This window comes from Paraburkholderia denitrificans (genome assembly GCF_042655705.1).
Taxonomy (GTDB): Bacteria; Pseudomonadota; Gammaproteobacteria; order Burkholderiales; family Burkholderiaceae; genus Paraburkholderia; species Paraburkholderia denitrificans.
In genome coordinates this window covers 512,644-725,676 of the sequence record NZ_JBHSMP010000013.1, presented here as the reverse complement: position 1 = coordinate 725,676, position 213,033 = coordinate 512,644, and the positions used below count along the sequence as shown (strand labels likewise).

The window sequence follows — 213,033 nt, the reverse complement described above, 5'->3', positions numbered from 1 at the left end:
CGCGCGAGCCACGACGGCGGCATCGGCCGCGCGTAGCCGCCCACGCCCTGCGCCGCATCGCGTTCCTCGTCGGTTTCGAACGGCACGTCGAGAAACTTCGCGCCGAGCGATTCGATCTGCTCCTTCACGGCGGGACGCACGTCGGAAGCCTCGATCACGGCGCCCAGACGCCGCGCCGTGGCAATCGCCTGCAGGCCCGCCACACCCGCGCCGAGAATCAGCACGCGCGCGGCCTTGACGGTTCCGGCGGCGGTCATGAGCATCGGCACGAAGCGCGGATAGAGGTTCGACGCAACGAGCACGGCCTTGTAGCCCGCGATGTTGGCCTGCGACGACAGCACATCGAGGCTCTGCGCGCGCGTGACGCGCGGCGCGGCTTCGAGTGCGAACGCGGTCACGCCCGCCTCGGCGAGCTTCGCGGCGTTCTCTGCGTTAAAGGGATCGAGCATGCCGACCAGCACGGCGCCGCGCGTCATGAACGGCAACTCGCTGACCGTCGGCGACTGGACCTTCAGCACGAGCTCCGCGCCAAAGGCAGCAGCCGCGTCGGCAATCCGCGCGCCGGCCGCGACATAGGCTTCGTCGGGAAAGCTGGCGGGCAGGCCCGCGCCGCTCTGGATTGTCACGCTATGGCCCTGGGCGACGTATTTCTTGACTGTCTCCGGTGTCGCGGCCACGCGGCTTTCATTTGCCCGCGTTTCAGCGGGTACTCCGATACGCATCGTTGAATCCTCCTCGACCTTCCAACGCTATAAAGACTCGGGGGGCCGACGAAGTTCGCCGGCAAGTATTTTTTTCTAATGCGACGGCATAAGGACGCACCACTTTAACCGAAAGCCGGGGACGGATCATCCCCGTAATAAGCCTGTGTTGCATGCTTGCACGCTTATATGTCTGCATGCTTTCTTCACTTACATGTCTGCATGTTTTCTTCAGACAGGTGCATCGATTAACCGTCCGTCCGGCAGGCGATTACGGCCCCTGCCCGCACATCACACCCGATCACACCGGATCACGCCGCACGCCAGCAGCACCCGGCGTGTCCCGGTAAAATGGCGGACCATGAATGAGGACACCTGGGCTCCGCACGTTACCGTCGCGGCGATTATCGAGCGCGACGAGCGTTTTCTCGTCGTCGAAGAGCACACGCCAGCGGGGCTGCGGCTGAACCAGCCCGCCGGGCATCTGGAGGCGGGCGAAACGCTCGTCGAGGCCGTGGTGCGCGAAACACTCGAGGAAACCGCGTACGCGTTCACGCCATCGGCGCTCGTCGGCATCTACATGACCCACTTCGGCCAGCCCGGCGAAAGCGGCGCGACGTATCTGCGTTTTACGTACTGCGGCACGGTTGCGGATACACCACAGAATCGCGCGCTCGATCCCGATATCGTCCGCACGCTGTGGATGAGCGCCGACGAACTGCGCGCGGCAAGCGAGCGTCACCGCACGCCGCTCGTCATGAAGTGCATCGACGATTACCTCGCGGGCGTACGCGTGCCGCTCGATTTCGTGCATGTGCATGCGGTTGGTCCCAAAGCGGGCCCAAAAGTGGTGCAAAAAGCCGTTCCAAACGCGGATTCCAGTGCCGGTCCTCAAGGTTGAAGGCAACTTAAGAGATGAGCAAACGTAAGATCGTGGTAGGCATGTCGGGCGGCGTCGATTCGTCGGTGACGGCGTGGCTGCTCAAGGAGCAGGGGTTCGACGTCGTCGGTCTCTTCATGAAGAACTGGGAAGACGACGACGACGGCGAGTACTGCTCGACGCGCCAGGACTGGATCGACGTGGTGTCGGTGGCGGACCTGATCGGCATCGACGTCGAAGCAGTAAACTTCGCCGCCGAATACAAGGACCGCGTGTTCGCGGAGTTCCTGCGCGAATATTCCGCGGGCCGCACGCCGAACCCCGACGTGCTCTGCAACGCCGAAATCAAGTTCAAGGCGTTCCTCGATCACGCAATGTCGCTCGGCGCGGAAACGATCGCCACAGGCCACTACGCACGCGTGCGCGAGAACAATGGCCGCTTCGAATTGCTGAAGGCCTTCGATCACACGAAAGATCAGTCGTACTTCCTGCATCGCCTGAACCAGGCGCAGCTTTCGAAGACGATGTTCCCGCTCGGCGAAATCCCGAAGACGAAAGTGCGCGAGATCGCGGCGCAGATCGGCCTGCCGAACGCGAAGAAAAAGGACTCGACCGGCATCTGCTTCATCGGCGAGCGGCCGTTCCGCGACTTCCTGAACCGCTATCTGCCGACGCAGCCCGGCCCGATGATGACGCCCGACGGCAAGGTCGTCGGCGAGCATATCGGCCTGGCGTTCTACACGTTCGGGCAGCGCAAGGGCATTGGCCTCGGCGGCAGCAAGGACGGCAGTGGCGAGCCGTGGTTCGTCGCGGGCAAGGATATGGCGTCGAACACGCTCTACGTCGTGCAGGGTCACGATCATCCGTGGTTGCTCGCGCACGATCTGCGCGCGGGCAACGTGAGCTGGGTGGCGGGCGAAGCGCCAGCCGACGGCCACGCGTGCGGCGCGAAAACGCGCTATCGCCAGGCCGACGCGCGCTGCACGTTCGGCGTCGCGGCCGCATCGGGCGATGCATCCGCCGATGCCCGCTTCGCGCTGCATTTCCCCGACGCGCAATGGGCCGTCACGCCCGGCCAGTCGGCGGTGCTCTACGACGGCGACGTGTGCCTCGGCGGCGGGATCATCGAATCGGTCGAAACGCTCGCGCCGCACGTTCCCGATGTACCGCCGCCCGCGCCTGTTCGCGCGAAGCGTGCAAAGCGTGCGAAGACCACTACACAGAAAAAACCCGCGCTGACCAGCGGCGCAGCAAGCGAAGCTTAAACACTAGCGCGGCGTGCAGCGAGCCGCGCGTTCTCCCCTCTTCACCTCTCCTGCCTTGCCGGCTTCCCGGCCGGTTTCACGAACTTCCGGCATCATCGTCGCCTTCGCGCACGCCTCGTGCGGGCGCGCGCATCTGGTCAAGTTCGAGGAGCCTCCCATGTTTTCCCGACGTTATCTCGCGATGTGGGCCGCCGCGCTGCTCACGGCAGCGTGTGTCGCCCTGGCGACGCTGCATCACCTGTCGTGGCTCTACGCGATCGTGCCCGCGCTCGTTGTCGTGCTCGGTTTCTACGACATCAATCAGGAACGCCACGCCATCCTGCGCAACTATCCGGTCTGGGGTCATCTGCGTTTCTTCTTCGAGTTCGTGCGGCCCGAGATCCGCCAGTATTTCGTCGAAGACGATACCGACGAAAAGCCGTTCTCGCTCGCGCAGCGCAGCCTCGTCTATCAGCGCGCGAAAAACGCCGTCGACAGCCGCCCGTACGGCACCGAACGCGACGTCAAAGCCGCGGGCCACGAGTGGATCGGCCATTCGCTCGCACCGACGAAACTCGACGGCTGCGACTTTCGCGTGCTCGTCGGCGCGGATCGTGCACAGCCGTATTCGATGTCGATCTTCAATGTTTCGGCGATGAGCTTCGGCGCGCTCTCGGCGAACGCGATCCGCGCGCTCAACATGGGCGCGAAAAAAGGCGGCTTTGCCCACGATACGGGCGAAGGCTCGATGTCGAAGTATCACCGCGAGCATGGCGGCGACATCATCTGGGAAATCGGGTCGGGCTACTTCGGCTGCCGCAACGGCGACGGCACGTTCAACGCCGAAAAATTCCAGCGCCAGGCGAGCGAGCCGCAGGTGAAGATGATCGAGGTGAAGCTCTCGCAGGGCGCGAAACCCGGTCACGGCGGCGTGCTGCTCGCGGCCAAGGTCACGCCCGAAATCGCCGAGACGCGCGGTATTCCCGTGGGCCAGGACTGCGTCTCGCCCGCGCGCCATTCGGAATTCTCGACGCCGCGCGGCCTGCTCGAATTCGTCGAGCGCCTGCGCACACTCTCGGGCGGCAAGCCGACCGGCTTCAAGCTGTGCATCGGGCATCCGTGGGAATTCTTCGGCATCGCGAAAGCCATGCTCGAAACGGGCATCCTGCCCGACTTCATCGTCGTCGACGGCGCAGAGGGCGGCACGGGCGCGGCACCGCTCGAATTCACCGATCACGTCGGCACGCCGCTCCAGGAAGGGCTTCTGCTCGTGCACAACACGCTGGTCGGCATCGGGCTGCGCGAGAAGATCAGGATCGGCGCGAGCGGCAAGATCATCACGGCGTTCGATATCGCGAAGACACTCGCAACTGGCGCCGACTGGGTGAACTCCGCGCGCGGCTTCATGTTCGCGGTGGGCTGCATCCAGGCGCAGAAGTGCCACTCGGACCGCTGCCCGACCGGCGTCGCGACCCAGGACCCGGTGCGCCAGCGCGCGCTGAACGTGCCCGATAAAGGCGAGCGCGTGTTCAATTTCCACCACAACACGCTGCTCGCGCTCAAGGAGCTTATCCAGGCCGCGGGTCTAACGAGCCCCGACGATCTGTGCGCGCATCACATCGTGCGGCGCGTATCGTCGTACGAGGTGAGGCTGATGTCGGATCTGCTCAAATACCTGTCGCCCGGCGATCTGCTCGAAGGCCGCTATCGCTATCGCTTGTACGAAAAGTGGTGGCCGGCCGCGCGCAGCGACTCGTTTGCGCCCGAGGTGGAAACAATCGTCGCGCGGGTTTGAGATCTCCGCCTTGTCGCTGGAATGCGGCAAGGCGGAGCGAGATGGGCAAACTGCGCAAACGGCGGCGACACCGCAACATTCGCGCGGTCAGGTTGCAGTCAAGTCGCGGTCAGATATTAATCGCGCGGGAAAGTGTCGACGAACGAAGGGCGCTGCGAGAGCTTCTCGAAGTGGCGCGCAAGGTTCGGATGCGGGTCGCGCCAGTCGGGTTCGGGCGTGCGGAAGTCGAGATAGCCGAGCGTGCAGCCCATGGCGATATCGGCGAGCGTGTAGCGATTGCCCGCGCACCAGGCGTTGCCCGCGAGTCCTTTGCTCATCGCATTCAGGCCTTCGTGAATCTTGCGCTGCTGGCGCGCGACCCACGTCTCGCTGCGCTCTTCCGGCTTGCGCGCAAGCGTTTCGAGGCGGATCGCCACGGCGGCGTCGAGAATGCCGTCGGCAAGCGCCTCCCAGCAACGCACTTCGAGGCGCTCGCGCCCCGATGGCGGAATCAGCTTGCCGACCGGCGAGAGCGTGTCGGCGTATTCGCAGATCACGCGCGAATCGAATACCGCCTCGCCGTCCTCCATCACGAGACACGGTACCTTGCCGAGCGGGTTGAACTGGTGGATCGCCGAGTCGGCGGACCACACGTCTTCGAGCACCAGCTTGTAGTCGATTTTCTTTTCGGCGAGCATGATCCGCGCCTTGCGCACGAACGGGCTGCCGAGCGAACCGATAAGTTTCATCGCACCTGCCTTTTCGGGAATCCGGCGGAAGTATACGTTGGATACGTTGGAATGACGACTTGCGGACGCGGCATGCCGCGCCCGGCTGCCATTATCCGACAGCCGATGTGGGCCGGATGCAACATCGGCGCGGCGCCTGCGGGCCGCGCCGCACGCCCCGGCGTGCGCGGCTTGCGGCGCGCTCGCGTGCGCTGCGCCTTCACCGGATGGAACGCTACAATCGCACGATGGACCCGACCCCCACGCCCGCCGCTCCGCTCCCCGTCCCGCCCGCCGACGCGCACGCCGACGCGCACACCAACGCGCCCGCCGATGTGCATGCCAATGTGCACGCACCCCGCGGCCCCGATGGCGGCGCCGCGCTCTACCGCGCGCGCCGCGAGCGCGTGCTCGCCGCGATGCGCGCGCGCGGCGGCGGCCTCGCGTTCGTGCAGACGGCGCCGGAAGCCATGCGCAACCGCGACGCCGACTACCCCTATCGGCACGACAGCTACTTCTACTACCTGACCGGCTTCACGGAGCCCGAGGCGCTGCTCGTGCTCGACGCCGACGCGGGCGAGAACCAGCCCGCGTCGATCCTGTTCTGCCGCGCGAAGAACGTCGAGCGCGAGACGTGGGAAGGCTATCGCTTCGGCCCGGATGGCGCGCGCGAGGCATTCGGCCTGGACGCCGCATTCGCATTCGACGAACTCGACACGCGCATGCCGCGGCTCATCGCGAACCGGTCGGCGCTGCACTATGCGCTCGCCGCTTCGGAGCGCATCGATGCGCAGGTCAAGCGCTGGATCGACGCCGTGCGCGCGCAAGGGCGCAGCGGCGTGACCGCGCCGCGCGCGGCCCACGATCTGGTGCCGCTGCTCGACGACATGCGCGTGTTCAAGGATGCCCACGAACTCGACACGATGCGGCGCGCAGCGAAAATTTCGGCGCTCGCGCACCGCCGCGCGATGGCCGTGTGCCGTCCGGGCATGCGCGAATACGAACTCGAAGCCGAGCTGCTCTACACGTTCCGCAAGCACGGCGCGACGGGTCCGGCCTACGGTTCGATCGTCGCGGCGGGCGCGAACGCGTGCGTGCTGCACTACCCGGCCGGCAACGCGGTCATGCGCGCGGGCGACCTGATCCTGATCGACGCTGCGTGCGAACTGAACGGCTACGCCTCGGACATCACGCGCACGTTCCCGGCGAGCGGGCACTACACGGCTGCGCAGCGCGAGCTTTACGACATCGTGCTCGCGGCGCAGCAGGCCGCCATCGATGCGACGCGCGCCGGTGTGAACTTCGAGGCGCCGCATGACGCGGCCGTGCGTGTAATCGCGCAAGGGCTGCTCGACACGGGCATCCTCGATCGGCAGCGCTTTGCGAGCGTCGACGACGTGATCGCCGAGCGCGCCTACGCGCGCTTCTACATGCATCGCACCGGGCACTGGATCGGCATGGACGTGCATGATGCGGGTGATTACCGTGAAAGAAGCGGGGAAAGCAGCAGCAAAAACAGCGCCGAACAAAACGCCCAGGCAAGCGCGGCGCAAACCGATATCGCGCCGCCGTGGCGCACGCTGCGGCCAGGCATGACGCTCACGATCGAACCCGGCCTTTATGTGCGCGCGGCCGAGGACGTGCCCGAGCGCTACTGGGACATCGGCATCCGCATCGAGGACGACGCGATCGTCACCGAAACAGGCTGCGAACTCATCACGCGCGACGTGCCGGTCGAGGCCGGCGAAATCGAAGCGCTGATGCAGGACGCGCGCAAGCACGGATAAAACCGCATCGCCCAGCAACAAGAACCGATCGAACCAGTCGAACCGCCATGAACCGAGTCTCAGCCACGCCCGACGCCACGTCCCCCGCTACCGCCAACGCCACCGCCAACGCCACCGCCAACGCCACCGCCAACGCCGCCGCCAACGCCACCGCCAACGCCGCCGCCAACGCCAACGCCGCCGCCCCGTTCGACTACGACGTCACGATCGTCGGCGCCGGGCCGGTCGGCATGGCGCTCGCGGGCTGGCTCACGCGGCGCAGCGCGACATCCGCGCTGAAGGTCGCGCTGATCGACGCGCGCGAGCCCGAGGACAGCATCGGCGACCCGCGCGCCATCGCCATTTCGCAGGGCAGCCGCACGCTGCTCGAATCGCTCGCGTGGCCGCACGACGCCAGCACCATCGAACGCATCCACGTCTCGCAGCGCGGCCACTTCGGACGCACGCTCATCGACCGCCACGACTACCGTCTGCCCGCGCTCGGCTACGTCGCGCGCTACGGCGCGATCGTGCAGTCGCTCGCGCAGGCGGTGCGCGCAACGCCGGTCCACTGGCTGCATCTGACGAAGGCGCTCGAACCGGCTATCGATCACGATGGCGTGACGCTGCCGATCCTGTGCGCGGGCGTCGCGCGCCGCGTGCGCACGCGCGTCCTCGTGAATGCCGAAGGCGGTCTGTTCCGGCCGCCCTCGGAGCGCGCCGTGCACGGCGATCCGGAGGCGGGCGCGACCGCCGCGAAGGAAGCTGCGGCGCAAGCCAAGGGCGAAACGAAGCGCCAGCGCGACTACGGCCAGACGGCGCTGGTGGGCGTCGTGACCGTCTCGGCACCGCAGCCGCACGTGGCGTGGGAGCGTTTCACGAACGAAGGCCCGATCGCCCTTCTGCCGATGGGCGGCGTGCGCAACGCGGACTACGCGCTCGTGTGGTGCTGCTCGCCCGACGAATCGGCGCGGCGCGCACAATTGTCGGACGCGGATTTCCTCGCGGAACTCGGTGCTGTGTTCGGCACGCGCATGGGCCGCTTCACACGAATCCACGGGCGCGCGGGCTTTCCGCTCGGCCTGAACGCGCTCGATACGCTCGTCACGGGCCAGGGCCGCATCGCGGCGGTGGGCAACGCGGCGCAGACGCTGCATCCGGTCGCGGGCCAGGGGCTGAATCTGGGTCTGCGCGACGCGCACGCGCTGACTGAAGCCCTCGCGCAATACGGGCCGACGCCGCTCGCGCTCGCCACCTTCTCGCGCCAGCGCGCCGTCGACCGCCGCATGACGATCGGCGCGACGGATACGCTCGCGCGAATTTTCACCGTCGATTTCGGGCCATTGGCGGCGCTGCGCGGCCTTGCGCTCACCGCGCTCGAATTCGTGCCGCCCGTCAAGGCGGCGCTCGCCCGGCAGATGATGTTCGGCCAGCGGATCTGAGCCGCGCGGCTTGCTTGCGGCGTATGCGGCGTACGCGGACAAAGCCGTCATGGGGTCGAATTGCTTTTCCCAAACGCCATTGCAAACGCACGATGCGCGGCGCTGCAATACCGGTACGCAAGCCGCGCGCACGACAACGCCCGCCAGGCACACGGACGGCGCGGAGTCAACGCCCCGAACGGCCTGGCGCGACCGCGCTGGTCGCTTAAGCTAAAATACGCGTTTCCCCCATTTTTTCCCGGCCGTAGCCGCGCCAGGGTCCGAACCACCGGAAACACCGGATTCATCGGAACCATTGCGCGGCGGCGGCTTCGCCCGCGCTTCATGCTCACGATCGGCCGTCACACTCTGCGCAACAACCTGTTCGTCGCCCCGATGGCGGGCGTCACGGACAGGCCGTTTCGTCAGCTGTGCAAGCGTCTCGGCGCGGGCTACGCCGTGTCGGAGATGGTCGCGTCGAACGCGCAGCTCTGGAAGAGCGAAAAGACCCTGCGGCGCGCGAACCACACGGGCGAGGTCGAGCCGATCGCCGTGCAGATCGCCGGGGCCGATCCGGCCATGATGGCCGAAGCCGCACGCTACAACGTCGCGAACGGCGCGCAGATCATCGACATCAACATGGGCTGCCCGGCCAAGAAGGTGTGCAACGTGGCGGCGGGCTCGGCGCTCCTGCAAAACGAGCCGCTCGTCGCGCGCATCGTGAAAGCCGTGGTGGATGCGGTGGGCACCGGCCCCGACGCCGTGCCCGTCACGCTCAAGATCCGCACGGGCTGGGACCGGCAAAACCGCAACGCGCTGGCCATCGCGCGCATCGCTGAGGATTGCGGCATCTCGATGCTGACCGTGCACGGGCGCACGCGCGCCGACCTCTATCACGGTGAAGCGGAGTACGAAACGATTGCCGCGGTGAAAGCCGCTGCGCGCATCCCGGTCGTCGCCAACGGCGACATCGCGACGCCGCAGCGCGCGCGCGACGTGCTCGCGGCAACCGGCGCCGACGCCATCATGATCGGGCGCGCCGCGCAGGGCCGCCCGTGGCTCTTTCGCGAGATCGGCCATTTCTTCGCGACCGGCGAGCTGCTGCCGCCGCCGTTCGTCGAAGAAATCCAGTCGATCATGAACGAGCATCTGGAGGATCACTACGCGTTTTACGGCGAGTATGCGGGCGTTCGCACTGCACGCAAGCATATCGGCTGGTACACTCGCGGCCTTTGCGGCGCCAACGCGTTCCGGCACCGTATGAATACGCTGGACACCACGCGCGAACAACTCCTCGCCGTCAACCGGTTCTTCGAAGAACAAAAGGCGCGCTCGGACCGTCTCGTCTACGAAGTCGAAGAAGGCAACGAAGACGGCGAAGGCAGCGAAGCCCCGGTTGGCGAGGGCGAATCAACCGATCGACTGGCAGCATGAGCAAGCACAACATCGAACAATGCGTCCGCGAGAGCCTCGACATGTATTTCCAGGATCTCGACGGCTCCAACCCGCACGACGTGTATGAAATGGTGATTTCGATCGTCGAAAAACCGATGCTCGAGGTGGTGCTCGAGCAAACCGGCGGCAATCAGTCGCTGGCCGCCGAGTATCTCGGCATTAACCGAAACACGCTGCGCAAGAAGCTTCAGCAGCACGGCCTGCTGTAGCGCCTCGCGCGGCACCCTCGATCCTTCCGGCTCCCTCCCCCATCATGATCAAGCAAGCGCTCATCTCCGTTTCCGACAAGTCGGGCATCGTCGACTTCGCGAAGTCGCTTTCCTCGCTCGGCGTCAAGATCCTGTCGACTGGCGGCACTGCGAAACTGCTGGCCGAAGCAGGCCTCCCCGTCACCGAGGTCGCCGACTACACCGGCTTCCCGGAAATGCTCGACGGCCGCGTGAAAACGCTGCACCCGAAGGTTCACGGCGGCATCCTCGCGCGCCGCGACCTGCCCGAGCACATGGCCGCGCTTGCGAAGCACGACATCCCCACCATCGATCTGCTCGTGGTGAACCTCTATCCGTTCGTCCAGACCGTTGCGAAGGAAGAGTGCACGCTGGAAGACGCGATCGAGAATATCGACATCGGCGGCCCGACGATGCTGCGCTCGGCGGCGAAGAATCACCGCGACGTGACCGTCGTGGTCGATCCCGCCGACTACGCGGGCGTGCTCGATGAAATGCGCGCAAGCGGCAACACCGTGAGCTACGCAACGAACTTCCGCCTCGCGACCAAGGTGTTCGCGCACACAGCGCAGTACGACGGCGCGATCACGAACTACCTCACGAGCCTGACCGAAGCGCTCGAGCACCGCTCGCGCAATACGTATCCGGCTGTGCTGAACCTCGCGTTCGACAAGGTGCAGGACCTGCGCTACGGCGAAAATCCGCACCAGAGCGCCGCGTTCTACCGCGACCTCGCCGCCCCCGCCGGTGCGCTCTCGAACTACACGCAGCTGCAGGGCAAGGAGCTGTCGTACAACAACATCGCCGATTCGGACGCGGCATGGGAATGCGTGAAGACGTTCAGCACGCCCGCCTGCGTGATCGTCAAGCATGCGAATCCGTGCGGCGTGGCCGTGGGCGCCGATGCTCACGAAGCGTACGCGAAGGCGTTCCAGACCGATCCGACCTCGGCGTTCGGCGGCATCATCGCGTTCAACCGCGAAGTCGATGAAGCGGCAGCGCAGGCCGTCAGCAAGCAGTTCGTCGAAGTGCTGATCGCGCCGTCGTTCACGAGCGCCGCGAAGGCCGTGTTTGCCGCGAAGCAGAACGTGCGTCTGCTGGAAATCGCGCTCGGTGAAGGCCACAACGCATTCGATCTGAAGCGCGTGGGCGGCGGCCTGCTCGTTCAGTCGCTCGACGCGAAGAACGTGCAGCCGCACGAACTGCGCGTCGTGACGAAGCGCCACCCGACGCCGAAGGAAATGGACGACCTGCTGTTCGCCTGGCGCGTCGCGAAGTTCGTGAAGTCGAATGCGATCGTGTTCTGCGCGAACGGCATGACGATGGGCGTGGGCGCGGGCCAGATGAGCCGCGTGGACTCGGCGCGCATCGCGAGCATCAAGGCGCAGAACGCGGGCCTCGCGCTCACGGGAACGGCCGTGGCGTCCGACGCGTTCTTCCCGTTCCGCGACGGCCTCGACGTCGTCGTGGCCGCGGGCGCGACCTGCGTGATCCAGCCGGGCGGCTCGATGCGCGACGACGAAGTGATCGCCGCCGCCGACGAGCACAACATCGCCATGGTGGTGACGGGCGTCCGCCACTTCCGTCACTAAGCTTCACCAGGGCGTTCAGGTGCGGCGCTTTGGGCAACGCGCGCCGCACCGTCAAAAGCCTGCCGGACTGCACTGAACTGCACGTCCTGCGGGCTTTTTTGTGCGCCAGATCCGCTCGCAGCGGCGCCGCCGTTCGTTGTACCATCGCAGGCACATTCGTTTTTCCCCGGTCTTCATGAGAATCATCGGCATCGACCCCGGCTTGCGCGTCACCGGCTTCGGCGTGATCGAGCGTCACGGCCATCGGCTCACGTACGTCGCGAGCGGCGTAATCCGCACGGGCGACGCCGATCTGCCCACGCGCCTCGGCACGATCTACGAAGGGGTTTCCACGCTGATCCGCCAGCACGCACCCGACCATGCCGCGATCGAAAAGGTGTTCGTCAACGTCAATCCGCAGTCGACGCTGCTGCTCGGCCAGGCGCGCGGCGCAGCAATCTGCGGGCTCGTGACGGGCGGCGTGCCGGTCGCCGAATACACCGCGCTGCAACTCAAGAAGGCGGTCGTGGGCTACGGTCGCGCGACCAAGGAGCAGATGCAGCAGATGGTCGTGCGCCTGCTCGACCTCTCGGGCACGCCGGGCACCGATGCCGCCGACGCACTCGGCATGGCCATCTGCCACGCGCATGGCGGCGATGCGCTCGCGGCGCTCGGCACACTCGCGCCTGCGCTCGCGAAGAAGGGCATGCGCGTGCGGCGCGGGCGGTTGATCGGCTAACTGCGCGGCTAACTGCGCTGCGCGCTCCGCTACACTCACGCTTTCTCCCATCACTGAATCCGCCATGATCGGTCGCATTGCCGGCGTCCTGCTGGAAAAGAATCCGCCGCACCTGCTCGTCGACTGCAACGGTGTCGGCTACGAAATCGACGTGCCCATGAGCACGTTCTACAACCTGCCCGGCACCGGCGAAAGGATCGTGCTGCTCACGCAGATGATCGTGCGCGAAGACGCCCATCTGCTCTACGGCTTCGGCACGCCGCAGGAGCGCTCGACGTTTCGCGAACTGCTCAAGATCACGGGCATCGGCGCACGCATGGCGCTTGCGGTGCTCTCGGGCATGAGCGTCCACGAGCTTGCGCAGGCAGTGACGCTGCAGGACGCGGCGCGCCTTACGCGCGTGCCCGGCATCGGCAAGAAGACCGCCGAACGTCTGCTGCTCGAACTCAAGGGCAAGCTCGGCGCGGATCTCGGTGCGATGGCCTCGGCGGCTTCGCCGTCCGATCACGCCAGCGACATCCTCAACGCGCTGCTCGCGCTCGGCTATTCGGAAAAGGAAGCGCTCGCTGCGATCAAGAACGTTCCGGCGGGCACCGGCGTGTCCGAGGGGATCAAGCTCGCGCTGAAGGTGCTGTCGAAGGCATAACGGCAGCGCCCGTAGCGTGCCGCGGAGCGCCAGGCACGGCCCGCCCGCGCACGCCTTGCGCTGTACAATCGCTGCATGATCGAAACCGACAAACTCGCCGCCAATCGTGCCAATGCCGGTGCCAATGCCGGCGCCAGCGCCGAACGCGTAATCGCCGCCACGCCGGCCTCGCCCAACGAGGAGGCGTTCGAGCGCGCGCTGCGGCCACGTCACCTCGACGAATACGTCGGCCAGGAAAAGGTGCGCGGCCAGCTCGAGATCTTCATCGAAGCCGCGAAGCGCCGCGCCGAACCGCTCGACCACGTGCTGCTGTTCGGGCCGCCGGGGCTCGGCAAGACCACGCTCGCGCACATCATCGCGCGTGAAATGGGGGTCAATCTGCGGCAGACCTCGGGCCCGGTGCTCGAACGCGCGGGCGATCTCGCCGCCTTGCTCACGAACCTCGAACCGAACGATGTGCTCTTCATCGACGAAATTCACCGGCTCTCGCCGGTCGTCGAGGAAATCCTCTACCCGGCGCTCGAGGACTATCAGATCGACATCATGATCGGCGAAGGACCGGCCGCGCGCAGCGTGAAGCTCGACCTTCAGCCGTTCACGCTGGTCGGCGCGACCACGCGCGCGGGCATGCTCACGAACCCGCTGCGCGACCGCTTCGGCATCGTGTCGAGGCTGGAGTTCTACAACGCCAGCGAACTCTCCCGCATCGTGCAGCGTTCCGCATCGCTGCTCGGCGCGCACATCCATCCCGACGGCGCACTCGAAATCGCACGGCGCTCGCGCGGCACGCCGCGTATCGCGAACCGGCTGCTGCGGCGCGTGCGCGACTTCGCCGAGGTGAAGGCCGACGGCTCCATCACCGCAAGCGTCGCCGATGCCGCGCTCAAGATGCTCGACGTCGATCCGGTCGGCTTCGACCTCATGGACCGCAAGCTGCTCGAAGCGATCCTGCACAAGTTCGACGGCGGGCCGGTCGGCGTCGACAACCTGGCTGCGGCGATCGGCGAAGAACGCGACACGATCGAAGACGTGCTGGAGCCGTACCTGATCCAGCAGGGCTATCTGCAGCGCACGCCGCGCGGCCGCGTCGCGACGCAGCTCACCTACCGCCACTTCGGGCTCATCGCCCCGGATGCAGCAGCCTCGGGCGGCCTCTGGGATCCGGGCGCATCCTGATGCGCGACCGGGTTCAAGTGAATTCGCGATGTCCGAACAACACGCCGGCCGCCGCCACGACGCCCCCAAGCCGACCAGCCTGACCGGCCTGCTCGCGCAACGCGTGCGCATGGCGCTCGCCGACAGCGTGACGCACCTCACCTCGGGCGGCGGGCCGAAACTCGATTACTCGTCGCCGCCGGGCGATCCTGGCCTCTTCGGCCCCGACGCCGTGTGCTGGAAGGTGCACGCCGATTTCGCGTCGATGATGACGGGCGGCATCAGCGCGCTGCTGCTGCAGGCGCTCCATCCGCTCGCGCTCGCGGGCGTCTGGGATCACTCGACGTTCCGCGACGACATTCTCGGCCGGCTACGCCGCACCGCGACCTTCATCTCCGGCACGACCTACGGCAACCGCGCCGACGCGCTCGCGCTGATCGAACGCGTGAAGCGGATCCACGAAAACGTGAAAGGCACGGCGCCGGACGGTCGCCCATACAGCGCGAGCGACCCTGTGCTGCTGACATGGGTGCATGTGGCCGAAGTGTCGAGCTTTCTGGCGGCGCATCTGCGCTACGTGAACCCTGCGCTGCCAGTCGCGGAGCAGGACCGGTATTACGCGGAGACGTCGCGCATCGCGCAACTCCTCGGCGCGACCGACGTACCCGCATCGCGCGCCGGGATAGAAGCGTACCTGCACGCAATGGAACCCGAACTCGTGGCCAGCGACCGCACGCGCGAAGTCGTGCGCGTGCTCATGAACGCGCCCGCCCCGCGACCGTCCATGCGTCTGGCGGGCGCGCTGATTCGACAGGCCGGTATCGACCTCTTGCCGCCGTTCGCACAGCAACTGCTCGGCTTCGACCGCTTCGCGCGCGTGCGCCACGTACTCGTGCAGCCCGGCATGCGCACGCTCGCGCCCGTGATGCGCTGGGCGCTCGTCAACGGCGTGTCGAAGCGTGCACGGCGGCGGGCGGCCCAGCCGCCGCACTGACGCTGGTAACTAACGCCGGCAACTCACGCCAGCGGGCATCGCCCAAAACAGAACGGCCAACCCGCAGAGCGCGGGTTGGCCGTTTCTTCGTGCCTGTCGCGCCTTACGGCGCGCGGCGAATTACATCTTCACCACGTCGAGCAGCGTCTTCTTGCCTGCCTTGTAGTTGTACAGCGAGATCACGCCGTGCTTGAGGTCGCCCTTCGAATCGAACGTCGTTTCGCCGATCACGCCCTTGTAGTCGGTCGTCGGGATCGCTGCGAGGATCTTCGCTGCATCGGTCGAATTCGCACGCTTCATCGCGTCGACGATGATGTACACCGTGTCATACGTGAACGGTGCATCGAATTCGATCGCGTGGCCGAAGCGCTTCGCGTACTTCGCCGAAAACGCCGCGCCGCCGTCCATGCGTTCGAGCGCCATGCCGGCCTGCGAGCACACGACGTTGTCGGCCGCCGCGCCCGCGAGATTCGCGAGGCTTTCCGTGCAGACGCCGTCGCCCGCGAGGATCTTCGCGCGCAGGCCCAGTTGCTTCGCCTGCTTGGCGAACGGGCCGCCGGTGGCGTCCATGCCGCCGAACATGATCGCGTCGGGGTTCTCGCCCTTGACCTTCGTGAGAATCGCGCGGAAGTCGACGGCCTTGTCGTTCGTCGCATCATGCGACAGCACCTTGATGCCGCGCGCCTTGGCGGTCTTCTCGAACTCGTTCGCGAGGCCCTGGCCGTAAGCGGTCGAGTCGTCGATCACCGCGACGGTCTTCACGTTCAGCGCCGTGCCTGCGTAGTTGGCCAGTGCCGGACCTTGCTGCGCGTCGGTCGCGACGACGCGGAAGGTCGTCTTGAAACCTTGCTGCGTGTAGGCCGGGTTGGTCGCCGACGGCGAGATCTGCACGATGCCTGCATCGCTGTAGATCTTCGAAGCCGGAATCGAAGCGCCCGAGTTCAGGTGGCCGATCACGGCAACGACCTTGTCGTCGACGAGCTTCTGCGCCACCTGGGTCGCCTGGCGCGGGTCGGCCCCGTCGTCCTGGCCGTCAAGCTGCAGCGTGATCTTCTGGCCGCCAATGGTGAGACCCTTCGCGTTGATCTCTTCGATAGCGAGACGCGCGCCGTTTTCATTGTCCTTGCCGAGGTGGGCCGAGCCGCCGGTGAGCGGGCCGACGTGGCCGATCTTCACGATCTGGTCGGCGGATGCGTAGGCGGACATCGTCGCGAGTGCAACGACTGCGGCGCTGACAGGCAGCAGCTTGTGAAACTTGAACGTCATTGAAATCTCCTGCGTTTTTTCTGGAACCAACTTTCATGTAGCCCTTTGCGCGCCGCGGCACGACACGCGCGCGTCCTCTTCAACGCGCGGCCGGCCCGCGAAACCGCTGGTAAAGCGGCGTCGCAGCGCCCAAAGGCCGCAGCGGCGCAAAGGTGGGAAGAATGGTATCAGCCAATTCCGGTTTCGGGTTGGCGATTAGAAAGGGGACGCAAGAAAGAGGTGAGAGGGCTTGATGCCGATAACGAGATCGGCATCGCACGCGACGACGGCGCTTATGCCCGATGCGTGAGGCTTACGGGGTACCGGCGGTACGGGGCGGCACGGGTCAAGGCCCGGTTAGATCGCGCGCCTGAAGCCGTCGTCGGCGCTCGCGCCGCCCAGATGCGCGACATCGGCCCAGGCCACGACGCGTGCCTGCGTGACATAGCCATCGGTTTCGAAATCGACGACGTTCACGCTCGTATTGAGAAGCGGCCAGTTGCGCGGCGCATCGAGCGGCAGGCCCTGCGCAAAGCGATGGACGCAGTCGAGCACGCCGCCATGCGTGACAACCGCGATACGTCCGTCCGGGTGCGCGGCGATCAGCGGTTCGAGCGCGTGCAGCACGCGATGGTAGAACGCGCGCTGCGATTCGCCCTCGGGCGGCGTGAAGCCCGGGTCGCGCGTTTGCCAGTGTGCGTACTCGTCGGGAAAGCGCGCGGCGATCTCGTCGCTGTCGTGGCCCTGGAACGCGCCGTAGTGCCGTTCGCGCAATCCCGGCGCCAGTTGCACCGGCAGATGCAGCGCCTGTGCTAGCGGCTGCGCGGTTTGCTGCGCGCGCATCAGGTCGCTGCACCAGACCGCATCGAGCCGCGCTCCGGCTTGCGCCTCGGCGGCGATGCGCACGGCGAGCTGCTGCGCCTGCTCGATACCGCTGTTCGCGAGCGGAATGTCGATGTGCCCCTGGATACGCTTGATGCGGTTCCAGTCGGTTTCGCCGTGTCGGATGAAGAGGATTTGCGTGGTCATGGAGCGGCGCGCGCGGTGAAGGGCCAAAGCCAGGGGAAACCGGAAAAACCGGGAAAACTCAGTTGCAGACTTGCAGCCAGAAGGTCACCGGGCCATCGTTGACGAGCGACACTTGCATGTCGGCGCCGAATTCGCCCGTCTCGACGACCGGATGCTTCGCACGCGCCGCGGCGACGAAGTATTCGAACAGCCGGCGCCCTTCCTCGGGCGGCGCGGCGGGCGTGAAGCTCGGGCGCAGGCCGCTGTTGGTGTCGGCGGCAAGCGTGAACTGCGAGACGAGCAGCAGGCCACCCGCCGTGCCGTTGCCGTCGATGTTCTGCACCGGAAGATTCATCTTGCCGGCCGCATCGCTGAACACGCGGTAGCCGAGCAGCTTCGCGAGCAGCTTGTCAGCTTGAGCCTCGGTGTCGCCGCGCTCGGCGCAGACAAGCGCGAGCAGCCCCTGGCCGATCGAGCCTGTCACGCGCTCGTCGACGCGCACGTCGGCGCGGCGCACGCGCTGGATCAGGGCAATCATCGCGCGCGCTCCCGCTGGTGCGCGCGGTCCGTGCGGCCCGCGTGGCCCATCGGTTGCGGGTGCAACATCATCACGCGGTCAGCGTCACGCGTGCGAAACGGCGCTTGCCCACCTGCACGACGAACTCGCCCGCCTCGACCTTCAGGCCCTTGTCGGACACGGTCGCACCGTCGATCTTCACGCCGCCCTGCTCGATGTTGCGCAGCGCTTCGCTCGTCGACGGCACGAGGCCCGCCTGCTTGAGCAACTGGCCGATCGCGAGCGGCGCACCGGCGAGCGTCACCGAAGGAATGTCGTCGGGCACGCCGCCCTTCGCGCGGTGATTGAAGTCTTCGAGCGCATGCTCGGCATCCGCCTGCGAGTGAAAACGCGCAACGATTTCCTGCGCAAGCATCACCTTGAAGTCGCGCGGATTGCGCCCTTCCCCGGCTTCGCGGCGGAACCCTTCGATTTCGCTCATCGGACGGAACGACAGCAGCTCGAAGTAGCGCCACATGAGCACGTCGGAGATGCTCATGAGCTTGCCGAACATGTCGTTGGGCTTCTCGCTGATGCCGATGTAATTGTTCTTCGACTTCGACATCTTTTCGACGCCGTCGAGGCCTTCGAGCAGCGGCATCGTGAGAATGCACTGCTGCTCCTGGCCGTACTGCTTTTGCAGTTCGCGGCCGACGAGCAGGTTGAACTTCTGGTCGGTGCCGCCGAGTTCGAGGTCGGCGTTGAGCGCAACCGAGTCGTAGCCCTGCATCAGCGGGTACAGGAACTCGTGGATCGAGATCGGCACGCCGTTCTGGAAGCGCTTGGTGAAGTCTTCGCGTTCGAGGATACGCGCAACGGTGTAGCGCGAAGCGAGCTTGATCATGCCGTCGGCGCCGAGCGGCATCGACCATTCGCTGTTGTAGCGGATCTCGGTCTTGTCGCGGTCGAGCACGAGCGCGGCCTGTTCGAAGTAGGTCTTCGCGTTCGATTCGATCTGCTCGCGCGTGAGCGGCGGACGCGTCGCGTTGCGGCCCGACGGGTCGCCGATCAGCGAGGTGAAGTCGCCGATCAGGAAGATCACGGTGTGACCGAGATCCTGCAACTGACGCATCTTGTTGAGCACCACGGTGTGGCCGATGTGGATATCGGGCGCCGTGGGATCGAGACCGAGCTTGATGCGCAGAGGCTTGCCGGTGGCGGCGCTCTTCGCGAGTTTCTGCAGGAATTCTTCTTCGATCAGCAGTTCATCCACGCCGCGCTTCGTGACGGCGAGCGCGTGACGAACCTCGTCGGTGACCGGAAAGGCGGGGGTATTCGGGGACTCGGTGCTCATGCTTCGATCGTAAAGTCAGGTGTAGAGCGCGATTTTACGTGATTCGAGCGACGTCCCCGATGTTTCAGCGCCTGCGCCCTGTTAAAAGCTTCGTCCGGGTTGTCGCCCGGGTTATCGCCTTGTCTTACGTGCAAGCGCCAATGCGCCGATAATCGACGCCACGAAACGGACATCGCAATCAACGAGGAGCACGACGTGGGACTACGCGATGCGCGAAAAGAAAGCGCAAACCCCGCAGATGGCGTGTATTTCGGCCTGATGTCGGGCACGAGCATGGATGGCGTGGACGGCGTCGCCGTGCGCTTCGAGCAGGGCAAGCGGCCGGTCGTGCTGGCCGAGGCGTTCGTTGCCTTCGCCCACAATTTGCGCGAGGCGCTCTTTTCGCTGCAACAGCCGGGCGAAAATGAAATCGAGCGTGAGGCGCTGGCCGGCAACGCACTCGCGGCGCGCTACGCCGTGTGCTGCCACGAATTGCTGCGCGCGGGCAATCTCGCCGCCGACGACGTCCGCGCGATCGGCGCACATGGACAAACGGTGCGGCACCGCCCCGAAAAAGGCTACACGGTGCAGATCCAGAATCCGGCGCTGCTCGCCGAACTGACGCATATCGACGTGATCGCCGATTTCCGCCGCCGCGATGTCGCCTCCGGCGGCCAGGGCGCGCCGCTCGTGCCCGCGTTTCACGCGACGGTGTTCGGTTCGGGCGAAGACACGCGCGTCGTCTGCAATCTGGGGGGAATCAGCAACATCACGATTTTGCCGGCGACGGGTGAAGTGCGCGGCTTCGATTGCGGCCCGGCGAACGCGCTGCTCGATCTGTGGGCGGAGCGCCATCTCGGCAAGCCCTACGACGATAACGGCCACTTCTCCGCAAGCGGCGCCGTGCGCCAGCCGCTGCTGGACGCGTTGCTCGACGAACCGTACTTCGCGCAGCAGCCGCCGAAAAGCACGGGGCGCGATCTGTTCAACGCGCCGTGGCTCGATGCGAAGCTCAAGGGCTTCGAGGCGCTCGCTCCCGCCGACGTGCAAGCGACGCTCGTCGCGCTGACCGCCGTGAGCGTGGCGCGCGAGATCGAACGTCACGCTGCCGACTGCCGCGCCGTGTACGTATGCGGTGGCGGCGCACGCAATCCGGTGCTGATGGCGGCGCTGCAAAGCGCGTTGGAGACGGTCGGCGCGAACGGCGTGCAGGTCGCGACGACCGATGCGCTCGGCGTGCCGCCGCATCAGGTGGAGCCGCTCGCGTTTGCGTGGCTCGCAATGCGCTGTCTCGCGCGCGAACCCGGCAATCTCGCTTCCGTGACGGGCGCCGCGGGCGAACGCGTGCTCGGTGCGATTTATCCGCGCTGATCGCCAGCGCGCACGCAGCTACGTCGATACGCCGATACGCGGCACAAATAAAAACGGGGCTTGATGCCCCGTTTTTCATGCAGTGACGCTTTCGCTGTGACGCTTTCGTTCAGACAGAAAACGACGAGCCGCAACCACAGCTGGTGTTCGCGTTCGGGTTCTTGATGACGAATTGCGCGCCGTTCAGATCGTCCTTGTAGTCGATCTCGGCGCCGACGAGGTATTGATAGCTCATCGAATCGATCAGCAGCTGGACGCCGTTCTTGTTCATGACGGTGTCGTCGTCGTTGATTGCTTCGTCGAACGTGAAGCCATACTGGAAGCCCGAGCAGCCGCCGCCCTGCACGAATACGCGCAACTTCAGCTCCGGGTTTCCTTCTTCGTCGATCAGTTGCTTGACCTTGTCAGCCGCCGCGTCGGTGAAAACGAAGGGACCGGGCATTTCGGTCACGGGGGTTTCGGTGACAGCGCTCATTCGAACTCTCCAAAAAGGCTTTAACCGCTATTGTAGGGCTGTTCCCAATATCGTGCTTAAGCCCACAGAGTCAAGAGGCCCTCTCCTTAAAACGCACGCCAAACACGCACAAAACACGCACGGCGGCCCTGCGCGGTGGCCCAGAAAGCGAAAAAGCCGCCGGCGCATGACGCACTGGCGGCTTTTTGTAGCAGCAACGCTGCGCGAGGCGCGCAACGCCCAAGCGATTAACGCTTCGAGAACTGCTTGCGACGGCGTGCCTTGTGGAAGCCGACCTTCTTACGCTCGACTTCACGTGCGTCACGCGTGACGAACCCTGCGGTCGACAGAGCCGGCTTGAGGGTCGCATCGTAGTCGATCAGCGCGCGGGTGATGCCGTGGCGAACTGCGCCGGCCTGGCCGGTTTCGCCGCCGCCGGTCACGTTGACCTTGATGTCGAACGTCTGGCCGTGGTTCGTGAGTTCCAGCGGTTGACGCACGATCATCAGCGAGGTTTCGCGCGAGAAATAGTCGGCGATGGGCTTGCCGTTGACGACGATCTCGCCCTTGCCCGACTTGATGAAGACACGAGCGACGGCGCTCTTGCGGCGGCCCGTACCGTAGTTCCAGTTACCGATCATGTGGGCTCCCCTTAGATCTCGAGCGCCTTCGGCTGTTGAGCCGAGTGCGGATGCGTTGCGTCGGCGTAGACCTTCAGCTTCTTGATCATCGCGTAGCCGAGCGGACCCTTCGGCAGCATGCCCTTGACCGCCTTCTCGAGCGCGCGGCCCGGGAAGCGTTCCTGCATTTTGCCAAACGTCGTTTCATAGATGCCGCCCGGGTAGCCCGAGTGACGGTAGTACTTCTTGTCGGTGGTCTTGTTGCCCGTGACCTTCAGCTTGCCGGCGTTGATGACGATGATGAAATCGCCGGTGTCGACGTGCGGGGTGAACTCAGGCTTATGCTTGCCGCGAAGACGGCGTGCCACTTCGCTGGCGACACGGCCGAGAACCTTATCCGTCGCGTCAATCACGTACCATTCGCGCGTCACCTCATGGGCTTTTGCGGAAAACGTCTTCATGATCGATCCAAAAAATATGCTGTGCCCTGATTTGGTCCTGCTTGTGTGGTGACGCTCGTTGGCGTCGGCGCAGGCTCTCCCTGTTTCTCCCCGTGGGCATGAATGCGGGAAACCTTGGATTATAAAGGGAAAATTATCCGGACGTCAAAATATGTGCGCCTGAACGGGATGCAGCGCGGAATACGGCGTCGGCTCAGGCAGAACGCGTGGGCGAAGAGCCTGGGTAAAAGCGCCAAGGCGAAAAAAAACCCGAACGCGATGTTCGGGCTTAATCCACCTTTTGAGGAGGGTGGAGGAGACATGCTGAGGTGTCATCGAGGACGACAACCAATGGGCTGAATTATACGGGTCAACCCTAAGCGGCGCAAGGAAAACCGCATTGCAAAATATAACACCATAATGCGGAATGAAATACCAGCTGCTGCGCACTCATGATTTAATTAAGAATCATGCACTTACATCAGTTCAGGCCGTACATGACATGCCGATGTCGGCGATAAGCCCCTAACGCTTCCAGGGGAATCCAGCAGACTCTCAGGATTTCGCGCCGCCCTGATCTGTCAGACCGCGCACGCCGCCGCCCGCATGCAGCCCCGGGCGAGCGCACGGCGTGCGGGCTACAATTCCGTCTGAATCGAAGATACTGGTCGGAGGCACGCGCATGGAATGCAAAGTGAGCTGGATGGGAGGGGATGGCATGGCGTTCGCAGCCGCGACGGGCAGCGGCCACCTCGTCAACATGGACGGCGCGCCGGACGGCGGCGGCCACAACCTGGCGCCGCGTCCGATGGAAATGCTGCTGGTCGGCGCAGGCGGCTGCACGGCCTACGACGTGGTCCTGATCCTGAAGCGGAGCCGCCAGGAAGTCAGCGGTTGCAACGTGACGCTCAAGGCCGAGCGTGCGAATGAAGACCCGAAGGTCTTCACGAAGATCCACTTTCACTTCACCGTGACGGGGAAGAACCTGAATCCGGCGACGGTCGAGCGTGCGGTCAAGCTGTCGCACGACAAGTACTGCTCGGCGTCGATCATGCTCAGCAAAACGGCCGAAATCACGCACACGTTCGAAATCGTCGAGGCCTGAGTGGCCGTGCGCTCGCGAGCGCATTTGCAGAAAAAAAGCCGGCGCGGTGATTGAACCGCGCCGGCTTTTTTTGCGTAATGAGGACGGCAAAGCAGGCCGATAAGCCGGATTCTGTGCACACCCGCCGCCTTTCGGCGCCGGGCGCGTGGCAGCCATTCCTCTAGGCGCGCCATTGCTGACGCGCTCAAGCTTCCTACCCGCAGACGAGACGGGGGCCCCGTCCTGCATCGCGAAGATGCGCGCCTGCCTACTTGGAATTGCTCCGGGTGGAGGTTGCCGTGCCGTCTACGTCGCCGTAGCCGCGGTGCGCTCTTACCGCACCGTTTCACCCTTACCTGATCCCGGCCGAAGCCGGGCCATCGGCGGTCTGTTCTCTGTTGCCCTGTTCCGCGTGTTGCCACGGATGGCCGTTAGCCATCACCCTGCCCTGTGGAGTCCGGACTTTCCTCGCCTCCGGCGATTCCAATACTGCCGGAACCGCCAAAGCCGCGACTGCCTGGCCTGCTTTGCGAGGGGCGATATTAGCACGGCGCGACGCGCCGCGCGCAGGGTGCCGAAGCGGCGCGACGACGCCTGCCGCCGACACCAGTCCCCACACTAGCCCCCACGGCGGCCCGGCCGAAACACGGAAGTGTCGTCGTAGAACGCCGCGTCTTCGTTCTGCGGCCACCAGTCGGGAATGCCCAGCACCGGCAGCGGCGAAAAACTGCGGCTGGTCAGGTTCGCGGCGGCGGCAAGCGTCGCGCTCACCGCTTCGTCGAGCCACGCATCGCGCGCTTCACGCGCCCAGCCGAAATACTCCGGCGGCGCCTCGACTACCCATGCGTGCGCCGTGCATGCCGCGTACGGTGCGATCAATTTGTCGAGCAGCGCATGGCCGAATACGCGCACTTCGCAGTGCGTGCCCCAACGCGCGCGGTTCGCGACGAACAGCGTGCGCCAGTCGAAACCGCGCAGCGCCGCCGCCATCGGCTCGTCCGCGCACACGAACAGCACCGCGTTCTCGTCGAAGAGCGTGAGCGCGTCGCGCACGCCGCCGCGCGTCGGACCGACGCCGAGCACGTCGATTGCCGCCGACTGGCGCGCGTTCAGCGTCGCCTTGATGCGCGGAAACGCAAACCAGGCGAGCGCGTTGAAGAAGTCGTGGAGGTTGTGGCGCGTGGGCACGCAGCCCGTCGCCGCGATGTGCGCCTCGTACGCGCTGCCCTCGGGCAGATCGTCCTGGACGATGAACGCGAGCGGCTGCCCGCGCCCGGTTGACTGCGCGCACGCGCGCGCATCGGCATTCAGCGCGTCGAGATAGCGGTCGTAACCGGCGAGCGCCGCCTGCTGCCAGCGCCGCCCGCGCGCCTCATGCTGGGCGAACCACGGGCGCGCCCAATCGATATCGGCAAATCCGGCAGCGGGAAGACTGCGGCGGGCCGCGCCGCCCGCCGGAGCGTCGGCGCTCACGCTCAGACGAGCTTCCAGCCGATCGATTCGCCGCCGCGCAGCGGCACGACCGGCGTGTCGCCCGCCGTCACTTCGGCGGGCAGCGTCCATGCCTCGCGGCGCAGCGTCACCGTTTCGGCGCTGCGCGGCAGACCGTAGAAGTCCGCACCGTAGAAGCTCGCGAAGCCTTCGAGCTTGTCGAGCGCGCCCGCGTTGTCGAACGCCTCTGCGTAGAGTTCGAGCGCGTGCAGCGCCGTGTAGCAGCCCGCGCAGCCGCACGCGTGCTCCTTCAGCCCCTTCGGATGCGGCGCGCTATCGGTGCCGAGGAAGAAGCGCGCATCGCCCGAGGTCGCCGCCTCGACCAGCGCCACGCGATGCGTCTCGCGCTTGAGGACCGGCAGACAGTAGTAATGCGGACGAATGCCGCCCTGGAAAATCGCGTTGCGGTTGTACAGCAGGTGATGCGCCGTGATCGTCGCGCCCAGCAGCCCCGGCGCGGCGTGGTCGGCACGGATGTAGTCGACGGCGTCCTTCGTCGTGATGTGCTCGAACACGACCTTGAGCGCCGGGAAGTCGCGGCGCAGCGGCGTCATCACGCGGTCGATGAAGACCTTCTCGCGGTCGAACAGGTCGATGTCGGCGTTCGTCACCTCGCCGTGCACGAGCAGCGGCATGCCCGCTTCCTGCATCGCTTCCAGCGTCCGCGCGCACTTGCGGATGTCGGTCACGCCCGCGTCGGAGTTCGTCGTCGCACCCGCCGGATACAGCTTCACGCCGTGCACGAAGCCGCTTTCGCGCGCGCGGCGGATTTCCTCGGGCGGCGTGTTGTCGGTGAGATAGAGCGTCATCAGCGGCTCGAAGCGCATGCCCGTGGGCAGCGCAGCCAGAATGCGCGCGCGGTACGCTGCGGCCTGCCCGGTCGTCGTGACCGGCGGCTTCAGGTTCGGCATGATGATCGCGCGGCCGAACTGGCGCGCGGTATGCGGCAGCACCGCCGCGAGCATGGCGCCGTCGCGAACGTGCAGATGCCAGTCGTCGGGGCGGGTGAGCGTGAGGGTCGTCGGAGAAGGAGCGTTCATGGCGATCGATGCCGCGCAGCCGCGCCCCCAAAAGGAAGGCCCGCGAGCCGCAGCCGGGTGATATGCTTGGAAAATCGTTATTGTACCGGGCGGCCAGACAACCACGCTGGTCGCCACGCCCCGCCGTACCACGCATCAGATATGTGCCAACTTCTCGGAATGAACTGCGCCGCGCCGACGGACGTCACGTTCTCCTTCACCGGATTCGCGGCGCGCGGCGGCGTCACCGATCACCACGCCGACGGCTGGGGTATCGCGTTCTTCGAAGACAAGGCCTGCCGCCTCTTCATCGACCACGAAGCGTCCGCGCGCTCGCCGATCGCCGAAATGGTCAAGCGCTACCCCATCAAGTCGCGCAACACCATCGCCCATATCCGCAAGGCCACGCAAGGGCATATCCTGCTCGAGAACTGCCACCCGTTCATGCGCGAACTGTGGGGCCGCCACTGGATCTTCGCGCACAACGGCGATCTGCAGGACTTCAATCCGGCGATGTCGGGTGTCTATCATCCGGTCGGCACGACCGATAGCGAACTCGCGTTCTGCGCGCTGCTGGAAGGGTTGCGCAAGGCGTTCCCGGGTTCGCAGCCGCCGCTCGACGAACTCTTTGCGGCGCTCGAATCGCTCACGCGCGACATTACGCAGTTCGGCGTGTTCAATTTTCTGATGTCGAACGGCCAGGCGCTTTTCGCGCACTGCTCGACGCATCTCTACTACCTCGTGCGCCGCTGGCCGTTCTCGACGGCGCATCTCGTCGACGCCGACGTCTCCATCGACTTCGCGAATTACACGACGCCGGAAGACTGCGTCGCGGTGATCGCGACCTCGCCGCTCACCGACAACGAAGTCTGGACGCGCTTCGCACCCGGCGATCTGCTGATGTTCCAGCACGGCGACGTGGTCGCGCAGGCGCGCGTGCCGGTACCGCAGAGTGTGCTCGACAAGCTGAAGAATCCGTCGACGGATGCCTCGGCGAGCGCGCCCTGTGCGCCGCCAGACAGCAAGACCGTGGACATCGCAACCGCTGCCGCGATGCAGACCTGGGGCGACTAGCGTCCGCTGCAACGCAAAACAAAGCAAAGCAAAACGCCGCGTGGGCCGATGGCCCGCGCGGCGTTCTTCGTTTCAGCGCAACGCTTGATGCAACGTCTGGTGCAACACTCAGTGCAGGATCTTCGCGAGAAAATCCTTCGCGCGATCCGACTTCGGATTCGCGAAGAAATCCTGCTTGCGGTCGTCCTCGACGATAGCCCCCTGGTCCATGAAGATCACGCGATGCGCGACCTTCTTCGCAAAGCCCATTTCGTGGGTCACGCACATCATCGTCATGCCTTCCTGTGCGAGTTCGACCATCACGTCGAGCACCTCGTTGATCATCTCGGGGTCGAGCGCCGATGTCGGCTCGTCGAACAGCATCGCGATCGGGTCCATCGAGAGCGCGCGCGCAATCGCCACGCGCTGCTGCTGGCCGCCCGAAAGCTGGCCCGGAAACTTCTCCGCATGCGCGCGCAGGCCCACGCGGTCGAGCAGTTTCATGCCCTTCTCGGTCGCCTCGTCCTTGCTGCGGCCGAGCACCTTGATTTGCGCGAGCGTGAGGTTTTCGGTGATCGAGAGGTGCGGGAACAGCTCGAAGTGCTGAAACACCATGCCCACTTTCGAGCGCAGCGCCGACAGGTTGGTCTTCTTGTCGCCCACGCTCTGGCCGTTCACGAGGATCTCGCCCTGCTGGAACGGCTCCAGGCCATTGACGGTCTTGATGAGCGTCGACTTGCCCGAGCCCGACGGCCCGCATACAACCACGACCTCACCTTTCTTCACTTCAGTCGTACAGTCGGACAGCACCTGAAAATGACCGTACCACTTCGAAACGTTCTTGATTGAAATCATCTTGCGACCTTTTTCTGAAAGCCTTTCACAAGGCCCGACGCGACCACGCAAATGACGAAATAGCAGGCGCCCGCGAACAGTACCATCTCGACAGTCGTGCCGTCACGGTCGCCGATGTTCGCCGCCGTGCGGAAGAAGTCCGCGAGGCTGATCACGTAGACGAGCGAGGTGTCCTGAAAGAGGACGATGGCCTGGGTGAGCAGCAGCGGAACCATCGCACGAAACGCCTGCGGCAGCACGATGAACCGCATCGCCTGGCCGTAGCGCATGCCGAGCGCGAAGGACGCGTTCACCTGCCCGCGCGACACGGCCTGAATGCCGGCGCGAATAATCTCCGAATAATAAGCCGCCTCGAAGAGCGAGAACGCCACCATCGCCGATGCGAGCCGGATATCGATATCGGGCGAAAGATGGAGCACGCTTTGCAGCACTTGCGGCACGATCAGGAAGAACCACAGCAGGACCATCACGAGCGGAATCGAGCGGAACACCGTCACATAGCCCTTCGCGAACCATTCGAGCGGCTTGACGCCCGAAAGGCGCATGAGCGCGAGCAGCGTGCCCCACAGAATGCCCACGACGATCGCGCACAGCGTGATCTTGAACGTGACGATCGTGCCGGTCCACAAGGTCGGCAGCGCGCCCGGAATGCCGCTCCAGTCGAAATGATGCATCACTTGCCTCCGATGTAGCCCGGCAGCCGGCTCCGCCCTTCGACCCAGCGCATCAACGCCATGACGACAAGATTGATCAGGACATACGCGAGCGTGACCGCGATGAACGACTCATAGGCCTGCGACGTGTAGTCGACGAGCTGGCGCGCCTGCGCGGACAGATCGAGCAGGCCGATCGTCGACGCCACGGCGGAATTCTTGAAGATGTTGAGGAACTCGGACGTGAGCGGCGGCACGATGATGCGGTAGGCGACCGGCAACAGCACGTAGCGATAGGTCTGCCATTGCGTGAAGCCCATCGCGAGACCGGCGGCGCGCTGGCCGCGCGGCAGCGCGTTGATGCCCGAGCGCACCTGCTCGCACACGCGCGCGCCGGTGAAGAGGCCAAGACAGATGATCGACGATGAAAAGAACTGCGCGTTGGGCGGCAATTGCTTGAACCAGTTGCCGAGCGACGGCGGCACCAGTTCCGGTATCACGAGATACCAGACGAAGAACTGGACGATCAGCGGGATGTTGCGAAACACCGCGACATAGACGGTGCCCGCGCCCGCTGCCCATTTGTTCGGCACCGTGCGCAGCACGCCGAAGAGCGATCCCACGACGAGCGCGATCACCCACGCGGAGAGCGATACGGTGACCGTGACCCACAAGCCCGAGATCAGCCACCCGAGATAGGTGGTGGGCTCGCCAGTCGAGACCGGGCTGAGCAGAATGCCCCAGTTCCAGTGGTAGGACATGAAGCGTCTCCCGTGAGAAGAGCGGAAGAAGCGGTGCTTCTTCCGCTCCGCACCAAAATCCGGTCAAGAACCGGTTAAAAAACCGGCTAGCGGAATAAAGGAGTAGCGGACTGGCGACGCCTATTCGATCGCCTTGTCGTTCGGGTTCTTGAACAGCGCCCGCATGTCGTCGCTAAGGGGGAAGTTGAGGTTGAGGCCCTTCGGCGGAATCGGCGACTCAAACCACTTCTTGTAGATGACTTCGCCTTGACCCGAGGTCTGGATCTTCGCGATGGCGTCGTCGGCCACTTTCTTGAACTCGGGATCGTTCTTGCGCATCATGCAGCCGTAAGCTTCACGCGACTGCGGCGTGCCGACAATCACGAAATCGCCCGGATTGTTCGACTTCGCACGCTCGCCCGCGAGCAGCGCATCGTCCATCATGAACGCGACCGCGCGGCCCGTCGAGAGCGTGAGGAACGACTCGCCGTGGTCCTTCGCGCTGATGATGTTCATGCCCATGCTCTTGTCCTGGTTCATCTTGCGCAAAAGACGCTCGGACGTCGTGCCTGCCGTCGTGACGACGGTCTTGCCCTTCAGGTCGGGGAAATCCTTGATGCCCGCTTCCTTCTTCGCCATGAGGCGCGTGCCGATCACGAAGATGGTGTTCGAGAACGCGGCCTGCTGCTGACGCTCGGCGTTGTTCGTGGTCGAGCCGCACTCAAAGTCCACCGTGCCGTTCTGCACCAGCGGAATCCGGTTCTGCGACGTGACCGGCACGAGCTTGACCTTCAGGTTCGGCATGTTGAGCTTCTGCTTCACCGCATCGACGATCTTCAGCGCGTAGTCCTGCGAGTAGCCGATCACGTTCTGCTTGTCGTCGTAGTACGAAAACGGAATCGACGATTCGCGGTGGCCGAGCGTGATGACGCCGGTGTCCTTGATCTTCTTGAGCGTGCCGGAATCCTGGGCCTGGGCGCCCGCGGCGACAAACCCGAGCGTAGCGCAAACGAGCGCAACCTTCTTGATGTTCATTTTGCTCTCCTGTGCGAGAAACGCACCCAGTGTAGCAAAGTAATCATTTTGAAAGCATTAACCAGAACCCTGACGGCAGCGTCCGGCGGCGCGGAGCGTGGCGCGCCTTCCGGAAACGCAAAAGCGGACGGCCCCGCCAAGGTCCCGTCCGCTTTTGACTACTGCGCAAGCAGCGGGTGCAAGCGCACCCGCGTCGTTCCGATCAGGGGTACAGGCCGCGCAGTTCGCGCGCCATCAGAATGCGCTTGCACGCAACGATGAACGCTGCCGTACGCATCGATACGCCCTGCTCGCTCGACACTTGCCAGACCGCGGCGAACGCTTCGCGCATCACGCGCTCGAGACGCTCGTTGATCTCCGCTTCGGTCCAGAAGAAGCTCGAGAAATCCTGCACCCACTCGAAGTACGAAACGGTCACGCCGCCTGCGTTCGCCACCACGTCCGGGATCACGAGGACGCCCTTGTCGTGCAGGATGTCGTCGGCTGCCGTCGTGGTCGGGCCGTTCGCGCCTTCCACGATGATCTTGGTGCGGATCTTCGCCGCGTTCTTCTCGGTGATCTGGTTTTCCAGCGCGGCCGGGATCAGGATGTCGGTCTCGATGGTCCAGAACTCGTCGTTCGAGAGGACATCGGCGCCAGCGAAGCCCGCCACGCCACCCGTCTTCGCGACGTGCTCGAGCAGCGCGGCCGAGTCGATACCGCTGCTCTTGTGGAGCGAGCCGGTGTGATCCTGCACTGCAACGATGCGCGCGCCGGCTTCCTGGAACAGACGCGCAGCGATACCGCCCACGTTGCCGAAACCTTGCACGGCGATGCGTGCGCCTTCGATCGACATGCCCTTGCGGCGCGCCGCTTCGCTGCCGACGACGAACACGCCGCGGCCCGTCGCTTCGCGGCGGCCAAGCGAGCCGCCGAGCGCGATGGGCTTGCCGGTCACGACGCCCGTGGCCGTTTGGCCCTGGTTCATCGAGTACGTGTCCATCATCCACGCCATGATCTGCTCATTCGTGTTGACGTCCGGCGCGGGAATGTCCGTGTTCGGTCCGATGATGATGCCGATTTCGCTCGTGTAGCGGCGCGTCACGCGCTCGAGTTCGCCACGCGAGAGCGTGCGCGGATCGACGCGGATACCGCCCTTCGCACCGCCGTACGGCACGTTCACAGCAGCGTTCTTCACCGACATCCATGCGGACAGCGCCATCACTTCGGACAGCGTGACGTCCTGGTGATAACGCACGCCGCCCTTGCCGGGACCGCGCGAGACGTTGTGCTGCACGCGATAGCCTTCGAAGTGCGCGACGGTGCCGTTATCGAGTTCGATGGGTACGTCGACGATCAGAATGCGCTTCGGGCGCTTGAGCGTTTCGAGCCAGCGCGACAGCGAGCCGAGATACGGCGCGACGCGATCGACCTGGCGCAGGTAGTTGCCCCAGGGGCCGAGGTTGTCGGCCTGGAGATAGGAAGGAACCGATGAAGGTGCTGCAGACTGCATTTGCGATGACATGAACGCTCCGACGTCGAACAGGTGGTGCCATTGTCAGAAAAGGCCCACACGAAATCCAATGCCGTTTGATCATCCCGTTATGCGTTTCGTGCATAACGTTCGCAAAGCGAAAAAGTGTGTTGCGCGTGCGAGCTTATGGTTTCGTTGGCTTCACCGGTTTGTTGTCCGGTTTGTTATCCGCTTGTCACCCGCCCTTCGCGAGTTCCTCGCGCACCGCGTCCCACACGCCGCCGACAAGCGCGCGGCGCGCTTCGTCCGGCGCGGCGAGCTTGTCGCGGTAGAGGCGGATTTCCATGTCGAGCGTGAACTGCCCGCCGGGCGTGCCGCGCGTCGCGCGGTCGAGCCGGATCAGATGGCCCTCCGCGACGGCGTCCTCCACCGCGCTGCTCGGCAGGAACGCAATGCCATGGCCCGCGAGCGTCATCGCCTTGAGCCCCTCGGCCATGTCGGTTTCGTAGACTCGGTCCAGATAAAGACGCGTCGGCGCGTTGCCGATGATCACCTCGGTCATGCGGCCGAGGTAGGCGTTCGGCGTGTACGAAAGATAGGGCGTGGGCGCGTCCGGCGTGCCGGGCAGCGTGTAACGCGCGCGGCCGGCGCGCTGCACGGCGGAGTAAGGACTGATCGATTCGATGCCGAGCGTGAGCGTGTCGTAGCGCGCGGGATCGAGCGTCACGGGATGGCTCGGATGGTGATAGCCCATCACGAGATCGCAGCCGCCCTCGACGAGCGAAAGCACCGCGTCGTGCACGTTGAGCGCGCGCAGGCGCGTGTGGATGCGGCCGAGCTTCCCTTCGAGGCGCAGCAGCCAGCTCGGGAAATACGTGAGCGAAAGCGTGTGCGGCACGGCGAATTCGATCGTCGCCGCGGGCGCTGTCGTGTGGCCGCGCAGCAGCGTGCGCGCCTCGTGGAACTGCGAGAGCATCGCGAGCGCCTGCTCGTTGAATACCTGGCCCGCGGCCGTGAGGCGCGTCGGGTAGACGGAACGATCGATCAATTCCGTGCCGAGCCATGCTTCGAGCGCCTGGATGCGTCGCGAGAACGCCGGCTGCGTGACGTGCCGCAGTTCGGCGGAGCGACTGAAGCTATGCGTTTCCGCCAGCGAAACGAAGTCTTCGAGCCATTTGAGTTCCATGCGAATTGCGGTGCCGGTAACGTAAAGTCCGCATTCTAGGCCCACCGGCGCACGTCAGGGGCTCGACTGCGCCGTCTTGCATCAGGCCGACACCAAGGGACACGCTGGGACGCGAAGTGACGCAACGGGACACGAAGGGACACGAAGGGACACGAAGGGACACGAAGGGACGCAGCGGAACGCAGCGGAACGCAAGGCGCAGCCGGGCGGCCCGGCGCGCTCCGGCCGCCCGGGGCGTGGTGATAAAATACGCGGTTCCCGCCGTCTTGCATCTGGCCTTCATCTGACCGTCATCTGACCATTAGCGAGCGTAACCTCCGCCGTTACGTCCCCATCATGTCCGACACCCGTCCCGATACCCTCTTTGCGCTCACCGCGCTCTCTCCGCTCGACGGCCGCTACGCCTCGAAAACCGAAGCGCTGCGCGACTGGCTTTCAGAAGCCGCGTTCATGCGCCACCGCGTGACGGTGGAGATCCACTGGCTGATCGCGCTTTCGCACGCCGGTTTCGCGGAAATGCCGCGCTTTTCCGAAGCGTCCGAGCAGTTCCTGCTCCAGCTCGCCGCGAACTTCACGGCGCACGACGCCGCGCGCATCAAGGACATCGAGCGGGTGACGAACCACGACGTGAAGGCCGTCGAATACTGGCTCAAGGAATCGGTGAAGGGGCAACCGGAACTGGAGCGCGCGAGCGAGTTCATCCACTTCGCCTGCACCTCCGAGGACATCAACAACACGTCGCACGGCCTGATGCTCGCGGGCGCGCGCGAACACGTGATCCTGCCCGCGCTGCGCTCGGTGCATCAGCGCCTCGTTGCGCTCGCACATGCGCACGCCGCGCAACCGATGCTGTCGCGCACGCACGGCCAGCCCGCCAGCCCGACCACGCTCGGCAAGGAAATCGCCAACGTCGCCGCACGCCTCGCGCGCGCCATCGAGCGCATCGAGAAAGTCGAGCTGCTCGGCAAGATGAACGGCGCGGTCGGCAACTTCAACGCGCACCTTTCGGCGTACCCGGAATTCGACTGGGAAGCGTTCTCGAAGGAAGTCGTCGAGCAACGCCTGAAGCTCACGTTCAATCCGTACACGATCCAGATCGAGCCGCACGACTACATGGCCGAACTGTTCGACGCCATCTCGCGTGCGAACACGATCCTGCTCGACCTCGACCGCGACGTGTGGGGCTACATTTCGGTCGGCTATTTCAAGCAGCGCACGAAGGCCGGCGAGATCGGCTCGTCGACGATGCCGCACAAGGTCAACCCGATCGACTTCGAAAACTCCGAGGGCAACCTCGGCCTCGCGAACGCCACGCTGCGCCACCTCGCCGACAAGCTTCCGGTCTCGCGCTGGCAGCGCGACCTGACCGACTCGACGGTGCTGCGCAACATCGGCGTCGCGTTCGGCTACTCGCTGCTCGCCTACGACGCGCTGATCCGCGGTCTCGACAAGCTCGAAGTGAACCCGCAACGTCTGAACGACGACCTCGACGCGACGTGGGAAGTGCTCGCCGAGCCGGTGCAGACGGTGATGCGCCGCTACGGCATCGAGAATCCGTACGAGCAGTTGAAGGAACTCACGCGCGGCAAGGGCATTACGCGCGAAGCGCTGCAAACGTTCGTGAGCGGCCTCGCGATTCCGGAAGACGCGAAAAAGCGTCTGCTCGAGATGACGCCCGCGTCGTACGTCGGCAAGGCGGTCGAACTCGCGAAGCGTATTTCGTAAGCGCGTTTCTCAAGCACATCCCTGCCGCGGTCGGCTCAGTCGACCTTGCGGCAATAAAAAAGCGCTCGATTCGTCGAGCGCTTTTTTCGTTTACCGCTGCGCGAACCGCTTCAGGCTTGCGTGCCGCGCGTTGCCAGTTGCTTCATGACTTCATCGACGATCTGCTCGGGCGTGAGTTCCACGTTGACCACGATGGCCTCCTCGGCGCCCGGCTCCTCCAGCGTATCGAGCTGGCTTTGCAACAGCGACGGATCGAAAAAGTGTCCGGTACGCGCTCCAAGCCGCGCGTGCAGCACCTCGAAGGTACCCTTCAGATAGACGAAGCACACGTCGCGGTCGGCGCCGCGCAGGATGTCACGGTACGAACGTTTGAGCGACGAACACGTGAACACGGCCGTTTCGTGCGCGCGCTGCTTCTCGTCGATGGCCGCGCGGATGGTGCGCAGCCATGGCCAGCGGTCGTCGTCGGTGAGCGGAATGCCGTCGTGCATCTTCTTCTTGTTGGCCGCGCTGTGGAACGCGTCGCCATCGGTGAAGCTGCAGTGCAGGCGCTCGGCCAGCAACTCGCCAATGCGTGTCTTGCCTGCTCCCGACACGCCCATCGCAATCAAAATCATTTTTGGCTCCTGTCGACCAGAGTTAGTGCTTTAGCACTTACTCTGGTCCCACGCAGAATATTCGCTCGTTACAGCACGGCCGCCAGCGCGAAAGTTAGCCCGAGTCCCATCAGGGAAATAATCGTCTCACACAGCGACCACGTCTTGAAGGTCTGCACGACGGTCATGCCGAAGTACTCCTTGATCAGCCAGAAGCCGCCGTCGTTCACATGCGAGAAGATCAGCGAGCCCGAGCCGGTCGCGAGCACGAGCAGTTCGGGTTTGACCGCCGAAGCGCTCGCGGCGGCAATCGGCGCGACGATGCCGCAGGCCGTCGTCATCGCGACGGTGGCCGAGCCGGTCGCGAGCCGGATCAGCGCCGCGACGAACCAGCCGAACAAGAGCGGCGAAAGGTGAGCCGACTCCGCCACCGCGACGATCTCCTTCGAAATGCCGCTGTCCATCAGCACGCGGCCAAAGCCGCCGCCCGCGCCGACGATCAGCGTGATGCCCGCAATCGGCGCGAGGCAATCGCCGCAGAACTTCTGGATCTGCTCGCGCGTGAAGCCCTGCCGCGCACCGAAGGTCCAGAAGCTCACGAGCACGGCGATCAGCAATGCGACGTCGGTCGTGCCGATGAATTTCAGCAGGCCGTTGGCCAGCGTCTTCGGCGCGAAGACAAGATCCGCCCAGCTCCCCATCAGCATGAGGATCACCGGCAGCAAAATCGTGAAGACCGTAATGCCGAAGCCCGGCAGTTCGCTGTCAGCCTTGGGCTTGACGGCGACGAACTGCGCGGCGAGCGGATTGTCCTCGGGCAGCTTGATCGCGCGGTGAATGAGCAGCGCGAACAGCGGACCGGCGACGATAGCGGTCGGCACCCCGACGATCAGACCGTAAGCGATGGTCTTGCCGACATCGGCGTTATACGCCTGAACCGCGAGCAGCGCAGCCGGGTGCGGCGGAATCAGGCCGTGGACGACCGACAGGCCCGCCACCATCGGCAGGCCGACGAGCAGCAGCGACTTGCCGGTACGTTTGGCGACGTTGAACGCAATCGGAATCAGCAGCACGAAACCGACTTCGAAAAACACCGGCAAGCCGACGATCACGGCGACGAACATCATCGCCCAGTGAATGTTCTTTTCGCCGAACCAGCGGATCAGCGTCGTGGCGACGCGCTCCGCGCCGCCGGACTCGGCCATCATCTTGCCGAGCATGGTGCCGAGGCCGACCACGATTGCGATGTGGCCGAGCGTATTGCCGTTTCCGGTCTCGAACGACTTGACGATCTGATCCATCGGCATGCCGACGGCGAGGCCGAGCAGCAGCGAGACGATGATCAGGACTAGAAATGGATAAATCTTGTAGCGCGTGATCAGCAGGATCAGCGCAGCAATCGCGATGAGCGCGTAGACCAGCAGCATGCTGCCGTGGGCCACTCCCATGAGACTCCTCCACAGGTGATTTGCAAGACGCGTTCATGCATGCAGCGCGCAAGACGCAATGGCCTTCGCCAGGAGCGGAGGCCGAGGGTGTAGAGGTTACAACGACTTCGGTTACGGCGTTTATAACAGCACAAACCGCGCAAGGCGTGACCCTTGCGCGGTTTGTCGGACCATCGCAAACCAGCCGGTTTTCAATGCGCCGCGAGTCCGGAGGCTACTGCTCCGAACCCGCGTGTGAAGCGCACGTCAGCGCACGGGACGCGACAACTCGCTTGCCGCGCGTGCGAGGCGCGTGACTTCGGCCCAATCCTGCGCCGCAAGCGCGGCCTTCGGCGTGAGCCACGAGCCGCCCACGCACACGACGTTCGGGAGTGCGAGGAAATTCGTCGCCGATTCGGGCGTGATGCCGCCGGTCGGGCAGAACTTGAGCGTCGGGAACGGGCCGTGGAATGCGTTGAGCATCGCGATGCCGCCCGCGGGCACGGCCGGGAAGAACTTCACGATTTCGTAGCCCAGTTCCATCGCGAGGATGATGTCCGACGGCGTCATGACGCCCGGCAGAAGCGGCAAACCCGCTTCGATCGACGCGTCGTGCATCTCGCGCGTGAGGCCAGGCGAGACGCCGAACTGCGCACCGGCCTGCTTCGCAAGCGCGCATTGCTCGGGCTTCGTGATCGTCCCGACGCCGACGGCGATATCCGGCGCGATCCGCGACGCACGCTGAATCGCGTCGAGGCCGGCTGCGGTGCGCAGCGTGATTTCGAGGACCTTCACGCCGCCTGCATACAGCGCACGCGAAACGTGCTCGCCCTGCTCGGCGGTTTCGAAGGCGAGCACCGGAATCACCGGGCCGAGGCGGACGATGTCAGCTACCGACGTAGTTGGCAGATGCGTTGCCATAGTCATGCTCCTTGATGTTGGGTTGCGGTCGCCTTGCGGGCGTGGGTGACCGTCGCGCCCGCAGCTTTGCTGCCTGCATCACTGCCCGCTTTGCTGTCCACCTCGCCGACCAGCGCGCCGAACACCGACGCGCCCTGCTCCGCAGGCGCCGCGGCAGCGCGAAACACGCCGAACAGTTCGCGGCCGAAGCCGGCTTCGTTGCTTTCCTGATGCGCGGGCTGCGCGACCGGGCGCGCGTCCCATTCGGCGGCGTCGACTTCGACGTCGAGCACGCCTTCGACGGCATCGATCACGACGATGTCACCGTCGCGCACCTTGCCGATCGGACCGTGCAGCAGCGTCTCGGGCGAGACGTGGATCACTGCGGGAACCTTGCCCGACGCGCCCGACATGCGGCCGTCCGTCACGAGCGCGACGTGAAAGCCCTTGTCCTGCATGACGCCGAGCAGCGGCGTGAGGCGGTGCAGTTCCGGCATGCCGTTGGCGCGCGCGCCCTGGAAGCGCACGACGGCCACGAAGTCGCGTTCGAGTTCACCGCGATCGAACGCTTCCTGCACCGCTTCCTGCGAATCGAACACGATTGCGGGCGCACGCACCTTACGGCGCTCGGGCGCAACCGCCGAAACCTTGATGACGCCGCGTCCGAGCCGCCCCTGCATGAGGCGCAGGCCGCCGTCCGGCTGGAACGGTTCGGCGAGCGGGCGCAGCACGGCGGCGTCGGCGCTTTGCTCGACCGCGTCGACCCACGTGAGCTTGCCGTCGAGCAACTTCGGTTCTTTCGTGTAGTGGCGCAGGCCCTTGCCCGCAACGGTCGTGACGTCTTCGTGCAGCAACCCGCCGTCGAGCAGCTCGCGCACGAGGAACGCGATGCCGCCCGCCGCGTGGAAGTGGTTCACGTCGGCCTTGCCGTTCGGATAGACGCGCGCGAGCAGCGGAATGGCGTCCGAGAGCGCGTCGAAGTCGTCCCAGTCGATGAGGATGCCCGCTGCGCGCGCGATCGCCACGAGGTGCATGGTGTGGTTCGTCGAGCCGCCCGTCGCGAGCAGCGCGACGATGCCGTTGATAATCGCGCGCTCGTCGATCACGTGGCCGATCGGCGTGTAGTTGCCGCGCTCGACGGTGAGATCGAGCACGCGGCGCGCAGCCGCGGCGGTGAGTTCGTCGCGCAGCGGCGTGTACGGATGAATGAACGCCGAGCCCGGCAGATGCAGGCCCATCACTTCCATCAGCATCTGGTTGCTGTTGGCCGTGCCGTAGAAGGTGCACGTGCCCTGGCTGTGATAGGCCGCCGCCTCGGATTCGAGCAGCGCGTCGCGCCCGCACTGGCCCATGGCGAACTGCTGGCGCACCTTGGCCTTCTCGTCGTTGGACAGGCCGCTCGCCATCGGGCCGGCGGGCACGAAGATCGCGGGCAGATGGCCGAACTGCAGCGCGCCGATCAGCAGACCCGGCACAATCTTGTCGCAGATGCCGAGGCACAGCGCCGCGTCGAACATGTTGTGCGTGAGCGCAACGGCCGTGCTCATCGCGATCACTTCGCGCGAGAAGAGCGACAGCTCCATGCCCGCATTGCCCTGCGTGATGCCGTCGCACATCGCTGGCACGCCGCCCGCGAACTGCGCGACGCCGCCGTTTTCGCGGGCCGCTTCCTTGATGATGTCCGGGTAGTTCTTGTAGGGCGCGTGGGCCGAGAGCATCTCGTTGTACGCCGAGACGATGCCGATGTTCGGCTCGCGGATCGACTTGATCGCGATCTTGTCGCGGCCTTCGAGGCCCGCGAAGCCGTGGGCGAGATTCGCGCACGAGAGCACGCCGCGCGCCGGGAACTGGTCCTGCGCGGCGGCGATGCGCGCGAGATAGGCCTCGCGCGTCGGCTTGCTGCGCTCGATCACGCGCCGCGTGACCTTCATCAACTGGGAATGCGGGGAAACCATCGAATCTCCTTCCTCTCGGCCTGGCGGGACACATGGGCTGACACAGGGGCTGGATCGGATGTCCAGTCAGCAATGGCGCGATGTTAGTAGAAAAACTACACGCACGCAATCCTGCGCAACCCTGACGTTTGCCCTAAGGGGCAGGCGCTTAATCCCAGTAAATAGCGGGCCATTCCTAACGCCGCATGTCAGGCATTGCATTTCTGGTCGCATGAATGTAGTTTTTGTACACATCCTCCGATCCGCTATAGTCCACGGATCTTTCAGCATAGTGCGAGTTTTCCGATGCTGCTGTCCCAGGTGAAGGCCATACGCGAGCAATTGCGCCCGTCCGAGCGCAAGCTCGCCGATTACATCGTCGATGCGGCGCGTGAAGTGCTCGACCTGTCGATGACCGAGGTCGCGCAGCGCGCGGGCGTGAGCCAGCCGACCATTGCGCGCTTCTGTCACGCGCTCGGTTTCTCGGGATTTCGCGAGTTCAAGATCCGGCTCGCGCAGGCCGTGGCCGCGGACCTGCCGCCCGCGGTCTATCGCGACGTGCGCCCCGACGAGCCCGTGCCGGGCGTTGCGGCCAAGGTGCTCGACCGCACCATCGGCGCGCTGCTGCAGGTGCGCAACAATCTGTCCGCCGACGCGCTCGCCGAGGCCATCGCGCTGCTCGCGAACGCTAAGCGCATAGAGTTCTACGGCGCGGGCGGCTCGGGCATCGCCGCGCAGGACATGCAGCACAAGTTCTTCCGCCTCGGCATGCCGAGCGTCGCCTACGCCGATCCGCACACGTTCCTGATGTCGTCCGCGTTGCTTGGCGCGGGGGACGTGGTCGTCGCGATCTCGAACACGGGGCGCACGCGCGATGTGGTCGATGCCGTGCGCACGGCGCTCGACCGCGGCGCAAAGGTGATCGCGATCACGCACGGTACCTCGCCGCTCGCGCGTCTCGCGACGGTCGGCCTGCACGCGAACGTCGACGAAGACACGGACATCTTCTCGCCGATGACCTCGCGCACGTCGCATCTCGCGATCGGCGACATTCTCGCGGTAGGCGTCGCGCTGCAGCGCGGCCCGGAACTCACGGAAAAGCTCGCGGGCGCGAAGGAGATCATCGCGCGCCGCCGCCTCGATCCGATCGGTTAGGCGAGGCGCTTTACAGCCCGTGAAGGAGGGAATTGCGCGGGCTTGTTGCGCCTGCAGTCGATGCAGACGCGCCGCAAGACGACGGGCGGCATCCGCGCCGCCCGCGAGGGAAGAAGAAGAATCAGAACGGCTTGAGCACGACGAGCGCGACGGCCGCCAGCATGCCGAGCACCGGCAGTTCGTTGAACAGGCGATACCACTTGTCGGAGCGGCGGTTCTGGCCGCGCTCGAAGGTCTTCAGAAGGTGCCCGCAATAGTGGTGATAGACGATGAGCAGCACGACCACGCCGACCTTCGCGTGAATCCAGCCCTGGCCGGAACCGATGCCCACCACAAGCCACAGCCACAGACCGCACAGCAGCGCGGGCACGGCGATGATCGTCATGAAACGGTACAGCTTGCGCGCCATGAGCAGGAGACGCTTCACGGCGGCGGGCTCGGTTTCCATCGCCAGATTCACGAAGATACGCGGCAGGTAGAACAATCCTGCAAACCACGACGCGATTAGAACGATGTGAAACGTCTTTACCCAAAGCATCTGGCGATCCTTCCTGTCTTCCTGATTGACTAGAGCACGTCGGCCAGACGAATGTGGCACAAGCGGCAGCACAAGCGGCATGGACATGCACGAAAGAGCGTGGCGCGCGCCGTCGCGCGCGCCGCACAGAATTATTGCCGTCCTTCGCCGTGGCCGAAGACCACGTACTTGAGCGACGTCAAGCCTTCGAGGCCGACCGGGCCGCGCGCGTGCAGCTTGTCGTTCGAAATGCCGATCTCCGCGCCGAGGCCGAATTCGAAACCGTCTGCAAAACGCGTCGAGGCGTTCAGCATCACGCTCGCCGAATCCACTTCGCGCAGGAAGCGCATCGCGCGGTCGTGATCTTCGGTGACGATGGCGTCGGTATGCGCCGAGCCGTACGTGTTGATGTGCGCAATCGCGTCGTCGAGGTGGTCCACCACCTTGATCGCCAGCACTGGCGCGAGGTATTCCGTGCTCCAGTCTTCTTCGGTCGCGTCCACGAGCGGGCCGACGCCCGCAGCGGCGAGAATCGCACGCGCCGCGCCATCGACGCGCAACTCGACCTCCTTTTCGCGATACAGGCGGCCAAGCGGCGGCAGCACTTCGTACGCGATACCGCGCGCGACCAGCAGCGTTTCCATCGTGTTGCAGGTGCCGTAGCGGTGCGTCTTCGCGTTGTCGCAGACGTTGAGCGCCTTCGCGATATCGGCGCGGTCGTCCACGTAGACATGGCAGATGCCGTCGAGATGCTTGATCATCGGCACGCGCGCCTCGGCCATCAGGCGCTCGATCAGGCTCTTGCCGCCGCGCGGCACGATCACGTCGACATACCCGGTCATCGTGATGAGCTTGCCCACCGCCGCGCGGTCGGCCGTTTCGACCACCTGCACCGCTTCCTGCGGCAGCCCCGCCGCCGTCAGCCCTTCGCGGATCAGCCCGGCGAGCGCCGTGTTGCATTCGAGCGCCTCGGAGCCGCCGCGCAGGATCGTCGCGTTGCCCGACTTCAGGCACAGCGCCGCGGCGTCGATCGTCACGTTCGGCCGCGATTCGTAGATGATGCCGATCACGCCGAGCGGCACGCGCATCTGGCCCACCTGGATGCCGCTCGGGCGGTACTTGAGGTTGCTGATCTCGCCGATCGGATCGGGCAGCGCCGCCACCTGGCGCAGGCCCTCGACCATCGTCTTGAGCGCCTTGTCCGACAGCGTGAGCCGGTCGATGAAAGCCGCGTCGTGGCCCTTGTCCTTCGCGCGCGCGAGGTCGCGGGCATTCGCGTCCTTGAGCTGCTGCGCCTCACGCTCGATGGCCTGCGCCACCGCTTCGAGCGCGGCGTTCTTCGCGGCAGTCGTAGCTCTCGCCATCGCGCGCGAGGCTTCGCGGGCGCGGCGGCCGAGGTCGGTCATGTACTGGTCGATATCCATATGTGTGTCGTGATGAGACGCGTGCAGCGTGTGCAAACGTAGCCTGGAAAGCACGCTGGAAAGAATGATTGTAAGGCCGGTGCCCAAGGTACGCCCGGTGCGCCCGGCCCGTCCGGTGAGCGGCGGCGAGCGCGCATGGCGCCCGGTGCGCGGAAGCAGGCGCCGGCCTGCAAGCCTCGTGAGCCCTTGCGGCTCAGCCCGGCCTGCGCGCCGGCCCTGCGGACGGCGGTCGGCCGCCCGGCTGCGCGCGGCCCGCCGGCCCTGCCGCGCCGCGCGCAGCAGGAGCGGCCGATGGCCGCGCCCCGGCACCCGCAGCGCCTGTGTCACGCGGCGACGCGACGGTCATCGCGAGTTCGAAGAGCCCGTCCCATGCGTCGGGCGGCAGCGCGTTGCGCCACTCGCCGCGCGCCTGCGCCGACAGTCCCTTGACCTGGCGATCGAGCCGCGCCGCCATCGCGAGCGCGCGTTCGAGCGCCGCATCGGTCAGACGCGAAAGCGCCGGGCCGATCAGCCGCTCGCGCGGCCCCCACACGCGGTTCTCGCGCAACAGCATCGCGAGCGGCTTGCCCGCCGCAACACCGCGCTTGATGCGCAGCAGCGTGCGGATTTCCTCGACGACGGCCCACAGCACGAGCACCGCAGCCTCGCCTTCGCCGCGCAGGCCGTCGAGCATGCGCGCGAGCCGGCCGACATCGCCGGTCAGCATCGCTTCGTTGAGCTTGAAGACGTCGTAACGCGCCACGTTGAGCACGGCGTCGTGAATCTGCTCGAAGCTCAGCACACCTTGCTCATAGAGCAGGCCGAGCTTCTGGATCTCCTGATGCGCCGCGAGCAGGTTGCCCTCCACGCGCTCGGCGACGAACTGCAGCGCACGCCGCCCGTCCTCGCCGGGCGCGACGCGCTGGCCCTGCTGCGCGAGCCGCTGGCCGATCCAGTTCGGCAGTTGCGCGCGCTCGACGGGATCGATCTTCAGCGCGACGCCGGCTTCGGCGAGCGCCGAGAACCAGGCGGACTTCTGCGTCGCCGCATCGAGACGCGGCAGTGTGACGAGCGTAAGCACGTCAGGATTCGCCGCCGACCTGGCCGATTCGGCGAGCGTCTTCAGCGCGTCTACGCCTTCCTTGCCCGGCTTGCCCGAGGGAATGCGCAACTCGACGAGCTGGCGATCACCGAACAGCGACATCGACTGACTCGCGCCAAGCAGCGAACTCCAGTCGAACCCGCGCTCGACCGTGAACACCGACCGGTCCGTGAAGCCCGCCGCGCGCGCGGCCGCGCGAATGCGGTCGCACGCCTCCTGGGCGAGCAGGTGCTCGTCGCCATAAACGACGTAAAGCCCGGCGAGCCCGCTTGCAAGCCCTTTCGCGAGGTGCGGTTCGAGTGCGTCGAGTCGCAGTTGCATGGATGGCGCTTACGTGGGGTCGGAGAGAAGGCCGCGCATCAGAGCGGCGGCGGCGGCAGCGGCGCGGCCGGCGCCACGCCCGGCACGACCTGGTCGGGCCTCGGCGTCAGCGTCTTCAGGACCGCCAGCCGACGCGTGAGCTGATCGACGGCATCGATTTGCATGTCCGCGAACAGCAGGTCGGCTTCCGTCACTTTGGCCGTGGAGAACTGGGTGCTGTAGGTCATCGCGCGGTTCAGCGCGATCACGCTCGGCCGGATCAGCACGGTGCCGTCGGGCGTCATCAGCGTGTAGTTGAGCGAATAGTTGATCTGGTATTCCTGGACCACGCCGAGCTCATTGAGCGTAAGCGTGCTGAAACTGCGCGCTTCCGCGACGCGCAGGACGGCGTCGGCGTTGGACATCGACTGGACCACCACCGAATCGCTGCCCCCTTCGACGAGGCGCGCGATGCGCGCCTCGACGGGCGGCGGTGCGCCGACGATGGCGAGGCGCTTGAACGCGTAGTTCTGCTGCCCGCGCAACTGGAATCCGCACGCCGAGAGCATCAGCGCGCTGCCTGCCAGTAACAGAAACGATCTGCGAATCACATAAGCTCCCGGGTTCGAGACAGGCTCGGAGCGAGGGCGGCACGCCGCGCGTTCCACCCTCGCCGCAGCGAGTCTCTCCACATCAATCGCCGCATCAGTCGCTACATCAAACCACGACGTTCACGAGACGGCCCGGCACGACGATGACCTTCTTCGGCGCACGGCCTTCCGCGAACTTCACGTACATCTCGTGCGCGAGCGCCGCGGCTTCGATCGCGTCCTTGCCTGCATCCTTCGCAACGGTCACCGCGCCGCGCACCTTGCCGTTCACCTGCAGCACGAGTTCGATTTCGGCCTGCTCCAGCGCCTTTTCGTCGACCTTCGGCCAGGGCGCGTCGAGCAGCGTGCCGAATTCACCGGCATAACCGAGTTCCTGCCACAGACGATACGTGATGTGCGGCACGACTGGATACAGCACGCGCAGCAGCACGCCAAACGTCTCGCGCTGCACCCCGGCGCCCGCGCCCTTCGCGCTATCGATCGCGTTGAGCATCTTCATCGCGGCCGACACGACCGTGTTGTACTGCAGACGCTGATAGTCGAAATCCGCCTGCTTGAGCACGCCGTACACGTCGCGGCGGAGCGCCTTTTCGACATCCGTGAGCGCGGTGACATCGAGCGCCGCACGCGCGTTGAGCGCCTGCGCATTCGCATGGCCGAACGCCCACACGCGGCGCAGGAAGCGGCTCGCGCCTTCGACGCCCGCGCCCGACCATTCGAGCTGCTGCTCGGGGGGCGCGGCGAACATCGTGAAGAGACGCGCGGTGTCCGCGCCGTACTGGTCGATCAGCACCTGCGGATCGACGCCGTTGTTCTTCGACTTCGACATCTTCTCGACGCCGCCGAGCACGACCGGCTGGCCATCGGCGTTGAGCGTCGCACCGGTCGGGCGGCCCTTGTCGTCATGCGTGACGGTGACATCGGCCGGGTTGTACCAGGTCTTCTTGCCCGACACATCCTCGCGATAGAACGTCTCGTTGAGCACCATGCCCTGTGTGAGCAGGTTCTTCGCGGGCTCGCCGAACTTCACGAGGCCGAGGTCGCGCGAAACCTTCGCCCAGAAGCGCGAATACAGCAGGTGCAGGATCGCGTGCTCGATGCCGCCGATGTACTGATCCATCGGCATCCAGTAGTCGGTGCGCTCGTCGACCATCGCCTTCGCATCCGGCGCGGCGTAGCGGTAGAAATACCAAGACGAATCGACGAAGGTGTCCATCGTGTCGGTTTCGCGCTTCGCGGCGGCACCGCACTTCGGGCACTTGCAGTTCAGGAACGCTTCGGACTTCGCGAGCGGGTTGCCCGTGCCGTCCGGCACGAGGTCTTCGGGCAGCACGACCGGCAGGTCCGCTTCGGGCACCGGCACGTCGCCGCAATCCGGGCAATGGATGATCGGGATCGGCGTACCCCAGTAGCGCTGGCGCGAGATGCCCCAGTCGCGCAGACGCCACGTGACCTGCTTGTCGCCGAAACCGTGCGCCTTGAGGTCGGCCGCGACCGCGTCCACGGCCTGCTGATAATTCAGGCCGTCGAACTTGCCGCTGTTGATGCAGACCGCGCGCTCCTTGTCGCCGTACCACTCCTGCCAGCCTTCGAGCGAGTAGGTCTCGCCTTCCGCGGCGATCACCTGCCTGATCGGCAGTTCGTACTTCTTCGCGAAGGCGAAGTCGCGCTCGTCGTGGCCCGGCACGCCCATCACCGCGCCTTCGCCGTAGCTCATCAGCACGTAGTTGCCGATCCACACCGGCACCGCTTCGTTCGTGATCGGGTGCGTGACCGTGAAGCCGGTCGGGAGACCCTTCTTCTCCATCGTCGCGACGTCGGCTTCCGCCACGCCGCCGCGCTTGCATTCGTCGATGAACGCCTGGAGCTGCGGCTTGCCTTGCGCGAGGCGCGTGGCCAGCGGATGCTCGGCTGCGATCGCGCAGAAGGTCACGCCCATGATCGTGTCGGCGCGCGTGGTGAACACGCGCAGCAGCTTCTTCTCGCCGTCCAGTTCGTACGGAAAGCCGAAGTTCACGCCGAAGCTCTTGCCGATCCAGTTCTGCTGCATGATCTTCACGCGCTCGGGCCAGCCGAGGTCGCCGAGGTCGCCCAGCAGTTCATCGGCGTACTGCGTGATGCGCAGGTAGTACATCGGGATTTCGCGCTTTTCCACGAGCGCGCCCGAGCGCCAGCCGCGCCCGTCGATCACCTGCTCGTTGGCGAGCACGGTCTGGTCGACCGGGTCCCAGTTCACCGTGCCGGTCTTCTTGTACGCAATGCCCTTCTCGAGCATCTTCAGGAAGAACCACTGGTTCCACTTGTAGTAGTCGGGCTTGCAGGTGGCGATTTCACGCGACCAGTCGATGGCGAGACCCATCGACTGCATCTGGCCCTTCATGTACGCGATGTTGTCGTACGTCCACTGCGCGGGCGGCACGCCGTTGGCCATCGCGGCGTTCTCGGCGGGCATGCCGAACGCGTCCCAACCCATCGGCATCAGCGTGTTGTAGCCGTTCATCCGCAGATAACGGTACATCACGTCGTTGATCGTGTAGTTCCGCACGTGGCCCATGTGCAGCTTGCCCGACGGATACGGCAGCATCGAGACGCAATAGAACTTGGGCTTGTCGGTCGTTTCGGCCGTCAGGTAAGCGTCGTTGGCGCGCCATTCGCCTTGCGCGGCGGATTCGACGTCGGTGGGAACGTATTTTTCGAGCATGGTGTGGGTGGGAAACGCTGATTCCGTGCCGCATGCACCGGAGCCGGCAATTCGTTGGGCCGGCGGGTAGCGGTGGCTTTTCTGGGCCCTTTTTACAGGGAAACGGTGATTATACCGTTGAGTTGACCGCGCTTTCCGCCCTGCGGGGTTTGGTCCGCAAGGCAGGCGGTCGGGAGACCGCGGCGGCACGCGCACGGGCAGTCCGATATACGCCGCCGGTGCGTGAGTGCGTGAGCGGCGGCGACGCGCTCAGTGCTTGCCGGGCGGCGGCTCGGTCACGAAGCCGATGCGTGCAATCCCCGCCTGCTGCGCCGCGCCCATGACCTGGGCGATCACGTCGTAGCGCGTCTCGCGCGCGGCGCGCAACTGCAGATCGGGCTGGGCATCCTCGGCCGCCTTGCCTGCGGCGGTGAAACGCGCCCGCATCTCGTCGAGCGAGACCGGCTGGCCGTTCCAGTAGATCTTGCCGGTAGCGTCGATGGACAGCGTGACGGTTTGCGGCGTCTGCCGCGTGGAATCGGCGGCAACCTGCGGCAGATCGAGCCGAATCGCGTGCGTGAAGAGCGGCGCGGTGATGATGAAGATGACGAGCAGCACGAGCATGACGTCGATGAGCGGCGTCATGTTGATTTCAGCCATCGGCGCCGAGCCGTGCTTCTTGTCGAGTCCGCCAAATGCCATCGAATGCTCCTTCGCGCGCGCTACGTCAGTCGGAGTCCGATTCGAGCGCCGCCTGCCGTCGCGGTGCGGCGCCTGCGGGCTGGCACACGTAGGCGTGCAGATCGTGCGCGAAGCCGTCGAGATCGTCGCCGAGCTGGCGCGCGAGCCGCCCAAGCACGTTATAGGCAAGCACGGCGGGAATCGCGACGACGAGGCCGAAGGCCGTCATGATGAGCGCCTCGCCCACCGGGCCCGCGACGTTCTCGATCATCGCCTGGCCGCTCGCCGCAATGCTGCCGAGCGCGTGATAGATGCCCCACACCGTGCCGAGCAGGCCGACGAAAGGCGCCGTGCTGCCCACCGAAGCGAGCAGCACCTGGCCGAATTCGAGCCGCCGCTGCGACACCTGAAGCGCGCCGCGCAGCGCGCGCAGCACGCGTTCGCTGCGATCGACGCGGGCCAGCAGCGCGCCGGACGTATCGGCCTCGGCCGCCTTCAGCGCCGCTTCGGCCAACGGCAGGAACACGCGTTCGCGGTCCTCGCTTCGCATGAGCGCGACGCCCTCCGCGAGCGTGCGCGCCTGCCAGAACCGCGCAACCGCCTGCGGCCCCTGCCGCTTCGCCCGTACGAGCATCCAGCTCTTGACGATCAGGAAGCACCAGCTCGCGATCGACATCGCGAGCAACACCCACGCCACGGCATGCGTGACGGCGTCGCTCGTCTGCAGATAGTGAATGACTCCGGTACCCGCTGCCATCGGACCTCGCTACCCGGAAAACCGGCCTGTCAGCCAAAGAGCCAGCCAGGGAACTGGCCAAAGAACCGACCGGCGCCGGGGCCGGATCGGAACACGCGGCTCAGCGCAGGCCGAGCACGTCCTGCATATCGTACAACCCGTGCGCCTTGTCTTCGAGAAAGCGCGCAGCGCGCACGCTGCCCTGCGCGTACGACAGGCGGCTCGACGACTTGTGCGTGATTTCGATGCGCTCGCCGATGCCCGCAAACAGCACCGTATGGTCGCCGACGATATCGCCGCCGCGAATTGCCGAAAAGCCGATCGTGGACGGATCGCGCTCGCCGGTCACGCCGTGGCGCCCGTAGACGGCGCAGTCGTCCAGACTGCGGCCGAGCGCGTGCGCGACCGCCTCACCCATCGCCAGCGCCGTGCCCGAAGGCGCGTCGACCTTGTGGCGATGGTGCGCCTCGATGACCTCGATGTCGTAGCCAGTCGCGAAGAAGCGCGCCGCGTACTCCAGCAGCTTGAGCGTGACGTTGACGCCCACGCTCATATTCGCCGCAAATACGATGCCGATTTTTTCCGCGGCGGCGGCGAGCTGCGCTTTCTGCCCGGCGTCGAAGCCGGTCGTGCCGATCACCATCTTGACGTTGTGACGCGGGGCCGCCGCGAGATGCACGAGCGTGCCCTCGGGGCGCGTGAAGTCGATCAGGCAGTCGCTCGCGGCGAACACGGCGTCGATGTCGTCCGTGACGCGCACGCCAGAGTCCTTGCCGAGGAAGGCACCCGCGTCCTGGCCGACGGCCGCCGAGCCCTTGCGCTCCAGCGCGCCCGACAGCGTGACTTCGGGCGAATTGAGGACGGTTTCGATGAGCATCCGGCCCATGCGGCCCGACGCCCCGGCGATTGCGATTTTCATGCGTACTCCGGCAACGTTGGCGCAGCGCCTTCAATTAAACCGGCGTGAAACCGGCGTCAAACCGGCGCTGCGAAAAAAACACGGCGGCCCGAAGCCGCCGGCTAGACGCGAAGCGCAACTCGTTCCAGCCGGTGCGCTTCGCCCTGTAGTGCTTACGGACAGTCCGATCAGCCGCCCAATCAGCCGCCTGTTCCCGCCGCACCCGACGCAGGCGCTGCAGGCGGCGTCGCAAGCGGCGCGCTCTGCGCCGGCGGCAGCGCGTTCGGCTCGCCGGTGCCCTGTGCGCCAACGGCCGGGCCAACCGGATTCACCGGCTCGGCGCCCTGGACTTGCGGCGCGGGCTGACGGCGGAACTGAACCTGCGACGGCATCGTGCCGACGTTCGGCGGCAGCGCCGACGACGTCGGCGTATTCGCGCGCACCGACGGCGTCAAGCCGGACGGCGTCTGCACCGCTTCGGTCGCGCGGTTCGCGGCGGCGGCGGCCTGCGCGTTGGCGCTGGCGTCGGCCGGCAGCGCGGCCGTGGCGGCGCCGAGGTCGGGCGACGGCGTGCGCGCGGTGTCGGGGACGGTCGGATTGACCGCTGCGGCGGCCGCTTCCGAAGCCGCTGCGGCGGCGACGGCGGCCGAAACCGGAGCCGGTGCGGCGGCTCTCTTCTTGCCGCCGCGGTCGCCGTCGATTTCGGCGAGCAGTTCGAGGTTGGACGGCAAATCGTCGCCGCCCGACCAGCTTGCGACGCGATCGCCTTCGAACTTCACGACGAAGTCACGCTGCTGCACGACCGAGGTCGAGCCGCGCTTGAAATAGAAGACGTAGTCCCAGCGGTCGTTGTGGAACATGTCGGTCAGGAGCGGCGTGCCGAGCAGCTTGATCACGTCGGCGCGCGACATGCCGACGCGCATCTCAGCCGCGGCTTCCCTGGACACGAAGTTGCCCTGGACGATGGTGATGCGGTACGGCGTGATGCGCTGCGCGACACGCTGGGTCAGGCTGTCGTACGTGGAGCAGCCGGCCAGCGCCGAAAGCGCCGCTGCGGCCAGCAGGGTGCACGCGAGAGCACTCGAAATACGGCCGCCCCGGCCGGTCGTTTTGGATTCTGGAATCATTTCCCTCACCGTGCGGGCTTGTCGCGAAGCCGCGCTTGTTCTACGAAGATCTGTGTCGAAGATGACCGGAACAGCAAACCGCATTAACATAAGAGCCTGGTATTGTACTCCAGGGATTAATAGTCATGACCAATCCAGCCGATCTCAAGAATATCGGGCTCAAGGCGACACTGCCTCGACTCAAGATCCTGGAGATTTTTCAGCATAGCGCGGTGCGCCACCTGACCGCGGAGGATGTCTATCGACACCTGCTGACCGAGGAACTCGACATCGGCCTTGCCACCGTCTACCGCGTGCTCACGCAGTTCGAGCAGGCCGGGTTGCTCACGCGCAGCAACTTCGAATCGGGCAAGGCGGTATTCGAGCTGAACGAGGGTAGTCACCACGACCACCTGGTCTGTCTCGACTGCGGGCGCGTCGAGGAATTCTTCGATCCCGAAATCGAAAAGCGCCAGCAGACGATCGCCGGCGACCGGGGCTTCAAGCTGCAGGAGCACGCACTCGCGCTCTACGGCGTGTGCACGAAGGAGAACTGCCAGTACCGCAAGCACTGATTCGCCCGTGCTGTGTGGGCTGTGCGGTATGGCGGCGGTAGAGTAAAACGCAAACGCCACGGCCTTCGGGCCGTGGCGTTTTGCTTTGCGCGTGCAGAACGTGCGCCTCGAACAAAAACCGCCCCGAAGGGCGGTTTTTCGTACTACGAGGCAGTGCGCAACGTCGCGTGCTTACTTCGCGTTCGCGAGCGCAACCGTCGTGTCCAGCATGCGGTTCGAGAAGCCCCACTCGTTGTCGTACCAGCTCGACACCTTCACGAGACGGCCCGAAACCTTGGTCAGCGTGGCGTCGAACGTCGACGAAGCCGGGTTGTGGTTGAAGTCGATCGAAACCAGCGGTGCGGTGTTGTAGCCGAGGATGCCCTTGAGCGCGCCTTCCGAGGCTTCCTTCATGATCGCGTTGACTTCTTCCACCGTCGTGTCGCGCTTGGCGATGAACGACAGGTCGACAACCGACACGTTGATGGTCGGAACGCGCATCGCGTAGCCGTCCAGCTTGCCGTTCAGTTCCGGCAGCACGAGGCCGACCGCAGCGGCAGCGCCCGTCTTCGTCGGGATCTGGCTTTGCGTGGCCGAGCGCGCGCGGCGCAGGTCTTCGTGGTAGACGTCGGTCAGGACCTGGTCGTTCGTGTACGCGTGGATCGTCGTCATCAGGCCGGTTTCGAGGCCGATCTTGTCGTTCAGCGGCTTGACGAGCGGTGCGAGGCAGTTGGTCGTGCACGAAGCGTTCGAGATGACCGTGTGCTCGGCCTTCAGCACGTTGTGGTTCACGCCGTAGACGACCGTCGCATCGACGTCCTTGCCGCCCGGCGCCGAGATGATGACCTTCTTCGCGCCGCCCTTGAGGTGCGCGCTCGCCTTTTCCTTGCTCGTGAAGAAGCCCGTGCACTCCATCACGACATCGACGCCCAGCTCGCCCCACGGCAGCTCAGCCGGGTTGCGGTTGGCCAGCACACGGATACGGTCGCCGTTGACGACGAGGTAGTCGCCATCCACCGAGACTTCGCCCGGGAACTTGCCGTGCGCCGTGTCGTACTGCGTCAGATGCGCGTTGGTCTTCGCGTCGCCGAGGTCGTTGATTGCGACGAACTGGATGTCGTGCTTCTTGCCACTCTCGTAGAACGCGCGAAGCGTATTACGGCCGATACGGCCATAGCCGTTGATAGCGACGCGAATAGTCATGGTTTATCTCCTGATGGCTGAAAAATTTCCTATCCCGGTGCCGCCTGCGCCCGTATCCGGGCGTTCCGTGCGGCGCACACAGCAGCGGGCCCGCGCTGACGCGGGCCCTTAAAGCATGCTCAGTAATCGAGCGCGGCCTTCGCCGTGGCGACCACGTGCTCGACCGTGAAACCAAAGTGCTTGAACAGTACACCCGCCGGAGCCGACTCGCCGAACGTGTCGATACCGACAACGCCGCCTTCCAGGCCGACGTACTTGCGCCAGAAGTCCGTCACGCCCGCTTCGATCGCGACGCAACGCACGCCCTTCGGCAGCACATGCTCGCGATACTCTGCGTCCTGCTTGTCGAACACGTTGGTCGACGGCATCGAGACCACGCGGGCGCCGATGCCCTCGCGCTGCAGCGGCTCGACCGCCTTCAGCGCCAGTTCGACTTCCGAACCCGTCGCGATCAGGATGATCTTGCGGCCAGGGATGTCGTCGTTCCAGTCGCGCAGCACGTAGCCGCCCCTGGCGATGCTCGCGATCTGCGCATCGGAGCGCTCGCTGTACGGCAGGTTCTGGCGGCTCAACACGAGGCACGACGGGCCATGATGCTCGATCGACTGGGTCCAGGCCACCGCGGTTTCGACCGTATCGGCGGGACGCCAGAGCGTCATGTTCGGGATCAGGCGCAGGCTCGCGACGTGCTCGATCGACTGGTGCGTCGGGCCGTCTTCGCCGAGGCCGATCGAGTCGTGCGTGAACACGAAGATCGACGGGCACTTCATCAGCGCGGCCACGCGCAGCGCGTTGCGGCTGTAGTCGGAGAACGTGAGGAACGTGCCGCCGAACGCCTTGTAGCCGCCGTGCAGCGTGATGCCGTTGAGCGCGGCGCTCATGCCGAACTCGCGCACGCCGTAGTTGACGTGATTGCCCCACTTGATGCCGCCCTCACCCGCGCGCACGGGCTTCGAGGCCTTCCAGTTGGTGAGGTTCGAACCGGTCAGGTCGGCCGAGCCGCCAAGCAGCTCCGGCATAACGGCGGCGATCGCCTCGATCGCCTGCTGCGACGCCTTGCGGGTCGCAACGGTTTCCTGGCGCGAGTCGGCGCCCGCGACGATCGCGGCGGCCTTCTGCGCCCAGTCGGCGGGCAGCTTGCCGGCCATGCGGCGCACGAATTCAGCGGCTTCGACCGGGTACTTCGCCTCGTACTGCGCGAATGCGTCGTTCCACGCGCCTTCGAACTTCGCGCCGGTAGCCTTGGCGTCCCAGTCGGCATAGACTTCCTGCGGCAGTGCGAACGGCTCCCACTTCCAGCCCGACGCCGCGCGCCACTTCGCGATTTCTTCCGCGCCGAGCGCCGCGCCGTGCACGTCGTGGCCGCCCTGCTTCGTGGGCGCGCCCTTGCCGATGATGGTCTTGCAGCAGATGAGCGTCGGCTTGTCCGTTGCCTTCGCCTTCGCGATGGCGGCGTCGACCGCGTCGACGTCGTGGCCGTCCACGTGCGGGATCACGTTCCAGCCGTACGCTTCGAAGCGCTTGGGCGTGTCGTCGTGGAACCAGTTCACGACGTCGCCGTCGATCGAGATGCCGTTGTCGTCGTAGAGCGCGATCAGCTTGTTCAGCTTGAGCGTGCCGGCGAGCGAGCAGGCTTCATGCGAGATGCCTTCCATCAGGCAGCCGTCGCCCAGGAACACATACGTGTGGTGATCGACGATCTTCGCGTCGGCCTTGTTGAACTCGGCCGCGAGGAGCGCTTCGGCGAGCGCCATGCCGACCGCATTCGCCAGACCCTGGCCGAGCGGGCCGGTGGTCGTTTCGACGCCCGGCGTGATGCCGTATTCGGGGTGACCCGGCGTTTTCGAGTGCAGTTGACGGAAGTTCTTCAGCTCCCCGATCGGCAGATCGTAGCCGGTCAGATGCAGCAGCGAGTACAGGAGCATCGAGCCGTGGCCGTTCGACAGCACGAAACGGTCGCGGTCGCTCCAGTGCGGGTTCGACGGGTTGTGACGCAGATGGCGCGACCACAGCGCGACGGCAATCTCCGCCATACCCATCGGCATACCGGGGTGGCCGGAATTCGCTTGCTGGACAGCGTCCATGGACAGCGCGCGGATCGCGTTGGCCATCAATTGGGTGGTAGCTGGGGAGGCTGAGGACGGGGTCGTCATGTCGAGTCCGGGGAACGAGTGCAAAAAGCGGCGTGCGCGACGCTCGCGCACCGCAGCGCGGGGATCCGGAAGCTCGGCGGGATAGCTGCTCCGGCGCACGGTGCGGCGCCGGGAGACGCAAGAAGGCCAGAGCGAACGGAAGGGGCTGCAAAGCGAAATATTCTATCAGAACATGCGGACTATCCCTGACACGCGCGCGTCACAAAAGGGCATTTTCGGGATACCTGACGGGATACATGCGGGGATAACTGAAGTGCGCGCCAGGACCGCGCGGCCGCGGCCCAATACGCGCTTGTCGAGCCGCGCACCGCGCGGTTTCGGCCCGTGCGCAATAGCGGTGACGACGCGCGGATTTCGCCCGCAAAGCGCCGTCGCGCCTGCGCTTTTGGCACGCGCGCACGTACGCCGCACGCGTGCCGGAGTTCGCACGCGCGAACTCGCCCGCGAACTGTGTGACACCGCAACGAACGACAGGCGCGTTTAGCCTCGTATAATGCGGCGTTGCCCATTTTTTAGACAGCGCGGCCGGTCAGGCCGGTCGCGCCCGCATCCGTGAACGTCCCGCTCCTCTTCCACCCCGCCGCCGACGCCGTCTACGGCTTCCCCGGCGCGCACCGCCTCGCCTGTGTGGATTCGGCCTGGCAGCGCATCGAGGTCTGGGATACGCCACAACTCGGCTGCCTGTTCGCACTGGACGGCCGCCCGATGACGTCCGCTGGCGACGAATTCGTCTACCACGAATGCATGACGCACCCGGCCGCGCTCGCGCATCCGGCGCCGCGCACGGCGCTTGTGCTGGGCGGCGGCGACGGCGGCGCCGCGCGCCAGCTGCTTCGTCATCCTGACATCGCGCGCATCGTCGTGGCCGAACTCGACGCCGACGTCGTGCGGCTGACCGGCGACTACTTGCCGCAGGTGCGAGGCGACGCATTCGACGATCCGCGCGTCGAACTCGTGATCGGCGACGCCGCGGCGTTCGTCGAGCAGACGCAGGAACAGTTCGATCTCATCATATTCGATCTGACCCCGCCTGATTCGCCCGCCGCCGGTCTCTACACAACGACGTTCTACGCGGCGCTCAAGCGCGTGATGACCGCCGACGCGCTGATCTCGCTCCATCTCGGCTCGCCGTATCACCATGCAGCGCGTATCGGCGCGCTGCTCGACGGTCTGCGCGCCTCGTTCGCCGTGGTGCGCCCGCTCGCGGCCTACGTGCCGCTCTACGGTTCGCTCTGGCTCATGGCCGTCGCGAGCGACCGGCTCGATCCGGTTGCCATCGATACAGCCACGCTGCGCACGCGTCTTGAAGAACGCGCAATCGTTAGCCTGCGCTTTTACGATGCGAATCTGCACGCCGCGCTCTTCGCTACGCCGTGGACCGTTCGCGAAAAACTAGGTCGATTCCTGGATCCATAGCGGCCGCAGTTCTGCAAAATTATGCGATTGCGTGCCTTGAGCGCCCGTCCCTCACGGTCCATCAGGCACTGCGTCACCCGTCCGAACCGCGAAATCTGGAGATACTCGATGCCCTCATCCCGCCCCGCAGGCGTGCCGTGGCTGACGCCCTATCTGACGGTGCGCGATGCACGCGCGGCGATGGTATTTTTCGAGTCGGCGTTCGGATTCGTCGTGCGCGATTGCGTGGAAGACGATGGCGCGGTCATGCATGTGGAGATGACCTACCACGACCAGTTAATTGTGATGTTTGCGCCGGAGGGCGCATTCGGCTCGACGGCGCACACGCCGAAGAGCGCGGGGGCGATCGCCCCACAGTCTTTTTATCTATATGTCGACGATGTCGACGCGGTTTACGCGCGGGCCCTCGAAGCCGGCGCGAAATCGCTGAGTGAGCCGCAGAACCAGTTCTGGGGAGACCGTTTCGCACAGGTCGAAGACCTCGACGGCTACCGCTGGGCGCTTGCTCGCCACCTGCACTGAAGCAATGAGAACCTGTCTTATGCCCCGTTTTTTCGTCGGTAGCCCGCTGCCGTCCGGCGATCTCGTCGTCCTGCCCGACGAAGTCACACGACACGTCCAGGTGCTGCGTCTGCAGCCTGGCGACACGATCGTCCTCTTCAACGGCGAGGGCGGCGAGTACAGCGCCGAAATCGTCGAGATGGAACGCCGCGACACGAAGGTGCGCGTCGATTCGTTTCGCGACGTCGAAGCCGAGCCGCCGTACCGGCTCACGCTCGCCCAGGGCATCGCGGGCAGCGACAAGATGGACTGGCTGATCGAGAAGGCCGTGGAACTGGGCGCGACGAACTTCGTGCCGCTCACCACGTCGCGCAGCGTCGTGCGCCTCTCGGGCGAGCGCGCGCAACGGCGCCAGCTGCACTGGAAGCGCATCGTCCAGTCGGCGTGCGAACAATGCGGGCGTAACCGTCTCCCCGATGTCGCGCCGTCGCGCGAAATCGGCACCTGGCTCGGCGGCATGCCGAAAACAGCGGCTGAAGGCGAGCTGCGCGTGATCCTCTCGCCGCGCGCGAACGCGTCATTCGCGTCGCTGCCGCACGATCCGCCCAAGGGCGAAGTGATCGTGCTGGTGGGGCCGGAAGGCGGATTTTCGTCGGCGGAGGAGGCGGCCGCGGAGAGCCACGGCTTCGTTCCGGTAGGGCTCGGGCCGCGCGTCCTGCGCACCGAAACGGCCGGTATCGCGGTTCTTGCGGCACTGGCCGCGCGCTGGGGCGGCTGGTAAAGACGACAAGGCCCGCCGTTTCCGCGTTGTCTCTTTAGCGGAAGGCGGGCCTGCGTGGAGCATGCGCGTGAAGGATGCGCTTCTTCCTGCGGACTGCGGAGTGCCCCGACGACGGGCTTAAAGCTGGACGTCAGGCGAACGAATAAAAGACGCGGAACGGCACCTTGCGCTCGCCCCAGTATTCGGAGGCTTCGCGAAACACGTCGAGCAGCGTCTCGCGCCCGTCTTTATCGAACTTCTGCGCGATCGGCAGTCCGTCCAGGACGACCACGAAGCCCGGTTGCTCGCCCGCCTTCTGAACGAGATCGGTCAGGCAGTCGTACAGCCCGTCGTAGTTCTTGCCGAAATGCTTCGGAAACAGAAACGAGGTGGCGATGGTTTCGAGCACTTCCTGCTTGCTCTTCGCATTCGCGCAGTAGGCGTAGAGGAAATGCTGCTCGAGGCGCTGCGCCTCGTCGTGAAGATCCTGCACGCGAAACGCGCGGATCGACTGGACGATGTTCGGCCGGACCGTCGAGAACAGGTTCATGCCTCCCTCGTCTGCTGAAGACGCGGCGCCCTCGGCGGGCGCCGCTTGTCCTTGCGCCTGATCCTGCTGATCCTGCGTCTGTCCCTGCATTTGACCCTGTTCGTCGTGCTTCATCTGCATGACTCGCTGGAACAGGTTGCCCTCCCCGGCCGCGAACGGATCGCTCGCGACCCGCGGGTCGTGCGCGTAGATGTTCTCGCTCATTCCGCTCTTCCCGGTGTCATTCAACAATTCGCTTAAAACTGGCGTAATGGTCGTCGGAGTAGTAACAGTTGCCGGTCTGCCGCAACGGGCCGCCGCAGACGATGCGACGCGCGCCGCGATTGCGCGCGCGAGGCGTCGGTACGGTGTACTCATGGTAATAGCCGCGCCGGTGGTACGGCAGCATCCGCTCGAAGTTGCCGAACACGACTCCGTCTTTGGCGAACGGATAAGGACCGCCCGCCGCGATGAGTCCGAGCGTATTGACCGCTTCGGACGGCAACCGGCTGACGGCAATCGTGCCGACGTCTGCCGCAACTTCTCCCGCGACGTCTGCGGAAGGCGTGCTTCGCGCCTGCGCGGATACGAATCCGCCCGTCGCGAAAGTCGCCGCAACGACCAGCGCTGCAGCCGCCGCCACCCGGCGAATGCCGTCGAAACAATGGGTTAGCCCAGCGGATTTACCTGCAGCGTTGCGTTTCAGCTGGGGTTCCAGTTCAGATTCCCGGCTTCTCAGCCGCCTTCGCAGCCCCATGCGCGCCATTTACGAGATTCCCGCTTGTCGGTTGCTTATCGGTTCCTGCGTTCGACGACCATCAAAATTGTAAGGGTATCGCTAAAGCACCCCGGAAGCAACGTTCGCCGGGGCGGGACGGTCGCTCGTTGACTGTGCACAAGGCAGAAACCAGTAGATTTTACAAAGGCCTGACCAGAGGCCCCGCGGAACGGTGGGGGCGGCGCGCCTGATTCAGGCACGCCGCTTTTACGGGGCGCGATTGCTCCGGCAGTTCCAGAAGTCCCGGCAGCTCCGGCCGACACCGATGCTTAACGCGTGGCGTTCACATCCGCGACAACGAGCGCCGCCATGTTGACGATGCGGCGCACGGTGGCCGAAGCCGTCAGCACGTGCACCGGCTTGGCCGCGCCAAGCAGAATCGGGCCAATCGCAATGTTGTTGCCCGCCGCCGTCTTGAGCAGGTTGTACGAGATGTTCGCCGCGTCGATGTTCGGCATGATCAGCAGGTTCGCTTCGCCTTCGAGGGTCGAATCGGGCAGGATCTCGTGGCGCATGTTCGGGTCGAGCGCGACATCGCCGTGCATTTCGCCGTCCACCCGCAGATCGGGCGCGCGCTCCTTCAGGATCTCGAGCAGATCGCGCATCTTCTGCGCCGACGGCGCGAGGCTCGAACCGAAGTTCGAGTGCGAACACAGCGCAATATTCGGCTCGATGCCGAAGCGGCGCACTTCCTCGGCGGCCATGATCGTGATCTCGGCGAGCTGGGCCGGTGTCGGGTCGATGTTGACGTGCGTGTCCACGATGAAGATCTGGCGGTTCGGCAGCACGAGCCCGATCATCGCCCCGTAGACGCTGCAGCCCTCCTTCTTGCCGATCACCTGGTCGATGAAGTGCAGGTGCCGATGCGTCGTGCTGATCGTGCCGCAGATCATGCCGTCGGCCTCGCCCCGCTTCACGAGCATCGAGCCGATCAGCGTGGTGCGGCGGCGCATTTCGAGTTTCGCCATCTGCGGCGTGATGCCCTTGCGCGCCATCAGCTTCGCGTAGCTCTGCCAGAAGTCGCGGTAGCGCTCGTCGTGATCCGTATTGACGACCGTGTAATCCTGGCCCGCGACCAGCCGCAGGCCGTAGCGCGCGGCGCGCTGCTCGATCACCGCCGGGCGGCCAATCAGAATGGGCTTCGCAAGCTTTTCGTCGACGACGATCTGCACTGCGCGCAAGATGCGCTCTTCTTCGCCCTCCGCGAAGACAATGCGCTTTTTCTCCGGCTCGACCGTCCGTGCGAGCTGGAAGATCGGCTTCATGGTCGTGCCGCTGTGATACACGAAATGCTGCAGGTGCTGCTCGTAGGCGTCCATGTCCTCGATCGGACGCGTCGCGACACCCGAGTCCATCGCCGCCTTCGCGACGGCCGGTGCGATCTTGACGATCAGGCGCGGATCGAACGGCTTCGGAATCAGGTACGCGGGGCCGAATTGCAGGTCCTGAATGCCATACGCCGTGGCGACGACATCGCTCTGCTCCTGGCGCGCGAGGTCGGCGATCGCGTTCACCGCCGCGATTTCCATTTCCCGCGTCACCGTCGTTGCGCCCGCATCGAGCGCGCCACGGAAGATGAACGGGAAGCACAGCACGTTGTTGACCTGGTTCGGATAGTCGGTGCGGCCGGTGGCGAGCACGGCGTCCGGACGCACTTCGAGCGCGAGTTCAGGGAGGATTTCGGGCGTGGGATTCGCGAGCGCGAGGATCAGCGGCTTCGCGGCCATGCGGGTGACCATCTCCGGCTTGAGCACGCCGCCCGCCGAAAGGCCGAGGAAAATGTCCGCGTCCGCCATGACTTCGGCGAGCGTGCGCGCGTTCGTCTCGCGCGCGAAGCGCTCCTTGACCGGGTCCATCAGTTCGGTGCGGCCCTTGTAGACCACGCCCGCCAGATCCGTGACGACGATGTTCTCCAGCGGCAGGCCCAGGTCGACGAGCAAGTCGAGACAGGCGAGCGCCGCGGCACCCGCGCCCGACGCGACGAGCTTCACTTCCTTGATGTTCTTGCCGACAACCTTCAGGCCGTTCGTGACGGCCGCGGCGACGACGATGGCGGTGCCGTGCTGGTCGTCGTGGAAGACCGGAATCTTCATACGCTTGCGGCACTCGCGCTCGACGATGAAGCAGTCGGGCGCCTTGATGTCTTCGAGGTTGATGCCGCCGAACGTCGGTTCGAGCGCGGCGATCACCTCGACAAGCTTGTGCGGGTCCAACTCGTTGAGCTCGATGTCGAACACGTCGATGCCCGCGAACTTCTTGAAGAGCACCGCCTTGCCTTCCATCACCGGCTTCGCGGCGAGCGGCCCGATGTTGCCGAGGCCGAGCACCGCCGTGCCGTTCGACACGACGCCGACGAGGTTGCTGCGTGCGGTGAAGCGCGATGCGTTCAGCGGATCGTCGACGATCGCCTCGCACGCGAACGCCACGCCGGGCGAGTACGCAAGCGAGAGATCGCGCTGGTTGAGCATCTGTTTGGTTGGCGCGATCTCGATCTTTCCGGGAGTGGGAAACTCGTGATAATCGAGTGCGGCTTCGCGAAGCTTGGTCGTGGCGGAATTCGACATGACGGGCCCGAATGAAGTGCAGATTAGAATGGCGATTCGGACCCATTGTAGCGCCATTCTCCGGCGCGCCTGGTTGCCATTATGTACGGTTCTGGCACAGGTGCCGCGACCGGAATCGCTGAAAAGCCGCAGCGGCACGAGCGCTCTGCGACAGCCCGCATACCATTTGCCATAGTCCTTTCAACATGCTTTCAGAGTTCTCCCTGATCGACCGATTCTTCGCCCGGCGCGCGCGCGCGAATACGCGCCGCGCCGCGCTCGGCATTGGCGACGACTGCGCGCTGATCGCGCCGCCCGCCGGCGAAATGCTCGCCATTTCGACCGACATGCTCGTGGAGGGCCGCCACTTCCTGCCCGATGTCGATCCGCACGCGCTCGGCCACAAGGCGCTCGCGGTGAATCTCTCCGATCTCGCCGCGATGGGCGCCGCGCCGCTCGGCTTCACGCTTGCGTTTTCATTGCCGAAGCCGCGCGAAGACTGGCTCACGGCCTTCAGCGCGGGCCTCTTCGAACTGGCCGACCGCTACGGCTGCGAACTGATCGGCGGCGACACGACGGCGGGGCCGCTGAATCTTTGCATCACGGTGTTCGGCTCGGTGCCGCAAGGCGCCGCGCTCCGGCGCGATGCCGCGCAGCCCGGCGACGACATCTGGGTTTCCGGCACGCCCGGCGATGCGCGCGCGGGACTCGGCGTGCTGCGCGGCGAATGGCAGACCGATACCGCCGACGCCGCCGCGTTCCGTCACGCGCTCGAGCGGCCCGAGCCGCGCATCGCGCTCGGCCTTGCGCTGCGCGGCGTGGCGCATGCGGCGCTCGACGTTTCGGACGGCCTCGCGGGCGACCTTCTGCACATTCTCGAGCGCTCGAACGCGTGCGCGCGCATCGATGTCGATGCGCTGCCGCGCTCGGCGGCACTCGCGCGCCTGCCGCAAGCGGTCCAGCGCCAGTGCGCGCTCGCGGGCGGCGACGACTACGAACTGTGCTTCACGGCGGCGCCGGGCGCGCGCAGCGCGGTCGAGGCTGCCGCGCAACATGCGGGCGTGCGCGCGACGCGCATCGGTACAATAACTGTCCTCGACCCGGCCGATCCGGCGCGCGCGAAGCCGGGCATCGCGTGGCACGACGGATCCGGTGCGCCGCTCAACCTCACGTTGCAAGGCTTCGATCACTTCCATGCAGACTGACCCCACGCCGACGCCCGCCGACAACCTGTCCGGGTCCGTGCTGCCGCCAGCCGCGCCGGACGACCGGGCTGCGGGCGCGATGACTGGCGCCACCGCGGGTGCCACCGCGGGTGCCACCGCGGGTACCACAGCAGGCACTGCGGCAGGCACGGCCGCGGGCACCGCAGCGAGCACAAGCGCGAGCACCTCAGCGAGCACCTCAGCGGGCACAAACGCGGGCACAAACGCGAGCACGACCGCCGCCGCGCTCCCGCGCCGCGCCGACGTGCAGTTCATGCTCACGCATCCGTTTCATATCATCTCGCTCGGCTTCGGCTCGGGCCTGTCGCGCATCGCGCCGGGCACGGCCGGCACGCTGTTCGCGTGGGTGACGTTCGACGTGCTGAGCCGCTACCTGACGGTGATCGACTGGGGGCTCCTGATCATCATCGGCTACGTCGCCGGAATCGGAATCACCGGGTTCACGGCCCGCAAGATGCAGGTCGACGACCCGTCCGCGATCGTCTGGGACGAGATCGTCGCCTTCTGGCTCGTGATGCTGATGGTCACGCCCGTCGATTTCAACGGGAAACTCGCGGCTTTCCTCACCTTCCGCTTCTTCGATATGGTGAAGCCGCCGCCCATCCGCTATTTCGACCGCCGCTTCAAGGGCGGTTTTGGCATCATGTTCGACGACCTCGTCGCCGCGTTCTTCACGCTGCTCGTCATCGCGCTCTGGCGCATGTCGGTCTGAAACCCGCGCCCCGGCGCTCATCGGATAACGCACCATGGCTACCGATTCCGTCGTTCACCAACTCGCCATCCGCGTCGGCAACAAGCTGCGCGACGGGCGTCTGATGCTCGCCACCGCCGAATCGTGCACGGGCGGCATGGTCGCCGCCGCGATCACCGACATCTCCGGCAGCAGCGGCTGGTTCGAACGCGGCTTCGTCACGTATTCGAACCTGGCGAAGAGCGAAATGATCGGCGTGCCCGCCGAGCTGATCGAGAAGCACGGCGCAGTCAGCGAGCCCGTCGCCCGCGCGATGGCCGAAGGCGCGCTGCGCAACAGCCGGGCACAGGTTTCGCTGTCGATCACGGGCGTGGCGGGGCCAGGCGGCGGCACGCCGGAGAAACCGGTCGGCATGGTGTCGTTCGGCTGGAGCAACCGGCTGCATACGAGCGTGGAGACGCTCGCCTTCAAGGGCGATCGCGAACAGATCCGCGCGCAGGCCGCCGCGCATGCGCTGCGCGGGCTGCTCGCGCTACTCGACGAAAAGGAACGCTAACCCGGCGTACGGCATGCCGGGATACGGAAGGAGACCGCCACCATGGCTACCGTGAACACCGCAGTCGACGACCTGATCCGCCGCTTCGGGCTCGAACCGCATCCCGAAGGCGGCTACTACAGCGAGACCTACCGTGCGGACAAGCTCGTGCGCCGCGACGGCGCGCCCGCGAACGAGGGCACGCGCACGGCCTCGACCGCGATCTACTTTTTGCTTTCGGACGGCGCCTATTCGGCGTGGCACCGCATCCGCTCCGACGAGCTCTGGCACTTCTACGCGGGTGCGCCGCTCGAAATCCACTCGATCGACGAGCGCGGCGTGCTTTCCACGCGCAAGCTCGGTCACGCGCTCGATCATCCGGGCACGGTGTTCCAGGCCGTCGTGCCCGCGGGCCACTGGTTCGCGGCGCGCTGCTGCGATCCGTCGACTTTTGCGCTGGTGGGCTGCACGGTCGCGCCGGGCTTCGAGTTCAGCGAATTCGAAATCGCCGATGCGGGCGCGCTCGCGCAAAAGTTTCCGCTGCATCGCGCCATCATCGAATTGCTGGGCAAGCCTGCTGCTGCTGCGCGCAAGGGATGAGCGGGCCGCGGTTTTGGCGGACCGGTTTTAGCGAGGCGACCGTGACGGGCGCGGCTCGCGGCGCCGTGCAGGCGCCGCGAGCCGGTATGTTCAGCGGAATGCGTTGATACGGTCGCGCGTGTCCTTCGCGGCTGTTGCAGCCGCCTGCGCGTAGTCGTCGCCCTTGCTCGCATAGAGAATCGCGCGCGACGAGTTGATCAGCATGCCCGTGCCCGCTGCGTTGCGCCCCGCGCGCACGGTCGCTTCGACGTCGCCTCCCTGCGCGCCGATGCCGGGAATCAGCAGCGGCATGTCGCCGACGATCCCGCGCACCACTTCGATTTCCTTCGGAAACGTTGCGCCGACCACGAGGCCGAGCTGGCCGCTCGCGTTCCACTTCTGCGCGGCCAGCGCCGCCACGACCTGGTAGAGCGGCTTGCCATCGGTCGTCAGGAACTGCAGGTCCGAGCCGCCCGGGTTCGAGGTGCGGCACAGCACGATCACGCCCTTGCCCGCGTGCGCGAGATACGGCTCGATCGAATCGAAACCCATGTACGGGTTCACCGTCACAGCATCGGCCGCATAGCGCTCGAACGCCTCGCGCGCGTACTGTTCGGCCGTGCTGCCGATGTCGCCGCGCTTCGCGTCGAGGATCACCGGCAAGCCGGGATGCTTCTCGTGGATGTGCGCGATCAGCGCTTCGAGCTGGTCTTCCGCGCGGTGCGCGGCGAAGTACGCGATTTGCGGCTTGAACGAGCACGCGTAGGCCGCCGTCGCGTCGACGATGTCGCGGCAGAACGTGAAGATCGCATCGCTGCGTCCGGCGAGCGCGGCGGGAAACTTCGTCGTCTCGGGGTCGAGGCCGACGCACAGCAGCGAGCCGGTGCGCTTCCAGGCGGCGTCGAGGGTCTGGGTGAAAGCGGTCATATTGAGTAACTCGAAGCGAGCCGTTGATTCGAAACGGCGCGTATTTTACCCGGCCTTGGCTCCAGTGCTTCGCCGCGGTGATGCGAGAAGCCGCCCGGTGGGTGGCGCAAGCGTGCGGCAAGCGTGTGGCAAGCACCGCGGATCGGCAGCCGATGCGTGCCGAAAGAAACCCCACGTCACGCCATGCAGCGGAACGCCAACATGAGATTGGCTGCCTGCTGCACGGCACGCGAAACGTCCCATCAATTCGGGCCCGCGTGCCGCGCAGCAGGCGGCGGATCAAGCGTGCATCAGGCGCCGATCAGTGCGTCTCCTGCCGCGCACGGGCCGCCTTGCCGCCGCGCGACGCACCCGTGCGGCCGTGCGCTGCCGCGCGATGCGGCGTGGCCGCCGCGCGAGCGTCCATGCGCTCGACCGTGAAGCTGAACTGCCGCACGAGCCGCTCGCCGCGCGCGAGCACGGTCATGCCGTGCGCGTCGCCGCCGCCCGAGAGATTGACCGCGTTGATCGGATGGTCGACGGGCTCGAAGCAGAAGAAGTCCTTGCCCTGCGGCGTATAGAGCACGTAGTAATTAGTGTTCGCGGAAATCGACAGCGACAGCCGCCGCCGCTCCCACACCACGGCGGCGCGTCCGCTCCAGCCGCTGAACGCGTGATTGACGAGCGTGTCCGGCAGCGGATAGGCCACGCCGAATTGCCACGCGGGCGGCGCCGGGACATGCCGCACCGGCAGCCAGTCCTCGCCCGATAGCCACAGGCCGCTCGCGGGTGCGGAAAGCTCGGTGCTCGCATCGCGTGCGAGAAACGGGTGCACGCCGAGCCCGAACGGCATCGCGTCGCGTCCGGTGTTCTCGACTTCGAGCGTCATCGCAAGCGTGGTGCCGTCCAGCGTGTACGTAATCGCCGCACGATACGCGTATGGCTTGCCGTTGCTGCGGTCGAGCACGAGCCGCACGCACTCGCGCCCGGACTGCTCGACCTGCCACGGCACGAGCCAGCCGTCGCCGTGGATCGGCAGCGGCTCGCCCGCACGGTTGCACGGCACTTCGAAATCGCGCCCGCCAAAGTGAAAGCGCCCCGCCGCGATGCGATTCGAAAACGGCACGAGCGGGTAGCAGGCGAGTTCGTTCGGATCCATGTGCGCGCTCACATGATCGCAGCGCCGGAAAACCGGCTCCAGCACGCCTTCGCTGCGACAGTCGAAACGGGTGATGCCGCCGCCCAGTTGCGGCGCAACGTCGAGCCTTAAATACGCGTTCGCCAGCGTCACGCAGGACACATCGTCCGAGCCGGCCGCGCCGATGGCGACGGCCGACGTGCTGGGCCCAGGCAGAACCGGATGGGTAGCAGCTTCAAGCCGCGCTCGGCGCGCGGCGGCCGGCGCGCCGGCCGGACGAACAGTTTGACGCAAGGCGGAATTCGCGACGCTCATAAGATGCTCCTCGAGAGGCATGAAAGGTGCCGCCGACGAAGGCGGCGCACATGTGGCCTGCCGGTGCGCCAGGTCCTCGCTCGGTTGGCCGCTTCTTGTGTTCGCGTTTCTTGTATTCGCGTTTCTGTGCTGGCACTGCCGACTGCGGATTACCGATCGACTGCGATCGTCTGAGATGGACTGCAACTGTTGCCGTAGGGCAACGGCTAACCCACGTCCTTTCAGGGTTCCCGGGTTCGTTTGCGCCCCGGCTTCGTGTGAACCACACACTTAAATAGCGCACCTGAATAGCGCACGCAGCCCGCTCACCCACCTTGCCGCGCGCCCAGAAAGAGCGGCTCGGCAAGGCCAGCGTGGCCTGCATGCGCGACGAACACGCCGCCGGCGTGGGTGTCGTGCGAGAGCGCTTCGGCATCGAGCTCATCGCGCGCGCTCGTCACGTAGAGCGTGTCGAGACGCGCACCGCCGAGCGTAACGCAGCTTGGCTGGGCCGTGGGAATCTTTACGCGCGTGCTTTCGGTGCCGTCCGCGCGGTAGCGCACCACACACGCGCCGCCCCACTGCGCATTCCAGAGGCCGCCGTCGGCATCGACCGTCGAGCCGTCCGGCACGCCGGCCTCCTTCGAGAGATCAACAAACAACCGGTCGTTTGCGATGCTGCCATCGGCGCCGTAGTCGCACGCGCGGATCGCCCGCATCGGCGTGTCGCAGTAGTACATCGTCGCGCCGTCCGGGCTGAACGCGATGCTGTTCGAAATCGCGGGCGCGGGCAGCGGCAGGCGTTCGAGCGTCAGATCGCGATTGAACCGATAGAAGCCGCCGACCGGCTTCCTCGGCCGCACATCGTCCATCGTGCCGAACACGAAGCGGCCCTGCCGGTCGCAGCGGCCATCGTTCACGCGCGTCGTCTTGCCCGGCTCGACATCGACGACCGGATCGAGCTGGCCCGTCACGAGATCGAAGAACGCGAGCCGCCTGGCAAGACCGAGCAGCAGCGTATTCTCGTCCTCGCACAGCGCGAAGCAGCCCAGACGCTCCGGCATGTCCCACGTTTGATGCGAACCGTCGCGCGGGTCGTAGCGCGACAGGCGCCTGCCCACGATATCGGTCCAGTAGAAGCGGCCCGTGCGCGCGCACCATGTCGCGCATTCGCCGAGTGTGTCTAGCGCATCGATCAGCAGCGTGGCCGATGCGTTTTCCGATGTGCCCGTCATGCCCAGCCTCCGTCCACGACGATGTCCTGCGATGTGATCATGCGGCTGTCGTCGGCCGCGAGGAAAAGCGCCGCGCGCGCGAGATCGGCGGGCAGCAGTTCGGCGTCGATGCACTGGCCGCGCCTGATCAGCTCGCGGCCTTCGTCGGTGAGCCACAGACGGCGCTGCTTGTCGGTCATCACCCAGCCCGGCACGAGCGTGTTCACGCGGATGCCGTACGGCCCGAGTTCCTTCGCGAGTCCGCGCGTGAGCCCCTGCACCGCCGACTTGCTCATCGCGTAGACTGGAAACTCGCTGTTCTTGAGCATCCAGCTGATCGAGCCGAGATTGATGATCGCCCCCGCGCGCGCCGCTTTCATGTCCTCGATCACGGCCTGCGCCGCGAACAGTTGATGGCGCACGTTCACCGCAATGCCGTCGTCGAACGATCTGGGCGTGATGTCCGCGAGCGCCTCGCGGCGGTCGTTCGCCGCATTGTTCACGAGCACCTGGATCGGGCCGAGCGCCGCCTTCATGCTCGCGACGGCGTGGCGCAACGCGCCGATATCGGTGACATCGCAGGTCACGAAGTGCGGCTTGTGGCGCACGGTTTGATCCCGGCTTTGGTTCTCGCTTCGGTCCTCGCTTCGGTCCTCGCTTTGACTCTGGCCCGCAAGCGAATCCGCGAGCGCGACGCCCGCGCTCGCGTCGATATCGAGAAAGCCCACGCGCGCGCCCTGCGCGACGAAGTGTTCGACGAACGACGCGCCGATGCCGGTCGCGCCGCCAGTAATCAGCACGACACGGTCGACCAGGCTCGGATAGCGCGCGCCGGGTTCGTGCGTGTCCCGTGTGGCGGAGTTCGCGTCTTGCATCATCGTCCGGCCTCCTGATTGGTTAATCGTGTGGGGTTAATCACGCGCACCGCGATTCTTCAACTGATCGAGCAGCACCGCCGCGAGCAGAATCGCGCCGCGGACGAGGTACTGGTAGAACGCATCGATGTTCATCAGATTCATCACGTTCTCGACCGTGCCCATGATGAGCACGCCGATCACCACGCCCGAGATGGTCGCGCGGCCGCCGAGCAGCGAGACGCCGCCCAGCACGCACGCGGAAATCACGTTCAACTCGAAGCCTTCGGCGGCGTTCGGCTGGCCCGAGGTGATGCGCGACGCGAGAATCACGCCTGCGAGCGCGGTCACCGCGCCCTGGATCAGGAAGATCCACACGCGCGTGCGCTCGACATGAATACCGGCGAGACGCGACGCCTCCGGATTGCCGCCGATCGCGAGCGTATTGCGCCCGTACACCGTGCGGTTGAGCATCACGCCGAACACGATGAAGCAGACGAGCGTGACCCAGATCGGCAGCGACACGCCGAAAAACCCCATCGTGCCGAGCGCGATGAACGTATCCGACGACACGCCGACCGCCTGCCCGTGCGAGACGATGAAGCCGAGGCCGCGCACGATTTCCATCGTGGCGAGCGTCGTGATCAGCGCGTTGATGCGCAGATAGGCGATCACCGCGCCGTTCACGAAGCCGATGGCCGCGCCCGCCGCCACCGCCGCGATGATCGCGATGAACGTATTGTTCGTGGCGTTGAGCACCATCGCGCAGAGCACGCCCGCGAACGCGACAATCGAGCCCACGGAAAGGTCGAAGTCGCGCGACGCGAGACAGAACATCATCGTGCAGGCGACCATGCCGATCTGCGAGATCGACAGCGCGAGGCCGAGCATGTTCTCGATCGAGAAGAAGTGATCGACCGTGAGCGACATCGTGATGAACATGATCGCGAAGATCACGATCAGGCTGTACTCGGTGATCTGCTGCCACCACTTCTGCTTGTCGCTGGCATTCGGGATCAGCGCATCGGCGGCGGATTGCGCGACGCTCCTAGCCGCATCGGCCGCATCGGCCGTCAGGTTTTCTCTTGCATGCATTTCAGTCACTCCTCCCCGTCCATTCATGCGGCACGCGCCTGCGTGCGCTGCGGCAACGCCAGATCGAGCACTGCGTGTTCGCTCGCCGCGCTGCGCGGCAACTCGCCAGAAATACGGCCTTCGCGCATCACGACGATGCGGTCCGACACGCCGAGCACCTCGGGCAACTCCGACGACACCATCACAATCGCGCAACCGCGCGCAGCGAGCTGATAGATCACGTTGTAAATCTCGTGCTTCGCGCCGACGTCGATGCCGCGCGTCGGCTCGTCGAGAATCACGACCTTCAGATCCGGCTCCGCGAGCCAGCGCGACAGGATCACCTTTTGCTGGTTGCCGCCGGAAAGAAAGCGGATTTTCTGGCGGCGGTTCGGCGTCTTGATCTTTAGAAGCTTGATGAAGCGGTCCGCCGTCGCGGCTTCCTTCTTGAGATCGAGAAACATGCCACCGCGCAGGAAGTGGCGGCGGCAACTGATGTTGATATTCTCCGCGACCGATGCGAGCGCAACGATGCCCTGCTCCTTGCGGTCTTCGGGGCACAGGACGATGCCCTGGCGGATCGCATCGGCGGCGCTCTTCACGCACACGGTCTTGCCGTCGAGCACGATTTCGCCCGCGCGGCGCTTGTGCGTGCCGTAGACGAGCTGCATCAGTTCGCTGCGCCCGGCGCCGACGAGCCCGAAAAAGCCGACGATCTCCCCGGCCTTCACTTCGAAGCTTGCTGGCCCGGCAAGCGGATGCCCGGCGACGCCGCGCACCGCGAGCCGCACGCCGCCATGCTCGCGCGGCGTGTAGTTGTAGATGTCGCTGATCTCGCGTCCGACCATTTCCGCGACGATCGTCTCGCGCTTCAGGCCGTCGAGCGTCTCGTGCGACGCCACCTTGCGGCCATCGCGGAAGATCGTGCAGGCGTCGCACAGCTCGTAGATCTCGTCCATGCGGTGCGAGATGTAGATGAGCGCGCGGTGATCGGCGCGCAACTCGCGCACGAGCTTGAACAGCACCTCCGTTTCGCGGTGCGAGAGCGAACTCGTGGGCTCGTCGAGTGCGATCACGCGCGCGTTGCGCAAGAGCGCCTTGCAGATTTCCACCATCTGCCGCTGCGCGATGGAGAGCTTGCGCAGCTTCGCGGCCGGATCGAGATCGACGCCCATCGCGGCGAGACGCTCGCCCACGAACCTGCGCGCCTCGCGCCGCTTCACCCAGCCGAGCGCATTGGGCAGCGCGCCGAGCAGCAGGTTTTCCGCGACGGTGAGATCCGGCACGTACTGCAGCTCCTGGTGAATCACGGCAACGCCCGCGCCAATCGACGCCGCGGAATGGGCGAAATGCACTTCCTGGCCGTCCATCAGGATGCGGCCCGAATCCGGCTGATATTCGCCGCCGAGAATCTTGAGCAGCGTCGACTTGCCCGCGCCGTTCTCGCCCACGAGGCCGTGCACCTGGCCTTTATTGACGTCGAGCGACACGCCGTCGAGTGCGCGCACGCCCGGAAATACCTTGCCGATATTCTCAAATCGCAGTGTCGCTGACACTTCGGTTTCCTCTCGTTCGAAACGCCCGCTTTATTGCCGGTTTATAGCCGGTTCACGACCGGCGCACCCGATAACACGCGCACCGGTCATGGGCAGCGGGAAACGCTCAATGCACTTGCCGTAAAGGCCCTGGGTTCAGGCCTTGTGTTCAGGCCATCGGTTCACGCGGTTACTTCGACGCGAGACCCATCTGCTCGCGCACCTGGTTCACGTTGTCGCGCGTGGCCAGCATGCCGCTCGTGAGCGTGAGCTTCGGCGGCTCCTTGCCTTGCGTGATCCACGTGTACATCAGATCCGAGGTCTCTTCGCCGTGACGCTTCGGGCTGATGATCACGGTGCCGAAGAAGCCGGTCGGCTGGGGCTTCTTGAACTCGTTGAGCGCCGAATCAGCGCCGCCGATGCCGATGCCGATCATGTTGTCGGCCTTGAAGCCGCGGCCTTCCGCTGCGCGCACGGCGCCCAGCACGGCTTCGTCGTTCAGGCCGTATGCGACCCAGTGCTTGAACTGCGGGTTCTTCGTGAGCGCGATGTTCGCGGCGTTGAAGGCGTTTTCCGTGTCGGTCTTCGCCTGGGGCGCGGCAATCACGTTCGCCTTCGGAAAGCCCGCGGCGAGGAGCACGTCGGTCGCGCCGCTCGTGCGGTCGTGCGCGGTCGGCAGCTGCTCATACGTCACGTCGATTGCGCCGACGTCCTTCATGTCCCAGCCGCGCTTCTTGATCTCGGCGACGATGCCGTCGCCCACCTGCTTGCCGATGTTGTAGGCCGAGATGCCCATGTGCGGCACGGCCTCGATCGGCTTGCCCGAACCGTCGACGAGGCGGTCGTCGACAGTCATCATCTTGAGCTTGTCTGCCCTCGCCTTGGCGACGATGCCAGGCCCGAGCTTCACGTCAGGCGTGCAGATGATGAAGCCCTGTGCCTTTTGCGCGGCGAGGTTGTCGATTGCGCTCATAACCTTCTCGCCCGACGGCGCACCGATCTTCACCAGCGTGAAGCCTTTTTCCTTCGCGGCCATTTCGGCGAATTTCCACTCGTCCTGGAACCACGGCTCTTCAGGCTGCTTCACGAGAAAGCCGATCTTCACCTGGTCGGCAGCCTGTGCGAGCGGGGCCTCGCCCAGCGCCGCGCTCACGGCAACCGCGGTGGCCATCAGCGTCAGAAAAATGCGTCGTTGCATGATGTCAGTCTCCAGTCTTTATCGTTCACGGAAAGGTTCTGCCGCCTCTTTTCTTCTCCCCGCCGTCGCGCGCGGCCAGCGCTTCGGCGGATTCCTGCGGATTCGGTCAATCGCGAGTCAATCGTGCATCAATCGTGATAGAGCGCCGTGCGCCCTCCGTCGATGGTGATGCAGCTCGCGTTGATGAAAGGCGCCTCCTCCGACGCGAGGAACACCGCCGTCATCGCCACTTCCTCCGGGCGGCCGATGCGCTTCATCGGCGAAAGGGCGAGCGTTTCCTGGCGCGCGGCCTGCGGGTCGGGCTGAGCGTCCCACCAGTCGCGCGTCAATTGCGTCTCGATGTAGCCTGGCGCAATCGCATTCACGCGCACGTTCTTCGGCGCGTATTCGATGCCGAGCGCGCGCGTGAGACCCAGCACGCCGTGCTTCGCAACCGGATACGGAAAGCAGCCGGGGATGATCTGGAATGCGTGCGTCGAAGCGATGTTCACGATGCTGCCCGCGCCGCGCGCGACCATACCCGGCAGCACCGCGCGGCAGCCGTTCCAGACGCCGTCGAGATCGACAGCGAAGCAGCGGCGCCAGTCGGCATCGGTCATCGTGAGCGGATCGGCGAATACGTTGATGCCGGCGTTGTTCACGAGCACATCGATCGGGCCGAACGCACGCTCGGCTGCGTCCACCGCCGCACGCACCGAGCCGGGCTGCGTCACGTCGGTTTCGTGCGCAAGCACCTGCACCGCGTCGCCGTGCTGACGCGCGATTTCGCGTGCGGTCTCCCGCGCCGTTTCGCCGTCGAGTTCCGCGAGCACGACCGCCGCGCCCTCGGCAGCGAACGCGTGCGCAATCGCCGCGCCGATGCCGCGCCCGGCGCCGGTCACGAAAGCGACTTTGCCCGAGAGACGGTTCACGCCTGCGCTCCCTGGTCCGTACCCTGCGCACGCTGCACGTTCTGCCAGCCCGCGATAAACGCCTGCGCATTGGCGCGCGTCGTGCCCACGTCCTGGCCGGGCCGGTACAGTGCGGAGCCGAGGCCGAAGCCGCTCGCACCCGCCGCGAGTTGCGGCCCCATGTTGTCGGGCTTCACGCCGCCCACCGGCAACAGCGGCACGGCATGCGGAATCACCGCGCGCCAGGCCTTCGTCACGGCGGGGCCGAGTTGCTCGGCGGGGAACATCTTGAGCGCGTCCGCGCCGTGCTTCAGTGCGGCGAACGCCTCGGTCGGCGTCGCGACGCCGGGCACGCACGCAAGACCCTGCAGCTTCGCCGCCAGCACGACATCGACATCGGCGTGCGGCATCACGATCAGTTCGCCGCCCGCGGCCTTCACGTCGCGCACGCGCTCGGGCGTGAGCACCGTGCCTGCGCCAATCAGCGCGTCGGCGGGCAACGCCGCGCGCAGCGCCGCGATGCTGTCGAGCGGATCGGGCGAATTGAGCGGCACTTCGATAAGCCGGAACCCCGCCTCGTAGAGCGCGCGGCCATGATCGGCGGCTTCGGCGGGCCTGATGCCGCGCATGATCGCGATCATCCGGCACGCGCCGAATGCGGCGACGAAGCCCGCATGCGGCGTGTAGGGAGCGGGCAGGTTCAACTCGGTTTCCATGTCGTGGTCCTGTATTTCGCTTTCCGTTTCGGGTTCCGATTCCATTCGATGCGTACGCAACTTATGCGACGTGGCGTGCGTACTTAGCGCGGTCCGACCAGGCCCGCCTGCATCGCGATGTGCCATAGCCCGCGCTCGGTTGCGTGATGCACGATATGCGCGCGCATGCAGCCGAACTGTTCGAGCGCGAGCCGATAACGCTCGCAAAGCGAATCGCTGCCGATCAATTGCGGCGCGCACTGCGCGAGCGTCACGTCGCGGCGAGCGAGCGCCACTTCGAGTCCGGCGAGTTCGTGGCCGATCACGACGCCCGAGAGATAGTCGGGCTGCTCGTCGGCGGCCAGTTGCCCCGTGAGTCCGAGCGTGCGCGCGCTGAACGCCGTCGCGAGCAGCCCCTCGCAACCGTGCTCGCGCGCCACGGTCACGCCGCGCAGGAACGCGTGCGTATCCGGCTCGGCGGGCCGCTTCATCGTGCGGCCGAGGATCGTGTGCGCCGTGAGCGCCGCATAGATCTCGCCGGTCATGAACGTATAGAAGCGCGCGATACGGCCGCCCTCCACCACCACCCATTTCGCGTGCGTGCCGGGCAGGCCGATCAGCGCGGACTGCGTGCCATGCCGCGTACCGCGCGGGGCACCATGCAGTGCTCCGCGCAGTGCGCCGAATACCTGCGTTTCCTCGCCACGCATGACATTCGGCAGCGCGCCCGGCTCCAGCACGCCGGGCACGACGCAAAGCGAAGCGCCCTGCGCCGTTTGCACGCGGACAATGCCCGCCACCAGCGCATCCATGCTCGCCGGCGTCTCGACGTAGGGCGCCTGCACCCAGCCCTGCGCGCTGCCCACCATGCCCGCGGCGATCACGGGCAGCGTGGGCGCGTGTTCGAGCCAGACGCCGCACGCTTCGTCGAACGCGGCATCGAAGCCGCCTTCTTCCGCGGGCACCGGCAGATTCATGACTCCGGCGGTCGAGATGCGCGTCGCGAGCACTTCACCCGACGCGTCGAGCAGATACGCGCGCAGCGAGGTCGTACCCCAGTCGAGCGCGAGCAGTGCCGCGCGCCTGGCGGCCTCGGCGACGTCCGCGACGTCGGCACCCTGCGCGCCTTGCTTGCCGGGCTGAGCCTTCTCGTGAGCCTTCATCGGCGGATCCTGCGCGCAGCCGGTTGCGGCGCGCGCCAGCCGAGTTCCTGCGAAATCGCGCGCGCCGTGCGTTGCACGACCGAAATCAGTTCCTCCATGCGCTCGTGCGGCATGTATGGAATCGTGCTCGCCACCGAGAGCGCGGCGACGATCGCACCCGAAGCGTCGCGCACCGGCGCCGCCACGCAGCGAATCGAAATTTCGTTTTCTTCCAGATCGAACGTGTAGCCGCCCGCCGCATAGTTCGTCATGCGCTTCACGAACGTATCGGCATCGAGGTTGTGATCGGGACGAAAGCTCACGCCCGCGAGCGCGCGGCGCGACGCGTCGAAGAGTTCGCGCCATGACGGCGGCGTGAGATCCAGCATCATGGCCTTGCCGATGCCCGTCGACGCGAGCGGCATGCGGTGGCCGACACGCGAGCGCATTTCCAGTCCGCGCTGGCCGGGGATTTTGTCGATGTAGAGCACATCGTCGCCGTCGCGCACGCCGAGGTGGATCGTGTCGAGCGTTTCATCGGCGAGGGCCGCAAGGTGCACGCGCGCAACCGCCGTGAGCGGCATCTGTTCGAGCGCGATGGTGCCGAGTTCGATGAGCTTCGGGCCCAACAGGTAGCCGCCGTGCACCTGGCGCAGATAGCGCGCCTGCACGAGGCTGGAAACCAGACGGTGCGTCGTGCTGCGCGTCGTGCCGAGCACCGCGCCAAACGAGCGCAGGTCGCGCACCCCGGCCGCTGCCGCTTCGAGAATCGCGAGGCCGCGCAGGAGCGTTTGCGTGCCGGCCTGCTGCGTCGGATCGTCGAGCAGCGTGCCGGGCAGGCCGATTTCGTCGGCGCCCGCGCGTGGCTTTGTGGCGGCGGGCTTGGCGGACGGCGCGTCGAGGGCTGCGTTTTGTGCAGCGTTTTGTGCCGCGTTTTGTGCCGCGTTTTGTGCTGCGTTTTGTGCAGGGTTCACGGGCAGGCTCGCGTCGAGTGTCGAGGACATCGCTTTGGTCATGGCGTTGGCGACGAATCAGCGAAGTGAGGGGAGCGGATCGGGAAAAGCGCAGTTAGTCCGCGCGACGGCGCGCGAAAGCGCCCAGGGACGGCCCGATTGACACAGCGTGCCTGGCTAGCTCGAACATGACATGTCTCCGAATCTTGTGCGACAAGCCGCGCCCTGTGTGTGGCGAGCGGCTTGACGGTTTTCGTCCCGGTTGCGTCGGACTGCGCGCGATAGCGGCACAGCCCCGGCGGGTTGGTCTGGATTGTAGGACGGTTTTTTCGCGATCTCCAATATGTGAATGCGGTGCTCATATATTGGGAAAATCGGGGCACGCGCTCGACCCACACGCGCCAACTCACCTTTTGTAGCTAATCCGCAAACCGGCCTGTCCAAGGTCGTAAATCGCTTGTCCTGTCGGATGGCGATAATATATGTTCCATATGCGTTTCATATATGGAGGGTGACGTGGGCATTGTGAATATCGACGACGTTCTGCACGATCAGATGCGTAAGGCAAGCACCGTGTCGTGCCGGTCGATCAACGCGCAAGCGGCCTTCTGGATTAAGGTCGGCATGTTGTGCGAAATGAATCCGACACTGAGTTTCAATGAGATTGTTACTCGTGAACTGGAAGCCGCAGGCATCGTTGCGCAAGCCGTCAAGGTGGCTTTGACGTGACCAGGCGACCTGAAGAAATCGCATTGATGGCGGAGTCGGTCGTCAATGAACTCAAGGCGCGCCCGGCAGGCAAAGGGCAGTACGGCTACCAGCTTCTAACAGCCATCTGATAGTTCGCGCCTTGCTTGTCTTTATCGCCGGACACGAAGGGTTTCCGGTCAGTGTCATCGAAAGAACCGTTTCATGTGCTACCGTAAGTGCTCGGAGCCAGCAGGACGTTTCAGCCGATCACCAAAGGACGCTCATGGAATTCAGCAATAGCGCTGTACTTGAAGCTCTCCGACTTGCTTTGTATCGACAAATACCGTGGCACAAGCGACCAGCAATTTTCACATCGCTTCGCTCGCAAGGTCTGATCCAGACCATTGACCAAAAACCTCCCCCCAGTACGAAGTATCTCCCGACACACCAGATTGCCATCCTGACCGATAAAGGACAGAAGGAAATCCAGCGCATCGAGGCGTCGAAGCATGTTTCTGGATGGCTGGACGACGACTACTTCGCGACGTTCCTTGCAGAGGTTGCATTTGCCTGAGTGGCACATCTGACGTCGATGAACGAAGCGCCGGCATCCAATGTTCCATGCGCGGATCGCGATCTTCGGTGCCGACCTCTACCCGATAAGGACGGCTGGAACCTACATTCAGGCGTTGATCCAGGCTCGCGCCTGATCCAGCTCGTTGACGTGAAACGCCTTGATTTCAGCCTTTGTAAAGAACCGCGCCAAATGCATCGAGGCATGAATCCATCTCGCGTCGGCCACCACGGCAGCGCGCGTGACCTTGCGGGCGACAGAAACGCCGAGCGTCATATCGGTCCACAGCGCCTTCGGCTCGATACCGCTGAAATGCTCAATGCGTTCGAGGACACGGGTCTTTCCGTTCACTTCAATATCACCACGCATGCGCTCGATGGCTTCGCGCAGTTCGTGGTCGGTGATCTTGCCTTCGACGGATATTTCGATGACCGACGAATCGGCAGAGGCGTGATACAGGATCATGGCAGGCCCCTTGGTCAGGAAGACGTTTCGCGCTCAGGCACGGATGAGCCTGGCGTTAGATGGCGTCCTCATGCTACCCCTTTCCACGCGCCCGGTTATTCGCAGCACTGTAATACGACCCGCGGCCACGGCAAGCGAAACGACATGCGCAGCGCGTCGCCACGCCCCCTTTCCCTCTCCCCGCCGCATTTTCGCGCGGCATTTGAACCGAGGTGCTATGCTGCCCACCTTGAACAACGAGGGTGGCTCCGCCCGCATGGCAAGGCGCTAGCACAAACCACTCGTTAGCACCGGCATAGTGGAGCGCTTTTCGCCTCGCCATAGTCCGAGGACGAAAAAATCTCCCCGAAATAAGGCTGGATTCAAGCTCGCATCCTGAAGTTGACCGAGTTGTCGCCCAAGCTGTCCAACCCGGCCAGCGCACAACCCCGAGCGCAGCTTTTCCAGCGATGAATGGTTTGCATCCGAAATGCCCTCGTGGCGAATAACGCCGCGGCCAGCATGCCGGTCCCTGCCTGTATTAACACCGCCACCGCCCGTGGCGACCGTATCCCAGTACCGATGTTACGTTTAAGCGAAATCAAACTCCCTCTCGATCATGCTGAAAGCGATCTCGAAGCCGCGATTCACGCGCGGTTCGCGGACCTCGGCATGCCGAAAGACGATCTCCTGCATTACACCGTGTTCCGCCGTGCGCACGATGCACGCAAACGCTCCGACATCAAGCTGACCTATATCGTCGATGTCGAAGTCAAGGACGAAGCGGCTGCGCTCAAGCGCATCGCGGGCAAGCCGCATTGCGGCGTGACGCCCGACATGACCTACCGCTTCGTCGCGAAGGCCGACGAGCACTCCACTGCGCTGCGCCCGGTCGTGATCGGCATGGGGCCGTGCGGCGTGTTTGCGGGACTGATTCTCGCGCAGATGGGCTTCCGTCCCATCATCCTCGAACGCGGCAAAGCCGTGCGCGAGCGCACCAAGGACACCTTTGGCCTGTGGCGCAAGTCCGTGCTCAACCCCGAATCCAATGTTCAGTTCGGCGAAGGCGGCGCCGGGACGTTTTCCGACGGCAAGCTGTACAGCCAGATCAAGGATCCCCACCACTATGGCCGCAAGGTGCTGGACGAATTCGTCAAGGCAGGCGCACCGGAAGACATTCTTTATCTGAGCCGTCCGCACATCGGCACGTTCCGCCTTGTCAGCATGGTGGAAAAAATGCGCACGACCATCGAGCAGCTCGGCGGCGAAGTGCGTTTCGAAACCCGGGTCGACGACATCGAAATCGATCAGGGCAAGGTGCGCGCGCTCAAGCTCTCGAATGGGGAAACACTGCGGTGCGATCACGTCGTGCTGGCCGTGGGTCATAGCGCGCGCGACACCTTCCAGATGCTGCACGATCGCGGTGTTTTTATCGAAGCCAAGCCGTTTTCGCTCGGCTTTCGCATCGAACATCCGCAGGGGCTCATCGATCGCGCCCGCTTCGGCAAGTTTGCGGGCCACAAGCAACTCGGCGCAGCCGACTACAAGGTGGTCCACCACTGCAGTAATGGACGTGCGGTCTACAGCTTTTGCATGTGCCCTGGCGGCACGGTGGTCGCGGCAACCTCCGAGCCGGGCCGCGTGGTCACCAACGGCATGAGCCAGTATTCGCGCGCCGAGCGCAACGCGAATGCGGGCATCGTCGTCGGTATCACGCCTGAAGACTACCCCGGCGGTCCGCTAGCCGGCATCGCATTCCAGCGCAAATGGGAAGAGCGCGCCTTCGAACTCGGCGGCGGCGACTACAGCGCGCCAGGACAACTGGTCGGGGATTTCATCGCTGGCAGGCCGTCGACGTCGCTCGGCAAGGTGGTGCCGTCGTACAAGCCGGGCGTGCGCCCGACCGATCTCAGCACCGCGCTTCCCGACTATGTGATCGAAGCCATCCGTGAAGCACTGCCCCAGATCGACAGGAAGATCGCGGGCTTCGCTATGCACGATGCCGTGCTTACCGGCGTGGAAACGCGCACTTCGTCGCCGATCCGGGTTCGGCGCAATGACGCTTACCAAAGCGTGAACGTCGAAGGTCTGTATCCGGCCGGCGAAGGCGCGGGATATGCGGGCGGTATCTATTCGGCCGCCATCGACGGCATTGAAGTCGCGCAGGCGTTGGCACTCGATCTGACGTCGGCGCACGCACGCTGATGCGTCAGAGCCCCCGGTAATCTGCACTGAACCAAACAAAAAGCGGCCCTTGAATCAAGGCAAGGGCCGCTTTTGCGTATTTCGGTGAGGGCGCAACAAACCGCGCCCGTGCGACTACTTCCCGGCGGGCGCTTTATAGGCGACGCAGTCGATCTCCACCTTGCAGTCCACCACCATGCTCGACTGCACGCATGCGCGTGCGGGCGGATGCTCGCCGAAGTACTCGCGAAACACCTTGTTGAACGACTGGAAGTCGCGCGCATCGTCAAGCCAAACACCGCAGCGCACGACATGTTCGGCGCCGTAGCCCGCTTCCTTCAGGACCGCGAACAGATTCTGGATCGCCTTGTGCGACTGCTCGACTATCCCGCCGTTGATTATTTCTCCGCCTTCCATCGGCGTCTGTCCCGACACGTACAGCCAGCCATCGGCTTCCACGGCGCGCGCGAATGGCAGATGCTGTCCGCCCTGTCCTTTGCCGCCTTCCGCTCCAATTCGCTTCATCGTTTGCTCCTTGCAGATCATCCGGCGCGCGCGACGCCGTCATGGCTAACGCGCGCGCCGAGGGTCGAGATTCGTGGTTCAAAACATCGTCGCCGACGCGGCTTGCGCCTCCACCTCACGCGCGCCGCGCGCAACGAACCGGCCCGCGCGCTCGCCGGTCGGCCGGCCATCGCGGTAGGAAAGCACGCCGTTCACCCACACGGCGTCGATGCCGTCGGCCACCTGCTGCGGCGCGTCGAACGTCGCCGTATCGCGCACCGTTGCCGGATCGAACAGCACGAGGTCGGCATGCCAGCCGACGCGCACCTCGCCGCGCTGCGTCAATCCGAAGCGCCGCGCGGAGAGGCTCGTCATCTTGCGCACGGCCTCTTCGAGCGGGATCAGCGCGGCCTCGCGCACGTAGTGGCCGAGCACACGCGGAAACGCGCCCCATAGCCGCGGATGCGGCAAGGGATCGTTCGGCAGGCCGTCCGAGCCCACCATCGTCGCCGGGTGCGCGAGGATGCGGCGCACGTCGTCCTCGGACATGTTGTGGTACACGGCGCCCGCCGGTTGCAGGCGCCGGGCCGCTTCCTGTTGCGTGACGCCCCACTCTGCCGCGATGTCCTTGATGAGCTTGCCCGCCTGTTCGGGATGCGGCGTGGACCGGGTAATCGTGATGTCGATGTCGCCGCTCACCTGCTTGAGATCGAGCGTCGACGAACTGCGGCTGTACGGGTAGCAGTCGCAGCCGACCGGCTGGTACTTGCGCGCGCCGTCGAGCGACGCGAGCACTTGCGCGCTGCGCCCCCAGTTCGACGGCCCGGCGCATTTCAGGTGCGAGATGACGACCGGCACGCGCGCGTGGCGGCCGATGTGATACGCCTCGTCCATCGCGTCGAGAATCGCATCGAATTCGGTGCGCATGTGTGTCGTGTAGAGCGCGCCCGCGGCGGCGAGCGGCTCGGCGAGCGTGGCGACCTCCTCGGTCGAGGCCTCATAGGCCGAGCCGTATGCGAGCCCGGTCGACAGCCCGAGCGCACCGTGCGCGAGCGCGCCCTCCAGTTGCGCGCGCATCGCGGCGATTTCGGCGGGCAGGGCCGCGCGCATGAGGTCGTCCATGTGGTTGTTGCGCAGCGCGGTGTGGCCGATCAGGGCGCCGACGTTGACGGCGGGCCTGGCGGCGTTCACGGCGTCGACGTACGCGGAAAAGGTCGGATAGCGGAAAGCATCGCGCTCGCCGAGCAGATTCATCGGATCGGGCGGATCGCCCTTGAGCGTGACGGGCGACGCGCTGATTCCGCAGTTGCCGACAATCACGGTCGTCACGCCCTGGCTGATTTTGGGCAGCATCTGCGGCGAGCGGATTACGTGCGTGTCGTCGTGGGTGTGCACGTCGATGAAACCGGGCGCGAGGGCGCGACCGTTGGCCTCGATCACGTCTTCGGCGAGCCAGTTCGTGAGGTTGCCGATGGCGGCGATGCGGCCGTTGCGCAGCGCCACGTCGCGTTCGAGCGGCGGCGCGCCGCTGCCGTCGTAGAGCCGGGCGCCGACGATCAGCGTGTCGGCGGCTTCAGGATGCGAATGCATGTGGTTCTCCTGTTGACTCAATCCCCCACCGGCTGACGCTCCCCGCCACCGCGATGCGCATCGAGCGTGTGCTTCATGCGGCGCAGCAACTCGCGCGTCTGCTCGGGCTGCGCGAGCGCCAGTTCGGTCGCGAGCACGTCCAGCGCCATCATCATCGCGTAACGCGATGACGATGGTTTGTAGATGAAATCGGTCTCGCTCGCGACGATCGGCACGAGCCAGTCGGCCAGCGTGGCAAGCGGCGAAGCGGGCGCGGTAAGCGCGATCACCTTCGCGCCGTAATCGCGCGCGATGCGGCAACTGTCGAGCAGCTCCGGCACCCGCCCCGTCACGGAAAGCGCCACAACCACCGTCTCGTTCGACATCGTGCTCGCCACCATGCGCTGGAGCACGCTGTCCTGATAGGACGCCACCGGACAGCCGAGGCGCACGAGGCGAAAGCGCAGTTCGTCGGCGAGCGCCGTGGAGCCGCCGCCCATGCCGAACACGTAGATCATGCGCGCGTCGCGCAACGCCGCCGCAGCCTGCGCGAACGGCGCCTCACGCAACAGTTCGTGGTGGCGCGCGAGCACGGTGTAGATATCGTCGAAAACACGCGTGACGAGCGCCTGCGGCTCGCCATCCTCGCCGCGCCGCTCGCGCTTGCCACTATCACCGCTCTCGCCGCTCTCACCGCCCCCTGCCGCGCCGCTGTGCAAGAACCGCTCGCCCACGGCGGCGGCCTGCGCGAGCCGCAACTTCAGTTCGCGCACGTCCTCGCAGCCCACCGCCTTCGCAAAGCGCGTCACGGTTGCGACGCTCACGCCGGCGCGCCGCGCCAGCTCGCCGATGCTCGCGCGCGCGGCGCTCGCCAGATCGTCGAGGATCAGTGCGGCGACCTCGCGCTCGGCGGGCCGCAACGTGCTCGCACATCCCGCGATACGCGCGACGATATCGAAACGATTTGATTCTGGGGCAGAATTCATGGAAACGGACATCGGCGAACCGAGCGGGCGCACGCTGTTAGTTAATAACAAATCGAAAATAAACAGTACGTCGCGTACTATCTCACAGATAACGCAAAACCTCAGTCAGCAGCGCAATGGAGCAAGGGTAAATGAAAGTTACAAACTATCTCAGTTCGACGATTGACCCGAGCAGCAAGGGCCTCGGCAACGTGCCGGGCGCAAGCGTGCCGCTCGCGGACGCCGCCCGGCTCGACTGGAACCTGCTGAACGAAGACGTGAGCCTGCCCGCCGCCGTCCTGTATTCGGATCGCGTCGAACACAACCTCCAGTGGATGCAGGATTTCGTCACGCGCTACGGCGTGAATCTCGCGCCGCACGGCAAGACGACGATGGCGCCGCAGCTCTTTCGCCGCCAGATGGAAACCGGCGCGTGGGGCATCACGCTCGCGACGGCGCATCAGACGCGCATGGCGTATCGCGGCGGCATCTCGCGCGTGCTGATGGCCAATCAGCTGGTCGGGCGCCACAACATGGCGATGATTGCCGAACTGCTCACCGATCAGGATTTCGAGTTCTTCTGTCTCGTCGATTCGGTGCAAGGCGTCGAGCAACTCGGCGAGTTCTTCCGCGCGGCGGATCGCAGGCTGCAGGTGCTGCTCGAACTCGGCGTGCCGGGCGGGCGCACCGGCGTGCGCGACGCGCAAACGCGCGACGCCGTGGTCGAGGCGATCAAGCGCTATCGCGGCACGCTCAGGCTCGTCGGCGTCGAAATCTACGAGGGCATCCTGAAGGAAGAAAGCGACGTGCGCGCGTTCCTGCGCGAAGCGGCGACCATCACCCAGGAGCTGGCCGCCGCGGGCCGCTTTGCGCGCATGCCCGCGCTGCTCTCCGGTGCGGGATCGGCCTGGTACGACGTGGTCGCCGAGGAATTCGCGCCGCTGTCACAGGCCGGCGTGGTCGATGTCGTGCTGCGTCCGGGCTGTTACGTGACGCATGACGTCGGCGTGTACAAAGAGGCGCAATCGCAGATCCTCACGCGCAATCCGATTGCGCGCGAGATGGGCGTCGCGCTGCTGCCCGCGCTGCAACTCTGGGCCTACGTGCAGTCGATTCCCGAGCCGGGCCGGGCGATTATCGGCTTCGGCAAGCGCGATGCCGCGTTCGATGCGGGCTTTCCCGAACCGTCGCGTCACTATCGCCCGTCACGCGACCGGGCAACGGGCGCCGCGCCGCGCGAGATCGACGCGAGCGAAGGCTGGAAAGTGTTCCAGATGATGGATCAGCACGCTTACATGCAGATCCCGGCCGATGCCGATATCGCGGTCGGCGACATGATCGCGTTCGACATCTCGCACCCCTGCCTCACGTTCGACAAGTGGCGTCAGGTGCTGATGGTCGATCCGTCGTATCGCGTGACGGAAGTGATCGAGACGTTCTTCTGATTTTTTAAGGCGTGGCGCACGCGCCGCCCGCCGCCTCGCCGATGCGCGCCTCCATCATGCCGAGCGCGCCCGAAAGCGCGGCGAGCGCATCGTCGGGAATCGACATCGTCAGGTTCAGGAATGCGTTGCGGCGCGGCAGCGCCGCTTCGGTCGCGGCGCGCCCCGCTTCGGTGAGCTTCACGTTCGTGATGCGGTTGTCGCGCTCGTCGGCGCTGCGCGCGATCCAGCCAAGCGACTCCAGCAGCTTCAACTGCCGCGTGAGCGCGCCAGGATCGACGCGCAGATGCTCGACCAGTCGTTTTTGCGACGACTCGCCATTGCTCTGGTAAAGCGCGAGCATGATCCGCCAGCGCGGCAGCGGCAGGCCCACCTGCGACTCGAACGCCGCCATGAACGCGCGATAGGTCCGTCCGAACTGGTGGACGATGGCGATGCGGTCCTGTGTATCCATCTCGTATCTTTGGCCTCTGCGATTGGGCGGTGAGCCGAAAGCGGCCGCCTCAATCCGCGTGAATGACGGGCTCGATTTTGCGATTCAGGCTGATGTGCGGCACCCGCCGGGTCTGCCAGATCGAGACGAGCGCGATCACGGCCGCCACGGCAATACCCATGTGAATCGCCCCGACGAGCGCTTCGCGCGCCGATTCGAGCAGCAGCGCGCCATTGTGCCCCGCGTGGGTCAACTCGCCTAGCAGGGTGGACTGTGCGTCGCGGTTGATGAGAATCTGCGGATCGGCGAGCTGGGGCAGCCAGTGCGTGGCGTGATCGGCGTCGAGCGCGCTGCGCACGCCGCTCTTGTAGAGATGCGTGACCATCGTGCCGGTCAGCGCCGTGCCGATCATGCCGCCGATCATCCGCAGCGACTGCAACAGCGCCGTCGCGATGCCGAGGTGCTCGCGGCCCGCCGTCTGCTGCGCAAACACGGTGAGATTCGGCATGACGAAGCCGAGGCCGAGGCCGCCGACGATCATCAGCGCCATCAGCAGCGGGCGCGGCGTGGTGTGGGTCGCGACAACCACGGCCAGGCACGCCGCCGCCAGCATCGTGAAGCCGATATACAGCATGATGTTTGGATTGCGGATGCGCGAAACGATGCGGCCGTTGGCAATGCTGCCGATGGTGATGAACACGACAAGCGGCGTGATGACGAGGCCCGCCTCCTTCGGCGACATGCCGAAGCCGCCCTGGAACAGCAGCGGCGCATAGAAGAGCAGCGAGAACATCGAGAAGCCGCCGAGCACCGCAAGCGTGAAGAGCGCGTTGAGGCTCGGGTTGCGGAACATGTCGACGGGCAGAATCGCCTGCGGCGTGCGGCGCTCCCACTGCCACAGCGCCCACGCGGCGGCGGCGGCCACCACGAGCAGCGCCGCGGTGGACAGGCTCACGCCATACCGCGGCAACAGCTCGACGAAAAGCTGCGTGCTGCCGAGCGCGAGCGCAATGAGCAGCGCGCCCGGCCAGTCGAGCCGCATGCGCGCCTTATGCGCGACTTGCCGCAGATGCGGCAGATAGCGCCAGACGAAAACCAGCGAAATAAGCCCGACCGGCAGATTCACGTAGAACACGGAGCGCCAGCCGTAGTACTGGGTGAGAAAGCCGCCCAGCGACGGTCCGACCGCGTTGGCAATGCCGAACGCCGAACTTATGAGCACCTGCCAGCGCAGGCGGACGACTGAATCAGGGAAGAGATCGGGAATGCAGGCGAATGCGGTGCCGACCAGCATGCCGCCGCCAATGCCCTGCAAGCCGCGCGCGATCACGAGGAACAACATGCTGTTGGCCGCGCCGCACAGCGCCGAGGCGCCGGTGAAGACGACAATCGACGCAATCACGAACGGCTTGCGTCCGTAGTAGTCGCCGAGCCGTCCAAAAATGGGGACGGTGATGACCGAGGTGAGCAGATACGAGGTCGCGACCCACGCGTACAGCTCGAAGCCGCGCAGTTCCGAGACGATGGTGGGCAGCGCGGTCCCGACGACGGTCTGGTCGAGTGCGACCAGCATGGTCACGAAAGACACGCCGAGCATCGCCAGCAGCGACTCCCGGAATGGCAAGACCTGCCCGCTTGAGTGGTGGGCGCCACGGTGAACTGCCATTTTTGATTCAGCAATGATTGATGCGGCAAAGAACTCGCATCGTATCACGATGCGATCCTTTACACTGGGCGCTCACGGGACGGCTGACGCGCCGCCTGCTTTCGCCGCCGCGCACTTTCACCCGCGGGAGATATATGGGGACACCGTCCGATACGTCCAGTACGCCGGGTATCGCGCAGATCGCCGGAACCTTGTCCGAGGCCGATCTACTGGCGCTGCACCGCGCGAAGCACGAACTCGAAAGTCCGCCGCTCGGCATGAAGCTGGCGGCGCTCGTCGGCGCGCCGATCGAGAAGATGATCGCGAAACTGCCCGCGCTCGCGAGCGACAAGGTGAACGAAGCGACCCAGGCCGCGCTGCGCCGCTGCCTGCAAATCGCGCTCAAGACGCTCGGCAAGGCGGGCAGCGGCAACAGCATGCCCGGCGACACCGCGAGCCAGGTCGTGCTGGCCGCGAAGCCGAGCAATCTGCTGCACAAGTTCGCGGTGGCGACCACCGGCGCAGCGGGCGGCGCGTTCGGCCTCTTCGCGCTGCCGGTCGAACTGCCGGTCACGACCACGCTGATGTTCCGCTCGATCTGCGACATCGCGCGCAGCGAAGGCGAAAATCTCACCCATCCCGATGCCCAGCTTCAATGCCTGACCGTATTCGGCATGGGCGGGCGCTCGGCCGTCGACGACGAAGCCGACTTCGGCTACTTCATCGTGCGCGGGGCGCTGGCGCAGGCGGTATCGAGCGCATCGGCGGAAATGGCGACGAAGGGCTTCGCGGCACATGGATCGACGGCGCTGCTCAGGCTCATGCAGACCATTGCCGCGCGTTTTTCCGTGCAGGTCAGCGAGCAGATCGCCGCAAAATCGATTCCGGCCATCGGCGCGGTGCTCGGCGCGATGGTGAACACGGTGTTCATCGATCACTTTCAGCACGTCGCGCACGGCCACTTCACCGTGCGGCGGCTCGAACGCCGCTATGGCGGCGACGCCGTCAAGGCCGCCTACGACGCAATCGACGTCGCGCTCGACTGAGGTCCGGGCACGTCTGCCTCCACGGTGACGCGCTGCACGAAGCGCGCCGCGTCGTCGAGCGCGCGCCGCGCCTCCGGCATGAACGGTGCGTAGATCGGCCAGATGTGCGGCAGGCCGCGTGCAATCTCGCATTCGACGTGCACGCCTGCCGCGCGGGCCCGCTCCGCGACGCGGCGTGTATCGTCGAGCAGCACCTCCGTGCTGCCCGCCAGCATGAAAAGCGGCGGCAGGCCGTGCAGGCTCGCATGCAGCGGCGACGCATGCGGATTGGTCGCGCTCGCCCCGCCGAGGTAGAGCGGCGCCACGCGCGCGAACACCTCCCCCGTGAACATCGGATCGCGCCCGTCGTTCTCGCGAAGCGACGCGCCGGTGCACGCGAGATCGGTCCACGCCGAAAACAAAACCGCGCCCGCGGGCAACCGGTCGCCTGCATCGCGCAGCGCGACGAGCGTCGCGAGCGCAAGGCCGCCGCCCGCCGAATCGCCCGCGATCACGATCGACTCCGCACGCCGGCCCGCGGCGAGCATGCACCGATACGCGGCGAGCGCATCGTCGAGGGCTGCGGGGAACGGATGTTCGGGCGCGAGGCGGTAGTCGAGCGAGAACACGTCGGCCTTTGCGCGCGGCGCAAGACCGAACGTGATCGTGCGATGCGACTTCGGCGAGCAGAAGTAGTAGCCGCCGCCGTGGAGGTAGAGAACGGTGCGCGTCGCGCCTGCTTCGCGCAGCAGCCACTCGCCGCGAAGCGGCGCATCGGCGGCGTCGTATTGTTCGCGCAGCCGGAAGCCGCCTGGCGGACTCGGCGTCCAGACGCGTTTTGCCGTGTGCGCACGCACGCGCGCGACATCGATCGGCTCACGCGTCGCGGGCAGGAAGCTGTTCCGCAGATACCAGCGGACCAGTGCGTTTTGCCAGCTCATCGGCTCAGGCTCCGGTGAGCAGCGCCGCGCACGGAATTAACGCGTGCACGCTCAATTGGACGGCAACACCTGGCCGCGAATTTCTCCGGGCGGATTCACCGCCGTATGAACGTTGAAGTACCACTGGCCCGCCATGAGATCGGCGGCCTGCTTGTCGTTGAGCGTCGCAGAGCCCTTCATCGGGCTCGCCAGTTCCGATTTTGCAATCCCTATCTGCACGTCCGCGTTCTGGCCGACAGGCGCCGGGCCGTGGAAGTGCGCAGACGTGACCGGGCTCGACAGGTCTGCGTACGTCACGGTCCATTGGAGCGACTTCGACGACGTGTCGAAGGTGGCATCGACCGTGCCATGGCCGCGGCTCACACGCGGCGGAACTTCGCTGGACGGCTGGAGATTGGCTTTGAGTGCGACGGTATCGGCAAATGCGGCGCTCGATGCGAGGACACACAGGGCGAGAGCGAACTGCAAGGGACGAAGCGCAAACATGAGAATTCTCCGTTGTTGTGGTGCGCCGCACCGAACGCCTTGGGCGGCGCATTCACATGCTAGAGCAAATCATGAGACAACGCCCGCGCGGCTCCGGCGAAGCGCCGCGGCGTGCGGCTCCTGGCATCGAGACGGACGACGCCGCTCATCGACCGCAATTTGCGCGCCCGTTGCTCGCCCTGGACGCTTCTACGCGCGAGCGTGCCGCCCAATACGCGCTGAATGACTGGCTGCGCGGCCAACCATTTCGGAAAACAGACTGAATCCGCGCAGCCGATTCCCAACACTTCGTGAAACAGTAATTTGAGCGATTCTGTCTCGATCCTGTCCGTAACTGTCTTTAAGCTACGTATTGCGAGAAGCGACTCTTCCCCTAAGGGTCTCCAACCTTGTGCGCGGCTTCGGCCGCGTTTTTTTTGCTCCGTTTCAGCCGGATTTCGCTCGATTCCCGCGCGAATGCCGCCTGCTGCGCGATGCAATCAGGCAGCGCGCAGCGCCTGTCGCTCAATGCTGCGCGCCGACCAGTTCCGAGAATCGCTGCAAGTCGACATTGCCGCCCGACACGACGATCCCCACGCGCTTGCCGCGCACCTCCACCTTGCGTTCGAGCACCGCCGCCGCCGCGAGACAACCGGTCGGCTCAACGACGATTTTCATGCGGCTTGCGAAGAACTTCATCGTCTCGACCAGTTCGGCGTCGCTCACGGTGACGATCTCGCTCACGCGCTCGCGAATCACCGCGAACGTGTGCTGACCGAGATGCTGCGTCTGCGCGCCATCGGCGATGGTTTTCGGCGTATCGATATGAACGATCGAGCCTGACTGCAGGCTGCGCTTGCCGTCGTCGCCCGCTTGCGGTTCCACGCCGATCACCGTGCATGCGGGCGCGAGCGCGTGCGCCGCCGTCGCACAGCCCGAGAGCAGTCCGCCGCCGCCGAGCGGCACAAACAACATGTCGAGCGCGCCGGTTTCCTCGAAGAGTTCCTTCGCCGCCGTGCCCTGCCCGGCCATCACGTGCGGATGATCGTAGGGCGGAATCAGCGTGAGGCCGCGCTCGGCGGCGAGGCGCTTGCCGAGCGCCTCGCGATCTTCGGTAAAGCGGTCGTAGAAGATGACTTCGCCGCCATAGCCGCGCGTCGCCGCAACCTTGATGGCGGGCGCATCGTTCGGCATCACGATTACCGCCTTCACGCCGAGCAGTTGCGCCGCAAGCGCAATGGCCTGCGCGTGGTTTCCCGACGAGAACGTGATCACGCCGCCCGCCTTCTGCTCGGGCGTGAACTGCGCGATTGCGTTGTACGCACCGCGAAACTTGAATGCGCCGATGCGCTGAAAACTCTCGCATTTGAAGAAGAGTTCCGCGCCCGCGCGTTCGTTGGCAGTACGCGACGTGAGCACGGGCGTGCGGTGCGCGACGCCGCCAATGCGCGCGTGCGCGGCGACGACGTCTTCGAAGGAAATCGGCAGGGTGCTCATGATCGTTCTTCCGGAGGCAGGTAGGTATAGACGGTGGAGCGCGCGACGCCAAGCGTGCGCGCCACTTCGGACAGCGCGTGGCGCAGGTTCAGGGCGCCGCTCTCGGCCAGTTCGCGCACGGCTTCGCGGCGCTGCGCGAGCGTGAGGCCGATGGGCGTGGTGTTGCGCGCGGCGGCGTAGCGTTCGAGGCTCGCGCGGACATCGTCGAGCTGGCGCGGCACAAGCGTTTCGGCGACAGGCGCGCCGACCGGATCGGTCTGCATCAACCGGCCGAGGCTCGCGGTCACGGCGCCGAGCAGCGAAACGTCCATGTTCAGACAGATGGCGGCGACAAACTCGCCCGCGCCGTTTCTCAGGCCAATCGACGTGCTCTTCGCCGGGCGGCCATCGGGAAAGCGGTTCGGATAGTTCTGCACGACCTCCGGAAAACCGGGGTCGGTGATGCGTGCAAGGCCGAGTTCGGTGGTGGCGTCGCCGACCTGGCGGCCCGAAAGATTATTGGCGATTGCGACGACGGAGTGTCCAGGCTGCGTCAGATCGTGCAGCACCACTTCGACAAGCGGCGCGAGCGTCTCGCCAAGCGCTTCGACAATCTTGCGCGCCTCGCGCAGCAGGAGCTGGGTTTCGCGGTCAGGCTGGTTCATGGATGACATTTTGGCGATTTTCGACAAATTGTCAAACACAGCCGGTTTTTTACGCGCTCACGGACCCATCATGCTGTTCGCTGGCAGCGACAGCGTGCCCTTGTCGACGAAGCGCACGCCGCCGCCGATGCCGCCCGCCAGCCGTCCGTGGATCACGTAGGGAACGCCACCCGCCTGCACGCCGCCCGCGAAGGCGAAAGCCTGGCGCACCGCGGCAAAGGCCGGGATAGTCAGGGGCACCTCGATCACCGTTTCGCCGAATCGCGGCACGACGCCGCTTTGATCGCTGACGCCGCTGGCAAAGGATTGATCGTTCAGATCGAGGTTCAGCGACACGCCGCTGTAGGCGACCGGCGCGTCGTTGGGATTCTGGACGCGCAATTTCACGTTGAAGCGCATCTCCAGCCCTGCACCCGCGAGCGGTTCGATGCCAGCCACGCTGACCCGCAGCGGCTCCTGGCCCGTCAGCCCCGCACAGCCGCTGAACCAGATGAAGAGGCAAAGGATCGTGGAGAAGAAGCGAACCGAGCGCACCGCATCGAGGGCAGACATGGCGTCGTCCGAAGAGGATTGGGGCGCCGATCAGTGTAGCGTGTTTGCCCAGTCGGGCCTTCGCATGGCGACATGCAGGGCTTAACGTCATGGAAATGTCACGACCAATACGCAAAGATATGGCCCCGGCTGACGTCTGACAGACCAACGCCTTCAGACGCGATCACGCGATGCCGCGCCCCGCGCGAACCCGATCAATCCTTTTCCTCACCTTTGGACCTGCGATGAAAGACCGCGAACCACCCGCCTCTCCTGCCGTGAATGAAGAAGCCGACGCTGCACAGGCACCTGAGCGCCCGAGCCGCCGCCACTTTCTCGGCGGGGTTGCCGCGGTGGCCATGGGAGGCGGACTGGGCGCCTGTGCAATGCCGCCGTCGCACGACGCTGCCGTAACGGGGGCCGCAGCGGGACCGCAATACGATCGCGCGTTGCGCTCGAAGGTCAAAACCGTCGTCGTGATCTACGCGGAAAATCGCAGTTTCAACAATCTGTTCGGCGATTTCCCCGGCGTCGAGCACCCGCTTTCGAGCGTCAAGCCGGAAGCCTACGTGCAGCGCGACCGCGACGGCTCGACCGTCCTGCCGCAACTGCCGACCGTGCCGGGTGGCTGGCTGCTGAAAGACCAGACCGTGGACGGCGTCAGCTACAAGGCCGGCGTGCAATTCCAGACCAGTCTGCCGAACGCGCCGTTCGCCCTGAAAGGCCCGGCTGGCGAGTATCTGCCGCTGTCGCTCGTGACCCACGATCTGTGGCACGTGTTCTATCAGAACCAGATGCAGATCAACGGCGGCAGGAACGACATGTTCGTCGCGTGGGCCGATTCGGCTGGCTTCACGATGGGCCACTACGCGAATGCGAGCTACGACCTGCGGCTGTGGGATCTCGCCAGCCAGTACGTGCTGTGCGACAACTTCTTTCAGGGTGCGTTCGGCGGCTCGTTCCTGAACCATCACTATCTGATCGCGGCCACGCCGCCCGTCTATCCCGATCCTGCGCACAGCATCGCGAAGTTCCAGATTGCAGAAACCGTCAGCGGACGCCCGGACGATCCGAACCTGAAGCCGCTCGCCGTCTCGCCGAAGAGCGCAATGGATGGCATTCCGAAGTTCGGCCCGAGTGCGCTGACGCCGCCGGAAACACTCGCGAACGGCCGCACGCTCAGCTACGCGGTGAACACGATGATGCCGCCGTTCGCGCCCACGCCCTACAAGGTCGGCGCGAACGGCATGGTCGATTTCACGCAGGACAGCAACGCCATGGCGGTGCCGCCGCAAACGCACGAAAACATCGGCGACAAGCTCAACAAGCGCGGCATCGGCTGGGCGTGGTACGCAGGCGCGTTCCAGCAGACCATCGACATGCACGGCAAGAACACGAACGACGGCACGCCGCTGATTCCGAACTTCCAGTATCACCATCAGCCATTCAACTACTACGCGAATCTCGGACCCGGCACGGCGGCGCGCGCGCAACATCTGCGCGACGGCGGACTCGGCGACGACGAGTCGACCAACCGTTTCCTCGCCGATGCCCGCGCCGGCCGCCTTCCGGCCGTCACGTTCTACAAGCCGCAGGGCAACCTGAACATGCACGCGGGCTACGCGGACGTCGCCTCGGGCGACCGCCATATCGTGCACGCGGTGAAAGCGCTCAAGGCCAGCCCGCAATGGGAAAACATGGTCGTGGTGATCACGGTCGACGAGAACGGCGGCTGGTGGGATCACGTCGCCCCGCCCAAGGGCGACCGCTGGGGACCGGGCACGCGCGTGCCGGCGCTGGTGGTTTCGCCGCTCGCGAAGAAGGGCTATGTCGATCACACCGTGTACGACACGGCGTCGATCCTGCGTCTGATTACGCGCGTGTTCGACCTCGAAACGCTCGACGGCATCCGCACGCGCGACGCCGCGATGCAGGAACGCGGGCAAGCGGGCATGGGTGATTTGACCAACGCGCTCGATCTGTCGTCGTGATTTGATGCGCCTGGCGCCTGGCGCGGCTCAAAAAAACACCCCAAAGGCCGGATCACGGTCCGACTTTCGGGGTGCCGTTCCTGGGCGATAAATGCAGCCACGACATCAGCTTGGCCCGGCTTTCGGAGCACAACAACCACCTGTCCGTATCGGTCCAGTGATCGGACAGGATCGGTATCCCTGACAGATCACGAGCCCCGGTCTTTATCTCGCGGACATCAAATACTTTATTGACGCGTTCGAGCAGATCGGCATATTTGCGCTTGCCAACGCCGCCGATGAGCACGAAGTCGTGAATTTCGACAATAACGTGTGCGTTTCGCAAGTTATAAAGGCACTCATCCGTCAGAACATCGAATTCCGCTGACTCGATGTCCACCAAAACGACGGACTTCGAAAAATCGACTCCGGCAGCCCAAAGGCCTTGTGCGAAATATTGCGTGGCCTCGCCGTAGATATGAACCTTTTCGCAGACCCCGTTAGCCGCAGCGATCTCCCGAAGATTTTCGCGGCTCTCATTCGAAATCTCAAAACAGCGAGACTCCGCGTACTTTCCCACCGCAACCATACCGACAGCGTAAAACCCGTCAGCGCCACCGAGATCGACCAGCGTACTTCGCGATTCACTGAGTTGATCGAGAAGGCCGCAGACTTCCTGTTCGTACAAACCAAGTAGCTTCGCGCTGTTGTCGGAAGCCCGCCATGTCGCCCGGTTGCCTATATTGAAGCCTGCCAGCGGGCCGTGCTGAACGATTCCTTGGGTGACGTCCATCAGGCGATTCATGAGGAAAAATCGCCGAAGCTCCGCGCCGTCTCTCGTCATCTGGTCCAGCAGGGCAAGTGCGTCCTCGTGATTCAACATGTCAGGTAGTCCACATGGATGAGAAAGAACCCACCGCTGCGCCGCTACGATTTGCGCGAGATGTACAGCACGCTGCACATGGCGGGGGAAAAGTTGGGGAAATTGCTCGCGGTACAGGTGAAACCGGCCAACGAACCGTAGTTTGCAACGGTAACTGGCCTCTGGCTCGGCCTGTGTTCGTCAATTTTGCATTCCTCATCACATGCTACAAACACGCTCCTGAGTCAAAAGAACAAAATATTGCAAACCTAACATACCCACTCCAGCCAAGGACCCCACCACAAACTCAGCATAACGTAAGAACATGGCATTTGATTTCAAGAACGCCAGCCCCAAGAACCTCAAGCAGGAATATGACCGTATTGCAAAGGAGATGGGCGACGACCAGTTCTTCACGAAAAAAGGAGTTGAATCACCTGCCGAAGGTTCTTTCTGACGGTGAGCAAGTGCTAGCGTTCTCGTCTGGGATCATGGATGCCAACACATGGCTGATCACGCTCACCGATCGGCGAATCATCTTCCTCGATAAGGGAATGATCTACGGTCTGAGGCAGGCCGCCATTGATCTCGACAAAATCAATGCAGTCTCGGGAGAGACGGGACTCTTGTTCGGGAAGATCGCCATTGAAGACGCAGCGTCACAGCGCATGATCACCAATGTTTTGAAGAAGTCCGTCATTGCCTTCACAAACAAGGTTCGTGACGCCATTGAGGCACGCAAGCAATCGCTCCGGTCAGTTACCGCGTCAGCACAGCCCGCTTCGGATGACATCGTGGTCAAGCTGGAACGGCTAGCCGCGTTGCTTGAGAAAGGAATTCTGACTCAAGAGGAATTTGTACAACAGAAAGCGCGCCTGCTGGATTGACCCATGGATCTCATACTGACAATTCTCGGCCTGATACTTCTTGTGGTCGGCTATTTCTGCCTGGGTATGGTTGCCAAGTTCTTTCTTGGCTGGTGGATCCTGGCGTTCGGGTTACCCATCCTGCTGATTGTGGGCCTTACTATGGATTGGATCGGTGCAATTGCGGCCGTAGTTGGATTTTTCGTCCTGCTTCACCTGAACAGCGAGTGGCAAGGCTGTGAGCGCTATATGGCACTGGAACGTCGGATCGATAAGGCATTTTATTTTTCCGACACGTGAGGAAGCGCTGGCACCTGGCACGAGCCCAGGAAAACCGGAGCGGTTCAGTTGAGCCAGACCACTGGCACGCCGGACGTGCCAGTGAAATAAAACCAGCACGGGGAAGAGAATAATGGGGATCAGCCTGAGGGGCGGCAGCCATGCCGCACATATGCTTGCCGCAGTCCGTTGCTTCAGCCAGCATCGCTCGGGCACCTGCTCGCGTCATCACGGGGGCGCCGAGTGGCGATAGAGAAAGGCTTGAATCAAGAATTAACACTCGCAAAATTATTTTGAATATTTCGATTAGCGCGTTTAAATAAACAGCGACATCAGCCCCCAAGAAACACTGCCCAATTCGTGCACAAAAAAAGACCGTCGCACCCCATTTTAGCGCGACCAATAAAATCAAGATAACTCGGCTTGCATCTAAGCCGCTGACGCGGCGGATCAGGCATCAGGCTTCGTGCTGCCCGTCTCTGCCGGCTTCGGCCCTCCGGCCGCACCCAAACCCGAACATTACGATTAACCTTCTTTCACATTACATTTTGTAAATATCTGTTACCATACGCTCCGAGTTGACAGAGGCCGGTCTAATGGGGTCATTACACGGCGCCTCTGAGATATTCAAATTAAGTAATGCGAACTTTATGGAATTGGGTTTTCCCGCAGTCCATTCCAACCCTCATTAATAGGCACCCTCATGAAGAAGAAACTCATCGCCCTGGTCATTGCCGCCGCTCCGATCTCGGCTGCGTATGCAGGCGCCAACACGATCAACTTCGTCGGCGAAGTCACGGACCAGACCTGCAACGTCGCGATCAACGGCTCGCCCGCCAATCCGACAGTGCTGCTTCCGGCCGTTTCAGCAGCCGATCTGGCCACTGCGCAGAAGGTCATCGGCACGACGAACTTCACCATCAGCGTGAGCGGCTGCAAGGCTGCCACGGCGGATCAGGCAATCAAGACCGTGTTCGTCGGAAACAACCTTTCGGATGGCAATCTCGCCAACACGGCAACTGGTAAAAGCGCTGCTACAAAAGTGGCGCTGCAGCTGCTCGATCCGGCCAAGCCGGGCGCGCCGTTCGATCTGAGCAAGGGCGCCCACACCGCATCCGGCCTGACGCTGAAGAAGGGCGAAGAGAATGCATCGTACGACTTCGCCGTCCAGTACATCTCCGAAGGCACAGCAACGGCCGGTGTGGTGAACGGCAGCGTGCAGTACATGGTTAGCTATCAATAAAAGCTGTGTCACACGAAAAACAGATGTGTCGGAGAGGCGCTGTGGGGCGGGTCAGTTCAAGTGTTTCGCTTGCGATCACACTGCTCGCTTCCAGCGTTTTCGCGGGAACGGCCTGGGGCAGCGTCGTGCTGCCCCATACCCGTGTGATTTACGACGGGAGTGCGAGCGAGCGAACACTCCGGTTGACGAACCGCGACGAGACCCCCAGCGTGATGCAAGTCTGGGTCGATACCGGGGACGCCGCTTCCACCCCGAGTACGGCGAACGCGCCTTTTGTCGCGAGTCCGCCGGTCTTCCGCATCGAGCCGAACAGTGGTCACTCGGTACGGCTCGTATTCGTCGGCGAAGGCTTGCCGAAGGATCGGGAAACGCTGTTCTATCTGAATACGTTGCAGATTCCAGCCGTGAGCGCGAGCGTCGCGGACAGAAACAGGATGACCATGCTGCTGCGCAACCGCGTCAAGCTTTTCTATCGTCCGGCTGAAATCGAGGGCGATCCGGCGCAGGCCATCGACACGCTTGGTTTTCATATCAACACTGGTAAAGCAGGGAGCGAGAAAATCGTTGCAGATAACGGGTCGGGCTATTACGTATCGCTCGTCGAGGGAAAACTTAAGTGCGGCTCACACACTGCGACATTCGAACCCGACATGATCGCGCCGTACTCAAGCCACGAATGGAGCGTGAAGGGAACTTGTCCACTCAACGGGGAAATCGTCCATGTTAGTGTTCGATATATTGACGATTACGGCGCAGTCAGGGATGCAGAATATAAAGCTGCCATTCCCGACTTGAAATGAGATGTCTTATCGACGACATCCCAAACGCACATCCTCACGTCGGTCAGTCAAGAAGAAAGCCCTGCTCCGTTCGTCACTGTTTTGCGCCACATTCGCACTCTTCACCACGACGAGTCACGCGATAAATGTGGAAGCGCCAAACGATGTGCCCTCGTCCAATGATTCGCCGGACGCTTTCGGTTTCGACAGCTCGCTGCTGATCGGATCGCCGATTGGCGTCGCCGATATTGAGCGCTTTAACAAGCCCAATACGGTCGAGCCGGGTGAATATCGGATTGATATTTACGTTAACAAAGTTTTTCTGGCGAGTAAGGCAATCGAGTTTCGCCGGACCGACAACGACGATGAAGTTCGCCCGTGCCTGAGCGACGCGCTTCTGGAATCGGGTGGTGTAATCGTGCGAAGCGAGAACGCAGGCGCCGCCGGTGCGCAGGAGCAATGCGCACCGCTCGCGGCACGCGTGCCCGGTGCGTCCGCAAAGTTCAATCTGTCGCACCTGCGTCTCGACCTCGACGTACCGCTCAATCAGATGAAGCGTACGGCACGCGGCGCAGTCGATCCGGCCAACCTCGACGCTGGCCGGACGATGGGATACGTCAACTATGACGCGAACTACTACACGGCGTCGACCACCCGGAATCTGGCGAATTCGCTTTATGTCGGAACCCAGTCCGGCATGAACGTCGGGCTGTGGCGCTTTCGCGAACAGGGTACGCTCAGCCACTACAGCGGCGCCGGGCGGAACACCACCACCTGGAACAATATCCGTGCGTACGCCGAGCGGCCGCTGGTTTCGATCGGCAGCAAGCTCGAAGTGGGCCAGAGCTATACGAATAGTCTGCTCAGCCCGGTCGCCTATACCGGTGTTCATATCGAATCCGACGAGCGGATGCTGCCCGATTCGATGCTCGGCTATGCGCCCACCGCCAAGGGTATCGCCCGGACCAACGCACGCGTGGTCGTGAGCCAGAACGGCAACGTGATCTATCAGACGACGGTCGCACCCGGTCCGTTCGTGATCGACGATCTCCAGCCGACCGGCTATTACGGCGATCTGGTCGTCCGCGTGTATGAAGCCGACGGTCAGGAATCCTCGTTCAAAGTACCGCTCCTGGCCGCCGTCACTTCGCTGCGGCCTGGTATGTCGCGCTACGGCATCACACTGGGCCGGGTGCGGCAGATCGAAGGCGCAAGAGCCGTGTTCGCCGATCTCGCCTATGAGCGCGGATTGACCAACACGCTCACAGTCAATGGCGCCTTGCGTGTCGCCACGGGCTATCAGTCCGCGCTCGCGGGCGCCGTGCAGGGCACGTCATTCGGCACGTTCGCCGCCAATGTCATTTGGTCGAATGCGTTCGACGAAACCGGCAAGCGCGTGCATGGCTGGCAGACCACCCTCAGCCACAGCCATACGCTGCAGCCGAGTAACACGACGTTTGCCGTGACGGCATATCGTTACTCGTCCAGCGGCTATCGCGATCTGCTCGACGCGCTCGGCGCGCGCGCCGCCTACCAGGATGGGCGGACCTGGCGATCGAGCACCTATCGGCAACGCGACCGCCTCACCGCGAACATCAATCAGGGCCTTGGCCGCTACGGCTCGGTGTTGTTGTCCGCATCGGCAAGCGGCTACTATAAATCGAGCTCTCGCGATACGCAGTATCAGCTCAGCTACAGCAACCATTTCAAGTCGATTGACTTCGCGCTTTCGGTCGTCCGCCAGCGATACCTCTCGCACGACGGCGGCTCCGATCCTGTTATCGGGAGCGGCTCGGCCTTTACACCGCGGCGGACATACCGCGGCGATACGGCGGTTATGGCGACGGTCTCCATTCCGCTCGGCCTGGGCTCGCGTTCTCCGACTCTTTCCAGCAGCGTCGCCAGCTCCGGTAATCGAGACTCGACTTATCAAGTGTCCATGAACGGCTCGCTAGGCGAGACGCGAACGCTGAACTATGGCGTGAATGTCGCGGGTACGACGCAAGGCGGACAACCCACTGTGAGCGGCGCCTTGCAGCACAACTTCTCTGCAGTTCAGGCTGGCGTGAGCGCATCGCAAGGCAGCGGGTTCTGGCAGGCGGGCGCGGATCTGCGTGGCGCGGCCGTCGTGCATGCCGGTGGTGTGACGTTCGGGCCGTACCTGAGCGATACGTTCGGCCTCGTCGAAGCGAAAGGCGCGGAAGGTGCAACGCTGCGCAACGCAAACGGTGTGAAGGTTAATAGTTCCGGGTACGCGATCGTGCCGTCACTCACGCCTTACCGGAACAACGATGTTGCACTCGACTCCAAGGGCATTCATCGCAAGGCCGAGCTGACGACGAGCGAAGTGCGTGTCGCGCCGTATGCCGGGGCGGCCGTGTTGCTGAAGTTTTCGACGCGAACCGGCCATGCCGTGCTCATTCGCGCGAACACATCCGACGGCTCACCGCTTCCGCTCGGCGCGAACGTGGTGGACGCCAACGGTACGACGATCGGGATTGTCGGACAGGGAAGCCAGGTCTATGCGCGCGTGCCCGATACGCAAGGTACGCTGATTGCCGAATGGGGCAGCCAGACGAAAGATCGTTGCACGATCGACTATCGGCTGGATACGACGCAAACCAGCTCGGCCATCGCCCGTCTCGACGGCCTGTGCGTATCGCCGCCGCAGTCGAAACTCGTTGCGAAAAAATAAAGCGCTTTCGTCAACCAAATTGGATTATTTGGCATGCTTATTGACTGTTCGAACGAAATCGATCCAGCCAGAGTAAGGATGAAAACCGGATCGGAAACCATGTGCGCGCGGCAAAGTGCCTGCGTGGCAACGCTGGTGCTCCTGGCAATGGCGCTCGTACCGGGTTCAGTCCTGGCTCAATCGAAGAAGACGGGTTGCTGGAAGATCGAAACCGAAACGACAGACAAGAACTCGGAGAAGTATACGCAGCCCGGCCTCACCTATAGCCCCTGGACGGGCGCGGTTAGTTCGGCAGGTAAAGAGGCGTATCCCATGACGATCCAGATCACGAGTTTCTCCGAGGACGGCGACTTGCTCGGAAGCACCGTGTCATCGCTCCACGATCTGGGCGCCGGAGGCAATCGTGGTCCCTACAGAAGCGAGCAGGTATTGTTTCGGTGCTCGCCCGAGGCAGCCTACGCGATGTACGAGTATTACTCGACAAACGGCAGCAGCGCCACGGCCGGCTCCTGGGACGCTAGCCAGCTATCCGGCATCGCCGGTACCTACCGGTTCCCTCAGAAGGACGTCGTATCGCGTGTCACCAACCTGGACACCGGTGACGTGGTGACACGCAACTGGAAGATGCGGCCGATGTCCGGCGTGGATCGAGATGAGCAGAATTGGTTTCTCGTGAAAGTGAAGAATTTCAGCCGGTACAAGGTCGATCTTTTTCAATGCAAGCGCTGCGGTTCAACAAACGATGACGCGCAGCAGCCAATCGCCTACGTCGCGTTCAAGGGTGGATCTGATGGCCACGATGGCAAAATCAGTTCAGGGCTATCACCCGGCGCAGACCACAGCAGCAACTATTCGGGCCGGCCTGACGAATGGCCTGGCGCGATTAACCCAAAGCTGGACCTCAAAACGCGAATCAACACGGTGACCTGCGCCGTGCGCAATACGACGCCGATGGTTCGTTTTCCACCGATGTCGGTGGCTGAGCTCAATAGCTACCATGGCGTCACGATGCCGCTCACGATCGACATTCAGTGCGAAAAAAATTTCATCAACAACGACAGCGGAACGAGCGCATTGAAAACCGCAATGGGCATCATGGCTCGCGAGGAGAACGCGGCGAGCGCAAGACCGCTGGCACTCGTGACGGGGGGAGACGCCGTGACCTATCTGCTGTCTGACGGCTACGGCAAGAAGCTGAATGTGGCAAAGGGCGTTGGCGTCAAGCTGACCCGGCCGAACAACTCGGATATGTATTTCCTCACCAAACGTTACACCACGGAGTACGGCGCCCGGGACGGCTGGTATCCGGTGCTCCAGGATGCGACGCAAACCGGCTCGGACACCAACTGGAACTACTACACGCGCACCGTCAATGCAACCTTCGAGGCGTTCAAGCCCAAACAATATACGGTCACCCCTGGAAAATACAACGCAACGGCGGATGTCGTCATCTCGATCCAGTGATGTGATGGCAACGTCTGAACGCCCTATGCCTGTCCCGGTGAAAACACGGCTCGCCCGGTACGCGGCCAGCCATGCGATTCGTGCGTCGCTCTGCGTGGCCCTGTATGCGGCGACGGCGGGTGCGATGCAGGCTATCGCCGGCGTGACGCCGACGGTGTCGCGGGTTGTGATGCCGGGGGACGTCACCGAAGTATCGGCGCAACTCGTCAACATCAACACGTATCCGGTGCTGGTTCAGGCGTGGGTCGACGATGGCGAACTCCATACGACGCCACAGGAGTCGACTGCGCCTGTCATCGCACTGCCGCCGATCTTCCGGATGGATGCCCATGAGCGGACAAGCCTGCGGTTGATCAATTCGGGCGCGCCGTTGCCCGCCGATCGGGAGTCGCTGTTCTGGCTGAATCTGCACGAAATTCCGTTGACACAGAAAAACCGGTTCAGCGACGGGCAGACCGTGACGATCACGATGCGCACGCAGTTCAAAGTGTTCGTGCGCCCCGTTGACAAGCTTCCGTATCCTGCGACCGAGTTGCCGAAGCGGCTGACGTTCTCATTGACCGGCGCGAACGCCGGCCTCCTGCTTTCCGTGCACAACCCAACGCCCTATTACGCGACGATCAACATGCTGGATGTTTCGGTAGGCGACACATCGCAACCGGCGGTCGTCAATATGCTCGCGCCGTTCTCCGAGTCGTCGGTTCGCCTGGAGGGGCTTCGCGCCCAGGCAGGCGATCACGCGAAGGTGAAGTTCGCGCTGATCGACGACGATGGCGCGGCGGTGGAGGGTGAGCGCAGTATGCCGGTCAATAACTAAGAAGTGTTTGCGTAGCGGCGTTACGCATTTCACCGAATGTAAATAATCCCGGTATTGGCTCATGGAGCCAGACGCGGCGGCTCATTTCGCCGCTTATTCAGCATTTTTAAAGGTAACGTACAAATTAAAATCAGATCGAAAACAAGGCGCGCACGTCACAGTACCTGCGCGGCAACACTAGCGTTTCTGGCAATGGCACTCGTACCAGGTTCGGTCCTGGCTGCATCGACTTCGAAGGGTTGCTACAAGATCAACGGCGAAAACGGCGACAAGAACTCACAGACGTATACGCAACCCGGCTCCATCGCCAAATCCTGGGGCGGCGCGGCTGACAAGGCGGGTAATGGCGCGTATCCGATGACGGTCCAGTTGACGAGTTTCTCCAACAACGGCGACTTGATCGGAAGCAGCACCGCATCGCTCGACGATATGGGCTACGACGGCGCCGGTGGCTACGCAGGCGAACAAATATTGTTTCGGTGCTCTCCCGATTCAGAAGGCGCGATGCACGAATTCTTCTCGACAAATGGCGACAACCCTAATTCCGGCGGTACTGAGGTGAACGACAAGACCGGCATCCCCGGTACCTACCAGTTTCCGGAGAATGGCATTGTCTCGCGTGTGACGAACGTGGACACGGGTCAGGTGGTGAAGCGCCACTGGCAAGCGCGGTTGATGACCGGCCTGGATAAAGATGAGCAGGGCTGGTTTCTCGTGAAAGTGAAGAATTTCAGCCGCTACAAGGTCGATCTGTATCAATGCACGGACTGCGGTTCAAAAACGGATTGGAAGATGGAACCGATTGCGTACGTCGCGTTCAAGGGCGGCGCAAGCGGCAACATCACCAGCGCAGGTCTCTCCGTTGGCGCCGATCACAATGGCAACGTTGCGGGCTGGCATCACCACTGGCCTGGCGCGATTCACCCAAAGCACAATCTCAACGTGCGAACCGGAAAGGTGACCTGTGCCGTGCGCAATACGACGCCGATGGTTCGTTTTCCACCGATGTCCGTGGAGGAGCTCGAACGCGGCGAGAAGGCCACGATGCCGATCACGATCGACATTCAGTGCGAAAACGGATTCGGCAAGCTCAGTAGCGGACTGAACGAGAATCAAACCGCCATGGGCATCATGGCCCGGGAGGAGAACGTGGGATACGCAAAACCACTGGGACTCGTAACGGGCGGAAGCGCCGTGAGTGATCTGTTGTCCGACGGCTACGGCAAGAAGAATGTGGCAAAGGGCGTTAGCGTCACACTGTCCCGGCCGAACAACAAAGGGATCGTATTTTTCCTCACCAACCGTTACGTCACGTCGGGCGGCTACAAGGACGGCTGGTATCCCGTGCTCCAGGATACAACGCAAACCGGCTCGGACAGCAACTGGGACTACTACACGCGCACGGTCAATGCGACCTTCGAGGCGTTTCGTCCCAAGCAAGATAAGGTCACCCCTGGAAAATACAAAGCGACAGCGGAAGTCGTCATCTCGATCCAGTGATGTGACGCCAATGTCCGAACGCCGGAAGCCTGTGCCCCGTCCCGGAACAGGTTGACAGTAGTATTCAAGGAATACGCCCGATGCACCGCATCGGGCGTTTGTGCATTTGAGCGCGGTATGTAGCCGCTCGTAGTGATAGATGCGCACCGGCTGTTCGACCATCTTTGCCGCCTTTTCGAGGTCGGCGGGACGCTGCAGCAAGAACTCTCCTTTAAGGATGCCGTTGACCCGCTCAACCAGCGCGTTCTGAAAGCAGTCGTAGCCGTCCGTCATCGAGCAACGGGCTGCATCAGACCGCACTATCTGAACGCCGTACGCCTGCCTCTGTCGGAAGGCGGTTCGCTCAGTACGTGGCCAACCATGCGATTCGTGCGCCGCTCCGCGTGGTCATGTACGCGGCGTCTGCTGGCGCAATGTCAACGATATATCGGGGTCCGAACTTTACAAGGCACCCGAACAACCTCACGTTGCGCTGCGTCAATGAACGGCGTGATCGACGAGACGCGAACATTGATAACTATGCTTGACTGTCGCGGTTACGGCGCGAACCGGCTCGGCCATTGCCCGTCTCGACGGCCTGTGCGTATCGCCGCCGCAGACGAAGGCCATTGCGAAGAAATGAAGCGCCTTCGTCAATCAAGTGGATGACTAACGATGAATACCCGATTGAAGACACTGCGCGCGCGGCAAACTGCCTGCGTGGCAACGCTAGCGCTCCTGGTAATGGCACTCGTACCAGGTTCGGTCCTGGCTGCATCGATTCTGAAGGGTTGCTACAAGATCACCGTCGCAAACAGCGACACGAACTCGGCGTGGTATACGGAACCCAACGCCATCGTCAAAAGCTGGGACGGCGCCTGGGACTGGGCCGGTGATGGCGCGTATCGGATAACGGTCCAGATGACGAGTTTCTCAAGCGACGGCGACTTGATCGGAAGCGGCACCGCAACGGTCGACGATATGGGCTACAGCGGCGCCGGTGGCTACAGCGGCGACCAGATATTGTTTCGGTGCTCTCCCGATTCAGGCGCCGCGATGTTCGAATTCTTCTCGACAAACGGCGACAACGATAATGCCGGCGGTACAGACGTGAACCAATTAACCGGTATCCCCGGTACCTACCAGTTTCCTGAAAAGGGCATTGCATCGCGCGTGACGAACGTGGACACGGGTCAGGTGGTGAAGCACACCTGGCAAGCGCGCTTGATGACCGGCCTGGATAAAGATAAGCAGGGCTGGTTTCTCGTGAAAGTGAAGAATTTCAGCCGGTACAAGGTCGATCTTTTTCAATGCAAGGCCTGCAAATCATTCCCGCAGAACGCGCAGCCGATCGCATACGTCGCGTTCAAGGGCGGTGCAAGCGGCAACATCCCCAGCTCGGGCCTCTCCATTGGTGCCGATCACAGGTACAACTTTGATGGCTGGCATCACTACTGGCCTGGTGCCATTCACCCAAAGCAGAATCTCAACGTGCGAACCGACAAGGTGACCTGCGCCGTGCGCAATACGACGCCGGTGGTTCGTTTTCCGACGATGTCGGTGGCGGACCTCGAGCGCGGCGAGAAGATCACGATGCCGATCACGATCGACATTCAGTGCGAAAGCGGATTCAGCAAACTCAGTAGCGGACTGAACGCCAATCAAACCGCAATGGGCCTCCTGGCGCGGGAGGAGAACGTGGGGTACGCAAAACGACTGGGACTCGTAACGGGCGGAAGCGCCGTGAGTGATCTGCTGTCCGACGGCTACGGCAAGAAGAATGTGGCACAGGGCGTTAGCGTCACGCTGACCCGGCCGAACAAAGGGATAGTATTTTTCCTCACCAACCGTTACGTCACGATGGGCGGCTACCAGGACGGCTGGTATCCGGTGCTCCAGGATACAACGCAAACCGGCTCGGATAACAACTGGGACTACTACACGCGCACAGTCAATGCGACCTTCGAGGCATTTCGTCCCAAGCAAGAGAAGGTCACCGCCGGAAAATACAATGCAACAGTGGAAGTCGTCATCGCGATCCAGTGATGTGACGCCAATGTCCGAACGCCGTACGCCTGCCTCGATCCGAAAACGGTTCGCGCGGTACGTGGCCGGCCTCACGTTGCTCGATGGGTCAGTGAACAGCGCGCGCTGCGAGACGCAAATGCTGAACTATGGTTGAATGTCGCGGGTACGACGCAAGGCGGACAACCCACTCCGGGTAGCGCCTTGCGGCACAAGGATTATTCGACATGCTTATTGACTGTTCGAATGAAGTCGATCCAGCCAGCGTAAGGATAAAAACCGCATCGGAAACCCTGCACGCGCAGACGGACAGACGTTCGCACGTCAGCCACGCTCAAAGCGCCTCGCACTTTTTGGGTCCGGTGATCCGGGGCGCGCGGCAAAGTGCCTGCGTGGCAACGCTGGAGTTCCTGACATTGACGCTCGTACCGGGTTCGGTCCTGGCTGCATCGCTTGAGAAGGGTTGCTGGAAGATCGAAGGCGAAACGAGCAGCGAACACTCGCCAAAGTATACGCAACCCGGCACCATCGCCAGATACTGGGGGGGCGCGACTGACGGCGCGGGTGCGGCCGCGCATAAGATGACGGTCCAGATGACGAGCTTCACCAAGGACGGTGCCTTGATCGGAAGCAGCATCTCATCGCTCAACCATCTGGGTCGTGAAGGCCTCAATGGCTACAACGGCGAACAGATATTATTTCGGTGCTCTCCCGATTCGGTCATCTCGATGCACGAATTCTTCTCGACGAACGGCGACAACAGGCATGCGGGCGGTACTGATATGAGCCACGAGGCCGGCGTCCCCGGTACCTACCGGTTCCCTGAGAAGGACATCGTATCGCGCGTAACCAACGTGGATACCGGTCAAACGGTGACGCGCAACTGGCTGGCGCGGCAGATGAGCAATCTGGATACAGATAAGCAGGGCTGGTTTCTCGTGAAAGTGAAGAATTTCAGCCGGTACAAGGTCGAACTTTTTCAATGCAAGACCTGCGGTTCAGAATCGAATAACGCGCTGCAGCCGATCGCGTACGTCGCGTTCAGGGGCGGAGCCAACGGCACCCACGTCATCAACGACGCGCTGGCGGTTGGCGCCGATCACGCGGTGAACACCACAGGCCAGCCTGAATATTGGCCTGGCGCAATTAGCCCGAAGCGGGACCTCACCGTGCGAACCGGAAAGGTGACCTGCGCCGTGCGCAATACGACGCCGGTGGTTCGTTTTCAGACGATGTCGGTGGCGGAACTCGAGAGCAGGAAGAACGTCACGGTGCCGATCACAATCGGCATTCAGTGCGAAAAAGCATTCGGCAAACCCAGTAGCGGAACGGACGCCAATCAAACCGCGATGGGCATCATGGCTCGCGAGGAGAACGCGGGGAACGCAAACCGTCTGGGACTCCTAACGGCTGGAAGCGCCGTAAGTCATCTGCTGTCTGACGGCTACGGCAAGAAGAATGTGGCAAATGGCGTTGGCGTCAAGCTGTCCCGGCCGAACGGCAAGCAGATGTATTTCCTCACCAACCGTTACGTCACGATGGGCGGCGCCAAGGACGGCTGGGATCCGGTGCTCAACGATGCAACGGAAAGCGGCTCGGACAGCAACTGGAACTACTACACGCGCACCGTCAATGCGACCTTCGAGGCGTTTGATCCCGGGAAAGAGAAAGTCACCGCTGGAAAATACAATGCGACAGCGGACGTCGTCATCTCGATCCAGTGATGTGAGCAAAGGCCCGTACCCAACATCAGGTGCTCGCACGGTTATCGGAACACTCGCTGTGTGCGGCGCGCGCACGTTAAATCGTCAATTTTGTTCAATAACTCCGGAGAGAGCTTCAATACCATGGGCCCGTACACGGTGATCTTCAACGATGGGCCAAAGGGCAATGTATTTTCTCCATTCCAACAGAGTTTGGGAGCAATTCCCGAAATTGCGGGCAATGGCCACGGTCGTGCGAGGCGTGGCAGACCTTAAACCGGATCAGGTAGATATAGCGGCAACTCTGGAATGCGTATGTCGGCGCCTTGACGGTGCACAGGAAAGCGAATTTCCGTCCATTCAGGCGTGGCGCCGTACCTATGCGGCAGCAGGTATTAAGCCAACGCAATATCGCTGTGCCGCTGAGGCCTTACTCCGTCGATTTCGCAAGGAGCGGGTACTGTCGCGGCTCCATCCTTTGGTTGACGTTCTCAATGCAGAATCCATGAGGGCCGCGATTCCAATCGCTGCCTTCGATATCGCCCACGTCGTTGAAGGGATTACGGTGAGGCACGCCACCGGAGAGGAAATCCATGAAACCTTCACCGGCGAAGCGGAATGTCCGGCCAAGGAAGAGATCGTCTTCGCGGATACTGCAGGACAAGCCCACTCCCGGAGGTGGGCTTATCGGCAAAGTGCTGTCTCTGCGGTTAGCGAACGGTCGAACAACGTCCTGATTATTGCTGAAGCACTTCATGAAGAAGCGTTAGCGGACCTGATGGCGTTGCAATCCCGCCTAAAGGTGTACGCTGAGGCGCTCAACATCACGATCGGTGAGAGTGCCTTCCTGACACCGGATAACAGACGGTTCGATTTCGCGCCGACCGAGGCGAATTCGTCCTCTTCGAACACGCAGGGGCAACGCGGTGAAACCTGAATCGAATTCCAGGTGGGTGATGGCGTCGTGACGAGAGCTTTATCTCAGCGATACCTCGCATAGATAGAAGGAACTTGTTCGATGTTACATAGAGTTGAATTCGCAAACTCCGCTCTGCCTGGCATACGCATCGTTGAGATTCTGTCCGACCGGCGTTTCCCGCGCCATGCGCACGATGAATACGGTGTAGGGGTGATGCTTGAGGGAGGCCATGTCTCCTGGAGCGGCAGAGGTCAGGTCGAGGTGGGGCCGGGCTACGTCATCACGGTAAATCCAAATGAACTTCACGATGGAATTCCCGTTCAAGGCGCTCCACGTCGCTGGCGCATGATGTACGTCGACCCTTGCGTGATCGCCGAGTTTGGGGGCGCTGAGATGGCCGCACGCGAATTCCCTCTGCCCGTCGTTGACAACATACATTTTGCACAGCGGTTCGCCTCCGCACTGTATGGTCTACCAGACGTTACCGCGAGTGAAGCGACTGAGAGCGTCCTCGATCTGTTCGGCACGTTGTTCGAACAGGAGAGGAATGTGCAATCGCTCTGCGGGCCATCCCGCAGCGTGCAACGAATGTTGGAGCGGATTCACGACGATCCTGCCAACGCGCCCTCCCTGGAGGAACTGGCTGATATTGCCGCCCTCACGCCTTATACGGCCCTTCGTCGCTTTCGACGCGAGCTTGGTACAACTCCGCACGCTTATCTTTTGCAGTATCGCGTACGCCAGGCGTATAAGGCGATCAGCGAAGGTAAAACGCTCGCCGAGGCCGCACTTGTCGCCGGTTTTGCTGATCAACCTCATATGACGCGCGCGTTCGTACGCCAGTTCGGTATAACGCCAGGGCAACGGCGATGCGCGCAAATTCATACAAAGCTAGCCAAATAACCGACGCTGTTGCAGCGGCGTTTCTCTACGCATGAAGTATTCGCCCAGACGATTTGTTTGGTTCGGCATCCTTTTTAGGTTTTCAGTTCTTTCCTGAGGGACCGGAAAGCATGAAGCCGATCGGGAATGATCCAGCGTTAAGCAAGACCTTTATTTGCCGAGCGATCTGCTGCCGGACTTTCTAGCAGGCTGTTGAAAAGCCCAGTGCCTTGACGACCTGGGCGCTGGGTAAAGGAAGTCCGCATGCAATCGGTCGCTGATTTTCGGAAAGGCTGGTCCGAATGCCAACCCCGTGAACGGCCCGACTGGCCCGTTGTACTACGCGTTGCATATGTGCGCCCAGCCGTGCGGTTGATTTCCGCGTGAGCGAGTACTGCAATCCGCACCGGATTCAGTAAATGAGAGAGAGTTTTGGAATGGAAACGGAATTTCTGCTGACCGCGTTGATTGTGGTGCTCTTGCCCGGCACGGGTGTCCTCTACACGCTCGCAACGGGTCTTGGACTCGGTACACGCGCATCCGCCGTTGCGGCTTTCGGCTGCACGCTCGGTATTCTGCCGCAACTCCTGCTCAGCACTTTTGGACTCTCGGCAATCTTTCATGCAAGTGGGTTTGCCTTCCAGATCATCAAGATCGCTGGGGCGCTTTACCTGCTCTTCATGGCGTGGCAAGTGCTTCAGGAAAGTGGTGCTCTACAACTACAAGCCAATGACGCGCCTCGCAGTAACTCTCAGCTGATCGGCACAGGCATATGGCTTAACCTTCTGAACCCCAAGCTCGGGCTATTTTTCCTTGCCTTTCTTCCCCAGTTTGTTCCCGCCGATACCGACAACGCGAAAGCCATTTTCTTCGTTCTTGGTCTGGTTTTCGTGGCCATGACGCTCGTGATATTCATCGGATATGGCTTGCTCGCATCCTGGGTGCGCAACTACGTTATTAGCAAACCTCAAGTCATGAAATGCATTCGCTGGGGCTTTGCGGCTGCATTCGTTTTCCTCGGGCTTCGGCTTGGATTCGAGACGGTCTAGGCAGGGGTTGCCGCGTGGGGTAACGAAAAATCGGCACACTTGAAGTCATGAACGTCATGAACGTCATGAACGTCACGAACTAGCATTGACCCATGGCCAAGATCCCTCCCCTCTCCGCCCCCGTCTTCGATCCGCTTCTGGGTGATGTCACATACGCCCGAGGCCCTTATTCGGATACCGAAACCGTAACGGTTGTCCATCCCCCTCGCCCAAAAGGGTGACGCGGCGCTACTACTTTGCCGCCAAGGAAAATGGGCCGATCTGGAAATCTACCGCTGAAACGATAGAGGTGACGAAGCTTTCCCTGGGTGAGCCTGAGCACGTGGAGCGGTATGCCCCGCTCATCGCATTGAGCAAGAAGGAGCTGACGCGCATCGCAGGGTTCAAGATCATCAGCCACACGGACGTCCACGCCCGAGCCAGCAAAAAGGCACCGCCGATCGTAAACCCCCGGGATTTTCTCGATCTCGCGAAGAGGACGGTGGAACACCTCCCGGATACGATTGAGGGCCGTGCGGTGCATCTCTCGGGTCTCTTTGCCAGGGTCGCATCGGGTGAGCCGCCTGCCGCCATTTTCAAGGCGATGCCCGCGCTCGCCGCCAAGCCTCGCGAGCAAGTAGCGCCCGCCGATCCCCTTGCCGCTGCACGTGCGCGCGGTCGGCGTCACGCGCTCGAACTTTACGAGCACCCGGACAACCTCACGTTGCTCGATGCGCGCGACTATGCGGGCCGCAACGAGCGGAAGATCAACGAGCAACGGCAGGCAGGCAGGCGAGGTCTACGCGCTACTGCCGCCGGGGAAAATGCGTGGTTTTCGCTACCCGAAGTGGCAGTTCGACGCCGAACCCGAGCGCCTGAAAGACGCCCTTAAACCGTTCGTCGACGCGTCCTCCAACTGCTGGGTCATTCACTCGTTCATGCTGGGCAAGCGGGCATTGCTCAACGGTCGCGCCCCATCGGATGTTATCGTTGACAGCACAACCGACCTCAAACCCGTGATCGATCTGGCCGAATCCGAGATCGCCGGCGAGCAAGGGGCACAATGACGGCAGGCCCAACCTCGCCGTCGACCATCGACGCTCCGCTGCCGCCCGCCAATTTCATCCATGCGCGACTACCGGTTTTCGAACTGAACCTGGCCGCGACGAACCTGTACCGGGTACACCGTCGAAGCTATGGGCCGATCTTCTACAACCGCCGCTCCAGTTCGTCGATGACGTTCCGCTTCGATACGCCGAACGACGAATATGGCGTGCTGTACGCCTCTCCGTCGTTCGACGCCTGTCTGGCCGAGACGATCTTTCGAGACCGGTTTCGCGGGGGCGATGCAGGCGGGCCGCGGCTGATCGACGAACGAGATATCTCAGAACGTTCGATCGCCACGCTCGGTTTTTTTGAAAGCCGACCGCTGCAACTCGCGGATCTCACGCAACCGCTTTTCCAGTACGGGTTCGATGCCGGTGTTGTGTCCACGCCCGACTGGTCGATACCCAACAGATGGAGTCTGGCGATTCACGACCACCCTCTCGAACTCGACGGAATCCACTACCGCTCGCGTTTTGCGAACGTCGAGTCGGCCGCGATCTTCAGTGACCGCGCAATGCTTGTTCAACGCGATAACTCCACCCCGCTTCTACAACACCCACAACTCGCGAGCTTTCTGGACCGTTACGACATCGGCATTGCCGTTTCGGGTGGTACCCACTGGCGTGCTTAGGAAACCTGATACGGAAATCGCCGTGCTCGACGCACAGCCCGGCTTTGACCGCGGAACGCCTCCGGAAAATATGGTTGTGTCGCGACAAGAAAGAAGCACGAACCACTTTATAGAGTGAACAGGATTGCTTCTATCGCAAGAGAATGGAGTTGTTCGACGGCGGTTGCAGCGACGCAATCGTCGTGCATCCGCCCTTTGCGGATCGGCACACGTCGGCATTGCACCTGCACCCGCCCCCGGGCGCAAGTACTGCCGCTTCGACTAGAAGTGATGCACGATGCCGACGTTGACCAGCACGGTATTCGCGCCCGGCTCTGTGCCGCCGGCGACAATCGACGTCTTGAGGCTTTCAAGCGGATCGATCGTGCCAACCGCGCCGGCATCGACGTACGCGACCTGTGCATACAGCATGGTGCGCTTCGACAGCGAGAAATCGTTGCTCAGCACCAGCGAACGCGTCGTGCTGTTGTGGCCGCCGCGATACCTGTTGTAGTAGCCGGCCAGCCCAGCGACATTCGAGGCACTCCACTGATAGGTGACGCCCGGACTGATCGACGTCACGTGCGAGATATCTCCACCGTCGATGGCGCGGTCGATCACGTCGAAATAGTTGAGCTTGCCCGTCACCGGACCATACGATTTGGCCACGCCCACGCTCCACAGGCGGCTCACGTTCTCGCCGGATACGGAATCCGCAACCTGCTGATAAGCCGCAGACGCGATGACCGGGCCGGTATAGGTCACACCCAATGAAATTTCGTTGCCCTTGCGCATGCTGCCTGGCACGCCGCCAAACGAATAGGCGGCGCCAAACCAGACAGGGCCGAGCGTGTTCGAGTACTGCAATGCGTTGCCGATGAAGACGCCGACGTCGTTACCGGGATTGGTGCCCGCGCCCAGCGCATTGCCGGGTGCCGCGAGCTGGTTATACGCCCACGTATACAGGTTCGACAGGTTCTCCGCGAACTCACGCGGCTCGGTCACGATGGCGGCGAGGATCGCCGGGCTATACATTTTGCCCAACGTGAGCGTGCCGTACGGCGTGGTCAGCCCGACGTTGGACTGACGCCGGAAGATTTGCGTCTGGTAGCCGGGGCTCGTCATCAGGGTGCCGTTATTGCTGGCGAAGTAAGACTCGAGGGCGAAGGTGGCGGCCATGCCGCCGCCCAGATCCTCGGTACCCTTCAAGCCCCAGACGCTCGGATTGACGCCGCCTGTCGCGAGCTGAACCTGCTGGCCCTGGCCGGTCACAGAACGATTCTGATAGAGCACGCCGGCATCAACCGTGCCGTAGAGTGTTACCGAAGATTGTGCTGCGGCCGCGCTTGCGATCGTTGCCAATGCAACGGCCAGCACAATATTCCGATATCGTCGAGTACGCATTTTGTCTCCTTGATTTCCTGATTGGTTCAAGCCTTAAAGGCTTCTCTTCTTTTAACCGCGAACCGCCCCACGGGATTGGTTCGTTAAGGAACTTCAACAATCGTCAGATTATTAATATTTCAATTCATATTCCTTATATTTCGCTAACCAAATTAATTTCCACACGATATCTACGATTCTCAGATCCTTTGAGTCAGTGGTTTGTCGAACCGCCTGACTTCCACCTTCGCCCGATCGATGCGGCAACGACGCAAACATCCGCAGTCACAACACACCCGCTGGCCACACGCAGACCGGCGGCGTGGATCACGAAGGCTCGGCGAGCCCGGCGAACCACGACGTAGTGCTTGTGCTTGTCAAAAAGTTGAATTCGTCAGGCGCCGCGTCGGGTCGTTCCCGGTGAGCCGGGCAATGAGCGGCGCTGCCGACCACGATCGAGCCGTTCAGCTCGTCGGGGAACTTGTAGGCCCCTGCCTGCTTCAGGTTTGACACATTCGACTGATTGATCTGCGAGAGGGGCGAATACGATTGACCGTTATGGGTGCGGTAGTAGGTCAGCCAGCCGGTGTCGTTCCGCGCATTGGCGAGGCGGTCGAAAGTGACCGCCGGATAATCGGCCGACGCGTAGGCCATGCTGCATCCGAGCATGGCGGATACGGCAAGCCCGATTCCGCACGACGTCTTTCTGAACGCAGAAACTACACGTTCGTTCATTATTGTCTCCATACGTATTAGCGCGACCCGTTGAAAACCGACAAGTACACCGAATACCGAAATGGGCTGGGGCCTGCGAGTGATCGTCAGAACGCAAACATTGTGCCAGCGACACATAAATCCTTACCGCACAAGGGTTCCAGCGATTTTTCGCTGCCGTGGGGAAACGTCGCGCATGCAAAGGCAAGTGCGATATGTGTTGCATTTCGTTGCAATGAGGCGGCGAAAATGTCACCAAACTGGACGGCAAACGAGCCGGGCTAAATGCTGCGCACCTTATTTACCCGATCGTCATCGAGAATACGATTTATATAGGAATGCAAAGTGACCTGATCTGCGGATTCGAATGTTGCCGTTCCCTGCCAGCAGTATCGTGTCAGCCGATTGAAAAGATGCGCGTACCCGTCTGCGTCGGCAGCGCACGGTCAACGAGCGGCTGTGTCGCGATCAGGCTCTCCGGTAAAATTGGCGGTCCGATACCGATGGCGAACGCGATGGCCAGGACGAAGAAAACACTGCACAAGGCATTGCCAGCAGGCATTGGCAAGGTGTTGGAACGCCTGCACTAAAGGGCAGATGTACGACGATCGCGTCGCTGCAACCGCTGTCGAACAATTCTATTCTCTTGCGATATAAGCAATCCTATTCATTCTGGAAGGTGTTCATCCTTTTTTCTTATCGCGACACAACCCATTCCCGTCAAAAGCAGAAGCCCCGGATCGCCCGCCCAAATCCTTGATTTGAAAGAGCAAACCGGGGCTTTCTTTACATCAGTGCTGGATATTCCTCTTAGAACGGAATATCGTCATCCATCTCATCGAAACCGCCGCCAGCCGGCGCGTTCGAACGACCACCGCTGCTGCCGCCGCTCGCGCGCGGCGCGCCGCCACCGGCTGCACGGCCACCGCCACGCGGCTGCTCGGCCGGTTCGCGGCTGTAGCCGCCGTCATCGCCGCCCATCGACGCTCCGCCGCTGCGGCCGCCCAGCATCTGCATCTGGTCCGCCACGATTTCCGTCGAGTAACGGTCGGTGCCGTCCTGCGCCTGCCACTTGCGCGTGCGGATACGACCCTCGATATATACCGACGAGCCTTTCTTCAGGTACTCCGACACGATTTCGGCCAGGCGGCCGAAGAACGACACGCGGTGCCATTCGGTCATTTCCTTGAATTCGCCCGATGCCTTGTCCTTGTAACGGTCGGTGGTTGCGAGGCGAATATTCGCCACCGCGTCGCCGCTCGGCAGATAGCGCACTTCCGGATCGGCCCCGAGGTTGCCGACGAGTATGACCTTGTTCACGGATGCCATGAAATTCTCCTGTTGTGCCCAAGGACAGTTTCTTGTGTCAAAGGGACAAGCTATTTGTCAAAAATAGAGCCTGGGGACATTTTCCCGTCAAAGCCCGCGCTCTGCCGGAGTACGTCCAACAGGACATTCCAAATCAGATCCACACCGGTCGCAACACGGCCCCACATATTCGAACCCGTTGCAACTGGCCTGGCATCCCGAACTCCTTCTGCGAAGGAGATCGATTTGCCCGAAATTGTAACCGAGGGCTGCGGGTTGCCCCATCGAGCATTCGAACGATGGCCAATATGGATATGGCGACGCGGTCAAGCCTGGCCTTGGGTCGGGGATCGCTGCCCGCCAATCGCCGGGTGCGCCATTAGCGGTATCCGTTCGTCTCGCATACGGTCGTCGTGGGCTACACTCAAGTCCGCCGGAACGGCTGCATGGGCGTTGTATCCAGCGATGAACAGCGTTTCGCCTTCAATTGCGGGGTAGGCGAGTTATGGAACGCTGCCTTTGTCAAATTAAAGGTTCGCCAGGGAGCGACCAAGCATGCGTCTGAACAAGTTGTTGCGACGGTCCTCCCATATAGCGTCCGGAACCGAAGACGGCAATTCACAGGGCTGGAGATTTGTACTTCACCGTATCGGCTTCGCGAAGTTTCTGACCGCCGTCATTCTCATCCTGGGAGGCATGTGGCTGTTTCTCGGGATTCTCGAAGACGTTATCAGCGGTGACCCTTTGGTCGCCGTCGACCAGATGCTTCATGACAGGCTGCAGGTGCTTCGCGTTCCGCTGTTCGACCACGTGATGGTGGCAGTTTCGGAGCTTGGCGATGCGGCCGTCACGATTCCCGTGTCCCTGGCCGTGCTCGCCGCGCTCCTGTTTCGGCGCGAATGGCGGTCGGCCGGCTACTGGATCGTTGTGATCGCGGCGGCTGAAGCCTCGGTCAAGTTGCTCAAGCTCGCTGTTCAGCGGTCCCGGCCCGTGTCGATCTACGAAGGCATCGAGCGTTTTTCCTTCCCCAGCAGCCACGCGACATTGAGCATTGTGGTCTATGGCTTCCTCGCCTACCTCGTGTGTCGAGGGCTTCGGAGGGCGGTGCAGTTCAGGATTGCCATGACAATCGGTCTGGTCATAGCGCTGATTTCCTTTTCCCGTCTATACCTCGGCGTTCACTGGTTTTCCGACATCATCGCGGGTCTGAGTCTCGGCATGGCCTGGATTACGTTTCTATCGGTCGCCCACCATCTGCGGGATCGCGACAGGCAAGGTTCCTCCGTGCTGTGGATATCCGCACTTGCGACTTTCCTGGCCGCCGCTGCGATTCACATCGCCCTGTCCCACGCTGTTGATTTTGGGCGCTACGCCATGTAGCTGAAGACGGGATCAGGGACGAATATCAACTTCAGGCATCCATGCTTTCATGCGCTGGCGCGCACGGTCATTGCGCAACACCTCATCTGACCGCGCGGCGCCAGCCTTATGCTTCGGAGCAGGCAAGACGGGAACATTACCGGAAGGCCTTCAGGGCTTCACGGTATGCCACATGCCCTTGAATCCGTCGCCGTTCATTTGACCGGCCTGTTTGTCCTGCGCAAAGCGATACAGGGGGTGGCCCTTGTAGGTCCATTGATGCTTTCCGTTACTGGCAGCGATGAGCCCCCAGTCACCGCTCGCCTTGTCATATGAATCCGCGACGGCTGCGGACCAAATGGCGGTACAGGCGCCAACGCAGGCGCTCTTGCCCGGCACCGTGTCCTTGTCGAACGTGTAGAGCGTCATTCCATCGTCGTCGACGACCCTTCCGTTCGAAATCTTTGGAGTCTCCGCAACCGACACAATGGGCAGGGCGCAAGCAATGATGCACAACAGGGTTCTGGTCATGATTTCAATCCTTGCATGGGTGCGGCGGCAGCGTCGCCGCACGACGGAACGACGCGAAGATCGCAAACGCAGCGCGAAGTCGTGCCAATGATCGACACTGCGCGACTCGCGTAACAGTTAAACGATTGATCCGGGGTCCTATTCCGTTCCTCGCGCGCTGCGCTCTGACGCACGGCGGACGGATGCGCGCGCATGGCGTAATGTCGAGGCGAAACCTCCGGTACTGCGATGTCACCTGCCAGGAATCCCGTTTCAATCCTGCTCCCGCCAGCGGGCGTGGACCGGCGTGCGCTGCTGCTGCTCGCTGCGCGGAGTCTGCGCGGGATCTGCGACGGGTTCGTCGCCGTGCTGCTGCCGGCGTATCTGCTGTCGCTCGGTTTCGGGAAGCTCACGGTAGGCCTGATCGGCACCGCGACATTGTTGGGCTCAGCCGTTGCGACGGTCGTTGTCGGCTTGATGGGCGGCCGTTACCCGCAGCGCGCGCTGTTGCTCTTCGCCGCCGCCCTGATGGCGGCAACCGGCCTGGCGTTTGGATTCGTGTCGTCACTGTGGCCGCTGCTCGTGGTGGCGTTTGCAGGCACGCTCAACCCGGGTTCGGGCGATGTCAGCCTGTTTCTGCCACTTGAGCACGCGCACCTCGCCGAATTCGCACAGGGCGACGACCGAACCGCGCTGTTCGCCCGCTACAGCCTCGTTGGCGGGCTGTCGGCGGCATTCGGCGCGCTCCTCACCGGACTCCCGGACTGGATCGCTGCGCACACCGTCGCTTCCGCGCTCTTCACCATGCGCGCGATGTTCATCGTCTACGCGCTCACGGGCGTCGTCGTATTCCTGCTGTATCTGCGTTTGCCGAAACGCGAGGCGCACGCGGCAACGGTCCACGCGCCACTTGGGCCGTCGCGCGGGATCGTCACGCGTCTTGCGCTCCTTTTCAGCGTCGACGCGTTCGCGGGAGGCCTGCTCGTCAATTCTCTGCTCACGCTGTGGCTGATCCAGCGCTTTGGTCTTTCGCTTGCCGCCGCAGGACAGTTCTTTTTCTGGTCCGGGCTGCTGGGCGCGGGTTCGCAACTGGCCGCCGCACCCATTGCCCGCAGGATCGGCCTGCTCAACACCATGGTGTTCACCCACATTCCATCGAGCGTGTGCCTGATCGCGGCAGCCTTCACGCCAACGCTACCGCCGACTCTGGTCTTGTTGCTTATGCGCAGTGCGCTGTCGCAGCTCGATGTGCCGACCCGGAGTGCTTACGTAATGGCCGTCGTGACGCCACCCGAACGACCGGCCGCGGCGAGCTTCACGGCGGTGCCGCGCAGCCTCGCAGCGGCAGTGGCGCCGACGATCACAGCCGGGCTGCTTGGAGCTGGCTGGCTCGGCGCGCCGTTGATCGTGTGCGGCACGCTCAAGATCGCCTACGATCTCGCGGTGCTTGCCGCTTTCCGTCACATCAGACCCGACGGAGGATGATCGTGACCGGCAGACCGCTGAAAAACGCGTTGAGGGTGCGAGCCGTGAGCGGCGCGCGCAAGGCGGGTGTCTCAGCGCGCGCGGAGCGCCCTGGCGCCAGTAATACCCTTGTGCCGGTATCAGGCGCGCTTGGGCGGCGCCTTCATGTTGGCCGCGACGATCAGCCAGGACAGGACGAGCCCGGAGCACGTATAGAACACCGTGCTTGCGCCGCCGTGCTTGAGCAGCCAGCCGCCGACCACGCCGCCGAGCGCGAGGCCGATGGACTGCGTGGTGTTGTACACGCCGGTGGCCGCGCCCTTGCGCGCGCCCGGCGCGAGCTTCGAGACGAGCGACGGCTGCGACGCCTCCAGGATATTGAAGCCGAGGAAGTAGATGAAGAGCACCGCGCCGACGATCGTCAGCGTGTGCGCGAGCGAGCCGAGCAGCAGCTGGCCGATCAGGATGAGCGCAATCGCGCTGACGAGCACCGCCTTCATCTTGCCCTGCTTTTCGGCGACGATGATGGCCGGAACCATCAGCACGAATGCGAGCCCCATCACCGGCAGATAGATCATCCAGTGCGACGAAACCGGCAGGCCCGCATCGACGAGCAGGCGCGGCACCACGAGGAAGAGTGCCGTCTGCGTCGCGTGCAGCACGAGCACGCCGTAGTTCAGGCGCAGCAATTCGACGTTGTGCAGCACTTCGGCGAAGGGCGCGCGCACGTGCACGGGCTTGGGCGCATCGGGCACCACCCAGAGCACGACGCCCACCGCGAGGATCGAGAACACGCCGACCAGCGTGAAAAGCCCGCTCATGCCGACCCAGTGAAACACGATGGGTGCGCCCACAATGGCGACCGCGAACGAAATGCCGATCGAGCCGCCCACCATCGCCATGGCCTTGGTGCGGTGCTCTTCGGCGGTGAGGTCGGCGATGAACGCGATCACCGCGGACGATACCGCGCCCATGCCCTGAATCACCCGGCCGACGATGATCCAGTTGATGTCGTGCGCGAACGCGGCGACGAAGCTGCCGAGCGCGAAGATCACGAGCCCCGAGGCGATCACGGGTTTGCGCCCGATCCGGTCGGAGAGCCAGCCGTAGAAGATGTAGAGGAGCGATTGCGTGACGCCGTAAGCGCCGAGCGCGATGCCGACCAGCAGCACGTTATCGCCGCCGGGGATCGTTTTCGCGTAGACCGAAAACACCGGCATGATCATGAAGAGGCCCAGCATGCGCAGCGCGAAGATCGCAGCGAGCGACACGGTCGCGCGCAACTCGGGCGCGGACATGCGTGATGAAGTAGCGGACGGATTGGACATCGGAGAGATGATCTGATTAGGCTGCCGCTGCCCGCGGAAATGGAAGCAGGCGAGCGCGGACTTCGTTATTGCCGAAATGGCTCCCGGCTTGACACCCCTGTGGCTCCGGCATCCTCGCGCGGCGCGGCACAACGTGCGCCCGTGCCGCGTGGGGTTCCTCCGGCACTTCCGGCGCCGTCTTGCAACGGCACGCGAACGCCCCATCTGCGATGCAGGAACAACGGCCCGTCTGATTTGACCAAAGCAGTGATCCCGGCGGTGACCGCAGTGCTCATTGCAGTGCTCATTGCAGTACCGGTATCCGCACCCGCGGCATTACCTTTCAAGAGCCTTTAAAGACCGTCAGCAAGCCGTAACGGCGGTCTGGAAAAGTCGTTATAGTAGCAGGTTTAGCCTTCCCTTCTGCTGCAGGTTCATGGAACAAATCCGTATCCGTGGGGCCCGAACCCACAACCTGAAGAACGTCAATCTGGACCTGCCGCGCCACCAGCTCGTAGTCATCACCGGGCTCTCGGGTTCGGGTAAATCGTCGCTCGCGTTCGATACGCTTTATGCGGAGGGCCAGCGGCGTTATGTGGAAAGCCTTTCGGCCTACGCGCGCCAGTTTCTGCAGCTCATGGAAAAGCCGGACGTCGATCTGATCGAGGGTCTGTCACCGGCTATTTCCATCGAGCAGAAAGCGACCTCGCACAATCCGCGCTCGACGGTCGGCACCGTCACGGAAATCCACGATTACCTGCGTCTTTTGTTCGCGCGTGTCGGAACGCCCTACTGCCCCGACCACGAAATCGCGCTCGAAGCCCAAAGCGTCTCGCAGATGGTGGATACCGCGCTCGCGCTGCCCGAAGATACCAAGCTGATGATCCTCGCGCCCGTGGTCGCCGACCGCAAGGGCGAGCACACCGAACTCTTCGACGACATGCAGGCCCAGGGCTTCGTGCGGTTTCGCGTGCGCTCGGGCGGCGGCACGGCCAATGAGGGCGAGGCGAAGATCTACGAAGTCGAATCGCTGCCGAAGCTCAAGAAGAGCGAGCGGCACAGCATCGACGTGGTCGTGGACCGGCTGAAGGTGCGCGGCGACATGAAGCAGCGCCTTGCCGAATCGTTCGAGACGGCGCTGCGCCTCGCCGAAGGCCGCGCCATCGCACTCGAAATGGACACAGGCACGCAGCACCTCTTCAGTTCGAAGTTCGCGTGCCCGATCTGCTCGTACTCGATTCCCGAACTGGAGCCGCGTCTTTTCTCGTTCAACAACCCGATGGGCGCGTGCCCGGAATGCGACGGCCTCGGCCAGATCACGTTCTTCGATCCGAAGCGCGTGGTAGCGCATCCGTCGCTGTCGCTCGCGGCGGGCGCGGTGAAGGGCTGGGACCGGCGCAACCAGTTCTACTTCCAGATGCTGCAGAGCCTCGCGGCGTTCTACGAGTTCGACATCGACACCGCGGTCGAGGATCTGCCCGAGAACGTGCGCAAGATCCTGCTCTACGGCTCGGGCAAGGAAGAGATTCCGTTCTCGTACATCAACGAGCGCGGCCGCACTTCGGTGCGCGCGCACGTATTCGAAGGGATCATCCCGAACCTCGAACGCCGCTACCGCGAGACCGATTCGGTCGCCGTGCGCGAAGAACTCTCGAAGTACCAGAACAACCAGGCCTGCCCGCACTGCGACGGCACGCGCCTGCGCCGCGAAGCGCGTTTCGTGCGGATTGGATCGAATGTCGGCGCGGCCGGCGACGCGCGCGGTATCTACGAGGTGAGCAGCTGGCCGCTGCGCGATACGCTCGGCTACTTCCAGACGCTGCGGCTCGAAGGCGCGAAGCGCGAAATCGCCGACAAGGTCGTGAAGGAAATCGTCGCGCGCCTGATGTTCCTGAACAACGTGGGCCTCGACTATCTGTCGCTCGACCGCAGCGCGGAAACGCTCTCGGGCGGCGAAGCGCAGCGCATCCGCCTCGCTTCGCAGATCGGCTCGGGCCTGACCGGCGTGATGTACGTGCTCGACGAGCCGTCCATCGGGCTGCATCAGCGCGATAACGACCGCCTGATCGCCACCCTCAAGCACCTGCGCGACCTCGGCAATTCCGTGATCGTCGTCGAGCACGACGAGGACATGATCCGCATGGCCGACTATGTCGTCGACATGGGCCCGGGCGCGGGCGAGCACGGCGGCATGGTGATCGCCCAGGGCACGCCGGAGGAAGTGGAGAGCGACCCGGCGTCGATGACCGGCCAGTACCTCTCGGGCGCGCGCCGCATCGAATTCCCGGACGAGCGCAAGGAACCCGACGAGCGCCGCCTGCGCATCGTGGAAGCGCACGGCAACAACCTCAAGCGCGTGACGCTCGATCTGCCCGTCGGCCTGCTCACCTGCGTCACGGGCGTCTCGGGCTCGGGCAAATCCACGCTCATCAACGACACGCTCTATCACGCGGTCGCGCAGCATCTGTACGGCTCGTCGGCGCAACCGGCGCCGTTCGAGGCGATCGAGGGCATGGAGCACTTCGACAAGGTCATCAACGTCGACCAGTCGCCCATCGGCCGCACGCCGCGCTCGAACCCGGCCACCTACACGGGCCTCTTCACGCCGATCCGCGAGCTGTTCGCGGGCGTGCCTGCGGCCAAGGAGCGCGGGTACGATCCGGGCCGCTTCTCGTTCAACGTGAAGGGCGGGCGCTGCGAAACCTGTCAGGGCGACGGCGTCCTCAAGGTGGAAATGCACTTTCTGCCGGACGTGTATGTCCCGTGCGACGTCTGCCACGGCAAGCGCTACAACCGCGAAACGCTCGAAGTGCAGTACAAGGGCAAGAACATCAGCGAGGTGCTCGACATGACCGTCGAGCAGGCCTACGGATTCTTCAAGGCCGTGCCGGTCGTGGCGCGCAAGCTGAAGACGCTGCTCGACGTCGGTCTCGGCTATATCCGGCTCGGCCAGTCGGCCACGACGCTTTCGGGCGGCGAAGCGCAACGCGTGAAGCTCTCGCTCGAACTGTCAAAGCGTGACACCGGCCGCACGCTGTATATACTCGACGAGCCGACCACGGGCCTGCACTTCCACGACATCGCGCTGTTGCTGGAGGTAATTCACCGGCTCCGCGACCAGGGCAATACGGTGGTGATCATCGAGCATAATCTCGATGTCATCAAAACCGCCGACTGGATCGTGGACATGGGCCCCGAAGGCGGCGCGGGCGGCGGCCAGATCGTCGCCCAGGGCACGCCCGAGCAGGTCGTGACATCGAAAGCGAGCTTTACCGGACGGTACCTCGCGCCGCTGCTCAAACGGCAGACCGATGCGCTGGCAACGTCGGCGGGGAAATAGGGCAGTTGCCCGGGGGAACACGCGGCAACGCGTGCGGGCACCAACAACAAGGCAGCGAATCAGGGGAATTTAGCGTTCCTGCTGATCTGGAAACGGGATACTCGGATCATGGTCAAGCGCAGCGAAGCGACAGACGAAAAACAGGTGCGCGACCTCAGGCCGCGGCCGGTCCGGCTGACGAGCGACATGAGCCTGCCGAATCTGTCGGCCGTCGAAATCGGCAGCTACATCGTCACAATCGGCGGCCTGTGGACCGTGCTGTACCTGAAGCTGCTCGGCGCGCTCCTCGCGGGCATGCTCGTCTACCAGCTGGTTCACACCATCGCGCCGTTCATCGAGCGGCGCATGTCGAGCCAGCGCGCGCGCTGGGCGTCGGTGGTGCTCGTCTCCATCGTGATCGTCGGCACATTGACGGGGCTCATCGTCGGCGTCATCGAGCACTTCGAGCACGACGTGCCGAGCGTCCAGCAGGTCATGACCCAGATGATGTCCTTCGTCGACCAGGCGCGCGGCCGCATTCCGGGCGCCGTCGCCGCCTACCTGCCGGTGGACGTCGACCAGTTGAAGCTCAGGGCCGTCGCGCTCATGCACGAGCATGCGAACCAGTTGGGCCAGGGCGGCAAGAATGCCGCGCGCATTTTCGGGCACATCCTGATCGGCATGATCATCGGCGCGATCGTCGCCATCGGCGCGCAGAAGAACACGCAGCGCCTGCCGCTTTCCACCGCGTTCGTCACGCGCGTCGCGCGCTTCGCCGACGCGTTTCGCCGCATCGTATTCGCCCAGGTGAAGATTTCGACCATCAACACGGTGTTCACGGCCCTCCTCCTCCTGCTCGTCCTGCCGCTCTTTCACTCGCGGCTGCCGCTTGCGAAGACGCTCGTCGTGGTGACGTTCGTGGTCGGCCTGCTGCCGGTGATCGGCAACCTGATCTCGAACACGCTGATCGCCGCCATCGCGCTCACGGTGAGCCTGCCCGCCGCGATCTCCGCGCTCGTGTTCCTGATCGTGATCCACAAGCTCGAATACTTCCTGAACGCGCGCATCGTCGGCGGCCAGATCGAGGCGCGCGCATGGGAACTGCTCGTCGCCATGCTCGTGATGGAGGCTGCGTTCGGCATCCAGGGCGTCGTGGCCGCGCCCATTTTCTACGCCTATATCAAGCGGGAACTGATTTATCTGCGGCTCGTTTGAATGCGTCCGCAACAAAAAACCGGCGTCCTCGCGGACAGCCGGTTTTTTTACGCCTGTTGTTTTACGCCCCGTTTTTCCCGGGCGCACACCGCGCTGAAGCCTAGCGGAACACCACCGTCTTGCTGCCGTTGAGCACGATGCGATGTTCGACGTGCCACTTCACGGCGCGTGCGAGCGTCACGCACTCGACGTCGCGGCCAATCGCCGTCAACTGATCCGGCGTCATGCTGTGGTCGACGCGCTCCACTTCCTGCTCGATGATCGGACCTTCGTCGAGGTGCGTCGTCACGTAGTGCGCGGTCGCGCCGATCAGCTTCACGCCGCGGTCGAAGGCCTGGTAGTACGGCTTCGCGCCCTTGAAGCTCGGCAGGAACGAGTGATGGATGTTGATCGCGCGGCCCGCGAGCGCATCGCACAGTTGCGGCGAGAGGATCTGCATGTAGCGCGCGAGCACCACGAGATCGGCGCGCTCGCTTTCCACCACCTCCAGCACGCGCGCTTCCTGCGCGGCCTTCGCCTCCTGCGTGCCGCCGAGCAGCGGGAAATGATGGAACGGAATGTTGTAGCTGGCGGCGAGCTGGTAGAACTCCTTGTGGTTCGAGATGATCGCCGGGATCTCGATGGGCAGCTGGCCGGTGCGGTAGCGGAACAGCAAATCGTTCAGGCAGTGGCCGATCTTCGAAACCATGATGACGACGCGCGGCTTCACGTTCGCGTCGTGCAGTTCCCAGCGCATGCCGAATTCCTGCGCGAGCGGCGCGAATGACGCACGCAGCCCGTCGAGGCCCGCATCGCCGCCCACCTGCTCGAAGTGGACGCGCATGAAGAACTCACCCGTGTGGCTGTCGCCGAACTGCGCCGAATCGAGAATGTTGCTGCCGCGCTCGAACAGGAAACCCGATACGGCATGCACGATGCCCGGCCGGTCGGCGCACGACAGTTTGAGAATAAAGCTGTGATCGGTCGACATGACCCTCGTAACTCCTTCGTATTGCAGGGAAATCGCCGCGCCCTTTCAAAGTGACTGCGACAGCGTCGGCGGCTCGAAGATCGCGGCGATGCCTTCGCACGCGTCTTCGTCGATCCAGTTGCGGCGCAGCAGGCAGTCGAGCGTCGCGAGACTCGCATCCACGGTCATCGCGCCCTCTTCGATCCAGCGCGCGGCTTCGTCGATGCGCGCGAGCCGGTGCTCGCCGACTTCGCCATCCTGATTGTGCGGAACGAAATCCTCGGGCAGCGCGAGATCGTAGACGAAGACCTGCTCGGCCTGCGTGCCTTCCGGCAGCGATTGCAGCACGTGCACCGTGCGGCCCGCGCGGGCGCGCTGCGCGAGGTCGGCCGCAATGCCCGCCTCTTCCCAGCATTCCTTGACGATCGTGGCCTCGATGCCGAAACCCCAGCCGATGCCGCCCGCGACGACGTTGTCCAGCATGCCAGGGTCGGTGGCCTTGGTCGCGCTGCGGCGCGCGATCCATAGCTGCGGCGCGCCGTGGGAAGCCGGGCCCCCATATTCTACGACGCCGTTCAGATGCACCGCCCAGGTCATCGTCCCGAAAAAGCGCGACGCGGCGCGTTCGATGTATGCGAGCGGCGGCGCATCGAAGGCGTTGCGGATCGCGTAGGTTTCGTCGCGCCAGCCCGGGATGCGACCGTCTGCCGCAAGCGCGCCGATTACGGCGCCGAGCGCCGCGCTGCGCGAAGTCAGGTTGTCGAGCGTCGGCGACATCGCCACGCGCGCGGCGTCCACAACGAACACGTCGGGCCAGCGCGCGAGCAGCGCGGCGTCGGTCTTGCGAATCCAGCCGACGCGCTCGGCGCCGATCCAGAACGGCAGATGAGCGTGGACATCGAAACGGCGCGCGGCGCTAATGCAAGGCAAGGTCATCGTGTAAAGCTCCAGCGGAGCGGATCAGTCGCGCAATCAGTCGCGCAGCGCGACACGAAGGCCGAGTCCGATGAACGTGAGGCCCGCGAGCCGGTCGAGCCACACGCTCGCGCGCGGCCGGCGCTTGAGCCAGCCGCCGATGGTTCCCGCGCACAAGCCGATGATCGAGAACGCGACGACGGTCTGCAGCATGAACGCGAGGCCGAGTTCGAGCATCTGCAGCGTCACGCTCTGCGCGCCGTGCGCATCGACGAACTGCGGCAGGAACACGACGAAAAACAGCGTGACCTTCGGATTCATCATGTTGCCGAGCACGCTCTGGCGGAAGATCGTCGAGAGCGGCTGACGCGGGCGGTCGCCCGCGGCGGCGAGCCCCTGGCTCCTGAGCGCCTTCACGCCGATCCAGATGAGGTACGCGGCGCCCGCGAGCTTGAGGATCTGAAACGCGAGCGGCGACGAACGCAGCAGCGCGGCGATGCCGAGCGCGGCGAGCGTCGTGTGGAACGTCACGCCGGCCGCGAAGCCGAGCGCCGCGACGAGACCCGCCGCGCGACCCTGCGAAATGCCGCGCGCGAGCACCTGGAGGTTGTCCGGGCCGGGCGCGAAGGTGATGGCGATCGACGTTGCGAGAAACAGCGCGAAATTGGGCATGGGATCAGTGTCCGCCGAAGGACGTGATGGTGAAAAGCGGCAGGCCGGCATCGGTCAGCAGCTTCGAGCCGCCGAGGTCGGGCAGGTCGATGATCGCCGCGCCTTCGACGACTGTCGCGCCGAGCCGCTCGAGCAGCAGCTTGCCCGCGAGCATCGTGCCGCCCGTCGCGATCAGGTCGTCGACGATCACGACACGGTCGCCCTTGCGGCAAGCGTCGTCGTGAATCTCGACGGTCGATTCGCCGTATTCGAGCTTGTAGGTCTCGGCAACGGTCTTGTACGGCAGCTTGCCGATCTTGCGGATCGGAATGAAGCCGACGTTCAGTTCATACGCAACGATCGGCCCGATGATGAAGCCGCGCGCGTCGAGGCCCGCGACGTAGTCGAGCTTCGCGTCGACATAACGCTCCACGAACAGGTCGATCAGGATCCGCAGGCCTTTCGCATCGCCGATGAGCGGCGTGATGTCGCGAAACTGCACACCCGGCTGAGGCCAGTCGGGCACCGTGCGGATCAGGTTCTTCACCAACTGCGCAGGTTCGGCCGGCGCGTTCGCAGGTGCGTTAGACATGATTTCTCCGGGTATTGTCAGTGCTAGTAAAAGCAAAAATGCTGGATTCGGGTTCGGGCGCCGATGCACAAGCGCGCAGGCAGTCACATTCAGGCAGACACACTCAGGCCGCCGACGTCCCCGCCGCGCCGGCACCGGCCTTGCGGTGCCGCGAAAGCCGTTCTTCGGCCTTGGCGAGGTGCTCGGGCAGGCCGCGAATGACGATGATGTCGTTTTCGCGCAGCTTCGTCGACGGATCCGGCTCGACGCCGCGAATGCCATGCCGGCGGATCGCAGTCACCTCGACGCCGAGGTCGTACAGCCCCAGTTCGGCAAGCGTGCGGCCCACGGCGTCCGCGCGCGCATCGACCGGTACGGATTGTAGCCGCACCTGCTCGTGGCCGTCGTCGCCGACATCGTCGGTGCCATGGAAATAGCCGCGTAGCATGCTGTAGCGTTCGTCGCGCAGTTCCTCCACGCGCCGCACGACGCGGCGCATCGGTACGCCCATCAGCACGAGCATGTGCGAGGCGAGCATCAGACTGCCCTCGACGATCTCCGGAATCACCTCGGTTGCGCCCGCCGCGAGCAGGCGTTCGAGATCGGCGTCGTCGACGGTGCGCACGATCGTGGGCAGCGTCGGCTCCAGTTCGTGGATGTGGTGCAGCACGCGCATCGCCGACTGCGTGTTCGCGTAGGTGATCGCCACCGCCGCGGCGCGGTGAATGCCGGCCGCGACGAGCGACTCGCGCCGCGCCGCGTCGCCGAACACCACCGATTCGCCCGCCGCCGCGGCCGCGCTCACGCGGTCCGGGTCGAGGTCGAGCGCCACATACGAGAGCCCTTCGTATTCGAGCATGCGCGCAAGGTTCTGCCCGGCGCGCCCGTAGCCGCAGACGATCACGTGGCCGCTTTGCTTGATGCTCTGCGTGGCGATGCGCGTCATCATCAGCGACTGCTGCATCCATTCGGTCGACGACAGGCGCAGCACGATGCGATCGGCGTTCTGAATCAGGAACGGCGCGGCGAGCATGGAGAGCAGCATCGAGGCGAGGATCGCCTGGAGCAGCGTCGGATCGACGAGATGCTTGTCGAGGATGAGATTCAACAGCACGAAGCCGAATTCGCCGGCCTGCGCGAGACCCAGGCCCGTGCGCATCGCGACGCCGGGCGACGCGCCGGAGAGCCGCGCGAGCGCCGTGATCATGACGGCCTTGAGCACGACCGGGCCGATCAGGAACGCGGCCACCAGCAGCGGGTGCTGCACGATCACGTGCGGATTGAGCAGCATGCCGGTGGTCACGAAGAAGAGGCCGAGCAGCACGTCGCGAAACGGCTTGATGTCCTCTTCCACCTGGTGCCGGTAAGGCGTTTCGGCGATGAGCATGCCCGCAATGAAGGCGCCGAGCGCGAGCGAGAGGCCGAATTTATCGGTGATGAACGCGGCGCCGAGCGTGACGAGCAGCACGTTCAGCACGAAGAGTTCCTGCGAACGGCGCCGCGCGACGACGTTGAACCAGCGCGTCATGAACTTCTGGCCGACGATCAGCAAGAGCGCGAGCGCAAGCACGATCTTGATCCCGGCGAGCCCGAGCGACTCCATGAGCGACTTCGAATCGCCGCCGAACGCGGCGATCACGATGAGCAGCGGCACGACGGCCAGATCCTGGAACAGCAGCACGCCGAGAATGTTGCGGCCGTGCGCCGACTCGATTTCGAGCCGCTCGGCGAGCATCTTGCTGACGATGGCCGTCGACGACATGGCAAGCGCGCCGCCGAGCGCGACGCACGCCTGCCAGGTGATATGCACCCACGGCTCCAGCACGAGCCCGAGCAGCAGCGCGACCACGATCGTCCCGAGCACCTGCAACAGCCCGAGCCCGAACACGGCGTAGCGCATCGCGCGCAGCTTGGACAGCGAAAATTCGAGGCCGATCGAGAACATCAGGAACACGACGCCGAACTCGGCGAGGTTCTGCGCGCCGTGCATGTCCGGCACGATGCCGAGCGAGCGCGGCCCGACGAGGATGCCCACGCTCAGATAGCCGAGCATCGGCGGCAGGTTCAGGTAACGGAACAGCACGACGCCGACTACCGAGGCAAGCAGCAGAAACAGCGTCATTTCCAGCGGGGAGATCATCGTGTGAAGCGTCCTCGTGTAGCGTTGCGTCTGCGACTTTTTGTCTTTGGACCCTTACTTTGGCCCCCTAGTCCCCTCAATGGCCCCTCAAAGGAAACGGATGTTTGCATCGGGCACGCGCCGGCTGCGTCAATGATCGGCGCAAAGCGGGCCAAAAGGGAAGTGCTTTCGGGAAGCAACGCAGAAGCACGACGGGGGTGAAAAGCTTCGCGCGGACGCCCGGCTCGACAGCCTGCCGACTGCCCGCCAACGGCGCGCCGACCGCACGCCGACACGCCGCCAACCGCGCGCCAACGGGGGCTTTCAGGCCTGGCGCGCCGGCACGGCGAACAGGCGCCTTTGTTATACTCCGCGGATGATAGCGAAAATCAATGGCGATCGGGCACTGAAGCTCGCTCGCGACGTGCTCGACACCGAAGCTGACGCCGTCCGCGCGCTTCGCGAACGACTCGACGACAGCTTCGTCGGCGCAGTCGATCTCATCCTTGGCTGCCGTGGCCGCGTGGTCGTTTCCGGCATCGGCAAATCGGGCCACATTGCCCGCAAGCTGGCCGCCACGCTCGCCTCGACCGGCACGCCCGCGTTCTTCGTCCACCCTGCGGAAGCCAGTCACGGCGACCTCGGCATGGTCACCGCCGACGACGTCTTCGTGGCGCTCTCGAACTCCGGCGAATCGGAAGAACTCGTTGCGATCCTGCCGCTCGTGAAGCGCATCGGCGCGAAACTCGTCGCCATGACGGGCCGCCCGCAATCGACGCTCGGCCAGCTCGCCGACGTGCACCTGAATTCCGGTGTGGAAAAGGAAGCCTGTCCGCTGAACCTCGCGCCCACCGCCAGCACGACGGCGGCGCTTGCGCTCGGCGACGCGCTCGCGCTCGCGGTGCTCGACGCGCGCGGCTTCGGCGCCGACGACTTCGCGCGCTCGCATCCGGGCGGCGCGCTCGGCCGGCGCCTGCTCACTTATGTGCGCGACGTGATGCGCACGGGCGAGCAGATCCCGTCGGTGCGCGAGGACGCCACCGTGCGCGACGCCCTCTTCCAGCTCACGGCGAAGCGCATGGGCATGACGGCGATCGTCGACTCGGAGGACCGCGTGAGCGGCATCTTCACCGACGGCGATCTGCGCCGCGTGCTGGAGCGCGTGGGCGATTTCCGCAATCTGCCGATCGAAACGGTCATGACGAAGGGCCCGCGCACGATCGGACCCGACAATCTTGCCGTCGAAGCCGTGGAACTGATGGAGCGCCACCGCATCAATCAGATGCTGGTCGTCGACGGCGCGGGCAAGCTGATCGGCGCGCTCAACATGCACGACCTGTTTGCGAAAAAGGTGATCTGACCATGACGGCCCTCCCACTTGACGCCACCGCACGCGCCGCGCGCGTGCGCCTGATGATTTTCGACGTCGACGGCGTGCTGACCGACGGCGGCCTGATGTTCACCGGCGCGGGCGACACGATGAAGGCGTTCAACTCGCTCGACGGCCACGGCGCGAAGCTGCTGCGCGAAGCCGGCATCGACACGGCCATCATCACCGGGCGCCGCTCGGAGATCGTGGCCGTGCGTGCGAAGGAGCTACGCATCACGCATCTGTATCAGGGCGTGGAAGACAAACGCGTCGCGTTCGCGCAACTGCTCGCCGAAACGGGCCTGACGGCGCAAGAATGCGGCTACATGGGCGATGACTGGCCCGACCTCGCGGTGATGCTCCAGTGCGGCTTCGCAGCCGCACCGGCGAACGCGCACGCCGACGTGCTCGCGCGCGCCCACTGGGTCGCCGCCGCGCACGGCGGCCACGGCGCGGTGCGCGAAGTCACCGACATGATCCTGCGCGCGCAGAACCGCTACGAGGCGCTGCTCGCCGCCGCCTGCGCGCCGCATGCTGCGAAGCCGCGATGAACGCACAGAGATTCCGCCTTACATCGCTTGTTCCGCTCATCTGCGTGGCGGCGCTGGCAGGCTTTACGTGGTGGCTGCTGCAGGCGGTCCAGCCACACGAAAAGGAAGCGGCGCCGCGCCCGCTCACGCACACGCCAGATTACTTCGCCGATAACTTCTCGGTGTCCGAACTCGACCAGTCGGGCGCCACGCAGTACCGTCTCACCGCGACGCACCTTACCCACTACGAGGACGACGACGACGGCGAACTCACGATGCCCGCCGTGCGGGCATTCCAGCCCGGCAAGCCGATCGTGACGGCCACGGGCGAGCGCGGCAAGGTGAACGCCGACGCCTCGATCGTCGATCTTTACGACAACGCGCACATCCTGCGCGCGGCGGGCGAGGGCGATCCGGATATGCAGGCCGATTCCGAGCATTTCCGCGTGCTCGTCAATGACGATGTGATCCAGACCGAAAAGCCGGTTAAACTTCGTCGCGGCCAGTCGGTCATGACGGCCAGCAGCGGCATGAATTACAACAACGTCACCCGGGTCATCCAGCTTCACGGCAACGTCCGCGGCGCGATCGCCCCGGCTGATTCCGGCGGCTCGTCCTGATCCACGGGCCGTCCACCCCAGGCACGATTGCATGAACGAATCGCTTCCCCGTCCTCCGTCCGGCGCCTCGCGCGCGCATTGCACCATGGCTCGAACCATGGCAGGCACCACAGCTCGCACCATGGCTGGCGCACTGGCCGCGCTCGCAGCCGCGCTGTCGCTTCTCGCCTTCGCACCCGCCGCACACGCCGAGCGCGCAGACAAGGACAAGCCGCTCAACATCGAAGCGGACAACATGACCTATGACGATCTGAAGCAGCAGACCATCTTCACCGGCCACGTCGTCGCGACGAAGGGCACGATCCTGATCAAGGCCGACAAGCTCGTCGTCACCCAGGATCCGCAGGGCTACCAATACGCGACCGGCACGGTGCCGCCGGGCAGCACGACGCTCGCGTTCTTCCGCCAGAAGCGCGAAGCCGTCGACGAGTACGTCGACGGCACGGCCGAGCGCATCGACTACGACGGCCGCCAGGATCTCACCACGCTCACGACGCGCGCAACGGTGCGCCGCCTGCAGGGGCTCTCGACCGTGATGGATCAGGTTCACGGCAGCATCATCACCTACGACGGCCAGAACGACTTCTATACCGCGAAGTCGGGCAAGGACGTCGCGGGCCCGGGCAACCCGACCGGCCGTGTGCGCGCGACGCTCTCGCCGCGCAACAGCGGCGGGCCGCAGCTCACCGGCGCGCCGGCCACGCTCGCGCCGTCGACCACGCTTCAGGAAGCGCCGCAACAATGAACACCGTGACCGCTCCCCTCAGCCACGGCCGGCAGCTCGAAGGCAAGACGAGTTCGCTCGTCGTGCGCAACCTGAAAAAGCGCTACGGCTCGCGCACGGTCGTCAAGGACGTCTCGCTCGACGTGAAGAGCGGCGAAGTCGTCGGCCTGCTCGGCCCGAACGGCGCGGGCAAGACCACGTCCTTCTACATGATCGTCGGCCTCGTGCCGCTCGACGCGGGCGAGATCGATCTCGACGGCCAGTCGATCAGCCTCCTGCCGATCCACAAGCGCGCCGCGCTCGGGCTTTCGTATCTGCCGCAGGAAGCGTCGGTGTTTCGCAAGCTCACCGTCGAAGAGAACATCTGCGCGGTGCTCGAACTGCAGGTGGACAGCAACGGCAAGCGCCTGTCGAAAGACGTCATCGCACAACGCGCCGAAGCGCTGCTCGACGAACTGCAGATCGCGCATCTGCGCGAAAATCCGGCGCTCTCGCTATCGGGCGGCGAGCGTCGGCGCGTGGAAATCGCGCGTGCTCTCGCCACCGATCCGGGCTTCATCCTGCTCGACGAACCGTTCGCCGGCGTCGATCCGATCGCCGTGCTGGAAATCCAGAAGATCGTGAAGTTCCTGAAGCAGCGCAACATCGGCGTGCTGATCACGGACCACAACGTGCGCGAGACGCTCGGCATCTGCGACCACGCGTACATCATCAGCGACGGCACCGTGCTCGCGGCCGGCGCGCCTGGCGACATCATTGAAAACGAAAGCGTGCGCCGCGTGTATCTCGGCGAACACTTCCGCATGTAATTCCCGCACGCACGCCCCGGCCATGCCGCCGGGTGCCGCGCGCGCAAGCCTTCCCTCCGTAGCGTTTTTCCCTTGCCGCGTCGCTCGCCTCGCGCGGGCGCTGTACCGCCGCGCGCGCGAAAAGGATTGAAACAAGAGGATTGAAACGTGTGCGCAGCGCCGCTATCTGCAAAGTAATCGCGACCTCATTTGCAGATCTGTTCGCAGGCGATGAACAGAACGCAAGCAGATCGAGAAGCGAGCCGAAGAGCCGAACCATTTGAGGGCCGCACCAACGCGGGGCGCGCGCGTTTTTGTGGTAACTGCGTGGTATCGCGGGCGTGGCAAACTCTTTACAATGAATCGCAGACCGCCATGAAAGCCAGCCTCCAACTCCGCCTCTCGCAGCATCTTGCGCTGACCCCACAACTGCAACAGTCCATCCGGCTGCTACAGCTGTCGACGCTCGAACTGCAACAGGAGGTGTCCACGGCGATTGCACAGAATCCGCTGCTCGAAAACGACGACGACTGGATCGCGAGCCCGCTGCGTGTCGCCGCCGACGGCTCGCTCATCGCGCAGCCGCCCATGCCTGCGGGCGAGGCGATCTCCACGGCGGGCGCACCTGCGGCATCGACATCGACCTCTTCGGCGAACGGCAGCGAAAACGGCGAAGGCGAACCGCAGGGCGTCGACGAATACGATGGCCTGGGCGCCGATGCTGCCGGCGACACAACCCAGTGGAACCTCGACGACTACGGCCGCTCCGGCGCCGCTTCCGACGACGACGATCTGCCGCCGCTACAGATCCACGAATCGACCACGACGCTGCGCGATCACCTGATGGCGCAATTGCGCGTGACGCAGGCGAGCCCGCGCGATCGCGCACTCATCACGTTCCTGATCGAATCGCTCGACGACGATGGCTATCTGTGCGCGACGTGCGATGAAATTCTTGCCGATATTCCCGAGGAACTCGAAGTCGACGCCGACGAGCTGAACGCCGCGCTCGCGCTGCTGCACAGCTTCGATCCGGCGGGCGTGGGCGCACGCTCGGCATCGGAATGTCTGAAGCTGCAGTTGATGCGCGTCAATACGTCGCCTACGCGCACGCTCGCGCTGGAGATCGTGTCCAGCTATCTGGAACTGCTCGCCGCACGCGATTTCACGCGGTTGCGCAAGCAACTAAAGACCGGCGACGACGAGTTGCGTGAGGCGCATGCGCTGATCCGCACGCTCGAACCGTTCCCGGGCGCCGCCTACGGCAAGGCCGAGGCGGACTACGTGGTGCCGGACATCATCGTCCGGAAGACGGGCCAGAGCTGGCATGCGGAGCTCAACCCGGAAGTCGTGCCGAAGCTGCGCATCAACCATCTGTACGCCAATATCCTGCGCAACAACCGTGGGGATCCGGGCAGCGGATCGCTGCGCCAGCAACTGCAGGAAGCGCGCTGGCTGATCAAGAACATCCAGCAACGTTTCGAAACGATCCTGCGCGTGGCGCAGGCCATCGTCGAGCGTCAGAAGAATTTTTTTGCACATGGTGAAATCGCCATGCGCCCCTTGGTTTTGAGAGAGATTGCTGATACGCTGGGCCTACACGAATCAACTGTCTCGCGTGTGACAACCGGTAAATACATGCTGACTCCATTCGGTACACTTGAATTTAAGTACTTCTTTGGATCGCATGTCTCGACCGACACAGGAGGCGCGGCGTCATCGACGGCCATCCGCGCACTCATCAAACAATTGATAGGAGCCGAGAACCCTAAAACTCCTCTTTCAGACAGCCGCATAGCCGAACTGCTGGCGGAACAGGGTTTCGTGGTTGCGCGACGCACCGTCGCCAAGTACCGCGAGGCGCTGAAGATTCCGGCAGTCAATCTGCGCAAGTCTCTTTAGCCTTTTGCCGGGAGTCCGGCATGGGCGTTTTCCGGCCGCCGCGCCAGTTGGCGGATATGGCCGGCCGAGGTAGCCCGCCGCGCAGGCCTTTCGGGGAAACCGCGCACGGCCGCACCAGTCGACCGGCATAGCCGCGCTTCACGCGCCAAGCGGCCAATAGCCTGGAGAAGCACTATGAATCTCAAGATCAGTGGACACCATCTCGAAGTAACGCCAGCTTTGCGAGAATACGTGATCACCAAGCTAGACAGGGTGCTAAGACATTTCGATCAGGTAATCGATGGCAATGTGGTCCTCTCGGTCGACAACTACAAGGAAAAGGATAAGAGACAGAAGGTTGAAGTGAGCCTTCATCTGAAGGGCAAGGACATTTTCGTGGAAAGCGCGAACGGCGACATGTACGCGGCCATCGATCTGCTCGTCGACAAGCTCGACCGCCAGGTCGTCCGCCACAAGGACCGTCTGCAAGGCCACCAGCACGATGCACTGAAGTACCAGGAAGCCGCGCCGGCCGCCGAAGCTCCGCCGCAATGATCGCGGTGAGTTTCATCTGCGATACTCACCGATGAGCGATGCTCACCAGCAGACGGCGAACCGGCCGCAAGCACGAGCCGCCCTGAAACGGGCGGCTTTTTCGTGTGCGCAGCACAGCGAATGGTTCGATCAGGTGCAACCCTGCGCAAGAGGTTGCACGTATGCGCGGCGCATCGCACCATCGGCCCGTATGCTTGCACTATAATGATCCAGTCGTATTTGGGGCGTATCGCCCTACGGTCCCGGCACCGGCTTCGTCGCGAAAATCACATGCACTACGGAGACGCGGGGCTCGGCGCCGGATTTCGGGCCGCATGCCGAGGTAATAAGCATCCAGGCCACGTTTTCGCCTGCCAATATGAATCGTTTAGCCAAAATACTGCCTGTCGAGAACGTCGTCGTCGGCCTGTCCGTCACCAGCAAGAAGCGCGTCTTTGAACAAGCCGGCCTGATCTTCGAAAATCAGAACGGCATTGCCCGCAGCACCGTCACCGACAATCTCTTCGCGCGCGAGCGCCTGGGTTCCACGGGACTTGGCGAAGGGGTCGCCATTCCGCACGGCCGCATCAAGGGCTTGAAGCATCCGCTCGCCGCGTTCGTGCGCCTCGCCGAACCCATCCCGTTCGAAGCGCCCGACGGCCAGCCCGTCTCGCTCCTCATCTTCCTGCTCGTGCCCGAACAGGCCACGCAGCAGCACCTTGAAATCCTGTCCGAGATCGCACAATTGCTGTCGGACCGCGAAGCGCGCGAGCGTCTGAATACGGAACAGGAACGCGAAACGTTGCATCGCCTGCTCACCCAGTGGCAACCTTGAGGTAACGCGCCGCATCGCGTGCCGGTCCCGTGGGCGAAACGCCCCGGGTAACGGACACTTGCAGGCCCTTGCGGTCCCGGCCAGCGGCAACGCCCGGCTCAGGCCGGGCGCGGATCATAACGGTGTCACTCGCGGAGTCATGGATTCATGGATACTTCCAGCATCAACGCCCAAAGCATCTTCGACGACAACGCCACCACGCTGAAGCTCAGCTGGCTGACGGGGCACGAAGGCTGGGAACGCGGCTTTTCCACCGAGACGGTGGCGACGGCCACGGCGAGCGCTGACCTCGTCGGCCACCTGAACCTGATCCACCCGAACCGCATTCAGGTGCTGGGCGAAGCCGAAATTCAGTACTACCAGCGCCAGACCGATGAAGACCGCTCGCGCCACATGGCCGAGCTGATCGCGCTCGAACCGCCGTTCCTCGTCGTCGCCGACGGCATGACTGCGCCGCCCGAGCTGGTCCTGCGCTGCACGCGCTCGTCGACGCCGCTCTTCACGACGCCGATGTCGGCGGCAACGGTCATCGACAGCCTGCGCCTTTACATGTCGCGCATCCTCGCGCCGCGCGCGACGCTGCACGGCGTGTTCCTCGACATTCTCGGCATGGGCGTGCTGCTCACCGGCGATTCGGGCCTCGGCAAGAGCGAACTGGGCCTCGAACTGATCAGCCGCGGCCACGGCCTCGTCGCCGACGACGCAGTCGATTTCGTGCGCCTCGGTCCCGATTTCGTCGAGGGCCGCTGCCCGCCGCTCCTGCAGAACCTGCTGGAAGTGCGCGGCCTCGGTCTGCTCGACATCAAGACGATCTTCGGCGAAACCGCCGTGCGCCGGAAGATGAAGCTCAAGCTCATCGTGCAACTGGTGCGCCGCCCGGACGGCGAGTTCCAGCGGCTGCCGCTCGAAAGCCAGACGGTGGACGTGCTGGGCCTGCCGATCAGCAAGGTCACGATCCAGGTGGCGGCGGGCCGCAACCTCGCCGTGCTCGTCGAGGCCGCCGTGCGAAACACGATCCTGCAATTGCGCGGCATCGATACGCTACGCGACTTCATGGACCGCCAGCGCCTCGCGATGCAGGACCCCGACAGCCAGTTCGCGGGCAAGCTGATCTGACGCGCGAACACCCGCGAACGCCCGCGAGGCTTGCTTCTCGCGGATGTTCGCCGGTGTTCGCGGGTTTTCGTATCACGTACTGCACGCCCGCCCTGTCATCACGGCCGCGCGGGTCCAATGCTATGATGGGCCAATCGGGTCCTTCTGCTTTTCCATGCGAATCATCCTGATCACCGGTATCTCAGGCTCCGGCAAGTCGGTGGCGCTCAATGCGCTCGAAGACGTCGGCTACTTCTGCGTCGACAACCTGCCGCCGCGCCTTCTGCCGCAGCTCGCGCATTATCTGACCGACGACGGTTACGATCGCCTCGCCGTCGCGATCGATGCGCGCTCGAGTTCGTCGCTCGACGACATGCCGCAGATGATCCGCGACCTCTCACACGAGCACGATGTGCGCGTGGTGTTCCTCAACGCGAGCACGCAATCGCTGATTCAGCGCTTTTCGGAAACGCGCCGCCGCCACCCGCTTTCCGGCTCTGCCGCACACGACGCAAACGTTGGCATGCTGAAGTCGCTCGAAGAGGCCATCGAGCACGAACGCGAACTCGTCGCGAATCTCGCCGAGTTCGGCCACCAGATCGACACGAGCAACCTGAGCGCCAATGCGTTGCGCGCGTGGGTCAAGGCGTTCGTCGAGAGCACGCGCGGCTCGCTCATGCTCACCTTCGAATCGTTCGGCTTCAAGCGCGGCGTGCCGCTCGACGCGGACCTCGTGTTCGACGTGCGCACACTGCCCAATCCCCACTACGACGCCCGTCTGCGTCCGCTCACGGGCCTCGACCAGCCCGTGATCGACTTCCTTCGCGCACAGCCGGCCGTCCACGAAATGATCGACGATATCTACGGATTCGTCGCCAGGTGGCTGCCGCATTTTCGTGCGGACAACCGCAGCTATCTCACCGTGGCGATCGGCTGCACGGGCGGCCAGCATCGCTCGGTTCACATCGCCCAGACGCTCGCCACGCGCTTTGCGGGCGAATCGAACGTCATCGTACGTCACCGCGATGCCCCACTCGATGTTGGAGAATCGTCCCGGCTGATCGCCTAACCGGCCCGCGTGCGGGCCTTGACCGAAAGCGCTGCGCCATGTCCTCGTCCCCTGCCGTGCTCGCCGAATTGCCGTTGTTTCCCCTTCATACGGTGCTCTTTCCAGGCGGCCTGCTGCCGCTGAAGATCTTCGAGGCGCGCTACCTGGACATGGCAAGCGAGTGCCTGCGCGAGAAGACGCCGTTCGGCGTGTGCCTGCTCAAGAGCGGCGCCGAAGTCGCGCAACCCGACGAAATCGCAGTGCCCGAAACGGTCGGCTGTCTCGCTGAAATCGAGCAGTTCGACGTCGAGGCATTCGGCATGCTGCTGATCCGCGCGCACGGCACGCGGCGGTTTCGCCTGCTGTCGCATCACGTCGAAACCGACGGCCTGCTCGTCGGCACCGCCGAGCTGCTGCCCGACGACATCCCGATGGAAGGCAGCGATCGGCTTGCGCGTTTCGGCGCATGTGCGGAGGTGCTCGAACGCATCATCGCGACGATGCGCGAACGCGATCCGGACAGCGTGCCGTTCGCCCAGCCGTTGTGCCTGAACGATCCCTCGTGGGTGTCCAATCGCCTCGCCGAAGTGCTGCCGATCGCGCTGCGCGCGCGCCAGAAGCTCATGGAACTGCCCGACGCCGGCGCGCGCATCGACGTCGTGCATCACTACATGCAGCAACATCAGTTGCTGTAATTCTGTAATTCGCTCGATCCGCGCGCGTCAGATCAGCGAACCGCGCAGCCCGTCGAGCAGCTTGCGCACTGGCGCGGGCACGCCGAATGCGTCGATCTCGCCCAGCGCGACCCACGCGGTTTCTTCATCGGAAAGCTCAAGCGCGGACGATGCGCCGCCATCGCGAGCCAGCTCGATCACACGCGGCTCGATTTCAAGCTTGAAGTGCGTGAACGTATGCGAGAACGGCGCGAGCGGCGACACTGCGCCCGCCGCGCCGAACGACTGTGCACGCGCGGCGACCGCCGCTTCGCCGTCGGCTTCGGGCAGGCTCCAGAGGCCGCCCCAGATGCCGCTCGGCGGACGCTTTTGCAGCATCACCGTATCGCCGTCGAGCAGGACGAGCATCCACGTACGGCGCGTGGGCACCGTCTTCTTCGGGCGCGCCGCGGGCAGTTCGCGCTGGCGCCCCGTCGTATTCGCGACGCAATCCGCCGCGAACGGGCAGCGCGCGCAATCCGGCTTGCCGCGCACGCACAGCGTCGCGCCGAGATCCATCAGTCCCTGCGTATAGGCGCTCACATCCGCATTGCTCGCGCCGTCGTTCGGTACGAGCGAATCGGCGAGCGTCCACATCGCGTTCTCCACGCGCTTGTCGCCCGGAAAACCCTCCACGCCGAACACGCGCGCAAGCACGCGCTTCACGTTGCCGTCGAGGATCGTTGCACGCGCACCGAATGCGAACGACGCGATGGCCGCCGCCGTCGAACGGCCGATGCCGGGAAGCTCGGCCAGTCCCTCGACCGTGGACGGAAATTGCCCGCCATGCTCGTCTGCAACCGCCTGCGCGCATCGATGCAGATTGCGCGCCCGCGTGTAGTAGCCGAGTCCGGCCCACCGCGCCATCACGTCGTCGAGTGGCGCGCGCGCAAGCGCCTCGACGGTGGGAAAGCGTTCGAGAAATCGTGCGTAGTACGGAATCACAGTGCCGACCTGGGTCTGCTGCAACATGATTTCCGAAAGCCAGATGCGATACGCATCGCGCGTGTTCTGCCACGGCAGGTCGTGGCGGCCGTGCTCGCGCTGCCACGCGATGAGGCGCGGCGCGAAACTCGCGCGCAGTTCCGCGGGATAGTCGGCGAGCTGTTCGGTGAGATGCGTGCCGGATGGCGGCGAAGAAACGTACATGAAATAGCCGGTGAATCAGCGCTGGCAGCGCGGACAGAAATAAGTGGACCGCTGGCCCTGCACGATCTGCCGGATCGGCGTGCCGCACACGCGGCACGGCTGGCCCGCGCGGTCGTAGACGAAATACTCGAGCTGGAAATAGCCGCTTTTGCCGTCGCTACCGACGAAGTCGCGCAATGTGCTGCCGCCTTTTTCGATCGCCGAAGCGAGCACGGCGCGCACGGCATCCGCAAGCAGTTCGTAACGCGCGAGCGATACGCGGCCCGCGGGTGTGGTCGGACGAATACCCGCACGAAACAGGCTCTCCGATGCGTAGATATTGCCGACACCCACCACGATGTCGCCCGCGAGCAGCGCCTGCTTGACGGAAACCTTGCGGCCGCGCGTTTCGCGATAGAGCAGCGCGCCGTCGAATACCGGCGTGAACGGCTCGATGCCGAGCTTCGCCAGCAACGGATGGCCGAGCACGTCGCCCGCCTCGCGCGGATGCCAGAGCACCGCGCCGAAGCGGCGCGGATCGCGAAAGCGCAGCGTAAAGTCGTCGAAGAGCCAGTCGACGTGATCGTGCTTTTCCGCTGCGAGCAGTTTGGCCCCCGTTCCGCCATTCCGGAGCACGCGCAACGTCCCGGTCATGCCGAGGTGGACGATGAACCAGCCCTCCTCCACTTCGAACAGGAGATATTTTCCCCGGCGGCCCACGGAACGGATCGTGCGGCCGCGTAGCATGCGCGCGAGCGCGGGCGGAACCGGCCAGCGCAGCGCGGGATTGCGCACCTCCACGCGCTCGATGCGGCGGCCCGCGACCCAGGGCTCGATTCCACGGCGGGTAACTTCAACTTCCGGCAATTCGGGCATGTCTAACGTCTTGACCAGATGATGTTCGGAGTTGGTCTGCAACTTGCGTCGTCGTTGTGCGCGTATTGTAGCCAGCGCGTTACAATCGACCGAAACATTCGACCGAAATCCATGGAACTGTCTTTCGTAAAACTGTTTGCGAAGCGCCCGGCCCCTTGCGCGCCACGCCTGCCTTCCACCATCGGCGTCCGCCTGATCGGCGCGGCGGTGGTCGCGGCCTGGGCGTTGACCACGTCGAGCGCATATGCACAGGATCCGGCCCCCGACACGGACGACACGTCCGTTTCGATCCCGGACGCATTCGGCCCGGAAACGCCCGATGAGATGAAAGATCTGCCCGACACGCCGCTGTCGAGCCAGATACTGTTCCAGGTTCTCGCCGCGGAAATCGCGCTCCAGCGCGACCAGCCGGCACCCGCTTATCAAACGTACCTCGCACTCGCGCGCGACACGCACGATCCGCGCATGGCGCAGCGCGCGACGGAAATCGCGCTTGCCGCGCAAAGCCCGTCCGACGCGCTGAACGCCGTCCAGCTCTGGCAGCAGTACGCCCCCGATTCGGAGCGCGCCGCGCAGCTCGACGCATCGTTGCTCGTGCTGTCCGGCCGTCCCGAAGACGCCGCGCCGCTGCTCGCGCGCGAACTGGCGCACGTGCCCGCGGAGAATCGCGGACCGGCGCTCGTCTCGCTGCAGCTCCTGCTTTCGCGTGGACCGAACCGCATAGGCGCTCTGGCGGTGCTGAAGGATCTGCTGAAGGACGACATGAACCGGCCCGAGGCGCAACTTGCGATCGGCCGCCAGCAACTGCTCGCCGACGATCTGCCCGGCGCGCGCAAGTCGTTCGAGCAGGCGCTCACGCTCAAGCCTGGCTACCTGCCCGCGGCCTTGATGCTCTCGCAGATGGGGCCTGAAGAGCGCAGCGAGGGCATCGCGGCGATCGAGAAATTCGTGCAGCAGAACCCGAAGTCGCGTGAAGGACGGCTCGCACTCGCGCAGACCTACCTGGCCGCCGACCGCCTCGACGACGCGCAAAAGCAGTTCGAAATCTTGCGCAAGGACGGTCCGAAAGACCTGATGCCGCTGATGGCGCTCGCGCTGATCAACGTACAGCAGAAGAAGTTCGAGTCCGCGCAAAAGTATCTGACGCAATACGTGCAGCTTGCGGAAAAGACGCCGAATGCGGACCCGGGCCAGGGCTACATCTACCTCGCGCAACTTGCCGTCGAACAGAAGGACGACGCCGCGGCGCAGAAGTGGCTCGACAGGATCAGCACAACGAGCCAGCAGTATGTTCAGGGGCAGATCGCGCGCGCGCAGCTGCTCGACAAGGAAGGCAAGACCGACGACGCGCGGCGCCAGCTCGCGAGCATTCACGCCGACGATCCGCACGACCAGGCGCTGATCGCACGCACGGACGCGACGATCCTGTTCGACGCGAAGCGCTATCCGGAAGCGGAAGAGCGGCTCGCGAAGGCCGTGGGCGATTTCCCGGACGACGCCGATCTCGTCTACGACTACGCGATGACGGCCGAAAAAACCGGCCATTTCGACGTGATGGAAGCGCAGTTGCGCAAGCTCATCAAGGCGCAGCCCGACAACCCGCAGGCGTACAACGCGCTCGGCTATTCGCTCGCGGATCGCAATCTGCGCCTGCAGGAAGCGGACAAGCTGGTCGAGAAGGCTTCGGCGCTCGCGCCCGACGACGCGTTCATCATGGACAGCGTGGGCTGGGTGAAATACCGCCTCGGCGACAACGCCGACGCCATCAAGCTGCTGCGCAAGGCGTACAGCATGCAGCCGAACGCCGAGATCGGCGCGCACCTCGGCGAAGTGCTGTGGAAAAACGGCGACCAGGACGGCGCGCGTGCCGCATGGCGCGAGGCGCACAAGCTCGAACCCGATAACGACACGCTCCTGAAGACGCTCAAGCGCTTCCAGGTGAACGATCTCTGATATACCGCCTGCCCCGCTGATGCCTGTGTTGAAACCTGCGTTGAAACTTGCGTTGACACCCGATACCCGACCGACTTCCGGCCCCGCCGTATTTCATTCGTTCTACAACCGCCTCGTGCGGCGCCCTGCGCTCAGCGTAGCGGCGTCGGCGCTGCTCGCGCTCGCGGGTTGCGCCACGCAGCCGCCGCACCAGCCGTCCACGTCGAACGCCACGACGTCGCTCACGACGCAGACGAACCGCGCCTGGCACGGCCGCTTCGCCGTGCAGTACGTCGACCAGTACGGCCGCCCGAACAACGCCTACGGCAACTTCGACATGCGCGAAGCCGACTCGACGGTGACGCTGCAACTGCGCAATCCGCTCGGACAGACGATGGCGATCGTCACGTCGTCGCCGGCGCAAGCGACGCTCGAATTGCCGAACCGGCAGCCGCTCACCGCCGACAACGTGTCGACCCTGATGCGCCAGGCGCTCGGTTTCGCGCTGCCGGTCGAGGGCCTGCGCTACTGGCTGCAGCCTTCGGTCGCGCCGACTTCCCACGCGTACACGAAAGCGGATCCGCAGGATCCGTCACGTCTCGCACAAATCGAGCAGGACGGCTGGACCATCGACTACATGGCCTATGCCGATGCGCCCGCCACCGGCGTGAAGCGCCTTAACCTCACGCGCGACAACCCGCCGCTCGCGATCAAGCTGGTGCTCGACCAATAAACCGGGCGGGTCCGTCCGTCACACGCATCATGACCGAAACTCAAGACTCGCTGCGCGATTGCCTCGCGCCCGCGAAACTCAATCTGTTCCTGCACATCACCGGCCGCCGCGCGGACGGCTATCACAACCTGCAGACCGTGTTCCAGTTGCTCGACTGGGGCGACACGCTGCACTTCAAGCGCCGCAATGACGGCCGCATCACGCGCACGACCGAAGTGGACGGCGTTCCCGTCGAGCAAGATCTCACCGTGCGCGCGGCGATGCTGCTCAAGCAGCACGCGGGCACGCAGGAAGGCGTCGAGATCGACATCGAAAAGCGTCTGCCGATGGGCGCAGGCCTCGGCGGCGGCAGTTCGGACGCGGCGACGACGCTGCTCGCGCTGAACCGCCTCTGGAAACTTCATCTGACGCGGGGCGAACTCCAGGCGCTCGCACTGAAGCTCGGCGCGGACGTGCCGTTCTTCGTGTTCGGGAAAAACGCGTTTGCAGAGGGTGTTGGCGAAGCACTGGAAACTGTACAATTGCCCCCTCGTCATTTTTTGGTTGTGACGCCGCAGGTACATGTTCCGACTGCCGCGATTTTTTCGGAAAAATCGTTGACACGAGATACGAAGCCCTGCACAATAGCAGTCTTTCTTGCGCAGCAAGCAACGCAAAACGGATGGCCAGACAGTTTCGGCCAAAACGATATGCAGGCGGTTGTCGCAGGAAAATACGCGGAAGTAGCGCAGGTGTTGAAGTGGTTTAGCGGTATCGAAACCAGCATCACGCCAGCGCGGATGACCGGATCGGGCGCGAGCGTTTTTGCAGCGTTTTCCAGCCGGGCCGAAGCAGAAGCGGTGCAAGCCGAACTGCATGAAGCCCAACCGGCGTGGAGAAGCGCGGTGACATCGAGTCTTGATACCCATCCTCTCTTCGCTTTCGCGGCATAGATTTAGCCTCGCTGAACGGCCCTACCCGTACAGCGAAGCGCAGAGTTAAGTGTAGGGGAGTCGCCAAGTTGGTTAAGGCACCGGATTTTGATTCCGGCATGCGAGGGTTCGAGTCCTTCCTCCCCTGCCAAGTATTCCTGCAGCAACGCCTGCAGATATCTAGTAGTTCCTCTCGCCCCAAGTCCGCAGCAGGTGCATGATGAGCAGCCATGACGGCCTGATGGTTTTTACTGGCAACGCAAATCCCGCGCTTGCACAGGAAGTCGTCAAGATCCTCGGTATTCCCCTCGGTAAGGCTATGGTTAGCCGCTTCTCCGACGGTGAAATCCAGGTCGAAATCCAGGAAAACGTACGCGGCAAGGACGTCTTCGTCCTGCAGTCCACCTGCGCGCCGACGAACGACAACCTGATGGAATTGATGATCATGGTCGATGCGCTCAAGCGCGCATCAGCAGGCCGGATCACCGCAGCGATCCCCTACTTCGGCTATGCCCGTCAAGACCGCCGCCCGCGTTCGGCGCGCGTCGCCATCTCGGCGAAGGTCGTGGCGAACATGCTGGAAATCGCCGGCGTCGAGCGGATCATCACGATGGATCTGCACGCCGACCAGATTCAGGGCTTCTTCGATATCCCGGTCGACAACATCTACGCCACGCCCGTGCTGCTCGGCGATCTGCGCAAGCAGAACTACGAGAACCTGCTGGTCGTGTCGCCGGACGTCGGCGGCGTGGTGCGCGCCCGTGCGCTCGCCAAGCAGCTCAACTGCGACCTCGCGATCATCGACAAGCGCCGCCCGAAGGCGAACGTCGCCGAAGTGATGAACATCATCGGTGAAGTCGACGGCCGCACCTGCGTCATCATGGACGACATGGTCGACACCGCCGGCACGCTCTGCAAGGCTGCGCAAGTGCTCAAGGAGCGCGGCGCGAAGAAGGTGTTCGCTTACGCCACACACCCGGTTCTCTCGGGTGGCGCAGGCGAGCGTATCGCCGCCTCGGCGCTCGACGAACTCGTTGTTACCGACACCATTCCGCTCGGCACCGAAGCACGTTCGTGCGCGAAGATCCGCGCGCTTTCGAGCGCCGGCCTGCTGGCGGAAACCTTCTCGCGTATCCGTCGCGGCGACTCGGTGATGTCGCTGTTCGCGGAAGGTTAAGAGATTCGCGTCAAGGCGCGGCGTTCGCAAGAAAGCCGCGCTTTTGACGTAATCAGCGCAAGCGGACGAAGGTTTGCGCTGTATTGTTTGGGGCCTTCAGGCAGCTAATTTGCCGGAAAGGCCCCGTTTTACTGCCTGGTCGCGGGCAGTGCATAGGAGAAAAACATGAAAGTCGTCGCTTTCGAGCGCAACCTGCAAGGTACGGGTGCGAGCCGCCGCCTGCGCAATGCTGGCAAGACCCCTGGCATCGTTTACGGTGTCGGCGTCGAGCCGCAGATGATCGAACTCGATCACAACGCGCTGTGGCACGCCCTGAAGAAGGAAGCCTTCCACTCGTCGATTCTCGAACTCGAAGTGGCCGGCAAGTCGCAGCAAGTCCTGCTGCGCGACGTGCAATACCACCCGTTCCGTCAGCTCGTGCTGCACGTGGACTTCCAGCGCGTCGACCCGAACAAGAAGCTGCACACGAAGGTGCCGCTGCACTTCATGAACCAGGAAGAAAATCCTGCCGTGAAGCTGTCGGGCGCGATCATCTCGCACGTCGTGAACGAAATCGAAGTGATCTGCCTGCCGACCTCGCTGCCTGAGTTCGTCGAAGTCGACCTCGCCAAGATCGAAGCTGGTCAGACGCTGCACGCCAAGGACATCGCACTGCCCGCAGGCGTGACGCTCGTCGCGCACGTGGAAGCGGAAAACCCGGTGATCGTCTCGGCGACGGTTCCGGCCGGTGCCGTGGCGGCAGCCGAAGGCGAAGAAGCAGCAGCCGAGTAAGCTGCGGCGACAAGCCGATATCCTCTCGATCCGTTTCAATGAAACGGTCGACGTAACCCGCCGCGGTTTGCCCCGGCGGGTTTTTTTTCGCGCTTTTTCTCGTTTTTTCGCGCATTTGATCGCATTGGGCAACAGCACATGATCAGGTTGATCGTCGGACTCGGCAATCCAGGCGCCGAATACACCGCGACGCGCCACAACGCCGGGTTCTGGTTCGTGGACCAGCTCGCGCGCGAAGCCGGCACGTCGCTGCGCGACGAGCGGCGCTTTCACGGCCACTACGCACGCGCACGGCTTTTCGGCGAGGAAGTGCATCTGCTCGAGCCGCAAACCTACATGAACCGCTCGGGACAGTCGGTCGTCGCACTCGCGCACTTCTTCAGGATCCTGCCAGACGAGATCCTCGTCGCGCACGACGAACTCGACCTGCCGCCCGGCGCCGTCAAGCTCAAGCTCGGCGGCGGCAGCGGCGGGCACAACGGCCTGAAGGACATTTCCGCGCATCTGTCGACCCAGCAGTACTGGCGCCTTCGTATCGGCATCGGGCATCCGCGTGATCTGATTCCGGAAAGCACGCGCGCCGGCGCCAAGCCCGATGTCGCGAACTTCGTGCTCAAACCGCCGCGCAAGGAAGAGCAGGATGTGATCGATCGGTCGATCGAGCGCGCGCTCGTTGTGATGCCGACTTTCGTGAAAGGCGAAACGGAACGTGCAGTCATGCTGCTGCATCGCAATGGTAGTTGAGCGTGTTGTTTGGGGACCAGAGTAGGCGCTGAAGCGCTAACTCTGATCGACTGCTGTGCATGGGACCAGAGTAGGCGCTGAAGCGCCAACTCTGGTCGACAGGAGAGCATCTTGAGTCGTTACTGGAGTGACATCGTCCACCGCCTCGTGCCCTACGTGCCGGGCGAACAGCCCGCACTCGCGAAGCCGGTGAAGCTCAACACCAACGAGAATCCGTATCCGCCGTCGCCGCGCGTGCTTGAGGCAATCCACGCAGAACTCGGCGAGCACGCAGAATCACTGCGCCGCTATCCCGATCCGGTCTCAAAGCGCCTGCGCGCCGTCGTCGCTGCGCATCACGGGCTGAACGCCGATCAGGTGTTCGTCGGCAACGGCTCCGACGAAGTGCTCGCGCACGCGTTCCAGGCGCTGCTCAAGCACGACTTGCCAATCCTCTTTCCCGACATCACCTACAGCTTCTACCCGACTTACGCACGGCTCTACGACGTGCAGTACCGCACGGTGCCGCTCGACGATGCCTTCGCGATCCGTATCGAGGATTACGCGCAACCCAACGGCGGCGTGATCTTTCCAAATCCGAATGCGCCGACCGGCCACGCACTGCCGCTTGCGCAAATCGAAAAGCTCGTCGCGGCAAACACGGAGTCGGCGGTAGTGATCGACGAAGCCTACGTCGATTTCGGCGCCGAATCGGCAATCGCGCTCATCGACCGCTATCCGAACCTGCTCGTCGTGCACACGACGTCGAAGTCGCGATCGCTCGCCGGCATGCGCGTCGGTTTCGCGTTCGGCCATCCCGATCTGATCGACGCGCTCAACCGGGTGAAGGACAGCTTCAACTCGTATCCGCTGGACCGTCTGGCGCAAGCGGCCGCTGCCGCCGCCTACGAAGACACCGAGTGGCTGCACACGACAAGCGCCCGCGTGATGGCAAGCCGGCAAAGACTCACCGCGGCGCTCGCGGAACTGGGTTTCGACGTCGTGCCGTCGGCGGCGAACTTCGTGTTTGCGCGCCATCCGTCGCACGATGCAGCCGCCATCAGCGCAAAGCTGCGCGAGCAGGAAATCTTCGTACGCCACTTCAACGCGCCGCGCGTGAACCAGCATCTGCGCATCTCGATCGGCACCGACGCTGAATGCGAGAAGCTCGTCGACGCACTAAAAGGCATCGTGAAGTAACGCGAGCGTCAGCCCCGAAAAAGAAAACGCGCCTATAAGGCGCGTTTTTTCATGTCGCAAGCAGAAACAGCGCTCAGCCTTTCTTCGCCGCCATCAGCGCGTGGTACTTCTGCATCAACTGCTCGGGCGACTCGACATGCGCAGGGTCGCGCGGAATGCAGTCGACCGGGCACACCTGCTGACACTGCGGCTCATCGAAGTGGCCGACGCACTCCGTGCACTTGTTCGGATCGATCACGTAAATTTCCGGGCCCATCGAAATCGCATCGTTCGGGCACTCAGGCTCGCAAACGTCGCAGTTGATGCACTCGTCGGTAATCATCAGGGCCATACTTCCACCAACTTTGCTAGAAAAAACAATACATTATAGCTTTTCAGCCTTCCGCACGGTCGCGCAAAATTCCCCGAAAGCCATGTTTTTGAGTTGCGGCTGAGTTGCACAGGTGTTGCCGATTTTGCAGCGCGCAAAGTCCAGATAGCACGCCAGGCCATGAGCAACAAGACGTTTTCCGCACAATTGCGACGTATGCGAGCCTGAGTGCCCGAACGACGCGATTTCGATGGGCCCGGAAATTTACGTGATCGACTGGATGCCTTATTGCCCCAGGCTGGAATGATCCGGCCCCAGCGCAGCTCCGGGCAACGAGCACGATTGTGCGACGTTCGCGCAGCCTCCTGTCCAGTGTGATTTAAGAAACTCGACCCGAAATTAACCCTCGTGATACAGCCCGCTGCGGCTCAATGTGTTGGGGCATCACCATATTGCGGCCAGCAGCCTTAGCTTCATAAAGCCTCTGGTCGGCCCGATGGAACAACTGCTCCGAATTCACGCCGGAGGACGTGTTCCTCCCGTCAAAGGTCGCAACGCCAATGCTTACGCTCAAGGTTCCTTTTGGCCCGGTGACGTGCAGCTGGTTTGTTTCAAGTACCGCCTGACGAATCGCCTCCGCAACTTGAACCGCACCAGCCAGTTCGGTATTTGGTAGCAGTACACAGAATTCTTCACCGCCGTAACGCCCTGCGAAGTCTCCCGGACGACGGATGTTCTTGAAAATGCAATGCGCGACGTTTTTTAGCGCATTGTCTCCTGCAACGTGCCCGTAGTGGTCGTTAAATTCCTTGAAGTAGTCAACATCCAGCATCAATACGGATAGCTGCTGCTTGCTTCGTCTCGCGCGTCTCCACTCAACATCAAGCGCGATGTCCAGCGCGCGTCGGCTGCCAAGACCCGTGAGGCTATCGGTGTCGGCAAGTACTCGGAGCTGCTCTTCCATCTTGAGCCGCATGTGAAATTGCTTCGCAAACCCAACGGCCATCATGATACCGAGCACATCGAGCACACCGGTGATGATGCCAATAGCCCACGCACGCTGTCGCCACTGAGCATAGATGTCCCTGGTCCCTAGTCCCACGACGACAATCAAAGGGTATTTCCCGATATGCTTGAAACCGTACAGGCGCCTATCGCCGTCCAACGCAGCAGTACCGATGAAGCAACCCTTGTTTCCCTGAAGGAGCGGCTTGAACGACGCGGCACTCGCGATGCTACGCCCTATCTCCTGCTCGTGATAAGGTCGCCGCATCAGGACCGTACCATCTGTTCTTAGCAGGGTAATCGAGCCATGGTCGCCGAGCGTCATGCCTTCAAACAATCGTCGGAAGTAGTTCAGTCGAAGCGTTCCGACGACGACGCCAGAAAATTGGCCTCGCGCATCCTCAACGCGGCGACTTAGCGCGATTGACGGCTCATTGCCCAAGCTTAACGTCGGCTTGGTGATATACAGTCCGGCATTCGCAGCTCGCTGTTGAACGTCGAAGTAATCACGGTCGCGGAAGTTAGCCTTTCGTGGGGGCACCGACCGCGAATCGATTATGACGTCGCCCGCCGCGTTCGTAACCAGCAGCGAGCCCAGATCTTGGGCGTTGCTTGACCGATCGAACAGAACAAGCTGGCGAGTATCTGACGTCAAGCCAAATATGTTCGGGTTCTTTACGCCATCCACAACCGCTTGCATCGAGAGTTCATAAATCTCGATATTCCGCTCAATGTCACGTTCCAAAATGGCAGAAAGGTTCTCTACAGCGTCCTTCGCCCGCGCCAACGCGTCTTGCCGCATTTCGTACAGCACCAGTGAAATGAGACACGCGACGGCCAGCGCAACCGTTATGGCGGCTCCGATGAGCAGCACAGGGCGCACAAGCAAGGACCCCGCGAACCTCGTCGCCGGCATACATCCCCCATCTCAGATTTCGTGTTTCATGGATACCCGCTGGGCTGGGTATCGCTGCCAGCCCCGTATTCTAGCGGCGAACCATTGGCTATACTTTGCTGGGTCTATGCGCCCCCCATTATTCGAGCAAGCAACGTCGCTAAATTCAATGCTCCCCAATATCGGGCAAGTCCGAGTATCGGACCTGCGCACAACAGAGAGTTCAACCTGTGGCTCGCCAGAAACGTCACCGAGCGTCTGGCAGCACAGCTTCAACGTGGAGCATGTGCAAAGCTACGGAGCGCGCCAAATCGCCATTGCCAAGCGCCCTGCGGTTTGGCAGAAGAGCCGCCATGCGTTTTGCTGGCCTGTTCGACACCAGCCCCGCAGCCTCAAGCTAAAGCAACGTGCCAGAACGCCGTTAAACCGATAGCGCGCTATGGCCGCGTTGCTCTCAACGGCCAGCATTCACTGGTCCGATTATCGGACAGCCGTAGCCGCAGGGCGTATGGCATCCCTGATCCACGGATTCGTTCCTGGGATCTGATTGTTGGCGAGCGTGTTCACAGCGTTCGATTGGAGTTCCAGCATCGGGTCGCCGCATACGAGATCGACGTTTGCGGGCACCCCCTTGTTATAGCTGCTCGGTTTCGTGACGAAATCGTGCGCGTTGAACACTGGCGGAGAATATGGCGATGGCAAACGGAGCTGAAAGTACCCATCCGAGCTTCCTCGCCAGTTCGCTCGCCGACGTGTGATAGTACCGACTCAGCATCTGGACGTTGGAATGTCCGGTCACAGATGCAAGCTCAATCACGTTCGGCGGCTTTTTGGCAAGATTCGTGGTCGCCATATGCCGTAGATCGTGAAAGTGGAAATTTTAGATTCCGGCACGCTTGCATGCTCGCGGCCACGCACACAAGACAACGTTCTGAGTGACCGGAATAACGCGCTCGTCGACACGATCCAATCCCTCCAGAATCGCAATCGCAGCACTGCTCAACGGAACATAACGGTCCTTGCCGTTTTTCGTCATGGGCAGATAGGCCGTGCGCTGATCGAAATCGACGTGCCTCCATTGCAGAGACAACAATTCGCCCTGTCGCATCGCAGTCTCCAGCGCAAGCTTCACGAGCGGTAACAGCCACCTGCTCCGCAATTCGTGACGTTCCGCATGCAGCTCATGCAGGAGACGATCAGGCTCTGCTGGCTTCAATATGCGATTTCGACCGGGCGGCAATCGCGGCCTTTTCACAAGCTTCGCCGGATTGGTTACTGAGAGACCCCATTCACGCTGCGCATGCGTGATTACGGCGCTGATCGTTGCGAGTTCGCGGCAGACGCATGAATTGGTCGCCACCTTGAGACGTTGATCGCGGTAATCAGCCAGCCAACTCGCTGTCAGATTGCGCATGCTGTACTCGGCGATCTTGTGCCGCAGCATTTTGCTAATCCGGTATTCCTCGCTGCGTCTGCTGCGCTTTGTCTGCGTAACAGACCCTTTGTAGCGCTCCAGCAGTTTGCCGAAGGTTATGTCGGTTGTACCAACCGGATCGACCCACGTTCCGTCGTCCATCGAGGTTTCGACGGAACGTGCCCAAACCTGCCCTTCTGCCTTCGTTGCGAACGACTTGTACTGCGCAGGAAAGCCCTTTCGATTAATTTTCACTGCCAACGGCCATTGCGTTGGCTGAAAGTTGCCATTTTTCCCTCTGAGTTGCAGTTGAGTTGCAGGAGGGTAATTTCTGGCAATTGGTAAAGCCAGAAGCCTTTACAGAGTGTTAGCACAAAAATCGCTTAGCGCAGCCAGTTGATGCACTCGTCGGTAATCATCAGGGCCATACTTCCACCAACTTCACGTTCAAAAACAGTGCATTCTAGCGCTCAAGCCGTCTGTGCCGCCGGACAACATTACCCGGCATGCGTGCTTGTGCGCTGCGCGCCGAGTTGCGCTCACGCGCCTTCTCTTGTCTAAACTGCCTGCGCCGGTTATTTGCTTATAACGAAACTTGTACTACGCACTTTCATTTGTTATGCTTTTTATACCAAAAGGAGGTGGTATGCATACTGCCCGACATGACCAGGTGGGTTTGATTCCTTCCCGGAATCAATCAGTCGCCCAACCGGCCAGCGCATGGCTTCTAGGCTATGCCGCGTTTCATGATGCATTGCAACGCGAAGAGACAGATTTTGGAGTGTTACCCCCATACGTGAAACTCCCTGTGCTCCGGCGTCTGGCCGGATGCGCATTTGCGCCATCTTCTGTCTGCGTGGCGCTAAATGGCGTACGTGCCGCTTATATCGAAGTCAGCACGCCTTCTGTCGCGGAGGTTGTACGGCATTACTTCTCGTCGGAAACCAATAATGTCGACACGCCAGACGAGACAGCGGACGTCCTCGAAACGCTTGCCGCAACTTTTCCACCGGCAGTCGTCCCGCTCGTTGCCAGATCCCCCTGTTTGCTCAGTCCCGGCAAAGGCATCTTCCTTGAAGGCTGGCAACGCTTCGTGACGTATTGGGCCCGTAACGACGAGACAATTCCACTGCTGGCGGTCGATTGGCCCACCTTGTATGACCGCCTCACAGACAACCGAACTACAAATGGCGGCACCACAACAGACGCGCCACATTGAAACGCCGCCCTGGTTGCCAAAGCGCAGCGACTGCGCGCTTTAGCAATCGCGCATTTCCTTAATATATATTGCACTGCCAATGTTATTCCGCTCGAATCACGATGCTACGAAGGATTGAAAGCACGCCCTTCATGGCATAAAGCATGATCAGCGTTCCAAGCAGATCGCCTATGTACATCATGCAGAAGCGTTCGATGAAGTTTTGCGTATCCCCGGTCAACGCAAACCAGAGATGATGTAGCACGGCATTCGTCGTTGCTACAGCGAACGCCAGAACGAGGAGCCGCCTGGGTGTCAGGTTCGCCAATGACGCTTTTAGCTGGTACCGCTCAAGCGCCAGACGATAGACCGCGTAGGGCCCCGCCGCGCTGATAATCGCCCCCACAATGGCTCGAACTGGATCGTGGGGAAAGTAGTAAGCGAAATCTACGATTAGTGCGGCAATCAATAAGCCAATCGCACCATCCGCGCCGAGCAGCAGCGTACTCAGCAACCGGATGCCGGTAGGCAGATAGATCCAGTTAACGCCGTTCAGAAACTCCGTGTGTCTGAAAAGCTCCTCATTCAGCCACAACGACAGTATGTACACGAGCACGGTGCCTGCGATCGATCAGCAATGAAAACGTAAGCTTTGCATGCGATATAATTCTCATTACGTTTTTAAATAGCTGCATCAAAGTCAAAGCTCGCGCGTCGTTAAGCGGGCGTCCACCCGGTTGGTACGCAAGCAATGAAACGTCCTGCTGATATCTATCTTCGATTTTTGCAATTGACCGAAGCGTTGCGTGGCCTGCCCGCACTGCCTGCGCTCGATCCACTCGAAGAGAAAATCCTCGAATTCGTCGCGCGCACGAACCAAAAGAACGATCGGCTTTCGGTGCGGGACATGATGGCCCGTAGCGAACTTGGTTCACCCGCAACGCTTCATGCGCGCATTACGTCGATGCGTGAAAAAGGCTGGCTCGCACTAAGCGACACGGAAGACACACGCCGCAAACAGATCGAATTGACGCCCGCCGCACTCAAGCATTTCGACAAACTCGCCGAAGCGTTCGCGAAGGCTGCTAAAGGCTCCTGATCGACTCAATCTGTGGATGTCACCAGCAGGCCCGCGTTTCGGACCTGCTCTCCGATTTATTCCCAATCAGATAATCAGCACAACCAATAAACAAACTCACCGAGAATCGCCAAAATCGTGCGCTTCTTACTTATTTCTCACTTCATTGCGGCGCGAGGGCCCGCGTCATCGCCAGGCCCTCCGGTTTGCTTCCTTTAGTGCCGCTCGCTCAAGCCTTCGTGACCGGCCCGCCCAATGTGGCGACCTTGTGCTGCAGGCGCTTTTCCACCGACGGGAACACAAACTTGCTCACGTCGCCGCCGAGTTGGGCAATCTCCCGCACAATCGTGCCGGAGATGAACTGATATTGATCGGACGGCGTCATGAACATGGTTTCGACGTCGGGCAGCAAATAGCGGTTCATGCCCGCCATCTGAAACTCGTATTCGAAGTCCGACACGGCGCGCAGGCCGCGCACGATCACGCGTGCATTATTGACGCGCACGAAATCCTTCAGCAGCCCCTTGAAGCTCATCACCTGCACGTTCGGATAATGGCCGAGGACCTCGTGGGCGATTTCGAGCCGCTCTTCGAGCGAGAAGAACGGTTGCTTGTTGCGGCTGTCGGCAACGCCAACCACCAGCGTGTCGAAAATGCTCGACGCGCGCCGCACGAGATCTTCGTGGCCGCGCGTAAGTGGGTCGAAGGTACCGGGGTACACGGCGACTACCATGAGGCTTCTCCTCTCATCAAAAATGGGGCGCGATACACTGCCCGGCCAGTTCGATCATGGCCGTCGCGGTGCAGGCGCAAGTGCGAGCCTGGCGATGAGGCTGCCCGCCACTTGTTATCGAACGCGCATTATTCCTCATTTTCGCGCTGCAGCAAATGATAGAAGACGGCGCCCGCCTTGCCCTCGCGGACTACGCTCCAACCCGCCAAGTCGGGTCGCGCGGCGGGATCGAGCCGCTCGCCGGACTCGACGTACAGCCAGCCGCCAGCGGCAACAAGCGGCGTGCAAAGTTCGAGCGCGCGCGTGAGGAGCGCGGTGTCGCCGAACGGCGGATCGAGGAACACCACGTCGAACGAACCCGGCGCAAGACTGGCTGCGAGCCGCAGCGCATCGGCTTCGGCGATTTCGATGGTACGCGCCGACAAGCGCGCCTGGTTCGCGCGCAGTTGCGCGGCAGCGCGCGCATTGCGCTCGATCATCACGACGCGCGCGGCGCCGCGGGACGCCGCTTCGAAACCGAGCGCGCCGCTGCCGGCGAAGAGGTCGAGACAACGCTGGCCGTCGAGCTGCTGGCCGAGCCAGTTGAAGAGCGTCTCGCGCACGCGGTCGGGCGTGGGCCGCAGGCCGTCGAGATCGATGACCGGCAGCGGCGTGCGCTTCCAGTCGCCGCCGATGATACGGATCGTATGCGCGCCGCCGCCGCGCACGGCCTTGCCCGGCGCAGCAGGCTGAACGGAGCGGGCACCCTGCGGGCGCGAAGATGAGGAACGGGACATGCGTTTTTCTATACGGCTTTAGAGTGTCTGGGCGACGCGCCGCGCGCGCCGGCCCCCCTGATGCGCGAACGTTACCACAGCCCCGCGTGCGCGCCGCCCGGTTACCGCAACGACGCGGCCGGGGGCGCCTGATAAAATGCCGTGTTTTCCGTGCGTTGCCTCCATTTCGACGACGTCGGCGACCACCCCGCGGTCCGACCCGCAACGCGCCTCCACGAACCAGATCATGTTCAGTTTCTTCAAACGACTCCGCGGCTCCAAGGCCGAAGAGACCGCGCAGGCCGAAGCCGCGCGGACGCCCGAGGCTCAAGCCGCGGATTCAGCACCGGCCCAATCCGGATCCCGCGCGCCCTCGCCCGCAGCCGAGCCTGCGCAGGCACGCCAGCCCGCCGCGGCGCCCTCACCGTCGCGATCCGCCCCTGAAACCGCCGTGGCCGTCGAGGCCGTCGACATCGTTCCGCCGCCCGTGCCTGAAGCGGCTGCGAAGCAATCCTGGCTCGCGCGCCTGAAATCGGGCCTCTCGAAGACGAGTTCGAACCTCGCGAGCATCTTCGTCAACGCGAAGATCGACGACGATCTTTACGAGGAACTCGAAACGGCGCTCCTGATGTCCGATGCGGGCGTCGAAGCCACCGAATTCCTGCTGGAAACGCTGCGCCAGAAAGTGCGCAGCGAGCGCCTCACCGAAGCGCAGCAGGTGAAGGACGCGCTGCGCCAGTTGCTCATCGGCCTGCTCAGGCCGCTCGAAAAATCGCTCATGCTCGGCCGCGCGCAGCCGCTCGTCATGATGATTGCGGGCGTAAACGGGGCGGGCAAGACGACGAGCATCGGCAAGCTCGCAAAGCATTTGCAGCGCTTCGACCAGTCCGTGCTGCTCGCCGCCGGCGACACGTTCCGCGCCGCCGCGCGCGAACAGCTCGCAGTCTGGGGCGAGCGCAACAACGTGACGGTCGTTTCGCAGGAAAGCGGCGACCCGGCGGCGGTGATCTTCGATGCTGTGAGCGCCGCGCGTGCGCGCGGCATCGACGTGCTGATGGCCGACACGGCCGGCCGCCTGCCGACGCAGCTCCATCTGATGGACGAACTGAAGAAGGTCAAGCGCGTGATCGGCAAGGCGCTCGACGGCGCGCCGCACGAAGTGCTGCTCGTGATCGATGCGAACACGGGCCAGAACGGGCTCGCGCAGGTGAAGGCGTTCGACGATGCGCTCGGCCTGACCGGTCTCATCGTCACGAAGCTCGACGGCACGGCGAAGGGCGGCATCCTCGCGGCCATCGCGCGTCAGCGTCCGGTGCCGGTCTATTTCATCGGCGTGGGCGAGAAGGTCGAGGATCTGCAGCCGTTCAACGCCGAAGAATTCACCGACGCGCTGCTCGGCAACTAGGCGCAATCGAAACGCAACCAGGCGCAGCACCCAAATAAAGGGCGTCGTTCCGAAGAACGACGCCCTTTTTCCTTGCCCGCCGCTCACTGGCGCGGCGCCTCGCCGCACCTCGCTCACTCAGCGTCCGGCTGCACGCCCGGCGCGGCACGTGCGAACGCATCGAGTTGTGACGCGTAATCGTAAATGCGCTGGATCGTCGCATAGCACGACGTCTCGATATCGAAGCGGTTCGCGTTGAACACCTGCGGCACGAGACACAGATCGGCGAGCGTCGGCGTATCGCCGTAACAGAGCTTGCCCGTGCGCGGATCGTTCGCCAGACGCCGCTCCAGCGTCTCGAACCCCGACTCGATCCAGTGGCGGTACCACGCATCCTTCGCGGCGCCATCGACGCGGAGCGTGTGCTTCAAATACTTCAGCACGCGCAGGTTGTTCAACGGATGAATCTCGCACGCCACCTGAAGCGCCAGCGCGCGCACGTGGGCGCGGTCGACGGGCAGCTTCGGCAGCAGCGGCGGCTCGGGGTGCGTCTCGTCCAGATACTCGATGATCGCGAGCGACTGCTGGATGGCGTGCTGTTCGTCGTCGATCAGCGTCGGGACGATGCCGTCCGCGTTGATCTGCCGGTAGGCCGGTTTCAGTTGCTCGCCGCCGTCGCGCAGGAGATGCACCGGCACGTACTCGTACGGCAGGCCCTTCAGATTCAGCGCGATGCGCACACGGTATGCAGCCGAGCTGCGGAAATAGCTGTAGAGCTTCATGTTCGTCTCACTCCCGTTCAGAAGCGCGAATCATTGCCGAAGTGCGACCTTATGCGCGCTTCAGACCACGCGCACGGCGAACTCGCCGAGCCCCTCGACGCCGCCGCGCATCAGATCGCCCTTCACCACCGCGCCGACGCCCTCGGGCGTGCCCGTGTAGATCAGATCGCCGGCCTTCAGCTCGACGAGCGTCGACAAAAACGCAATGGTGTCGGCCACCGGCCAGATCAGCTGCGAGACGTCCGCGCGCTGCTTTTCCTCACCGTTGACCGATAGCCAGATTGCGCCGCGTGCGACCTGGCCGACTTGCGTAACCGGATGGATGGGGCCGATCGGCGCCGAATGGTCGAAGCCCTTGGCGGTGTCCCAAGGGCGGCCAAGCTTCTTCGCTTCGGCTTGCAGGTCACGGCGCGTCATGTCGAGGCCGAGCGCGTAGCCCCAGACATGTTCGAGTGCGCGCGCAACGGGAATATCCTTTCCGCCCTTGCCAATCGCCGCGACGAGTTCCATCTCGAAGTGGACGTTCTTCGACTGCGGGGGATACGGGAATTCGGCGGTCGCGCCGGGGGCGACATAGAGAATCGCGTCGGCAGGCTTCGAGAAGAAGAACGGCGGCTCGCGATCCGGATCGTGGCCCATCTCGCGCGCGTGCGCTTCGTAGTTGCGTCCGACGCAGTAGATGCGGCGCACCGGAAAACGCTGGTCGCTTCCTGCAACCGGCACCGATACCGGCGGTGCCGGCTCAAAAGCGTACGTCATGAAGTTCTCCCAATGCGTGAAAGTCAGCGCGGTCAGTGCAGGCAGTGTAACGCCCGTCGCTGGTACTGCGTGACCGTGGGATGGCGCGTTGGCGCCAGGCATCGTTTGCGCACCTCATGCGATACTTTGCGCATCCGCCCTTTCATGACCGCTGCGATGACCGCTGCAATGACCACAGCGAAAAACACCGCGATAAACACCGCGCACCGCACGCGTACCGGCACCCAGGAATTCCGCTCCCCATGAATGCCCCCGACGCCCCCGACACTTTTTCCTGCGCCCGCTTCATCAAGGAGATCGGCCGTGGGCCGAACGGCGCGCGCGCGCTGTCGCCGGAAGACACGCATGCGCTCTACGCCGCGATGCTCGACGGCCGCGTACCCGATCTCGAACTCGGCGCGGTGCTGCTCGCGTACCGGCTAAAAGGCGAATCCTCCGACGAACTCGCTGCGATGCTGGCTGCCGCGCACGCTTCGTTCGCGCCGCTCGCGTCCCCGGCGGGCGACTATCGCGCGGTCTCGATCCCGAGCTACAACGGCGCGCGTAAGCAGCCGAACCTCGTGCCGCTGCTTGCGTTGCTGCTCGCGCGCGAAGGCGTGCCGGTACTGGTTCACGGCGTGAGCAGCGATCCGGGCCGGGTCACGAGCGCCGAAATCTTCACGGCGCTGAATCTGCCCGAGGCGCGCGATCACGCCGATATCGAACATCGGCTCGAAGAGCGCCGCGTCGCGTTCGCATCAATCGAAGCGCTCGCGCCGAAGCTCGCGCGCCTGCTCGCGCTGCGCCGCCGCATGGGCGTACGCAACTCGACGCACACGCTCGTCAAGCTTCTGCAGCCTTTCGCGCAACCCGGCCTGCGGCTCGTGAACTACACGCACCCGTCGTACCGCGAGAGCATGCGCGCACTGTTTGCAGCACATCCGGATGCCGCCGCGGGAGGCGCATTGCTCGCGCGCGGCACGGAAGGCGAAGCAGTCGCCGATACGCGCCGCCAGGTGCAGGTCGACTGGCTGCACGACGGCATTTGCGAAACGCTGATCGAGCCGGAGCATTCGTCGCCCGATACGCCCGACATCGAACTCCCCGAAGGCCGCGATGCGCCCACCACGGCCGCATGGATCGAAGCGGTGCTGCGCGGCGATGCGCCTGTGCCGCACGCGCTTGCACGCCAGGTCGAGACGATCCGGCGCATCGCGAAACGCTGAGCAAGGCGGGCGAAGCAAGGCGCACCACATGACGCGCGCCCGCCATCGCCGCAGAATGCACCATCGGCGTGCTTCTGCGCGCATCCTGCCGCATCTGCTGCATCTGCCCGGCGCATCCGAAAACGCGCTAACTCAAAATTCCTCGTTGACACGCGCGTCCAGCCTGCCTTACATTGTGCAGATGCGTTCCTTCCAGAACTCCCTCCGAATTACCTCCGGCCGCCTAGCGGCCCTATCGCTACGTCTAGCGTAAGCCAGGCATAGCGCTGCGCGACCACCTCTTCGGTAGCGCAGTCCTCCCAAGCAGTTTCAGCAGTACCTCCAAACCGTAGTTCCTTTTACAACCTGTTTGTCGCCTGCATTCGTCCGTCTACCGTTCGGACGAATCGCGAGGGTCAGCGAGGGTCAAAATGCGCGTTGCATGGGCTTCCGTCACGTTTGCTTCCGGCTCGGCCACCGCCGCTGCCGTGTTTGCATGCGCCGCTATCGCCCGCTCGCTCGAAGTTTCGCGCACCGTGCTTCGCCAGCCGCCCGCCAGCCGCCCGCTGCCGGCCACCTTCGCAGACGACAAATCGAACGAGGCTCGCCATGTTGCGTAACCCTGCCGAGAAGTACCGCCCGTTTCCCGCCTTCCGCATCAATGGCCGCCGATGGCCCACCCGCACCATCGAACGCGCGCCGGTCTGGATGAGCACCGATCTGCGCGACGGCAACCAGTCGCTGATCGAGCCGATGAGCATCGAGCAGAAGACCGAATTTTTCGACATGCTGGTGGCGATCGGTTTCAAGGAAATCGAAGTCGGCTTTCCGTCGGCATCGCAGACCGACTTCGATTTCGTGCGCAAGCTGATCGAGGAAAAGCGCATCCCCGACGACGTGACGATCGAAGTGCTCGTGCAGTCGCGCGAAGCGCTGATCGCCCGCACGTTCGAGGCGCTCGAAGGCGCGCCGCGCGCGATCGTGCACCTCTACAACGCAATCTGCCCGTCGTTTCGCAAGATCGTTTTCGGCCAGTCGAAGGACGAAACGAAAGCACTCGCCGTGGAAGGCACGCGCATCATCCGCGAATACGCCGATGCGCGCCCTCAGACGCACTGGACCTACGAGTACTCGCCCGAAACGTTCAGCATGACCGAGCTGACGTTCGCGCGCGAAGTGTGCGACGCCGTCGCGCAAACCTGGCGTCCGACGCGCGATCACAAGATGATCGTGAACCTTCCGGCGACGGTCGAAGCGGCGATGCCGAACGTTTTTGCCGACCAGATCGAATGGATGGACCGCAACCTCGCGTACCGCGACAGCATCGTGCTCTCCGTGCATCCGCACAACGATCGCGGCACGGCGGTGGCCGCCGCCGAAATGGCGCTGCTCGCGGGTGCGGACCGCATCGAAGGCTGTCTGTTCGGCAACGGCGAGCGCACCGGCAACGTCGACCTCGTGACGCTCGCGCTGAACCTCTACACGCAGGGGATCGATCCGGGCCTTGATTTCTCCGATATCGACGCGGTGCGTCGGGTGGTCGAGCGCTGCAATCAGATGCCGGTGCATCCGCGCCATCCGTATGCGGGCGACCTCGTGTTCACGGCGTTCTCGGGCTCGCATCAGGATGCGATTCGCAAGGGCTTCGCGCAGCAGCGTCCCGACGCGGTCTGGGAAGTGCCCTATCTCCCGATCGATCCCGCCGACCTCGGGCGCAGCTACGACGCCGTGATCCGCGTGAACAGCCAGTCCGGAAAAGGCGGCGCGACCTGGCTGCTCGAGCGCGGTATGGGCTTCACGCCGCCGCGCCGCGTGCAGATCGAGTTCAGCCATGCGGTGCAGACGCTCGCGGACACGTTCGGCGAAGAAATCACAGGCGACGCAATCTGTGCGCTCTTCGCGCGCGAGTACTTCAAGACGCGCGGTCCGGCCACGCACACAGGCGCGGGACGCGTGCGCTGGGAGGGCTGCGATATCGGGGCGCCTGCGTCGGCCAGCAGTCTCGACGCGCACGCACGGGCCGTCGTGGCCGCGATTGCGGCGGCTTCGGGTGAAGACGTCGAGCTCATGTCGTTCGAAACCGCACGCACATCCGTTGGCTGCACGGCGGTGTTCGTCGGATGCCGCGTGGGATCGCAAGGGATCCGCCACGGCGTGGCCATCGCCGAGGACGCAACGCACGCGGCAATCGAAGCCGTTGTGAGCAGCGTGAATCGCGCGTCGTGGCCGCAGATCGACCGTCGCGCCGCGGCTTGAGGTAACGGTGCAACTGCCGAGAAAACCTCGAAGGCAACCGCGCCGCACGGCACGGTCCAGCGGCGCGGATCGGGTGAAGGCGTTCAGCGGAAGACATTCAGCCGCTGGGATTGAGCGGCAGGAATTCGGCAACGGAAATTCTGAAAGACGAGAAGCAGCAGGCAGCGCCGTTGGGCGCCGGCGGTCAGACAGGCTGCTGGCGCGAGCCCGGAGCGTTCAGAAGACGCCCCGGAAGAAGAGATCCACCGATCTCATTCGAGCGCGCAACGCGTTGCCTGCCAGGCGAGCAGACGCCAGCGGCCGTCTTCCTGGGTCTGGATGGCCGTATAGGCAATCGGAAACAGCAGCGCGCCGTTGTTGGCCTCCATTTCGACCAGCGCGCGGCCCGAGACGACGCAGGTTTCGCGCCCCACGGGCAGCACGTCCTGCGACTGGATCTCGATTTGCCGGTAGCGGCGGCGGCCTGCCGTGATGGCATCAATGAACTGCTGCTTGGTTTCGCGTTTGCCGTTCGTGTGCACGTAGATCACGTTGTCCGATAGCAGTTCGGCGAGCGACGTGCCGTCGCCGTCCACCATCGCACGAAACCGCTCGCGCTCCAGCCCGCGAATCGCATCGATTACTTTTGCAGCCATTGCTCAAGCCCCTTGCGCACGAGTCCGGGCCAATGCCACGAACCTGCGCCGAAGATGTACCGCACGCGCCTGGCTGAAATTTATACCAGGATTTGACGCGTGGATATGTGCAATCGAATTACCGCGTGATTCAGCGCGCATAGCACTCACGCGACGAATCTGGCCCTCTGAACGACACCCGAAACGGCCGGTCGGCCGACGCGCCTGATCGTCGCAGCGCAGCACTTCCCGGCCGGTGCGATGTCTATGCCTGGTATATCGACGTTCGGCACTTCGCCCGCGCTTCACCCGGCTTGGCCGCAGCCCCGGTGGCGGGGCATCTGCAAGCCAACCCTGCTTCAGTTCCATTCTGTGGGCCTTCGTGCTCACGACTAGAGGGTTTACTCGACGCGATCCTGCACGAGCGACCCACGCGGGCTGTCAGCCCCGCCCGGCGTGGCTCAAGCAGAAATCTATCGAAATATAATCTCGATAGTTATTACAGAACATTCAATCCACTACAGACTCCAAGGGTTAGCACTCGGTGGATCAGAGTGCTAACATCCACCGTGGAGTCGCAGTCCGACTTTTGCAGATATAGAGGAGTTCACTACGTGAGCAACGCACTGACAATGACCCTTCCTGGTACGCTGAGCCCGACGCCGGCCAAGGCGGCGCGGTCAGGCGCGCTGGCGCTCGCGAATCAATCGATGCTGCCCGGCCAGCTGGGCAACATCGACGCGTACATCCAGGCCGTCAACCGGATCCCGATGTTGACGCCGCAAGAGGAGCGCCAGTTCGCGACCGAATATCGCGAGCAGAACAGTCTCGAAGGCGCACGGCGCCTCGTGCTGTCGCACCTGCGCCTCGTCGTGTCGATTGCGCGCAATTATCTCGGCTACGGCCTGCCGCACGCCGACCTGATCCAGGAAGGCAACATCGGCCTGATGAAGGCGGTGAAGCGCTTTGACCCGGAGCAGAACGTCCGCCTCGTGTCGTACGCCATGCACTGGATCAAGGCCGAGATCCACGAATACATCCTGCGTAACTGGCGCATGGTGAAGGTCGCCACAACCAAGGCGCAGCGCAAGCTGTTCTTCAACTTGCGCAGCCACAAGCAGGGCCTGCAGTCGTTCACGCCGGAGGAAATCGATGGCCTGGCGCAGGAACTGAACGTGAAGCGCGAGGAAGTCGTCGAGATGGAAACGCGGCTGTCGGGTGCCGACATTGCGCTCGAAGGCCAGTCCGACGACGGCGAGGAATCCTTCGCCCCCATCGCCTGGCTCGCGGACTCGCACAGCGAGCCGACCGCCGTGCTGGCCGCGCGTCAGCGCGACCGCCTGCAGTCGGATGGCATCACGAGCGCGCTGGAAGCGCTCGATGCACGCAGCCGCCGCATCATCGAGGCGCGCTGGCTCAACGTCTCCGACGACGGCTCCGGCGGCTCGACGCTGCACGAACTGGCCGACGAGTTCGGCGTCTCGGCGGAGCGAATCCGCCAGATTGAAGCAAGCGCGATGAAGAAGATGCGCACGACGCTCGCCGAGTACAACTGATCCGCTTGCCCGCTGCGTTTGCCCGCTTACGCGGGCCGCGAGGCGCAGTAAAAAGCCCCGTCCTCTCAGGAGGCGGGGCTTTTTAGTTGTTTCCGTCGATCAAGCCGGTTGCGGCGCGAGCATTTGCGCGTAGCGCGATGCAGCACGGCCAACGACAATGTGCAGCGTGTTGTCCGAAACCCACACGACATCGAGCGCATCGAGCTGCTGGCGATCGACCGCCGAGGCATCGTGCACCGTCACGCGCAGACGCGTCACTGCCACAGCGTCGATCGACGTGATGTTCACCGCACCGCCCAGCGCGTCAAGCAACCCGGCCGGATCCGGATCGAGCGGCCCCTGTCCTGCGCCTTCCGCGGCATCGGCCTGAACCGGCTCAGCATCGTGCGTCTGCGACACGATCTGCGTCTGCGACACGATCTGCGCCTGCGGCACCACCTGCGCCTGCGGCACCACCTTATGGCCGCCGCGCCCGATTTCGTTGCGGATTTCGTCGGCGATCATGTCCGCTTCCGGTCCGATGATGACTTGCACGCTGCCGCCGCCACGCTTGAGCACGCCGCGCGCGCCGATCCCCTTCAGCGCGGGCTCTGAAACCTTCGCAGCATCCGCCACCGAAAGACGCAGACGCGTCGTGCAGGCATCGACGACCTTGAGGTTGTCCGCACCGCCGAGCGCGTCGATATAGCGCCCGGCACGCGTCGCACCTGCGGCGCTCACGCTTGCCGCAGCCCCCGGCACCGACGTTGCAACCGCCACAACCGCCGCATCGCCGCTCACGGGTTCGCGGCCCGGCGTCGGCAGGTTGAAGCGCCGGATGAAGAAGCGAAACAGCCCGTAATACACGACCGCGTAGACGATGCCGAGCGGAATCGCTTGCCAGCCGTGCGTGGACAAGCCGTAATTCAGCGCGTAATCGATCGCGCCTGCCGAGAACGTGAACCCGAGCTTGATGCCCAGCAGCGAGCAGATCGCGAGCGACAGGCCCGTCAGCACCGCGTGGATCGCGTAGAGCACGGGCGCGAGGAACATGAACGTGAACTCGATCGGCTCGGTCACGCCCGTGAGGAACGACGTGAGCGCCATCGAGAGCAGCAGGCCCGCGACCATCGAGCGGCGCTCCTTCGGCACCTCGTGCAGCATCGCGAGACACGCGGCCGGCAGGCCGAACATCATCACCGGGAAGAAACCGGCCATGAAGCTGCCCGCCGTCGGGTCTTGCGCGAAGAAGCGATGCAGGTCGCCGGTCACCGGCGCGCCGCCGCCCGCGGGCGTGAAGGTCCCGAACACGAACCAGACGAGCGAATTCAGGATGTGGTGCAGGCCCGTGACGAGCAGCAGCCGGTTCAGCAGGCCATAGACGAACGTGCCGATGGCGCCTGCGGTAGTCAGCCAGTGGCCCGCGGAATCGATAGCGCCCTGCACCCGCCCCCACGTGTAGCCAAAGACGACCCCGAGCACCAGGCACACGAGCCCCGTGATAATCGGCACGAACCGCTTGCCGCCGAAGAACGCGAGGAACTCCGGCAGCTTGATGTCCTTGAACCGGTTGTACAACATGCCCGCGACAATACCTGCAACGACGCCCGAGAGGACGCCCATGTTGAGCTTGTCGTCGATGTCCTTCATCACGGCTGTCTGGACCAGATAGCCGAGCGCGCCAGCGAGCGCCGCAACACCGTTGTTGTCCTTCGCGAAGCCCACCGCGATGCCGATCGCGAACAGCAGCGGCAGGTTGTCGAAGATCGCGCCGCCCGCGTCGGCGATGATCTTGATGTTCAGCATGTCGGCCTGCCCGAAGCGCAGCAGGATGCCGGCTACCGGCAACACTGCGATCGGCAGCATCAGCGCGCGGCCCAGGCTCTGAATTTTAAGAAACGGATTGCCATCCATCGAACTGCCTCCAGTCCCGGTTTATTTGGTGACGTTGGTGACGTCGGTTGGGTGTTGCGAAGCGTCAGCGCGTACGGCACACCGTGCGCGCTGACGGGTTGGTGGTAATGGTGGGATTGCCGGTCAGTCGAGCGGCCAGACGGCGGTGCTCAACGCGCGCACGGCCTGCGCCGATTCGAGCGCGAGCGCATCCTGCGCACGCTGTCGGCACTGCTGCCAGTCGAGGTTGCGCACGCGCGCCTTGATCGTGGGCACGGACACCGGATCGACGGACAGCTCCGTCACGCCGAGCCCGACGAGCAGCGGCACCGCAAGCGGATCGCCCGCCAGCGCACCGCAGACGCCGACCCACTTGCCGTGCTTTTCTGCGCCCTGCACCGCCGCCGCGACGAGTCGCAGCACAGCCGGGTGCAGGCCGTCCGCCTGGGCCGCGAGATCGGGCTGGCAGCGGTCCATCGCGAGCGTGTACTGCGTGAGGTCATTCGTGCCGATCGAGAAGAAATCCGCGTGCTGCGCAAGCTGATCGGCCAGCAACGCCGCCGACGGCACCTCGATCATCACGCCCACCTCGATCGGCTCGGTGCGGCCCAGCTCGCACGCGAAGTTGTCGATACGCGCGCGCAGGCGCACGAGTTCGCCGACATCGGTAACCATCGGCAACAGGATGCGCACCGCGCCCGCCGGACGTACGGCAACGAGGCCGCGCAACTGGTCGTCGAGCAGATCGGGGCGCACCTGCGCGAGACGGACGCCGCGCAGGCCCAGCGCGGGATTCTGCTCGGGCGGCAGCGTCAGGTAATCGACCTCTTTGTCGGCGCCCACGTCGAGCGTGCGGATGATCGCCGTGCGCCCCGCGAGCGCATCGACAATCGCCTGATAGCTCTGGCGATGCTCTTCGACGCTCGGCGCCGCCTGGCGATGGATGAACATCAGTTCGGTGCGCAACAGGCCCACGCCGTCCGCGCCGTTGTCGACGGCTGCGTTGGCGTCGTCGAGCGTCGCGATATTCGCTGCGACTTCGATTGCCCGGGCGTCGCGCGTCGTCGCCGCCTCCTGCGACGTGCGCCGGTTGGCTTCGCGCACGCCTTCGAGGCGCTGGCGCTCGCTGCGCGCATGTTCGATGTCAAGTGCGCTCGGCGCGTAGGCAAGCTGGCCCTCACCCGCGTTCACGACGACCTGCGTGCCGTCCGGAATCGTGCGCAGCGCATCGCCCACCGCGACGAGCGCCGCAATGCCCGCCTGGCGCGCGATGATCGCCGCATGCGAAGTCGCGCCGCCGCGCGCCATGACCAGCGCCGTGACGCGCTTACGGTCGAGCGTCGCGAGGTCGGACGGCGTGAATTCGTCGGCGGCAAGCACGGCTTCGTCAGGCAGCGTCCGAACGGCTGTGTTCGCGTAACCGAGCAAGCGCAGCACGCGCTTTTCGAGGTCGCGCAGATCGGCGGCACGCTCGGCGAGCAGTGGATCTTCGACCTTGCCGAGCACCGCGATCTGCGCGCGAATTGCTTCGCGCCACGCGAAGCCCGCGCTCTTGCCGAGGCTGATCAGGTCGCGTGCGGCGTCGACAAGCGTCGGATCTTCGAGCAGCACACGATGCATCGTGAAAATGCCCGCTTCGCCGATGGCGCCGCGCTGCGAGGCGGCGCGCACAGCGCTGTTCAGTTCCGCGTCGACGGCCGCGATGGCCTTGTCGAGCGCGCGGCTCTCAGCCGAGAGGCTGCCGCTCGCGAGTTCGGGCGGCACGATTTCCGCGTCGCCCCAGTGCACCAGCGTACCCACCGCCACGCCCGGCGCCGCGCACACGCCGACGAGCGTGCGCGCACCGGCGCTCGCGGCCGTCGCGGGCGATGCGCTTGCGGCCGCGCGCGGCGCAGGCGAGAGTTGCCGCGCGGGCGCCTCACCGGTCTCGCCCGGCGCTTCGCGCATGAGTTCGTTGACGACCGCGTCGACGGCCTGCTGCGCGTCGTGGCCCATGCCGACCACTTCGATAGTCGCGCCTTCGCCTGCGCCGAGCGCGAGGAGGCCAACCACGCTCTCGATGGCAGCCTTGTGCTCGCCAAAGCGCACTTCCACGCGTGCGTCGAACGCTCGCACAGCCTGGCGCGCCCGCGCGGCAGGCCGTGCGTGCAGGCCCCCTGCATGGGCGAGCGTCACGCTCTTGCGCGCTTCCGTGACGACAGGCCACGCACCGTCCGCCGCCGGTTCGGCGCTGGCGCGCGGGCGCAGCACGAGCAGCGGCGTCACGCCCGCCTCCACGTTGCCCGCTGGCGCACGCGAAATCACGTCGAACGCTTCGGAGTTCGCAATCGCCACGACCGAAATGAGGCTCCGCGCCTCGCACGCAACGACATCGAGATCGAATTCGATCAGCAGATCGCCGCGATGCACGTGCGCGCCCTGCGCGACCTTCGGCTTGAAGCCGTTGCCGTGCAGTTCGACCGTGTCGATGCCGATGTGCACGAGCACCTGCGCGCCCTCGGCCGTTTGCAGCGTGACGGCGTGACCGGTGCGTGCGAGGTGCATGACGATGCCGTCGCACGGTGCGACGAGCCGCCCGACGAGCGGATCGATGCCGATCCCATCGCCGAACATACCTTCCGAAAACACCGGATCGGGCACGTCGGCAAGCGGCACGACCGGCCCGGTGAGAGGCGAGACAAGCACAACGTCGCCCGCGGCGGGTTCAACGGGATTCATCAGACGGGACTCCAGGATGCGCTCCATCAGTTTTCCAATCTAGTGTGTTTCGGTGACTTTGTTCAGGTAACGCGGCTCGTCGGGGTTGCGGCCGCGCGCGGCGGCAAGGCCAGCCGCCATCACGTAGAACGAAAGAATCGCGGCGACCGGATCGAGTGCCGGATCGGCGGTGGTCGCGAGCGGCAGCGTCGCATCGGGCACGTCGGCGGGCGCGGCCAGCAGCACGCGTGCGCCGCGCTTTGTCATGTCGCGCGCGAGACCGATCAGGCCCGCCTGCTCCGGTCCGCGCGGTGCGAACACGAGCAGCGGATAGTCGCGGTCGATCAGCTCCATCGGGCCGTGACGCACCTCCGCGCTCGAAAACGCCTCGGCCTGGATGCCCGAGGTCTCCTTGAGCTTGAGCGCCGCTTCCTGGGCGATGGCGAGGCCCGCCCCACGGCCGATCACGATCATCTGCGACACGTCGCGCAGTTCGTCCACGGCCTTCGACCAGTCGAGGTTGCCCGCGCGTTCGAGCGCATCGGGCAGTGCGCGCAGCGCGTCGACGAATGCCGCATCGCGCTGCCAGAACGCCACGAGTTGCGCCGCAAGCGACAGCATCGCGATATAGCTCTTCGTGGCCGCGACGCTCAGCTCCGCACCGGCCTGGAGCGGCAGCTCGATGCCGGCGGCTTCGGCAAGCGGCGAACCCGGCACGTTGACCACAGCCGCCGTCAGCGCGCCCGCCTCATGCAGCACGCGCATCGTCTCGACAAGATCAGGACTCCTGCCTGATTGGGAAAAAGCAAGAGCGAACTGGCCGCGTACGCGTAGCGGCGCCTGCTGAAGCGTGGCAATCGACATCGGAATCGAGGCGACCGGCACGCCGATGCGGCTCATCGTGAGCGCGGCGAAATAGCTTGCCGCGTGATCCGAGCTGCCGCGCGCGACGGTGAGCGCCACCTGACGCGGTTCGGCATCGAGCGCCTGCGCCAGCGCCTCGACACGCGAGGTGTCCGCGAGCTGCATGGCGACGATGCTGGACGAGGCCAGCGCTTCCTTAAGCATATTCGACAATCGATTCTCCTTCGACATAGGTTGCGGCGAGTGCCAGTTCGCGGTCGAACACGACAATGTCGGCCCATGCGCCGCGTGCGAGGCGTCCGCGATCCTCGATGCCGAGATAGTCGGCCGCGTAGCGCGACAGACGCATCGAAACATCGGCGATCGGGAAGCCGAGCGAAACGAGGTTGCGCAGCGCCTGATCCATGGTCAGCGTGCTGCCTGCGAGCGTGCCGTCGGCAAGACGCACGCCGCCGAGGCACTTGGTCACGTGCTGGCTGCCAAGACGGTATTCGCCGTCGGGCATGCCGGTCGCCGACGTGCTGTCGGTGACCACGTAGAGGCGCGGAATCGCGCGCATCGCGGCGCGGATCGCGCCGGGATGGACGTGCAGCAGATCGGGGATGATCTCCGCGTATTCGGCATGAGCGAGCGCCGCGCCCACGAGACCCGGATTGCGGTGATGGAGCGGCGACATCGCGTTGAAAAGGTGCGTGAAGCCGCGCGCACCGTGCTTGAGGGCGGCGACGCCGTCGTCGTAGGTCGCGAGCGAGTGGCCGAGCTGCACGCGCACGCCGCGCGCCGCCATCTCCGCAATGATCTCGATGTGGCCCGCGATTTCCGGCGCGACGGTCACGACGCGGATCGGCGCGATCGACAGGTACTTGAGCACTTCGGCGAGTACCGCCGATACCGCCGCGTCCGGCTGCGCGCCCAGCTTGCCCGGGTTGATGTACGGCCCCTCCAGGTGCACGCCGAGCACGCGCGAACCACCCGGCGTGCGCGTGCGCGCGACATCGCCGAGCCCCGTCACGACGCTCATGAGTTCGTCGCGCGGCGCGGTCATCGTGGTCGCAAGCAGACTCGTCGTGCCGAAGCGCGCGTGCGTGCGCGTGATGGTTTCGATGGCGTCGCCCGCCTCCATCACGTCGGCTCCGCCGCCGCCGTGAACGTGCAGATCGATAAAGCCCGGCAGGATGTAGGGCGCGTCGTTGTTCGCCGGATCCGCCGCATTGCCGCTGATCGACGTGATGCGCCCGCTCTCGAACGACAGCGTGCCGTAGATCCAGCCTTCAGGGGTGAGTATGTTTCCGCTCAGCATGAATATCTTCCCGAATGTCTTTCAGAATCTGTTCCGGATTCCGCCAGGTTGCGACGAGGCACGAGGCGTCATGTCCGGGGCTAGCATGCGTGATCTGTCCAGTGGCGCTGCATGCCCACTCGCTCGGGCGCAGGCGCTCATTGGCGCAGATCCGCAACGAAGTCGTAGTAGCCGTCGCGGCAATACGTGTCCGTCAATTCGATCGCGCGCTGGTCGGCCGAAAAGCCCACGCGGGTGATGACGAGCAACGCCGCGCGCAGCTCGACGCCCATCAGCGCGGCGATCTCGCCCGTCGCATTGACCGCGCGAAAGTGCTGCAGCGCGCGCACAACCGGCGCGCCGCACTGCTCCAGAAACGCGTAGAGCGACGTGTCGACGGCCTCCGGGTCCGGCACGATCGAAACCGGCAGCGCCGAATGCTCGACGGCCATCACGATGCCGTCGGCGCGGCGCAGCCTGCGCAGGCTCGTCACCGACGCGCCCGGCGAGAGACCCAGCTGCACGATCTCCTCGCGGTGCGCGGGGCGCACTTCGCGCGCGAGCCACACCGAATCCGGCGTGAAGCCGCGCTGCTCCATCTTCTTCGTGAAACCGGTCAGACGCGACAGCGGATCTTCGACCCGCGGCGTGATGAAGCTGCCCGCGCCGCGCGCGCGCCGGATCAGACCCTGCTCCACGAGCAGTTCGATCGCCTTACGTGCGGTGATGCGCGAGACGCCAATGGCATCGGAAAGCGAGCGCTCCGAAGGCAGCGCCTCGCCAGCCGACCACACGCCGCAATGAATCGCCGTGGCAAGGTTGCGCGCAAGCTGCAGATAGAGCGGCGTCACATTGCGCGCGTCGGGCATCAGGGCAGACCAACGGGTTTCCATGGGATTCCAGCCAGTGGGGGGATCGTGGGGGCGTCGGCGCGCGGGATGCGCGTATCCGGGCTCTAGGGCGAGCCCATTATATAACCAGCATAAAACCAGTCAACAGCAGGGCGCTGCGCGGCTATAAGCCCCATTAAAATCATTAAAATCAAATACATATACTGCTTTTATCGCCTTTCACGCGACGACTTGGCGCATTGGGACTTTCCCCTGGTTCTCCAAAAAAGAGCTGCCTAGTAGGACCATAACAAGACCAGAATGGTCTGGTATTGGTGTTATCGGAAAGATTCGACTGATGTCCCTACGGACCGCCATGCGAGCGCTCGACACACCCGCTTCCGGGCATCCGGCAGGTGTCTTCATGCGGGGCAAAAAAAAACCGCGGCACAAGCCGCGGTTCTTTACGAGCACTGCATGCAGCAACGCGCTGCACGCAGAGGTATCGCAGAGATACCAATCAGAACGACGGAACCATCGAACCCTTGAACTCGTTCTTGATGAACTGGCGCACGTCTTCCGACTGATAGGCCGCGACCAGCTTCTTCACCCAGGGCTTGTCCTTGTCCTGGATGCGCACGGCGATCACGTTCGCGTACGGGCTGCGGATGTCTTCCAGCGCAATCGCGTCTTTGGTCGGCTGCATGCCGGCGGCGAGCGCGTAGTTCGTGTTGATGATGGCGGCATCCACGTCGCCGAGCGCGCGCGGCAATTGCGCAGCGTCGAGTTCGACGAGCTTCACCTTCTTCGGATTCGCGGCGACGTCGAGCGGCGTCGCGTTGTTGCCGTTCGCGCCGGCGCCCGCGCGCAGCTTGATCACGCCTTTGTTCTGCAGCAGCAGCAGCGCGCGGTTCTCGTTCGACGGATCGTTCGGCACCGCGACCTTCGCACCTTGCGGCAGATCGTTCAGCGACTTCAGCTTCTTCGAATACGCGCCCATCGGCGAGATATAGGTCAGGCCCGCGGTCACGATCTTGTAGCCGCGCTGCTTGACCTGGCTGTCGAGGTACGGCTGGTGCTGGAAGCTGTTGGCGTCGAGGTCGCCCGCGTCGAGCGCGGCGTTCGGCTGGACGTAGTCGTTGAACTCGATGACCTTGACGTTCAGGCCTTCGCGCTTCGCGACTTTCTGGACGACGTTCCAGACTAGCGCGTCCGGACCGGAGACGGTGCCAACCTTGATGGTCTGGTCGTCGGCGTGGGCGCCGAAGCTGGTGGCGAGCGTGGTGGCGGCAAAGCCGGCAAGGAGGGTCTTGATCAGAATTCTGCGCTGCATGGAGAAAGTATTCCTGCTTGTTATTTCAATATGGCCAGCCAGAACCGCATTGTGTGCGCTCCGCCAGCGGGTCCAAATGGTCTCACAGGTGGCCAGGTACGTGAAATACCGAAATCACATACCGATATTTCCGGCGATTGAGTCCGTGCGCCTAGTCGAGCAGCAGCTTCAGGTCGTGAACCCAGGGCGTCGCGCCCTGCGCGTCGCGAGCGAAAAGCCGCAGCTTGCCGGTCGAGTCGAACACGTAGCCCGCGGCCGTGTGGTCCATCGTGTAGTTGCCAGGCGTTGCGCCCGGCACCTTCGCGTAGTACACGCGGAAGTCCCTCGCAATCTGCTTGAGCTGGCCGTCGTTGGCGGGATGCAGGCCGACGAAGGTCGGATTGAACGCACTCACGTATTGGCCGAGGAGTTGGGCCGAATCGCGCTCAGGATCGACGGTGACGAACAGCACCTGAACACGCTTCGCGGCATCCGGCCCGAGTTGCTGGAGCGCCTGTGAAAGTTCGGCCAGGGTGGTCGGGCAGACGTCCGGGCAATGCGTATAACCGAACAGCAGCACGACAACCTTGCCCTTGTAGTCGGCGAGCGAGCGCATGGTGCCGCCCGAGTCCGGCAGCGAAAAATCCTTGCCGAATTGCGTATTGCCGGTGATGTCGAGGTTCGTGAACGACGGCGCCTGCTGACCGCACCCCGCGGTCATTACGCCAGCGCCGAGGGCGCAAACCGTGGCGAGCGCCACGAGCGAGGTGCGCCCGAAGCGCGTGAATTTATTACGGATCATGAGCCTGATTGCTGTCACGCCCCTATCAGAACGCGAACGTAGTGGTCGACGAGCAGCGCTGCAAAGAGCACTGAGAGATAAACGATCGAATAGCGGAAAGTCTTCCGTGCGAGCGCATCCGAATACTCGCGGTAGATTCTCCACGCGTAGCCGAGGAACGCCATGCCGAGCAGCACCGCCACGGTGAGATACACGACGCCGCTCATGCCCGAGATGAACGGCATGAGCGTGACCGCGAACAGGATCACCGTGTAGAGCAGGATATGCAGGCGCGTATAGGCTTCGCCATGCGTGTTGGGCAGCATCGGCAGGCCCGCGTTTTCGTAGTCCTTGCGGCGGTAGAGCGCGAGCGACCAGAAGTGCGGCGGCGTCCAGACGAAGATGATCAGCACGAGAATCCAGGCGTCGCCGGGCACGTGGCCGGTGACGGCCGCCCAGCCAAGCGCGGGCGGCATGGCGCCCGAAGCGCCGCCGATCACGATGTTCTGCGGCGTGGCGGGCTTGAGCAGCAGTGTATAGATGATCGCGTAGCCGACGAACGTGCCGAACGTGAGCCACATCGTGAGGGCATTCGTGAACGTGTAGAGCGTCCACATGCCGATGGCGCCGAGCACGGCCGAGAACAGCAGGATCTGCGCGCTCGAAATCTCGCCGCGCGCCGACGGACGCCAGGCGGTCCGGCGCATCATCGCGTCGACTTTCTGCTCGACAAGACAGTTGATGGCGAATGCAGCACCGGCCGTGAGCCAGATGCCGATCGTGCCGCCGATCAGCACTTTCCAGGGCACCATGCCAGGCACGGCGAGGAACATGCCGATCACGGCGCAGAACACCGCAAGCTGGGTCACGCGCGGCTTCGTGAGCGCGACGTATTGCGAGATCCGGCTGCCGGGGGTGTGGGAGAAGGTTGTGCTTTCCATATGGGCGGATTAGGCCGGTGCGGCGTCGCGCGCTGACAGAACGGCGCGGCCGGAACGGCTGTAAGCGATTCGAAAGTTTAGCATGACGACAAGAAGCAGCATGATCGCTGCCCCGCCGTTATGCGCCACTGCGATGGCAAGCGGCCATTGCAGCACGATGTTCGACAGCCCCGTCAAAAACTGAATCAGGACTACGACAAGAACCCAATTTGCAGGACGCCGTAGCGATTCGAAGCGTCTCAACCTGAAGGCTAACCATACCAGATAAGCGATCACCACGAATGCGAACGTCCGGTGCGTCCAGTGGATTGCAACGAGCGCATCCTGGGTGATGACGTCGCCGTTGCCGTCCATGCCGAGTGCGCGCCACAGATGGAAACCGTGATGGAAATCCATCGGCGGAATCCACGCGCCGTTGCAGGTCGGGAAATCCGTGCAGGCGAGCACCGCGTAGTTCGTGCTCACCCAGCCGCCGAGCGCGATCTGCGCCACGAGCAACGCGAGCGCCGCAAGCGCCGCGGCGCGCCAGCTGCCGGTCTCGGGTTCGTAGGCAGGCAGCGGCGTGATGCGCGCCGCGAGCCAGCCGAGCGTGCCGAGCAGCGCGAGCCCGAGCAACAGGTGCGTGGTGACGATGATCGGCTGCAGCTTCATCGTGACGGTCCATGCGCCGAAGATACCCTGCACGAGTATCAGCCCGAGCAGCGCCGTCGGCCACCAGGGCGAAACCGAGAGGGGCAGGCGCTTGATGCGCGCGCGCCAGGCAATCGCCGTCTGCGCGATGATCAGCACGCCGATCGACATGGCGAAATAACGGTGGATCATCTCGATCCACGCCTTCGAGAGGCTGACCGGGCCGGTGGGCATCGCCGCATACGCGGCGGCAATCTGCGCGTGCGCGATAAACGGCGACGACGTGCCATAGCATCCCGGCCAGTCCGGGCAGCCGAGGCCGGAGTCGGTGAGCCGCGTGAATCCGCCGAACATCACGAGGTCGAGCGTCATGAACGTCGTCACCCAAACGAGCTTGCGGAACTTGTTGTCGTCGGCTTTCACCCACACCCAGGAGAGCGGCAGCAGCGCGATGCAAAGACCGATCAGACCCAGCTCCAGTATGAACATTCCTTACCTTGTCAGCGTTAAAAGCGTGCGCCGCGCCTTATCCAATGCGCGACCACTTCAGCAGTTTCGTCACGTCACCCTTGATCTTCGACGGATCCGGGTGCGCCGGAAAACGCATCATCAGATTGCCGTTCGGATCGACGAGGTAGATGTGATCGGTGTCCTTCATCGCTTGCGCGGCGGGCAGCCATTGCACGAGCGCCGCCGGATCGGCGCGCAGCATGCGCGTGTCGGGGTATGCGGTTTTCAGCACCTGCGCGACCGGTGCGTCGTCGGTGCGCAGCCAGAGCGTCTCGACGCGCTCGCGCTCCGCGCCCTGCGTCGCGCGCACCTGGCGCATGAAATAAAGCTTGGTCGCGCAGGGCTCGCCGCACGCGCCGCCATCGACCGAAATCATCAGCCAGTGCCCGCGCAGTGACGAGAGCGGGATCGTCTGGCCGTCGTCGCCGGTCACGGTCAGCGCATCGGGAATCGGGCGCTGCGGCTCGATGAGCGTGCCGTAGCTCGTCGAACCGCCCTTCGGCTTGATCACGTAATACGCGAAGTACGAGATCGCGATGGGCGCCGCGCAGATCAGCGCGATCAGCCAAAACGTCCAGCGGCTCCCCCGCCGCGCGCTCGCCGCAGCGCCGTCCGGACGCATAGGCGAGCCCGCCGCGCGAAGGGGCGCGGTGTCGCTGCCAGCCTGTGGCGAACGGGGGGTTTGTGTCGACACTGCTCGAACCTCTTCCTTTTGTTGATGTGTTGCGAAGGCAGCGCGTATTGTCCTGGCAGGCCCGTGCAATTCGCGCCACGCGATATCAGCAGCGCGAATCACCATTCCGGCGAATCGTCAGATCCCCTTCGCGGTCTGATCGCTACCCGCGCTGCGCTCTTTTGTCGCAGCGCGACGGCCCGCATAAAGGCCAAAAACAAGCGCTGCGGCAGCCATTCCCCACCACTGGAGCATGTAGCCATAGTTGCGGTCGACGTCGAAATTCGGCTGCGGCCAATCGCGCACAAGACCGTCTTTCGCCGCTGGCACAAAGGCTGTCTGCTGGATCACGAACGGCTGAAGCGGCAGTCCGATTTCCGTCGCATACGACGTAACGTCGAGATTTTGCCGTATCTTTTGATGCAGCGCAGAGTCGTCCGCTCCCAAATCATAGGCGCGTGTGGCATCCGCGCGCGCGATGCCCTCCACTTCGACCTGTCCGGAAGGCGTGTCGAAGGGCGCGATCACGGTGCGATCTTCATAGTTGCGCGGCAGCCAGCCCCGGTTCACGAGCACATAGCCGCCGTCCCGCAGCTTGAGCGGCATCACGACGTAAAAGCCCGGCTGGTCGTTGTACGGCCGGTTGTCGAGGTACACGGTGAGCTCGGGCATGAACGTGCCGGTCGCGCGCACCCGGTGGAATTCGACTCCCTTGAGCGGCAGCGGCGTCGCGCCCACGGCAAGCGGCGGCGCCGATTCGTTGCTTTCGATGTGCGCCTGCAGCGCTTCCTTCTGATGCGCGCGGTCGCGCTGCCAGAAGCCGAGCCGGATCGTCACCGCCATGACGAACATAATCAGCAATACGGGAACGAGTCGGATCTTCATCGCGCACGTCCCATGCGAAAATCGATCGGCCGCCGTCCGCCAGCACGCGGTGACATAATGAAGCCATAGCTTTCAGGCATGGCGGATTCCGTGAACTTCATGCACATCCTCGTTCCTATTGCGTTTGCATTGATCATTGCGAGCTTGATCAGCGCACTTTACTTCATGATGCATGACCGCGGTCGCACCAAAAGGATGGTCTGGTCGCTCGCGACGCGCGTCGGGCTCTCCATCTCACTCTTCCTCTTCATCCTTTTTGCGCACTGGATGGGCTGGATCCAGTCAACCGGCATTCCGTACGGCCGCTAGGATCGCGCAGATCACGCGTATGCGCGCACGGCCCGCAAAGACAAAACGCCGCGCCGACGAAGTCGGCCGCGGCGCGTCCGCGGTGTGTCCGCGGTGTGTCATCCGGCTCTTCTACTCTTTTTCCGGCTTCACGCAGGGCGCGGATTCGTCGTCCGCGCCGCGCGTAGCGTCGCTTTCGCCTACAGCCCCTATAGCGCCTACAGCCAGTACACGACGATGTACAGGCCGAGCCACACGACGTCGACGAAGTGCCAATACCACGCCGCGCCTTCAAATGCGAAGTGATGCTCGGCCGTGAAATGCCCACGAATCAGCCGGATCATCACCACCGTCAGCATCGTGCCGCCGAGAAACACGTGAAACCCGTGAAAGCCGGTCAGCAGGAAGAACGTCGAGCCGTAAATGCCCGATGCCAGCGTGAGATTCAATTCGGTGTAGGCGTGAATGTATTCGAATGCCTGCAGGCAGAGGAAGCTCAGCCCCAGCACGATCGTCCCGGCAAGCCAGGCAATGGCCTTGGTGCGGTGATTCTCGCGCAGCGCGTGGTGCGCGACGGTGAGCGTCGCACCCGACGAGAGCAGCAGCGCCGTGTTGATCGTCGGCACCGGCCACGGCGTCATCGAGCGGAACTGCGAGACCAGCTCGCCCGGCCCCGTGTTCGGCCACACCGCCGTGAAGTCCGGCCAGATCAGCTTGTAGTCGAGGCTGCCGAGTTGATGCAGCGCGATCGCGCGCGCGTAGAAGAGCGCGCCGAAGAATGCGCCGAAGAACATCACCTCGGAAAAAATGAACCAGCTCATGCTCCAGCGGTACGACGCATCGACGCGCTTGCCGTACATGCCGCCTTCCGATTCGGCGATGGCGTCGCCGAACCAGTGCCACAGCGTGAAGAGCACCCAGAGCAGGCCGATCGCTACGCCGATCGGCCCCCAGGATTCGCCGTTGATCCACGAGGCGAGCGACGCGAGCATGACGAGAAGGCCGATGGACGCGCTGATCGGATGCCGCGACGGGTGCGGAATGAAGTAGTACGGGCTATCGTTTTGGCCGCTCATACCTGATTCTCCAATTTCCAGTTGCTCCGTAAATATTCCGGTTTTCTGTCTTCGCCATGCCTTCGTGCTGCGCGCTGCGAGCAACGTCAGGCATCGTCGGGCGTCTTCGCTCGCTACCCCGCCACCGCGTGCACGACCAGCAGCAGCACGCCGACGAAGATAGCCGCGCCCAGCACCCCTGCAATGATCAGCGCGAGCGGGTGAAGCTGCGCCGCGTCGGACTCGAGATCCGCGCGTTTGCGCACGCCCATGAATGACCACGCAACCGCCTTGCAAAGCTGCAGGAAGCTGCTCTTCTTCTTTCCTGCGCCGCCATTACCGTCCGTACCGCCGTTCATGGGCGTCGTCTCCATACGCCGTGTTATGCCGTGTTGCACGATCCGCCGCGCCCTGCCTGCTTTACGTGCCGGCGCCGGTTCCCTGTGCCGATGGCGGCATGTTCGCCGCCGTCGGCGTATTCAATTCGAAGAACGTGTACGACAGCGTGATCGTCTTTACGTCTTTTGGCAATTTCGGATCGATCACGAACACCACCGGCATGCGCCGCGATTCGCCCGCCTTCAGCGTCTGCTGCGTGAAGCAAAAGCACTCGATCTTGCGGAAGTACTCGGTCGCCTGCTTCGGCGCGTAGCTCGGGATCGCCTGCGCGTTCACCGTGCGCCCTTCGTTATTCGACAAGTCGTACATCACGGTCATCACTTCGCCAGGATGCACGTCGAGGTTCGACTGTTCCGGCTTGAAGGCGAGCAGCCCGTGCGCGTTCGCGTCGAACTCGACCGACACCGTGCGCGTCGTGTCCACCTGCATGTTGCGCGCGTCGCGCTCGGTGGCGTCGCGCTGTACGAGGTTGTTGATGCCCGTGATCTGGCAGAGCGTCCGATACATCGGCACGAGCGCGAATCCGAAGCCAAACATCAGGATCGCCACGATCACGAGCTTGATGAGCATCGAACGGTTGAAGGCGCGGTCGCTGCGCGTTGGTTGCGTGGGCATCGGACTACCTCTTACGTTCTTCGCAGGACGCACCGGCTCAATGTCCGCCGAAATACACCTGCTTGACGATGGCGCTCACAAAAAAGACGACGACGACGGCGAGCAGGATCAGGCCGAGTCGCAGGTTGCCCGCGCGGATTTGCCCGGGCGTTCGTTTTTTTTGTGAATTCCGGTTCATGCGTGTTTGACTGCTCGCTGCAAATGGCGCTGCGTTGTCCTGATTTGCGACGCTTCCCGTTGTTCTTCCCCTGCTTTTCTTCCCCGACTGTGCGCGCCGCGCGTACACAGCCGGGTGTTCGGACCTCGCCCGTCGACGGATTACTCGACCGTCGGCGGGTTCTCGAACGTGTGAAACGGAGCCGGGCTCGGCACGGTCCATTCGAGGCCCGTTGCACCGTCCCACGGCTTATCCGGCGCCGGTTCCAGCTCGCCGCCGCCGCGATAGGCGGGCAGCACCACCGCGAACAGGAAATACACCTGGGAAAGCCCGAAACCGAATGCGCCGATCGTGATCACCTGGTTCCAGTCGGTGAACTGCGCCGGATAGTCCGCGTAGCGGCGCGGCATCCCGGCGAGGCCGACGAAGTGCATCGGCAGGAACGCGAGGTTGAAAAAGATCAGCGAGCACCAGAAATGGATCTTGCCGCGCGTTTCGTTGTACATCCAGCCGGTCCATTTCGGCGACCAGTAGTACCACCCCGCAAAGAGCGCGAAGAGCGAACCCGCCACGAGCACGTAGTGGAAGTGCGCGACGACGAAGTAGGTGCCGTGATACTGGATGTCGAGCGGCGCCATCGCGAGCATGAGGCCCGAGAGGCCGCCGAACGTGAACACGAGCAGGAAGCCGATCGCGAACAGCATCGGCGTTTCGAAGCTGAGCGAGCCGCGCCACATCGTGGCGACCCAGTTGAACACCTTCACGCCGGTCGGCACGGCGATCAGCATCGTGGCGTACATGAAGAACAGTTGGCCCGTCACCGGCATGCCGGTCGCGAACATGTGGTGCGCCCAGACCATGAACGAGAGAATCGCGATCGATGCCGTGGCGTAGACCATCGAGCTATAGCCGAACAGCGGCTTGCGCGCGAACGCCGGAATCACCTGCGAGATGATCCCGAACGCGGGCAGGATCATGATGTAGACCTCGGGGTGGCCGAAGAACCAGAAAATGTGCTGGTACATCACCGGATCGCCGCCGCCCGCCGCGTTGAAGAAGCTCGTGCCGAAGTGGCGATCGAACAGGAGCATCGTGATCGCGCCCGCGAGCACCGGCATCACGGCGATCAGCAGGTACGCGGTGATGAGCCATGTCCACGCGAACATCGGCATCTTCATGAGCGTCATGCCCGGCGCGCGCAGATTCAGGATCGTCACGATGATGTTGATGCTGCCCATGATCGACGAGGCGCCCATGATGTGCACCGCGAAGATCGCGAAGTCCATGCCGGGGCCCATCTGCGTCGAGAGCGGCGCGTAGAGCGTCCAGCCCGCGGCGGTCGCGCCGCCCGGCGCGAAAAACGAACCGACGAGCAGACACGCGGCGGCAGGAAGAAGCCAGAAGCTGAAGTTGTTCATGCGCGCGAACGCCATGTCCGACGCGCCGATCTGCAGCGGCACCATCCAGTTCGCGAAGCCGACGAACGCCGGCATGATCGCGCCGAACACCATGATGAGGCCGTGCATTGTGGTGAGCTGGTTGAAGAACTCCGGCCGCATGATCTGCAGGCCCGGCTCGAACAGCTCGGAGCGGATAGCGAGCGCCATGACGCCGCCGGACAGGAACATCGTGAACGAGAAGATCAGATACAGCGTTCCGATGTCCTTGTGGTTGGTCGCGAACAGCCAGCGTCGCCAGCCGTGGGGCGTCGCGTGCGCATGGTCGCCGTGAACGTGACCGTGGCCCGCGACATCGTGTCCAATACTAGACATGACTTCCTCCTGGATCGAATGCTGCGTTGCGTACCGGGTCGACCGTTCAGGCTGCCGCGTTGATCTCTACTCGTCGCGCTTCCTTGGCATTGCCGCCACCGGTGACAGTTTCAGGCTTCTTGAGAATGATGTGATCGTCTGCAATGCCCGCGGCCTTCAGCGCGTCGCGTACCGCTTGTGCACGATGTTTCGCGAGTTCCTCGTTGGCGTGGGCGTTGCCGCTCGCGTCGGTGTAGCCCGAGAGCGTGAACTTCGCCTCCGGGTGAGCCTTCGCGTAGTCGGCGGCCGCCGCAATCGCGTCCTTCGCGTCGGCAGGCAGCGTGCTCTTGCCGATGTCGAAATAGACGCTGGCCGGCAGCGATGCGTTCGTCTGCACCGCACCCGATGCCGCGACAGCGCCGCTTGCACCGCTTGCACCGCCTGAGCCGCTCACCGCCGCGCCGCTCGCAGCCTCCGCGCCCGAGGCAGCCGCCGCAGTCCCGGCGCCCGCAGCGCCCGCGTCGGCCGTATGGTCGCCGCCTTCGGGCAGCTTGCCGTTGCGCGCATCGGTCACCTGTCGCGGCTGCAGAATGTCGCCCGTGTGATTACCCCACGAATTGCGCTCGAAGGTGATGACCGAAGCGATCTCGACGTCGTTGAGCACCGCCCCCCACGTGGGCATCGCATTCTTGCCGTGCAGCACGAGGCTCACGTGCGCGCCGATCGGACCGTTCGCGACCTTGCTGCCGTCGAGCGCCGGGAATGCGCCCGCGCCCTTGCCGGTCGGCTGGTGGCAGACCGCACAGTTCGACATGTACACCTTCTCGCCGCGCTCCTTCAGTTCGGCGAGCGTGTAGGTCTTGTTGGGATCGTCGGCGGCGGACGCCATCTTCGCCTTCTGCGTCTCAACCCATTTCGCGTAGTCGTCCTGCGAGAGCACTTCGACCACGACCGGCATGAACGCGTGCTCCTTGCCGCACAGTTCCGTGCAGAAACCGCGATACGTGCCGGTCTTGATGGCCTTGAACCACGTGTCGCGCACGAAGCCCGGAATCGCATCCTGCTTCACGCCGAAGGCGGGCACATACCACGAGTGCACGACGTCGTTCGCGGTGGTGATGATGCGGATCTTCTTGTCGACCGGGACGACGAGCGGATTGTCGACTTCCTGCAGATACGTGTCGCTGATCGGCATCTGGCCGTTCACTTCCTCACGCGGCGTGCTGAGCGTCGACAGGTAGCTGATGCCCTCGCCCTGCCCCTTCACGTAGTCGTAGCCCCACTTCCACTGGTAGCCGGTGACCTTGATCGTGATGTCGGCGTTGGACGTGTCCTTCATCGCGACGACGGCCTTGGTCGCGGGCAGCGCCATCAGCACGACGATGACGAACGGCACGACGGTCCAGAGGATTTCGACGGTGGTGCTTTCGTGGAAGTGCGCGGCCTGATGGCCCTTCGATTTTCGATGCGCAAAGATCGAATAGAACATGACCCCGAACACACCGACAAAAATCACGGTGCACAGGATCAGCATCGTTGTATGGAGGTTGTAGAGTTGCTCCGCGATTTTGGTCACGGGCGGCTGCAGATTGATCTGGTTGACCCGCGGGCCGCCTGGACTGTCGCCCACCGCCTGGGCCGCGCCAGCGAACAGGAGTCCGCAGGATGCCAGCACGCCCGAAAGGGTTCGCTTGATTGTTTTCATCGCTTCCTTACCCATATTTTCCATTCCAACCCTCGACCCCGCAGGAAGGTTTCGCATCGTGCGCACGGACGGCGGCCAGGCACCCAGGCAAATCCCTGGGATGAAATGCACCGCTCAGGCGCCGCACGCGAGCCACACGCGCAGTTCCCGCGCGAACTGCGCACGCCGATACTGCGGCAAATGCAACCCGACAGCGACCGACTGGCCGCTGGACACGAGACGCACCGGATCGCGAAGCATCGCGCCCGGCTCGACCCGGACCCAGCGGGGATTGAATTCGAACCGGGAGCGCAGATCCGCGCTTACCTGTTCGATCACCAGCCGGTTCGGATACAGCCTGATTCGTTCGTAATCGACAGCATGGCGCGCATAGACGGCAAAGGCGCACCCCACCACCAACAGATCGATGCCAGTGAACGGCAACACCAGCCAGGCACCGTAGATCAACAGCAGGACGGCGATTGCGATGGATACGAATGCCAGAGAAGCATAGAAGCACATGAATTGCCTGGGGGAGAGCGAGCAGTTGCGCTTCATGGTCCAGTCCTTCAGGACCGGCTCCGGACTCGCCAGCAGATCGGACGTCTGCATCGCTGTCTCCCGCCCCCAGCACTGCAACAACCTCAGACTATCGCTGCCCGGCGCCTCGCACAATCTCGCACAACTCTGTAGGCATCGGTACCGCACGCATCGGAATTGGTGCACCTTTGCGCGACAAACTGACGCATTATAACGCGAACATCTGTGTCGGCAAGGCAACCTTGATATCCGTCAAACCCTTGCCAGTCAAGGATCTTCGGGCTTTTAGCCGATTCTTTTGAAGGCTGTTCAGCCGGGATTCCCGGGCGCGGCAAAGGCCGCGCTATCGCTTCAGTGCTTCAGCGGCTTCAGCGGTTCCTTGTCGGGCCGCGGCCGATGTCTTCGAGCCGGATGATGCCGTGCCCATCCGCGGTGGTGCGCGGCACGGCCTTCCAGGCGTGCCCATAGATGACTTCGAAAGTCAGCGGGATCGTGCCGTCGTCGCGCTTGCGCGCTTCGAGCGCGGCGATGAACGCGCGGTGCAGGCGGCGCGCCGCGTGGCCCATGCCGGCCTCGCGCTCGAACGGATACGCGCCCCAGCGGCGCACATCGGCGAGCAGCTTCTCGGCCGAACGATAGGTGACGGTGAGCGTCTCCTGGTCCATGACCGGAATCTCGAAGCCGTTCTCGACGAGCATGTCGCCCAGATCGTGCATGTCGACGAAGTCGATCACATGCTTGCGCGTCGGCACGCCGTGCGCAGCCTCGACTTCGGCCCAGGCGCCGCGCAGCTCGTTGAATGTCTCGGGGCCGAGCGTGCTGAACATCAAGAGGCCGTTCACCTTGAGCACGCGCTGCCATTCGCCGAACACGAGGTCCGGGCGCGGATGCCAGTGCAGCGCGAGGTTCGACCAGAGCAGCTCGAAAGTGCCATGCGGGAACGGCAGTTCGGCGAAGTCGGCCTGCGTGAAGCGCGGACCGCGCGAGCCGAGCGCGCGCCCCACCGAGGCCGGCAGGAAACGCCGCCAGCTCGTGTCGCCCGCGTCGTGGCGCAGCGCGCGCTGTAGCATCGCGAAGGAGAGATCGGTGCCGAAGACGGGCGCCTCGGGGAAGCGCTCACGCAAGCCGGGCAGATCCTCGCCCGGGCCGCAGCCCGCGTCGAGCACGCTCGCAGGCGTCATCTTGATGTAGTCGAGCCGCTCGCGCATGCGCTGAGCGATTTCTCGTGGCAGGAAAGCGACCTCATTGAAGGTCGCGGCACGGCGGTCGAAAATCCGCCGCAAATGCCGGGGATCGTAGGCCGGACGGCCGGGTCTGGGGGAAGACAAGGACATGTCGGTCGTATTGGCGAAGTGTGCGAAGTATACTCGCTCACTCCCAAGCTTTCAGTTCGCGAGTCCGCACCCGGGCCGTCCGTCGATGCCGCCATCGTCTGTTTTACTGCCCGCCCTCCGTCGCACATGCCGTCAAAGCCATCGGGTCGGCGTGCGCGTCTCTCAGGTCGCACGGGCGCAGTGGCCCCGGCTGACCCAGTTCGCGTTGCCCAATCTGTGCGTGTTGTGCGGCAATTTGTCGCGCACGACACTATGTGCCGATTGCGCGGCGCTCTGCTGGAACGAGCCGCGCCTGCGCTGCACCGTGTGTGCGATGCCGCTCGCGGGGGCGCGCCGCGCCGCGCATGGGCCGCGCTACCGTTGCGGCGCTTGCGTGGACACGCCGCCCGCGTTCGACGCCACGCTCGCGTTGGGCGACTATCGTGCGCCGCTCGACTTGCTGGTGCTCGGCCTGAAATTCCGCGCGCAGCTCGCGGCGGGTGCGGCGTTCGCCGGGCAGCTTGCGCGGATCGCCCTGGACGCGCTCGATCCCGCCGACCACCCCGATGTGCTCGTGCCCGTGCCGCTCTCGCGCAAACGGCTGATCGAGCGCGGCTACAACCAGGCGTGGCAGATCGCGTGTCCGCTCGCGCGCACACTCGGTACGCGCGCAGACGCGACGCTCGTGCGCCGCGCGCTCCACACGGCGGCGCAATCGCGGCTCGACCGCAATGCGCGCCGACGCAACGTGGAATGCGCGTTTGCGCTGACGAAGCCGGTGCGCGGCCTGCACGTGGGCGTGGTCGACGACGTGATGACGTCCGGCGCCACGCTCGATGCGCTCGCGCGCACGCTGAAGACTGCCGGCGCACGGCGCGTGACGAATTTCGTCGCGCTGCGCACGTCGCAGGATTGACGGGCTGAATAGATACAACTGCGTGACACAACCGCGCCGGGCAACTGCGCAATACAACTGCTTTTAATCGACTTTCATCACCATGTTCAACGTCGTTCTCGTCGAACCGGAAATCCCGCCGAACACCGGTAACGTGATTCGCCTGTGCGCGAATACGGGCGCGCGGCTGCATTTGATCGAGCCGCTCGGCTTCCCGCTCGACGACGCGAAAATGCGCCGCGCGGGCCTCGACTATCACGAGTACGCGCAGATGCACGTGCACCGCAACTGGGACGCCTTCCTCGCCGCCGAAACACCCGAGCCGTCGCGCATGTTCGCGTTCACGACGCGCGGCTCCGGGCGTTTTCACGCGCACGCGTTCCAGCCGGGCGACTGGTTCGTGTTCGGTGCGGAGACGCGCGGGCTGCCCGACGCGGTGCTCGCGCACTTTCCGAACGACCAGCGCGTGCGCCTGCCGATGCGGCCCGACAACCGCAGCCTCAACCTCTCGAATACGGTCGCGGTGGTCGTGTTCGAAGCGTGGCGTCAGGCGGGGTTCGTTGGCGGCGAATAGACGGGCGGATACGGCGGCGGTTACAGAGACAGACGAAGCCGCGTTACGGTTTGGGTTTGCCCGTGCGCGCGCCGAGTTCGCGCTGGTAACGCGCGTGCATCGCGTCGTCAAAGCAGGCGAAGATGATCCGTTCGAGTTCCGGGTAATCCGGCAGCGCCACGATCACCGTTTGCGTGGCGATGGCAACGGCGTCGTCGGCCGGAAAATGGTAGACGCCGCAACTGATGGCCGGAAACGCGATGCTGCGCACGTCGGCGGCACGCGCGCAGGCAAGCGAGCGCTGATAGCACGATGCCAGCAGCCGCGCCTCGTCATGCCCGCCGCCGTGCCAGACCGGGCCGACGGTGTGAATCACGTGCTGCGCGCGCAGACGGTAGCCGCGGGTAATTTTGGCGTCGCCGGTCGCGCAGCCGCCGAGCGTCTCGCACTCGTGCAGCAGATCCGGCCCGGCAGCGCGGTGAATCGCGCCGTCCACGCCGCCGCCGCCAAGCAGTGAAGTATTCGCCGCGTTGACGATCGCATCGACGTCGAGCGTGGTGATATCGGCCACGCGCGACTCGATCCTGCAGATTCCGATGGTGAGCATGTCGTCCTCCACGTCCTCTACGTCCTCCAGCCGGCGAGCAGTGCGCGCCCGGGTTGTCCGGGTTTGTCCGAGTTTGTCCGGTATGCGCGCGCCCTACTCCGCCTTCGCGTCGCGCCTGAGCAGCGCGCTCACGGCGTCGCGCGGCGCGACGCCGTCGAACAGCACGGCGCATACCGCCTGCGTGATCGGCATCTCGATAGCGTGCTCGCGCGCGATGGCAAGCACGGCCTGCGCGCAGCGCACGCCTTCGGCAACGTGGCCGAGCGCGCCGAGAATGTCGTCGAGCGTGCGGCCGCTCGCGAGCTGCATGCCCACGGTGCGGTTGCGCGACAGGTCGCCCGTGGCGGTGAGAATGAGGTCGCCGAGGCCCGTGAGCCCCGTGAAGGTTTCCGCGCGTCCGCAAAGCGTCACGCCAAGGCGGGTCATCTCAGCGAGACCGCGCGTGATGAGCGCGGCCCGCGCATTCAGGCCGAGCCCGAGGCCGTCCGAAATGCCGGTGGCGATGGCGAGCACATTCTTGACCGCGCCGCCGACCTCGACGCCCACCACGTCGTCGCCGGTGTAAATGCGCATCGCACGGTGATGGAATGCGGCGAGCGTGCGCTCGCGGCAAGCCGCCGACGCGCTCGCGACGGTCAACGCAACGGGCAGCCCCGCGGCCACTTCGCGCGCAAAACTCGGTCCCGAGAGCACGCCGTTGCTGCCGTGATCGGGCAGCTCGGCCGCCACGACCTGATGCGGCAGCTGCTGCGTCTCGGCCTCGAAGCCTTTGCAGAGCCAGACGAAGTGCGCGGGCACGCGGCCCATGTCGCGCATCGTGCGCAACAGGTCGCGCAAGCCGGCCACGGGCGTCGCGAGAACGACGAGCGCCGCCTCGTCCGACGCATGGTCGAGCGAGGCGGCGATATCCGTTTCGTATTGGAGCGCGCGCGGCAGCGAGACACCCGCGAGATAGCGGGCGTTCTCATGCGTATTGCGCAGGGCGCCGATGAGCGTGGCGTCGCGCGCCCACAGCACCGTGTCATGCGCGCGGGCCAGGTGTCCGGCCAGCGCGGTGCCCCACGCTCCGGCGCCGAGAACGGCGACTTTCATTGCGTTACTCCGCACCGGTGGCTGGGATCAATGCGTGGCGGTGCTTTGCGCGGCGCCGTCTTGCTGAGCCATCTGCTGCAGGCGTTGCTCGTAGAGCGCCTGGAAGTTGATCTCGGCGAGGTGGATCGGCGGGAAGCCGGCACGCGTGATCGCATCGGCGATGTTCGAGCGCAGGTACGGGAACAGGATCGTCGGGCAAGCAATGCCGACGAGCGGGTCGAGCTGCTCTTCCGGGATGTTGCGGATGTCGAAAATGCCAGCCTGCTTTGCTTCGATCAGGAACGCAACCTTGTCCTTCACCTTTGCGGTGACCGTGCCCGTGACGATGATCTCGTAGACGGAATCGGCGAGGCGCTCGGCCTTGACGTCGACTTCCACTTCGACCGAGGGCATGTCCTGCTCAAGGAAGATGGCCGGCGAATTCGGCTGCTCGAGCGACATGTCCTTGAGGTAGATGCGCTGGATGTTGAAGAACGGCTGGTTGTTCTCGTCAGACATGGTGATTGGCTTCCCTGATTAAATGGATTGCAGCAGCAAACTACAAACTACCTGTACAGCGTGCTTTACAACATCACGGCGAACATCACTGCGGACGTCACGGCGAACTCGCTGCGGACATCGCTGCGGTCATCGCGGCAAGCGGCGCTGCACAGCAGCAAGCCCGCGCGGCACGACGGGCCGCGCGGGCATCATGCCCGCTGGTACACGCGAAAACCACGCGGAAAAATGTCACGCGGCGCCAGCCGCCCTTGCGGGCTGGCGGCGCTCAGGCTGCGTTCAGGCCGCCTTTTCGAGCAGCGGCATCAGGCCGCCGGCGCGATCGAGCGCGGAGAGGTCGTCGAAACCGCCCACGTGCGTCTCGCCGATGAAAACCTGCGGCACGGTCCGGCGGCCGGTGCGGGTCATCATTTCCTCGCGACGGGCCGGTTCCAGATCGATCAGCACCTTCTCGATGTGTTCGACGCCGCGCGACTTTAAAAGACGTTCGGCCATCTGGCAATACGGGCACACCTGGGTGCTGTACATGACCACCTTGCTCACTTCGAACCTCCTTGTTTCACGACCGGCATGCCGGCCTGTTGCCAGGCGTTCACGCCGCCGTCCAGGACATGGACTTCGGCAAAACCGGCATCTTTCACAACGCGCAGCGCCTTGTGCGACTGCTGGCCCGTCTGGCAGACCAGCAATACCGGATTGCTCTTGTTCTTCACGAACTGGCCCACCTTGGCTTCCAGCTCGCCAAATGCAATCTGGCGGGCCGAAGGCAGATGTCCCTTCGCGAAGTCGTCCGCGGAACGCAGGTCGATCACCACCGCATTGCGGCGATTGATGAGCTGCGTCGCCTCGGCGGCAGAGACGCCGCGGCGCCCGCCGCGCGAAAGCGTCGGCCACAGGAGCAACCCTCCGGATATGAGGACGATCGCGATGAGTACAAGGTTGATGTAATTGGTAAAGAACGTCACGGAAGGTTCGCCGGGAAAAAGAGAAATCGAGGGAAATCCAGATTGGGCAACCTGTCCATTATAAAATAAGCGCTTGTCGCGGGCGCGTTGCTGGCGCGTCGCTCACGTTGCGCGCCCCTCAAGCAGGCATGAAGTACCGGGTGCGGCTGCGCAGGATGTTCCGGCGCGCCGCCCGTCCCCGTTTTACCGCTTCCTCACTACCGGCCTTTATCCGCATGTACAAACTCGTGCTCATCCGCCACGGCGAATCGACGTGGAACAAGGAAAACCGATTCACCGGTTGGGTCGACGTCGACCTCACCGAACAGGGCGTCCGCGAAGCCCGGCAGGCAGGCCGCCTGCTCACGGAATCCGGCTATGCATTCGACATCGCCTACACGTCGGTGCTCAAGCGCGCGATCCGCACGCTCTGGCTCGTTCAGGACGAAATGGACCAGATGTACCTGCCGGTCGTGCATTCGTGGCGCCTGAACGAGCGCCACTACGGCGCACTGTCCGGCTTGAACAAGGCCGAAACCGCTGCGAAGTACGGCGACGAGCAAGTGCTCGTCTGGCGCCGCAGCTACGACACGCCGCCGCCCGCGCTCGATCAGACCGATCCGCGCACGTCGTACAACGACCCGCGCTACGCGAAGGTCCGGCGCGAGGAGCTGCCGCTCGCCGAGTGCCTGAAAGACACCGTCGCACGCGTGCTGCCGATCTGGAACGAGTCGATTGCACCGGCCATCAAGTCGGGCAAGCAGATCCTGATCGCCGCCCACGGCAATTCGATCCGCGCGCTGGTGAAGTACCTCGACAACATTTCGGACGACGACATCGTCGGCCTGAACATCCCGAACGGCGTGCCGCTCGTCTACGAACTGGACGAGAACCTCAAGCCGATTACGCATTACTACCTCGGCGACGCCGAAGCGATCGCCAGGGCGCAAGCCGCGGTCGCGAGCCAGGGCAAGGCGGGTTAAGCGCGGCCCATGCCGCATTGATGGACCCGCTTTCACCGGCTTTCAGGTGTTTTTACCGGGCTTTTGAAGGACTCTTGCCGGGCTCCAATCGTTTTTTTCGCTTCCGACCCGGCAATCCGCCCGCCTTCACGGTGGGCGGATTCGAGCCGCTTCCCCACGACGCGTTCCGCCTGCTTAACCGGCAGAACCGCCAGCCCCGCGACAGTTTCACGCCAGTTCCGGCCCAGCCAGGGTTTGTCATACCGTTTCTTGCGAACCGCATGAACTGCACGCTGTCGAACCCGGAATCGTCGGTGCGTGTTGCACTGGCCGCACTCCCCCGACAGGTGTGCAGTTATACTTGCCCATCGCTATTCCATAAGACGCCGTCACGTGCGTTTAGACCGCACGCAACAATCCCTATGCGAAAGAAACTGAAAAACATCGGCCTGATCGCCGCTGGCCTTGCAACCGGCGTATTTGCGACGTTGCAGATTTCCGCCTCGGCGCAGCAGACCTCCCTCGAGCCGCTGCCGCTCGACCAGTTGCGGCTCTTCGCCGAAGTGTTCGGGCAGATCAAGCATGAGTACGTCGTGCCGGTCGACGACAAGAAACTGCTGACCGCGGCGATCAAGGGCATGGTGTCGAGCCTCGATCCGCACTCCTCGTATCTGGACAAGACCGACTACCAGGAGCTGCAGGAACAGACTCGCGGCCGCTTCGCGGGCCTCGGCATCGAGATTTCATCGGAAGACGGCCTCATCAAGGTGATTTCGCCGATCGAGGACACGCCCGCGTTCCGCGCCGGCATCCGTCCGGGCGACCTCATCACGCGCATCAACGATAAGCCCGTGCGCGGCATGACGCTCGACCAGGCCGTCAAGCAGATGCGCGGCGAGCCGGGCACCAAGGTCACGCTCACGATCTTCCGCAAGACCGACGACCGCACCTTCCCGCTCACCGTCACGCGCGCCATCATCAAGGTGCAGAGCGTGAAGTCGAAGATCGTGCAGCCCGGCTACGCCTATATCCGCATCACGAGCTTCCAGGAGCGCACGGTCCCCGACCTCGCGGCGAAGCTGCAAGACATTGCGCGCCAGGAGCCGAACCTCAAGGGCATCATCCTCGACCTGCGCAACAACGGCGGCGGCCTGCTGCAAAGCGCAGTCGGCGTCGCGGGCGCGTTCCTGCCGCCGGATTCGGTCGTGGTTTCGACCAACGGCCAGATTCCGGACTCCAAGCAGGTCTATCGCGACACCTACGAGAACTACCGCCTGCCGTCGTTCGACGGCGATCCGCTGAAGAACGAAGCGGCCGAGTTCCGGACCGTGCCGATGATCGTGCTGACGAACGCGTATTCGGCGTCGGCATCGGAAATCGTGGCGGGCGCGCTGCAGGACCAGAAGCGCGCGCTGATCGTCGGCAAGACGACTTTCGGCAAGGGTTCGGTGCAGACGGTTCGCCCGATGACGGCCGACACGGCGCTGCGCCTCACGACCGCGTACTACTACACGCCGAGCGGCCGCTCGATCCAGAACAAGGGCATCCGTCCTGACTATCCGGTCGACCAGTACGCCGAAGGCGATCCAGACGACGCACTCGTCACGCGCGAAGTCGACTACTCGAACCACCTCGCAAACACGCAGGATCCGAACGAGAAGAAGGAGCAGGACCTGCGCGAGCAGGAGCGCATGGACATGCTGCGCCAGCTCGAAGAGCAGAACGACAAGAAGACGCCGGAACAGCGCCAGAAGGACCGCGACCGCAAGCCGGTCGAGTTCGGCACGCAGGATGACTTCATGCTCCAGCAGGCCCTGAACAAGCTGCAGGGCAAGCCGGTCGTCGTGTCGAAGTCGCTCATGGAGCGCCGCCTCGCGCAGCAGAAGCCCGAGCAGTCGTCGTCGGCGCCGATCGCCGTGAAGCCCGCCACCCTGATCATGGCGCCGCGCGACACACCGGCTTCTGCACCTCAGCCGAAGTAACGTTTCCTGCAGCACACGCCCCTTTGCCGCTACACGGCCGCAAAGGGGCAAATAAAGTGGCACCCCCGCGCGCGGCTAAAATAACAACATCGAATCCGCGGCGCGCAGCACGCAATCCCGGCCTGTCGCGACGCCCCAAGCCCCACTCCCCCCGCGCATCGCGATGAACGACGATCAACTCCTCCGCTATTCCCGTCACATCCTCATCGACGAAATCGGCATCGAGGCGCAGCAGCGCTTTCTCGACGCGCACGCAATCGTAGTCGGCGCGGGCGGACTCGGCTCGCCCGCGGCAATGTATCTCGCGGCCTCGGGCGTGGGCACGATCACGCTCGTCGACAACGACAAAGTCGATCTCACGAACCTGCAGCGGCAGATCATGCACGACACGGCTTCGGTCGGCCGCGCGAAAGTGGAGTCAGGCCGCCACGCCATCGCGCGGCTGAATCCGGAGGTGAAGGTGAACGCGGTCGAGGCGCGCATCGACGACGCGTGGCTCGACGCGAACGTGCCCGGCGCGACGGTCGTGCTCGATTGCACCGACAACTTCGCGACGCGCCATGCGATCAACCGCGCGTGCGTCGCCCACGGCGTGCCGCTCGTCTCGGGCGCGGCGCTGCGCTTCGACGGCCAGATCAGCACCTTCGACTTCCGCGATCCCGCCTCGCCCTGCTATGCGTGCGTGTTCCCCGAGGATCAGCCGTTCGAGGAAGTGGCGTGCGCAACGATGGGCGTGTTCGCGCCCACAGTTGGCATCATCGGCGCGATGCAGGCCGCCGAGGCGCTGCGCGTGATCGGCCAGATCGGCGCGCCGCTCGTCGGCCGGCTCATGATGCTCGATTCGCTGCGCATGGAGTGGAACACGATGCGCATCGCGCGGCAGCCGGACTGCCCGGTCTGCGGCACGCGCCACGCGTGAAAATCCTCACGCACTGGCGACACGCTTGAGCGCCGCCTGCAGTTCCTCGGGCTCGTAAGCCGCCAGCACTTCGGCCACGGGTTTTTCCAGGGTCTTTAGTTGCGAGCGCAAGATTTCCTGCTTCACGACGAGCAACTGGCTCGGCAGCATCGAGAACTCGGTGAGCCCCATGCCGAGCAACAGGCGCGTGTACGCCGGATCGCCCGCCATCTCGCCGCACACCGACACCGGCACGCCCGCGCGCTTCGCCTCGCGCAGCGTGTGCGAGATCAGTTGCAGCACGGCCGGATGGACCGGATCGTAGAGATCGGCGACGGCGTTGTCGGCGCGGTCGATTGCGAGCGTGTACTGGATCAGGTCGTTCGTGCCGATCGAGAGGAAGTCGAGACGGCGCAGGAACATCGGCAGCGACAACGCCGCCGCCGGAATCTCGATCATCGCGCCCACCTTGATGTTCGGATCGTAGGCGAGCCCCGCTTCGTCGAGCTGGCGCTTCGCTTCGCGGATCAGGCCGAGCGCCTGATCGATCTGCTGCGCGTGCGCGAGCATCGGGATCAGGATCTTCACGTTGCCGAACGCCGAAGCGCGCAGGATCGCGCGCAACTGCGTGAGGAACATCCGCGGCTCGGAGAGGCTCCAGCGAATCGCGCGCAGGCCGAGCGCCGGGTTCACCGCTGTCTCATAGCCGTCCGAGGCGTTCATCGATTCGAGCGGCTTGTCCGCGCCCACGTCGATCGTGCGGATCGTCACGGGCAGCCCGTTCATCAATTCCACCGCGCGGCGATAGGCGAGGAACTGCTCCTCCTCTTCCGGCAGATGGTTCTTGTGGTTCATGAACAGGAACTCGGTGCGGAACAGGCCCACGCCGGTCGCGCCCGAATCGACCGCGGCCTGGGCGTCCTCGGGCAGCTCGATGTTCGCGTAGAGCTCGATCTTCGTGCCGCACAGCGTCTGGGTCGGCGAGAACTTGAGGCGCTGCAGCTTGCGCCGCTCGAGCGCCATTTCGCTTTGGCGGTACGTGTACTCTTCGAGCACGATGGGCGCGGGATCGACGATCACGATGCCGTGGTCGCCGTCGACGATGATGAGATCGTCCTGGCGGATCAAAACGCTCGCCTGCTGCACGCCGACCGCTGCCGGAATGCCGAGACTGCGCGCCACGATCGCCGTGTGCGAGGTGCGGCCGCCGAGGTCGGTCACGAAGCCCTGGAAGCTTTGCGTCTTGAACTGGAGCATGTCGGCGGGCGCGATGTCGTGGGCGACCACGATCATTTCATTGCAGCCGCCGTGCAGCACCGTGGGCGACGCGCCCACGAGCGCCTTCAGCACGCGCTCGACCACCTGCTCGATGTCGGCCTTGCGCTCGCGCAGGTACTCGTCTTCGATATCGTCGAAGTGGCGCGAGAGGCGATCGAGCTGTTCAGTGAGCGCCCATTCGACGTTGAAGCGGCGCGTGCGGATGAGGTCGATGGTCTCCTGCACGAGCATCACGTCGCGCAGGATCATCAGGTGAACGCCGATGAACGCGCCCATTTCGGACGGTGCATCGACGGCGAGATCGGCGCGCAGCGCGTCGAGCTCCTGCTCGACCACAGCGATGCCGGCGCGAAAGCGCTCGATCTCGGCTTCGATTTGCTCGGGGTCGATCAGATAGTGGTTGACGTCGAGTGCGGCCGGGGCGATCAGATACGCTCGCCCGATGGCGATACCGCGTGATACGGGAATTCCATGCAACGTGAACGGCACGCGCACCTCCTCTGGTTTTGTGATGCCGCGGCAAACCGCTGCAATGCAGACCTCTCAGACCCCGAATCGAATTATAAATTCTGCGCGTTCGTCGTGCCGTCTCGTGACCTATCGTTTACCGGGACACGACGACGCGCCACCGCCGATCCGGTCTCGCAAACCCGCGCAAATCCGCGCAGGCCCGCACCAAACAAAAACGCCGCGGACAAGCCGCGGCGTCGAGCCATTCAGCGACAGCCGGTAGAGGTCACTGGCCTTCGCCGAATTTGTCGGCGATGAGCTTGAGCAGCGCGCCCATGGCGTCGGCTTCGTCGGGGCCTTCGGTTTCGATCAGGACGGTGCTGCCGATGCCCGCCGCCAGCATCATCACGCCCATGATGCTCTTCGCGTTGATCCGGCGGCCATTGCGGCTCATCCAGACCTCGGACTGATAGTTGCCTGCCAGCTGGGTCAGCTTCGCCGACGCGCGCGCGTGCAGGCCGAGTTTGTTCACGATGGTCGTTTCTTGTTGCAGCATAGGGTTCAATCCGGGCGCAGTATGGGGATTTGAGGCTTGTTCGGTTCGCGGGTTCCAGGCTTCGCGTTTTCGGGCGTGGGCGTGGGCGCGGCGCTCACGCGTCGGCTGGCTTCATCTTGGCGCCGGCAAGCGTTGCGCCAGCCTCGGCGCACGGCGTCGACGCGCCCTGCGCCGGAATGCAGGAGAGGTCCGCGGGCGGCGGCATGGCCGGCGTAATCGCCTGGACACCCTTGCTCGCCCCGGCGAGCGCCTTTTCCACCAGCGTGTCGAGCGGCGTCGCGCGGTAGCAGACAGCGCGCACGAGCATCGGCAGATTCACGCCCGCGAGCACCCTCACCTGAGGCACCGACGCGAGCCGCGCGGCGATGTTCGAGGGCGTCGCGCCAAACATGTCGGTGAGCACGAGCGCGCCGTTGTCTTCGCGCAGGCGCTCGATTTCCGCGTTGGCCTGCGCAACGACCTCGACCGGGTCGCTGTCCGGCGACACGTCGAGCGCGCCGATGCGCGCGGGACAACCGCCATAGATGTGAGCGATGCACTCGCGTAGCGCAGTGGCGAGCGGTGCGTGCGCAATGATCAGAATCCCTGCCATGTCAGCCTGACTGCAAAAAACGGCTTCGGTTGTCGCCCTGGCCGATCGCTTCGATCACTTCGATCCCATCGATCGCTTCCGGCAGCGCCGAACCTGTGGCCAGCCGTGGGCCCACAGGGTCGGAACACGCGCCGCGCGGCCATGCCGGCAGCGTCATGTCGACGCCAGGCAGCCGGCCCGGAACGCGGGCTCGCGGCATTGTAGCAGGGACATTTTCGCGCGAGACGAACCGTTTTGCTCGCGCGGCGCGCACGCCACACAGCGCGCGGCATCGGTCGCCGGGGCAGCCTGGCGCAGTTGCCCGACTACTTCCGCACCGCGCCACGCACGCGTTTTATTCGCGCCCACGCCAGAGATGCCGCCGACGCGGCCGGATTCAAGCCGCCGCGCGCTCCAGTGCGTCGATAAACATCCCGGCCACATCGAAACCCGTCTGATCCATGATCTCGCGGAAGCACGTCGGGCTCGTCACGTTGACCTCGGTGAGCCAGTCGCCGATCGCGTCGAGGCCGACGAGCAGCAGGCCGCGCGCCGCAAGCGTCGGTCCGAGCGTCTTCGCGATCTCCATGTCGTGCGCGGTGAGCGGCTGCGCGCGGCCAAGTCCGCCCGCCGCGAGGTTGCCGCGCACCTCGTTGCCCTGCGGAATGCGCGCAAGCGCATACGGCACGGGTTCGCCGCCGATCAGCAAAATGCGCTTGTCGCCGTCCTTGATCTCGGGAATGAACTTCTGCGCCATCACGCTGCGTGCGCCGTCCTCGCTCAGCATCTCGATGATCGAGCCGAGGTTCATGCCGTCCGCCTTCACGCGGAACACGCCCATGCCGCCCATGCCGTCGAGCGGCTTCAGAATCACGTCGCCGTGCGCTTCGTGGAACGCGCGCAGACGCGCGGCGTTTCGCGTGACGAGCGTCGGCGCGACGAACTGCCCGAACTCGCCGATGGCGAGCTTTTCCGAATGGTCGCGGATCGCCTGCGGACGGTTGAAGATCTTCGCCCCCGCGCGCTCGGCCATTTCGAGCAGCCACGTGGACGTCACGTATTCCATGTCGAACGGCGGATCCTTGCGCATGAGGATCGCGTCGAAGCTCGTGAGCGCGCGCGACGCGCTCTGCGCGACGTACCAGCGCTCGCGATGCAGGTCCGTATGGTCGCCGACGATCTCGAAGCGCCGCACATCGGCCTCGACCTTGCCGTTCACCCAGGCGAGGTGCCGCGGCTCGCAGGCGTAGAGCGTGTGGCCGCGCCGCGCGGCCTCGGCCATCATCGCGTAGGTCGAGTCCTTGTAGATGCGGAATCGCTCGAGCGGATCGGCGATGAAAAGAATGTCCATATCGTCTCTACGTCTCTGTGGCGCCCGTCACGGGCGTAGTTTGTCCGTTGTCCGGAAAGCTGCGGGGAAAAAACGTCGTACAGGCGCGCAATCGCGCGGGCCTCAAACCTGGATCGCTTCGGGATCGGTCTTTTCCAGTTCGACCGACGCCGCGATCAGCCCGAGCCGCGCGACCACGCCGTACATATAGAAGCGATTGGGCGGCGCCACGCCCGGCTTCGCCCGCGTATCGGGCAGCGCCGTATGCTCGAAGCCGAGCGGCACGAAGTGCATGCCCGGCGCGTTCAGGTTCTGGTCGCGCTCGCGGCTGCCGTGCGCGCGATAGAAACCGCCCACCACGTAACGGTCGATCATGTAGACGACCGGCTCGGCCACTTCGTCGCCGATGCGCTCGAACGTGTAGACGCCTTCCTGAACGATCACGTCGCGCACTTCGAGCCCGGCCTTGGTCGCCGCCATGCGCGCGCGTTCGTTCTTCGTGAGCGCCGCGATTTCGGCCGCATCGTGCACGGTCATCACGCCGCGGCCATCGGTGCCCGCATCGGACTTGATGACGACGTAAGGCTTCTCGGTGATCCCGTACTCGCGATACTTCTTCGCAATCTTCTTGAGCACCGAGTCGATGGCCGTGGCGAGCGCCTCCTCGCCGGTGCGCGCCTCGAAGTCCACGCCCTCGACGTGCGCGAAATACGGGTTGATCATCCACGGGTCCACGCCCACGAGCTTCGCGAACTTCTTGGCCACGTCGTCGTAGCACGCAAAGTGGGTGGACTTGCGCCGCACGGCCCAGCCCGCATGCAGCGGCGGCAGCACGTATTGCTCGTGCAGGTTTTCGAGGATCGGCGGAATGCCAGCCGAAAGATCGTTATTCAGCAGAATCGTGCACGGGTCGAAGTTCTTCAGGCCGACGCGGCGCGCCGTGCGTTCGAGCGGTTCGACGACGATTTTCTGGCCGTCGGCGAGCGAGATCGTCACCGGCCCGGAGATCGACTCGTCGAGCGTGCCGAAGCGCACGTTCAAGCCGGCCTGGCGCATGATCGTCGCGAGCCGCGCGACGTTCTCGAGATAGAACGCGTTGCGCGTGTGCTGCTCGGGAATCATGAGCAGATTCTTGGCGTCGGGGCAGATCTTCTCGACCGCGGCCATCGCGGCTTGCACGGCGAGCGGCAGCACTTCCTGCGGCAGGCAGTTGAAGGCGCCGGGAAAGAGATTGGTGTCGACCGGCGCGAGCTTGAACCCTGCGTTGCGCAAATCCACCGAGCAGTAGAACGGCGGCGTGTGCTCCTGCCATTCGAGGCGGAACCAGCGCTCAATGGCGGGCGTCGCGCCGAGGATGCGCTGCTCCAGTTCGAGGAGCGGGCCGTTCAACGCCGTAACCAGATGCGGGACCATAAACTCGTACTCGCGGACTTTGTAAGCAATGTTGGCAGGGAAACCGGCAGTCTATCTGGGGACGATTCCGCTCGATGCAAGGCTTCCTTCCCCTTACACACCCAAGGGTTAATCGGCACGCCAGACCAGCGCGCCCGCCCATCATTCCATTCTGGACCGCACGAGCCCGCGTGCGCAATGGGCGCACCCGCCACGCCCCTTTATTGTGCGCAAACAAAGAAAAAAAGCCCGCCATGGAAGGCGGGCCGAACTCACTGCGCTGTACTGCGCACTGCACTGCGCTGCATTACCTGACAGAACAGGAACAGCACACCCCGTAGGGGGCGCACGCGGCGGCTGCCGCGGCTGCCCCGTCGATCGTTATTCGACGCGCTCCCCGTGAAGAATCACGTCGAGGCCCTCGCGCTCTTCCTCTTCCGTGACGCGCAGGCCCATCACCATGTCGATGACCTTCAGAAGAACGAAGCTCACGATGCCGCTGTAGATCAGCGTCGTCAGAACGCCCTTGGCTTGCAGGACGATGCTGCCGTCGGCGCCGCCGATGTCCTTGACCGCGAACACGCCGGTCAGGAGCGCGCCGACAATGCCGCCGACGCCGTGCACGCCGAACGCGTCGAGCGAATCGTCATAGCCGAGCTTGCCCTTGAGCCACGTAGCCGACCAGAAGCAGATCAGGCCCGCCGCGAAGCCGATCGCGAGCGCACCGCTCACGCCGACGAAACCCGAGGCCGGCGTCACCGCGACGAGCCCCGCGACCGCACCCGAAGCGATGCCGAGCACCGACGGCTTGCCCTTGGCGATCCATTCCGCAAACATCCAGGCGACCGCGGCGCAGGCGGTGGCGACTTGCGTGGTAAGCATCGCGAAGCCCGCACGGCCGTCAGCCGCGACAGCCGAACCCGCGTTGAAGCCGAACCAGCCGACCCAGAGCATCGCCGCGCCGATCAGCGTGAGCGTGAGGTTGTGCGGCGCCATCGCTTCACGGCCATAGCCGACACGCTTGCCGAGCACGAGGCAGCACACGAGGCCCGCGACACCCGCGTTGATGTGCACCACCGTGCCGCCCGCGAAGTCGAGGATGCCGGCGGATGCGAGCCAGCCGGTCGGTTCCCAGACCATGTGCGCGATCGGCGCGTAGACGACGATCGACCAGATCGACATGAACACGAGCATCGCCGAGAACTTCATCCGGTCGGCAAATGCGCCGGTGATGAGCGCGGGCGTGATGATCGCGAACGTCATCTGATAGACGATGTAGACCGTCTCGGGGATGGTCGGCGCGAGGTGGCTCACGGTGAGCGTCGTCGCCTTGTCGCCCTTGATGTAGTTCACGCCTGCCAGGAAGGTGTGCGAGAAGCCGCCGATGAACGGGCCGCCCGGCGTGAACGCCAGGGTGTAGCCGATCACCGTCCAGATCACCGTGACGACGCAGGTGATCGCAAAGCTCTGCATGAGCGTCGCGAGCACGTTCTTCTTGCGGACCATGCCGCCATAGAAGAGCGCGAGGCCGGGGATCGTCATGAACAGGACGAGCGCGGTGGAGGTGAGCATCCATGCGGTGTCGCCGGAGTTGATCTTCGACGAATCGACCGAGAACGGCGCGGTCGGCGCGGCGGGGGCCGACGCATCGGCGGGCGCGCTGGCGGTGGCCGCGGCAGCCGGGGCGCTGGCCGGGGCGCTGGCTGCGGCGGAAGCGTCCGGAGCGGACGCGGTGGCGGCGGGAGCCGACGCGGCAGCCGCCGCGGACGCGTCGTCCGCGAACGCGGCGCCGACGCCGCCGGCCAACAGCGCGCCGGCCATCATCAATGACATCAAAAGTTTGCGCATCTCGGTTTCCTCTTGTCTCTTTCGTCTGTCACAGGGCGTCAACGCCGGTCTCGCCGGTGCGGATGCGGATCACTTGCTCGATGGGCGACACGAAAATCTTGCCGTCGCCGATCTTGCCCGTACGGGCCGCGCGTTCGAGCGCCTCGATGGCCTGCTCGACGATGTCCTCCGAGACGGCGGCCTCGATCTTCACCTTCGGCAGGAAGTCGACGACGTATTCGGCGCCGCGGTACAGCTCCGTATGGCCTTTCTGGCGGCCGAATCCCTTCACTTCGGTTACGGTGATGCCCGAGACGCCAATGGCCGACAACGCCTCCCGCGTCTCATCGAGCTTGAACGGCTTGATGATTGCTGTAATGAGTTTCATGTAGTCCTCGCTGTGGTCGCTTGATCGTTTGTTCGTTTCTGCAACGGGCGTCGGCCGGGCGCATCTCGTCTCGCCTCATTTCGTTTCGTCTCGTTTCGCCGACGCACCGCGAGCCAACTGCTATTCGGTACGCGGGGCAGTATTAGCAACACCCGTGCCAATTCGTTTCAATCCGTGGCCATCCGCATGACCGGGACGTTGACCGGCCTGCGTGCACAAATCGCGCAACGCGTGGACAATGCCGGTCCGCGGGGCGCACAAGCGCGGCGCACGGCCCCTGGCCGGACGGCCAGCGTGCCGCGCCGGATGTGGCATCGCGGGGGGAACGTTGCTACAGTGTCCTCACGCTGCGCTGGCGTGAATGCCGCATAAAAGGCCCCTGCGAGCCGCTTCGGGCCGCAGCGCAGGGCCGTCATGTATGCCGGGGCAACGCGCAAGTCGTGTCGTGCCGCAGCGCGCGTGAAGTGGATGCGCACAGGGCGGCGCACTCATCCGGGCGCACCAAGATCGGTCAAAGCCGCATACGAGGCACAGGCGAAACGAAACATGCACATTTTTTGTGCAGTAAAGGGGAATCGAATGAAACAACCAACCGATGTACTGAATGATCTGCAAAATCGCGTGAGCGACCTGCTGAAGAACTCGCCCGCGCGCGATGTCGAGCGCAATGTGCGCGCAATGCTTTCGCAAGGTTTTTCGAAGCTTGATCTCGTGACGCGCGAGGAATTCGACGCGCAAACGCAGGTGCTCGTGCGTACGCGCCAGCGTCTCGAAGAGCTTGAGCGCCGCGTCGCCGAACTGGAGCAGAAGGCGCCCGTCACTGGCCAGTCGTCCTGATCGATTGCGGATGCACTCACGGCAAGCGAGCCGTAGCGTAATCGCAATGGAACCGTAAAGAGGCAGCCGAGCCTGCTCACGCCAGTCACACGCCGATCGATGGTGATTTGCGGCGGTGATTGTTAGCAGGCCTGTGCCTCGCCAGTCAAGCGCTCGCGCGGCACACCGCGCGCGGCGCAGTCTTTCGGGGATTCCGATGTCGCTTGCCGTGGTCAAGAGCCGCGCGCCGGCTGCTGGCCGCGCGCTGGAAGTCACTGTCGAAGTCCATCTCGCCAACGGGTTACCGGCGTTCTCCATCGTCGGCCTGCCCGATCTCGAAGTCCGCGAAAGCCGCGAGCGCGTGCGCGCCGCATTGCAGAACTGCGGCTTCGATTTCCCCGTGCGTCGCATCACCGTCAATCTCGCTCCGGCGGACTTGCCCAAGGAATCCGGCCGCTTCGATCTGCCAATCGCGCTCGGCATTCTCGCGGCGAGCGGGCAGATTCCCGCCGCTTCACTCGCCAATCGCGAATTCGCGGGCGAACTCTCGCTGACCGGTGCCGTGCGGCCCATGCGCGGCGCCTTTGCCATGGCGTGCGGCACGGCACGCGCGTCTTCCACAGCCTCAGGTTCAACCGGCGCGGTCAGCCCGGCGCCGCCGCAACTCTATCTACCGGCAGAGAACACGGCGGAAGCCGCGCTCGTGCCCGGCGTCGATGTGTTCGGCGCCACCGACCTGCGCGCGCTTTGCGCGCACCTCGCCGGTGCGGAGGACGCGCGGCTCACGCCCACGCGCGCCAGCGCGCCCGACACAGCCGACTGCACGCCTTCGCCCGACATGGCGGACGTGATCGGTCAGCGCGGCGCACGGCGCGCACTCGAAGTGGCCGCCGCGGGCGGGCATCACATGCTGATGGTGGGCCCGCCCGGCGCGGGCAAGTCGATGCTCGCGGCGCGCTTGCCCGGGCTCCTTCCGCCGATGACCGACGCCGAAGCGCTGGCCTCGGCCGCGTTGCTCTCGGCAAGCGCGGTCGGCTTCTCACCGCAGCACTGGCGGCGGCGGCCGTTTCGCGCGCCGCATCATACGTCGAGCGCGGCGGCGCTGATCGGCGGGCGCTGTCATTTACCGGAATAAATGCGACATCACGCAATAATGTGCGACGCCTCTGAAAAAGATCCATAATGGGGCCACCACGACCCGGTCGCGCCCGGCGTGAAGTTCTTGTTTAAAAACGAGGAACGATGCCCAACAAATTCGATAGGCCGATAAGACGCGTTAAGCGGGTCATTAGATTCAGAGGCAACTTAGGTAAAAATGACACCAGCATGATTGCATGGTGGTACTGCGGCATCTATAAGAACCCGGTCGCCGAGTCGCAACCCAATGTCTTAGTGGCTTTCAGAGAAATTGGGACGGCTGGACTGGGAGATGAGTTCATCCTTCGCCGCGTCCCGCTGACCACACTTGGTCAAGTGCGCATCGGAAGCATCTGGAAAGATCAGCGCTGCCAGTCTGAGTCAGTCTTCGATGTTGGCAAGTTTGACGTAGTAGTTAGCAAAAACACTTGGCGAGTCGTTTCATTTGGCGACGCGGTACTTCAAGGCAAGAATTCGCCGTATCCGTTTGAAATCCACCCCTTACAGTTCGAACGCGATAAGAACTGGATGATCGAATTCGATCTTCAGTCTGGCGGGCGGCTACTAGTTCCCTGCCTCGAATTTTTTGCCCGATGCTATGGCCGCTCAGATGAACTCAAGCGCGTGCTTGCTACGTATGCTTGGTGTGGGCCGGACGAGGTCCAGAAGAGCAGACTATATGCCCCACTTGACGAGGCCGAGGAGCCTGGCCGCTGGAAGGTAAAGCTGCGGCGCAGGATGGTCAACGGCGACATCGTCTTCCTTGCACACGCGAAATACGACCGCTACACAGAGACAGCCGCAAAAAAGGTCTATGCACAAATTGAGTCAATGCACGATCCGAAAGGAAAGACCCCCGGCTTTATTAAGATAGCACCATGGTTCCAAGGGCCTGCACAGCTAAAGGTTTCCGGCATCAGCTTCGACAATGGCAGGTCGTTCCTTGCTCTCAATATACTTGGATGCTCGGACCCGCAAGGCGTGCCACTGGTTCGGCACCGCGAGAATTCCAATCTCGTGAATGAGAGAGCCGATCCTAGCGTCGGGCGGGATGCATGGGCGGGAACCCCGGAACGACAACTCGTAAAGCCGCCGGAGATAGTCGATCTGACTGGGGACGGCGAACCAGACCACGCTGCGGGTGCTATCGAAATTCACGACCCCGACTTCGAAATCCTTGGCGACCCGCGTGTGATCTTCGATGTGCGGAACGAAAAAGCGAAGAGCGTGGCGGGGCCGAAGAGCTCGGGAACTGGCGCTGATCAATATTCAAGCGGCGAACCGCTCGGAGATGGGAAAGGTGTCGGATACGCCTCGATTCACGCACGACCAGTGCTCGAATCGCACGGAACCTTGCGCGATGTTTGGGACGCCATGGTGTTCCTCCAAAAAAAATATCCAGAGAAAATTGAGGCGGCCCAATGGTTTACTTGGGAGAGCGGATTTAAAACTGACCCTAGGCCTGAGCTCATTGGCCTAACTGAATTCGACGAAAACGCAGAAGAAATTGATACACAACTGCGACATTGGCTGTACGCCGATGTCGCCGCCAAACGCGTCCGCGGCATCCTAGTTGCCCGATTGGTCTTTCAGGACAAGTGGGTGTGTATTGTAGAAATTGAGCGACGCCCGAGAATGAAGAAAGACAAAGAGGGCGAGCGTAAACCGTCCGAAGAGTCCTTCAAAGGGCTAGTTTGCATCCCCCCGAGCTTCGATGAGTTCAAAAAATGGCTCACCAGCACTCTCTCATCAATTCGGTATGTGAGAGGCATTGTGCAATCCCTTGAGGGTAGGCACATCGAGAATTGTAGAGCGTTCTCCCATTCGCAGTCCAAAACCGAGCAGATCGCCGGCGAGGCTGCTGTGCTCAATGCACTCGAAAAGGTGAATATTCGCTTATAGCAGAGAAACCGAGTCCCAAGAAACATCGTTGCACCGCGCTACAACGATACCGGTTGGAGTCCGGCTTTCGAAGTTTAGTTCAAAGGCTCCTATGGAAATCAGGCTGCCGTTCTCATCCCCTGATGAGCAGACGGCGCTGAGCACTCAGTTACTTTGTCCAGAGAGTTTCGCTATAAGAAACGCTTTGCCCACTCATAAAGCACCGTTGCGGACGTGTAGGATGCGTACGACTGGAAATCGTCATTCTTATCAGCATCAGCGAAGTCGGAAACTGACTTTAGGATTATTGGTATCGGGGCGGACGCTGACCGTGCACAATATTTCGTAGCGCACGCAACTGAATAAGCCTCCATGTCCACCCCTTTGATCTTTCGATGCATATCTCCCAATGTTGCAGCAAACTTACTATTCGCGATAACGGCACTCCCCGTGAACATGGGGCCGAATATTAGTTCGAGATCGTGATCTGGCTTAGGGCCCTTGAACTCTTCGCGAATCCGAGCGAGGACACCGGGTGTCTCCGCAAGACGTCGAAGTTGTCCCTTTACCGTTGCATCTAAGTCAATAGTACGTGGCTCAGGCAAGAACTCTTGACGTCGTCGCTTTTGAACAATTTTCCCACTGGTGTAGTCCCAAACAACGTCCGCCGCAATCACATCCCCGAGCTTCGTGGCGGCTTTCATCCCCCCTGCAATTCCCGTCATCGCGAGATACCGTGGACGAAATTCGGCTATCACCCGAGCACACAGGGCAGCGCTTGCAGCCATACCCGGTTCCAGCGCCGCCGCCGCAACTACCCGGTGGCGCCCACTTGGCGATTCAATCGCGCCTTCATGGACATCTATGCAGTCCGCACGCTCATCTAAAATCGACCAATCGATGGGTAAATCGAGAACAGAGCGCAATTCGGGGCTTCCGAGTGCGCACACAATAGCGAGCGCGGCCTCGGTGGATTGCGAATTTTCACCGCGTCTTTGCTGCGTCAATGACTTAACGATATCGCCAAATGCTTTGTGGAGCTGCTGGCTCCACGAGGTCGATTCTCGTGAAAATGAGACCAATGAAAAATAGCGATCAAGTAGTCCGGCGTGGCTCTCCGGGATCTCATTTATGTATGCAGTGATTCCTAGAATGTACGCCGGCTTACGCAACAAATCGCTTTCTTCAAGCTCCTGCAAGAGAACGAGCCCACCGGTCTTGTCAGGCACCTGCCCAACTCTTCTTGGGACTTGAATATCAATAATCGCGATATCGTAATCGCAATCATGAAGACGTCTCTTTGCAGAAACAATATCTTGAACGGTGTCAATCACACACTGAACCGCGAGATCCCTAGATATCAGAGAAATGCTGTTTTCGATAAGCCCAATTTTTTCTGCATTGTCGTCCACAAGCAAAATTCTGAGCTTCATCGACGATCCTCTTTCGTGCACTCCGAGAGAATCGCTTCAACTTTAGCCTTCCAATCATTCCTCGCGGTATCGTAATGAACGTAGCCGCGATAGGTCATCGGGAATTCGCTCCTTAACTTTATGTCCAAATCCTCGACGCTGACCTGCTCATCCCCGTCACCCAATACGCTAAATTGGGTGAAAACGATTACATAAGAAATGACCTCTCTTCTGTCCAACTGAACAAGAATGTCTCTGCCCGCGAAAGGCCGCACTCGACCGCCGCTCTCTGTGGGGCTGCGATCGAATGTTGGCATAGTCATATCAAGGAACACCAAATCGTATCGCGACTCAACTAGAGATCGAAGACCGCTTTGGTACGATTTCGTTTGCTCGACGTGGGCATCTCGCCTCGTTTCGCAGATAAAGTCTACGAGTTGCTGGCGCTTGTTGTGATCGTCTTCAATCACCAGAATGTTCATGGAAAACCTTTCCACCGGTAATGTTCAACGACAGTCGGAAAACTCCTTCTGACTGGTACCCAAATTCAATACCCAGTTCGCTATGAAAGTCGGTCCGAATAGTCTTCGCGATCTTCAGAAGCCCAGTCCCTCCTTCCCTGCGAACACGATCTGATGTCGTCGCCTTTTCAATCACCGAGCGCAAATCGCTCAGTCTTTGATTCTCTTCGTTAAGGTTCACATCTCGATAAATATTGCTGTCAATGACGAGCAGCAATGAATGCGCCGATACCGAGCACATCAACGAAGCCTCAGGATTAGCAGCACTGCCGCAGTGCTCCATAATATTATCGAAAGCAAAAAAGAGCACATTGACCATGCCTGTGAGAGTCTCACCACTCAGCTGTGGATCTACGCGAAGTTTCTGCTCTAATAGAAGAGTACGCTGTGGATAGCAACGCTTAACCATCTCCAGCGCGACATCCATCGCGTAGCTCAGTGCATACGGCGTAGTCGATAGCTTGGATCCACGTGTGAACCAGGCGGCAATATCATCAGCTTCGTTTTGGAATGTGGTCCTTGCGGTAATGAACGCATTTCTCAGGCGTTGGACGTCAGCATCCTTTTGCACCTCGGAGAGGCTAGCGAGGCGCGCGTCAATTTCCTGCGTGAAAGTTGACTTGAAATTGCTTGTAAGCAACGTACGAATTCTAGTAAGGCTTTGATCGGTCTTACGCCATAACTCTTGGATCATCAAGTCAGTAGCTTCGTTGACGTCCATGTCAGACTCGATCCTTTTGTTCAGCTCAACAATCTCATCGTTGCTGATTCTAAAGTCGAAAAGGCCAGTGGGATTTCGGTCCTCCGTTCGAATCTGAATCCACGAATTCCGAAGAATTCCGATGTGTGAGTCAGCGAAAGCCGAAAATTCACAAAGCAGATCGCGTATGGTGGCATATTCCCGCGGCCGAGATGTTTCATCAAGACTAAGCTCTTGTAGCCAGTATTCGTTTAGTACGTAATTGCCTTTGTCATCTTTTTGCGTGACTAAATGCTCAGCCTCAAAGACGCTTCTTAGCTGGCCCGACAGTGTTCCATGGCGGATCCCGACACTCAGGTAAACGTCCAACCCATATTCGTTACTGGAGACGAACCTATCCCGCACCGCGATATACAGATCGCGCAATGCGGCGAGGCGCTCGTTTCGCGGCACGCGAAACTTCACGAGGCCGCCACCTGCGGACGAGAGCGTGTCTGCCAGTTGAAGAACGATATCACTGACGTTACTGCCACCGTGATCGGGAAGACTTTGAAAGCGCAGGTAGAGATCAGACAAGTCCTTAGAGATAGTCGCTTTTACACCCTCAACATCGACATATATCTTGCTCTTGTCGATTGTCTCGACACCTTTCCGCAGCAATTGCTTTTGCGCTATCGCCGCGATCTCGTCGGTATATTGCGATTTTTGCCGCTCGTCTATCTCTATCAGCCATAGTAAAATTCGAATTCTCTCGTTCTCGACCTCAAGAGTACTCGAATACTCGATGTGAGAATCCAGGGTGTCGATTTTACACACGTGATAAAGAAAAAATATCAGAATGCGAACTGGAATTTTTAAATCGATATTCTTTATATTACTAGGGCGATAGGTTTTTGTTTCAACCAAAAACTCCTCGACAGAAATCGTCTTAATATCATCCTTTTCCGCACCGTAGAACATGCTATACAAACCGTAGCACACTGAAACGGAGAGATTCTGCCGTAATTGTCGCCGCTGATCCCGCGGAGCAGACTCGATGCGCTCTAACACGCCGATCAGTGGGATTCGTGGGTACCAATTTGTATGGTCAGTTAGGATTGAAGCGGTTTCTTTCGTCGCGTCACCAATGCGGTCGGCGTTAAGTAGCGCCGTAATAATAAGTACAGCTGCATCCTGTTTATCGAGCAGGTCACCGATCGAGAGAACCTGTCGAAGACCAATCTCGGCTTCAGAAATGTTGCCTTTGGAAATTGCTTGGAGCGCTCTATAGCGAAGCAAGCGGGCAGGAGGAATCCTTGCCTCATCAAAGCTAGAATCGTCCTCCCCAAAGTCAACAGACCGCAAGAATTGATAGGTCAGCGACTTCGCGATGAGAGGAGAAACGGTCGAGCGTTGTGACGTCTTCGTGCCGTCGAGGTAAGTGTTTAGCAGTTTGGGACTAAATGGAGACCCGTTCAGTTCGGCAAACGCTTGTATATCCCATTCGCGCCTCTTTCCGGCATCGCTTAGTTCAACCAATAGCTTGCTATAGACTCCCGCAGAGAATCCGCTCTTGGAAAACATCTGCGCTATCTTCAACATTTGCTCGTACGGCGTAGCGTCGGAAGTCGATTTTTCAAGAACTACGGAATAAGGCTCCACCAACAACTGAAAAGCGTTTAGAAAATCCCCTGTCGCCGGAGGCGACGAACGAACGTAAGCGCGAACAGCAACGTCAAATAGGCTGGCAAGCTCAGAGTCGCCAACGTCATCGATCTGATGATTTAGCAGCTCATCGTAGTGTCCTGATGTGTATAGATCTAGGATATTTAAAAATTGTTGTGCGGAACGCTCTCTTCGCTCATCAGGTAAATAATTTTTATCGCAGCGACGACGCGCCGCGAGACGGATGTTAACTAATTGATAGTCATTGAAATTTTCAAGAAAACCAAGAGCCGCGGTCAAGCCGGCGGAAACATCGGATGAATAACCTGTGACCACGAGCTGGCAAATTCTGACGAATGTCAGATAACGATCCACAATCGAAGAACCCCGTTCAAACAAAAGAACGGTATGCAAATCCACGTCAGGCTGATTTAGTGAGTAGAAACTTAGATGGAAGTAGAAATAATGAGCCGGGATGTAACGCGTCGACTGAAATTTTACTTTTCCACCCAGCGTCGCCATATAGCGTTCACCGGTAACGTTGCGCTCAGCCTTAACGCTGAGCATATATATAAGCGTCTTGCAGGCAGGATTTATCGTGGGGTCATCGAGAAGTAAATTCATATACCGCTTTTGCTCCTCGACGCCGCGATATAATTCCAGAGTAGCTATTCTCGATTCCAGAAGCCAAAGCGAAACACCGAAGCGACGCTCTATATTCGCCAGAATGGTTTCTGCTTTTTGATAATTTTTACCTAACACACTGCGTTCGAATTCGCGCTGCATCGAAACGAATTGATTGATCTCATTTGCGAATAGCGAAAGCTCCGCCGCCGCTACGATGAGGTCACGTGCCGGCTCGGCCTTGAATAGGTGGGTCCAGTCGATTAACTCCCCAAACTCTTTTGGGAATGGAACGCCGAATATGATGGATTCGTCTTGCAATGCCGCGCGGAGATCACGTAGCGTTCGCTTGAGTTCGGCACTCGGGACGCCCCGCAAATAATAGAAGACATCGTAATGGGGAACCTTCGACGTTCGAAGTTTCCTCGTGAGGGCAGCGATCTTTCCGTTAAAAGCCATAGGTACGCAGCTGTTTTGGTTAAATTTTGACGTAACGACAGCAAACGTCTGCGGCGCCAGCAGGAGCCATAGTATGCGTCGCAACCGACCGTAAGCTCAACATTTCATCTCTAAGATGCGGCCAGACAGCACCATGTAGGAGCAGTAAATCGATGGTTCGTACGATGGTGGCATTGCAAGGCAATTATTGAAGAACTTGCCGTTGGCCGCAAGTCGCTCAGTGCGCGTTGTGCGTGGTGGTCGAAAATTAGTAGGCACCTGCCGATGCGTGCGCACCTTGCCGAAGAGCCTCGGCATTGATTTCGCGTGAGTGTGAAGTTATATCGTCAACTGAAAAGGTGGCGCCAGTGATGCGCCCCGACGCCCCCGTTCGTAGTCGTAGGCTACTCAAATTGTGTGGTGACTCATCGACGAGTGCCATTCTGAGGACATCGGTTACTCAAACCAGCAGCGCTAACGTCAGTGCAAATCCAGCCCCACCGATTCCAAAAATCGCGAACACAATGTTAAAGCAATTCGAGTAACTAAGCCGAATATTCCAAATATGAGAGGTCGGAGAGTTGGCCACCTCATCATTTTTGAATAAACGAAGAGGGTGAGGCCGAGAATTTACATTCGGGAGATTGTGTTGGTCGTCGAGATAGTTCAATGCGAGTTCCGCATTTTTAATAAGCAAACGTGTCCGACCGTCGAGCTTCCAGAAGACGAAGCTCAGAAGCGATACCACAGCGCCGATTACCGCTATCCAGCATTGGTGTGATCCGTCTGACTTGGCGAGCAAAATTGCGCCACCTACCAGAGCAGTCTCCAACGTTATATAGAATTGAAAACTCTGCATGCGTTGCGCCGCGTGAAGAGCAAAATACGACCAAATTTGCGTTCTAAATATTTTCTCTTGATCGTCGGTTAGCCGCGCAGATGAATTGTGGATCGGCATGCTCTGCTCTTAAAAGTATTTAATGGTTAGTTGGAGACGGCATCAGTTTCACGTTAGA

Annotated in this window: 198 protein-coding genes, 1 tRNA gene, 1 other RNA gene and 5 pseudogenes; 87 read left to right on the top strand and 118 right to left on the bottom strand. The window is 63.5% G+C overall.

Features of this window, described 5'->3' with window-relative positions:
• A partial coding sequence (locus ACFPTO_RS12840; RefSeq protein ID WP_465262955.1) for a Rossmann-fold NAD(P)-binding domain-containing protein occupies positions 1–722 on the bottom strand: 722 nt, incomplete at its 3' end.
• A gap of 340 nt (positions 723–1,062) precedes the next feature.
• Here ACFPTO_RS12840 and ACFPTO_RS12835 point away from each other — a divergent pair.
• From ACFPTO_RS12835 to ACFPTO_RS12825, 3 genes are all read left to right on the top strand, one after another.
• Complete coding sequence (locus tag ACFPTO_RS12835) at positions 1,063–1,602, top strand: NUDIX hydrolase (RefSeq protein ID WP_377711703.1); 540 nt, start codon at positions 1,063–1,065, stop codon at positions 1,600–1,602.
• A gap of 14 nt (positions 1,603–1,616) precedes the next feature.
• On the top strand, positions 1,617–2,846 hold the full coding sequence (gene mnmA / locus ACFPTO_RS12830) for a tRNA 2-thiouridine(34) synthase MnmA (RefSeq protein ID WP_377711702.1): 1,230 nt from the start codon (positions 1,617–1,619) through the stop codon (positions 2,844–2,846).
• Between the two features lie 157 nt (positions 2,847–3,003).
• Positions 3,004–4,620, top strand: coding sequence for an FMN-binding glutamate synthase family protein (locus tag ACFPTO_RS12825; protein WP_377711701.1), 1,617 nt, complete (start codon positions 3,004–3,006; stop codon positions 4,618–4,620).
• Between the two features lie 116 nt (positions 4,621–4,736).
• Here ACFPTO_RS12825 and ACFPTO_RS12820 read toward each other — a convergent pair whose 3' ends face one another.
• The gene (locus ACFPTO_RS12820) at positions 4,737–5,348 is read right to left on the bottom strand and encodes a glutathione S-transferase (RefSeq protein WP_377711700.1); all 612 of its coding nucleotides are present in this window, start codon (positions 5,346–5,348) and stop codon (positions 4,737–4,739) included.
• Between the two features lie 206 nt (positions 5,349–5,554).
• Here ACFPTO_RS12820 and ACFPTO_RS12815 point away from each other — a divergent pair, with 206 nt between their 5' ends.
• From ACFPTO_RS12815 to ACFPTO_RS12775, 9 genes are all read left to right on the top strand, one after another.
• The gene (locus tag ACFPTO_RS12815; RefSeq protein WP_377711699.1) at positions 5,555–7,114 is read left to right on the top strand and encodes an aminopeptidase P N-terminal domain-containing protein; all 1,560 of its coding nucleotides are present in this window, start codon (positions 5,555–5,557) and stop codon (positions 7,112–7,114) included.
• Between the two features lie 47 nt (positions 7,115–7,161).
• Positions 7,162–8,535 carry a UbiH/UbiF/VisC/COQ6 family ubiquinone biosynthesis hydroxylase gene (locus ACFPTO_RS12810; protein ID WP_377711698.1) on the top strand — a complete coding sequence of 458 codons (1,374 nt, stop codon included), beginning with the start codon at positions 7,162–7,164 and terminating at the stop codon, positions 8,533–8,535.
• 324 nt (positions 8,536–8,859) lie between these two features.
• On the top strand, positions 8,860–9,948 hold the full coding sequence (gene dusB, locus ACFPTO_RS12805; protein WP_377711697.1) for a tRNA dihydrouridine synthase DusB: 1,089 nt from the start codon (positions 8,860–8,862) through the stop codon (positions 9,946–9,948).
• Entirely contained in the window at positions 9,945–10,178 is a 234-nt protein-coding gene (locus ACFPTO_RS12800) for a Fis family transcriptional regulator (RefSeq protein ID WP_293039737.1), read from the top strand. The genes dusB and ACFPTO_RS12800 overlap by 4 nt, the downstream gene beginning before the upstream one ends.
• 44 nt (positions 10,179–10,222) lie before the next feature.
• On the top strand, positions 10,223–11,788 hold the full coding sequence (gene purH / locus ACFPTO_RS12795; RefSeq protein ID WP_377711696.1) for a bifunctional phosphoribosylaminoimidazolecarboxamide formyltransferase/IMP cyclohydrolase: 1,566 nt from the start codon (positions 10,223–10,225) through the stop codon (positions 11,786–11,788).
• A 175-nt stretch (positions 11,789–11,963) separates the two neighbouring features.
• On the top strand, positions 11,964–12,506 hold the full coding sequence (gene ruvC, locus ACFPTO_RS12790; protein WP_377711695.1) for a crossover junction endodeoxyribonuclease RuvC: 543 nt from the start codon (positions 11,964–11,966) through the stop codon (positions 12,504–12,506).
• Between the two features lie 64 nt (positions 12,507–12,570).
• A complete protein-coding gene (ruvA, locus tag ACFPTO_RS12785; RefSeq protein ID WP_377711694.1) occupies positions 12,571–13,152 on the top strand; it encodes a Holliday junction branch migration protein RuvA in 582 nt (193 codons plus the stop codon).
• 75 nt (positions 13,153–13,227) lie between these two features.
• Positions 13,228–14,328 carry a Holliday junction branch migration DNA helicase RuvB gene (ruvB, locus tag ACFPTO_RS12780; protein WP_377711693.1) on the top strand — a complete coding sequence of 367 codons (1,101 nt, stop codon included), beginning with the start codon at positions 13,228–13,230 and terminating at the stop codon, positions 14,326–14,328.
• 28 nt (positions 14,329–14,356) lie between these two features.
• On the top strand, positions 14,357–15,301 hold the full coding sequence (locus ACFPTO_RS12775) for an oxygenase MpaB family protein (RefSeq protein WP_377711692.1): 945 nt from the start codon (positions 14,357–14,359) through the stop codon (positions 15,299–15,301).
• A 120-nt stretch (positions 15,302–15,421) separates the two neighbouring features.
• Here the strand turns inward: ACFPTO_RS12775 and ACFPTO_RS12770 are convergent, their stop codons facing one another.
• From ACFPTO_RS12770 to tyrS, 4 genes are all read right to left on the bottom strand, one after another.
• Positions 15,422–16,567: a branched-chain amino acid ABC transporter substrate-binding protein gene (locus ACFPTO_RS12770; protein ID WP_377711691.1), complete on the bottom strand. Its 1,146-nt coding sequence runs from the start codon at positions 16,565–16,567 to the stop codon at positions 15,422–15,424.
• 336 nt (positions 16,568–16,903) lie between these two features.
• On the bottom strand, positions 16,904–17,575 hold the full coding sequence (locus ACFPTO_RS12765; RefSeq protein ID WP_377711690.1) for a histidine phosphatase family protein: 672 nt from the start codon (positions 17,573–17,575) through the stop codon (positions 16,904–16,906).
• Positions 17,576–17,633: 58 nt separating this feature from the next.
• A complete protein-coding gene (gene dtd, locus ACFPTO_RS12760) occupies positions 17,634–18,092 on the bottom strand; it encodes a D-aminoacyl-tRNA deacylase (protein WP_377711689.1) in 459 nt (152 codons plus the stop codon).
• Positions 18,093–18,162: 70 nt separating this feature from the next.
• Positions 18,163–19,404, bottom strand: a complete 1,242-nt coding sequence (gene tyrS / locus ACFPTO_RS12755; protein ID WP_377711688.1) for a tyrosine--tRNA ligase — start codon at positions 19,402–19,404, stop codon at positions 18,163–18,165.
• A gap of 195 nt (positions 19,405–19,599) precedes the next feature.
• Between tyrS and ACFPTO_RS12750 the strand changes: the two genes are divergently transcribed.
• Positions 19,600–20,754, top strand: coding sequence for an anhydro-N-acetylmuramic acid kinase (locus ACFPTO_RS12750; protein WP_377711687.1), 1,155 nt, complete (start codon positions 19,600–19,602; stop codon positions 20,752–20,754).
• Between the two features lie 109 nt (positions 20,755–20,863).
• On the opposite strand, the gene erpA is transcribed toward ACFPTO_RS12750, so the two are convergent.
• The 3 genes from erpA to rplM form a co-directional block, all read right to left on the bottom strand.
• Positions 20,864–21,229 (bottom strand): iron-sulfur cluster insertion protein ErpA, encoded by a 366-nt coding sequence (erpA, locus tag ACFPTO_RS12745; RefSeq protein ID WP_377711686.1) that lies wholly within the window; start codon positions 21,227–21,229, stop codon positions 20,864–20,866.
• Between the two features lie 227 nt (positions 21,230–21,456).
• On the bottom strand, positions 21,457–21,849 hold the full coding sequence (gene rpsI, locus ACFPTO_RS12740) for a 30S ribosomal protein S9 (RefSeq protein ID WP_293035550.1): 393 nt from the start codon (positions 21,847–21,849) through the stop codon (positions 21,457–21,459).
• An 11-nt stretch (positions 21,850–21,860) separates the two neighbouring features.
• Entirely contained in the window at positions 21,861–22,289 is a 429-nt protein-coding gene (gene rplM / locus ACFPTO_RS12735; RefSeq protein WP_296652147.1) for a 50S ribosomal protein L13, read from the bottom strand.
• A 661-nt stretch (positions 22,290–22,950) separates the two neighbouring features.
• Here rplM and ACFPTO_RS12730 point away from each other — a divergent pair.
• Positions 22,951–23,373: an OsmC family protein gene (locus ACFPTO_RS12730; protein ID WP_377711685.1), complete on the top strand. Its 423-nt coding sequence runs from the start codon at positions 22,951–22,953 to the stop codon at positions 23,371–23,373.
• 84 nt (positions 23,374–23,457) lie between these two features.
• On the opposite strand, the gene rnpB is transcribed toward ACFPTO_RS12730, so the two are convergent.
• The 3 genes from rnpB to pyrC all read right to left on the bottom strand — a co-directional run bounded on the left by rnpB (position 23,458) and on the right by pyrC (position 25,883).
• Positions 23,458–23,881: RNase P RNA component class A (gene rnpB / locus ACFPTO_RS12725), an RNA gene on the bottom strand.
• Positions 23,882–23,970: 89 nt separating this feature from the next.
• Positions 23,971–24,825 carry a DUF3025 domain-containing protein gene (locus ACFPTO_RS12720; RefSeq protein ID WP_377711684.1) on the bottom strand — a complete coding sequence of 285 codons (855 nt, stop codon included), beginning with the start codon at positions 24,823–24,825 and terminating at the stop codon, positions 23,971–23,973.
• A 2-nt stretch (positions 24,826–24,827) separates the two neighbouring features.
• On the bottom strand, positions 24,828–25,883 hold the full coding sequence (gene pyrC / locus ACFPTO_RS12715; protein WP_377711683.1) for a dihydroorotase: 1,056 nt from the start codon (positions 25,881–25,883) through the stop codon (positions 24,828–24,830).
• Positions 25,884–26,024: 141 nt separating this feature from the next.
• On the opposite strand from pyrC, the gene ACFPTO_RS12710 reads away from it, so the two are divergent.
• Positions 26,025–26,936, top strand: coding sequence for a class II glutamine amidotransferase (locus ACFPTO_RS12710; RefSeq protein ID WP_377711682.1), 912 nt, complete (start codon positions 26,025–26,027; stop codon positions 26,934–26,936).
• A 108-nt stretch (positions 26,937–27,044) separates the two neighbouring features.
• Here ACFPTO_RS12710 and ACFPTO_RS12705 read toward each other — a convergent pair whose 3' ends face one another.
• The 6 genes from ACFPTO_RS12705 to ACFPTO_RS12680 form a co-directional block, all read right to left on the bottom strand.
• A complete protein-coding gene (locus ACFPTO_RS12705) occupies positions 27,045–27,770 on the bottom strand; it encodes an amino acid ABC transporter ATP-binding protein (RefSeq protein WP_293035147.1) in 726 nt (241 codons plus the stop codon).
• Positions 27,767–28,444 carry a glutamate/aspartate ABC transporter permease GltK gene (gene gltK / locus ACFPTO_RS12700; RefSeq protein ID WP_377711681.1) on the bottom strand — a complete coding sequence of 226 codons (678 nt, stop codon included), beginning with the start codon at positions 28,442–28,444 and terminating at the stop codon, positions 27,767–27,769. Before gltK ends, ACFPTO_RS12705 begins: the two co-directional genes overlap by 4 nt.
• Positions 28,444–29,184: an amino acid ABC transporter permease gene (locus ACFPTO_RS12695; RefSeq protein ID WP_377711680.1), complete on the bottom strand. Its 741-nt coding sequence runs from the start codon at positions 29,182–29,184 to the stop codon at positions 28,444–28,446. The genes gltK and ACFPTO_RS12695 overlap by 1 nt, the downstream gene beginning before the upstream one ends.
• A 120-nt stretch (positions 29,185–29,304) precedes the next feature.
• Positions 29,305–30,198: a glutamate/aspartate ABC transporter substrate-binding protein gene (locus tag ACFPTO_RS12690; RefSeq protein ID WP_377711679.1), complete on the bottom strand. Its 894-nt coding sequence runs from the start codon at positions 30,196–30,198 to the stop codon at positions 29,305–29,307.
• A gap of 202 nt (positions 30,199–30,400) precedes the next feature.
• Positions 30,401–31,702 carry a Glu/Leu/Phe/Val family dehydrogenase gene (locus ACFPTO_RS12685; protein WP_377711678.1) on the bottom strand — a complete coding sequence of 434 codons (1,302 nt, stop codon included), beginning with the start codon at positions 31,700–31,702 and terminating at the stop codon, positions 30,401–30,403.
• A gap of 184 nt (positions 31,703–31,886) precedes the next feature.
• Positions 31,887–32,837: a LysR family transcriptional regulator gene (locus ACFPTO_RS12680; RefSeq protein WP_377711677.1), complete on the bottom strand. Its 951-nt coding sequence runs from the start codon at positions 32,835–32,837 to the stop codon at positions 31,887–31,889.
• Positions 32,838–33,173: 336 nt separating this feature from the next.
• Between ACFPTO_RS12680 and purB the strand changes: the two genes are divergently transcribed.
• On the top strand, positions 33,174–34,562 hold the full coding sequence (gene purB, locus ACFPTO_RS12675) for an adenylosuccinate lyase (protein WP_296652116.1): 1,389 nt from the start codon (positions 33,174–33,176) through the stop codon (positions 34,560–34,562).
• A gap of 110 nt (positions 34,563–34,672) precedes the next feature.
• On the opposite strand, the gene ACFPTO_RS12670 is transcribed toward purB, so the two are convergent.
• The 4 genes from ACFPTO_RS12670 to edd form a co-directional block, all read right to left on the bottom strand.
• Positions 34,673–35,179 (bottom strand): gluconokinase, encoded by a 507-nt coding sequence (locus ACFPTO_RS12670; RefSeq protein WP_377711676.1) that lies wholly within the window; start codon positions 35,177–35,179, stop codon positions 34,673–34,675.
• A 68-nt stretch (positions 35,180–35,247) separates the two neighbouring features.
• Positions 35,248–36,606: a GntT/GntP/DsdX family permease gene (locus ACFPTO_RS12665; protein WP_377711675.1), complete on the bottom strand. Its 1,359-nt coding sequence runs from the start codon at positions 36,604–36,606 to the stop codon at positions 35,248–35,250.
• A 246-nt stretch (positions 36,607–36,852) separates the two neighbouring features.
• Positions 36,853–37,506 carry a bifunctional 4-hydroxy-2-oxoglutarate aldolase/2-dehydro-3-deoxy-phosphogluconate aldolase gene (eda, locus tag ACFPTO_RS12660; protein ID WP_377711674.1) on the bottom strand — a complete coding sequence of 218 codons (654 nt, stop codon included), beginning with the start codon at positions 37,504–37,506 and terminating at the stop codon, positions 36,853–36,855.
• Between the two features lie 2 nt (positions 37,507–37,508).
• Entirely contained in the window at positions 37,509–39,440 is a 1,932-nt protein-coding gene (edd, locus tag ACFPTO_RS12655; protein WP_377711673.1) for a phosphogluconate dehydratase, read from the bottom strand.
• A gap of 285 nt (positions 39,441–39,725) precedes the next feature.
• On the opposite strand from edd, the gene ACFPTO_RS12650 reads away from it, so the two are divergent.
• Positions 39,726–40,574: a MurR/RpiR family transcriptional regulator gene (locus ACFPTO_RS12650; protein ID WP_377711672.1), complete on the top strand. Its 849-nt coding sequence runs from the start codon at positions 39,726–39,728 to the stop codon at positions 40,572–40,574.
• Positions 40,575–40,695: 121 nt separating this feature from the next.
• On the opposite strand, the gene ACFPTO_RS12645 is transcribed toward ACFPTO_RS12650, so the two are convergent.
• The 9 genes from ACFPTO_RS12645 to ACFPTO_RS12605 all read right to left on the bottom strand — a co-directional run bounded on the left by ACFPTO_RS12645 (position 40,696) and on the right by ACFPTO_RS12605 (position 50,629).
• A complete protein-coding gene (locus tag ACFPTO_RS12645) occupies positions 40,696–41,112 on the bottom strand; it encodes a CopD family protein (RefSeq protein ID WP_296652099.1) in 417 nt (138 codons plus the stop codon).
• Between the two features lie 131 nt (positions 41,113–41,243).
• Complete coding sequence (locus ACFPTO_RS12640; protein ID WP_377711671.1) at positions 41,244–42,515, bottom strand: glutamate-5-semialdehyde dehydrogenase; 1,272 nt, start codon at positions 42,513–42,515, stop codon at positions 41,244–41,246.
• A 193-nt stretch (positions 42,516–42,708) separates the two neighbouring features.
• Entirely contained in the window at positions 42,709–43,917 is a 1,209-nt protein-coding gene (holA, locus tag ACFPTO_RS12635; protein ID WP_377711670.1) for a DNA polymerase III subunit delta, read from the bottom strand.
• 38 nt (positions 43,918–43,955) lie between these two features.
• Positions 43,956–44,507, bottom strand: coding sequence for an LPS-assembly lipoprotein LptE (locus ACFPTO_RS12630; protein ID WP_377711669.1), 552 nt, complete (start codon positions 44,505–44,507; stop codon positions 43,956–43,958).
• 106 nt (positions 44,508–44,613) lie between these two features.
• Positions 44,614–47,208 carry a leucine--tRNA ligase gene (leuS, locus tag ACFPTO_RS12625; protein WP_377711668.1) on the bottom strand — a complete coding sequence of 865 codons (2,595 nt, stop codon included), beginning with the start codon at positions 47,206–47,208 and terminating at the stop codon, positions 44,614–44,616.
• Between the two features lie 249 nt (positions 47,209–47,457).
• On the bottom strand, positions 47,458–47,889 hold the full coding sequence (locus ACFPTO_RS12620) for an ExbD/TolR family protein (RefSeq protein ID WP_377711667.1): 432 nt from the start codon (positions 47,887–47,889) through the stop codon (positions 47,458–47,460).
• Positions 47,890–47,914: 25 nt separating this feature from the next.
• On the bottom strand, positions 47,915–48,625 hold the full coding sequence (locus tag ACFPTO_RS12615) for a MotA/TolQ/ExbB proton channel family protein (protein ID WP_377711666.1): 711 nt from the start codon (positions 48,623–48,625) through the stop codon (positions 47,915–47,917).
• Positions 48,626–48,725: 100 nt separating this feature from the next.
• On the bottom strand, positions 48,726–49,523 hold the full coding sequence (gene dapB / locus ACFPTO_RS12610) for a 4-hydroxy-tetrahydrodipicolinate reductase (protein WP_377711665.1): 798 nt from the start codon (positions 49,521–49,523) through the stop codon (positions 48,726–48,728).
• A gap of 179 nt (positions 49,524–49,702) precedes the next feature.
• Positions 49,703–50,629, bottom strand: coding sequence for an outer membrane protein assembly factor BamE (locus tag ACFPTO_RS12605; RefSeq protein ID WP_377711664.1), 927 nt, complete (start codon positions 50,627–50,629; stop codon positions 49,703–49,705).
• A gap of 125 nt (positions 50,630–50,754) precedes the next feature.
• On the opposite strand from ACFPTO_RS12605, the gene fur reads away from it, so the two are divergent.
• Positions 50,755–51,183, top strand: coding sequence for a ferric iron uptake transcriptional regulator (fur, locus tag ACFPTO_RS12600; protein ID WP_296652077.1), 429 nt, complete (start codon positions 50,755–50,757; stop codon positions 51,181–51,183).
• Between the two features lie 171 nt (positions 51,184–51,354).
• Here the strand turns inward: fur and gap are convergent, their stop codons facing one another.
• Positions 51,355–52,365 carry a type I glyceraldehyde-3-phosphate dehydrogenase gene (gap, locus tag ACFPTO_RS12595; protein WP_293038381.1) on the bottom strand — a complete coding sequence of 337 codons (1,011 nt, stop codon included), beginning with the start codon at positions 52,363–52,365 and terminating at the stop codon, positions 51,355–51,357.
• 119 nt (positions 52,366–52,484) lie between these two features.
• Positions 52,485–54,518, bottom strand: a complete 2,034-nt coding sequence (gene tkt / locus ACFPTO_RS12590; protein WP_377711663.1) for a transketolase — start codon at positions 54,516–54,518, stop codon at positions 52,485–52,487.
• A gap of 552 nt (positions 54,519–55,070) precedes the next feature.
• On the opposite strand from tkt, the gene speE reads away from it, so the two are divergent.
• The 3 genes from speE to ACFPTO_RS12575 all read left to right on the top strand — a co-directional run bounded on the left by speE (position 55,071) and on the right by ACFPTO_RS12575 (position 57,216).
• A complete protein-coding gene (gene speE, locus ACFPTO_RS12585) occupies positions 55,071–55,934 on the top strand; it encodes a polyamine aminopropyltransferase (protein WP_377711662.1) in 864 nt (287 codons plus the stop codon).
• A gap of 108 nt (positions 55,935–56,042) precedes the next feature.
• Positions 56,043–56,456: a VOC family protein gene (locus ACFPTO_RS12580; RefSeq protein ID WP_293038372.1), complete on the top strand. Its 414-nt coding sequence runs from the start codon at positions 56,043–56,045 to the stop codon at positions 56,454–56,456.
• A gap of 19 nt (positions 56,457–56,475) precedes the next feature.
• Complete coding sequence (locus ACFPTO_RS12575; protein ID WP_296652065.1) at positions 56,476–57,216, top strand: 16S rRNA (uracil(1498)-N(3))-methyltransferase; 741 nt, start codon at positions 56,476–56,478, stop codon at positions 57,214–57,216.
• Between the two features lie 130 nt (positions 57,217–57,346).
• Here ACFPTO_RS12575 and ACFPTO_RS12570 read toward each other — a convergent pair whose 3' ends face one another.
• The 3 genes and pseudogenes from ACFPTO_RS12570 to ACFPTO_RS12560 form a co-directional block, all read right to left on the bottom strand.
• Entirely contained in the window at positions 57,347–57,949 is a 603-nt protein-coding gene (locus tag ACFPTO_RS12570; RefSeq protein ID WP_377711661.1) for a barstar family protein, read from the bottom strand.
• A gap of 16 nt (positions 57,950–57,965) precedes the next feature.
• Positions 57,966–58,283, bottom strand: a pseudogene (locus ACFPTO_RS12565) (ribonuclease); the annotation flags it as partial.
• A gap of 488 nt (positions 58,284–58,771) precedes the next feature.
• Positions 58,772–61,066: an NADP-dependent malic enzyme gene (locus ACFPTO_RS12560; RefSeq protein ID WP_377711660.1), complete on the bottom strand. Its 2,295-nt coding sequence runs from the start codon at positions 61,064–61,066 to the stop codon at positions 58,772–58,774.
• A 185-nt stretch (positions 61,067–61,251) separates the two neighbouring features.
• Between ACFPTO_RS12560 and thiL the strand changes: the two genes are divergently transcribed.
• From thiL to ACFPTO_RS12540, 4 genes are read left to right on the top strand one after another with little or no spacing between them, the layout of a single operon-like run.
• Entirely contained in the window at positions 61,252–62,250 is a 999-nt protein-coding gene (gene thiL / locus ACFPTO_RS12555; protein ID WP_377711659.1) for a thiamine-phosphate kinase, read from the top strand.
• Entirely contained in the window at positions 62,240–62,983 is a 744-nt protein-coding gene (locus tag ACFPTO_RS12550) for a phosphatidylglycerophosphatase A family protein (protein WP_377711658.1), read from the top strand. The genes thiL and ACFPTO_RS12550 overlap by 11 nt, the downstream gene beginning before the upstream one ends.
• A gap of 34 nt (positions 62,984–63,017) precedes the next feature.
• Positions 63,018–63,518, top strand: coding sequence for a CinA family protein (locus ACFPTO_RS12545; protein ID WP_377711657.1), 501 nt, complete (start codon positions 63,018–63,020; stop codon positions 63,516–63,518).
• Between the two features lie 42 nt (positions 63,519–63,560).
• Positions 63,561–64,097 carry a cupin domain-containing protein gene (locus ACFPTO_RS12540; RefSeq protein WP_377711656.1) on the top strand — a complete coding sequence of 179 codons (537 nt, stop codon included), beginning with the start codon at positions 63,561–63,563 and terminating at the stop codon, positions 64,095–64,097.
• A 90-nt stretch (positions 64,098–64,187) separates the two neighbouring features.
• On the opposite strand, the gene pyrF is transcribed toward ACFPTO_RS12540, so the two are convergent.
• The 11 genes from pyrF to ACFPTO_RS12485 form a co-directional block, all read right to left on the bottom strand.
• A complete protein-coding gene (pyrF, locus tag ACFPTO_RS12535) occupies positions 64,188–65,003 on the bottom strand; it encodes an orotidine-5'-phosphate decarboxylase (protein WP_377711655.1) in 816 nt (271 codons plus the stop codon).
• A gap of 301 nt (positions 65,004–65,304) precedes the next feature.
• Positions 65,305–66,435 (bottom strand): aldose 1-epimerase, encoded by a 1,131-nt coding sequence (locus ACFPTO_RS12530; RefSeq protein ID WP_377711654.1) that lies wholly within the window; start codon positions 66,433–66,435, stop codon positions 65,305–65,307.
• Positions 66,436–66,740: 305 nt separating this feature from the next.
• Complete coding sequence (locus ACFPTO_RS12525; protein ID WP_377711653.1) at positions 66,741–67,649, bottom strand: SMP-30/gluconolactonase/LRE family protein; 909 nt, start codon at positions 67,647–67,649, stop codon at positions 66,741–66,743.
• Positions 67,646–68,506, bottom strand: coding sequence for an SDR family NAD(P)-dependent oxidoreductase (locus ACFPTO_RS12520; protein ID WP_377711652.1), 861 nt, complete (start codon positions 68,504–68,506; stop codon positions 67,646–67,648). Before ACFPTO_RS12520 ends, ACFPTO_RS12525 begins: the two co-directional genes overlap by 4 nt.
• Before the next feature lie 33 nt (positions 68,507–68,539).
• A complete protein-coding gene (araH, locus tag ACFPTO_RS12515; RefSeq protein ID WP_377711651.1) occupies positions 68,540–69,577 on the bottom strand; it encodes an L-arabinose ABC transporter permease AraH in 1,038 nt (345 codons plus the stop codon).
• A 23-nt stretch (positions 69,578–69,600) separates the two neighbouring features.
• Positions 69,601–71,112: an L-arabinose ABC transporter ATP-binding protein AraG gene (araG, locus tag ACFPTO_RS12510; protein ID WP_377711650.1), complete on the bottom strand. Its 1,512-nt coding sequence runs from the start codon at positions 71,110–71,112 to the stop codon at positions 69,601–69,603.
• Between the two features lie 169 nt (positions 71,113–71,281).
• Positions 71,282–72,289: an arabinose ABC transporter substrate-binding protein gene (locus ACFPTO_RS12505; protein ID WP_377711649.1), complete on the bottom strand. Its 1,008-nt coding sequence runs from the start codon at positions 72,287–72,289 to the stop codon at positions 71,282–71,284.
• 128 nt (positions 72,290–72,417) lie between these two features.
• Positions 72,418–73,200 carry an SDR family oxidoreductase gene (locus ACFPTO_RS12500; RefSeq protein WP_377711648.1) on the bottom strand — a complete coding sequence of 261 codons (783 nt, stop codon included), beginning with the start codon at positions 73,198–73,200 and terminating at the stop codon, positions 72,418–72,420.
• A complete protein-coding gene (locus ACFPTO_RS12495; protein WP_377711647.1) occupies positions 73,197–73,895 on the bottom strand; it encodes a 2-dehydro-3-deoxy-6-phosphogalactonate aldolase in 699 nt (232 codons plus the stop codon). The genes ACFPTO_RS12500 and ACFPTO_RS12495 overlap by 4 nt, the downstream gene beginning before the upstream one ends.
• A gap of 83 nt (positions 73,896–73,978) precedes the next feature.
• A complete protein-coding gene (locus ACFPTO_RS12490) occupies positions 73,979–75,037 on the bottom strand; it encodes a 2-dehydro-3-deoxygalactonokinase (protein ID WP_377711646.1) in 1,059 nt (352 codons plus the stop codon).
• Positions 75,034–76,020 (bottom strand): IclR family transcriptional regulator, encoded by a 987-nt coding sequence (locus ACFPTO_RS12485; RefSeq protein WP_377711645.1) that lies wholly within the window; start codon positions 76,018–76,020, stop codon positions 75,034–75,036. The genes ACFPTO_RS12490 and ACFPTO_RS12485 overlap by 4 nt, the downstream gene beginning before the upstream one ends.
• 465 nt (positions 76,021–76,485) lie before the next feature.
• Between ACFPTO_RS12485 and ACFPTO_RS12480 the strand changes: the two genes are divergently transcribed.
• On the top strand, positions 76,486–76,698 hold the full coding sequence (locus ACFPTO_RS12480; RefSeq protein ID WP_377711644.1) for a ParD-like family protein: 213 nt from the start codon (positions 76,486–76,488) through the stop codon (positions 76,696–76,698).
• Positions 76,699–76,942: 244 nt separating this feature from the next.
• Positions 76,943–77,233: a hypothetical protein gene (locus tag ACFPTO_RS12475; protein WP_377711643.1), complete on the top strand. Its 291-nt coding sequence runs from the start codon at positions 76,943–76,945 to the stop codon at positions 77,231–77,233.
• Positions 77,234–77,341: 108 nt separating this feature from the next.
• Here ACFPTO_RS12475 and ACFPTO_RS12470 read toward each other — a convergent pair whose 3' ends face one another.
• Positions 77,342–77,698: a SpoIIAA family protein gene (locus ACFPTO_RS12470; protein ID WP_377711642.1), complete on the bottom strand. Its 357-nt coding sequence runs from the start codon at positions 77,696–77,698 to the stop codon at positions 77,342–77,344.
• Positions 77,699–78,259: 561 nt separating this feature from the next.
• Here ACFPTO_RS12470 and ACFPTO_RS12465 point away from each other — a divergent pair.
• Positions 78,260–79,882 (top strand): NAD(P)/FAD-dependent oxidoreductase, encoded by a 1,623-nt coding sequence (locus tag ACFPTO_RS12465; protein WP_377711641.1) that lies wholly within the window; start codon positions 78,260–78,262, stop codon positions 79,880–79,882.
• A gap of 114 nt (positions 79,883–79,996) precedes the next feature.
• Here the strand turns inward: ACFPTO_RS12465 and ACFPTO_RS12460 are convergent, their stop codons facing one another.
• The 3 genes from ACFPTO_RS12460 to ACFPTO_RS12450 all read right to left on the bottom strand — a co-directional run bounded on the left by ACFPTO_RS12460 (position 79,997) and on the right by ACFPTO_RS12450 (position 82,920).
• Positions 79,997–80,386, bottom strand: a complete 390-nt coding sequence (locus tag ACFPTO_RS12460; protein ID WP_377711640.1) for a RidA family protein — start codon at positions 80,384–80,386, stop codon at positions 79,997–79,999.
• A 78-nt stretch (positions 80,387–80,464) separates the two neighbouring features.
• Complete coding sequence (locus ACFPTO_RS12455; RefSeq protein ID WP_377711639.1) at positions 80,465–81,955, bottom strand: N-acyl-D-amino-acid deacylase family protein; 1,491 nt, start codon at positions 81,953–81,955, stop codon at positions 80,465–80,467.
• A 17-nt stretch (positions 81,956–81,972) separates the two neighbouring features.
• The gene (locus ACFPTO_RS12450) at positions 81,973–82,920 is read right to left on the bottom strand and encodes a MurR/RpiR family transcriptional regulator (RefSeq protein WP_377711638.1); all 948 of its coding nucleotides are present in this window, start codon (positions 82,918–82,920) and stop codon (positions 81,973–81,975) included.
• Positions 82,921–83,051: 131 nt separating this feature from the next.
• Here ACFPTO_RS12450 and ACFPTO_RS12445 point away from each other — a divergent pair, with 131 nt between their 5' ends.
• Positions 83,052–84,344 (top strand): amino acid deaminase, encoded by a 1,293-nt coding sequence (locus ACFPTO_RS12445; protein WP_377711637.1) that lies wholly within the window; start codon positions 83,052–83,054, stop codon positions 84,342–84,344.
• Positions 84,345–84,348: 4 nt separating this feature from the next.
• Here the strand turns inward: ACFPTO_RS12445 and ACFPTO_RS12440 are convergent, their stop codons facing one another.
• A complete protein-coding gene (locus ACFPTO_RS12440; RefSeq protein WP_377711636.1) occupies positions 84,349–84,795 on the bottom strand; it encodes a MarR family winged helix-turn-helix transcriptional regulator in 447 nt (148 codons plus the stop codon).
• Between the two features lie 49 nt (positions 84,796–84,844).
• Positions 84,845–86,440: an MDR family MFS transporter gene (locus ACFPTO_RS12435; RefSeq protein WP_377711635.1), complete on the bottom strand. Its 1,596-nt coding sequence runs from the start codon at positions 86,438–86,440 to the stop codon at positions 84,845–84,847.
• Positions 86,441–86,574: 134 nt separating this feature from the next.
• Between ACFPTO_RS12435 and ACFPTO_RS12430 the strand changes: the two genes are divergently transcribed.
• Entirely contained in the window at positions 86,575–87,465 is an 891-nt protein-coding gene (locus ACFPTO_RS12430; RefSeq protein WP_377711634.1) for an EcsC family protein, read from the top strand.
• On the opposite strand, the gene ACFPTO_RS12425 is transcribed toward ACFPTO_RS12430, so the two are convergent.
• The 5 genes from ACFPTO_RS12425 to ACFPTO_RS12405 form a co-directional block, all read right to left on the bottom strand.
• Entirely contained in the window at positions 87,435–88,385 is a 951-nt protein-coding gene (locus ACFPTO_RS12425; protein WP_377711633.1) for an alpha/beta hydrolase, read from the bottom strand. The genes ACFPTO_RS12430 and ACFPTO_RS12425 overlap by 31 nt on opposite strands.
• Before the next feature lie 51 nt (positions 88,386–88,436).
• On the bottom strand, positions 88,437–88,871 hold the full coding sequence (locus ACFPTO_RS12420; protein WP_377711632.1) for a CHRD domain-containing protein: 435 nt from the start codon (positions 88,869–88,871) through the stop codon (positions 88,437–88,439).
• A gap of 504 nt (positions 88,872–89,375) precedes the next feature.
• On the bottom strand, positions 89,376–90,347 hold the full coding sequence (locus ACFPTO_RS12415) for a threo-3-hydroxy-L-aspartate ammonia-lyase (protein ID WP_377711631.1): 972 nt from the start codon (positions 90,345–90,347) through the stop codon (positions 89,376–89,378).
• Complete coding sequence (locus tag ACFPTO_RS12410) at positions 90,344–90,991, bottom strand: helix-turn-helix transcriptional regulator (RefSeq protein ID WP_377711630.1); 648 nt, start codon at positions 90,989–90,991, stop codon at positions 90,344–90,346. Before ACFPTO_RS12410 ends, ACFPTO_RS12415 begins: the two co-directional genes overlap by 4 nt.
• Positions 90,992–91,048: 57 nt before the next feature.
• Complete coding sequence (locus ACFPTO_RS12405) at positions 91,049–91,543, bottom strand: LEA/WHy family protein (RefSeq protein WP_377711629.1); 495 nt, start codon at positions 91,541–91,543, stop codon at positions 91,049–91,051.
• 224 nt (positions 91,544–91,767) lie between these two features.
• Here ACFPTO_RS12405 and acpA point away from each other — a divergent pair, with 224 nt between their 5' ends.
• Positions 91,768–93,513 (top strand): acid phosphatase, encoded by a 1,746-nt coding sequence (gene acpA, locus ACFPTO_RS12400; protein ID WP_377711628.1) that lies wholly within the window; start codon positions 91,768–91,770, stop codon positions 93,511–93,513.
• 52 nt (positions 93,514–93,565) lie between these two features.
• Here acpA and ACFPTO_RS12395 read toward each other — a convergent pair whose 3' ends face one another.
• Positions 93,566–94,375, bottom strand: a complete 810-nt coding sequence (locus tag ACFPTO_RS12395) for a PB1 domain-containing protein (protein WP_377711627.1) — start codon at positions 94,373–94,375, stop codon at positions 93,566–93,568.
• Between the two features lie 304 nt (positions 94,376–94,679).
• Here ACFPTO_RS12395 and ACFPTO_RS12390 point away from each other — a divergent pair, with 304 nt between their 5' ends.
• From ACFPTO_RS12390 to ACFPTO_RS12345, 10 genes are all read left to right on the top strand, one after another.
• Positions 94,680–94,811 (top strand): hypothetical protein, encoded by a 132-nt coding sequence (locus ACFPTO_RS12390; RefSeq protein ID WP_377711626.1) that lies wholly within the window; start codon positions 94,680–94,682, stop codon positions 94,809–94,811.
• Positions 94,783–95,241: a PH domain-containing protein gene (locus ACFPTO_RS12385; RefSeq protein WP_377711625.1), complete on the top strand. Its 459-nt coding sequence runs from the start codon at positions 94,783–94,785 to the stop codon at positions 95,239–95,241. The genes ACFPTO_RS12390 and ACFPTO_RS12385 overlap by 29 nt, the downstream gene beginning before the upstream one ends.
• Positions 95,242–95,244: 3 nt before the next feature.
• On the top strand, positions 95,245–95,520 hold the full coding sequence (locus ACFPTO_RS12380; RefSeq protein WP_377711624.1) for a hypothetical protein: 276 nt from the start codon (positions 95,245–95,247) through the stop codon (positions 95,518–95,520).
• Between the two features lie 112 nt (positions 95,521–95,632).
• Entirely contained in the window at positions 95,633–95,752 is a 120-nt protein-coding gene (locus ACFPTO_RS12375) for a DUF3761 domain-containing protein (protein WP_377711623.1), read from the top strand.
• A gap of 450 nt (positions 95,753–96,202) precedes the next feature.
• Positions 96,203–96,742, top strand: coding sequence for a fimbrial protein (locus ACFPTO_RS12370; RefSeq protein ID WP_377711622.1), 540 nt, complete (start codon positions 96,203–96,205; stop codon positions 96,740–96,742).
• A 41-nt stretch (positions 96,743–96,783) separates the two neighbouring features.
• Entirely contained in the window at positions 96,784–97,542 is a 759-nt protein-coding gene (locus ACFPTO_RS12365) for a fimbrial biogenesis chaperone (protein ID WP_377711621.1), read from the top strand.
• Between the two features lies 1 nt (position 97,543).
• Positions 97,544–100,216 (top strand): fimbria/pilus outer membrane usher protein, encoded by a 2,673-nt coding sequence (locus ACFPTO_RS12360; RefSeq protein WP_377711620.1) that lies wholly within the window; start codon positions 97,544–97,546, stop codon positions 100,214–100,216.
• A 78-nt stretch (positions 100,217–100,294) separates the two neighbouring features.
• Positions 100,295–101,680 carry a fimbrial protein gene (locus tag ACFPTO_RS12355; protein WP_377711619.1) on the top strand — a complete coding sequence of 462 codons (1,386 nt, stop codon included), beginning with the start codon at positions 100,295–100,297 and terminating at the stop codon, positions 101,678–101,680.
• Positions 101,589–102,497, top strand: coding sequence for a fimbrial biogenesis chaperone (locus ACFPTO_RS12350; protein WP_377711618.1), 909 nt, complete (start codon positions 101,589–101,591; stop codon positions 102,495–102,497). The genes ACFPTO_RS12355 and ACFPTO_RS12350 overlap by 92 nt, the downstream gene beginning before the upstream one ends.
• A 54-nt stretch (positions 102,498–102,551) precedes the next feature.
• Entirely contained in the window at positions 102,552–103,997 is a 1,446-nt protein-coding gene (locus ACFPTO_RS12345; protein ID WP_377711617.1) for a fimbrial protein, read from the top strand.
• Positions 103,998–104,068: 71 nt separating this feature from the next.
• Here ACFPTO_RS12345 and ACFPTO_RS12340 read toward each other — a convergent pair.
• Positions 104,069–104,279: pseudogene (locus tag ACFPTO_RS12340) on the bottom strand (integrase core domain-containing protein); the annotation flags it as partial.
• Between the two features lie 372 nt (positions 104,280–104,651).
• On the opposite strand from ACFPTO_RS12340, the gene ACFPTO_RS12335 reads away from it, so the two are divergent.
• From ACFPTO_RS12335 to ACFPTO_RS12305, 7 genes are all read left to right on the top strand, one after another.
• A complete protein-coding gene (locus tag ACFPTO_RS12335) occupies positions 104,652–106,022 on the top strand; it encodes a fimbrial protein (protein WP_377711616.1) in 1,371 nt (456 codons plus the stop codon).
• Positions 106,023–106,228: 206 nt separating this feature from the next.
• Positions 106,229–107,725 carry a fimbrial protein gene (locus tag ACFPTO_RS12330; protein ID WP_377711615.1) on the top strand — a complete coding sequence of 499 codons (1,497 nt, stop codon included), beginning with the start codon at positions 106,229–106,231 and terminating at the stop codon, positions 107,723–107,725.
• Between the two features lie 220 nt (positions 107,726–107,945).
• Complete coding sequence (locus tag ACFPTO_RS12325; RefSeq protein ID WP_377711614.1) at positions 107,946–108,641, top strand: B3/B4 domain-containing protein; 696 nt, start codon at positions 107,946–107,948, stop codon at positions 108,639–108,641.
• Between the two features lie 81 nt (positions 108,642–108,722).
• Positions 108,723–109,526: a helix-turn-helix transcriptional regulator gene (locus ACFPTO_RS12320; protein WP_377711613.1), complete on the top strand. Its 804-nt coding sequence runs from the start codon at positions 108,723–108,725 to the stop codon at positions 109,524–109,526.
• Between the two features lie 398 nt (positions 109,527–109,924).
• Positions 109,925–110,554 (top strand): LysE family translocator, encoded by a 630-nt coding sequence (locus ACFPTO_RS12315; RefSeq protein ID WP_377711612.1) that lies wholly within the window; start codon positions 109,925–109,927, stop codon positions 110,552–110,554.
• 217 nt (positions 110,555–110,771) lie between these two features.
• The gene (locus ACFPTO_RS12310) at positions 110,772–111,425 is read left to right on the top strand and encodes a hypothetical protein (protein ID WP_377711611.1); all 654 of its coding nucleotides are present in this window, start codon (positions 110,772–110,774) and stop codon (positions 111,423–111,425) included.
• A 171-nt stretch (positions 111,426–111,596) separates the two neighbouring features.
• Complete coding sequence (locus tag ACFPTO_RS12305; RefSeq protein WP_377711610.1) at positions 111,597–112,271, top strand: RES domain-containing protein; 675 nt, start codon at positions 111,597–111,599, stop codon at positions 112,269–112,271.
• Between the two features lie 261 nt (positions 112,272–112,532).
• On the opposite strand, the gene ACFPTO_RS12300 is transcribed toward ACFPTO_RS12305, so the two are convergent.
• The 3 genes from ACFPTO_RS12300 to ACFPTO_RS12290 all read right to left on the bottom strand — a co-directional run bounded on the left by ACFPTO_RS12300 (position 112,533) and on the right by ACFPTO_RS12290 (position 115,676).
• Complete coding sequence (locus ACFPTO_RS12300; RefSeq protein WP_377711609.1) at positions 112,533–113,654, bottom strand: porin; 1,122 nt, start codon at positions 113,652–113,654, stop codon at positions 112,533–112,535.
• Between the two features lie 306 nt (positions 113,655–113,960).
• The gene (locus ACFPTO_RS12295; RefSeq protein WP_377711608.1) at positions 113,961–114,287 is read right to left on the bottom strand and encodes a hypothetical protein; all 327 of its coding nucleotides are present in this window, start codon (positions 114,285–114,287) and stop codon (positions 113,961–113,963) included.
• A gap of 870 nt (positions 114,288–115,157) precedes the next feature.
• Complete coding sequence (locus tag ACFPTO_RS12290; RefSeq protein WP_377711607.1) at positions 115,158–115,676, bottom strand: single-stranded DNA-binding protein; 519 nt, start codon at positions 115,674–115,676, stop codon at positions 115,158–115,160.
• A 534-nt stretch (positions 115,677–116,210) separates the two neighbouring features.
• Here ACFPTO_RS12290 and ACFPTO_RS12285 point away from each other — a divergent pair.
• Positions 116,211–117,035, top strand: coding sequence for a phosphatase PAP2 family protein (locus tag ACFPTO_RS12285; protein ID WP_377711606.1), 825 nt, complete (start codon positions 116,211–116,213; stop codon positions 117,033–117,035).
• Positions 117,036–117,185: 150 nt separating this feature from the next.
• On the opposite strand, the gene ACFPTO_RS12280 is transcribed toward ACFPTO_RS12285, so the two are convergent.
• A complete protein-coding gene (locus ACFPTO_RS12280) occupies positions 117,186–117,545 on the bottom strand; it encodes a COG4315 family predicted lipoprotein (RefSeq protein WP_377711605.1) in 360 nt (119 codons plus the stop codon).
• A gap of 228 nt (positions 117,546–117,773) precedes the next feature.
• Between ACFPTO_RS12280 and ACFPTO_RS12275 the strand changes: the two genes are divergently transcribed.
• The gene (locus ACFPTO_RS12275; RefSeq protein ID WP_377711604.1) at positions 117,774–119,009 is read left to right on the top strand and encodes an MFS transporter; all 1,236 of its coding nucleotides are present in this window, start codon (positions 117,774–117,776) and stop codon (positions 119,007–119,009) included.
• A gap of 119 nt (positions 119,010–119,128) precedes the next feature.
• On the opposite strand, the gene ACFPTO_RS12270 is transcribed toward ACFPTO_RS12275, so the two are convergent.
• A complete protein-coding gene (locus ACFPTO_RS12270; protein WP_377711603.1) occupies positions 119,129–120,316 on the bottom strand; it encodes an MFS transporter in 1,188 nt (395 codons plus the stop codon).
• Positions 120,317–120,731: 415 nt separating this feature from the next.
• Here ACFPTO_RS12270 and uvrA point away from each other — a divergent pair, with 415 nt between their 5' ends.
• Complete coding sequence (gene uvrA, locus ACFPTO_RS12265; RefSeq protein WP_377711602.1) at positions 120,732–123,635, top strand: excinuclease ABC subunit UvrA; 2,904 nt, start codon at positions 120,732–120,734, stop codon at positions 123,633–123,635.
• Between the two features lie 108 nt (positions 123,636–123,743).
• The gene (locus tag ACFPTO_RS12260; RefSeq protein ID WP_377711601.1) at positions 123,744–124,829 is read left to right on the top strand and encodes an AI-2E family transporter; all 1,086 of its coding nucleotides are present in this window, start codon (positions 123,744–123,746) and stop codon (positions 124,827–124,829) included.
• A gap of 100 nt (positions 124,830–124,929) precedes the next feature.
• On the opposite strand, the gene purU is transcribed toward ACFPTO_RS12260, so the two are convergent.
• From purU to ACFPTO_RS12235, 5 genes are all read right to left on the bottom strand, one after another.
• Complete coding sequence (gene purU / locus ACFPTO_RS12255) at positions 124,930–125,799, bottom strand: formyltetrahydrofolate deformylase (protein ID WP_377711600.1); 870 nt, start codon at positions 125,797–125,799, stop codon at positions 124,930–124,932.
• A gap of 45 nt (positions 125,800–125,844) precedes the next feature.
• Positions 125,845–126,714, bottom strand: a complete 870-nt coding sequence (locus ACFPTO_RS12250; RefSeq protein WP_377711599.1) for an NUDIX hydrolase — start codon at positions 126,712–126,714, stop codon at positions 125,845–125,847.
• 36 nt (positions 126,715–126,750) lie between these two features.
• The gene (locus ACFPTO_RS12245; RefSeq protein ID WP_296651873.1) at positions 126,751–127,365 is read right to left on the bottom strand and encodes a LysE family translocator; all 615 of its coding nucleotides are present in this window, start codon (positions 127,363–127,365) and stop codon (positions 126,751–126,753) included.
• A 4-nt stretch (positions 127,366–127,369) separates the two neighbouring features.
• Positions 127,370–127,936: an adenine phosphoribosyltransferase gene (locus ACFPTO_RS12240; protein WP_296651870.1), complete on the bottom strand. Its 567-nt coding sequence runs from the start codon at positions 127,934–127,936 to the stop codon at positions 127,370–127,372.
• Between the two features lie 103 nt (positions 127,937–128,039).
• The gene (locus ACFPTO_RS12235; protein ID WP_377711598.1) at positions 128,040–130,055 is read right to left on the bottom strand and encodes a monovalent cation:proton antiporter family protein; all 2,016 of its coding nucleotides are present in this window, start codon (positions 130,053–130,055) and stop codon (positions 128,040–128,042) included.
• 355 nt (positions 130,056–130,410) lie between these two features.
• Between ACFPTO_RS12235 and kdsD the strand changes: the two genes are divergently transcribed.
• The 11 genes from kdsD (at position 130,411) to ACFPTO_RS12180 (ending at position 140,153) form a co-directional block, all read left to right on the top strand.
• Complete coding sequence (gene kdsD, locus ACFPTO_RS12230; protein ID WP_377711597.1) at positions 130,411–131,394, top strand: arabinose 5-phosphate isomerase KdsD; 984 nt, start codon at positions 130,411–130,413, stop codon at positions 131,392–131,394.
• A 2-nt stretch (positions 131,395–131,396) separates the two neighbouring features.
• A complete protein-coding gene (locus ACFPTO_RS12225) occupies positions 131,397–131,954 on the top strand; it encodes a KdsC family phosphatase (protein WP_377711596.1) in 558 nt (185 codons plus the stop codon).
• A complete protein-coding gene (gene lptC / locus ACFPTO_RS12220) occupies positions 131,951–132,553 on the top strand; it encodes an LPS export ABC transporter periplasmic protein LptC (protein ID WP_377711595.1) in 603 nt (200 codons plus the stop codon). The genes ACFPTO_RS12225 and lptC overlap by 4 nt, the downstream gene beginning before the upstream one ends.
• Positions 132,554–132,584: 31 nt before the next feature.
• Positions 132,585–133,298 carry a lipopolysaccharide transport periplasmic protein LptA gene (gene lptA, locus ACFPTO_RS12215; protein WP_377711594.1) on the top strand — a complete coding sequence of 238 codons (714 nt, stop codon included), beginning with the start codon at positions 132,585–132,587 and terminating at the stop codon, positions 133,296–133,298.
• The gene (gene lptB, locus ACFPTO_RS12210) at positions 133,295–134,086 is read left to right on the top strand and encodes an LPS export ABC transporter ATP-binding protein (protein WP_377711593.1); all 792 of its coding nucleotides are present in this window, start codon (positions 133,295–133,297) and stop codon (positions 134,084–134,086) included. Before lptA ends, lptB begins: the two co-directional genes overlap by 4 nt.
• Before the next feature lie 354 nt (positions 134,087–134,440).
• Positions 134,441–135,967: an RNA polymerase factor sigma-54 gene (locus ACFPTO_RS12205; protein ID WP_377711592.1), complete on the top strand. Its 1,527-nt coding sequence runs from the start codon at positions 134,441–134,443 to the stop codon at positions 135,965–135,967.
• Positions 135,968–136,141: 174 nt separating this feature from the next.
• Entirely contained in the window at positions 136,142–136,501 is a 360-nt protein-coding gene (gene hpf, locus ACFPTO_RS12200; protein ID WP_377711591.1) for a ribosome hibernation-promoting factor, HPF/YfiA family, read from the top strand.
• 358 nt (positions 136,502–136,859) lie between these two features.
• Positions 136,860–137,315, top strand: a complete 456-nt coding sequence (gene ptsN / locus ACFPTO_RS12195) for a PTS IIA-like nitrogen regulatory protein PtsN (protein ID WP_293038017.1) — start codon at positions 136,860–136,862, stop codon at positions 137,313–137,315.
• A gap of 147 nt (positions 137,316–137,462) precedes the next feature.
• Complete coding sequence (gene hprK / locus ACFPTO_RS12190; RefSeq protein ID WP_293038015.1) at positions 137,463–138,431, top strand: HPr(Ser) kinase/phosphatase; 969 nt, start codon at positions 137,463–137,465, stop codon at positions 138,429–138,431.
• A 154-nt stretch (positions 138,432–138,585) separates the two neighbouring features.
• A complete protein-coding gene (gene rapZ, locus ACFPTO_RS12185) occupies positions 138,586–139,479 on the top strand; it encodes an RNase adapter RapZ (RefSeq protein ID WP_293038013.1) in 894 nt (297 codons plus the stop codon).
• A gap of 38 nt (positions 139,480–139,517) precedes the next feature.
• Positions 139,518–140,153 (top strand): LON peptidase substrate-binding domain-containing protein, encoded by a 636-nt coding sequence (locus ACFPTO_RS12180; protein ID WP_377711590.1) that lies wholly within the window; start codon positions 139,518–139,520, stop codon positions 140,151–140,153.
• A gap of 27 nt (positions 140,154–140,180) precedes the next feature.
• On the opposite strand, the gene mutY is transcribed toward ACFPTO_RS12180, so the two are convergent.
• Together mutY and mutM are read right to left on the bottom strand one after the other, a co-directional pair.
• On the bottom strand, positions 140,181–141,320 hold the full coding sequence (gene mutY / locus ACFPTO_RS12175) for an A/G-specific adenine glycosylase (RefSeq protein WP_377711589.1): 1,140 nt from the start codon (positions 141,318–141,320) through the stop codon (positions 140,181–140,183).
• Between the two features lie 15 nt (positions 141,321–141,335).
• Positions 141,336–142,175 carry a bifunctional DNA-formamidopyrimidine glycosylase/DNA-(apurinic or apyrimidinic site) lyase gene (mutM, locus tag ACFPTO_RS12170; protein ID WP_377711730.1) on the bottom strand — a complete coding sequence of 280 codons (840 nt, stop codon included), beginning with the start codon at positions 142,173–142,175 and terminating at the stop codon, positions 141,336–141,338.
• 111 nt (positions 142,176–142,286) lie between these two features.
• Between mutM and ACFPTO_RS12165 the strand changes: the two genes are divergently transcribed.
• The 8 genes from ACFPTO_RS12165 to hisC all read left to right on the top strand — a co-directional run bounded on the left by ACFPTO_RS12165 (position 142,287) and on the right by hisC (position 149,622).
• Positions 142,287–144,128: a tetratricopeptide repeat protein gene (locus ACFPTO_RS12165; protein ID WP_377711588.1), complete on the top strand. Its 1,842-nt coding sequence runs from the start codon at positions 142,287–142,289 to the stop codon at positions 144,126–144,128.
• A 115-nt stretch (positions 144,129–144,243) separates the two neighbouring features.
• Positions 144,244–144,840: a lipoprotein insertase outer membrane protein LolB gene (lolB, locus tag ACFPTO_RS12160; RefSeq protein ID WP_293038076.1), complete on the top strand. Its 597-nt coding sequence runs from the start codon at positions 144,244–144,246 to the stop codon at positions 144,838–144,840.
• Positions 144,841–144,869: 29 nt separating this feature from the next.
• Positions 144,870–145,772 (top strand): 4-(cytidine 5'-diphospho)-2-C-methyl-D-erythritol kinase, encoded by a 903-nt coding sequence (gene ispE, locus ACFPTO_RS12155; RefSeq protein ID WP_377711587.1) that lies wholly within the window; start codon positions 144,870–144,872, stop codon positions 145,770–145,772.
• 53 nt (positions 145,773–145,825) lie between these two features.
• Positions 145,826–145,902: transfer RNA gene (locus ACFPTO_RS12150), tRNA-Gln, on the top strand.
• 69 nt (positions 145,903–145,971) lie between these two features.
• Complete coding sequence (locus ACFPTO_RS12145) at positions 145,972–146,928, top strand: ribose-phosphate pyrophosphokinase (RefSeq protein ID WP_377711729.1); 957 nt, start codon at positions 145,972–145,974, stop codon at positions 146,926–146,928.
• A gap of 165 nt (positions 146,929–147,093) precedes the next feature.
• Positions 147,094–147,699 (top strand): 50S ribosomal protein L25/general stress protein Ctc, encoded by a 606-nt coding sequence (locus tag ACFPTO_RS12140; protein ID WP_296653085.1) that lies wholly within the window; start codon positions 147,094–147,096, stop codon positions 147,697–147,699.
• Between the two features lie 138 nt (positions 147,700–147,837).
• Entirely contained in the window at positions 147,838–148,443 is a 606-nt protein-coding gene (pth, locus tag ACFPTO_RS12135) for an aminoacyl-tRNA hydrolase (RefSeq protein WP_377711586.1), read from the top strand.
• Between the two features lie 111 nt (positions 148,444–148,554).
• A complete protein-coding gene (gene hisC, locus ACFPTO_RS12130) occupies positions 148,555–149,622 on the top strand; it encodes a histidinol-phosphate transaminase (protein WP_377711585.1) in 1,068 nt (355 codons plus the stop codon).
• 73 nt (positions 149,623–149,695) lie between these two features.
• Here hisC and ACFPTO_RS12125 read toward each other — a convergent pair whose 3' ends face one another.
• Positions 149,696–149,953 (bottom strand): YfhL family 4Fe-4S dicluster ferredoxin, encoded by a 258-nt coding sequence (locus ACFPTO_RS12125; protein ID WP_293034375.1) that lies wholly within the window; start codon positions 149,951–149,953, stop codon positions 149,696–149,698.
• 184 nt (positions 149,954–150,137) lie between these two features.
• Here ACFPTO_RS12125 and ACFPTO_RS12120 point away from each other — a divergent pair.
• A pseudogene (locus ACFPTO_RS12120) lies at positions 150,138–150,209 on the top strand (YfhL family 4Fe-4S dicluster ferredoxin); the annotation flags it as partial.
• Between the two features lie 102 nt (positions 150,210–150,311).
• On the opposite strand, the gene ACFPTO_RS12115 reads toward ACFPTO_RS12120, so the two are convergent.
• Both ACFPTO_RS12115 and ACFPTO_RS12110 read right to left on the bottom strand, forming a co-directional pair.
• Positions 150,312–151,811 carry a sensor domain-containing diguanylate cyclase gene (locus tag ACFPTO_RS12115; RefSeq protein ID WP_377711584.1) on the bottom strand — a complete coding sequence of 500 codons (1,500 nt, stop codon included), beginning with the start codon at positions 151,809–151,811 and terminating at the stop codon, positions 150,312–150,314.
• Positions 151,812–152,466: 655 nt separating this feature from the next.
• Positions 152,467–153,246 (bottom strand): annotated as a pseudogene (locus ACFPTO_RS12110) (site-specific integrase).
• A 646-nt stretch (positions 153,247–153,892) separates the two neighbouring features.
• Between ACFPTO_RS12110 and ACFPTO_RS12105 the strand changes: the two are divergent.
• Entirely contained in the window at positions 153,893–154,465 is a 573-nt protein-coding gene (locus tag ACFPTO_RS12105; RefSeq protein ID WP_377711583.1) for a hypothetical protein, read from the top strand.
• 82 nt (positions 154,466–154,547) lie between these two features.
• Here the strand turns inward: ACFPTO_RS12105 and ACFPTO_RS12100 are convergent, their stop codons facing one another.
• Positions 154,548–155,054 carry a hypothetical protein gene (locus ACFPTO_RS12100; RefSeq protein WP_377711582.1) on the bottom strand — a complete coding sequence of 169 codons (507 nt, stop codon included), beginning with the start codon at positions 155,052–155,054 and terminating at the stop codon, positions 154,548–154,550.
• Between the two features lie 141 nt (positions 155,055–155,195).
• Between ACFPTO_RS12100 and ACFPTO_RS12095 the strand changes: the two genes are divergently transcribed.
• Positions 155,196–155,543: a winged helix-turn-helix domain-containing protein gene (locus ACFPTO_RS12095; RefSeq protein WP_296653098.1), complete on the top strand. Its 348-nt coding sequence runs from the start codon at positions 155,196–155,198 to the stop codon at positions 155,541–155,543.
• A gap of 208 nt (positions 155,544–155,751) precedes the next feature.
• Here the strand turns inward: ACFPTO_RS12095 and coaD are convergent, their stop codons facing one another.
• From coaD to ACFPTO_RS12080, 3 genes are all read right to left on the bottom strand, one after another.
• Positions 155,752–156,255 (bottom strand): pantetheine-phosphate adenylyltransferase, encoded by a 504-nt coding sequence (gene coaD, locus ACFPTO_RS12090; protein WP_377711581.1) that lies wholly within the window; start codon positions 156,253–156,255, stop codon positions 155,752–155,754.
• A gap of 128 nt (positions 156,256–156,383) precedes the next feature.
• A complete protein-coding gene (gene rsmD / locus ACFPTO_RS12085; protein ID WP_377711580.1) occupies positions 156,384–157,031 on the bottom strand; it encodes a 16S rRNA (guanine(966)-N(2))-methyltransferase RsmD in 648 nt (215 codons plus the stop codon).
• Between the two features lie 18 nt (positions 157,032–157,049).
• The gene (locus tag ACFPTO_RS12080; protein WP_377711579.1) at positions 157,050–157,274 is read right to left on the bottom strand and encodes a hypothetical protein; all 225 of its coding nucleotides are present in this window, start codon (positions 157,272–157,274) and stop codon (positions 157,050–157,052) included.
• Between ACFPTO_RS12080 and ftsY the strand changes: the two genes are divergently transcribed.
• Positions 157,258–158,415, top strand: a complete 1,158-nt coding sequence (gene ftsY, locus ACFPTO_RS12075; protein WP_377711578.1) for a signal recognition particle-docking protein FtsY — start codon at positions 157,258–157,260, stop codon at positions 158,413–158,415. The genes ACFPTO_RS12080 and ftsY overlap by 17 nt on opposite strands.
• A 113-nt stretch (positions 158,416–158,528) precedes the next feature.
• On the opposite strand, the gene maiA is transcribed toward ftsY, so the two are convergent.
• Both maiA and ACFPTO_RS12065 read right to left on the bottom strand, forming a co-directional pair.
• Positions 158,529–159,176, bottom strand: coding sequence for a maleylacetoacetate isomerase (maiA, locus tag ACFPTO_RS12070; RefSeq protein WP_377711577.1), 648 nt, complete (start codon positions 159,174–159,176; stop codon positions 158,529–158,531).
• A 60-nt stretch (positions 159,177–159,236) separates the two neighbouring features.
• Complete coding sequence (locus ACFPTO_RS12065) at positions 159,237–159,935, bottom strand: fumarylacetoacetate hydrolase family protein (protein ID WP_377711576.1); 699 nt, start codon at positions 159,933–159,935, stop codon at positions 159,237–159,239.
• A gap of 242 nt (positions 159,936–160,177) precedes the next feature.
• Here ACFPTO_RS12065 and ybiB point away from each other — a divergent pair, with 242 nt between their 5' ends.
• Positions 160,178–161,140 (top strand): DNA-binding protein YbiB, encoded by a 963-nt coding sequence (gene ybiB, locus ACFPTO_RS12060; RefSeq protein ID WP_377711575.1) that lies wholly within the window; start codon positions 160,178–160,180, stop codon positions 161,138–161,140.
• Between the two features lie 588 nt (positions 161,141–161,728).
• Positions 161,729–163,375 carry a 2-isopropylmalate synthase gene (leuA, locus tag ACFPTO_RS12055; RefSeq protein WP_377711574.1) on the top strand — a complete coding sequence of 549 codons (1,647 nt, stop codon included), beginning with the start codon at positions 161,729–161,731 and terminating at the stop codon, positions 163,373–163,375.
• Between the two features lie 251 nt (positions 163,376–163,626).
• Here the strand turns inward: leuA and ACFPTO_RS12050 are convergent, their stop codons facing one another.
• Positions 163,627–164,010: a nuclear transport factor 2 family protein gene (locus ACFPTO_RS12050; protein ID WP_293037620.1), complete on the bottom strand. Its 384-nt coding sequence runs from the start codon at positions 164,008–164,010 to the stop codon at positions 163,627–163,629.
• A gap of 593 nt (positions 164,011–164,603) precedes the next feature.
• Here ACFPTO_RS12050 and rpoH point away from each other — a divergent pair.
• Entirely contained in the window at positions 164,604–165,545 is a 942-nt protein-coding gene (gene rpoH, locus ACFPTO_RS12045; RefSeq protein WP_296653120.1) for an RNA polymerase sigma factor RpoH, read from the top strand.
• A gap of 99 nt (positions 165,546–165,644) precedes the next feature.
• Here rpoH and nagE read toward each other — a convergent pair whose 3' ends face one another.
• From nagE to ACFPTO_RS11990, 11 genes are all read right to left on the bottom strand, one after another.
• Positions 165,645–167,438: an N-acetylglucosamine-specific PTS transporter subunit IIBC gene (gene nagE / locus ACFPTO_RS12040; protein WP_377711573.1), complete on the bottom strand. Its 1,794-nt coding sequence runs from the start codon at positions 167,436–167,438 to the stop codon at positions 165,645–165,647.
• 123 nt (positions 167,439–167,561) lie between these two features.
• Positions 167,562–170,162, bottom strand: a complete 2,601-nt coding sequence (ptsP, locus tag ACFPTO_RS12035) for a phosphoenolpyruvate--protein phosphotransferase (protein WP_377711572.1) — start codon at positions 170,160–170,162, stop codon at positions 167,562–167,564.
• A gap of 12 nt (positions 170,163–170,174) precedes the next feature.
• Positions 170,175–171,182, bottom strand: a complete 1,008-nt coding sequence (locus ACFPTO_RS12030; protein ID WP_377711728.1) for an SIS domain-containing protein — start codon at positions 171,180–171,182, stop codon at positions 170,175–170,177.
• On the bottom strand, positions 171,175–172,278 hold the full coding sequence (gene nagA, locus ACFPTO_RS12025; protein WP_377711571.1) for an N-acetylglucosamine-6-phosphate deacetylase: 1,104 nt from the start codon (positions 172,276–172,278) through the stop codon (positions 171,175–171,177). Before nagA ends, ACFPTO_RS12030 begins: the two co-directional genes overlap by 8 nt.
• 137 nt (positions 172,279–172,415) lie before the next feature.
• On the bottom strand, positions 172,416–173,150 hold the full coding sequence (locus ACFPTO_RS12020; protein WP_377711570.1) for a GntR family transcriptional regulator: 735 nt from the start codon (positions 173,148–173,150) through the stop codon (positions 172,416–172,418).
• Positions 173,151–173,607: 457 nt separating this feature from the next.
• Positions 173,608–174,420, bottom strand: coding sequence for a MetQ/NlpA family ABC transporter substrate-binding protein (locus tag ACFPTO_RS12015; protein WP_377711569.1), 813 nt, complete (start codon positions 174,418–174,420; stop codon positions 173,608–173,610).
• Positions 174,421–174,571: 151 nt separating this feature from the next.
• Entirely contained in the window at positions 174,572–175,201 is a 630-nt protein-coding gene (locus ACFPTO_RS12010; RefSeq protein ID WP_377711568.1) for an SCO family protein, read from the bottom strand.
• 14 nt (positions 175,202–175,215) lie between these two features.
• Positions 175,216–176,121, bottom strand: a complete 906-nt coding sequence (gene cyoE / locus ACFPTO_RS12005) for a heme o synthase (RefSeq protein ID WP_377711567.1) — start codon at positions 176,119–176,121, stop codon at positions 175,216–175,218.
• 9 nt (positions 176,122–176,130) lie between these two features.
• The gene (locus ACFPTO_RS12000; RefSeq protein ID WP_377711566.1) at positions 176,131–177,240 is read right to left on the bottom strand and encodes a COX15/CtaA family protein; all 1,110 of its coding nucleotides are present in this window, start codon (positions 177,238–177,240) and stop codon (positions 176,131–176,133) included.
• Positions 177,241–177,277: 37 nt separating this feature from the next.
• Entirely contained in the window at positions 177,278–177,955 is a 678-nt protein-coding gene (locus tag ACFPTO_RS11995) for an SCO family protein (protein WP_377711565.1), read from the bottom strand.
• Between the two features lie 117 nt (positions 177,956–178,072).
• The gene (locus ACFPTO_RS11990; protein ID WP_377711564.1) at positions 178,073–178,819 is read right to left on the bottom strand and encodes an SURF1 family protein; all 747 of its coding nucleotides are present in this window, start codon (positions 178,817–178,819) and stop codon (positions 178,073–178,075) included.
• A 99-nt stretch (positions 178,820–178,918) separates the two neighbouring features.
• Here ACFPTO_RS11990 and ACFPTO_RS11985 point away from each other — a divergent pair, with 99 nt between their 5' ends.
• Positions 178,919–179,128: a twin transmembrane helix small protein gene (locus tag ACFPTO_RS11985; RefSeq protein WP_293042704.1), complete on the top strand. Its 210-nt coding sequence runs from the start codon at positions 178,919–178,921 to the stop codon at positions 179,126–179,128.
• Positions 179,129–179,325: 197 nt separating this feature from the next.
• Here the strand turns inward: ACFPTO_RS11985 and ACFPTO_RS11980 are convergent, their stop codons facing one another.
• The 8 genes from ACFPTO_RS11980 to ACFPTO_RS11945 form a co-directional block, all read right to left on the bottom strand.
• A complete protein-coding gene (locus tag ACFPTO_RS11980) occupies positions 179,326–180,183 on the bottom strand; it encodes a cytochrome c oxidase subunit 3 (protein WP_377711563.1) in 858 nt (285 codons plus the stop codon).
• 113 nt (positions 180,184–180,296) lie between these two features.
• Positions 180,297–180,521 carry a DUF2970 domain-containing protein gene (locus ACFPTO_RS11975; protein ID WP_377711562.1) on the bottom strand — a complete coding sequence of 75 codons (225 nt, stop codon included), beginning with the start codon at positions 180,519–180,521 and terminating at the stop codon, positions 180,297–180,299.
• A 61-nt stretch (positions 180,522–180,582) separates the two neighbouring features.
• The gene (locus ACFPTO_RS11970) at positions 180,583–181,176 is read right to left on the bottom strand and encodes a cytochrome c oxidase assembly protein (protein WP_377711561.1); all 594 of its coding nucleotides are present in this window, start codon (positions 181,174–181,176) and stop codon (positions 180,583–180,585) included.
• A gap of 37 nt (positions 181,177–181,213) precedes the next feature.
• The gene (locus ACFPTO_RS11965; protein WP_293042669.1) at positions 181,214–181,354 is read right to left on the bottom strand and encodes a cytochrome oxidase small assembly protein; all 141 of its coding nucleotides are present in this window, start codon (positions 181,352–181,354) and stop codon (positions 181,214–181,216) included.
• Between the two features lie 140 nt (positions 181,355–181,494).
• On the bottom strand, positions 181,495–183,105 hold the full coding sequence (gene ctaD / locus ACFPTO_RS11960) for a cytochrome c oxidase subunit I (RefSeq protein ID WP_377711560.1): 1,611 nt from the start codon (positions 183,103–183,105) through the stop codon (positions 181,495–181,497).
• 46 nt (positions 183,106–183,151) lie between these two features.
• Complete coding sequence (gene coxB / locus ACFPTO_RS11955) at positions 183,152–184,813, bottom strand: cytochrome c oxidase subunit II (protein ID WP_377711559.1); 1,662 nt, start codon at positions 184,811–184,813, stop codon at positions 183,152–183,154.
• A gap of 90 nt (positions 184,814–184,903) precedes the next feature.
• Entirely contained in the window at positions 184,904–185,380 is a 477-nt protein-coding gene (locus ACFPTO_RS11950) for a DUF2244 domain-containing protein (protein ID WP_377711558.1), read from the bottom strand.
• Between the two features lie 296 nt (positions 185,381–185,676).
• Positions 185,677–186,642: a methyltransferase domain-containing protein gene (locus ACFPTO_RS11945; RefSeq protein WP_377711557.1), complete on the bottom strand. Its 966-nt coding sequence runs from the start codon at positions 186,640–186,642 to the stop codon at positions 185,677–185,679.
• Positions 186,643–186,727: 85 nt separating this feature from the next.
• On the opposite strand from ACFPTO_RS11945, the gene ACFPTO_RS11940 reads away from it, so the two are divergent.
• Together ACFPTO_RS11940 and trmL are read left to right on the top strand one after the other, a co-directional pair.
• Entirely contained in the window at positions 186,728–187,537 is an 810-nt protein-coding gene (locus tag ACFPTO_RS11940) for a ComF family protein (protein ID WP_377711556.1), read from the top strand.
• Positions 187,538–187,619: 82 nt separating this feature from the next.
• Positions 187,620–188,090, top strand: a complete 471-nt coding sequence (gene trmL / locus ACFPTO_RS11935) for a tRNA (uridine(34)/cytosine(34)/5-carboxymethylaminomethyluridine(34)-2'-O)-methyltransferase TrmL (protein WP_377711555.1) — start codon at positions 187,620–187,622, stop codon at positions 188,088–188,090.
• Positions 188,091–188,133: 43 nt separating this feature from the next.
• On the opposite strand, the gene ACFPTO_RS11930 is transcribed toward trmL, so the two are convergent.
• The 5 genes from ACFPTO_RS11930 to ACFPTO_RS11910 form a co-directional block, all read right to left on the bottom strand.
• Entirely contained in the window at positions 188,134–188,676 is a 543-nt protein-coding gene (locus tag ACFPTO_RS11930; RefSeq protein WP_377711554.1) for an O-acetyl-ADP-ribose deacetylase, read from the bottom strand.
• Between the two features lie 93 nt (positions 188,677–188,769).
• Positions 188,770–189,768 (bottom strand): NAD(P)H-dependent glycerol-3-phosphate dehydrogenase, encoded by a 999-nt coding sequence (locus ACFPTO_RS11925; RefSeq protein WP_377711553.1) that lies wholly within the window; start codon positions 189,766–189,768, stop codon positions 188,770–188,772.
• A gap of 27 nt (positions 189,769–189,795) precedes the next feature.
• Positions 189,796–190,266 (bottom strand): protein-export chaperone SecB, encoded by a 471-nt coding sequence (secB, locus tag ACFPTO_RS11920; protein ID WP_377711552.1) that lies wholly within the window; start codon positions 190,264–190,266, stop codon positions 189,796–189,798.
• A 279-nt stretch (positions 190,267–190,545) separates the two neighbouring features.
• A complete protein-coding gene (gene grxC, locus ACFPTO_RS11915) occupies positions 190,546–190,809 on the bottom strand; it encodes a glutaredoxin 3 (RefSeq protein ID WP_377711551.1) in 264 nt (87 codons plus the stop codon).
• A complete protein-coding gene (locus ACFPTO_RS11910) occupies positions 190,806–191,231 on the bottom strand; it encodes a rhodanese-like domain-containing protein (RefSeq protein WP_296653181.1) in 426 nt (141 codons plus the stop codon). The genes grxC and ACFPTO_RS11910 overlap by 4 nt, the downstream gene beginning before the upstream one ends.
• Positions 191,232–191,446: 215 nt before the next feature.
• Between ACFPTO_RS11910 and gpmA the strand changes: the two genes are divergently transcribed.
• The 3 genes from gpmA to ACFPTO_RS11895 all read left to right on the top strand — a co-directional run bounded on the left by gpmA (position 191,447) and on the right by ACFPTO_RS11895 (position 195,073).
• The gene (gene gpmA / locus ACFPTO_RS11905) at positions 191,447–192,193 is read left to right on the top strand and encodes a 2,3-diphosphoglycerate-dependent phosphoglycerate mutase (protein WP_377711550.1); all 747 of its coding nucleotides are present in this window, start codon (positions 191,447–191,449) and stop codon (positions 192,191–192,193) included.
• A gap of 401 nt (positions 192,194–192,594) precedes the next feature.
• A complete protein-coding gene (locus ACFPTO_RS11900; RefSeq protein ID WP_377711549.1) occupies positions 192,595–194,154 on the top strand; it encodes a S41 family peptidase in 1,560 nt (519 codons plus the stop codon).
• A gap of 163 nt (positions 194,155–194,317) precedes the next feature.
• Positions 194,318–195,073 carry a HesA/MoeB/ThiF family protein gene (locus ACFPTO_RS11895; protein WP_377711548.1) on the top strand — a complete coding sequence of 252 codons (756 nt, stop codon included), beginning with the start codon at positions 194,318–194,320 and terminating at the stop codon, positions 195,071–195,073.
• A 6-nt stretch (positions 195,074–195,079) separates the two neighbouring features.
• Here the strand turns inward: ACFPTO_RS11895 and ptsP (ACFPTO_RS11890) are convergent, their stop codons facing one another.
• From ptsP (ACFPTO_RS11890) to ACFPTO_RS11855, 8 genes are all read right to left on the bottom strand, one after another.
• Positions 195,080–196,819, bottom strand: coding sequence for a phosphoenolpyruvate--protein phosphotransferase (ptsP, locus tag ACFPTO_RS11890; protein WP_377711547.1), 1,740 nt, complete (start codon positions 196,817–196,819; stop codon positions 195,080–195,082).
• Positions 196,820–197,066: 247 nt separating this feature from the next.
• Entirely contained in the window at positions 197,067–197,336 is a 270-nt protein-coding gene (locus ACFPTO_RS11885) for an HPr family phosphocarrier protein (RefSeq protein WP_293042625.1), read from the bottom strand.
• A 94-nt stretch (positions 197,337–197,430) separates the two neighbouring features.
• Complete coding sequence (locus tag ACFPTO_RS11880; protein ID WP_377711546.1) at positions 197,431–197,928, bottom strand: PTS sugar transporter subunit IIA; 498 nt, start codon at positions 197,926–197,928, stop codon at positions 197,431–197,433.
• A gap of 1 nt (position 197,929) precedes the next feature.
• Positions 197,930–198,085, bottom strand: coding sequence for a hypothetical protein (locus ACFPTO_RS11875; protein WP_377711545.1), 156 nt, complete (start codon positions 198,083–198,085; stop codon positions 197,930–197,932).
• 219 nt (positions 198,086–198,304) lie between these two features.
• Positions 198,305–199,258 carry a glutathione synthase gene (gshB, locus tag ACFPTO_RS11870; protein WP_293042621.1) on the bottom strand — a complete coding sequence of 318 codons (954 nt, stop codon included), beginning with the start codon at positions 199,256–199,258 and terminating at the stop codon, positions 198,305–198,307.
• Between the two features lie 102 nt (positions 199,259–199,360).
• Positions 199,361–200,650 carry a glutamate--cysteine ligase gene (gene gshA / locus ACFPTO_RS11865; RefSeq protein ID WP_377711544.1) on the bottom strand — a complete coding sequence of 430 codons (1,290 nt, stop codon included), beginning with the start codon at positions 200,648–200,650 and terminating at the stop codon, positions 199,361–199,363.
• Between the two features lie 360 nt (positions 200,651–201,010).
• Positions 201,011–202,477, bottom strand: coding sequence for an ammonium transporter (locus ACFPTO_RS11860; RefSeq protein ID WP_377711543.1), 1,467 nt, complete (start codon positions 202,475–202,477; stop codon positions 201,011–201,013).
• A gap of 28 nt (positions 202,478–202,505) precedes the next feature.
• On the bottom strand, positions 202,506–202,844 hold the full coding sequence (locus ACFPTO_RS11855; protein WP_377711542.1) for a P-II family nitrogen regulator: 339 nt from the start codon (positions 202,842–202,844) through the stop codon (positions 202,506–202,508).
• 579 nt (positions 202,845–203,423) lie between these two features.
• On the opposite strand from ACFPTO_RS11855, the gene ACFPTO_RS11850 reads away from it, so the two are divergent.
• From ACFPTO_RS11850 to ACFPTO_RS11840, 3 genes and pseudogenes are all read left to right on the top strand, one after another.
• Positions 203,424–203,681: an accessory factor UbiK family protein gene (locus ACFPTO_RS11850; RefSeq protein WP_296653209.1), complete on the top strand. Its 258-nt coding sequence runs from the start codon at positions 203,424–203,426 to the stop codon at positions 203,679–203,681.
• A 196-nt stretch (positions 203,682–203,877) separates the two neighbouring features.
• A pseudogene (locus ACFPTO_RS11845) lies at positions 203,878–204,777 on the top strand (YifB family Mg chelatase-like AAA ATPase); the annotation flags it as partial.
• A 125-nt stretch (positions 204,778–204,902) separates the two neighbouring features.
• Positions 204,903–206,699, top strand: a complete 1,797-nt coding sequence (locus ACFPTO_RS11840; RefSeq protein ID WP_377711541.1) for a hypothetical protein — start codon at positions 204,903–204,905, stop codon at positions 206,697–206,699.
• 170 nt (positions 206,700–206,869) lie between these two features.
• Here the strand turns inward: ACFPTO_RS11840 and ACFPTO_RS11835 are convergent, their stop codons facing one another.
• The 4 genes from ACFPTO_RS11835 to ACFPTO_RS11820 form a co-directional block, all read right to left on the bottom strand.
• Positions 206,870–208,111: a phosphorylase family protein gene (locus ACFPTO_RS11835; RefSeq protein ID WP_377711540.1), complete on the bottom strand. Its 1,242-nt coding sequence runs from the start codon at positions 208,109–208,111 to the stop codon at positions 206,870–206,872.
• Positions 208,108–208,572, bottom strand: a complete 465-nt coding sequence (locus tag ACFPTO_RS11830) for a response regulator (RefSeq protein ID WP_377711539.1) — start codon at positions 208,570–208,572, stop codon at positions 208,108–208,110. Before ACFPTO_RS11830 ends, ACFPTO_RS11835 begins: the two co-directional genes overlap by 4 nt.
• A complete protein-coding gene (locus ACFPTO_RS11825) occupies positions 208,553–212,038 on the bottom strand; it encodes a hypothetical protein (RefSeq protein ID WP_377711538.1) in 3,486 nt (1,161 codons plus the stop codon). The genes ACFPTO_RS11830 and ACFPTO_RS11825 overlap by 20 nt, the downstream gene beginning before the upstream one ends.
• A gap of 439 nt (positions 212,039–212,477) precedes the next feature.
• Complete coding sequence (locus ACFPTO_RS11820; protein ID WP_377711537.1) at positions 212,478–212,975, bottom strand: RipA family octameric membrane protein; 498 nt, start codon at positions 212,973–212,975, stop codon at positions 212,478–212,480.
• Positions 212,976–213,033 lie beyond the last annotated feature (58 nt).

What these genes read in the sequence shown, in the direction of transcription:
- ptsN (WP_293038017.1), top strand. Translation starts at nt 136,860, where the DNA reads ATGAATCGTTTAGCCAAAATACTGCCTGTCGAGAACGTCGTCGTCGGC.
- gltK (WP_377711681.1), bottom strand. Translation starts at nt 28,444, where the DNA reads ATGCATCATTTCGACTGGAGCGGCATTCCGGGCGCGCTGCCGACCTTG.
- ACFPTO_RS12835 (WP_377711703.1), top strand. Translation starts at nt 1,063, where the DNA reads ATGAATGAGGACACCTGGGCTCCGCACGTTACCGTCGCGGCGATTATC.
- purH (WP_377711696.1), top strand. Translation starts at nt 10,223, where the DNA reads ATGATCAAGCAAGCGCTCATCTCCGTTTCCGACAAGTCGGGCATCGTC.
- ACFPTO_RS12430 (WP_377711634.1), top strand. Translation starts at nt 86,575, where the DNA reads ATGGGGACACCGTCCGATACGTCCAGTACGCCGGGTATCGCGCAGATC.
- ACFPTO_RS11965 (WP_293042669.1), bottom strand. Translation starts at nt 181,354, where the DNA reads ATGAACCGGAATTCACAAAAAAAACGAACGCCCGGGCAAATCCGCGCG.
- ACFPTO_RS12730 (WP_377711685.1), top strand. Translation starts at nt 22,951, where the DNA reads ATGGAATGCAAAGTGAGCTGGATGGGAGGGGATGGCATGGCGTTCGCA.
- ACFPTO_RS12240 (WP_296651870.1), bottom strand. Translation starts at nt 127,936, where the DNA reads ATGTCTAACGCACCTGCGAACGCGCCGGCCGAACCTGCGCAGTTGGTG.
- ACFPTO_RS12410 (WP_377711630.1), bottom strand. Translation starts at nt 90,991, where the DNA reads ATGAACCAGCCTGACCGCGAAACCCAGCTCCTGCTGCGCGAGGCGCGC.
- ACFPTO_RS11975 (WP_377711562.1), bottom strand. Translation starts at nt 180,521, where the DNA reads ATGAACGGCGGTACGGACGGTAATGGCGGCGCAGGAAAGAAGAAGAGC.
- ACFPTO_RS12560 (WP_377711660.1), bottom strand. Translation starts at nt 61,066, where the DNA reads ATGTCGAATTCCGCCACGACCAAGCTTCGCGAAGCCGCACTCGATTAT.
- ACFPTO_RS12645 (WP_296652099.1), bottom strand. Translation starts at nt 41,112, where the DNA reads ATGCTTTGGGTAAAGACGTTTCACATCGTTCTAATCGCGTCGTGGTTT.
- ACFPTO_RS12815 (WP_377711699.1), top strand. Translation starts at nt 5,555, where the DNA reads ATGGAACGCTACAATCGCACGATGGACCCGACCCCCACGCCCGCCGCT.
- ACFPTO_RS12250 (WP_377711599.1), bottom strand. Translation starts at nt 126,714, where the DNA reads ATGACCTTGCCTTGCATTAGCGCCGCGCGCCGTTTCGATGTCCACGCT.
- maiA (WP_377711577.1), bottom strand. Translation starts at nt 159,176, where the DNA reads ATGAAGCTCTACAGCTATTTCCGCAGCTCGGCTGCATACCGTGTGCGC.
- rsmD (WP_377711580.1), bottom strand. Translation starts at nt 157,031, where the DNA reads ATGTCCCGTTCCTCATCTTCGCGCCCGCAGGGTGCCCGCTCCGTTCAG.
- dtd (WP_377711689.1), bottom strand. Translation starts at nt 18,092, where the DNA reads ATGATTGCCCTGATCCAGCGCGTGCGCCGCGCCGACGTGCGCGTCGAC.
- ybiB (WP_377711575.1), top strand. Translation starts at nt 160,178, where the DNA reads ATGAATGCCCCCGACGCCCCCGACACTTTTTCCTGCGCCCGCTTCATC.
- ACFPTO_RS12470 (WP_377711642.1), bottom strand. Translation starts at nt 77,698, where the DNA reads ATGATCCTGTATCACGCCTCTGCCGATTCGTCGGTCATCGAAATATCC.
- ACFPTO_RS12300 (WP_377711609.1), bottom strand. Translation starts at nt 113,654, where the DNA reads ATGCGTACTCGACGATATCGGAATATTGTGCTGGCCGTTGCATTGGCA.
- ACFPTO_RS12705 (WP_293035147.1), bottom strand. Translation starts at nt 27,770, where the DNA reads ATGATTTCAATCAAGAACGTTTCGAAGTGGTACGGTCATTTTCAGGTG.
- ACFPTO_RS12525 (WP_377711653.1), bottom strand. Translation starts at nt 67,649, where the DNA reads ATGACGGGCACATCGGAAAACGCATCGGCCACGCTGCTGATCGATGCG.
- ACFPTO_RS12680 (WP_377711677.1), bottom strand. Translation starts at nt 32,837, where the DNA reads ATGGAACTCAAATGGCTCGAAGACTTCGTTTCGCTGGCGGAAACGCAT.
- ACFPTO_RS12270 (WP_377711603.1), bottom strand. Translation starts at nt 120,316, where the DNA reads ATGTCCAATCCGTCCGCTACTTCATCACGCATGTCCGCGCCCGAGTTG.
- ACFPTO_RS12455 (WP_377711639.1), bottom strand. Translation starts at nt 81,955, where the DNA reads ATGCATTCGCATCCTGAAGCCGCCGACACGCTGATCGTCGGCGCCCGG.
- purU (WP_377711600.1), bottom strand. Translation starts at nt 125,799, where the DNA reads ATGTCGACCGATCACAGCTTTATTCTCAAACTGTCGTGCGCCGACCGG.
- mutM (WP_377711730.1), bottom strand. Translation starts at nt 142,175, where the DNA reads ATGCCCGAATTGCCGGAAGTTGAAGTTACCCGCCGTGGAATCGAGCCC.
- edd (WP_377711673.1), bottom strand. Translation starts at nt 39,440, where the DNA reads ATGGTTTCCCCGCATTCCCAGTTGATGAAGGTCACGCGGCGCGTGATC.
- ACFPTO_RS11900 (WP_377711549.1), top strand. Translation starts at nt 192,595, where the DNA reads ATGCGAAAGAAACTGAAAAACATCGGCCTGATCGCCGCTGGCCTTGCA.
- ACFPTO_RS11985 (WP_293042704.1), top strand. Translation starts at nt 178,919, where the DNA reads ATGCACATCCTCGTTCCTATTGCGTTTGCATTGATCATTGCGAGCTTG.
- ACFPTO_RS12000 (WP_377711566.1), bottom strand. Translation starts at nt 177,240, where the DNA reads ATGTTCATACTGGAGCTGGGTCTGATCGGTCTTTGCATCGCGCTGCTG.
- ACFPTO_RS12395 (WP_377711627.1), bottom strand. Translation starts at nt 94,375, where the DNA reads ATGTTGAATCACGAGGACGCACTTGCCCTGCTGGACCAGATGACGAGA.
- ACFPTO_RS12580 (WP_293038372.1), top strand. Translation starts at nt 56,043, where the DNA reads ATGCCCTCATCCCGCCCCGCAGGCGTGCCGTGGCTGACGCCCTATCTG.
- ACFPTO_RS12490 (WP_377711646.1), bottom strand. Translation starts at nt 75,037, where the DNA reads ATGAAGGCTCACGAGAAGGCTCAGCCCGGCAAGCAAGGCGCGCAGGGT.
- ACFPTO_RS11825 (WP_377711538.1), bottom strand. Translation starts at nt 212,038, where the DNA reads ATGGCTTTTAACGGAAAGATCGCTGCCCTCACGAGGAAACTTCGAACG.
- ACFPTO_RS12320 (WP_377711613.1), top strand. Translation starts at nt 108,723, where the DNA reads ATGTTACATAGAGTTGAATTCGCAAACTCCGCTCTGCCTGGCATACGC.
- lptB (WP_377711593.1), top strand. Translation starts at nt 133,295, where the DNA reads ATGAACACCGTGACCGCTCCCCTCAGCCACGGCCGGCAGCTCGAAGGC.
- ACFPTO_RS12685 (WP_377711678.1), bottom strand. Translation starts at nt 31,702, where the DNA reads ATGTCATCGCAAATGCAGTCTGCAGCACCTTCATCGGTTCCTTCCTAT.
- ACFPTO_RS12275 (WP_377711604.1), top strand. Translation starts at nt 117,774, where the DNA reads ATGTCACCTGCCAGGAATCCCGTTTCAATCCTGCTCCCGCCAGCGGGC.
- ACFPTO_RS12495 (WP_377711647.1), bottom strand. Translation starts at nt 73,895, where the DNA reads ATGGAAACCGAGTTGAACCTGCCCGCTCCCTACACGCCGCATGCGGGC.
- ispE (WP_377711587.1), top strand. Translation starts at nt 144,870, where the DNA reads ATGACCGAAACTCAAGACTCGCTGCGCGATTGCCTCGCGCCCGCGAAA.
- hpf (WP_377711591.1), top strand. Translation starts at nt 136,142, where the DNA reads ATGAATCTCAAGATCAGTGGACACCATCTCGAAGTAACGCCAGCTTTG.
- ACFPTO_RS12475 (WP_377711643.1), top strand. Translation starts at nt 76,943, where the DNA reads ATGGAATTCAGCAATAGCGCTGTACTTGAAGCTCTCCGACTTGCTTTG.
- ACFPTO_RS12765 (WP_377711690.1), bottom strand. Translation starts at nt 17,575, where the DNA reads ATGACCACGCAAATCCTCTTCATCCGACACGGCGAAACCGACTGGAAC.
- ACFPTO_RS12315 (WP_377711612.1), top strand. Translation starts at nt 109,925, where the DNA reads ATGAGAGAGAGTTTTGGAATGGAAACGGAATTTCTGCTGACCGCGTTG.
- ACFPTO_RS12325 (WP_377711614.1), top strand. Translation starts at nt 107,946, where the DNA reads ATGGCCACGGTCGTGCGAGGCGTGGCAGACCTTAAACCGGATCAGGTA.
- ACFPTO_RS12605 (WP_377711664.1), bottom strand. Translation starts at nt 50,629, where the DNA reads ATGATTCCAGAATCCAAAACGACCGGCCGGGGCGGCCGTATTTCGAGT.
- leuA (WP_377711574.1), top strand. Translation starts at nt 161,729, where the DNA reads ATGTTGCGTAACCCTGCCGAGAAGTACCGCCCGTTTCCCGCCTTCCGC.
- gshB (WP_293042621.1), bottom strand. Translation starts at nt 199,258, where the DNA reads ATGGACATTCTTTTCATCGCCGATCCGCTCGAGCGATTCCGCATCTAC.
- ACFPTO_RS12105 (WP_377711583.1), top strand. Translation starts at nt 153,893, where the DNA reads ATGCATACTGCCCGACATGACCAGGTGGGTTTGATTCCTTCCCGGAAT.
- holA (WP_377711670.1), bottom strand. Translation starts at nt 43,917, where the DNA reads ATGCAACTGCGACTCGACGCACTCGAACCGCACCTCGCGAAAGGGCTT.
- ACFPTO_RS12810 (WP_377711698.1), top strand. Translation starts at nt 7,162, where the DNA reads ATGAACCGAGTCTCAGCCACGCCCGACGCCACGTCCCCCGCTACCGCC.
- ACFPTO_RS12670 (WP_377711676.1), bottom strand. Translation starts at nt 35,179, where the DNA reads ATGATTTTGATTGCGATGGGCGTGTCGGGAGCAGGCAAGACACGCATT.
- ACFPTO_RS12370 (WP_377711622.1), top strand. Translation starts at nt 96,203, where the DNA reads ATGAAGAAGAAACTCATCGCCCTGGTCATTGCCGCCGCTCCGATCTCG.
- ACFPTO_RS11950 (WP_377711558.1), bottom strand. Translation starts at nt 185,380, where the DNA reads ATGCAGACGTCCGATCTGCTGGCGAGTCCGGAGCCGGTCCTGAAGGAC.
- rplM (WP_296652147.1), bottom strand. Translation starts at nt 22,289, where the DNA reads ATGAAGACGTTTTCCGCAAAAGCCCATGAGGTGACGCGCGAATGGTAC.
- ACFPTO_RS11925 (WP_377711553.1), bottom strand. Translation starts at nt 189,768, where the DNA reads ATGAAAGTCGCCGTTCTCGGCGCCGGAGCGTGGGGCACCGCGCTGGCC.
- ACFPTO_RS12095 (WP_296653098.1), top strand. Translation starts at nt 155,196, where the DNA reads ATGAAACGTCCTGCTGATATCTATCTTCGATTTTTGCAATTGACCGAA.
- ACFPTO_RS11990 (WP_377711564.1), bottom strand. Translation starts at nt 178,819, where the DNA reads ATGAAGATCCGACTCGTTCCCGTATTGCTGATTATGTTCGTCATGGCG.
- tyrS (WP_377711688.1), bottom strand. Translation starts at nt 19,404, where the DNA reads ATGAGCACCGAGTCCCCGAATACCCCCGCCTTTCCGGTCACCGACGAG.
- ACFPTO_RS12520 (WP_377711652.1), bottom strand. Translation starts at nt 68,506, where the DNA reads ATGATGCAAGACGCGAACTCCGCCACACGGGACACGCACGAACCCGGC.
- purB (WP_296652116.1), top strand. Translation starts at nt 33,174, where the DNA reads ATGTCCGACACCCGTCCCGATACCCTCTTTGCGCTCACCGCGCTCTCT.
- acpA (WP_377711628.1), top strand. Translation starts at nt 91,768, where the DNA reads ATGAAAGACCGCGAACCACCCGCCTCTCCTGCCGTGAATGAAGAAGCC.
- ACFPTO_RS12435 (WP_377711635.1), bottom strand. Translation starts at nt 86,440, where the DNA reads ATGGCAGTTCACCGTGGCGCCCACCACTCAAGCGGGCAGGTCTTGCCA.
- ACFPTO_RS12205 (WP_377711592.1), top strand. Translation starts at nt 134,441, where the DNA reads ATGAAAGCCAGCCTCCAACTCCGCCTCTCGCAGCATCTTGCGCTGACC.
- ACFPTO_RS12650 (WP_377711672.1), top strand. Translation starts at nt 39,726, where the DNA reads ATGCTGCTGTCCCAGGTGAAGGCCATACGCGAGCAATTGCGCCCGTCC.
- ACFPTO_RS11885 (WP_293042625.1), bottom strand. Translation starts at nt 197,336, where the DNA reads ATGCTGCAACAAGAAACGACCATCGTGAACAAACTCGGCCTGCACGCG.
- ACFPTO_RS12290 (WP_377711607.1), bottom strand. Translation starts at nt 115,676, where the DNA reads ATGGCATCCGTGAACAAGGTCATACTCGTCGGCAACCTCGGGGCCGAT.
- ptsP (WP_377711572.1), bottom strand. Translation starts at nt 170,162, where the DNA reads ATGGAGCGCATCCTGGAGTCCCGTCTGATGAATCCCGTTGAACCCGCC.
- ACFPTO_RS11880 (WP_377711546.1), bottom strand. Translation starts at nt 197,928, where the DNA reads ATGGCAGGGATTCTGATCATTGCGCACGCACCGCTCGCCACTGCGCTA.
- ACFPTO_RS12360 (WP_377711620.1), top strand. Translation starts at nt 97,544, where the DNA reads ATGTCTTATCGACGACATCCCAAACGCACATCCTCACGTCGGTCAGTC.
- ACFPTO_RS12235 (WP_377711598.1), bottom strand. Translation starts at nt 130,055, where the DNA reads ATGATCTCCCCGCTGGAAATGACGCTGTTTCTGCTGCTTGCCTCGGTA.
- ACFPTO_RS12770 (WP_377711691.1), bottom strand. Translation starts at nt 16,567, where the DNA reads ATGACGTTCAAGTTTCACAAGCTGCTGCCTGTCAGCGCCGCAGTCGTT.
- nagA (WP_377711571.1), bottom strand. Translation starts at nt 172,278, where the DNA reads ATGCTGAGCGGAAACATACTCACCCCTGAAGGCTGGATCTACGGCACG.
- ACFPTO_RS11835 (WP_377711540.1), bottom strand. Translation starts at nt 208,111, where the DNA reads ATGAAGCTCAGAATTTTGCTTGTGGACGACAATGCAGAAAAAATTGGG.
- fur (WP_296652077.1), top strand. Translation starts at nt 50,755, where the DNA reads ATGACCAATCCAGCCGATCTCAAGAATATCGGGCTCAAGGCGACACTG.
- ACFPTO_RS12690 (WP_377711679.1), bottom strand. Translation starts at nt 30,198, where the DNA reads ATGAACATCAAGAAGGTTGCGCTCGTTTGCGCTACGCTCGGGTTTGTC.
- ACFPTO_RS12620 (WP_377711667.1), bottom strand. Translation starts at nt 47,889, where the DNA reads ATGGCATTTGGCGGACTCGACAAGAAGCACGGCTCGGCGCCGATGGCT.
- ACFPTO_RS11970 (WP_377711561.1), bottom strand. Translation starts at nt 181,176, where the DNA reads ATGCCCACGCAACCAACGCGCAGCGACCGCGCCTTCAACCGTTCGATG.
- ACFPTO_RS12065 (WP_377711576.1), bottom strand. Translation starts at nt 159,935, where the DNA reads ATGACGTACGCTTTTGAGCCGGCACCGCCGGTATCGGTGCCGGTTGCA.
- thiL (WP_377711659.1), top strand. Translation starts at nt 61,252, where the DNA reads ATGCTTTCAGAGTTCTCCCTGATCGACCGATTCTTCGCCCGGCGCGCG.
- ACFPTO_RS11855 (WP_377711542.1), bottom strand. Translation starts at nt 202,844, where the DNA reads ATGAAACTCATTACAGCAATCATCAAGCCGTTCAAGCTCGATGAGACG.
- ACFPTO_RS12380 (WP_377711624.1), top strand. Translation starts at nt 95,245, where the DNA reads ATGGATCTCATACTGACAATTCTCGGCCTGATACTTCTTGTGGTCGGC.
- ACFPTO_RS12225 (WP_377711596.1), top strand. Translation starts at nt 131,397, where the DNA reads ATGACGGCCCTCCCACTTGACGCCACCGCACGCGCCGCGCGCGTGCGC.
- lptA (WP_377711594.1), top strand. Translation starts at nt 132,585, where the DNA reads ATGAACGAATCGCTTCCCCGTCCTCCGTCCGGCGCCTCGCGCGCGCAT.
- ACFPTO_RS12050 (WP_293037620.1), bottom strand. Translation starts at nt 164,010, where the DNA reads ATGGCTGCAAAAGTAATCGATGCGATTCGCGGGCTGGAGCGCGAGCGG.
- ACFPTO_RS12550 (WP_377711658.1), top strand. Translation starts at nt 62,240, where the DNA reads ATGCAGACTGACCCCACGCCGACGCCCGCCGACAACCTGTCCGGGTCC.
- ACFPTO_RS12485 (WP_377711645.1), bottom strand. Translation starts at nt 76,020, where the DNA reads ATGTCCTCGACACTCGACGCGAGCCTGCCCGTGAACCCTGCACAAAAC.
- dusB (WP_377711697.1), top strand. Translation starts at nt 8,860, where the DNA reads ATGCTCACGATCGGCCGTCACACTCTGCGCAACAACCTGTTCGTCGCC.
- ruvB (WP_377711693.1), top strand. Translation starts at nt 13,228, where the DNA reads ATGATCGAAACCGACAAACTCGCCGCCAATCGTGCCAATGCCGGTGCC.
- ACFPTO_RS12350 (WP_377711618.1), top strand. Translation starts at nt 101,589, where the DNA reads ATGCAACCTTCGAGGCGTTCAAGCCCAAACAATATACGGTCACCCCTG.
- ACFPTO_RS11850 (WP_296653209.1), top strand. Translation starts at nt 203,424, where the DNA reads ATGAAACAACCAACCGATGTACTGAATGATCTGCAAAATCGCGTGAGC.
- ACFPTO_RS12530 (WP_377711654.1), bottom strand. Translation starts at nt 66,435, where the DNA reads ATGAGCGTCGCGAATTCCGCCTTGCGTCAAACTGTTCGTCCGGCCGGC.
- ACFPTO_RS12405 (WP_377711629.1), bottom strand. Translation starts at nt 91,543, where the DNA reads ATGTCTGCCCTCGATGCGGTGCGCTCGGTTCGCTTCTTCTCCACGATC.
- ACFPTO_RS12665 (WP_377711675.1), bottom strand. Translation starts at nt 36,606, where the DNA reads ATGGGAGTGGCCCACGGCAGCATGCTGCTGGTCTACGCGCTCATCGCG.
- ACFPTO_RS12295 (WP_377711608.1), bottom strand. Translation starts at nt 114,287, where the DNA reads ATGGCCTACGCGTCGGCCGATTATCCGGCGGTCACTTTCGACCGCCTC.
- ACFPTO_RS12570 (WP_377711661.1), bottom strand. Translation starts at nt 57,949, where the DNA reads ATGAGCGAGAACATCTACGCGCACGACCCGCGGGTCGCGAGCGATCCG.
- ACFPTO_RS11930 (WP_377711554.1), bottom strand. Translation starts at nt 188,676, where the DNA reads ATGCTCACCATCGGAATCTGCAGGATCGAGTCGCGCGTGGCCGATATC.
- gap (WP_293038381.1), bottom strand. Translation starts at nt 52,365, where the DNA reads ATGACTATTCGCGTCGCTATCAACGGCTATGGCCGTATCGGCCGTAAT.
- mnmA (WP_377711702.1), top strand. Translation starts at nt 1,617, where the DNA reads ATGAGCAAACGTAAGATCGTGGTAGGCATGTCGGGCGGCGTCGATTCG.
- ACFPTO_RS12280 (WP_377711605.1), bottom strand. Translation starts at nt 117,545, where the DNA reads ATGACCAGAACCCTGTTGTGCATCATTGCTTGCGCCCTGCCCATTGTG.
- ACFPTO_RS12355 (WP_377711619.1), top strand. Translation starts at nt 100,295, where the DNA reads ATGAAAACCGGATCGGAAACCATGTGCGCGCGGCAAAGTGCCTGCGTG.
- ACFPTO_RS12165 (WP_377711588.1), top strand. Translation starts at nt 142,287, where the DNA reads ATGGAACTGTCTTTCGTAAAACTGTTTGCGAAGCGCCCGGCCCCTTGC.
- ACFPTO_RS12260 (WP_377711601.1), top strand. Translation starts at nt 123,744, where the DNA reads ATGGTCAAGCGCAGCGAAGCGACAGACGAAAAACAGGTGCGCGACCTC.
- ACFPTO_RS12440 (WP_377711636.1), bottom strand. Translation starts at nt 84,795, where the DNA reads ATGGATACACAGGACCGCATCGCCATCGTCCACCAGTTCGGACGGACC.
- secB (WP_377711552.1), bottom strand. Translation starts at nt 190,266, where the DNA reads ATGTCTGACGAGAACAACCAGCCGTTCTTCAACATCCAGCGCATCTAC.
- ACFPTO_RS12465 (WP_377711641.1), top strand. Translation starts at nt 78,260, where the DNA reads ATGTTACGTTTAAGCGAAATCAAACTCCCTCTCGATCATGCTGAAAGC.
- ACFPTO_RS12615 (WP_377711666.1), bottom strand. Translation starts at nt 48,625, where the DNA reads ATGGCAGCGGGTACCGGAGTCATTCACTATCTGCAGACGAGCGACGCC.
- ACFPTO_RS11860 (WP_377711543.1), bottom strand. Translation starts at nt 202,477, where the DNA reads ATGCGCAAACTTTTGATGTCATTGATGATGGCCGGCGCGCTGTTGGCC.
- pyrC (WP_377711683.1), bottom strand. Translation starts at nt 25,883, where the DNA reads ATGAACGCTCCTTCTCCGACGACCCTCACGCTCACCCGCCCCGACGAC.
- ACFPTO_RS12640 (WP_377711671.1), bottom strand. Translation starts at nt 42,515, where the DNA reads ATGGATATCGACCAGTACATGACCGACCTCGGCCGCCGCGCCCGCGAA.
- cyoE (WP_377711567.1), bottom strand. Translation starts at nt 176,121, where the DNA reads ATGGAAAGCACAACCTTCTCCCACACCCCCGGCAGCCGGATCTCGCAA.
- ACFPTO_RS12450 (WP_377711638.1), bottom strand. Translation starts at nt 82,920, where the DNA reads ATGAATTCTGCCCCAGAATCAAATCGTTTCGATATCGTCGCGCGTATC.
- ACFPTO_RS11945 (WP_377711557.1), bottom strand. Translation starts at nt 186,642, where the DNA reads ATGTCCTTGTCTTCCCCCAGACCCGGCCGTCCGGCCTACGATCCCCGG.
- ACFPTO_RS12775 (WP_377711692.1), top strand. Translation starts at nt 14,357, where the DNA reads ATGTCCGAACAACACGCCGGCCGCCGCCACGACGCCCCCAAGCCGACC.
- dapB (WP_377711665.1), bottom strand. Translation starts at nt 49,523, where the DNA reads ATGAAAATCGCAATCGCCGGGGCGTCGGGCCGCATGGGCCGGATGCTC.
- nagE (WP_377711573.1), bottom strand. Translation starts at nt 167,438, where the DNA reads ATGGATGGCAATCCGTTTCTTAAAATTCAGAGCCTGGGCCGCGCGCTG.
- ACFPTO_RS12335 (WP_377711616.1), top strand. Translation starts at nt 104,652, where the DNA reads ATGAATACCCGATTGAAGACACTGCGCGCGCGGCAAACTGCCTGCGTG.
- mutY (WP_377711589.1), bottom strand. Translation starts at nt 141,320, where the DNA reads ATGTACGTTTCTTCGCCGCCATCCGGCACGCATCTCACCGAACAGCTC.
- ACFPTO_RS12425 (WP_377711633.1), bottom strand. Translation starts at nt 88,385, where the DNA reads ATGAGCTGGCAAAACGCACTGGTCCGCTGGTATCTGCGGAACAGCTTC.
- ACFPTO_RS11830 (WP_377711539.1), bottom strand. Translation starts at nt 208,572, where the DNA reads ATGAACATTCTGGTGATTGAAGACGATCACAACAAGCGCCAGCAACTC.
- ACFPTO_RS12375 (WP_377711623.1), top strand. Translation starts at nt 95,633, where the DNA reads ATGGGGATCAGCCTGAGGGGCGGCAGCCATGCCGCACATATGCTTGCC.
- ACFPTO_RS12415 (WP_377711631.1), bottom strand. Translation starts at nt 90,347, where the DNA reads ATGAGCACCCTGCCGATTTCCTTCGAAGACGTCGTCGCCGCGCACGCG.
- pyrF (WP_377711655.1), bottom strand. Translation starts at nt 65,003, where the DNA reads ATGACCGCTTTCACCCAGACCCTCGACGCCGCCTGGAAGCGCACCGGC.
- trmL (WP_377711555.1), top strand. Translation starts at nt 187,620, where the DNA reads ATGTTCAACGTCGTTCTCGTCGAACCGGAAATCCCGCCGAACACCGGT.
- ACFPTO_RS11980 (WP_377711563.1), bottom strand. Translation starts at nt 180,183, where the DNA reads ATGAGCGGCCAAAACGATAGCCCGTACTACTTCATTCCGCACCCGTCG.
- ACFPTO_RS12245 (WP_296651873.1), bottom strand. Translation starts at nt 127,365, where the DNA reads ATGCCCAATTTCGCGCTGTTTCTCGCAACGTCGATCGCCATCACCTTC.
- ACFPTO_RS12330 (WP_377711615.1), top strand. Translation starts at nt 106,229, where the DNA reads ATGCTTATTGACTGTTCGAATGAAGTCGATCCAGCCAGCGTAAGGATA.
- ACFPTO_RS12010 (WP_377711568.1), bottom strand. Translation starts at nt 175,201, where the DNA reads ATGATCCGTAATAAATTCACGCGCTTCGGGCGCACCTCGCTCGTGGCG.
- ACFPTO_RS11875 (WP_377711545.1), bottom strand. Translation starts at nt 198,085, where the DNA reads ATGACGCTGCCGGCATGGCCGCGCGGCGCGTGTTCCGACCCTGTGGGC.
- coxB (WP_377711559.1), bottom strand. Translation starts at nt 184,813, where the DNA reads ATGGAAAATATGGGTAAGGAAGCGATGAAAACAATCAAGCGAACCCTT.
- lptC (WP_377711595.1), top strand. Translation starts at nt 131,951, where the DNA reads ATGAACGCACAGAGATTCCGCCTTACATCGCTTGTTCCGCTCATCTGC.
- araH (WP_377711651.1), bottom strand. Translation starts at nt 69,577, where the DNA reads ATGCATGCAAGAGAAAACCTGACGGCCGATGCGGCCGATGCGGCTAGG.
- ACFPTO_RS12820 (WP_377711700.1), bottom strand. Translation starts at nt 5,348, where the DNA reads ATGAAACTTATCGGTTCGCTCGGCAGCCCGTTCGTGCGCAAGGCGCGG.
- ACFPTO_RS11820 (WP_377711537.1), bottom strand. Translation starts at nt 212,975, where the DNA reads ATGCCGATCCACAATTCATCTGCGCGGCTAACCGACGATCAAGAGAAA.
- gshA (WP_377711544.1), bottom strand. Translation starts at nt 200,650, where the DNA reads ATGGTCCCGCATCTGGTTACGGCGTTGAACGGCCCGCTCCTCGAACTG.
- ACFPTO_RS12460 (WP_377711640.1), bottom strand. Translation starts at nt 80,386, where the DNA reads ATGAAGCGAATTGGAGCGGAAGGCGGCAAAGGACAGGGCGGACAGCAT.
- ACFPTO_RS12020 (WP_377711570.1), bottom strand. Translation starts at nt 173,150, where the DNA reads ATGGAAACCCGTTGGTCTGCCCTGATGCCCGACGCGCGCAATGTGACG.
- tkt (WP_377711663.1), bottom strand. Translation starts at nt 54,518, where the DNA reads ATGACGACCCCGTCCTCAGCCTCCCCAGCTACCACCCAATTGATGGCC.
- erpA (WP_377711686.1), bottom strand. Translation starts at nt 21,229, where the DNA reads ATGAGCGCTGTCACCGAAACCCCCGTGACCGAAATGCCCGGTCCCTTC.
- rpsI (WP_293035550.1), bottom strand. Translation starts at nt 21,849, where the DNA reads ATGATCGGTAACTGGAACTACGGTACGGGCCGCCGCAAGAGCGCCGTC.
- hprK (WP_293038015.1), top strand. Translation starts at nt 137,463, where the DNA reads ATGGATACTTCCAGCATCAACGCCCAAAGCATCTTCGACGACAACGCC.
- ftsY (WP_377711578.1), top strand. Translation starts at nt 157,258, where the DNA reads ATGTTCAGTTTCTTCAAACGACTCCGCGGCTCCAAGGCCGAAGAGACC.
- ACFPTO_RS12825 (WP_377711701.1), top strand. Translation starts at nt 3,004, where the DNA reads ATGTTTTCCCGACGTTATCTCGCGATGTGGGCCGCCGCGCTGCTCACG.
- ACFPTO_RS12420 (WP_377711632.1), bottom strand. Translation starts at nt 88,871, where the DNA reads ATGTTTGCGCTTCGTCCCTTGCAGTTCGCTCTCGCCCTGTGTGTCCTC.
- rapZ (WP_293038013.1), top strand. Translation starts at nt 138,586, where the DNA reads ATGCGAATCATCCTGATCACCGGTATCTCAGGCTCCGGCAAGTCGGTG.
- ACFPTO_RS12575 (WP_296652065.1), top strand. Translation starts at nt 56,476, where the DNA reads ATGCCCCGTTTTTTCGTCGGTAGCCCGCTGCCGTCCGGCGATCTCGTC.
- leuS (WP_377711668.1), bottom strand. Translation starts at nt 47,208, where the DNA reads ATGCTCGAAAAATACGTTCCCACCGACGTCGAATCCGCCGCGCAAGGC.
- ruvC (WP_377711695.1), top strand. Translation starts at nt 11,964, where the DNA reads ATGAGAATCATCGGCATCGACCCCGGCTTGCGCGTCACCGGCTTCGGC.
- ACFPTO_RS12285 (WP_377711606.1), top strand. Translation starts at nt 116,211, where the DNA reads ATGCGTCTGAACAAGTTGTTGCGACGGTCCTCCCATATAGCGTCCGGA.
- ACFPTO_RS11840 (WP_377711541.1), top strand. Translation starts at nt 204,903, where the DNA reads ATGCCCAACAAATTCGATAGGCCGATAAGACGCGTTAAGCGGGTCATT.
- eda (WP_377711674.1), bottom strand. Translation starts at nt 37,506, where the DNA reads ATGGCAACGCATCTGCCAACTACGTCGGTAGCTGACATCGTCCGCCTC.
- ACFPTO_RS11895 (WP_377711548.1), top strand. Translation starts at nt 194,318, where the DNA reads ATGAACGACGATCAACTCCTCCGCTATTCCCGTCACATCCTCATCGAC.
- pth (WP_377711586.1), top strand. Translation starts at nt 147,838, where the DNA reads ATGATCAGGTTGATCGTCGGACTCGGCAATCCAGGCGCCGAATACACC.
- ACFPTO_RS11940 (WP_377711556.1), top strand. Translation starts at nt 186,728, where the DNA reads ATGCCGCCATCGTCTGTTTTACTGCCCGCCCTCCGTCGCACATGCCGT.
- ACFPTO_RS12030 (WP_377711728.1), bottom strand. Translation starts at nt 171,182, where the DNA reads ATGCTTAAGGAAGCGCTGGCCTCGTCCAGCATCGTCGCCATGCAGCTC.
- ACFPTO_RS12540 (WP_377711656.1), top strand. Translation starts at nt 63,561, where the DNA reads ATGGCTACCGTGAACACCGCAGTCGACGACCTGATCCGCCGCTTCGGG.
- ACFPTO_RS12710 (WP_377711682.1), top strand. Translation starts at nt 26,025, where the DNA reads ATGTGCCAACTTCTCGGAATGAACTGCGCCGCGCCGACGGACGTCACG.
- gpmA (WP_377711550.1), top strand. Translation starts at nt 191,447, where the DNA reads ATGTACAAACTCGTGCTCATCCGCCACGGCGAATCGACGTGGAACAAG.
- ACFPTO_RS12545 (WP_377711657.1), top strand. Translation starts at nt 63,018, where the DNA reads ATGGCTACCGATTCCGTCGTTCACCAACTCGCCATCCGCGTCGGCAAC.
- ACFPTO_RS12800 (WP_293039737.1), top strand. Translation starts at nt 9,945, where the DNA reads ATGAGCAAGCACAACATCGAACAATGCGTCCGCGAGAGCCTCGACATG.
- ACFPTO_RS12140 (WP_296653085.1), top strand. Translation starts at nt 147,094, where the DNA reads ATGAAAGTCGTCGCTTTCGAGCGCAACCTGCAAGGTACGGGTGCGAGC.
- ACFPTO_RS12390 (WP_377711626.1), top strand. Translation starts at nt 94,680, where the DNA reads ATGGCATTTGATTTCAAGAACGCCAGCCCCAAGAACCTCAAGCAGGAA.
- ACFPTO_RS12145 (WP_377711729.1), top strand. Translation starts at nt 145,972, where the DNA reads ATGAGCAGCCATGACGGCCTGATGGTTTTTACTGGCAACGCAAATCCC.
- ACFPTO_RS12505 (WP_377711649.1), bottom strand. Translation starts at nt 72,289, where the DNA reads ATGCAACGACGCATTTTTCTGACGCTGATGGCCACCGCGGTTGCCGTG.
- ACFPTO_RS12125 (WP_293034375.1), bottom strand. Translation starts at nt 149,953, where the DNA reads ATGGCCCTGATGATTACCGACGAGTGCATCAACTGCGACGTTTGCGAG.
- coaD (WP_377711581.1), bottom strand. Translation starts at nt 156,255, where the DNA reads ATGGTAGTCGCCGTGTACCCCGGTACCTTCGACCCACTTACGCGCGGC.
- kdsD (WP_377711597.1), top strand. Translation starts at nt 130,411, where the DNA reads ATGATAGCGAAAATCAATGGCGATCGGGCACTGAAGCTCGCTCGCGAC.
- ACFPTO_RS12695 (WP_377711680.1), bottom strand. Translation starts at nt 29,184, where the DNA reads ATGTCCTACCACTGGAACTGGGGCATTCTGCTCAGCCCGGTCTCGACT.
- ACFPTO_RS12015 (WP_377711569.1), bottom strand. Translation starts at nt 174,420, where the DNA reads ATGCAGCGCAGAATTCTGATCAAGACCCTCCTTGCCGGCTTTGCCGCC.
- ACFPTO_RS12305 (WP_377711610.1), top strand. Translation starts at nt 111,597, where the DNA reads ATGACGGCAGGCCCAACCTCGCCGTCGACCATCGACGCTCCGCTGCCG.
- ACFPTO_RS12180 (WP_377711590.1), top strand. Translation starts at nt 139,518, where the DNA reads ATGTCCTCGTCCCCTGCCGTGCTCGCCGAATTGCCGTTGTTTCCCCTT.
- ruvA (WP_377711694.1), top strand. Translation starts at nt 12,571, where the DNA reads ATGATCGGTCGCATTGCCGGCGTCCTGCTGGAAAAGAATCCGCCGCAC.
- ctaD (WP_377711560.1), bottom strand. Translation starts at nt 183,105, where the DNA reads ATGTCTAGTATTGGACACGATGTCGCGGGCCACGGTCACGTTCACGGC.
- ACFPTO_RS12445 (WP_377711637.1), top strand. Translation starts at nt 83,052, where the DNA reads ATGAAAGTTACAAACTATCTCAGTTCGACGATTGACCCGAGCAGCAAG.
- uvrA (WP_377711602.1), top strand. Translation starts at nt 120,732, where the DNA reads ATGGAACAAATCCGTATCCGTGGGGCCCGAACCCACAACCTGAAGAAC.